We start from the raw sequence: 230,686 nt of genomic DNA, 5'->3' as shown, positions 1-230,686 counted from the left end.
CGGCAACCATCGCAAGCAACGCAATGATTGGGGCCGCAGTGTTTTCACGGATGAAGGCCAGCGCCACGCCACTAACTAAGACCATTAGGAAGGCGGCTAATAAAGCCCCACGGTAACTGAGCTTTTGAATGATAATGGTGGTAAACGGCTTGATTCCAATATTTCCCACAAAGATAAAGAGCACAAAGCCCCCAGCTTTGACTGCGGCCCAGCCAAAAATCGTTTGTAAATAAACGGTTAATAAATAGGGTAAAGCTCCGACTGATAACCAGAGTAGTGAGCCGCCGGTTTGACAGATTCTAAATGACGCTGTTTTTAGCGCAGTAACAGCAAATAACGGCTGTGCCGCATGACTAAGGTGGTAGCCGACCAAGCCAATACCTAAGAGTCCTATGATAACTAAGGCTGAACTTAGCCCCCAGTTCGCATTGGTCCGGGTTGCGGCTTCAGCCCCAACTAAGATTAAGATGGAAGACGCAGCAATTTCTAAAAAGCCCATCCAGTCAAAAGGTTGGGCGGTGTTATGTTGATCAGGGGCTAACCACCAGGTACCGATGGCTAAGATGACGATTCCAATTGGTAAGTTAATGAAGAAAATCCAGTGCCAACTCCAGTAGGTAATGATAAAGCCACCTAAAACCGGGGCAATTGCTGGGGCGATCAACGCTGGCCAGACCAGATAACTCACCATCCGTAGCAACTGACTAGGTTCAGTCTTTTCTAGCACGATCAATCGCGCCGTTGGTGTCATTAAAGAACCAGCGACACCTTGCAATAAGCGCATCGCTAACAAAATTGTGAATGTTGGTGCTAGGGCACTTCCTAAAGAACTAGCTGTAAATAGCGCCACAGCACTGAGCCAAATAATCTTTTTGCCAAAGCGATGGGCCAGCCAACCGCTTAAGGGAATGAAGACGGCCACGGTAATCAGATAAACACTGACTAAAAGTGCCGTGGTAGCCGCCGAACGATTGAACGTCACTCCAATTTTGGGCAGTGCGGTGGTGACAATGGTGCCATCCAGAATTTCCATGAAAAGACTGGCCGCCATTAAGAGGGCGATTTTAATTGTTTTTGACATGATTAACCTCGTTGTTGTAATTGTTGTTTAAAGTCGGCTACCCATTTCTGGGCAACCTGAGCTTGTGCAATGCGCAAGGTAAGTTTTTGCGCGGCGTACCAATGATCAGGGCGATCATGTTGTTGTAAATGTTGAGCGGCTAATTGGGCCTCAGTAATGATGGCGCTTTGCTCGGTGGCGTAGGCGTCTAATAACGTGAGTTGCCGTTCGAGTGGTAAGTGTTGCATGACATCAAGTTTGATCAAAAAGATGTCGTTATTGTGGGCACCGGCTGGAATTGGTGTGGCCATAAGTTCAAGAAAGCGGTCTTTACCGGCATCGGTAATCGTGGCGATTTTTGTTTTTTTCGGCGCTTCGATCACTTGCAACGTAATTAACCCTTGTTGTTGTAGGCGTTCGAAGAGCGGATAAATGACACCGAAACTGATACGTCGATGATGGCCTAGTGAGACCTGCATCGCGGTACGAAGTTGGTAACCATTTTGGGGTTCTTCCATTAATTCTCCCAAAACGAAGAGTTCATTCATCATCAGTGTTGATCCTCCTTTGTATCTAAAAGATGTAAAAATCATATATCTTTTAGATGCACCTGTCAATCTTGTTTTTTTAATTTTTGAGAAAATAAACCTAAAAAACACCTCCAATCAATAATGTGATAGCTTATTGGCTGGAGGTGTTTGAAGTAGCTGATTAATGTTAAATGAGCGATTAGAGAAGACAACGGTCAATGCTAGTTGTCGGTAACATGGCCGCAATTTTAATGGGACAACTTGCTCAACTTAATCCAGATTTGTTTGCGGACAAACCTGTGTTAGATCAAGATGGCGTGCGACATGCCGGGATTAAGAATAGTACGGTAGTTTTGAAAGCCGGTTTTGGACAAATTACCAATTTGGCGATGAAGTTAAGTGCCGATGATACGGTTGAAAGCTTAGTCTTTACAGCGAAAGGGCAATCGTTAAGCAATCGCTTTGAAGAATATGCCGAGATCGTTAGTGACAACGACCTAGCGACTTTAAAACCTGTTGGCTTAATTATGACGGGTGAAGAGTCGGTAATTCGTCAATTAACAAAGAAGTTCAGCATTTTATCGTAGTAACTAAAATCGCGTGTGCCTAACGACTCTAATAGAGTTCATAGGCACACGCGATTTTTAGTTGTAAGGTTAATAATTAATTGGCTCTTTTCGTGGCTCTCTTTTTGAAAGCGTGTCGTAAGCTAGTCAACAGATTAAGAAAAATCCAGACGATAGCGACGAGTATGGATCGATCAAGATTATCGAAAATACTTGGCCAAAAGTCTTGGTTACGCCAGCCGATGTCGAAAATAGTGTAGACGAATGGCGAGATCAAAAAAATAAAAATAGTGCTACACAGTAGTCGCCGCAATGTATAGCGCCAAGTACGTTTAATCGGTGTTGCGGGCGTCAAATCCCTAATGAGGCTGACGACCCAACGGCCAACGAAAACAATGGTCATGATAACTGCGAGACCTAAGATTAACCAAGTCCCCTTATGGAACCAGATAGCCGTGATCAGGGCGACCAAGAGGCTAAGGCTTAGGTAAAGATCCAAATATAGTGATAATCTTTGTTGGCTTCGCTGAATTTCAACGACTTGTCCTTGAGTGATTTCAGGATCAAAGCCATATAAGTAGTGGGCAATAACATTAACAAAACTGATTGGCATGATGAACTCCTGACTGATATAATAAGTTTATTATAAACAAACAGCTAACTGTTAACAAGGTGTATTAAGCGGCTAGCGCGAATTGAAAGTGGGAAAAAGACGTGAAAGGTCGGACATGGGTCTTATTTTTAGGAACAGTTGTGATATTAGGATTAGGCTTATCTGGCTGGCTTCAACATGGTCGAATACCGACCGCTAATACTTATGCGAGCCAAACCATTAATCGTGAGATCAAAAACAAGCATTGGGCCACACTAAAACGCTGGACGGGGTCAGATACTAAGTTGTTAACGCAACTAAAACAAAGTGGTGGCGTTGATTTTGTTGCTAATATGAAAGAACTTGAACTAGGTGATAACGTCATGTTTAGGATATTGAACAAGAAAAATGTCAGTATTACCGTCAAATTAGTCCATCATCGAGTTGGCTTTTTAGGCCTATATGATCAATACAGTATCTCAAAAATTAAGCGATATTAAGACTAAACAGACCTGTCATTTTGGCAGGTCTGTTTTACCATAACTGATGGCGCGTATTGCATATCACTTGGCACAAATTGTCATATGATTTTAGTCGATTTCACCGTAAAATAATTTTCATCAGCAAACATTATCGCGGTTTGCATTGCTTAATGAGCAGTTGATCATTTTGAGTATTATTCGGATGGGGACTGGCAACCCGATTGTGCCAAGCCGGGTGGCAGGTCCGTATGCATATGGTCACTCGATTGAACAAGTCTTGGGCGTTAGGGCGACATCAACAAGCAATAACGCGCTTGTATTTAAACGTGGCGACTTAGAACAACCATTTTTGACACAAAACAATTCAATGTGGCACTATTTAGAACCGGAATTTAAACGCCAACTTGCCAGTATTACCGATGATCAGTCATTTATCCAGTCGATGCGGCAAATATTGTATCGCGCTATTGCGGCGGGTGACTATTCAATTGACACAATTGCGAGTCGGCTAGGTGTTAGTGTACGGACACTGCAGCGCTATTTAGCAAACGGACAGACGACTTTTAAAGTGGAGACACAACTAGTTCAACAAAAGATGGCAATTGAGTTTGCTAAGAATCCACAATTGACGACTACCGAAATTGCCTATCTGGTTGGGTATACGGAAGTTAGTTCATTTACGCGCGCCTTTAAACGCTGGACGGGGCAAACGTTAACTCAGTATCGAGGTTAATTTCTTTGATGAAAAAGCGAAAGTTCAACACTCACACGGCCGCCGTCATGTGAGTGTTGAACCTTTTTGTAGTGGGATTAAGTATTGGAATTACTAGCGGCAGCTTGTTCTTGTTGCTTAACATAGTCAATCGCAATGACCAAGCCGACTAATAGTAATTCGCTGTCATAGTCGTTGATGGTTAGTTCATATTGATCACCAAAGCTCAGCCATTTTTTAGCGACCGTTCCCACGACATGGTTTCCTTGGCGAACGTCAAAGTTCATATCCCAAAAGTCCCCGGTAATGGTCATGCCTAACGCGTCGATGTTATAACGTGGTTTAAATAACGTAAATTGCTTTTTTATTGTCGCGGCTTGCCGGCCGTTAATCGTTACTTGCAGCTTTGGCAACCACGTAAACGGTTGATTAGTGACCGTCGCCACGACTTTTTCATGTTGATCTAAAATATCAAAGTGTTTGGGAATTTTAAATAAGCTCCCGACGACTTGATAGACCGGTTGCTGGGCGGCATCGATGACCGCAAATTTATCGCGCAACGAAAAGATCTTCTGATTAATATAGAGTTGACGCATCGAACATTCCCCCTAGATGTGATTACCTTTTATTATAGGTTAACGGCGACGTAATAAAAAGCGATTCACCATCGCAGCGAATCGCTAAGTCAGTTTTAAGCGCGTTGTTTCAAGGCGCGTTGAACTTGTCGTAAAACTTGTGCTTGCCGCAATTTTGGAACGACTGTGCGTTGTGTTAAGACGGCGTAACCTTGCTCACGGGCAACGGTTAAGATTTCGCGGTATAAGTAAGTCGCGGCCATTAACGCTGGTCGGGCGGCATCGTCAATGAGTGGCAACATGGTCAACCCTTGTTGGTAATCTTGCTCTGCGACTTTAGCGGTCGCTTCCCACAGGGCGATGAAGTGATCACTGGGGGTGACGGTTTCAAAGTCAGCGTTGGTCACCCCGTGAGCGATTAACTGTGACTTCGGTAAATAGATACGACCTTGCTGATAGTCTTCACCAACGTCGCGTAAGATGTTAGTGAGCTGCATCGCACTACCTAACGCAATCGCTGATTGACGGATTTGGCGATGCTGGCTGGAGAGAATCGGTAAGATCATCAGGCCAACCGACCCGGCAACGTAATAACGATAGTCCGTTAACGCGGCTGACGTTGTCGGTTGCGTGAAGGTCGCATCCTGGCGTTGACCTTGTAGCATGTCGAAGAAGGCCGTGTGATCCATATCATAGGTGGCAAAGACTACGGCTAAAGCTTCCCACATTGGTTTAGCGGGAACCTCACCAGTCGTAAAGGCCACTAACTCTTGTTGAAGCTGTTCGAGACCCGCGAGATCGTGATGCACATCGATTAAGTCATCGGCGGTCCGGCAAAAGGCATACACGGCATAGATACTCCAAGCACGGTGGCGGGGTAAATGTGAGAAGGCCGTGTAAAACGACTGTGACGCGCGTTTCGTGATTGCGGCGCAAATTTCAAAGGCGGCACGATTAGTTTCAAATAAGGTTGGATTTAGCGTGGTCATCTTTCAACAGCTCCTTTACGGCTAATTTGGCACTCTGCATGACAATCGGTACGCCGGCACCGGGATGGATGCTACTGCCACAGAAGTAGAGGTTCTCGGCATATGGAAACTTTGGTTGCGGGCGGTAATAGTTGCTTTGGCCTAAAGTTGGTCGTAAGCCAAACGTCGCGCCATTGTACGCCCCAAATTCAGTTTTAAAATCTTGTGGTGTGAAATGGCGTTCAAAGATAATGTGGTCGGCTAGGTCGTGAAAGCCTGGTTGTTGGCTAATTTTGTCTAAGATCAGGTCGCGGTAATCCGCAATGGTCTCAGGTGACCAGTCATCGAACTTTGATAATTCAGGTACTGGGACTAAGACGTATAACGCATCGTGGCCCATGGGCGCTAAACTGGGGTCCATCTTGCGTGGTCGGTAGAGGTAATAAGACGGATCACCTGGTAACGTCCCCGTTTGGAAGAGTTCGTCGACGTTACGTTGGAAATCGGTAGCTAAGTGAATCGTGTGTAGTGCTTGGTCCGGGTAAGTTCGGTCGAGCCCTAAGTAGAGAATGAAGCATGAACAAGAATACTTGGCGCGGGCCAAGTGGCGATCGGTGTATTTTCCACGTTGTGATTCGGGTAATAGGGTTGTCATGGCGGTTGGGAAATCCACGTTGCCGATGACGTAATCACTGAGAACAACTTGATTACCGAGTTGCACGCCATATGCTTGGCGATCACGAATTAAGATCTTCGTAACGGGGCGGTTTAAATGAATAGTGCCACCGAGTTCTTCGAATAACCGAACCAGGCTCTGAACTACGGTATACATACCACCTTTTAAGAAGTAAACCCCGTAGAAGAGTTCGATCATCGGGATCATATTGTATAGCGATGGCCCTTGGTACGGTGAAATGCCGATGTAGAGGGTTTGAAAGGCTAAGGCTTGGCGCAAGTGCTCATTGGTGATGAATTGACTCAAGTTTTTGTAAGCATTGCTAAAGGTTTTAAGGCGTAAGCCGGCTAGTAATGACCGTCGATTATAGAAATCTGACCACTGCCGAAAGCTTTGTTCTAAAAAGTTTGGTTTGGCGATGGCATATCGTTGATAGATATCGCCCAAGAAGCCTAAAAATCCTGGGACGTCTTCCGGGGCGATGCGTTCGATTTCTTGGATTAAGGTGGGGAGGTCACGTGACAACGCCATCGATGTCTGATCACCAAAGACCAGTTGCATCATTGGTTCGACCGGCTCAAACGGCACGTAATCTTTAGGATCAACACCACAAAACTCGAAGAGCTCTTCGTAGACGGCTTTCATCATCACGATGGTAGGGCCAACGTCAAAGGTAAACCCTTGCGACTTAATCTGGTTCATCTTGCCACCGGGCTTAGCGGCTTGTTCATAGATGGTGACGGCATAGCCTAATTTTTGTAGACGAACGGCCGCGCTTAACCCGCCGATCCCGGCACCAATAATCGTGACTTTTTTACGCATCGTTAGCCCTCCTTTAACAAAATAATAATAAAAACGGTAATCTGTTACTTATATATTTTGCCGGAAAACGCTGTGAACGTCAATTTTAACGATTAATGCGTAGCAAAAAAAGCCACCGTTATTAACGGTGACTTCAATGTTTAGGCGCGCTTTTGACGGCGATGCCACCCGATGCCAAAGTGAACCATTGATTCGGTTCCGGCTTTGATCCGGGCAATATTTGCTTTGTGACGGTAAAAGATAAAGATCGTTAAGATCACCGCAATGACCGATAAGATCCAATCTTGGTAATAAAAGATCGCAATCAAGCTGACGATGCTAAGTGACGCCATACTAGCGACACTGACCATGCTAGTGATATAAACCAGACTGAACATAATCGCACTGGCAATTAAGAAGAAGTGCCAGTTGTAAGCCAGCAGAATACCGGCACTGGTTGCGACGGCCTTGCCACCTTTGAAGCCAATGAAGATCGAGAACGTATGGCCTAAAATAGCGGCCAATCCAATAAGTAAGGCGTTAACGGGTAAATGTAATAGTGCCGGTTGGGCGGCAGCTAACGTCCCTTTTAAAATATCCATCGCCATGACGACCGTTCCGGCCGTGGGACCTAGCACTCGGTACGTATTGGTTGTCCCAATATTACCACTGCCGGCGTCACGAATATCGGTATGGAAAAAGAGTTTCCCGATAATCACGCCGGAAGGGATTGAGCCGAGTAAGTAGGCGATGACCAACATCATTAATATTTTCACGGTTGGTTCCTCCTGAAATAGCGTCAATCCATATTTTAGCATAGTTAGCCGTAGGGTGAAGAAAAAAGTTTGACAATTTAGGGCGGCGTTGTTTACAATTAAACGAACATACATTCGTAGTGTCGAAAAGGGACATTTTTTAAGTTGATTTACCATAACACATGATTTTTAGCAGCGAGTACGCTAAAGTTATGAAGATTGTCTGATAAAATTGGCTTAAAACTCGCCTGATAAGCATTAAAAGTATGAAAAAGCCGTTGAAATTAAAAAAGCTGTGCTATAATTTAATCTGCGCGGTTTTAACGAGTCGCGGTATCAGCGAAAAGAAAGCGCCTTACTTGGGTTGGTTACTGGAAACCTTCGTTAAGGCGTCAGTCAAAGGAGCAATATGAATGGCCAAAAATACACCAAAATATGATGATTCATCCATCCAAGTGTTACAAGGCTTGGAAGCCGTTCGTAAACGGCCCGGGATGTATATCGGGTCGACCGATACCCGCGGATTACATCATTTAGTTTATGAAATTGTCGATAACGCGGTTGATGAAGCTTTAGCCGGTTATGGGAAAGAAATCAATGTCGTGATTCACGCGGATAATAGTATTACCGTTGTCGATCATGGCCGTGGGATGCCAGTCGGAATGCATGCGTCTGGAATTCCAACACCCGAAGTGATCTTAACGGTCTTACATGCCGGTGGGAAGTTCGGCCAAGGTGGCTATAAAACGTCTGGGGGCCTCCATGGGGTCGGTGCCAGTGTCGTTAACGCCTTGTCTACGGAATTGACCGTGACGATTATTCGTGATGGTTATCGCTACCAAGAAAAGTTCAAAAATGGCGGTCAACCGGTCGGCACGTTAGAGAAAAAAGGGAAAACCAACAAGCCAACTGGAACGACGATGACGTTTAAGCCCGATGCCAGCATCTTTACGACAACTGTTTATAATTTTCAAACGTTAGCCGAACGGTTGCGGGAATCTGCGTTCTTACTGAAGGGCGTTAAGATTACCTTAACCGATGAACGTGCGGGGCAAGAACAAGAAGAAATCTTCCATTATGAAGACGGCATCAAAGAATTCGTCACCTATTTAAATGAAGATAAAGACACGTTAGGTGACGTCATGTCCTTTGATGGCACCAAAGACGGGGTTGAAGTTGAAGTGGCCGCGCAATACAATGACGGCTATTCCGAAAACTTACTCTCATTTGTCAACAACGTGCGGACGCCCGATGGTGGGACGCATGAAGCAGGATTCCGGAGTGCATGGACGAAAGCGTTCAACGAATATGCCCGCAAGATTGGCTTATTAAAAGAAAAAGATAAAAACTTAGAAGGTTCCGATGTACGTGAAGGCTTATCTGCCGTCATTTCCTTGCGGATTCCTGAAAATTTGTTGCAATTTGAAGGCCAAACCAAAGAAAAATTGGGCACACCGGAAGCTCGAACGATTGTGGACAACGTTGTCAGCGAACAACTCCAATTCTTCTTAATGGAAAATGGTGAGTTTGCGCAAATGCTGATTCGAAAATCAACTAAGGCTCGTGAAGCGCGTGAAGCTGCTCGTAAGGCTCGTAATGAAAGTCGAAACGGGAAGAAACGCCATAAACAAGAACGCTTGTTATCGGGTAAGTTAACCCCCGCTCAATCGAAGAATGCTAAGCGTAACGAACTCTTCTTAGTCGAAGGGGATTCGGCCGGTGGTTCCGCTAAACAAGGACGTGATCGGAAGTTCCAAGCCATCTTACCTTTACGTGGGAAAGTCTTAAACACTGAAAAGGCGAAACTACAAGATATCGTCAAGAATGAAGAAATCAACACGATGATCTATACGATTGGTGCCGGTGTCGGAACTGAATTTGATATTAAGGCCAGCAACTACGACAAGGTCATTATCATGACCGATGCCGATACCGATGGGGCCCATATTCAGATTCTATTGTTAACCTTCTTCTATAAATACATGCGGCCAATGATCGATGCGGGGAAGATTTATATCGCCCTACCACCGTTATACCGGTTACAGAAGAAGCAAAACAAACAAATGCGGACGGAATATGCTTGGACCGATGAAGAACTCGCCTTACGGACGAAGACCTTTGGTAAAGGCTATGCCTTACAACGGTACAAGGGTCTTGGTGAAATGAACGCCGAACAGTTGTGGGAAACCACAATGGACCCTGAAAAGCGGACTTTAGTTCGGGTTCGAATCGATGATGCAGCTTTAGCGGAAAAACGGGTCACCACGTTAATGGGTGATAAGGTTGAACCACGTCGTAAATGGATTGAAAACAACGTTCAATTTAGTTTGGATGAAGATGGGTCAATCTTAGATAACGAAGCAGTTAGCTCAGCACATGAACAAGTCGATGCTGAACTTGCTCAACAACTCAAACAAGATTAAGGAGGTCGCACAATGGCAGTTGAACAACCAAAGATTCAAGAATTAACGCTCGAAGACGTCATGGGCGATCGCTTTGGTCGCTATTCAAAATACATTATTCAAGAACGGGCCTTGCCGGATATTCGGGATGGTTTAAAGCCGGTGCAACGGCGAATCTTGTATGCGATGAATCAAGACGGCAATACGTTTGATAAAGCTTTCCGGAAGTCTGCGAAGTCCGTCGGGAACGTCATGGGGAATTTTCATCCCCATGGGGACTCGTCGATTTATGAAGCGATGGTCCGGTTAAGTCAAGATTGGAAGCTTCGCGAACCACTGATTGAAATGCATGGGAATAACGGGTCAATGGATGGTGATCCAGCGGCAGCCATGCGGTATACCGAAGCACGGTTGAGCAAGATTGCTGGGGAAATGTTATCGGACATTGATAAGAAGACTGTTGACATGGTCTTAAACTTTGATGATACCGAATATGAACCAACGGTCTTACCCGCGCGTTTCCCTAACTTACTCGTTAACGGGGCCACCGGGATCTCGGCTGGTTATGCGACCGAAATTCCACCGCATAATTTGGGTGAAGTCATCGATGCGGTCCTCTACTTAATGAATCATCCTAAGGCTGAATTAAACGATCTGATGGACTTTGTCAAAGGCCCTGATTTCCCAACTGGTGGGATTATTCAAGGGCTTGACGGCATTAAGAAAGCCTATGAAACGGGTCGTGGTCGGATTGTGGTTCGGTCACGAACTGAAATTGTGCCATTAAAAGGGAATAAATCGCAAATTGAGATTTCAGAGATTCCTTATGAAGTGAACAAAGCTCAACTGGTTAAGAAGATGGACGAAATCCGGATCATGAAGAAGATCGAAGGGATTGCTGAAGTCCGGGATGAAAGTGACCGTAAAGGGTTATCCATTGTCGTGGAATTAAAACGGGATGTGAATGCAGAAGGCATCTTAAACTACTTGTTTAAGAATACCGATTTGCAAATCACCTATAATTTCAACATGGTGGCTATTTATCACCAACGGCCAGAACACGTCGGTTTAAAGACGATTTTGTCAGCTTACTTGGAACATCAACGCGAAGTCATTACGCGCCGGACCCAATTTAACTTGCAAAAAGCCGCTGATCGGCAACATATCGTTGAAGGGTTAATCAAAGCGATGTCGATTCTGGATCAAGTGATCAAGACGATTCGGGGCAGTAAAGACAAAAAGGATGCTAAGAACAACTTAGTCAGCCAATTTGACTTTAGCGAGTTACAAGCCGAAGCGATTGTGACGATGCAGTTGTATCGGTTAACCAACACCGATGTTACCCAATTGGAAAAGGAAGCCGCTGAATTGGCTAAAGCCATTGCAAGTTATCATGCAATTTTGGAAAATTCTAAGGAATTGGATAAAGTCTTACGCCGAGAATTAAAGGCCATTCAAAAAGCTTATCCAAGTCAACGAATGACTGAAATTCAATCTGAAATTCAAGAAATTAAGATTAAGACGGAAGATGTTGTGCCACAAGAAGACGTTGTCGTCATGATTAGTCATGATGGTTATATCAAACGGACCAGCTTGCGGTCATATACTGCTTCTGATGCGGATGACAATGGCTTAAAGGACGAAGACTTTCCAATTTACTTGGCGAAGAATAGTACGCTGGACCATTTGATGATGTTTACGAATAAAGGACATTTAATCTATCGGCCAGTTTATGAGATCTCAGATGCCAAATGGAAAGATACCGGCGAACATATCTCACAAACGATTGGTTTAGCAGCTGATGAGCGGATCACATGGGTTTACAGCTTCCCAACGTTGAAGACTAGCGGTAAGTTCCTAGTTGCGACCAACGATGGTTACATCAAGCAAACTGAATTTGCGGACTATACCCCCGGTCGGACTTATAAGACGCGGGCTAGTCAATTCATTAAGCTTAAAGGCGCCGACTCTGAAGTAGTGACGGTCAAATACTTTGAAACCGTTCCTGAAGGTAGTTTGGTCTTACTAACGCAACATGGCTATGGCTTACGTTATGACCTTAGTGAAGTGCCAACGATTGGGGCAAAGGCTGTCGGTGTCAAATCGATGGACTTACGCGATGACTTAATTGTTCGGGCAGCCGTGGCAGCCGATGCTGATCTATTAGCGATGATCACCCAACGTGGGTCATTTAAGAAGATGAAAGTTGCTGATATTCCATTGACGAGCCGTGCGCGTCGTGGGGTTCAAGTCTTACGTGAACTCAAGAGTAACCCTCATCGGATTGCAGACTTTACGTTAATTGCCGCCGGTCGCGTTGGCGTAGCCTTAGAGGTCTTAACTGATCGTGGCAAACATCACTCTATTTTAAGCGATGATCATCCAGTCAGTGCCCGTTATTCCAATGGGTCATTTGTTTTAGATACGGATTCAGAAGGGGTACCAGTTGCCATGCAACCCCACCCAATCCCGTTAACCGTTTAAGAAATCATTAACTGACCTTGCATGCGGCTGAACATTAGCTTACACTGAATTTATGGTTAGCAGTTGTTTAATAATTAGTTAAGGTTTATTTACCGATAATGATTACTTGCTTTCGTCGTCAGTTTTGTATAATATTATAGATATCATAAGAAGGCTATAAGACGAAAGGAACAGGTAACGATATGAAAACAACACAAGAAAGTATTTTTTCATCAAAAACCTTAACGTATTTCTTGCAACTTGCTGAAACGATGAATTATACGCAAGCAGCACAAATCTTAGGGATTACCCAACCTGCATTAACCCAACAAATTAAAAAGTTGGAACGCACGGTGGGCGCACCTTTATTCTATTCAGTTGGTAAAAAACTTCGGTTATCCGATGCCGGTTACACGATGTTAAATGCGACCCATAGTATTTATAACGTCTTAAACAAGGCGACTGACGAAATTCAACAAACGACTAGTGCCACTCAAGGGTCCATTAACATCGGGATCTTGGCTTCAATTGAAGATCATGTCTTTGAAGATTTCGCCATTAAGTATTATGAAGCGAACCCTAATGTTCAAATTTCATTCCACATGTTAACTCGGAAAGAAATTTGGGAACGGTTAGAAAATAACCGGATTGATTTAGCGGTGATGTATTTACCAGACGAAAGCATCAAGAACTGGAAGCCATATCAATCGAAGAAGATTATTCAAGATGAATTGCTGTTTATTACTAGCGATCCTAAGCAAGCGAAGAAGAAGCGGATCAAGTTTAAGGATACGATCAGCGAACCATGGGTCATGTATCCTGAAAACTACTACTTGGATCAAGTGATCAAAGAATCTTACAAGAATCAATTAGCTGATTTACCAACAGCGGTTGCGCGCTTTACGACACCACAACAAATTTACCGTTTTGTGGCTGCAACAGGGACGAATACTGCCTTACCTAATTCATTTATGGTCGCAAATCCAGCTAATGATGACTTGAACACGGTTTCCTTTGAACCTGCGATTAAGTTTGATTTGAACTTCGTCTTCCGGAAAGATAAGGACCAAATTCCACGGATTAAGAACTTCCTGGACGAATTTGATAATTATCTTCGTACTGAGGATTATATCTCACGGTTACAAAAAATTAATCAAAATTAGTTATTAAAGGAGCTATTTGATAATGAGTAAGGAATTAATTTTCGGTCATCAAAGTCCAGATACCGATGCTATTGTGGCTGCCAAGGCCCTTTCATATTTAGAAAATAAGTTAGGTCGTGACACTGAAGCGGTCGCTTTGGGCGAACCTAATGAAGAAACTAAATTCGTTTTAGATCATTTCGATGAACCAGCTCCACGGATCATTGAAAAAGCATCAGCTGAAGTTGAAGACGTGATGTTAGTTGACCATAACGAACCACAACAAAGTGTTAGCGATATTGCTGACGTGACGGTTACTCATGTGGTTGACCATCACCGGATTGCAAACTTTAACACCGCTCAACCATTGTTCTACCGGGCAGAACCACTTGGCTGCTGCAGTACCGTTATTTACAAGATGTTCAAAGAAAATAACGTTGAAATTCCAGCTAAATTAGCCGGTTTAATGTTATCAGCAATCATCTCAGATACGTTATTGTTGAAATCACCAACCACAACGCAAACTGATGTTGATGTTGTTAAAGACTTAGCTAAGATCAGTGGGACTGATTACGAAGCTTATGGTTTGGACATGCTTAAGGCAGGGACTAACTTAGCAAGTAAGACTGAAACTGAATTAATCGAAGCTGACGCAAAATCATTTAACCTTAATGGGTCAACGGTTCGCGTCGCTCAAGTTAACACGGTTGACTTGGCTGAAGTCTTTGATCGTCAAGCCGCTTTCGAAGCTGCTGCTAAAGCTGAAAATGACGCTAACGGTTATGACTTGTTCTTAATCTTAGCTACTAACATTTTAGATAGTAACTCTGAATTGTTAGTTGTTGGTGCCCCAACTGCACCCGTTGAAGCAGCCTTTGGTAAGAAGATTGAAAACAATCGGATTAGCTTACCAGGCGTTGTTTCACGTAAGAAGCAAGTTGTACCACCATTGACTGACGCTTTTAACGCTTAAGCATCATGATGAAGCATCCCAATGTGGGGTGCTTTTTTTATAAGCAGATCAGTTGCACACAATTTAAATTGTTGTATGATAATAATGTAACTAGCTAGGGCACAACTTAATTTGGTTCGGATAGAAAGGGATTGATGAGATGAAATCAAAGGATTTACGTCAAAAATTAACGCCAGAACAGTATGCGGTGACCCAAGAAGCGGCCACAGAAAGACCGTTTAGTGGCGAGTATGATGACTTTTATCAAACCGGCATCTATGTGGACGTTGTGAGTGGCGAGCCTTTATTCAGTTCAACCGATAAATATGATGCCGGGTGTGGTTGGCCGTCATTTACTAAGCCGATCGATAAAAGTCACATCAAACAACATTATGATGATTCATTTGGTATGGCGCGCACGGAAGTCCGTAGTCAGGAAGCTAAATCACATTTAGGGCATGTCTTTACTGATGGTCCAATGGCCCAAGGAGGCTTGCGCTACTGTATTAATTCGGCCGCATTGAAATTTATTCCAGTCGCGAATTTGAAGTCAGCGGGCTATGGTGATTATCTCAGCCTGTTTAAAAAGAAGGGCTAACAATGGCAACAGCGATTTTTGCCGGTGGCTGTTTCTGGTGTATGGTGAAACCATTCGATAGCTTGCCGGGTATTCAAAAGGTTATTTCTGGCTATACCGGTGGTACGGTACCAAATCCGACTTATGAACAAGTGGCCAGTCATACGACCGGTCATACCGAAGCCGTTGAAATTACGTACGATCCAGCGGTGATTGATTATGCCACTTTAGTTGATATTTATTGGCGCCAAACTGATCCGACTGATGCAATGGGCCAGTTTCAAGATCGTGGTGATAGCTATCGACCAGTAATTTTTGTTGATGGTCCTGAACAACGTAAAATTGCGGAAGCGTCTAAAGCGGCATTAGCGGCCAGTGAAAAGTTTGATCAACCAATCGTGACCCAGATTGAACCAGTCCAACCATTTTATTCGGCTGAACTGGAACATCAAGACTTTTACCGGCGCAATCCATTTCGGTATCAGATTGAAGAAATGGGCGGCCGAACTAGCTTTATTAAGCAACACTGGTCAGATAAATAGTTAAAAAATAAAGGTCGACCCGAAATTTGGGTCGACCTTTTTGCTTATCTAGGCAGCTTGATAAGCATCAAGTGCCGAGTAAAATGATTGTTTAATGGTGTCACGAATATTTAAGTAGGTGATGTAGTCAGATAGTTCATGCACATCACTCGTTAACGGAAAGTCGAAGTCGGAATGCGCATAGCACGCGGCCGGATAATAGGGACCATGTTGATTAACAAACGGTTCAAGCCAGCGATAAAAAGTCATCTGATCATCCTTTCAAGAGTTGTTAGTATTAGTCTAACGGCTCAAAAGGTTAATGTACAGCGATTTACAGCTTCTTAACTTAGATGAAAATCAGTTGTAAACTTGTTATCTAACCGACATAAAATTGAAATTATACATCGAATCGTCAAAAGAAATTCATTTTAGATGGTATATCCGCTTGCGACTTTATTTCTGACCTATCCATGAAGATCTAGAAGTGGATAGCTGACTAAAACAAGCGTCCCGGCTGGTTTAATCCAACTGGAACGCTTGTTTTTATTGATCATCATGCTGTTTTAATTTCTTCTTAACCCCATCAACGGCGCCCTTAACAGAGTCTTTGGCGTCAGCTAATTTGTCTTTAGCTTTACCAATCGCGTTTTCCGTCTTGCCCTCAGTTTCACGAGCCTTATCACCGGTGACTTTGCCTTCGACTTCTTTGGCTTTACCACTAACTTTATCCTTGGTGCGGTCTAACTTGTCGTCTAAACTCATATTAGATAACCTCCTTGATAAGAATTACCTTTAGTTTGCCAGATAGTCGTAACTAATGCAATTGATATGCAACTTGGCTACTGATTTGCTTTTAGCGTCCGCAAATCCTGACGTCGCAATAAGTTTTGATAGTAACCCAGACTAGTGGCATCCAGGCGCAAGGTCTGCATAATTGTCGTGGGTTCGTCCAACCGGTGTTGTCGTAAATACCATAAGATATATTGCTGATAAAGGGCAACTGGCTTTAGAGGCACGCCTAAGCGTTGACTATCACCAGTTAAGTACTTGTGTAGCGCGGAGAGCGATAACTGTGGTTCAGGGCCACGTCGACGTGTTTTTAAGAAGAGCGCTTTGGTTTGATATTGACTTTGTAAGGGTTCAATATAGGCTTTGAATTTAGACAAGAATATATGTTCGCTAGTGGAAAAATTAAGCTTGGCTAAGTCCTGATAAAAATCTGGTGCTAACATTTCACTAGCTTCATAAGCTTTACTGGTGAACAGCAAACAAGCACGGGTATAAACGTGCAAATCATCATTAGCTAACCAGTCCGCCAATTGTTCTGGCCAGTTGCTGAGTTGTTGCGCACTGGTTAACGGTTGGCCTTTAACGCCAAATGTTGGTAATGTCGTGATAATTCGATGTTCAAAGAGATAATTAAAATAACCAGTTAAGTTCGACAAACTTTTATTGATTGTGGATTGCTGATAGCCACGCTGGTTTTTTAGCATGGCTAGATAGACCTTAATGTCATTTTCGGTAAGATCCGCTAACAAGCCACTAGTTGCAAACGTCTCATTGAAGTGCTGCTGATAGTTAAAGAAGTCAGTTAGTGTTAGTTGATATTGTGCGATGGTCTGTGGATGTTTGTCAGCCATCGTTAACTGGTTAATAAAGCTTTTTTCGTACGGAAAGTGCGTTGACATCGGAGACACATCCTTTCGGTTCGTATATGTTTACTTTAACTTAAAATAAAAAAATAAGCAAAAACAAGCCATTAAACGAGGTGCTGTCAGGCGCATTCTAAGAACAAGTTCGTTACTTAAACGGGTACTTGATGGTCTAAATAGCCTGAAATGACGGATTCAAAAAAGCCATATATGAGCATGATCAACAAAGGATTTAGCAGTTATTAAAACTAGCCGCCAAAACTACAAACTGAGATTTAAAATATGTTTGATAATGGCAATCAGCAAATTTACAGCAATAATTGAAATTTGCTGATTTATGAATTGGAATCTTGATACTTGCTTAAAATTCGTATGGATTGAAATCTAAATTCAAATCAAAAAATTAAAACAAGTCATTCTAAAATTGAAAAATATAAAATGGCTAACAAGAAACTGCCACAATAAAAATGCAAACATAAAATAGCAACAGTCAAAACTCAACACAAACGAGTTAAGCAAAAAAGATGCCAAAAAGCGTGAATTAGGTCGTGGGGGACTACTTTTTGTTTCAGCTTCTACTTTGTATAATATATATTATGTAAACTAGAATATAAACAAAAACAGCTAGTCTTCAAGTTGACCACTTCTCTCGGTTTAAATCAGCCATTTAATGGTTTTAACGCATGATGCCGTTGTTTTAGCAATGTTTTTGATTTTAAATAAAGATTAATAAACTAAATCAGAATTTTGAAATTTGAATTTTTTGTCAGAAAGAAATTTAGCAATTAAAAATCCTGATAATGATTTTTAATTGCTGTGGATTGGCGCTAAACTAACTGATCTGGTTATTTAAATTCAACAATCAGCTGCGGATATTGTTGCTGCCAATTCTTTTGCATGATGCGTTGCTTAAATACCGCCATATGATCCGCGTCATCACGTAAATATGGCACTGGTCGACAAATCCAATGTGTCAGATCATGTAAGCCATGTGGTGCAATGAGCTGCAACGCATTGTCGCCATCTAAATAAGCACCAATACACGTTGGTGTTTCGACAAAATGACCAATGGCATCTGAAACTGATTTAAATGGCGCCTGGTTAGCAAAATTATAATGGTGCATGTAAACCTCATTTTTCACTTGCCAGTGGTATTGCGGATATTGTTGTTGCAGTTGCTGATATAGTTCTAAATCACGTTCAACTGGACTTTGTGGATCAAAAAAAACGACATCAATATCACTTTTAAAGACGACTGGCTGCTGACTGAGTATTGACCAGACCGTGTTCCGTAAACTACCGGCCGCTAATGCGCCTTGAGGCAGCTTCAATTGTTGGATGATTTTTAACAATTGACACAATTCAGGATTGTTTAAAATAATTTGACGGACTAAAGCGTCATCAGACATGGTTAATCAACTCCGTTTAAAAGATTTAGTTTGGTGGCTGTGGCCTGGTCATTGGCTAACTGAACTAATAAATAATGATCAGAACTGGTTTTTAATGGTAATTCGGTCAAATATAACGCCCCAACTTGTGGATGATTCAGTAATAATGGTAACGGCGTTAAAGCTTGTGTTTTTAGGTTTTGCCAAGGTTGCTGAAACTGATCTAAATCGCGAATGGCCATAAAAACTTGGTATAAAGTGTCGTCTGTTGGCATCGTACTGTAAAGTTGTCGAAATTGAGCGGTACGTTGCTGAGCGTAAGTGCCCCAATCTGGCATTAAAGTCTGTAATAGTGGTGACTTAAACGTTTGCCAAATAAGATTTCGTGTCAACGCCCCCCTGCCAGTTAAATCACCATATAGGGCGGCATAGCTAGTATTCCAATTGATGATGGTTAAGTGTTGATCCAAAATGACCGCTGGATTAGGCAGTTGTTGTTGCATCAATTGAACTAAACTTTCTGGTACTTGTATGGTTTGTTGATGATCAACTGGTAATTTGGCGCCAATTAGATTGAATAAGTACTGTTCCTCAGTTAACGTCAATTGTAAAACTTGGCTGAGCGTTTGTAAGACGTCGACCGATGGTTTAACGCCTGGTCGTCCCTGCTCTAACCTGGTATACCAATCACTACTAATGTGTGCTAAATCAGCGACTTCATCACGTCGTAAGCCAGTTACTCGTCGATGAGTTGTTGGTAATCCATAGGTTGCTGGCGTCAGCAATGAACGTTTATAAGCTAAAAAATGACCCACAACTTTTTCGTTCATGATTCCCCCGCTTTCTGTTAACTAGGATAAGTTATCCTAGGATGATCTGGATCTGGTTACTAATCATCACACTTGGCATAATAAGGTTGTACTTGAGAGAGATGATGATTGTCAGTCAAGTATACCATTTAATTTTAGGAGGAATTCAACATGACAGTAAAAATTGGGATTAACGGTTTTGGACGGATTGGTCGGTTAGCTTTTCGGCGGTTATTGGCTTTGCAACAACAAGGACAAACCGATTTAGAGGTGGTTGCAATTAACGACTTAACTGCCCCGAATTTATTAGCACATTTATTGAAGTATGACTCAACACACGGTACATTGGCCGCAGATGTCAGTGCAACCGACGATGCCATTTTGGTTAATGGTCAGCAGTATCCAGTCTATGCAAAAGCACAAGCAGCCGACTTACCATGGGTCGCGGCTAATGGTGTCGATATCGTCTTAGAATGTACCGGTTTTTATACATCTCAGACGAAAGCGCAAGCACATTTAGCAGCGGGCGCTAAAAAGGTCTTAATTTCAGCCCCTGCTGGTAATGATGTGCGGACGATTGTGATGGGTGTCAATGATCAAACTTTAAAGGCCAGCGACCAAATTGTGTCAGCCGGTTCATGTACGACTAATTGTTTAGCACCGATGGCCTATTATTTGGATCAGGCTTTTGGAATTCAGGTCGGCACTATGACAACAGTTCATGCGTATACCAGTACTCAGATGCTATTAGATGGCCCAGTTCGTGGGGGTAACTTCCGAGCAGCTCGGGCTGCTGGAGTAAATACGATTCCCCATTCATCAGGTGCGGCTAAAGCGATTGGACTAGTTCTCCCACACCTGAATGGTAAACTTCAAGGGCATGCACAACGAGTTGGTGTCGTATCAGGGTCTTTAACGGAATTAGTAACCATTTTGCAACAACCCGTAACCGCTGATCAGATTAATGCCGTGATGCAAGCTGCAACTAAAGATAACGTTTCTTATGGTTATAATGCTGATCAGTTGGTTTCTAGCGATGTTATTGGCACAACCTATGGGTCAATTTTTGATCCGACTCAGACTGAAATTGTAACAGCCGGTGATCAGCAACTCGTTAAAACAGTGGCTTGGTATGACAATGAATACGGGTTTACTTGCCAGTTAATTCGAACTTTGACTAAATTAGCACAACTGAGTTAATGATAATAGAAAAATCCTGTTGATATACTTGAAATAAATAGTTATCTGAAGTATTATACTTGTAACAGCACCTCACACACCTCTTAACAATGTGGCCCAAGTGAGGACTTTTTTGTATATGGAGAAAATAATGGGAAAATATAATCGTGTTGCGACGACTGTGGAAAAGCAAGTAGATATTCTTTTTTCTCGGGGATTAGATATAACAAATTCTACTGAAGTTCGCCAAAAAATTGAAAATATCGGTTATTTTAAACTAAAAGGATATTGTTTCCCGTTTTATGATCAAAAAGATCATTTTTCATCAGGTATAACCTTTGACCAGGTGTATGAATCGTATGTTATGGATCAAAAATTACATTTATGCCTGTTGGGTTTAATCGTGCGAGTTGAGGCACAAGTTAAATCACGACTAGGTAGCTTTTTAGCTTTGAAGTATGGTCCTCTTTGTTACCTAGATGAAGATTTCTTTAGGGCTTCGGAATATCAAAGTAGTTTTCTGAATAAAATGACTGATGATGAAGCAAAAGCAGAAAACCGTCACGAGTTATATGCTAGCCACTATCGCGGCACATATGAGAATACATTTCCAATTTGGGTAGCATTCGAAATGTGTTCTCTAGGAACCTTATCCAAATTCTTTTCAGATATGAAGACAGCTGATCAAAAAGCGTTTTCCAGAAACATTTATGGTGGTGTCACTAATAAGCGGTTAGAAAATTGGTTACATTATTTACACTGGTTCGAAATTGCTGTGCACATAATAGTCGAACATTTAAGAGATCTTTTGCTACCTATCCTAAGTTTTCATCGGAAGACCTTGAGTTTTGTCCGAATTTAGCTACCAAGTCGGTTTTTTCTGCACTGTACATTTTAAGCAAGCTGTGTTTTAGTCAAAATTATTATCAATCATGTATTGATGAGCTTAAAGCTGATGAACAAGCTTATAGCCATGTTAGTTTACATGACTGGGGCTTTCCTGACAACTGGTATGATATTTTGAAGTAACAAATAAGATTGGTAATTGGATATTGCATATTTGTTATGATGCCGGTATTAAGACTATCGGTGTTTTTAGTGCCATCAGCATTATAAATAGTCGTGCCGTCAAGGGTATATAGTTGTTGATTAGTTTCGTCAGTATCGCCCATAAAGTTATCTAAGACGGTGATGTTGTTCAACAAATTCCAAGTTGCCATGTCACTGAAATAGTTGCTAAACCCACAAGTTATTACCATTTGATTTTTGAGTGTTAAGTTCTGTAAATTGAGTGTAAAAATAAGCCTGAGACAGCAGTCCTAGGCTTATTTTTACGTATAGATTAATGGCGATTAGACTTGAAAGCTTCATGCTCTTTACAGCAACAAAGAGCTAATTAACGGATGATTGGCGCAATTCCGTTAACTGCCGTATGACAGCTGGATCACTAGCTGCTCCATAAGCCGGATTCTGCGCATTAAAAGGTAGACCACCAACAGCAATGGTTTGTTTTAGAAACATATTGAATGCAGTGGAGAGATTTAGGCCTAGAGCATCGTAAATCAAGGCCGCTTGTTGTTTATCTTGTTCGTTAACGCGAAATGAAACCGCGATGTTTTTTGGATTATCCATGACAATCACCTCATTTTAATCATACTAAATGTATAGTAATTGTCAATACAACGGTTCTAAGCCAATGATTTTTTCATGAGTAAGTCGGTTTGCCGATCATCCCCCATCACAAAATCATGCGAACTAAACTGTTCAAAGCCCCAATGCTGATAGAAGGCTTTGGCGGGTTCATTATGTTCCCAGACGCCTAACCAAATCACAGTTTTGTGTGCTGCAGTTGCAAGATCGATTGCCTGTTGCATAAAAAGACTGCCGAGTCCTTGGTGTTTAAATGCTGGTCGAATATAAATACGTTCCACTTCTAAAGCAGCTGGTCCCATGGCTTCAGATTGAGCGTCACCAACGTTGAGCTTTAAGTAACCAAGTTGTTCCCTATCACGAACGACAAAGTAAAACCTTGAGTCGGGGTTTTGTAGCTCGGCGGTTAGTTTAGGTAAATTATAAGCGTCTTCTAAGTAGGCTTGCATGTTGGCTTCAGTGTTATCCGCCGCAAAGGTCGCCTGATAGGTTTCAATACTGATTTGTTGTAATGCAGTTGCATCAGCGGGTGTTAAAGGAACTAACGTGGTATTTTCCATTAAGATAAAACTCCTTTAAATTAATATGGACGTGACTGCCCAGCTTTGACGGTTTGCCAATCAGCGGTCACACGCTGGCTGACCTTGGTCAATAAATGAGTCAATTGTTCAGCTTCGGTAGCAGTTAAGTCGGTTAAAGCAACCTGGTTAGAGTACTGATTCTCGCGTTCAATGACTTGTGCGCGCCGCTGTCCTAAGACAGTTGGAAATAAGGCTTTGTTTTTACGATTATTGATTGCCGCCCGCTTTTCAACCAGTCCTTGAGTGACCAGTTTTTGAATGGCCCGGGCTGCCGTGGTGCGATCGACTTGTAGTTGAGCCGCGAGTCGATCTGCGATAATGCCTGGTTGCTCACAAATACGGACTAAATAGAGATATTGTCCTTTACTCAAGGCTAATTGCTGGAACTCCCGATTGCTAATCGAGTCAAGTGCCCGGGCAATCGTCCCAATCTGTCGTAAAACATCTGGCATTTAATCGCCTCCTGCTAGAAATTAAAATCTAGTATAACGTTATTTTGCTGTATTTACAACAAAACATTAACTAAAAGAATGCCGTGTCATCACAACACGGCATTCTTTAGGATTAAGCTGGTGGATTCTTTTTAGTGGTTCGGCCCCAATCAGGAATCACTTTTCCATCATCGGTCCGTAATTGCCCATCAGCATCCAATTGTTCGGCAGCTGCGGTTGAAGCCGCGAACCCATCGTTTAAGGCATCGACTAAGCGACGGCTTGCCTGACCATCCAAATCATCAAAGAAGTAGTCGACGAATTGGTCGACTTTCGTTTGATCAATTTTTGGATGTTTCAGTTGGTCTAGTAGCTCAGGCATATTTTCGGCGAGCTGCCCTGGAATGAAGTCGAAATAATCAAAATAGAAACTACGCGATCGCATATAATCAGCTAAATCAGGCGCAAAGAACACCATTGGCCGCTTTAACAACGCGTATTCAAAACAAACGGATGAATAGTCAGTAATCAACTGATCAGCAATCAGTAACAGGTCATTGATTTCACGGTAATCCGAGACATCATAGAAGAAATCAGTGTACTCGTATGGAATCGTTGGCTTATTTTGAACGAACGGATGAATCTTCAATAAGAAGACATAATCTTCATGTAAACCGTCATACAACTGTTTGAAGTTCAAGGTTTCAAACGGATAATTGGCGGATTGTTGCCCATTACCGCGGAACGTTGGCGCAAACAAGATGACTTTTTTACCATTGATAAATGGTAATTCGGTTTGGAGACGCGTTTTAATCTCGGCTTGTTTAGCCTGATCAAAAAAGATATCGGTCCGTGGAATACCTAATGGTAAGACTTTGTCATCAGTAATCCCGAAGCCTTCCGCATATTTATCGACGACTTGTTGTGACGATACTAAGACTTTAGTATAGTTGCGGTGATTCAGCGATGTCGGTTTGGGGCCACCCGGCATCCCAACTCGACTGTAGCCAAAGGTTTTAAAAGCCCCGACTGCGTGCCAAACTTGAATTAAATCCGCATTTTCACGAATCTTCAATGGATAAATCAATGGATAAAAGTCGTCCAAGAAGATATAGCGACTGGTTGCCAGAGCTTTAGCCAACTGTCGCACTTCTCGAAAACTCTTTTTAGCTTTAATACTAGGCTTTAAATAGAACGTTGTCTTAAAGTTCGTGGCGTCTTGCTGTAACGTCTGGTAAATAAATTCAAAGTTCCCAGAAATTGACGTCCGACTATCTGACACAAACGAAATTTGATCAGCTTTAATGGGTCGTAGACAGTACCAACGATACCACCATTTCAGTAGCCGGCGTTTAAGCGCACGTAACGTTGGATTTTCAAGTTCGTAGCCAGCATCGGCCACTTCATTTTCCAACGGATTAATATCGCTTAGCTTATGCGAACTGACAAAGAACGCTTGGGCAGCCAATTGATATTCAAAAATCAGACTAAACGTCTGATTACTTTTGGCGGCGTAACTGGTCATTTTAGTTGTGTAATTCAAATCCTTGGCAGCCTGCCCGATTTGTCCGATAGATGTTCGTCGAATTAACCAGCCTTGTGGTAAGTATTGCTTCAGCTGAAGCCGCATTTCGTAACGTCCAGGCGCCAGTGGCTTGCCGTGGTTCAGCTTGGCAAAGTTAATTGCTCCGTGGTAGCCGGCTTGTGGGAATTTGTCGACCTTCACTGCGGCATTGACTAACGGAATGGCGATTTCTATGCCCTGCTCATCAATTAAGATTAAGCTTTTAATGATTTTTTCAGGATCATCCTCGGGAAATTGTTCGAACCAAGCCTGACCGCGAATCGTGAGGTAAGCGCCATTAAAGTCTAGCTGGGTGACGTGACGCTTGATAAGCGAGTCAGCTTCGGTGGCTAAATGTGGTTCGTTTAATTGGTTGGTGACCGCATTAGCGTCGATCACGTTAGTCGAATCGACAGCTGGTGCTGGTCGTCGCAAATGACGGACAACTTGTCGTGCCCGCCGTTTTAATCTAGTTAACATAATAATGAGCCCCCCGCTTAAATAAGATTAGTGAGAAAATCGAAAACGCGTTGACTATTGTGACCATCTTGATGTGGGAAGGTTCGCTGCTTAAGCTGTTTGACATAGCTTAAATCCAAGGTTGGGACCTGTTGGTTAATGGCCGCAATGACCTGGGTCGCCTTTGCATAGTGCGGTGCGCCCAGGTAATGGTAGTAATCAACGTAAAACCCACAATGAAGACGATAGGTCGCGTAATCGGGTGTAAAGAGTAAGATCGGTCGTTCAAAGTAACTAAACGTTAAGGACAACGATGAATAGTCCGTAATAAAGACATCAATCGTTGGTAACAGTTGTTTGACTTGTTCCGGATCTTGAAATAAGTGAATATTTGGTGCTAAGCTGCCCTGAAGTGCTGGCAACTTTAAATATGGATGGACGGAAACATAAAGTTCCCATGGTTCGGTTAAGTCCTGACTGGCTTTTAAAAAGTCACGAATATAAGTGGTGACGGCCTTGGCGTTTCCCTTACGATAGGTTGGTGCGTATAACAGGCGTTGCGGCCGATGTGAGACCGTTAGTGACTGTGTAGCCAGTTGGTCTAGCATCGGTGAACCCAACGCTAGCACGTGGCTAGCATCAATGTCAAAGGCATCCGTATAGGCTGGCTTGTCAGCTTCAGCGTTAATCAAAACCCAATCATAATTTGTATGGGGTTTGATGACACTATGCTGCGCGCCTGGCAAACTTAACCCGAATTTCTTCAACGAGCCAATGGCATGCCATAACTGAATCACTTGATTGTCAGCGTGTTTGTTCACCGCGTATAACGGAAAAAAATAGTCGTCAATAATAAACAGTTCGGCCGTGGCTAGGTCGTAGAGCGATCGCAATGATGCCCAAACAAATCCCAACTTACTTAATCGTGAACGGTCATAGTGAAAACATAAGACGCGGATATCATAGTCAAACTCGGCTTGTTCAAACTGATGATGAAGGGCTTTTAAATTATCGGCCAGTTCAGTATTACGCATTGTTGCAAAGACCACTCGCTTCTGCTGTGGCCCTCTCAGATGGTAGCAGAGTTGATAGAACTGATTGAAAACATGCCGTAAAATCGTTAATTTAAGTTTTTTTAGACGGCCCATCGCATCACCGCCTTGCCCCAGTAATTCGCCAAGTCTTGTTCAAAAAAGGCGGTTACATCGGCTAGCGTCTGCACGGTTCCGGTGACGCCGATCAAATTTTGCAGGCGTTCACGGGTCACATCACTGTGACTTAACAAATCAATGGCGGTTTCAAAGTCTTGACGACCGCTACGGCTGGAGCCTTGTAAGGTTAAACCGCGTTCCAAGACCATCCGGGTGTTAATATCAATCGGCTCTTCAGAGACGCCCATTAAGATCGCCGTGCCCATTGGATGAAGATGGTCGATGATTTGAGCAATCGCCTGTTCACTCCCTAACCCGCCCGTACATTCGACGGCTTGACTGATTTGTAAGTCAGCCGGAATCTCATCGACTAAGTAAGTGGCATCGACAAATGAGAAATAGTCGAGTTTGTCTTGATGACGGCCCAAGACGATGACTTGGCTATCTGCAAACATGGTTTTAGCGAGGGTCGCCGTAATATAACCGAGGTTACCATCGCCCCAAATGCCAAGTACCCGTTGGTCAGCATCCATGGTTTGTTTAAGTTGGGTTAAAGCTTGTACGCCAACTGAGACCATTTCTAAAAAGGCTGACATTTCGGAGTTGAAATTAGCTGGAATTTTTAAAACACGATCACGTTGCAAACAGACGTATTCTTGCATGAACCCGTCATAACCACTTGATCGAAATTTTGAAGATGGTAAGTAATTTTCTTTGACAATCTGATTGGTCGTGGTTGGCGTATTAGGGACCATTGCTACCCGATCGCCCGGTTGAAAGTCACCTTGTGGATCTGAGACGACGGTACCAATGCCTTCATGAATTAAGGCCATCGGTAACTTTTTGCGTAAAGCCGTTTGAGCCCGATTACCCGTAAAGTAGCGTTGATCAGCGTGACATAGTGAGAGATAAGTTGGTCGTACCACAATATCAGTTGGTGTCATCAGTTCTTCCACGGTTTGGACTTCAAATTGGCGTGCGGCCACTAAGCGATAAACTTGATTTAGCATCTTAATCCCTCGTTTCTACTAAAGCCGTGGCAACTTTTAAGTCATACGGCGTGGTGATTTTAAAATTGAAATTTTCGCCTCGAACGAGATGGACATCCTCGCCGGCCAGCAAGCAGATCTTGCATGAATCGGATAATGTGGCCTTCTGGGCAGTGGTGAGTTGATCGTAAGCTTTAACTAACGTTTTGATGTTAAAACTTTGTGGTGTCTGGCCTTGATACATCGCTTCACGTATTGGAATGTTGAGGATAGCTTCATCTTCACCTTCGACAATCGTATCAATGGCTGGAACAACCGTATCGACAGCAGAATGATTAAGCACCGCTGTGATATTGTCCGCAATGATTCGTTGCGTAATAAATGGTCGGACGGCATCATGGGTAATAACGACATCGTCATCAGTTAGGTCATAGTTTTCTTGTAAGTAGGCAATACCGTGCATTAACGTATCGTTACGGTCAGCGCCACCGGTGACAACTTTAACGCGGTCATCGTGCAAATACCGTTTGACAATGGCTTGTGTGTGCGCTAACCAAGCCGGTGGGCACACGATCAGAATGGCTTCAAACCGGCTTTCCAGCACAAATTTTTCAACGGTGTGAATTAAGATGGGCTTATCAGCCAAAGTTAGAAACTGTTTTGGCATCTGGACGTGGCCCATGCGGGTGCCCTTCCCACCAGCTAAAATCTGAGCAAAAATCATATCGCAGGTCTCCATTCGTTTTTTAATTGTTAGAGCCATCATAATGAAAAGATGTGAAAGTTATGTTGGGGCTTTTCAAAGAAAACGGTGAACTTGAGGTATCGGTATGAAGAAAATATGAAGGCTGATTGGCGCGATTTTGTATAATCCGGGTAGATTGGTTTCGGCTAATGAGTTGGTATAAACGTTAGTTGGACTAATTAAGGCCATTAATCGATAAAAATTCACAAAAAAGCACCGCTACAAGTTGAGCTTGTAGCGGTGCTTAGACAAAGCGTTATTTCAAATTAACCATCAGTTTGTTAATTAACTTTGTGAGTGTGGTCCATTCTTCCGGAGTTAATTTGCCTTGCGTGACGAGCGTTTCCGGTAAATCGCTAATTGCCGCGCGCTTGGCAAGTCCCGCCGCCGTGATTGAAACTTCCACTTGGCGTTCATCGGTTTGGCTGCGTTGCCGGTTGACTAACCCTTCTTCATCCATCCGTTTAAGTAATGGTGTCACAGTGCCAGTGCTTAAATCTAGCCAGTGACCGATTGCTTTAACCGTTAAATGAGATTGTTCACTCAATAAAACTAACACTAAATATTGAGGATACGTAATGGCCTGCTCGGCTAACTCAGGTTGGTACGCGCGTTGGATGGCGCGCGATGTCACATACATTAAAAAGCAAAAATGATCTTCTAATTTACGCATATTGCCACCCCTCCTTCTGCTGTAACTATTATACCGGCTGAATAACTTTTACACAATCAAATTGTTAATGACTAAATTGATTCAGGTTAATTGTTAATGTCTCAACTAATTAATTGTTTGTTATAGTTGACATAACGCTTCTATTTTTAGATATTTTATCATAAAACGCTTTCATCGCTGACGTAATATGCATTCTCGTGATCGTAATATTCGTTGACTTTACAACCAAAATAACATTTTTTGAACTGATTCGCGATTAGCATGAGCTAAGGGCCTAATAAATTTAACGTAAAAAAATCCTCATCACCGATGGACTTGGTGACGAGGATCACGACTTAAGGTAATGGCCGGGTTGTTTTCATGAGTTCTGGTGAATATAAAGTTGTTAAGTAACCGTAACCTTGGGAATCGAAGGTAAGATTTTCAAATTCTTTAGTTGTCTTAATGGTCACATTCTGCAAATCAGCCGCAGTTAAAGTCTTCTGTTTCAAGGCCTTTATTGGCAAACTGGTCCAGCCGGCATCGCCTAACAAATACAAGCGCTGATTATGAGCGTTATAACTGAGCCCTTGGTTTTGGTCAGTCATTTGATTTTTGATAATCAGTTTTAAGGCGAACTTTAACGTTTTACCCTGATAGCTGCCTTGATAGATATAGTAGTTGTTGCCTTTAAAGATGCCGCAATAAGCGTTGCCGCTCGTATCAAACGTTAAAACGCTGGGTTTAGTTCCAGTGGCATGATAAGTCGTTTTGGTGGTGAGTTTAGTCTTGTTGACGGCCTGCAGTTGCGGATTGGTCGCATGACTACTATATAAGAATAACCGCTTATGTTTGGTGTCATAACCAAGTGCCTGTCCATGCCCGGTTTGAATGGTTGGCCCGACCGTGCTAATGGCTTGAACTTTCTTGTAAAAGACCGCGGTCTTTAATTGTTTGGTTAAGGTATGCCGTTGTGCCGTTAGGTTCTTTTTAGCGGCTTTTGTTTTGGCCACTAACTTAGTTAATCGTTGCTTGGTGGCCTTCTTGTGTGTCTTTTTTAATTGTGTCGTTTGTTTTTTGAGTGTTGTTTGGTTAGTTTTGAGTTGTTTTTTGAGCTTAGCTAGTTTGGCCTGTCCTGTTTGATAAGTTGTCAGGTGTTGTTGGCCACTGGTCGTTTTCGAATCAAAGTAGCGGTAAGCCGATGCCAAGGCCCCCCGCTGGCTAGTCATCAGCTTTAATTTTTTAGCCGCCGCTAAGTTGAGTTTAACTAGGTTCCCGGTATTATCGTCATGATAGCTTTCAACTAAATACAGTGATTGTCCAACGATGACCCCACCCTGGTAAATGTTACGATGTGGATCAGCCGTTGAAAAGTAACTGGGTAAATAGAAGCTTGTCTGGTAAGTCGTTTGCTGGCTATCGACGAGTTGGTGTTGGATTCCTTGATAAGCATCGGTTTTAGGATTCTGTCCATAGCTGGTTGGAATCGCTTGCTTGGGAGCCGGATTAGTAATTGTTAGTGTCGCGGCCTGTGCAGTTAATACCCCCATGCTCAGGATTAAGGGACTACTCATCATGATTAAAAGTTGTCGTCGCATTAGCAATGCCCCCGTAAATGGTCTACTTGGTAAGTTAATAACAGTATAACATGGTTGCGGTCAGCTTGAGACGACTCGATCTAGATTGAATTTTTAATTAACTAAAGGGTGAAGTGCTCCCCCCAACCCTACGTTTTAAAAGCTACTGAGCACTTAGCGATAAATCGGCTATAATAAGGATAAAACTTTTTGAAAGAGAGCCCTTTTAAATGTCAAAAATTGATCTTCGTGTGGCCAAAACGTTGCACTTAATTGATGCGACCTGTTACGAGTTGTTAACCACGACGTCGTTTGATAAGTTAACGGTAGCCCAAATTTGTCAGCAAGCACAGTTGGGTCGGTCTACTTTTTATCAGCATTATTTAGATAAATATGACTGGCTGGAGCAACAGGTTGACCACTATACCACTCAATTTGAACAAATTATGCAGCAACGACGTCAAACGTTAATGGCAGATGATTCTTTGACGCAACTAGTGACAGCACTTTTGCCAGCGCGGGCACAGTTGCTTATTTTGTGGGAGCTACACTTACCAACTGCGGACCTAATTAAAAACTATCGACAGATATTGGCGGAGACCTTACCGCAATATCTTCATCAGGCCAAACTGAGTTTATCGGTACCGATACCCTACCTGCAGCAGCTTTATGCTACTAACGCCTTAACTTACATTCAATACTCGGTTGTGCACGGGTTAGATGCCCAGATTAGTGCCTTCATGAATCAAAACTTTAAACTTGTTTTACAAGGTAAGGCTAAGTTAACGTAATGACTTGGGGGCGGATGTCTGGATCGTGATTTGTCAAAGTCGTGATCACTTGAGGCTCACTAGCTTTTTGTTGAACCCAGGCGATTGATTGTAATGCTTCAGCTCGATTGACCACAATCCCGGGCGTGTAAAGATGGTCGATCGAGGTTTGGGCATAACCGGTATCACTTGCTAGTAAGACCTGTTGGCCACTGGTGCCCTGAATGAGGGTGGCCGCTAAGCCGCGACTGTGACCGGGCACGTAGATGAACTGTAAGGAACCATCACCAAAGAGATCAAAAGATTGATGAAATGGCCCTAACTCACTGGCGGTAAAGTCATACGTCTGTACATCGACGCCGCGCCACATTTTAGCAATATAACGTAAGTGATCATGTTGAGCGGCGTCCCATTCGTTTTGACTCACTAAGATATGTTGCGCGTCTTTGACAAGTGGCAAGCCACTGGCATGATCGCTGTGTAAATGGCTCAGCATCAAGTAATCAATATCTTGTGGTTGGTAACCTAATGTCGCTAGTTGTTCACGCACCGACCACCCCGCTGGTAAATAAGCTTTATTAATTTGCATTTGTAAGCCTAACTCTTGCCATTGACTCTGCCGCACCCGTTCGTGCCAGCCGGTATCAATTAAGACCAACCCTTTGGGATGTTCAATGAGATAACTGGAAACGGGTAACGTGAGTTGATGAACGTGCGAGCGAAATAGTCCGGTGAATGCTAATGGGTTACGAAACTTATCATGGAATGGTAATCCAGCATCAACTTGAACGAGCCCAGTGTGTAAAACGTGAATTTTAATGTCAGTCATTTTTAAAACCTGCCTTATTTGATTTGATGGCCTTAGTATAGTTAAGTTAGGCCGCTAATTTAAGCACAATAAAAGACAGCTTGTTAGATATCTAACAGACTGTCTTTTATTGTGCTTTAACTTGTTGGTTTACTGCCAATCAAGATGGCGAATCATGGTTAAGGGAATCAGTTGTTGCCCGTTTAACACGATGTCGGTGTCGTAATAACCGGTAACTTTGCCGATAATATTGGGCAAGAACTGATCATTTGAGTCGCGTTCATTAAGCTGTATGGTGATGGGTCGATTAGTCAGATACGCTTGTTGCAGCCACGTTGTGATCATGGTCAATGATTGTTGTGGCTGAGCGGCATTGATGTGTTGATGTTGCGCACGTTGCTGATTTAACGCACTCGTATGGTCTGAGAGATAGAAACCTTGCCACTTGACCATCCCGCGATCTTGGTAAACGTGATCAAAGAAATCTTGGACCATCGCAAGGTCTAATGGTGGGATTGGTTTACTCATAACCATGGGGCTTTCGTTGAATTCGTTGCTGCCGATTTGGCCAGACTTGCTCACCGAATCCGACATAATCGATCGTTAATTTAGTCAACGTCTGCAGCTCAGTGACAATAGCTTCCAAGTCCGCTAAATTATAAGTGTTAAGCGTGTGTAACGGCTGTGATTTTAATCGATGCCATTTACGTTGATAATTAAAAAAGACGTTATATGTTTGACCATAGTGATTATCAGTAATTTGTAGCCAGTATCGCGTTTGGGAGCGCTGCTTAAAAAATGGTTGTAGCCGCTCGAGGATGAGCTGAACATCTTTAGTCATACGCATTTCCTCCATTGTGACCACCAACAAGGCTGGCTCGTTGAATGGCGGTGCCACCAGCAACTAAACTACGTAAATAGACCAACTTAGTAAAGCCAAAACGTGAGCGGATTTGATCCACCGTTTGAGCGAGCCTGTCCGTACGTAACTGCTGTTCCATTCCTGTAAACAGGCTCAATTGCTGACCTTGCTTAGGTTGTAATTTTGCTGTATAAACGGCAATATTGCGAATCGCTTGTCCATGCCAGTGTTGTTTAAATAAAGTGATCAATGGCGCAGTAATTGCGCGATCTTGGTCGGTCGGATCAATGCGCATTACTTGACTAAACCCACTCTCACCGGTCATTTCACTAGCTGCATAGGCAAAGCCAATGGATAGACTGACCGCACCAGCCAATTGATGATGATGACGTAACCGCGAAGCGACCTGTTCACCAACTTCTTTAATCACCGTTTCAATTTCAGTCACATTGTGATAATCACGAGGTAAGACTTGCGAATTACCGAGACTTGTCGATTGCGGCAAGCTAGGTTTGGCAACCTGAGAGCGATCAATCCCCCAAGCTACTGCAAATAATTGCGTACCAATCAGGCCTAATTCTTGTTTTAATAAATATGGGTTAGCATGGGCTAAGTCGGCCATCGTGTGAATACCGAGCCGCTGTAAATGCTTAGCGGTGCGATGACCAATCCCCCAAATTGACGTTAGGTCTTTAATGGGCCAAATGGTTTCTTGGACAGTGTCATAATGAATCTCGCCGATTAAATCTTGAGTGTGCTTCGCGTAAAGGTCCAATGCTAACTTAGCCTGGACCGGGTTGTCACCGATTCCGACTGTCGTATAAAGGCCAAGTTCGTGGCGAATGGTATGTTGAATGCGCTGTGCAACTGCCCGTGGCGTCTCACCGAAGAGATGCCATGAATGCGTTAAGTCTAAAATAGATTCATCAATTGAATAGGGCAATAAATCACAGTCGGCCACAAAACGATTGAAAATGGCGTTAATTTGCAGATTACGTTGAATGTATAACGTCATCCTTGGCGGGACCACCACTAAACGTGGATCGGCAGGTAAATCTCGTTGTCGAGAAACATTGGCTTGCAAATGATATAAAAGCTTGGCTTCAGGTGACGTTGCTAGTACTAGGCCGCCATTAGTGTTATCAGCTTCGGACATCACAACCAGTGGGGCCTTCAAGGGATTGAAGCCACGCTCAATGCACTCAACACTCGCGTAAAAGGACTTATTATCAATTAAAAAGTAAACGCCGTGCGGCTCGCGATGATAGTCCAAACTTGGCATCGGCGTCACCTCCCATTTCATTAAGATGATTTCATTATACACGAACGTGTGTTCTTTTTAAAGGCTTAATTTCATGTTGGAGAGCAAGCAAAGCATTTTTTCAACCGCTTAAAAATATGTATGTACAATGTATATACTAATCATTGTTGTGCTAACATGTGCATTTTTAAGTCTCTTTATCAATTGAATTATCCATATGGAAAGATTATACTTTAATGATGATTGGACTATTTAACTAATTTAATGTGTGTTACTTTTACATTATAAGATAAGGATTTGATGTGATGAGTCTAGCCCAACTAGAAACGGTGCTGTTATGGGCCACGTTAGTTATTGCAATTGTTTTTATCGTGACGATCATTGTTTACTATTGGTATTCTCGTAAGAATTCCAACAATTACCTAGAAAATGATGCCATTGAATTGCGTTACTTTATTCAAAAACAAGTTGATTATCATGAACAGATCACGGGTTACGAATGCTTATTGCGGCAACATAATGCCGACAGATCGTGGTCGCTACCTAAGGCGCTTGATTCTCTCCCCTTGCAACGGGTCATTTTTTTGTTAGATGATACATTCAAGTCCTTACCAACGGAGCCAATTACGTTGTCGATTAATTTGGAATACGATCAGATTATTAGCCCGGATTTTCGTTACTTTGTTCGTTGGGCGATTTCTCGGATTGAACCGATGCAATTGGCAATCGAATACACACCGAAATATCAACCGAAACATATCAATAAGCCCTTATTACGTCGGCGGATTCGCGAAGCCAAACAATATGGCATGAGTTTTAGTATCGATAACGTGGGTTCTGATTTAGCCGATTTAAAACAAATTGAATGGCTATTGTCAGATGTAGATTCATTGAAGTGCTCGATGCGCAGTTTTCGTAAAGATGATCCAGCCGTTTGGTTGGACTTAAACCTGCAGTTCTGGAATAAACTCTCTCAAGATCATCATATTGAGCTTATTTTAATGGGAATTGAAAATGACGCCGATGCCAAGTTAGCGGAACAATTAAATATTCGGGTACGTCAGGGCTATCGCTTTGGTCGGCCGGTGGACCCAGAACAACATGCCACACTTAATAGTAAGGACTGAGATGAATGGCAAAAAAGAAGTCGAAAGTTGATGAACGGCAACAATTATATACTGATAATTATTTTTCACGCGGACATTGGTTACTCAAAATCTGGCAAACGTTAATTGGATTAATTGGCTGGATAGCCGTGATTATTCCCATTACGACAACTGTTTTGTCATTTTGGTCGATATATGATCGTCGAGTCCCCCGCATCTGGGCTTATCAAGAAGGTATTTTTGAGATCAAATTTATCGGAATTCTCCTATTATTTGCATTCGCGTTTACCTCGCTCTTTGCGGTTACGATGACCATTATTCAAAATCGGAAGCGTGATCGGCTCGTTGAACAGTGGCCTACGTATAATCCCATTAATCAAAAGAAACGCCAAAATGCACTGGCAAAATTCATGGATGATCGTTTCGGCCCCGCTGAAACACGTGAAAATGTGCGTTACTATAAAGTGCAGCCAGAACAAAATTTGGATACTGATGAGATCCAACAGTTATACGATAAAGATGATATTAATGATTTAGATTAGTGAGGATAAACGATGACAAACATTTTTATTGACCATATCTTAGAAGCGACTTGGTCGCAAACTTTGCTCAATATTTTCTTACTAATCTTGTGCTTATACCCCGTTGTGGGGTCCTTTTTTTGGTTTGCGGGATCACTATCATATCGGTTTCTTAAAACCAACAAACGTGATGACAATTGGGAAATGATTCCAGTTGATCAGCAGCCATTAATTACGATCATGATTCCTGCACACAATGAAGAAGTCATGATCGAAGAAACGATCACTTACCTTTTTGACCAATTGAATTACACTAATTTTGAGGTATTGGTGATGAATGATGGGTCAACGGATGATACTGCGGCGATCATCCATCGCCTGCAGGACAAGTATCCACGGTTACGGACGGTTGAAATTGTAAAAAATAAAGGTAAAGCGCATGCTTTTAATATCGGGATGTATTTTGCTAAGGGCGAGTACATTTTGAGTAATGATGCCGATACGATTCCGGAACAAGATGCACTGATGAAATATATGAACTTTTTCATTCATGATCGTGATATGAATACCTCGGCAGTGACGGCGAATATGGACGTTCAAAACCGAACTAAATTATTAGGCAAATCACAAACGGTGGAATTCTCAAGTATTGTTGGCGTGATCAAACGAAGTCAGACCTCGGTTAATGACTCGATGTACGCCTATAGTGGTGCCAACACGTTATATAAAAAGTCTTTTCTAATCGATGTTGGTGGTTTTCGACAGAATCGGGCCACTGAAGATATCAGCATTGCCTGGGATCATCAAATGGTCGGGGCGGTCCCGCGCTTTGCGCCCAATATTGTCTTTCATATGAATGTGCCAGAAACCATTCGTGATCTTTATAAGCAACGGAAACGTTGGGCTCAAGGTGGTACGGAAGTCTGGTTAACCAATATTAAAAAATTCTTGTTTCATCCGATTCAACGTCGGTACCAGTTATCGATGTTTGTAGATTCAACCCTATCGATTATCTGGTCGTTCTTTTTCGTCATTACGACGGTGATGTTTCTGATCTTAATGGGTTATTTCTTGATTACTGGAAATTATGAACGGGTTTTTCATGGATTTATGATTTCTTTCACTTTCGTCACGTTTGAACTATTTGCTGGGTTTATGCAACTGTTGGCAGCGCTATTGCTTGATCATCATGGAGCTAAGCTGAAATATTGGTTCTTTGCGCCATTGTATATGTTGTTTTATTGGATGATTAATCCGATAACCGTGGTAACGACCTTTATCCCAGCGTTAAAAACGATTCTTGGTTTTGGTTCTGGTACTTGGGTCAGCCCCACTCGGAAATCCTTACAAAATAAAAAATAATGGTACTCTGCTAGTAACCGTAAGAGTTTGGGACAAAACCCAAACTCTTTTTTGCATCTCCGAAGATTTATAGTTGAAACGTGCGACAAAAGATTAATGATGCAACCGAGTAGCCTATGGTGAGACCCTATTACTTACATCAGTCAGAAAGAAGTCTGTCAATATGAAACAAGCTAAGAATAATCGAATCGAGACAGATTCGGTTCAGCTGATTAATATTGCCCTAGGAAAAGTTCAGGTCAGTATTTCTGGCACCGGCTTACCAGTTCTTGTTATCCATGGTAGTCCTGGCGGTGTTGACGCTGCCAAGTTAATGGCCGGTTTTTTGCCGGTGAACCAATTCCGTTCGATTTCAGTTTCACGTCCAGGCTATTTGAGAACGCCGTTGGGTACTAATGCTTCAATTGATCATGAAGTCGCCCAATTGGTTGCAGTTTTGGATGAATTAGGGATAACCCGAATTGCCATACTGGCATGGTCTGGAGGTGGCCCGGTTGCCTATCGATTTGCGGTTAACTATCCAGAGCGAGTGACCTCACTAGTTCAACTTGCAGCGCTTAGCTCACGTTGGGAGAAACCTAATTACCCACTTGATAGTCGATTCTTGTTTAGATCAGTTTTGGGTAATGGGTTAATTCGATTGTTCGCACACGTTGCACTAAACCGGCTTATTGAAAGTGCGCTCGCTAGCGAAGGCGCTATTCGAGGTCTTGAATTAAAGCGATTTACTGCAGATGTCTTGGCCGATGAAACGCAACGTCAATTTGTGTTAGCCATTACCAAAACGATGAGTTGGGCTGGTCGACGTCGACGTGGTTGGAACAATGATGTGACTAATTATGGTCAGATTGACACCCTCGAGCTAGAAAAAGTACGCTGCCCAGTTTTGCTAATACATGGTGATGCCGATACAGACGTACTACCAAAATATAGTCGGATTGCTCATGATACAAATAGTCAATTGATACTGTTAAAAGGTGGCACTCATCTAGCATTTTATGCGCACCCAGAATCCTACGCTGTTCAAGCAAAAGCAAAAAAATTGGTTTCTGAAGTACCGGTAAGCTGCAGTTTTTTCTAAAATATCAAATGACATCGCCTCAAAATAACGACTAAACGTTGATTTAATACTTTTTGGTATAGGCATTTTTCCCTAATTGACCATCGATAAGCATCATCTGTGTTTGATTTTAAAGATGCTTATCAGCTAATTTATCAACTAATTGTAGTTAACAATTAGTTGATAGTGACCATCAGTTATCATTAGTCATTGGATGAAGTAATTTAGTCGTTTTCACAGCATCTCCCCGTTGAAATTGCTATACTAATAGTTAAGGAATTTAACAGAATGGTTGTGAGAGTGTGTTAAAGAAATTACGTCCCCCCTTTTTAGATTTTTCGATTGCCACGTTAAACTTTTTAGCTAACGTGGGCATTATGCTACCTTATGTATTGATTTTGTTTAAGTATAAAGAAACGCAAAGCATCAATTATTTAGTAGCGATTGTGGTCTTTTATGTGGCTCGGGCCGCGAGTGTATTTTCAACGAAACGTTGGAATTTGAAGTCAAGCACGTACTTGATGATTTGTTTGTGGCTGGGCATGATTGGCAGTGTCATTTTTAGTCTGACGAGTACGCTCGGATGGCTAGTTGCTGGGGCCCTGTGCTTAGGTTATACGTCAGCGAATATCTGGCCTTACTTCTTAACGATTAAGTTACATCTGACGGCCAAGACAGATTTTAAGTTAAAACGGCTTTACTGGCTGATCTTTCTTGTACTAGGCTTGTTATTTGCGGTTGATTTTATGTTTGATCTGCAATACAAGCTTGCCTTTGTTTTATTAGCGGTACTTTTTATCTTAGCGTTACCAGCGGGGCGATTACTCGATCAATTCTCACTGGCCTTTTACAACGATCAGGAACAGCCAGCAAAGCAGCCATTGAAATGGTGGCGCATTGCTCTCTTCGTCATTTTCTTCAGTGTGATGGCATTATTGACCCTCTTACGCAAAACATCGCTTAGCATCGCTTTACCATGGGTATTAGCCGCAATTGTCGTGGCAATTGTGATTTTAAATATCGAATTAGCGGCCGACTGGAAAGCCATGCCAGCCAATAAACTGCGGATTGTTAATCGAGGCTTCTTAATTTGTGTGGTGCTCTTGTTCAGCAGTTTCTTCGCGTATTTCGTTCTTGGTAAGCTGGGCATGTACATGGTCTTTGGCTATTATTTGATTGGCTTTGAAGGTGGTCACCCACTGTATTCAGCGTTGGCTCATCAACAATCTGATCGGGCCAAACGGTATGCCGAAATTGGCTTGGTTGTTGGTCATATCTTGATTTTGACGACGCAACCAGTACTCTATAGTCTTGGCTTAATCCTAATTGCATTATATGTCGGTTATGAAAATCCAGCGATTAATACGAGTGTTTACACCGCTGATGAGAATGATCCAGACTTGGCAATCATTAATAAGTATCGGTTCTCAACGTATGGTGGGTTATTATGTCAATTGCTCTTCTTTGGCCTATTAGTGACGGTTAGTGGTTTGAACCAATTGAAACTCATGGCCTTCTTCAATCCAACAGCGACCACGTCGGCTAGCCTTTATTTACACGGCTTAGCTTGGCCAGTGACGGGACTCTCATTTGTCGTATCAATGGTGGCCATTTACAGTCAGAATCGTCATGATCATGCATCGAAGTCGGTTTAGTATCGTTTAAAAGGAGGTTTGATTGATGATTATTGTGGCCGCCGCGGCAATTATTTTACCGTTAATTTTGTTAGGTGGATTAAATTTATCGGCTATCAAAGGAATGAGCATCAGTGCAGCGGTTGTGGTTGTTCTAAGCTATGTCTTTTGGCAACTACCACCGGCCGTTATTGGTGCGTCAATCTTACAATCTTTGCATAAGGCGTTACCAATTTTGTGGATTCTGTTCGGCGCTCTATTGATGTTAAATAGTTTACGAGCCACTGGTGCCATTGAACGAATTAATCAAGGCTTTCAGGCGTTATCAGCGGATATGCGGTTACAAGTGATTGTGGTCGCTTATTTGTTTGGTGGTCTCATTGAAGGGGTCTCGGGCTTTGGTACGCCGGCGATGGTAACGGCCCCCTTACTCATTGCCTTAGGGTTTACACCGATGGCGGCGGTTGTTTTAGCTTTGGTTGCCGATTCAACTCCGGCAGCTTTTGGTGCTGTTGGGACGCCGTTAACGGTTGGATTAAGCAATGTGACCGAAAAATCGGCCATGTTGAATTTGATTGGACAACGCATTACCCAATTGGATTTGCTAGTGGGTGCTTTGATGCCGGCCCTACTGATCTTTATTTTGATTTGGGGCTTTGGACCGAAGCAACGCCGTTTTCAACAATGGCTGGCGGTTTTACCATGGGCATTAGTCATCGGACTTGTTTATACGAGTGTTGCCTTGATGACAGCCATGGTAATCAGTTATGAGTTTGTTTCGATTATTGCGCCGTTTGTGACATTGGTCGTAGCGATTGTAAGTCTGCGTTATCATTGGTTACTGCCGGCTTCAATCCAACAAGAACCATGGCAATTACCAACTGTTGCGGCCAAACCAGCCACCACCACGCCAGTGAAAATGTCGTTAATCACCGCTTGGCTGCCCTATTTAATTGTTGTGGTGTTGCTGTTGGCCTCACGGGTCTATCAGCCACTTAAATTGTGGCTAACGAGTCATGTGAATTTCTCGTGGCTCAATATTTTGGGCTATCAAACGATTAATTCAGATTGGGAATTCTTGTATTCACCAGGAACCTTGCTCACGGTAGCAGCCTTGATTGGTTTACTTATTCAAGCCCGTTCATTGAAACAAGCGTGGCCCACCGCTAAAAAAGTCGGGGCGTCGATGGGTAACACGGCCATCGCGTTAGTGGTGACGTTAATCTTAGTCCAAGTCTTTACGAACTCTGGGCTTAACCAGGGACAGTTACCAAGTATGCCAATGTACATTGCCAAATTCGTGGCGACGTATTTAGCTGGAATTTGGCTCTTCATGGCCCCTTTCTTAGGTCAACTTGGCGCGTTTGTCACTGGTAGTACGACTGTTTCAACGCTGACGTTTGGTCAGATTCAAGCGGATATTGCGGCCAATGCTCATTTAAATGAACCAGTTGTCTTGGCGGCACAATTAATTGGTGCGGCGGCCGGCAATATGATTTGTGTGCATAATATCGTTGCCGTTAGTTCGGTGGTTGGTTTAGAGGGTCAAGAAGGCCCAATTTTGCGGCAAACAATCTTACCAGGTCTCGCCTATGCGGCCTTGATTGGGGTTGCCGGTTTAGTCTTAAGTCAATTTGTTTAAGTAAAATAACGTTAGTTTAGCCATAGTAATCTGGCGACTAACGTTATTTTTGATGAAACAGCTAAAGGTTGAAAGTTAAATGTATTGGTCGAAACCTTACCAACATTGACTTAAGTTGGATTAAATTGCCACCTACGCCAGCCAGCGATTCTGCCGGTTGTGGGGACCGGTTCCAGCCAAAGTGCGGGCTTCCACCTCGCTTTTGAGACTAGCAAAAACCACTATTCTCAAAAGTCGTCCATATCGTAAAGTCCGGGAAAAACATCCGGACTAACGATATTTTCACGGCCGGCGCCATCACTGGCTGGCTTCGCTTAGAAGTTAATCAAGTTTGTAGTCACTAACATAGCCGAGAGTGAGTCCACACTGAGCCCAGCCGTGGGAGTCTCTTAGCGATTTATCGCTTAGAGACTGGCGTTTTTGAAACACGGGTTTAGTGGTTCAAAACGACGGTTCAGACCGCTTTTGGGCTGAACCGGTCCGCCCACAGCGTTCCGGCTCAATGTGGGCGAACGGTAGGTGGCAAGTATGACTACCTTTGATCGATGAATGCTTATCATATCAACGATTATTGCTAAAAAGTAGCTTTCAACCTTTAGTAAAACAGCTAATGATGAGGTTGAAACCTGCAAAAAAAGTTGATTTCGGCTAAACTATAAGATAATAGTTACTTTTATTAACAGAAGATCGAAGGTGCTTGTATGCAAGTCTTACTAGTTCCAAGCATTCGGTTGGCAAAACGTGTTGTTGGTCCAACGGAAGACCCAGCTGCCAATCAAGCTTTATTTCAGCGGTATGCTGGTCGATTACAAGCCCAATTAGGGATTGGGTTTCAAGTTCACATTGATCAAAGTGAAGGTTATGATCTTTTGAATGCCACTGATTATGATACTGAAAGTTGTTGGGTCTTGTCCGAAGCGGCGTTTCAAACGTTGACTACTGATATTTTAGCCCATCATCGGATTATCAGTTTGCCGGATCAAGCCGTTGTGCTTAAGGACACGCAACTAGTCTTAAGCCAATTAAAGCCAACCGCGACACCATAAAAAATGGCCACCAACAATTAATTTGCTGGTGACCATTTTTTTAATCTAAATTAGTTTGGTGGTGCATTAACTGTTCAACGACTAAGAGTGCAATGAACCACAGGATCGACCCAATCACGGCCCAACGGTTAACCGTATCAAAACATAAAATCACGGTTACAGCCACAAAGAAGACTAATGTGGCAATATTTGACAGTGGGAATAACGGTAGTTTAAATGGATTTTGACTACTGTCAGTGTTTTTCTTGTAAACGTAGTGACAAACCAGTAATGAACACCAGACGATGATGAAGTTCGTTGTAGCGACATTAGAAATCAATGTAAAGACTGTGCTAGGCATTACGTAGTTTAAGACGACGATGACAAGTAAGATCAACGATGAGAAGCCCAGTGAGCGTGCTGGGACATTGTAACGATTGACCTTCCCCATCCACTTTGGTGCATTCTGACCGTGCGACAAGGTGAATAAAGTTCGACTCGTACTAAAGATGGCACTGTTGCAGGCTGATAATGCTGCGGTTAAGACTACGAAATTAATAATGCTAGCTGCGGCTTTAATCCCGATATCACTAAAGACCTGTACGAATGGCGATTGACTGGTGGCGATTTGGTCCCAAGGATAGATCGACATGATCACGAATAAGGCACCCACATAGAAAAATGAAATTCGAATGGGCAAGCTGTTAATAGCACGTGGCAATTCTTTTTCAGGATTTTCCGCTTCTCCGGCGGTAATCCCCACCATTTCAATCCCGGTAAAGGCGAAGATGACCAATGAGAAGGACGCTAAAAAGCCGCCTAAGCCCTTTGGAAAGAATCCGCCATGGTTGACGAGGTTAGTTACCGTAACGGCGTGACCGCCAACGTGGGCCGATGAGCCGATAAGAATGGCCCCGGTGACAATTAACGCGATAATTGCGACCACTTTAATCATCGAAAACCAATATTCAAGTTCCCCGAATGCACTAACGGATAAGAGGTTGAAAACCAGTAGGATCAAGATGATCACTAGTGGTGTCACCCATTGTGGAATCCAAGGAAACCAATAACGAATGTAGATCCCACTAGCGGTTAAGTCAGCCATTGCTAGACTAATCCAGCATAACCAATACGTCCAGCCAATGGCGAATTCAAACTTTTTACCTAAGTATAGATTAATAAATTCAAGGAACGAATGTAGCTTGGTATTGGAGAGCAATAACTCTCCTAAAGCACGCATCATCAAGTAGCAAAAAAGGCCCCCGATGGCATAAGCTAGTAAGATTGATGGTCCGGCCTGTTTGATGGCAGACCCGGAACCAAGAAAGAGACCCGTCCCAATCGCCCCGCCGAGCGCGATCATTTGAACGTGGCGACGTTTTAACTTGCGGGCCAGTTGTTGATTTTCCATATTGTCTCAACTTTCCTTTTGCTAATCATTTTCATAAATTAATGAATATTTTCATGTTAGTCCATTTTATGATAAAACATTGATGGGAGCAAATAAATTCACTGAATTAATTTATTGTGTTAGCCATTTAACACCGTAGTTTAAAGAAAATTTTAATTGCAACGATTAGAAAAATCTGCTATTTTAAAACTAGTATGACCATTAGCCACAAAAAGGAGTTATTTTATGACTAAGCAAAATGATCATTGGTTGAGCCGTTTCTTTAAAGGCGTTGTCATTGCATTAGGTTTCATTTTACCTGGTGTTTCCGGCGGAGTTTTGGCGGCCATTTTAGGTATTTATGAACGGTTACTTGGGTTTATGGCTCATTTCCGTCAACGTTTTAAACAAGACTTTTGGTACTTCGTGCCGGTTGGTCTGGGTGGCCTAGTTGGGATTGCCCTCCTGTCGGCTCCGCTAGAATTCCTACTCGAACGCGCTCAAGTGATTGTACTTTGGGGTTTTGCGGGTGCGATTATCGGTACGTTGCCAGCGTTAATGAAAACGGCAACGGCACATGGTCCGCGTGATGCCGCTGACTATGGTTGGTTTTTCGGTACGTTATTGATTAGTGGGGGCTTGCTTTACTTTATGAGTGACCTATTCGGTACGTTGCCGGCCAATTTTGGTGGTTTCGTCGTTGCGGGGGCTTTAATTGCCTTAGGCGTCTTGGTGCCGGGATTAAGTCCTTCTAACTTGTTATTAATTCTCGGATTATTCACACCGATGTTGAATGGGTTTAAGCGGTTCGATATTATTGGCGTTTATTTACCGATTGCGATTGGTGGGATCTTGGCCATGGTGATTTTCTCTAAAGCGATGGATCACCTTTTGCAGCATTTTCACTCACGGGTTTACCATTTTATTTTGGGGATCGTGACGGCCAGTACGATTTTAATTTTAGTCCCTAATCCGAATGCGGCTGAAAGTATCGTGTATACTGGGGTGACATTGATGACCTTAGTCTGGAGCTTGCTGGCCTGTGTTGCTGGGGGTATTCTAGGGTATTGGATGAGCCAGCTGGAAGCCAAATACAAATAGATTAATGTGAATGTTGGCGTTTTAAATCAGCAAGTTGCACTTGCAACTCACCGAGTATCTGGGTTTGGATTTTTTGGATAGCAAGTATATTGGGTTCATCTTGCTGGATTAAATGGTCGATTTTAGCGTGTAAAACGCGAATTTCGGCTTCGGATTTCGAATTCACCCGAAAATCATTTTTAGCTTGTAGGCGGTCGTAATCGGCCGCCTTTTTTGACTCATCATAATTAATGGGGCTTGAATTGCCGCGACCATACTTAGAAATAAATTTAATAAAATAAAGGGATACGGATCAAAATGATGGCTAAAAATCGGTATCACGTTGATGATCATCCAGGCCAACATAATGGTCACAAATAAAATAATAAAGGGCCAACTACCACCAAATCGAGCCACCGCATCGGCGATACGTTGGCCAAACGTCAGAGACTGTTCGAGTTGTTGATTGACATCAATCACCTGATAATCATCTTGTTTAAAGACTTGTGTCAATCGATGACTTAGTTTGCGATTGGCTTGTTGATCTTTCGCCATTAAATCGTCAAGCTTGGCAAGTCGGTAATGTATCAGATGTTCATTACAGATAAAATCTTGTCCGGTGGCTTGAGGATAGTCAGCTAAAATGGTGGCCTGAATTTGTGGGTCGAGTTCAGCTAAAGTTAAGCTGGTCGTGGCGTCAACCAGCTGGTGATCTACCAAACAAGGAATACGATAATGTTTACTCATGGTACTCATCTCCTTGAACTCAAGTATAACGGTTATTGGGATAAGTGATGGTTGTTTGCACTGGCTTGGTAACTAAACTAAATTAAGCGCCTTGCAAGGCCAATTCAGGCTAACTTGCAAGACGCTTAATTTAGTTTAGTTTTAAAATGGCAGTTCATCAACTAGCATCATCGTTTGGCGATCACCATTGTCGTAAATCGCCACAGTTTCAGGAAAGCGGCGATCGTAATCGTTTGGTAGATCAAACTCAAGAATGGCGTCATGTTGTGTATCAAACACCACCGTGACGGCACCACTGCGTTCAATTAAAGCGAACTGCAACACCTTTGATAATGGGACGACACCTTGTAAGTTATCATCGATAATTGCCCAGATGGCGTCAATGATTTCACTTGGTAGTTGAGCTACTAGCCCAAACGTGGCGTAACGTGCCACCTCTTGATTTTGATTAAACATCGTTCCCACCTCGCTTTTAGTTACTTTAGTTATCGCGGACGATTTTAGCGACCGTCTGTTCAATGCGTAGGAATAAGCCTTGCGCATCTTGTCGGAAATCTGCTTCTAAACTGCTCCCAGTTGGTTTGATGGTCCCAACAACGGTCCCAGTTGTCCCATACAAATCAATGCCATCATGTGCATCGTTCCATTTAACGGTCCAATAACTACCTTCTAAGGCTTCGTCAGTATAGTACTGGGTGCCAGCTAAAACGGCATCATTAATGACACTAGTTTCATCAGCGGTCATCCCGTTATCGAGGGCCCACTTCAATTTTTGGTTAACTTCTAACATATCACCGGGAATTAAATTTTGCACGGTGTATTCCTCCACTCTACTTGCCAGCGTTTTAAGGTCACGCTACTTTTACTCACAATCATACCATACTGACGTTATTCAGCTAAGAATTTGTCTGGTGATTACTGATTTTGTAATTTTTGCCGGACTTCCGCCGCAATTTCACGCATTCGTTCAGGCGTATCCGCTTGTGATAATCGGTAGCCGATATAGTATGGTGAAACGTTAAATAATGGATCAATTTTGCAGATAACTTGATCGCCTACTGGATAAAAGAACAAGTTATAGCTGTCACAGCGACCATGAAAATAATCATTTAACGTATATTGCACAATCGTTTGCACGGCATCGGCTAATTCATCATGATCGTCCCAAGCAGCGGTGACATTAAATTCAACAAAGCCCATCACCGGTTGATCGGAGATCGTCACTTGAACGTGGCTGGTCGTCAGCACCGGATAGCCAGTTAAATGAGTGGGCGCAATATTGGCGTAGCCGTCAACATCCGTTAAGCCGACAATTTGCATGTGTGGATGACGCAAGCTTCCCCCAGAATGTGGGCCGAAGTTTTTATAGAGTAAGGTTGACGCAAAATGGTCACTGGCAATGGTTGCTTGCCAATGAGTTAAGGCAAATGCAAAAATCGCCCGATTCTGATCACGTGAATAAGTGGCGATGTCGCCTAGATGGTCGGCGGTTTCAATAATGATGGTTTGCCAGGTTGCTTGTAACGTCGGAAATTTGTTCATGAGCCAAATCCGATCATCATCTTGATCCAAGATATCCGTTAAGGATGCCGGGTCACAAAATGGGCAAGCATTGTGTGGTTGCCGGATGTTTTCGGGTTTGTCTTTGGCAATGTTAGTATCAAAAATTAAAGGATGTGCTTGCACGTGTTTTCCTCCTTAAGGCAATGAAAAAACGGTTTGTCAGATTGACAAACCGTTTTGATAACTAGTTGGATGATGCTGGGGTGGTTGTCCCGGCCCCAAATTGTGGCTCAGCCATGGTAATCCAAACAACAAATTCAGTTGAAGCTAATTTCCAAAATCGTGGATCAGAGGCGCGTGGCGGTTCCTGATCAAATAGCGTGACTGCCAAGGCATTAGCCGCATTATCGGCCGCCGCCTGGACGCTATTACCAAAAGTTTGCGCATCAGGCACATCGGGAAAACGAACGCCCCAATAGGTGCCCTCATCGCGAAAAATGGCCGGATATTTGACTTCAATATTGTGTTTCAATGCCACCACTCCGATTCTTGAAAGTTACTTCTAGCATACCGAAGCGGTAGCTAAAAGTAGCGATTGGCTTAAAATCTTAAATTTTTTGTAAACTATTCGGTCGTCACTTTGTAGTAAGTCCCATTGTTGTCGCCATTTGTAACGGTATAGTTGCCACTATGGGTTTCACCATACTTAATGGCTGATGACTTACTGCTAAAAGTCTTCGTTGATGAATCCGTGGTGCTGCTGGAACTGGCTGCACTACTACTGTTAGTGGTCGTTGAACTAGCGGCACTGCTGCTAGCATGACTTGAACTAGCTGCGGCGGTACTATGACTACTACTGCTAGTAGCATGGTGCGTTGTTGTCGAACTTGCTGGTTGTTGCGTTTGTTGGGTCGTGGATTGCGAGTTGCTGTCAGTGGTCGTCGTGGTATCGGCGGCCGTTGTAGCAGAGTCATCACTATCCGTTGAATCACTACTATTATCGTCAGTACTATCGCTGTCACTATCACTACTAGATTTTGACTTAGCCTTCTTCTTTGATGATGAGGACGAAGAAGACTCGCTACTGGAGCTAGATGAACTGGCAGTGGTTTGAACGAGATCTTCACTGGTTGAAGCTTTGACGAAATAAACGATGGTTCCACCTAGTGCAATCACGATTAGCGCTAATAGCCACAATGAAAAGTGCCGTTTTTTCTTTGGTCCTTTAGGTCCTTGTGGTTTTTGCGGCCCTTTTGGTGACTTAGGGGATGTCGGTTGCGACCGTTTGCGGCTAGATGATGTTTCCCGCGCTTTTAAACGTGACATCCGCGTCGGCTGCTGTTGTTCAGGCATTAACTATCGCACTTCCTTTCTTGCTTCCGCCAGTTTACCATATTTTACGCAACTTGTCGTCTATTCTTAGCGAACCAACGCGTATAATTTGGCCGCAAACGTGTTCGCATCAATCGTGCTACGCTGGTTCGCAAAATAGACCATGGCATGTTGATTGCCTTCAGTAGCGTACATATAGCTGTCATAACCATTGTCAGCGCCATGATTAGACTTAGTACCATCTGCATATCGATACATGCCCCCGGCGTAGCTCACTTGATAGTTATGCCGCAGTTGAGTGTACTGGCTGCGCGTCAATACCTTACCATTACGCATGCCACAAATGATTTTGTAGTAGTCATGAGCATTGGTATATAAGTTACCGGCACCAACTAAACTGGAAAATAGCCGCTTTTCATAGGCACGGGCTTGATAAGTTGTTCCCGCGCGATAAGAGACCGCCGCCACTAAGTTGTCACTAGCCTGATATTTATCGGTCGTATGGGTTAATTTCAGTGGCTTCACAATTCGGGTCTGAATATTGTGGGCATAGGATTTCTTGGTGATTTTCGTGATGATGCCAGCAAGCAAAGTATAGTTCGCATTCGTATAGTGATAAGCGTGATTACCGGTTGAGGTTAAATGAGTTAAGGTATATCGATACGCCTGTTGCTCGGTTAGTACACTGCTGGGAGCAGTTTCAGCCATGTAAATGCCAGACGTATGGTCAAGTAATTGACGGATGGTGATGGATTGGCTGTTTTTGACCTGCGGATAATATTTGGACAGTTTTGTCGTCATTGATAGTTTGTGCTTGGCAACAAGTTGTTCGATCATCGCGCCTGTAATGGCTTTTTGAAGCGATGCTGTGGGATAAATGGTGTTTTTATTGTTTTTAAGGCCCTTTTTGTGGTTAGCATCGCCGACATAAATGGTTTCGGCCTTGCCAGCATAGTTTTTGGTTAACATAATCTGGCCTTTGAAATGGTACTTCTTGGCGAGGACTTTCGCCTGGCTAGTCACACTGCTAGCCTGAGCATCTGGCATCTTTACCACATTTATGGCCGTGGCGAATAACGTGAGACTTAAACTTAGTAAGCTAACTTGCTTAATTAATTTGATTGAAATAATGAGGACCCTCCTGTTGAGTTTGCTAAGTCTCATCATAAGGACTTCATCCAACGAATACCAGTAAAAACTAAAGTGGTTAATGATTTGTAATGCGCTTGCAATAATGACTTGGATTAGTCATCTTAAATATAAATTTATTCATAAAAAAACGCCGCTTATCGGCGTTTTGACTGCTCTATTAAATTTTTAGTGGTGACTCTCGATCAAGTTTTGATAATAAGCTGCGGCAGTGCCATAACGGTATGGGACTAACCAGATTAATCCAATCCCAGCGGTCAGTCCACAAACGATTGCCCAACCGATGAAACTAAGTTGTAAGATGAAAAATTCCATCTTGTGGCCGACCATTAACTGACGACTACGGGTTACCGCATCACGTAAACGTGGTTTTGGCTGTCCAGCCGGCGTATTGGCCAACATATCTTTGTAGACAAAATAAGTTTGTGAATAGGCAAAGTATTTAATGATCCCAGGAACGATCAGTAACAGACTCCATAACGTGATCCAAAGCCATTGCAATAAGATTAACCCAATCGTTGGTAACGCATAACGACGAGTAAAGCCAACCGTTGAATCGCTGACTGGATGAATTTCTCGATCAGGTTGCCGGAACCAGTCTAACATTGAATATGAGGTACCGACCATGAAGATACGAACCACACAGTAGTAGATAAGGGCAATTAAGCCGCCAGCCGCTAAGACACCAGTAATCGCAGCCCATGTTTGCCATGAGATGTTAGACAATGTTTGAGCGGCGCCACTGATTGTCGCTGTATCGGTGACACTGGTTGATGTGGAATGGTGGGCGCTATTGTTAGTCTGTACTGCCACGCTAAAGACGGAAAGTAAACTGACGACGATACATAGCAAGATAGCATCTTTCCAGCGCCCTTTAAATAATTGCTTAACGGATGTTTTTAATTCAGCCCGAGTTTTCACATTAGTGTCCTCCCTTTATTAATTTAATCCCATCATACCATGAGTTGTCTGGTGTGCAAACTATAATGAAAATAAACAAAAAAGCACTGAAAATTTCCAGTGCTTGAATAATAGCTAAAATGTTTTACGCATGACGACAACGGGTGCCCCATCTTCATCGTAAGGCCCACCAAAAACGACATAGCCACAATGCTCATAGAAAGCCTGCGCGGTGATCTCACCATGAATTAACCCTTCAGTATATCCATGATTTTGCGCCCAAGCCTCGGCCTTTAATAATAATTGTTTGCCAAGGCCCTGACCACGACGACTTTTACGGGTACAAACGCGACCAAAACGCATCACACGACCGTCATCAGCAGGTTCCAAGCGTAAAGTCGCTAATGGTAAATCAGGTGTTTCATAAGCGACAACGTAAAGACGTTCATCATCATCTTTTTGATCAAATTCAACGTCGGCAGGAATACCGCGTTCTTCAACAAAGACTGCTTGACGTAAGGCGTAGGCCGCTGCCCGGTTATAAGCCACGTTTGAAATTAGAAAACGCATCTTAATAAGCCTTGTCGATATCTTTTAACCAGGCTAAGGCTAATGACTTGTCACCTAAGTGAGCCCCAATCACGGGACCAAAGTATGTGATGTCAATTGGCATGTCTGGATAGTCTTGCTGTAATTTTTGTTTCCAAGCTTCGGCTGCTTCTAGATTATTCCCTTGCACGATAATGGCGCGTAAGGGATAGTCAAGGTTGGCTTGAGCTTCTGCGAATAAATGCTCAACGCGGGCTAAGGCCTTCTTAGTTGACCGAACTTTTTCAAAAGCGACAATTTCGTGTTTTTCATCAAAAGTTAGAATTGGTTTAATACGTAAGACGCTACCAATAAAAGCTGAAGCGTTAGATAAACGGCCCCCACGAACTAAGTTTTGTAAATCATCAACGATAAAATATTCACCCATTGATGCGCGTAAGTCATCTAAGCGGGCCAAAATAGCTTCAACTGTTGCGCCAGCTTTAGCCATGCGTGCTGCTTCGATTGCTAAGTATCCCATTAAACGTACAGTAATTTGAGAATCGTACGGATAGAGCTTAATCTTGTCAACGGCATCACGCATATTTTCGAGACTATTATAAAAACCAGAAATCGTGCTAGCGAGATGAATACTGATAACCGCGTCGTAGCCTTGATCACCTAGTCTGTTGTAAAACTCAATCATTTCACCCACGGGTGGTTGCGACGTGCTGGGAAATGATTTGAATGATTTCATATTGGCATAGAAGTCTTTCGTCGTAATATCGACGCCTTCTTGATACACTTTTCCATCTATAATAACCGGAATCGGCACCACATGAATATCATTGTCGGCGACCTCTTGCGGTGTCAAATAGCTAGTGCTGTCAGTAACAACAGCAATCTTCATCACACACACCTACTTCTTTATCGGATTAATATCCAATATATTAGCATAAATCTGCCCTTGAAACCAGCTTACCCGCCCTTTACTCACTCAGCGTGCGTTCGACAGATTTATTTAGCCGATTTAATAAGATTCGTAATAAGTTTTGTTCATCTTGGGGCCATTTGTCAAAAATGCTAGCTTCAAATTTTTCATAGTCAGCATTAATAACGGCCGCGGCATTTTCACCCAAGGGTGTGACGGTGTAAATTAATTGTCGCCGGTCACGTCCAACCGCTTCTTTACTTAGCTTTTCTTTCTTGACTAAACTCGCTAATTGCCGACTAAGTGTCGACGTATCAAGTTGCATTTCAGTGGCGAGTTTTTCTTGAGTGTCGAACCCCGCCTGTAATTTTAACAATAATTGCCACTCCGCAACGGTAACCCCTTGCGCTTTGGCGATCTTTTTTAACATAGTGGTTTGTTGCTTGGCAGTATCGGCCAAGGCAGCTAAACTAGATTTCATTCTGATGACCCCCTCATTTAAACAATAAATGTATTATACAATATGAAACTAGTTATTGTGAACTGATTTCAATCAAAACTTAACAATTTAGGTTATTGACTATAGCAATCTTTAAGAATGGTCATGATTATCGTGTCACGGTGCGACTTATAACTTGTTTAAACGCTTCATCGCCATGTATACTATATAAGTTGGCCGACAGCTTGTCGGCATTGCAGAAATTTAGACGAAAGCGAGTGATCACATGTCTTTTGATGGACTATTTACCCATGCCATGGTCACCGAATTACACGAAAATTTAGTTAATGGGCGAATTACAAAAATTCATCAGCCCTACCAAAATGAATTGATTTTAACGATTCGCGCGAATGGCAAGAATTTGCCAGTCCTTTTATCAGCTGATCCTACGTATCCACGAGTGCAAGTGACTCAGATTCCATATGTGAATCCAGTAGTACCAACCAACTTTGCGATGATGATGCGGAAGTATTTGCAAGGGGCAATTATTGCGGATGTACAGCAAATGGCTAATGATCGGGTTGTTCATTTCACCATTACAACCCGTAACGAATTAGGTGATGCGGAACAATTAACTTTAATTATTGAAATTATGGCGCGTCACAGTAATGTCATTCTCATTGATAAGAAGACCAGTCGTATTTTAGATGTCATTAAACACGTTGGCGCCGATCAAAACCGCTATCGACTTTTATTGCCGGGGGCAACGTATATTGAGCCACCGAAGCAAGAAAAATTGAATCCTTTTACCCCGAATGATGATTATTTAGACTTGGTTAAACAATTCCCTAATGAAGATGTTTTAGCCAAAGCCTTGCAACAACATTATCAAGGGCTTGGTCGTGACAGTGCGCAACAATTAGCCTACGAACTTCACCAACCAGGCGATTTAGCGACGCACTATGATGCGTTTTTAGCTAACTTCACGCACCCCACACCAACGTTGATTACGTTAAGCAATCATAAAACAATGTTTGCGGCTAGCAATTATGCGGCGTTTGGGGACCAGTCGCGGCAGTTTGATTCATTAAGTACCCTATTGGATTTCTATTACCAAGATGCGGCACAACGTGAACGGGTTCAACAACAAGCTGGTAATCTTATTCGTGTGGTCCGTAATGATTTGAAAAAGAACCGCAAAAAGATGAAGAAGTTGCAACAGACATTGGCAAATACCAAGCAAGCGGATGAGTTGCGTTTAAAAGGTGAAATTCTGACGACTTACTTGCATGAAGTAAAGCGTGGTATGACGGAAATTACCCTAACCGATTATTACCATGATAATCAACCGTTAAAAATTGAATTATCAAATCAGCTCTCACCTTCACGCAACGCGCAAAAATATTTCTCGCGTTATCAGAAACAAAAGAACGCAGTCGCTTATGTTGGTGAGCAAATTGATTTAACGCAAGGCGAAATTGATTATTTAGACAATATTCAAACTCAAATTGAGTTAGCCGCCCCAGCTGATATCGCTGAAATTCGTGAAGAACTCATGCAACAAGGTTATCTGAAACAGAAGAAAACCAAGAAAAAGCAACGTGCGTCACGCAAGACTAGTCAACCACAGCAATTCTTTGCAACTGACGGCACGGAAATTTCGGTTGGTAAGAATAATCGGCAAAATGATCAACTAACCTTAAAGACAGCTCGTAAGTCTGATTATTGGTTGCATACGCAAAAGATTCCAGGGTCTCACGTGATTATTCACTCTGACGATCCGAGCGAGCAAACGTTAACCGAAGCGGCCAATCTTGCGGCCTATTTCTCTAAGGCTCGTGAATCGGCAACTGTTCCAGTGGATTATGTGCAAGTTCGCAAGATTCGGAAACCAAATGGTGCCAAACCTGGGTTGGTGATCTATGAGGGTCAAAAAACACTTTATGTGTCACCGGATGCAGCGCTAGTCGAACAATTAACACCACAAAAGTAAGTAAAGGACCCTATATCAACTGAGAATGACGTTGGTATAGGGTCCTTTTTTGTTAATGATACTTGAATTTTAGCTGCTAATGATTAAGCTGGTGGCTGGGTTTTGGTTTTTTTATATTTTTTAGTTAAAGTAAGAAGATACAACTTCTATTTATTAGTAAACTGGCTGACTTAGCACTTTCCAAGTTTCATACGTTGTATCTGTCGCATCAAACTTTTCACTATTTAATAGATAAGCTTTCGCTTTTAAAACCAGCGGCGAAGCGTTTTTGATTGTAAGTTCGGTTAATGGCACTTTCACCGCGCCATGTGAATCTTGCCCATCGAAACTCGCAACGCTGGCGGCTAAGTCTCCACTAACTTCGGTGATTCGATAAAAAACACCAATATGCTGATTGAAGGCCCAGCCTTCAAATTGCCACGGATAACGAAAACTAGTAGTCCCTAATTGAGTTAACACGGTCGGTACCAATCCAGTCTCTTCTTGAACTTCACGCCGAATAGCATTAGCTAACGGCTCCCCGTCCTCTAAACTGCCACCTGGTAAATCAAACCGATTGGTATACGGGCCACCGTATTTTTTCGTTACGACTAAGTTTTGTTGATCGCCAATGATGCCATAAACACCAAAGGCACGATGATATTTTGTCACTGCTGGTCCCTCCTCACTGATACCCCTATGGGTTTTGTAAAACCACTATATTCAGTATACCTCTTTCATACAGAATCTTGCATATTTATTTAAAATTAATTTGTATAAAAATGATGTTTACTAATTTGATAAACATTTTGCTGTTGACACTTTCAGTAAACAAGTGTAACTTTAAGCCTATTGAGAGGTGATCCGGACATTGGACCTAGCTAAATTAAGTCTCACCGACCTACAACGTGGTTGGCAGATGCAGGCTAACGAACGACAGTGCAATTATTGCGCCGCTAACTGGGTTGCGGAAACCCCCGTTAGCGAGATTGAGCAACACTTGCAAACCGTACATGGCGGTAATTTAAATCAGTTGATTCATTTGAATAGTCGCTACAATACATTGACGGCTAAACAACAAGATCTATTGACGGCTTTTGCAACTGGGATTAAAGATCAAGATTTGGCCAAACAGTTACAGGTGGCGGCCGCTACAATTCGCCATCAAAAATTTACATTTCGTGAAAAGGCTAAACAGGCTAAGCTCTATTTAGCCATTTACGAACAAGTTTTTGGTGAATCGGCTCAACAACTCGTTAGTGATCCGTTGATTGACATCCCGGAACAACCACGTCAACCGGATGATCGCTGGTTAATTACCGAGTCAGAAGCAGCCCAAACGCTACAACATTATTTTGATTTCACAACTGACCCATTACGACTTATTCGCTTACCTAAAAAGCAAAAAAGTATCATTATCGTCTTGACTCGAATTATTGATGAAATCCCGGTCAATCAGCCACTAACGGAACCAGCACTCAATGAACTACTAAAGCCAATCTATTTTGATTACGTGACCGTCCGTCGATACTTAATCGAATATGGTTTCTTAAGTCGTCGTGCGGACGGCTCACAATACTGGCGACCAGCCAACAATCGAAAGGAAAACTAATGGACTCAAATCGCAAAGAAGAACTACGCCAAGCCTACAAGCTGGCGACAACCTATTACGGCGTGATTCAAATTGAAAACACGCGTAATCATAAAATCTGGCTCGACACCGTACCCAACATTCACAATCGGTGGGCCTTTTATCAGTTGAATTTAAACAAGGACTTTTATCGCAATACACCACTACAAGCCGATTGGGATGCTCAGAATGGTGAGGATTTTGTTTATACTGTTTTATGGAAAGAAGAAACGGTCGATGTGGTCAACATGCGACAAACACTTAAGGATTTAAAAGTTAAATGGTTCAAAAAACTGCAACCATTTGATGACCGTGGTTATAATCGTCGTCCTAAAGATTGGGAGGAAAACTAATGACTGAACCTTTAAACACTGCCTTTACGCCTATTGATCAAGCAACCTGGGCGCGGCGTGAATATTTTTATTACTTCACTAAAATGATGCCAACTGGTTTTTCATTAACCGTTAATTTAGATATTACGAAATTACTAGCTTGGACCCGAGAACATGGCGTTAAATTTAACGCTGCCTATCTTTATTTAGTGAGCCATTGTCTGACAAACCATCCTGAAATGCGCGTGGGTCGCGTGGATGAACAATTGGTCACTTTCGATGTTGTCCATCCGTCTTACACGATCATTCATGATGACCATTCAATGTCTAATCTATGGACTGCATATACCGCTGACTTTGCAACGTTTAATCAAAATTACTTAGCTGATTTAGCACAATATGGTCAACAACCGGGGCCGATGCCAAAGGCCCCACAGTCGCCTAATCTATTCACGATTGGCAGCTTGCCATGGGTAAACTTTACGGCGTATACCCCATTACCATTTACGCCACTACAAACTTTTCAACCCATCTTTCAGGCTGGCAAGTTTACAGTGACTGGTTCGCAGACTATCATGCCCTTATCGATTACCATTCATCATGCGGTCGCGGATGGGTATCATGTCAGCACGTTATTTAACGACCTACAAGCCGACTTTAATCAACCAGAACAACTTTTGAATTAATGAATACTAACAAAGCTTGCTACCAGATCATTAGCTGATTTGGCAGCAAGCTTTTTATTCAGTATGAATCAAACTATCAATCAGATTAGTGGCGATTTTCAGTTAGTCCCACGCTTATTATTAACTCTCAAAACTAGTTACCGCTAATAGTATTGCAATTGAAGGCCCCGTATCGTAAGTTAGAGCATAGGGAGGCCGTTAACATGAAAGACCATCGGATATTAAATGGATTCGCTTATTTTTCAGTTATTTTTGCACCAGTTATTTTTCCAGGCATTGTCTGGATTGTGGCTAAAGACCCGACCGTTAAAGCTAACGCCAAAAGTGCCTTGGTTTTCCATCTCATTCCAGGGATCACGGTGCTTTTCACGATTGTCATGCTGCGAATCAGTTATTTACTAGACTTTTCGACAGGGCAAATGGTCGCAGTCAGCGTACTTTATTTACTTAGCTTTGTGATCATCATTCACGCCCTTTTTATAGGGATCAAACAGTTAATTGCCAAATGAGTTTGGGTCGTATTTTTTTCGTAACTAGGCCTAAAAGCACGACTAAAAAAGATTGCCCCCAAATCAAGGTTGATTTTTGGGGGCAATCTTTTTTAATAGTGCCGACTGGCTATCCAGCCTATTCCACCAATTACGGCTAATAGACCAGTGAATGAACTGATCAAAATCGGTTTAGCCTGACCAGTTGACTGATTGTCAGTATTTGGCGTGGTAGCTAATGTCGCCTGGCTTTGATGGTTAGCCGGCGCAATCCGATCACCGGCCGCACTGCTGGTTGATTGCTTGGCCGGTTTAGTTGAGCTTCCACTTACACGACTACTGGTACTGACTTTAGCAGTCGTGCTGGGCCTTTTTTTGTTGGCGTCACCGTTTGACTAGTCCTCGACGCTTTAGTTCTTGCGGTGGCCACTTTAAGATGGGCCTTTAGTTTTGGCAATTGCGTCGTCTTAAACTTAAACGATACATTGTGTGTGGCTTTATAAACGTGTAAGACGTTAATTGAAAGCTTTGCTGTAATCTTGTGGTTTAAATTCTTAGTTGTAAAAGAATAGTAAATATTAGAATTTCCGGACTTATCACGAACTTTGCACACATGCTGTGGCTTGGCACCATTAACCTTTAATACTTGGACCGGATACTTGCCCAATGCACTTGATGTTTTCAAATGCATGGTCACAACATATTTCTTGTTTTTAACCGTGACTTTAGCGGGTTTAACAAAATATTTACTGGCCATTGACGTTTTGTTAGTCCCGTACGTTAAGGCACTGTAACTCACCGACTTGGCGTGAGCAACAGTTACCATGCTTAACGCGCCCACACCAAATACTAAACTGGTCATTAATCGTTTCAATTTCATTACCACACCTTCTTCATGATGATGACGCCACTGCCTAAACCTAAAAGCCCTACCACACCAGCTAAAATAAGGTGTAATGACTTTTTTGTTTCGTTGGTTTGTGGCAAACGGGACTTCGATGACCTGATTTTAGCGGTCTGACTCGTTGTACTGCCATGACGACTAGTCGTGGGTTTAGCCGTGGCCGTATCCGCTGCATCATTAGTAGTGTTACCAGCTGTGTGGCTAAATTTGAAACGAACGGTAAAGGTTTGATCAACGCCAGCGGTGGGCACGGTCACGTGGACCGTACCGTTGATTAATGAGGCTAAGTCGCTGAGTGATTTGATTGTGAAGGTATATGTTGCAACATAGTAGTCACCATTAGTGCTGTAATGAATGTTTTGCGCCGTTTGCCCATTGATCGTTAACGGCGTAAAACCATGTTCCGTCATGCCCGAAGTCTTACTATATTTAACAGTTAATAAGACTTGATAGCCCGTGCCACTTTTAGTAATTTGGGCGACGTGCGTGTAAAACTTATTGGCAGCTGAAGCCACATTTTTATCTGCTTGTAAAACTTCGTACGTCCAGCCAGTTAGTGGATCAGCGCTAGTGGTCGTGGCTGCTTTAGTGGTCGCCGTGGTGCTCGTGGTTGGTTTGGTCACAGCAGAAGAACTACTGCTAGAACTTGTTGTTGAATTTACAGTACTGCTGCTGTTGCTGTCATCACGGTTACTGTTCGCACTATCATGATTGGCAGTAATCGTACTTGATGATGAACTGCTCGTTTGATCACTACTTGATCCAGTCTCTGGTACAGTTGCCGCCGGAACACCGCTCCAATCTAAAGTCATCCACGCACTCTGGGTCATTTTGCCCATCGGTGTCGTTAAATCAAAAGTAACCGGAACCGTTGTTGCTGGCTCAGTCAACGTAAAGGCTAAACTCGCCCCACTTAACGCTGAAGCGCCATTAACCGTGGTGCCAGTGATATATTTTTGCCCAATTGTGGTAATCGGCAAAGTAGCCTGATAGTGACCATCTTTAATGATGACTGTGGCGCTACTTCCGAAGTAGCCCGCCGCTGACGATGGTGTACTACTAGCGCTGCCATTTGCATCTTTAACAAACGATGTTGGTACTGAATAAGTGCCATCTGCCAATGTTGCGGCTTGAACTGATCGCGAAGCGCTTACATTTATTAATAAAAAAATAATGGCCATTAATCCCCCGACCCCTATCTTGATCCACTGCTTATGCATAAAAACCCCTCCTGATTATTTGTTAACTTTATCGACCTAATATTACCACAATAATGAATTGAATTTAATATAATAATTAATTTTAATTAGATTCAATATAATTATTAGCCTAAAGTAATTGTTGAATTGATTCTCATTATCAACTTTAATTCTACTGCAAACAGGTGTTAATCATCGCTACTGCCAACTAGTTAATGTGAGTGATAACCTGATAAATAAATATAATTCCTGTTATAACGGTCTATTCCAGGATTATTCGTTTACTTGCAAAACCGACAAAAAGCGTGCGTGTCAAATTTCCAACGGTGGATTTGACACGCACGCTTTAAGTTTATTAACGGGTTGGTTGAAAACATCAGTCACAGTAAAAGAAGCGGAAATCGAGGAAGAAGTGGTGTTTCAACCATAGTCACAGTTTACTAAATGATCAACATTGTTAAAAGTTAAGTTAGCTGAGATGATTCTGATAATTTCTCAGGATGACTTCAAAATTTATAAGGGGCAGCAACCAGTCAAAATTTGTATGCTTAAATCAAAAAGTGAGGTCTTTAATATGAGCGTATTGCTTGCTAGTTTGTTTCATCTAACCACCTTATTACCACAGTTGATCGCCAGTTATGGCAATTGGATCTATGTTGGTCTATTTATCTTAATCTTTGTCGAAACTGGTTTGGTGGTCCTACCATTCCTCCCTGGTGATTCCATTCTATTCCTATGTGGCTCATTAGCTGCGATGACGGCGGACTTGAACGTTGGTGTTTTAGTTGTTCTACTAAGTATCGCCGCAATTTTGGGTGATCTAGTCAACTTTGAAATCGGCAAACGATTTGGTCATCACGTCTTAAATAGTCCCCGGCTAAGTCGGTTAATCAAGCCAAAATATTTAAGTGAGTCACAAACTTTCTTTGACCGGCATGGTAGCTTAGCGATCTTCTTAGGTCGTTTCGTACCAATCATTCGAACGTTGGTCCCTTTTACTGCCGGAATGAGCGCCATGCACTATCCAACGTTTGCACGCTATAACATTTTAGGTGGGTTAACTTGGATTATTGTCGCGATTAGTGCCGGATATTTATTTGGCAATATTACGATTGTTAAACAACACTTTGAATTAATCATGTTAGCGATTGTCTTGATTTCTTTGATTCCAGTCGGGTTGACGATGTTGAAACACCGGTCAACCCTTGATGATTAAGGTGGTGACTAACGAATGCAACGATTAACAAATTACTGGCGTCGCTATCAGCGTGTCTTGGCTTATTTAGTTTTTGGTGGGCTAACGACACTCATTAACCTAGCGTTATTTGCCGGTTTAACCAAATTGAGTGTCCCCTATTTGTTTAGTAATGCTTTGGCATGGTTAGGGTCAGTAATTTTTGCTTATTTTACCAACCGACAATGGGTCTTTGAAACAAGTGCTCAAAGTTGGTCAGCTCGTTTGAAAGAAAGTCTTCAATTTCTTTGGTATCGCCTACTAAGTTTAGGATTAGATGAATTGATTATGTTAATCGGGATTAGCCTATTAGCAAGATCACCTTTAATCGTCAAATTGATTGATCAAATCTTGATCGTTATGATTAATTGGTTTTTCAGTAAATATCTTATTTTTAACAACAATCACTAATGTGACGGGACACTGATCAAAAATAGACCGACTTGCCACCTAACGTTCAGGCTCAAGATGGTCTCACTCTCGGTTATAATAACGATTTCTAATTCAATTTGTGTGCACGATATAACCGGAGTCAGCCAGTGATGGCGCCGGCCGTGACGACATCGTTAGTTCGAATGGTTTTCCCGGACTTTACGATGTGGACGACTTTTGAGACTAGCGGCTTTGGCTAGGCTTAAAAGCGAGGTGGAAGCCCGCACTTTGGCTGGAGCCGGTCTCCACAGCCGGCAGAATCACTGGCTGACGTAGGTGACTAATTTAGCATGACTCAGGCCAATACTAGTAGATTTTTTACTACGCTAATCATCTTTCAAGCTTTAGTTTTTAAAGCAACCGACAAAAAAAGCGTTTAACCAAACGCTTTTTTGTTTGCACTCAATTAATTTGGCGTAACACTGCACCACGAATTGTATTAACTGCATCAGCCACAACATCAATCGATGTGTCGCCATGCGTTAAGGCCCATTCAATGACGGTCATTTGAACATTCGTCCCCATAGCAGCAATTAGCTCAGCTGGGGCGGTCATTGTTGGGCTTTTTTCTTGAATAAAGCGTTGCCATTCAGCTAACAATTGATCATGGAACCCGGCTTCTAAGTCAGCCGCTGGTTCATGAACCGTAAATAAAATCCGAATGGCCTCCCGATTATCCGCCATATCCGCCAATAAGCCTTTGACCAAAGCATCGATCTCACCGGCAATCATTTGTTCAAATCGTAGATGGACTTTCTGAGTGAAAATCAACTGATACTTAGCAACCAGTTGATCTAATAAGTCATATTTATCTAAGTAATGCGCATAAAACGTTGAACGACTAGTTAATGATGCTTGGCAAATATCCGCGACTGTCATTTGACGAAAGTTTTTAGTCGTCAATAGTTGTAACATGGCGCGTTGAATATCCCGTTCCGTTTTAAGCTTGCGGACATCTTTTGTCATTTTTTAAACCCCTTATTCTATCTTGATGTCATCGTAGCATACTCACGATAAAAATAAACCCAATTCATAAGTTTATGTTGGTTTTCGAACACTGCCCCCGTTAACTGTTCGAAAACCAACAGTTTCTTACTTTTTACTAGTGTCCACATCAATTAGACCGCGCTATGATGTAATTGTTGAAGGGGCAAAGTTCCTTTCAAATTTAAGTGAGAATCGAGGTCATCGCGATGTTTACTTGGAGTTTTTGGATTTTAGCTGTTTGGTTTGTGGTTAATGCGATTTGGATGTGGTTTGATTTAGACAATCAACAACTACAGAAAACGTTTGTTTGGATCAATGTTGTGGCACTAGTTTGGGGCTTCGGCGTCTTTTACGGTGGGACTTCAGTTGCAAACTTAAGCGGCTGGTTCCAAGCGTTAAATTGGCTTAACGTCATTTTGACCGCTACTCAATGCTACTTCGGTTACCGCAAGTTATCTCAACATAAACCGGCCTAATTAAAAGCCAACTAAGTCAAAATTTTGTAACTCGATTATTCCTTGTAAGTCAGAAAAAAGGTTTGGACATTTAGCCCAAACCTTTTTTTATCTCTGAATATTTATAGTCGAAACGTGGGGCAAAGGACCGTCTTTTGCCCCACTCTTTTTGACTTATCAATCTAATTGTCGCGGTTGCCACCACAAACTGATTAAAACAATGACTAACCAAAGTAACAAATTCAACCCTATGGTACGTAATCGTGTCAAGGCTTGAGCTGGACGATGATCAAGGACAAAATAACGCCAAGCCAGTTGTGAACGCGTCAATACGTGTCCCGTGCGTTGATTATAATTAGTGGTCGCCGCTTGATAGTGAATGGCCTTATGCCCTAAGTTCTTAATGGTCACGACCAATGTTCCGGCCGGACAAGTCTGGTAAGCGATCTTAGCCACTTGCTTCGGGGTACCAGTGACTCGTTTAATGACCTGACCAGCTTGTTGCAAAGTGAGTTGGACCTTACCCTGATGGGATGCTGGTACTAATTCAAGCTGATTATGACGATGGTTAATCGGAAGTTTCAAGGTGACGGTTTGATGCGCCGGTAACGTGGCCGTGGTGACTTTGAAATAGGCACCGTTACCTTGACGGGCAACAACTGAAGCTACGGTAGACGTTGTTTGCGTCGTCTTTAAAATGCTGATGCCACTGAAACTAACACCTAAGACCATCAACCAACTGACTAACCAACGATGATTGCCCTCACGTAACCACGACCATGTTGGCACAGTCGCGGTAGCATCACTGGCTAGTAACATTAAAATCGGCAGTAACGGTACCGCATAACGGGCCTCAACTTCCCAAAAGACAACGTGAAAAACGGTTAAGCCGATGACGATTAAAGCCAAGTATCCCAAACTTAACTGATGCTGCTTGGCTGAAAACCATGTCCACAGACTGCCTATTAATAAGCATAGAAAGATTGCCTGGGTCCAGGTTACTAACCAGAATTGAATCGCACGTTGATGATTTAAGAACCATTGCGGTGCCCGAATCCATTGTGTCGTTAATCTAAAGCTATCAAAATCACCAGTTGCCCAAAAAACACGAAATTTTTGTAGCAAATGTTGTAATCCACCACTAATCCCCAACTGTTGCAGGCGTTGTTTAATCATTGCTTGAGTTGTGGCCTTTTTCGCAGTTGCGGTTGGTTGGCGATTGACTTGATTAAAATCAGTATAGTTATATTGCCCAGCTAATTGTGGATTCAAACTCATTGCAATCCAGCTGGTTGCCGGTAAAGCGTCCTGAGTTTGACGGTGATAGCCACTAGCCTGCGCCCACAAATGAAAGCCCAACCACCAGCCACTTAGCGTTAAAATAGCAAGTACTGGCCAAGCCCAATGCCAGTGGTGCCGAATCACAGCAATTAATAAAATCAGCATCACCGCGATCCAGACCACAATTAAATTACTTTTAAGCCAAACACCAAAGCTAAATAACAATAGCCCGCTTAACCCGCCGATCCAACGTTGCCAACCAGTATGTCGTTTAGTCCAGACCCCTAGTGCTAGGCTTAAAAGTGGTATTGGTAGGACGATCGCATCAGTATAGGCAAATAACGCATAAGCGTAGATGGGCACACTACCCAACCAAATCAGCATGAAACTTAATGCCCCTGGTTGCCAGTGATGCCACGTCCATAATAAATAACACCCAGCAACCAGTGCTAAATCTACCCATAAAAAGCGGCCTAAGTTTAGTATCAGCCATGGTGGATTAATGCCCAGACTTAACAATCCTTTTAGGCTTAAGCTCGCAACTAACGTGTAATTGACGTTGTTCGGGTAAACGGCAAAATAATGAGGCCACGTTGTTTGTCCATGAGCGATCGCGATCGCCTGATTACGAACAAAGTAGCTATCAGCACGACCAACATCTACAAATTGCCACGCGACTAATCCTTGAACCAAAAGGATCAAGATGAATAACCCTACTAATACGCGTCGATACGTGCGTGCTGACCATGACCGTATCCATTGACGTCCACCATGCCAAGCGAGTAATAGACCGCCAGCCAGAATTAACATCACGCCCGGTTTGACCCAATTTCGATCGGCAAAGAACGTCACTGGTCGCGTACTGGCAACAATCAACGCCCAGCATAAAATGCCAGCAGCCAACCAGTTAAATCCTTTAAAGCCCCGTTGCATCCTACTTTTGCCCAGCCGCAATTGCGACTAGTAGCGGTTGCTGGTCCCGCGAGTAGTCATCAGTTTCAATAATATAACGTGGTCGATGCTTGACTTCCGCAAAGACCTTACCTAAATATTCACCAATAATGCTAATACCAATCAATTGAACGCCACCTAAAAACCAAACACTCATCATTAATGACGTCCACCCATTCAAGACATCGCCGGTTAAAAAACGCACACCGGCGTACACTAACATGCCTAGGCTGATCGCAATCACGATGATGCCGGCTGACATGATGGCTTTAATCGGGGCAATCGAGAATGAGGTAATACCGTCCATCGCAAACGCGACCATCTTTTTAAAAGGATACTTTGATTCACCGGCAAATCGTGGCTGACGTTGATAGTACAGTTTACTGGTCGGCAACCCTAATTGCGGAATGATCCCGCGCAAGAATAAATTGGTTTCTGAATATTGCATTAACGCCGCTACTGCTCGGCGACTTAACAACCGATAATCCGCATGATCTGGTACTAACTGTACCCCAATTCTACGCATTCCCCGATAAAAAGTTTCGGCCGTCCAACGTTTGAAAAACGAATCACTTTGACGATCGTTACGAACCCCCAAGACGATATCACTGCCGGATTTAAATCGAACCACCATTTTAGCAATTAAGGCGGGATCATCTTGTAAGTCTGCATCAATGGTAATAATGGCATCGGATACTGGTCCAGCCACTTTCATTCCCGCCATCAAGGCATTTTGATGGCCAAAATTCCGACTAAACTTCAAACCGGTATACATCGAATCTTGCGTTTCAAGCCGTTGGATCAAGCGCCATGTTTGGTCGCTGCTCCCATCATCGACAAATAACAATTTGCTTTGACGACTAATCTGTTCTGTTTTCATTAAGTGTCGTAAGACCTCACCTAAAACAGCCGCTGATTTTGGTAAAACGTCAGCTTCGTTATAGCATGGCACAATGACTGTTAACCGTAGTGCTGGCATTAATAAGCCCCCTTATGATTTTGAACCTAACTCAAAGTACGATCATTAATATACGCATCTTCACTCCATGCAACTACTCAGTTTGCCTGAAACGCATCTGAGAAATTTTCAGAAAACATTTCTTTTTTCTGAGTAGTTGTCTTAACTGGGTTTTCCTATAATAGCAATTGTTCGTTATCAACCGGTTAGCACTGAGGGTCACTCAAGTTAAACTTGAGTTTGATTATAACCGCAAGTCAGTTGAGAAAAAAAGTAAACCAGATTCAATTTGCGTCAAAAAAAATTAGCTTAACAAAACGTTTGCAAATGGTTGTTTATTTATGGGAGGAAAATTATGGTAATAAGAAAGTCAGTCAATTCGACATCGTTAGCTTGGTCATGGTTTGGTCTTTTCGCCATCTTGGCGATTCTGGTTCAAGTCAATGCGGGAATTCTACAGACCGTTGACCAAAATGCTTTTCAAGCCATCGCCACTTTAAACACTGATTCAATGACCCACTTTTTCACAATTGTCACGACCTTAGCCAGTCCATTGGTGACGTTATTGATCGCCCTCTTAGTTGCGGTTGCGCTTTATTGGCAACATCAGCGTTTAGTTGGGTTATTGGTCATCACCACAATGGTAGGTGGTGATGGTGTCGCCTTTATCTGCAAAGAACTATTCAAACGTTCGCGCCCCACTCAGCAACTACTTGCCGATTCCGGCTACAGTTTTCCAAGTGGTCACGTTTTTGGGACGGTGCTACTCTTTAGTATCCTATTAACGTTGAGCCATGCCTATCTCAAGACTTGGCCGTTACAACTGGGATTAGGCGTTTTGGGACTTGGTTGGATCGTAATCGTCATGGTGGCGCGCGTTTATTTACGTGATCACTACGCGACTGACACGATTGGCAGCGTGTGTTTAGCCAGTGGTTGCTGGCAACTTGCCCAAACTTGGTTCTGGCACTGGTCATCACCAGTACTCGCGTTTTTACAACGGCGGCAAAAGCAACCTTTAAAATAATCAGCTAGAAGAGAATTGGGGTTGAACAATCATGGAAGTCAAGGGACAACAGCGGTGGTTAGGACCACTCATAGCTGGTGGCTTAGCCTTATTAGTCATCAGTGCCGTTTTATGGCAAAAACAGCTCACTCCATTTGGTGATCGTAACTTTTTAATCAGTGATATGGGCACACAATATTTATCGTTTTTTACGGCTTATCGACATGCCATTTTAGCGCATAACTTTCAATTATTTTCGTTCTCACAGTCACTTGGTAGTACAGCAATTCCAACGATCGCTTATTACCTGATGAGTCCATTTAATCTCATCATCTTACTATTTCAGCCGGCACAACTACCGACAGGCATTACGGTCGTTTTAATGGCTAAGATTGTTGCGATTGCTGTGACAATGACGATCTTTTTACAAGCGCATTTTCACACGACTCGCTGGGAAGCTAGTATCTTCGGATTAGCATTCAGTCTCTGTGGCTTTGTCGCCATGAACTATTTTGACCTGATGTGGTTAGACGCGTTAATCTGGTTACCCTTGATCTTAAAAGGTCTCGACCACTTACTTGCTACTGGACATGGCGGGGCCTTCTTTGGTTGGTTATGGGTCAGCATTGTGACTGATTTTTATTTAGGCTACATGACCTGTCTATTCATCATTTATTACTTAGTTTATCAATTAATGATGACTAAAGCTCCTGACCAGACCTTTTGGACCAGTCTATATGAACGCCGCCATCGGCTTGGACAAATTATTTTAACAGCCGGCTTGAGCGGTCTCAGTACGTTATTCTTATTGTTACCAACGGCTTTAGGGATGCTCGAAACCGCTAAAACCACCAACAGTCAACAGAACTTTTTGTTAGCAGCTCAGTATCGGCTCAATGTTTTAAGTCAACTGGCTGTGGGCGCTAGCAATTACAGTGATCGTTTGAGTCACGCGCCAACACTTTTCAGCACCACGGTGGTCGTCTTATTAGTCGGCACTTACTTCGTTCACCCTCTAATCAAACGCTCACAAAAATGGGCCGCGGCAGGATTACTAGTGGCCTTACTACTTAGTATGGGCGTTCGGTTGCTCGATACGGTTTGGCACATGTTTCAACAACCCGCCGGTTTTCCGTTCCGTGACGCCTTCTTCTTTAGCTTTGTCATGATCATGATCGCATTTGCAGGTTGGCAAGCTGATCCCCATCAAGTGGCTAAACGCTGGCAAGTCGGATTACCGATTGGATTGATCGGTCTGCTTATCATTGGTTGGATGGCGAATCGCGTCCTTAAAACGGCGGTCACCCCGCATGTGTTCCTATCAAGCCAAGCCTACGTGGTGATTAGTGCCTTGGTCTTATTTCTGACTTGGCGGCTACGGCCAATCTTAATCACCTGTTTAGTTGCCAGTGAAGTGGCGGCTAATTTGCTGCTCAGTATGCGGACGACTCCATTTGGCAGTCAACGGACTTATCAATCTGCCTATCAAACTGAAGCAAAACAAATGCAATCAGTTAATGATCCGGATGGTCAACTCTATCGCGTCGATAACGCCAACACGCTGATTAATCGGGCTTATCAAGAAAAGTACAATAATTACAACGATCCCCTGTTGTTTAACTTTCACGACATTAACGATTATAGCTCGACATTGACTGAACAAACGCGTGTCACCTTAAAATCATTAGGACTTTACAGCAAAAACGCTCGGCGGATTAGTTCGCAAGGCTTAACACCGGTTAGTGCAATGTTACTAGGAATCAAATATGATATTGTCCTAAATGCCAACGGTCAAGCAAAAACACGCCGTAATCCGACTTATTTAGGCATGGGATTTGCCGTTAATGCGCAGCTCAATCAAGTTAAGTTATCCGCTACGCATGCCCTAACGAATCAAGAAACTATCTTACAACGGTTGCGGCTATCAACAACCGCTTACTATCAAGATGCTACCGTGCAACATGATCAAGTCACACCGGCACCGCAAGCTAAAGTTTATCGGTACTATCACACCGTACAACTAAAAGTAAATACGACGGGCCCGCTCTACTATGATGATACGAGTGGCGTTACCAAATATTCAACATTCACTGTCAATGGTAAGCGCATTGCCCCTAGTGTCGAAGCCAATCATCATCGGCTCCTGTTAAATCTTGGCACCTTTAGCAAAGGATCGACGGTAACGTTAAGCTTCAAGACAAAACATCGACAATTACAACCTAAAGTTCGCTTAGCCAGTTTAAACTCGGCACAGTTCCAACAAGTTTATCAAGCCTTAAAGTCAACACAATGGGTCCCACAATATAGTGCTCGCGGGTTGACCACGAAGCTTACGGGGTCCATGACTAACCCTACTGGTGCACATTGGCTTTACGTCGCCCTGCCATATGATCGTGGTTGGCAGGCACAAGTTAATGGGAAATCGGTGACGTTACAAAAAACGTTAGGTGGGTTAACCGCCATTCCAATTACCAGTGGGAAAAACACGGTTATTCTGCAGTACCATGCCCCTGGGTTATTATTGGGCAGTGGCCTCAGTTTAATCGGTCTACTTGGTTTCGCTGGTGACAATTGGCGCCGACGCCAGTTGAAGTCGAAATCAAAAAAATGATCACTAAAAAATCCGGGAATCATCCTGGATTTTTTGTTGTAATTTGCGTCAGTTTAACTAATTATCGGTATACTAAACTTAAATCGTTTTTGAGGAGTGTTCAAATATGGCAACAATTTTACTAGTGGATGATGAAGCCAGCGTGGTTGACTTTTTACAGCAAGAACTCGCTTTTGAAGATTACGACGTGATTACAGCGGCTGATGGACAACAAGCCTATACGCTATACCAAGAAAAAAAGGACCAATTAGATCTAGTGATTTTAGATTGGATGTTGCCAAAAATGGATGGTCTCGAAGTGCTCCGTCGCATTCGAAAACATGATACGATCCCTGTGATTATGATGACTGCTCGTGATTATGTGGGCGATAAAGTGGCCGGCTTAGATGGCGGTGCCGATGACTATATCACGAAGCCTTTTGATACTGAAGAATTACTAGCTCGAATTCGCGTGGTTCTTCGCCATCAATCACAAGCCAACGATACCCAGGCGGTCTATCAATATGCCGACCTCGAACTAGATACTAAAGCTCGCCAAGTTCATCGCCATCAAAAGCTTGTACAATTAACGCAACGGGAATATGAATTACTATTAACGCTGATGCAACACGCCGAAGATACGTTGACACGTGATGAGTTGTTGGATCAAGTATGGGGTGTTGATTTCGAAGGCCAACCTAATATCGTTGATGTTTATGTCCGTTATTTGCGCCACAAAATTGATACCGAAGCCAATCGTAAGTTAATTCATACAGTTCGTGGCGTTGGATATTGTTTGCGAGATGAGACTCATGTTTAATTTTAGAGGTAAATCAAATGCTGCCCAGATCACACGATCGTTTACGCTAATGATGATCTTGATCGTCTTTATTACTGGCGCATCTATTTCATTGGTGGTTGGTTACCGGTTAACTCGTGACCGAATCGACGATGCGCGGGCCCTAACTAAGAGCTTAGATCGTTCAATCATTGATGATGAACCCGATTGGAATCGCTGGGCGATTAATAGCCCGATCAATACCAAGAATACCTTTGTCAAAGTCCATACCAAAATGCCTAAACGCAAACAACAAACGTTTTACTCAAAAGGTACCGCTAAATTTCTCAAATCGCGCGCGACTGAGATGCCACTCTTTCATTCCGTCTGGTACATTAGCGGTCACGGCCTCTTTTATCGTGCGGCTATGGATTCCGGGCATATTTATTATGAAACCTGGACAAGTTTCCACGATGTCCTGCATATCTTTCGACTTATCTTAGAAATGATGGTCATTGTGCTGATCTTGTGTGGTGTGCTAGGTTACTTTGTCATTGCTTGGTTGGCCCGACGATTAAATAAACCGCTGGCCAATTTAACCAGTGCGGCCAACAAAATTAATCACAGTGACAACGTTTCTTATCATGAAGCACTACCAGTCCCCACTAGTCCTGACGAAGTTCATGCACTGGGGATGGAAATTAATCAACTACTAAAGTCATTAAACGACCAAGTGCTACGTGACCATCAATTTGTTTCAGATGCGTCTCACGAGCTACGAACGCCATTAACAGCTATTCGTGGTCATATTAGTTTAATCAAACGACGCGGCGATCAACATCCAGAAATCATTCCCAAATCATTAAAGTTTATTGATGATGAATCCGCACGCATGCAGACGTTAGTTGAAAGCTTATTACGCTTGTCACGTATGGATCATGTGACCATTGATCAACAATTATTGGATATCAATCAATTAGTTCAGGAAACTGTTGAAAATTATCAACCTAGTATCGTACAATCCGTGCAAGTTGACGTATCAGCGACACCGTTAATGACAACTGTTAACGCGGACAGTTTACAACAAATGTTGATTGCCCTACTTAATAACGCCAGCAAGTATTCGCCAACCGATCAACCGATTCAAGTGGCCGCACAGCTGATTCAAGATCAACCCACCATCACGATTACAGATAACGGCGCCGGTATTGATGATGCTGATAAAACGCACATTTTTGAACGTTTTTATCGAGTTGATCAAGCACGATCACAAGAAATTCCTGGTACTGGTTTAGGTCTTGCAATTGTGAGTCGATTAGCTGATTTGAATCAGATCAAAGTTACGGTAAGCGATCATCAACCAACTGGAACAATTTTTACATTAACATTTAAAATTAAACACTAAAGGTTGAAACTTACTCATCATTAGTAGGACCTTGCTAGAGCTGACTTGAATATCCTTAAATTAGTCACCTCCGGCTGTCAGTGAGTCTAATCTGGGCCCGAATTGGGCGAACGGTAGGCGGCAAGTTTCACTATTTTTGACCGTTAAATGCCTATCCCATCAATGGTTAAGTCTAAAATTCAGCTTTCAACCTTTAGTTAGACACTAAAAAAGATGGCGAAGTGAAATTCGAAAATTTCACTTCGCCATCTTTTTGTTTAATGTTCTTGTTTCGTAATATAAATCGGCCGATGTTTCGTTTCTAAATATTGTTTGCCAATATATTTACCGACAATGCCGAGGCAGAATAATTGGAGCCCACCGAGCATCAAAATAATCGCCACGATTGACGACCAGCCAGTCGTTGGATTACCAAAAATCAAGGCCCGACCGACGATGAAGACCATTGCCAGTAACGAGACGCCACAAGCTGTTAGTCCTAAAAAGGCAGCGATGGCTAACGGTTTATCTGAAAAGTTAATGATCCCATCAATCGCGTAATTGATTAAGTCGCCAGTTGACCAGTGGGTTGTTCCGGCAACTCGATCATGGTTTTCATAGCCTAGATATTTGGTTTTAAACCCTACCCAACTAAAAATACCTTTAGAAAAACGATTATATTCTGGTAAGTCCAAAATGGTATCGACAACTTGCCGAGTCATCATGCGATAATCACGGGCCCCGCGTTCAAGCTTAGTTTGTGAGACATGATTGATTAGGCGGTAAAACCCATTGGCCAACCAAGACCGAATAACTGGTTCCCCCTGACGATCAAGACGCTTGGTCCCAATGATGTCATATTTTTCTTCTAGAATGCCAGACATCATTTGTGGCAGTAATTCCGGTGGATCTTGTAAATCGACATCCATCACCACAATCAAATCACCAGTGGCGTGTTGTAAGCCCGCATATAAGGCCGCTTCTTTACCAAAGTTACGTGAAAAGGACACAAAATGACTATGTTCTGAATCAGTATGCGCGAGTGTTTGCATCGCCGACAATGTTTGATCAGTAGAACCATCATCAATGAACCAGTATTCAAGCTGGTATTGTGGCCAAGTCACTTGGATTTGATCTTGATAGATTTTTTGAACAGCAGCATAAAATAAAGGAATCGATTCTTGTTCATTATAGCAAGGGACAATAATTGAAATTTTAGGCATTTAAAAGACTTCTTTCACTGTTTGACTTAATGCCATTAGTTTAGTCGAAGTCTGAGTATCTAACTACCTATAGACGGTGAAGTAAATCTGAACTTTTCTCAGAATGGTCTAATATTAGGCTCTAATCTTGCACCTTTCGATCACACCACCTTGACTCACTAGACCCCTTTTTTCAATTTCAAAGTCACTAGGCTGTTGATTCGTAATGATACAAGTGATCGTGGTAGCTTGATTAGCTTCATGTAGGGCGTTTAAGTCCATATTGGCTAATAAGGTTGAGTCGTCCACATGGTCTCCAACGGCGACGTTCCAGCTAAACGCGTTGAAGGCGACATTGGCTTCAGGTTGACCAAGTTGGACGGTCACTTCGCAATTATGTGTGCCCCTAATAGTCACGTTTTGCGGCGATAATTGTGTGACGGTGCCAGCCAACGGTGCTTGAATTTCACCAACCATTGGCTCAATCCCCAAACCCACGGCATCAGTTTTGACGGGGCTTTTCCTGATATCGACCACTAAACCACCAACTGGCGCAACTAATTGTAATTGATGTTTACGTTGAAATAATTTCATCATGATTAAATTCCTCCATAAAATGTAATAACCAGTGGCCACCAGTTGATGATAACGTCGTTACTTTTTGATTCACCTATACTGTAAATTATCGAACGGGTTTTAAGTCAAGCGTTTTCTAAATCTTTTTGTTAGCAACTAAAGATTGAAAGATAAATATGCCTTACTGTAGAGTGTGACTAAATTGGTCACCTACGCCAGCCAGTGATTCTGCCAGCTGTGGGAACGGCTCCAGCCAAAATGCGGGCTTTCACCTCGCTTTTAAGCCTAGCCCAAACCGCTAGTCTCAAAAGTCGTCCACAGCGTAAGCCCGGGAAAATCATCCGGACTAACGCTGTTTTCACGGCCGGCGCCATCACTGGGCTGGCTCCGGTTATATCGCGAATACGAATAGTAATCACTAACATAACCGAGAGTGAGTCCAAATTGAGCCCAGCCGTGGGGTCTCTTAGCGATTTATCGCTTAGAGACCGGCGCTTTTGAAACGCGGGTTAGGCGGTTCAAAACGATGGTTCAGACCGCCTTTTGGCTGAACCGGTCCGCCCACAGCGTTCCGGCTCAAGGTGGGCGAACGGTAGGTGGCAAGCCGATCTATTTTTAATCGGTGAATATACTTGTCATATCACCGATTATTGCTAAAAATGACATTCAACCTTTACTCGGCTACCCTTTTCCTTTAAAGTTAAAATTGAACTTAACGAAATGAGGATTAACAGTAATGAGTAATAAGCGTAATTTTGACTTAGAAAGTTTTTATCCTGATGGTGAATCGCTTGGCGCTGCGGTCGATAAAATTCGTTTGGATGCTAGCAACGGCTTGACCGTTCGCTATGCCACTCGTAATGCTGGTGAGATCAAGTTCTTATTTACGAACATGCGCACCGGTAAAGTCATTGAAATGGCTTACGAGCAAGTTAAGGATGGTTGGGAATTTCGTCCCGATGAATCAACGCCAATTAAGCCAATGTAATTAAAAAGATCAGTGCTGACCAACCGTTTTGAACGGTGATCAACACTGATCTTTTAGTTTACTGGTTCCAAGGAAATTCCAAGCTAATATGTTCATTAAACGCCGCATGTTGTTGCCGTTTAGCGGCACGTTCGGCTTGGCGGGCCGCATAGCCTTGACAAACAAACTCATATTCCGGTTTATCTGGAATCACTTGTGGTAACACAATATCGTGTTCAGTCACCACAAATAACGAAAAACAGGTTAGCCCTAAGAAACGTTCCCCAGTATTTAGATGTTCCCCAATAATTTTGGTAAATACTTCAATTGACCGATGCCCCACGCCAGACACATATGATTCCGTACACATTGAATCTTGTAACCGGAATGGCAAAATGAAGTTCACTTGATCAACCGAAGCGGTCACCGTTTCGATCCGGGCAATCCGGGCTGCAGGAATTGACGAATTATCATCAATAATGGATAAAATTTTGCCGCCAAAAACCGTATTATGTTCATTTAAATCGGATGAAAAAATTCGATGATTACTGACAGACAGAGTCTGTGAGACATTAATCGGCGCCATAAGTCTACCTCCATAAATTCTTAATTATCATTATTATACTAGAAAACAAGCGCGCCCGAGACTAAATTTCAGCCAAGGTCACACTTGTTCTCAAAGTCATCCACTTCAAAACGGCAATCCTGATATGGATGATGGTGCAATTTAAAATGTCGAAACCAAGTTTAACAAGTCTAGAGACTTGGGCCAGTACGGCTTATTTAGCCGATACTGGTGCTTGTAATTTGAGATCGATCAGTCGTGATGATTCAATTTCATGATCGATTTCAGCGGTATAACGTGCTTTGGTCGTTGTATCCCAGCCATAAACGCGGGCCATTTCATCAATGACACCGACCTTGACTTGATCAATCGTCTCGTTATGGAACAAGACATTATAAGTCCGCCGTAAGAGGTAATCCACTGGTGTCAACGCCATTTCTTCGGTCATTGAGTAATGCAACGACAACGTTTCAGCCAAACTTAAGCCTGGCGCGGCCGTGACTTGATCAGCTTGTGCGAAAATGGCCGGCGCATTTGAGCCATATAGAGTCGCGATTTCACGAGCTTCGTCCTCGGTCAAGCCCTTAGCAACCCCTTGCTTGGTGAAATCATCCATGGCAGCTTCAACATTGTCGGCGTCGAAGTCACCACCGGAAACCTTGATTTCAGCAGAATCAACTGCTTTAAAGTCTTCCAAGTATTCGTCACGTAAGGTTTGCCGAATCTGTTTGAGCGCCCCGTTTGCCATCAAGCGATAATCGGTCAGTTTCCCACCGGCTAACGTAATCATGCCATCAGCAGCGGTAACTAAAGAGCTGCCCCGTGACACGGCGGAAGGTTGTAAACTTGCTGCAGCACTGGCCCCAGTCACGGCGTCATTATCTGCATCCGCTGGTGCATCGTTACGAACGAGCGGCCGAATTCCCGCCCAACTAGCCTCAACATCGTCAATTGTCAAATGGGCCGTTGGATATTTCTTATTAATAATGGCCAATAAGTAATCAACATCTTTTTGATCAACTTGCGGATTTTCATAGTCGCCTTCAAAGTCAGTATCAGTCGTCCCAAAATAAGTTTTACCTTCGCGTGGGATGGTAAAGATCATCCGACCATCATTCGTTCCAGAACCAAAGTATGTTGGATTTGGCACTTTCAACCGTGATTGATCAACAACTAGATGGACCCCTTTAGTTGGCCGCATATGTGAATCTGGATCAGCAGCTTGGTCCAAATGACGAACTTCATCAGACCAAGGACCACTCGTGTTGATAACCAATTTAGCATGAATATCAAATTTCTCGCCAGTCAAGACATCTTGGACATGCATACCGTTAATATCGCCAAACTTGTCATGTAAGGCACCAATGGCTTTTATCCGGCTAACCATCAGTCCACCAGCCGCATGGGCTCGTTTGATATTTTCAACGACTAACCGCGAATCATTATTTTGATAGTCCAAGTAAATCCCAGCGCCAACTAATTTATCAGGATTTAATTGTGGTTCACGTTCTAAGACCTGGGCTTTAGTTAAGACGTAGTTACTGTATTTTTGTAAGCTTGGATTCTTGTCAACACCTGCCAGACGATCGTATAGATCCATCGCAACCTTCACTGAGAACATGCTAAATGTCGTCCCAGGTTCGTCATAAATTGGCAATAACATTGGATCTGGTTGGGTCATATGTGGCGCAATATGTTGCACGACAGCCCGTTCCTTAACCGTATCAGAGACCACTTCCACGTCAAATGTTTTTAAATAGCGAATTCCGCCATGAACAAGTCGGGTTGACCGTGAAGAGGTCCCCCCACCAAAATCTTGCATATCGATTAGTCCGGTTTGCATCCCGGCCACACTAGCTTGTAAAGCAACACCGGCACCAGTAATTCCCCCACCGACGATCAATAGATCTAATTCTTTGGTTTTTAATTGTTGAATGTCGTCTTGACGACTAGTTATTGAAAAGCTCATTTTTATCGCTCCTATGCTTGTTTAATTTGCTTGGTATGGGTCATGAACAAAACTTTGGGCCGCACTGACGGCAGCTTGCCACCCCGCGTACAGATTATCACGTTCAGCGGCGCCCATCTTTGGTTGGAAAATCTGCCCTTCAGCGTGAATGGCTTGTAATTCATCGGTGTCTTGCCAGAAGCCAACGCTAAGTCCAGCTAGAAAGGCGGCGCCTAATGCGGTTGTTTCTAGATCAGCGGCTCGATCAATTTCAGTGTCTAATAGATCAGCTTGGAATTGCATTAAATAATCATTTTTAGCCGCCCCGCCATCGACTTTTAACTTTGGAATCTCGATCTCAGCATCACGTTTCATCGTGTCGATGACATCTTTACTTTGATAAGCCAGTGACTGTAGTGTCGCTTTGATAAAGTCGTCGCGGGTAGTGCCGCGCGTTAGGCCAAAGACCGCGCCGCGCACATCCGAATCCCAATATGGCGCGCCCAGACCAGTAAACGCTGGGACCATATAGACTTCGTTGTGATTAGTAGATGATACTGCGGCAGCTTCTGATTCAGGGGCCTTTTTGACTAACTTCATGCCATCCCGTAACCATTGAACAGCGGAACCGGCAACATAGACACTACCCTCTAACGCGTAATTGATTTTACCGTTGAGACCATAGGCAATCGTTGTTAACAGATTGTGTTCTGATAACTGTGGCGTGTCACCAGTGTTCATCACAGTAAAGGCCCCGGTACCATACGTATTTTTTACCATGCCCGGTTCAAAGGCGAATTGGCCGAATAACGCGGCTTGCTGATCACCGGCCATCCCGGAAACGGGGACTTGGCTACCATAGAAATGGTAATCGGCCGTTTGTCCATAAACTTCGGAGTTCGACTTAACCGTTGGTAATAAAGCCGTTGGGATATTTAAAAGGTCTAAAATATCTTGATCCCAAGTTAAGTCCTGAATATTAAAGAGCATCGTTCGACTAGCATTAGAATAGTCGGTGACATGAACTTTGCCGCCGGTTAGCTTCCACAAAATCCAAGTATCAATCGTGCCGAACAATAAGTCACCACGCTCCGCTTTTTCCTGAGCACCGGGCACCTGATCTAAGATCCAACGAATCTTCGTTGCTGAGAAATAGGCATCAACGATTAAACCGGTCTTTTGGTGAATCATCTCACCATAACCATCTTCAACGAGTTGTTCCGCAATCGGCGCACTTTGCCGTGATTGCCAAACTACTGCATGATAAATGGGTAAGCCAGTTTGTTTATCCCAAATAATCGTGGTTTCACGTTGATTTGTAATCCCTATCCCACTGATTTGGGCCGGTTTGATGCCGGATTCAATAAAGACATTGGCGATCGTGGATAAAACGGCACTCCAAATTTCATTAGCGTCATGTTCAACCCAACCTGGTTGTGGAAAGTATTGCCGAAATTCTTTTTGTGAATCAGCTACTTGATGGCCATCATGATCAAAAATGATCGCTCGTGAACTCGTGGTGCCTTCGTCAATTGCCATAATATAGTTTTCTGTCATTTTAAACACACTCCGATACCGCGGTTTAACCGCTTTCAATTATTATTAATGCAAACTTACCTGTAATGCTGCGGCGAGCACGCCGCCAACTAATGGGCCAATCATGGGCACCCAAGCATAGTGCCAATGCGCTGAATCTTTATGTGGCACGGGTAACAACGTATAGGCTAAGCGTGGGCCCAAATCACGAGCCGGATTTAAAGCAAACCCGGTGGTTCCGCCTAAAGTTAAACCGATCGTCGTAATCAAAGCACCGACAATCAGAGGTTTCAAGCCCTGCGTAAAGTTTCCCAAATTTAATAGGATAAAAATAAAGGTAAATGTTGCAATAATTTCACTTAAAACATTAAAAATGGGATTATCGATGCTGGGCATCGTTGCAAAAATACCAACCGAATTCCCTTCAGCCGCGGTTTCAGTGGCTTTAAAGTGCGGGTAATAATGTAAAAGGACGATCGCTGCCCCAATAAAGGCCCCGACAAATTGCCCTAATAAATACGGCCCAACCGCTGACCACGGGAATAATCCGAATAAGGCAAAGCTTAACGTGACCGCGGGATTTAAGTGACCATCAGCACCGAATTGCCCGGCAACATAAACGCCAAACGTCACCGCTAAGCCCCACGCCACACTCACATAAAACCAATCGTGGGTTTTGCCATAAGACTGATTCAAATTGATTGTGGCACCGCAGCCAACCCCAATAATAATAAGTATCATCGTTCCAAATAGTTCTCCAAGAAAACCGTTCAATTTAACCGACTCCTTTGTGGTGGTTTTTGTTACGCTATGCCACAAGTGTCGTTTAAATGGGTATCAAAAAAGCGACTTGCTAGTGCTAAACCCATTTAAACCGGCCAGGCTTAACGCATTAACAAGCCGCTACTTACTAATCAATGACTTAAAATTGATAACTAATTGCTTAATTATTAGTCCTGGTGCTTCGTCATTAATTAGGCTAATTCGATCTTTTGATTATCAATAACATGTTGTGCTTCGGTGACTAATTTCTTAACGATTTCAGCTGCTGGTAAGGATTCTTTGATTAATCCTGAGATTTCACCACTGAATAAAACCCCGGTTTCGGCATTATCCTTACGAACCGCATTACGTAAACCAACATTCATTGAGGTATTGAATTCATCCCGTGACACTTTTTGGGCTTCTAATTCTAACAATTGTTCTGTCTTCTTGTTAATGATGGCCCGACTGGCATCACGAATTGTCGCACCAACGACAACCGTTGAAGAATCCGTGGCATTAATAACCGCTTGACGCCAGTTGTCGCCAACAGGGCTTTCTTTGGCAATTGAGAAGATGGTCCCACATTGAACCCCTTCAGCCCCAGCGATAAAGGCACTAATGACCCCACGACCATCGGCGATCCCACCGGCTGCAATTAATGGAATTGAAATGGCATCGGCAATTTGTGGCCAAAGGACTTGAGACGTTAAGGTCCCAATATGGCCCCCGCCTTCCATACCTTCGGCGATCACGGCGTCACAACCCATGTCTTCCATCTTTTTGGCAATTTTGACATTAGGTACAACTGGCACCACTTTAATCCCGGCACCTTTTAAATCAGCCATGTAGTTTTTAGGGGTTCCAGCACCAGTTGTGACGATTGGAACAGCTTCTTCAATCACCACTTTAACGACATCAGGAGTATTAGGGTCCATTAACATCAAGTTAACGGCAAATGGATTCGTTGTTAAAGTTTTAGCCCGTTTAATTTCGGCACGAACTTCTTCACCGGTCTTGCCACCAGCGGCGATAATACCCAAACCACCACCATTGGAAACGGCGGCTGCTAATTCTGCGGTTGCAACTTCTTGCATAGCACCTTGAACAACTGGATATTGGATTCCTAATAATTTCGTTACACGATTCATACTGAGCATCTCCTAAATATTTTTTGCAAGATTTGGAAGTTAGTAACTTATGGCTTACCTGGGGATGACGATGACTAACTTCGTGCTTGCTTTTGACACTCCCTATCATAACTGGAAAAAAAGTTTTAGCAATTTTTGGATTACCTAAACTTTTATTTTTGATTTGTTAGCAATCTTGCTACATCAATGTTTTTCAGCCTGACGTCATCAGGCAATTTTCACTTGCAATAACTAAAGTTTGTGAAAAAAACATTATTTCACCAACAGTAAAAGCAAGCGTGACAGGCTTTGTCATAGTTCATAACTTACAGGCATAGCCAAAATGAATAACATGAAAGGGTTTTCTTTAGCTTGATCTTGCCAATTAACATGATTGTTCGTCCTGATCCCATGTCGCTCAAGGGATTGCCTTAATTCTACCTAATTAGCATAACCCCTGTTTATACCCCACATAAAGAAATAGTATTGGTTGTTGCGAAACGTTGGCGTTATGCTATTGGTAAATGTAAGTATTATTATTGCTATTTATTTTGAAAGCGTTTTTCTCGTTTTGATAGTCATTTTAGTTACCATGAAGGAGCTCACCATGATGATTGAATTTAATCAATTATATTATTTATTAACGATTGTTGATAACGGTTTCAATTTAACTCGTAGTGCCAAGGTGTTACATGTTTCACAACCGGCATTGAGCAAATCAATTGCTGAATTGGAGTTTCGTCAGGGCGTCACAATTTTCAATCGTAAAAAAGGTCGGATCATTGGGCTAACTCATATCGGCAGTGGCCTCGTTCGTGATGCGCGTAAAGTTTATAGTCAATATGAAGTCATGTTAGATCGATTGCAGGATTCAGTTTCCGAAAAGAAAGGCACTGTTCGTATTGGGATTGCGCCCGTTATTATTTCAACCGTTTTTAATGAAGCATTGGTTCAATTCATTCAAAATAACCCCGGCATCAAGTTAACCTTAATTGAAAAAGGGGCCTATGAATTACAAGAGATGTTGGTGCTAGGTAAACTCGATTTAGCTATTTTGGTTTCTCCCGTCACCTTTAGTTCGATTAGTGAGCAGGTTATTTATCAAGATTCAGTTGCCGTTTGGTTCAACCGGCAACATCGTTTTAATCAGATTGATGGGCCAATTCCATTAGCTGAAATCGGTAAAGAAAAAATCATCACCCTGAATAATAGCTTTATGGTCACCTTCCAACTTAAACAACATTTTATGCATGCCAGCATTCAACCTGACTTCTTTTTACAAACAGATTCTTGGGATTTGATCTTGAACATGTGTCAAAAGACGAATAACGTTGGAATCTTAGCGCGTCCGATCGGTAAGAATTACAACACTGGTGAAATTGTTAGTCGCGAAATTGACCCCTTCTTCCCTTGGAAGATCTCGTTGTGCGCGTTAAAGAATGTCCAACATAGTAGTGTCGTAACCTATACACGTAATTGGTTCTCTGATTACTTCTTGAGTCATAAGCTGGTGCCACAGGCGTAATCACCTAAAAAAAGTGAGATTGACACCTACTACTGTTAGTGGCATGCTTAACTGACATTAATTGAAAAAGTTGGGTGCTTATGAAAAAATTTTTACTTTGGGGTAGCGGTGTTGTACTTTTGACTATCTGTTTGATTGTTGGTTGGTCGTTTCGAACTAAGACGACAACTAGCCAGCCAACCGCCGCTAAAGTGCAAACACATCACAAAAAGAAGACAACCAAGCCATTAACCTTAACTGAGCTAAAACGGCATGACACACTGGCTTACAGCAGCATCATCTACTATGCGATTAAGTACGGTAAAATTCAACGTTGGCAAGAATTATCTGATTTTAGTCTTGGTTGGCAAGTTGAAAGCTATTCATCAAAATCCAAATATTTAGTTTGGCCAGATCAAAATATCAAAGATGAAGCCAAACAGCTAGCACCTAATTGGTTTAAATTACAAGGCTCAACCGTCACTTATCACAGCTTCGTGGTGCATTCCTTTCAGGATGATATGACAGCAAAAGTTTCGCTAACAACGATCATCAACCGAATTAACCGTGAGCACGCGGAAGCTAAAGTACGGCAAATGCCAACTCGTTTAACTGTTATTCGGCACCATTAAAAATCAGCTCCCAACAGTAATCGCATAGCTGTTGGGGGCTGATTTTTTATGATTGCGTTGGTTTCGTCAGTTGTTCAACTGCTGGCGTTAGCAAATCGACAACACATTCTTGATCATGTGGATCCTGTTGATTGATCAAACCCGGTCGAATCAAAATCGAGATCATGCCAGTGATCATAAATTCTAATCGTAAATCATTCTCTCGATTGGCGGTCAATTGGCCGGTCGCATAGATTTCAGTACGAATCGCATCGATGAAATTATTAGGATAAGTTGTCGCAAACTTCAAATTTTCTGGTTTCAATAAGGCTAATACCGCTGGACTTGGTGTTTCCGGCACGTCAAATAGAAACCGTTGCACAAATTCTCTGGGATTTTCTACTAGCAAATCATAATCTTGAAACTCCCGTGCATTGGCAGTCGCGACTGCTTCAACCAGCTCATCGTATAAAGCGAAGATATCTTGGTAGTGTAAATAAAACGTCCCTTTGTTGATTAAGGCAGTTTTTGCAAGCGCAGCCACCGTTATTTTGTTCACTGGTTTTTGACAAATTAACGTGTAAAACGCGGCTTTAATGGCGCGTTTCGTTTTAATGACCCGTAAATCAGCTTGGGTATTTGCGGTCATCTTGTTGTCTCCTTTCAAAGATAATCAACGATTTCATCAATTCGTTGATTAATCATCGTTTTAGCTAAACTGTTGATTGTCGTGTTAGCCACTGTCGTCTAGACTATAACTTGTCGCTGGCACTTAGTCAATTAGGCTTGACTGTCTAATCAAAGGAGTTTTATAAAACATGTTAACGAAATATAAAATTGGTGATTTGGTTTTTGCTAAACTTGGGACATTGCCACTTGTTGGTACTGTCGTTTATTTGGATAAAAAAGGGGCACAGTATCTGGTTCGTTTCAGCGCAACGCAACAGTTGTATTACGCCGAAACCGATTTGACCCCTTATCACAACTAACCGAAAAAGCCACGATTCATCTGAAATCTGATGAGTCGTGGCTTTTGCTTATTTTATTGATGACGTCGTTTTCGATCAACTAACCCTAAACTACCTAGCAAACCGCTAAATGCTAACAATAAGCTACCAATCAAAGTGGGTGTTTTAACGTCACTTTCATCAGTTTGAGGTAACGTTTTGGCCGTTGCGTGAGTTGCTACGGTGGTCGTTTGCATCGTAGTCCGGATAGTCGCTCCTGCTGCCGCATTACAGGAATGGTCAGTTGTCGCCTTAGTCACCTGTACTAATGGCACGCCTTGTGACACGGCACTGCCAATTAATTGACCAGCTTGTGACGCACCGCTACCTGCCTGACTAGCCGTTGACTGACCTGGCTTGATCGCACTGGTAGCCGCTGAACGATCCGCAGAAGTCGCTTGACTTGGCGCCGCACTGCCCGTGTTCGTATTGTCACCACTGTCGGGTGTTGTTGTACCACCATTATCTGTCGTCGAATCAGCTACGACCGTTACTGTGGTTTGTGCTTGGTGTGTTTGACCAGTCGTATCAACAAAACTATAGGTCACGAGATAAGTGCCCGCTTTGGTCGTCTCAACACTCGTTACTGGTTGACCATTTTGCATAATTGTTACCGTCACACTGCTTGGGTCAACCGTCCCACCATCAGTATTAATAGCCGTTAATATCGCGCTTGCTGGGTCCCAAGTCGTGCCAGCGGTTACCGTAATGGCTGGTGTCACTTCCAATGTGGCTGCATTAGGTGTCACAGTAATCGTTTGCGTCACCGTCGTATCCGAGCCTAATTGATTTTTAAAGCGATAAGTGACTTCATAGGTGCCCGCTTGGTTAGTGTCAACACCAGACACGGTTTGCCCGTCTTTAGTCACGGTAATCGTAACCTTGTCCAAATTAACCGCTGACCCATCAACATCGGTCACACTAGTTAAATTATCACTTGGCGTCCAGCTTGAACCAGCCGTAATTGTGGTCTGATCGGTTAACTTAATCGCCGCGTCATTTGGTAAAACGGTAATCGTTTGCGTAGCGGTTGTATCCGAGCCTTGTTGATTTTTAAAACGATAAGTCACTTCATAAGTTCCTGGCTGAGTCATATCAACATCAGGAACCGTTTGTCCATTCTGAGTCACCGTGTACGTGACTTGATCAGTGACGTCACTGCCATCAATATCCGTAGCTTTAGTCACATTATCGGATGGCGTCCAAGAATCACCGACATAAAAGGTGGTATTATCAGCCAAATCAATCATGTCATTATCCGCAACGACCGTTAAGGTAATCGTCTTCGTTTGGACTTGTTGATTGACATCGGTAAACTGATAAGTCACTTCATAGGTACCCGGCTTGCTTGTATCTATGACTGGGACCGTTTCACTCGCACTGTTTTTAATTGTACTCGTGACTTGACCTATCACGTCATCGCCATCCGAATTAATCGCACTAATTAAACTTGTCGTCGGCGTCCAGGCAGTATCGCCAACATAAATCGTGGTATCGTCAGCGGTAATGGCGCCAGTGACGGCCTTCACGGTCACCGTTGAAGTCGTGCTGATCGTTTGACCATTGCCATCATTAAAAGCGGTGGTGACTTCATAAGTCCCAGCAACATTGGGATCAACACTAGTTGTTGGTTCACCGTTAAGCGTATAGGTCGTGGTTAATTCTTTCGCCGGTACATCGGTTCCGTCAGCGTATTTCGCCGTAACAGCGCTTAATGTGTAAGCATCACCGGCGTAAATCGTTTGATCAGAACTCGTGATTGCGCCATCTTTCGCAACAACCGTCACTTGTGAAGTGCCAGTCACCGTCTTCCCATTTTGGTCAGTAAAACTGGTTTCAATGGTGTAAGAACCAGTCTTAGTCGTATCGACTTGGTCAACGGGTTCGTTTGTCTCATTATCAATAATGGTCGTGGTTAGCTGGTCGCTTGGCACGGTTGATCCATCTTGATATTTCGCCGTAATCGTATTTGGCGTATACGTATCGTCAACGTATAACGTTTGATCAGTGCCAGTATTAATGGTCGTCTCCGCCGTTTTTACGGTGACCGTTGATGACGCTGATTGGCTGGTTCCCGACTGATCCGTAAAACTAGTCGTAATCGTATAAATACCGGCGGTACTCGTATCAACTTGTGTTACCGGCGTTGATGTGGCAGTTGCATCAGTTTGATACGTGATCTTAGTTGTCACTTTATCTGATGGGACACTAGTGCCATCCGCATAAGTCGTGGTTACGATATTTGGTGTATAAGTCGCATCTACATACAAGGTCTGATCCGGACCAGGCGTTACTGCAACACTTTTATCAACAACGGTGACCGTTGAAGTACCGGTTTGCATTTGACCACTCGCATCTTTAAACGTTGACGTAATCGTGTATACCCCAGCCTTGGTTAAATCAACGTCAGTGACGCTGCTCTTGTTGCCGGCAGTATCCATATATTGATACGTCGTTGTGAGATCGCTACTATCAACCGTTGTGCCATTAGCGTATTTTGCCGTAATGGTATTGGCTGTATAAGGATCATTGGAATATAACGTTTGATCAGGGCCAGCGTCAACAGCCGTCGTTGCATCGACAATGGTCACTTTAGATAATCCAGTCTGCGTCTCACCATTCATATCCTCAAAACTAGTGGTAATCGTATACGTTCCGGCTGGTGTTGATGGCTCAATCCGGTCAACAATATTTCCGTCAGCATCCTTAATCACTGTGGTCACGGTTGCTGTGGTGGCTTTCCCATTTGGTTCAGTTGTCGTCACGGTATTTGGCGTGTAAGTGTCATTATTGTAGATCACTTGATTATCACCGGCATTGACCGCTGAATCACGATCAGTAATGACAACAGTAGTCGTTGCCGTGTGGGTATTCCCCTGCTTATCCGTAAAACTGTAAGTCACATCATAAGTGCCAGCAGTTGCCGTATCGACTATATCAACCGACTGACCATCCTTCGTAACGGTGACATGAACATCGTCAGTACCAGATCCGATAGTAACTTTTGACCCATCCACATCGGTTGCCGTATCTAAGCCCGCGCTTGGGGTCCACCCACTACCAGTATAAAGATAGGTTGGATTGGTTTTTACAGTAAGCGCGGCTTGATTTGCAACTACGGTAACATGGGCTGTTGCGGAGTGAATGAGGTTATTCATAGCCTGATCATTATAAGTATAAGTAATTGCATAAAGTCCAGCCGAATCATTGTTAGTTAAATCAATCGTTGTGCCACTATAAGCGACACCATTTTTTGTGATAGTAACCGTCACATTAGCATTATCAGCAGTTAGCTCATTACCATAATAATCAGTACTAGTTGATGATAGCCCTTGATCCTCAGTCCAAGTCGCAGCATCACCGGTCGCTTCGGGATTGACCGTGACGGTGATCGGATCGGCAACGACTAAGTTGGTTTGATTAGCCAGAATGGTATACGTGTCAGCTACCGCAGTGGTTGGTGTACTGTAAAGCGTGGTTAAATTGCTACTACTGTATTGGGCTGATTTTTCAGCATTAATCCAATGGTCAGTATAGGCCTCAGTTGCCTTTAACGTATATAGGCCTGCGCTCCCAGTAGAATTACTTAATAAAGTGCTACTACCCAAAGTAAGGGTTCTTAAACTATTAGCACCGGTCAACATTCCTGTTAGAACGGTACTGTCACTCATTGTAAAGTTGCCAATATTTAAAGTCGTTAATTTAGCGTCACCATTAAACATATTGACCATAGTTGTTACGTTACCGGTATTAAATCCTGAAAGATCCAATGATGTTAGACTAGCATTACCATAAAACATGTACGCCATACTAGTCACTTTGCTCGTATCCCAAAAGGTCCCAGTATCTGGATTAGTAAAACTTAGGCTGGTTAAATTCGTATCATTTTGAAAGAGGTACCCCATAAAAGTGACGTTTGCCGTATTCCACTTAGACACATTCAAAGTCGTTAGCTTTAATCCGGATAACGTGTTGTTCAGCGAGATCACTTGGCTTGTATCCCAAACGTCAATTGGTAATGCCGTCAAACTGCTGTCATTAGCAAAGGTGCTAACTAAATTGGTTACCTTACTAATATCCCATACAGTTTTACCACTTTTAACGGTAGTGCCAACGGCTAATGCAGTCACACTAGTCATTCCAGAAAATGTTGAATTAAGACTAGTGACCTTACTCGTTACCCACCCGGATACATCCAACGTTTTTAAACTGCTGACACCAGAAAATGTTGCGATCAATGAAGTGACATTGCTAGTATCCCAGTTTGAAACATCAAGCGTTGTTAGGCCTTTATCATAAGAAAACATGTTGCCCATGTCAGTAACCTTGCCGGTATCCCAGCTGCCAACAGCCAAAGTCGTTAAAACAGTATTGGGATGGGTTGAAAGCATACCGAACATGTATTGCATGCTGGTAACATTGCTAGTATCCCAACTGGAAACATCAAGTGTAGCCAGGTTATAGTCTTGATAAAACATATGATTCATATTGGTAACACTACTTGTATCCCAGTTTGACGTGTTAACGGTTATTAAACTAGTGTCACTGGCAAACATATACTGCATATCTTGTACATTAGCTGTATTCCAAGTATTGCCACTAGTTGACGTTCCACGCTCACCTAATGAGGTTAAGCTGGTATCGTTGGCAAACATATATGCCATTCCGGCTTTGGTAAGCGGAGTACTGGTACTTGTCACCGTACCAGTACCAACTGCGCTAGTATCCCAATTAGAGACGTCAATGGTCTGTAGACTTGATGCACCATTAAACATCGCATTCATATTGCCGACCTTGCCGGTGTTCCAACTAGCGACATTTAGCGTTGCCAGGTTGGTTGTCCCGTTAAACATATAAGACATATCAGTGACATTGCTGGTATCCCACTTATCAACTGATAACGCTGTTAACGCACTGTCACCAGAAAACATGTAAGCCATATTTGTTACATTACTCGTATCCCAGCCGGAAACATCAAGTGTTGTTAAGGCAGCATTACCCCAAAACATGTTAGCCATATTAGTGACCTTACTAGTGTCCCAGTTAGAAACATCTAGCTCAGTTAGCGCCGCCGTGTTATTAAACATATCGGCCATGTTCGTCACGTTACCAGTCTGCCATTTATCAACATCGATACTCGTTAACGCTGTGTCACCACGAAACATTTGGAACATCGTTGTGGCGGCACTTGTATCAAAATTATCAGCATTTTCAACAGTCGTTAAGCTGGTCATCCCAGAAAACAAATCGGCTGAAACGGCGGCCGCTTTTACTGTGCTATCAAAAATAACGGTTTTAACTTGAGTTGCGATACTAGCCCAAGGACTCGTATAGCTTCCATTCCCATTAGAAACGGTATTATCCAACCCACCGCCGTTACCAGTAATAGTCAACACACCCGTTGTGCTATCAAAAGTCCATGTTGCACCAGCTGTGAATGACCCACTAACCGTGGTTGCTGCAGCCGCCGTAGCAACGGCATCGCTTCGTAATAAACTGCCTCTGTCAACTAAGGTTTCTGCAGTCGCCACATTGGCAACAACTGGGGCGTTAACTGTTGTGGTTGTCCCATCAGTTAGGCCAGCTGTGTTGCTATTAATGTTCGTTAAATTAGCCGTAGCGGTCGTTACATCAGACACCGAGGTTTCATTTGCTGACGTGTTTGAATCATCATTCGTCGATGTAGCTGACTCATTGCTGGCGACGTTGCTACTTGAAGTATTAACCGTTGTTGTATCACCACTGCTAGTGTTACTTTCATCGCTAGCAGCCGTACTCAAACTACTACCAGTTTCACTTTTCGTTGCGCCGCTGGTTGTACTCGACTTGCTATCGCTAGTTTGTGTCGCTTCACCACTCGTATTGTCGTTACTTTTTTGACTGCTGGCATCGGTGGTACTACTGGTCGCATCCGCTTTGGTTGTCGCAGTTGAAGAATCATCAGTACTTGTTTCTTTAGTAGCCGTACTTGTTGAACTGGCGCTTGTCGAAGTATCATCACTAGTTGAAGTGGCTGTACTACTTGAACTACTAGTAGAATTATTAGTTGCTGAACTATTGCTCAGTGTGACGGTTTTACTGGCAAGATCTGATGAATCGGTTGTGCTACTCGTATTAGCATCGCTACTTGATTGATCTGTGTTATCTGCTTGAGCTGCTGGATAACTAAGTTGCCAAGTGAAAACGGTCACACCAGCAAATAGCCAAAAGCGCCCTTTTTTATACATTTTATAATGTACTTTTGGCGTCGTGTTTAGTTGATGATCTTTTTGCATCATTAAGTCCCCTTTTATTGGGTAAGTTATCGCGCTAACTCACGATAATGCCGATTAATTAATAAGTTTATTACATTAATTATTTCACACTAATTAGTATAGTCTGACAGTAGCACTAATTTCAACTAATTTTGTCGTCAAAACCGCGTGGCTATACGTTTTATAATAGTGTCAACGTTGCACAAACACTGGGAAAAGTGGGCTGCTAATTTTGACGATGACACCTCTCAAAAGGATAAATTCCATTAATTTTATGTTCTAAATTTTTTAAGTTATGCAGGTATTTAAGGATTAAACAATTATTTAATTCATATGAACATTAAGATTAATTATAAAAATAGACTACTAACTCACAACTATTCAGTTAGTTAACTACTATAACTAAAATCAACTCAAATAATTATTATTTTTTGTTTTTTTCTATTTTATATTAAAAGAAGTCAACCCAATTGTGGTTTGACTTCTTTTAATAGCATCTTAACGTTGACGCCGTTTCCGATCTGCGGCAATGCCAAACGTTCCTAGCCCTAACCAAAGACCTAATAAACCGACCCACTTAGTTGGTGTGGTTTCATCAGTTTGTGGTAATTGTTGGCTAGTTTTGACTGGTGTCGGCTTAGTTTTTGAATGCTTAACCGTTGATGTGTTGGTCAGCTCAATTGTAGCGGCTTGTGGCGGCATCATTGTTAATGTTTGTTGATTAGTCGCAATAGTTGCCCCAGCCGGAGTCGTTACAGTAGTCACCTTTTGTTGTGGTTGTTTAACAGTTGTTTTCAATACTGCAGCTTGGCTCCCATTTGATGGAGTTGTTTCTGATTGATTCGTCGCATCAACTGGATCCGATGAATCGCCTTTTCCGGGATCACTTGGTGTCGAGGGATCTGGGTCTGGAACGATTGGATCTGGTGTCCCTGTTGAATCAGCTTTAACGGTCACCGTAATCGTTTGACTCGCCTGATTACCGTAGAGATCAGTGTATTGATAGGTTACTTGATACTGACCAGCTTTCGATAAGTCAACTTTGTCGGCCCCAATGACGGTAACTTGACTCAATGCGACGGCTTTACCAGTTGCATCAGTCGCACTGATAAAACTATCAGCAGCGGTCCAACTACTATCTTGGTCTACCGTTTTGTCTTTAGCGTCGATGCTGACTTTTGTTGCAACAACGGTCACTGTGATCGTCTTAGTGACCAGATTTTGATAAGCATCGACATATTGATACGTCACTTGATACTGACCGGGCTTTTTCACATTAACCGAACTTGAATCACTAACGGTTACCGCCGTTAAATCTCCGGTGGTACCAGCTGCGGTCGTGACTGAATCCAAACTATCACTTGCCTGCCAAGCTTGACCTTGCATGATCGTTGTATCATGCGCATCAATACTAGCTTGAGTGGCAACGACAGTTAGCGTAATCGTCTTTGTCGCAACATTATTGTAAGCATCGGTGTACTGATAGATCACTTGATATTGCCCCGGCTTTTTCGTGTCGATCTGATCGGCATTTAAGATCGTTACTTTTGACGAATCGCCTGTCGTGCCATCAGCGGCCGTCACACTGATCAAATTATCAGATGGCTTCCAAGTCTGACCTTGAATAATCGTCGAGTCTTTCGCATCCACAGCGACTTGGCTATTCACGACTGTCACTGTAACGGTTTGTGAAAAGGCATTGCCCGCACTGTCTTTAAAACTGTAAGTGACGGCATAAGTCGACCCAACTTTGCTTGTGTCAACTAGGTTATTACCCGTAACGGTTAGTTGACTGAAATCGAGTGGTTGACCATTCGCGTCAGTCGCACCTTTGAAATTATCTTCGGCCGTCCAAGTTTGCCCTTTAATCACAGTACTACTTTCAACATTCAGCGTTGCCTGCGTTTCTAAAACAGTGATCTTTGCGACCGCTGTGAAAAAGGCGCCATTGATATACGTGACATAGTAAGTCCCGGCCTTGCTCGTATCAACAGTTCCGTCAGTCGTTATATCAGCTACACCTAACTCCTGACCATCGGAATCGGTGGCACTCACAAAGTTATCTTTGACCTTCCAAGTATTGGTTGGCGTTTGCGTCACCGTCGTATCTTGAACCTTGATGCTACTTTTATTTTCTTGCCAGGTATACGTATCCGCAACTGCGGTTGTTGATCCGGCTTGGTACAAGGCCATTAATTCCGCTGAAGTGAATTTTTGACCAGCAGTATTCAACCAATAACCGGTGTAAGCTGCATTGTTAGGTACAGCCTGCAATCCAACACTAGTAGTGTCATCTTGAAGGACCGAATTACGTCCTAATGTTATTTTTTTCAGGGCCGTATCTCCGATAAAAATTGACTTAAAATTAGTCAACTGACTAGTATCCCAGTTACTGATATCAATAGTCTCTAAATTGTAATTCCAGCCAAATAGATATGCCGCGTTTTGTAAACTATGCGTATCCCACGAGCTGACGTCTAAGTTAGTTAGCTGCATGTCATATAGAAACATGTTTTGCATAGTTGTGATATTACCAGTTTGCCACTTAGAAACATCTAAAGTAGTTAAACTACGACAGTTATAAAACATTTGAAAAGCAAGCGTTACTTGGCCTAGATTCCAATTAGTCGTATTACCAACAGTAACTAAACTTTCGCAGTTATAAAACATATTGTACGTAAACTCCATATTAGTTAGCTGCCAATTACCAGTTGTTAGTGTAACCAAACTAGTATCACCACTAAACATCCCATTCACGTCAAAAACATTACTCATATCCCAGCCGCTTAGATCAAGGGTCTTTAAACTCGATACGTTCGTAAACATCCCTTGCATTCTTGTGACCTTACTTGTGTTCCAGTTGGCCAACTTTAAACTGGTTAAGCTCGAATCGCCATAAAACATCGAGACGAAGCTATCAACGCTTCCCGTCTGCCAATTAGTCAAATCCAAGCTTTCTAAACTACTACAGTACATGAACATACGATCAACATCTGTCAGTTGACTCGTATTCCACTGACTTATATCTAGTTGCGTCAAACTACTACAGCCGTAAAAAGCTTCAGTCATATCTTTCACTTGTTCAGTATGCCATTGCGCAACGTTTAGTTCAGAAAGACTTGAATCACCACTGAACATGGCATTAATTGAAGTCACCTTGCTGACATCCCAACTTGATAAGTCTAAGGAGGTTAAACTTGTATCGTTCAAGAACATGAGCGCAAGCGAGGTGGTTTGACTGATGTCAAGCTGTTCAGGATTAGTAATGGTGATCAGATTCTTCAAATTACTAAATAAACTGTCGGCAATAACTGGCGCGGTGACCGTGCCTTCAAAGGTAATCGTTTTAATACGATCAGCATAACTGTCCCAACTACCTACAGCCAAGGTTCCAGTTCCGATATATAACGTATCCGTACTATCAATTCGCCAAGCAGCCGTTCCGGAAGTTCCGCTAGCGATATCACTCGCCACTGTCGCCGCCCGCAGCAAGGCTGCACGTTGGTTAGTCACTTGTTGATCTTGAGTTGTGGCGGCTAGTGCAACATCTTGGGTTGCCATCGCTACATCACTAGCTGTACTTATTGTTGAAACAGCTTCACTTGTTGGTGCCTGTACCTGACTTACGGTTTCAATATCAGCCGATGCAGCACTTGATGCTTGGTTAGTTGTGGCCGCACTGGTCGCTGATGAATCAGTTGCCGAGGTATTAGTCTGATTAGTTGCGCTGTTAGCGGATTCACTACTGTTAGCAGCTGATTGAGCCGTACTTTGACTAGTAACTGCACTAGTTGTTTGTTGACTAGCCTGACTGGTCGTCGTTGAACTAGTTGCTGAAGTAGCTGTTTGTGCTGTTTGTTCACTAGTAGTTGCTGTGCTTTCACTAGTTGTGCTAGTACTTGCCCCAGCACTCGTATTCGTTGTAAGACTTGCCGAACGACTAGTAGTTTGACTGATTGTCGCAGTTTGACCGACTGTTGTCGTTTGATTAGCGGTTACCTGATTGTCATCGGTCGTGCTATCCGTTGTCGCAGTTTGAGCATTGGCCGTTTGACCTTGCCCGGCAATCCCCATTACAACAATTCCTGCAAATAGCCAGAAACGACCTTTTTTATACATTTTATAATGTAATTTTTGATTGGTTGATGTCAAAAGTTGCTGATTTTTTGGCATTTTGAATTCCCCCTTATTGGGTTAATCATGGCCTTAACTGGCATTGACGTAACCAAATGATCAAATTGCTTTACACCGATAGTATAGGCTGTTAATTTAGTTGCTTCAACTGATAATAGTCGTCAAACGGCATAATAACGGGCTTTTTAGCAATGATTTTCTATGCTACATCTGGAAAGAACTGGTTGTTTTCCGAGAAGATTTGCCCCCAAAATTTGGATAAACTATCGATAATTTTGCAACTATTATCAAGATATTTATGCTTTGTATTTGTTAACTTCTAAGGCTAACTAATACGTCAGTAAATATAAACATTAAATCGTTATTATTTTTTTGTGAAAAATCATAAAAAACACCAATTTGGTTAACTACTATAATCAAAAATAATTAAAAATTTATCGCTTTATACATGATAGGCAATAAAAAAAATCAGCAAACCAACAAGACGTGGTTTACTGATTTTTTAAGATTAATATCTAATTATGCCGCCGCTTACGACTCCCTGCTAAGCCTAAGGTACTTAAGCCTAACAATAAGCCAAGTAAGCCGGCTGATTTTGGTGTGGTTTCGTCAGTTTGTGGTAATTGTTGTGCTTGCGTTGCGGTTGGTTTAGTCATGTCTGGTCGGTTAGCCATCGTTTTGACCATTGGTTGACTGCTTGACTGCTTAGTAGCAAGCGTTTTTGTTGGTTTTTGACCAGTTGACACCGTAGCACCAGTCCAAGTAGTGGTCGTGGTAGCCGCCTTAGCTTTCGGTTTAGCACTAGCCACCGTAATCGTGGCACCTTGTGCCTCACTCGTTGGTTCAGTGGCTTGAGAACTTATTTGATCAGCGGCACTAGTTGCTGGCGTTTGATCAACTGGCGCACTTGATGTGTTGTTATCATCCGGTTGCGTTGGTGTGATCACATCAGGATTACCAGTGTCAGTAGTGGCTTTAACCGTCAAAGTCACGACTTGACTAACAACATTGCCGTATGCATCAGTATATTGATATGTTAGTGAATATTGACCGGCTTGCGCCAAATTAACTTTGTCCGCACCAAGGACCTTAATTTGGTTAAAATCAACGGCTTTACCAGCTGCATCAGTCGCACTCACAAAGTCATCAACGGCTGTCCACTTAGTATTTTGATCAACGGTGACATTCTTAGCTTTAACACTAGCTTTGGTAGCGACAACCGTTAAAGTAATGGTTCTTGTGACCACATTACCATAGACATCCGTATATTGATAAGTGACTGAGTATTGACCTGGCTTTTTAACGTTAACGGCCGTAGCTTCGCTAATCATGACATCTGGTAAATGACCTTTGGCACCAGTCGCTGTTGTGACACTATCTAAGCTATCACTTGGTTCCCAAGTTTGACCTTGAATAATCGTGGTGTCATGCGCTTCAACTTTAGCCTGAGTAGGCACAACAGTTACGATAACTGTTTGGGTGGCAACATTACCATAAGCATCGGTATATTGATACGTCACTTGGTAATCACCAGGTTGTTTAACGTTAACTTGATCAGCATTCAACACCTTGACAGCGGTTAAATCACCAGTTGTGCCGTCAGCGTTGGTGGCACTAACTAAATTATCTTTAGCAGACCAAGCCTGCCCTTGAATAATCGTCGTTGCTTTAGCATTAACGGCAACTTGACTCTTAACGACCGTCACATTAATGGTCTGAGTCTTCACATTGCCACTAGCATCAGTGTATTGATATGTGACCGCATAAGTTCCAAGTTTGCTCGTATCAACTTGATCATCATCAGTGACCTTGACTTGTCCAAAGTCCACCGTTTGACCAGTCGCATCGGTCGCGCTCACAAAACTATCTTGAGCTTGCCATGGTTGACCTTGAATCACGGTTGTATCATGCGCGCCAACACTTGCTTGTGTTGCTTGAACCGTAATCGTTGCAACACCGGTATAGAATGCACCGTTTTCGTAAGTCACATAGTAGACATTTGGTTTGCTCGTATCTACTGAACCCTCAACAACCAAATCAGCTAGAGTCAATGGTTGACCATTGTTGTCGGTCGCACTGACGAAGTTGTCGCCAGCTTGCCACGTATTGGTTGGTGTTTGCATGATTGTTAAATCTTTAACGACTAAACTACTCTGATTGATTTGCCAAGTATACGTATCGGCGACAGCGGTCGTTGAATCAGCGGCGTACAGCGCCATCAATTCAGCGGACGTAAAGGTTTGCCCTTCGGTGTTGACCCAAAGTCCGGTGTAACTAGCGTTACTTGGCACTGCAGGTAGCGCGGCACTAACGGTACTACTTTGTAATACGGCATCGGCCCCTAATGTTAGCGTTTGTAACGCGGTGTCACCAGAGAACACGATATTTTGATCGGACGCCCCCCGCATATTAAAGTTAGCTAAATTCAATGTCTTCAATGCAGTATCGCCGAAGAACAACCATTTCATTGTGGTGATCTTGCTGGTATCCCACTTACTTAAATCTTGGCTGGTCATGCTTTGATTATTAACGAACATCCCAGCCACGTTGGTCAAACTGTGAGTGTCCCAATTGCTAGTATCAAGGTTTTCCAAACTAGCAGCCCAATAGAACATATTTTGTGCGGTTTGCAAGTTGCCCGTATCCCATTTGGAAACGTCCAACGTTTTTAAATTAAGCATGTCGTAAAACATATTCCAAGTTGAGGTCAAGCTAGACGTGTCCCAATTTGACACGTCTAAGCTTGTTAGGCCGATATCGTTAATGAACATTTGCGTAGCATCTTGTAAGCTATGAGTGTCCCAGTTGCTGACATCTAGGCTGGTCAACTTCCTGGCATCCATGAACATGTTTTGCATGGTCGTTACATTACCCATCTGCCAATTGCTCGTATCTAAAGTCGATAAAATTCGGCATTCACCAAACATTTGCTTAGCTGATTGTAAGCTGGCTAAACTCCAATTAGTTGAATCTAACGTTGTTAAGACGTAATCATTCATAAACATACTGCCAGCATCGGTTAAACTACTCAGGTCCCAGTTAGCGGTCTGGCTAATTGAGGCTAAATTCCAACAGTCTAAGAACATGTTGTATGCAGCCTTGAGTTTTGGTAAGGTCCAATTATCCGTTTTTAAGGTCACGAGATTATTCGCTTCATCGAACATATTGTCCGCATCAACGACATTACTCGTATCCCAACCGCTTAAATCAAGGCTAGTTAACCCTAAAGTACTGTCAAACATACCACCAGTGTTTTTGACATTGTGTGTGTCCCAATTAGCAACATTTAAACTGGTCAATCCGGTATCGCCACTGAACATAAACATGAAGGTGGTCACATTACCAGTGTTCCAAGCGCTCAAATCTAAACTTGTTAAACCACTGCAGCTGGCCAACATACTGTCCATGACTGTCACTTTACTCGTATCCCAGTTAGCGATATCTAATGTGGTGAGCCCCTTACAACCGCCAAACGTTCCCGACATGTTCGTGACGTTACCGGTATTCCAATTACCGACATCAAGTTGAGTCAGCTTTGAATCACCTGAAAACATTAAGTAAAGTGAGGTTACTTGACTAGTATCCCAATTGCTAACATCTAAAGCTCCAAGACTACTGTTACCATCAAACATTTGTTGCATGTTCGTGACATGACTGGTGTTCCAGTTGCTAACATCAAGACTAGTTAATGCGCCATCTCGATAAAACATGTTCCGCATGTCAGTGGCGCTACTTGTATTCCAACCGGTTGTCTGTAGCGTGGTTAGTGCCTCACACTCATAAAAGGCATCAGAGAAATCAGTGACATGACTAACATCCCAGCCAGCCATATTAACAGTGGCTAATTTGTTATCTAGCCAAAACATACTACGAATATTTGTGACGTTACTAGTGTTCCAAGTGTGTAAATCTACACTCGTCAAACTGGTATCATTAGCAAACATCATTGATACAGTTGTTGTTTGGCTTAAATCTAATTGGTCTGGATTTGTAATGGTCGTTAAATTTTTCAAGCCGCTAAAGAGACCACTAGCATTAACTGGGGCAACTACAGGGCCATCAAAAGTAATAACCTTAATGCTATTAGTATAGTTTTGCCAATCACCAGCCGCTAAAGTCCCAGCCCCCATATGTAACGTTCCAGCACTATCAATCCGCCAATCACAAGTACCAGCTGTCCCGCTGGCAATATCGCTAGCAACCGTAGCAGCCCGCATCAGCAAAGCCCGCTTATTAGTCACTTGTTGATCGTTCGTAGTCGTTGCTGTCAAGGCGACATCCGCACTAGCCACGACAGCAGCTGTGGTTACTGGCGTGGTGACTGTTTCTGCTACTGGTGTTTGAACTTGTGTGTTCGTGGCTAAATCGGCAGTGGCCACATTAGCAGCTTGGTCAGTATTCGCTGATGATGCCGCAGCCGAACTAGCGTTACTCGTTGTATCAGTCGTCTCTGTACTGGCAACTGTTGCGTCAACATTAGCCGAGGTTGCTTGACTGGTGGCTTGACTAGCAGTTGCAGTAGTCGTTGAGGCGGTCGCTTGTGAGGCCGCCTGTTTAGCAGTTGTTGTCTCGGTGGTTGTAGTCGATGTGACACTGTCCTGATTAGTTCCCGCACTCGTGGCCGTTACTGTACTGGAACTAGTGGTTGACGTTTGACTTGAAGTGGCTTGTGAACTTGCACTGGTCGCAGCTGATTGATCATCAGTCGTACTCGTTGCCGCAGTTGCACTAGTGGCAGCGCTATCACTTTGCGCCTGACTATTTGCCGCAGTACTGTCAGTTGAACTGCTCAAGGTGACGCTTGTTGAAGTAGAACTGTCAGCCACCACTTGACTACTACTGCTTTGCGTACTAGTTTCCGTCACTGTATCCGCTTGAATGGCTGCTGCTTGGCCTTGGAAAATCCCTATGACCATCACCCCAGCAAATAACCAAAAGCGACCTTGTTTATACATCTTATAGTGTAGTTGTGTGTTTAAATATGGATTACGTTGATTATGCCGACTCATGATACCGACCCCTTTTTACATTGATATTCGTTAGAATCCCCAGATTTTTATTAAAAAATAAATCATTCCTTATTAATCAACAATAGTATAGTCCCTTAATTGATCGAATTCAATATGAAATCAGTCTACAAACGCTGATGTAGCAACGTTTGTAGCCATAATCATTGCAATACACAACTGGATTAAAATGGTTTTAAATCTAAAGGAGGCCCATCTGATGGCAAATTCACTATTAAAATATATTATAGATATCACTAATTAATTCATGCTTTTTATTGATAATAGGTTAATTTTAAGTTAACCATTTATTAATAATAATTATGCTCGTTTTCATGCTTAGCTCGTTCTACTAACCGCGTAAACTAATCACCCCCTTAAATCAATTATTCCTACTCGAAATATTAAAAAAATAATTTTAGATAATAAGCTAGTACGGTTTTTTCCTTGATCTCACCAGGTTTACTGACGTTTCACTGATAACGTTCGGGCAATATCCTAACTTTGCCATTTGAAATTTCTAAGTTGTGAGTTAGCGCTTAATAAACTATAGTGACTTAAAATTAGTGAATCGGCTGACGAACTTTAAGTTAGCTCTAAACTAATTGTGTTATTTGGGGAATTGTCAAGAAGAGTTACGCATCATCATGGAGGGGATGCTTTATGCGTAGAAAACTAATATCAACATTGCTAATAATCGTGGCGACTTTATTAGCAATCATCACGTTGTCACATACTGCCACAGCGGCCACGCTTCCAGTAAGCGGGTTGCAAGGCGATGACGCCATTGTCACTGATCAAAATGGCAAGGTTGTGACTGATACCACTACCCTTGCAAAGGATACGCCATATGAAATTAGGTACAATTGGCAAATTGCCAGCGATATAACGGTTAAACCTGGCGATACCGCGACCGTCACCCTGCCAAGCGGGTTGGTCGCAAAAGATGATACCAAGATTCCAATCGTTACTGAAGGCGGCGAAACCATCGGGATATTCACGATTAAAGAAGGCAGTACTACTGGGACAATCACCGCCACCCAAACCCTTAACGGCAGTCAGACTTGGCGAGGCTATCTACAATTTTATGGTGAACGTGATAATAGCGGCGCGAGTGATGCAGGTAGTGCAATTTCCAAAGTCGGCGTTATCACCGAGAAAGATGCCAATGGGATGCCAACAAAATTAAAGTGGCAAATCACGATTAACCCAAATAGTCAACCAATTGGGAAAGCCGTTATTACCGATACACTCAGCCCCAATCAGAAATATGTGGACGGTTCCGTTGCGACTGAGATTGGCAAACTAAACATCCTAGGGACGATCCAACCAAATGGAAAAACCGACTTACCAACGGTTGCCGTTAATGGTGATGTTATTACCTTTACTTTTAACGATGTCCAAGACGCCATTCTTTTGTCCTACGCAACCACACCGATTGGGACTGAAAATGGTGGCGGCTTCGGATGGGAAAACACTGCTACACTGAATGGAAAATCCGCTGATGCTTACATTCAGTACGGCGGTACTGGCACCGGTAATGGTGATAATGCGATAGGCGGTGTGACGTTAACTAAAACCGATGCCACTAATGGTCAAGTTTTAGTAGGTGCCGTGTACGAGTTGCAAGACAGTACCGGTAAAGTCATCAAAACTGGTTTAACGACCAACAGCGATGGCACTTTGTCGGTCTCTAATTTACCATTAGGAGATTACCAATTTGTTGAAACCAAAGCGCCGGCTGGATACGAGTTAAATGCTAGCCCCCTAACCTTCACCATCGTTAAGGGCCAGACCGCTAATGTGACCGTTAACGCTAAGGATACTAAAGAGACCCCAACCACTGGTGATGTTCAGTTAACCAAAACTGATCAAGCTACAAAAGCTGTGTTGGCAGGTGCGGTTTACGATCTGAAAGACAACACCGGTAAAGTCGTTAACAGTGGCCTGACAACTAATGCGCAAGGCCAACTAACAGTTAAAGACTTGGCTTTCGGCGATTATAGTTTTGTTGAAACCCAAGCACCAGCTGGTTATGAGTTAAATGCGACCCCACTACCGTTTACAATTGCTAAAGGTCAAACGGCAATGGTCAAAGTGACCGCTACAGATGCCAAAACTCCGGTAGTTTCAACTACTTGCGGTGTCACATTAACCAAGCAAGACGCTAAAACACAACATGCGTTAGCGGGAGCCGTTTATGACTTAAAGGATCAAAATGGTACCGTTATCAAGAGTGGCCTAACGACTGACACTAATGGTCAATTAACGGTGACGGATTTAAAAGCTGGTCAATACAGCTTTGTTGAAACTAAGGCCCCGACCGGCTACGACTTGAACGAAACACCATTACCATTTACTATTACGGACGATCAGACAGCCAATGTCACCGTGACCGCTAAAGATACCAAATCAACCACACCACCAATTGTCGAACCGGCATTAGGATCAGTTACATTGATCAAAAAGGCTGAAGGTACCGACAAACATTTAGCTGGTGCAGTCTACGATTTACAAACCGCGACTGGAAAAGTGATTCAATCGGTCTTAACGACCGATGCAACCGGACAATTGACGGTGACAAAACTCGCCGCTGGTCAATATAAATTTGTTGAAATTAAAGCCCCGGCTGGGTACAAATTAAACCCAACCCCACTGTTATTTACAATTAGTGCGCATCAAACGTCGACCGTTGAAGTCACTGCTATCGATGAGGCTTACCCAAATGATCCAGAAATACCAATTGTCCCCGGTGAACCAGAAATTCCAGTCATCCCTGGCAAACCGGAGGAACCGACAACGCCCACTGAACCAGGCACACCAAGTGAGCCAGAAGTTCCGACAACGCCAACCGAACCGGAAACGCCCACGACACCTAATCGACCAAATGTGCCTAACAAGCCGGGCTATCCATTGACACCGACTTATCCGAGCGCATCGACGCACGGCACGACAACGACGGAAACACCGATGCTGCCAAGCAATGCGCTCAATACCGCAATGACCGGACAAACTGGCATCCCACAAAATGGCCATCAAGGTACTGGATTACCACAAACCAACGAAAGTCAAAATGGGGCATTAGCCCTTTTGGGTGCACTTCTCTTAGCGTTGCTTGGTTTTCTTGGAATTAAGACCTGGCGGCAACATTAACTTTTGAATCCCCCAATGCGCTCTAGCTAGATTCGGTTAGCTAGAGCGTTTTATATTAGTCAAAGTTATAACTATGACCAATAAAAGTTAACCGTGCCTAAAAAATATTTGTGTTAATAATAATTATCGTGTTATTCTTATTGTGAAGATTAATAAAAACTATTTCTTGGAGGCTCTTTTTATGTTATCAATTAAGAACCTCACTGTTGCTTACGATGACACACCAGTCTTAACTGATGTTGCCGTTAATTTTAACGCAGGCAAAATCACTGGTATCATCGGACCAAACGGTGCAGGTAAATCAACTTTAATTAAGGCGATGCTTGGTCTGATCAAATCTAAACACGGTACTGCGACTTACAACGATCAACCGTTAACTGCCGTCCGTCAACAAATTGCGTATGTTGAACAACGCAAAGACATCGATTTAACATTTCCCATCAACGTTTTAGACGTAGTCCTCACCGGGACATATGGTCATTTGGGCCTATTCAAAAGTCCTGGTAAAGCTGAAAAGCAAGCGAGCTTAGCCGCTTTAGCTCAGGTAAGTCTCTCAGATTTCGCGAAACGTCAGATCGGTAACTTATCCGGTGGGCAATTACAACGCGTCTTCGTGGCGCGAGCCATTGTCCAGGCTGCTGAAATTATTATTTTAGATGAACCATTTGTCGGGATCGACTTACAAAGTGAAACGGCGATTGTTCAAATCTTAAAGCAGTGGCGAGATGCCGGTAAAACCATTATTGTCGTTCACCATGATTTAAACAAAGTGACTCGCTATTTTGATGAGTTAGTGATATTAAATCACGGTATCGTGGCGGCTGGGGCCACGACCGACGTTTATAACCCCACTAATATTAGTCAGGCATTCAGTACTGATCTATCATCAGTATTGTTTGATCAACCGGAGGTGCCGCAATCATGACATCTATTGCTAACTTTATTCAAGCTTTAACCAAATACGAATTTTTACAAAGCGCCCTCATGACGGCCATCATGGTCGGGATTATGTCCGGGATCATCGGTAGTTTCATCATTTTGCGCGGCATGTCTTTGATGGGCGATGCAATTTCTCATGCCGTTTTACCGGGGGTCGCGATTGCCTATATCTTAGGTATTAACATTTTAATTGGAGCATCTATTTTCGGCATTTTAGCCGCTCTGCTGATTGGTTTCGTGGCTGCCCACAGTAAAATCAAAACGGATACGTCAATTGGGATTGTCTTTAGTGCTTTTTATGCGTTAGGATTCATCCTGATTTCAATGGCTGAAAGTGCCACAAACTTGCATCATATTCTGTTCGGCAATATTTTGGCCGTTAGTGATAGCGACATGTTAACCACGGCCATCGTCTTATGTATTGTCTTAACGTTTGTTATTTTCTTCTTCAAAGAACTATTAATCACGTCTTTTGATGAAACTTTTGCCCGCACATACGGGTTAAAGACCCAGATGATGCACTATGCCTTGATGTTAGTCTTGACGTTGGTCACAGTTTCTGCGCTACAAACCGTTGGCATTATTTTAGTAGTTGCGATGTTAATTACTCCAGCTGCGACGGCCTTCTTGTGGACGGACCGGTTAGAAACAATGTTGATTCTAGCTGCTGGGATCGGCGTGATCACCTCCATTGCCGGGCTTTACTTGAGCTATTCCTTTAACTGGGCTTCCGGGCCGGCCATCGTCCTTGTCGCTGCGGCGCTCTTCTTGATTTTCTTTGTATGCTCACCCAAACAAGCGTTTATCCGCTTTAAGCGACTTAAAACTAAGGCGGTGTTAGCTCATGATTAAAAAAGTTATCACGGTGTTAGCCGCGTGGATCGTGATTGTCGGTGGTGTGTTCTGGTTTATTCATCGCCAACCTGCTACCCAAACGACGACTCAAAATCACAAATTGCGTGTGGTCACCACTAACTCGATTCTAGAAGATATGGTGCATAACATCGGTAAAGATCGGATTGAGTTATACAGTATCGTCAAGCGTGGGACCGATCCGCATGAGTATGATCCCCGACCACAAGATGTTTCGAAGACAAGCGCTGCGGATCTCGTCTTTCATAATGGCCTTAATTTAGAAACTGGGGGTAGTGGCTGGTTTAAGAAGTTAGTCCAAACGAGTCATAAAACCTTTGGCAAAGATGTCATATCGGCAAGTGGTCAAGTTAAGGCGCTACATTTAACCACAAATGTGAACGAAAAAGATCCACATGCGTGGTTAGACTTGGCTAACGGCATCAAGTACGTCCAAACGATGTCTAAAGCCATGCAAAAAGCTGATCCCAAAAATGCCAAATTTTACCAGCGTAACACAAAAACCTACGTGGCTAAATTACAAAAACTACATGAAACCGCACAATTAAAATTCAAAGATATCCCGGCCAAACAACGGTTACTGGTCACTTCTGAAGGCGCCTTTAAGTATTTTTCAAAAGCTTATCATGTGACTCCCGCTTATATCTGGGAAATCAATACGGAATCACAAGGGACACCGGCACAGATACGATCCGTACTCAAAAAAATCGATAATTCTGATGTCAAAAGTCTCTTTGTCGAATCCTCAGTCTCGCCTAAGTCGATGCAAAAAGTGGCTAAGTCCACTGGCTTAAAAATTCATGCTAAGATTTTTACGGATTCATTAGCTAGCAAGGGATCAACTGGTGATACGTATTACACCATGATGAAATGGAACCTGGATCAAATCTATGGCGGACTCACCAACAACTAAGTTAAACGATAGTTAAGTAATAGATCTAAGGTCATCTGATACATGCTTCTTTAGCAGTCAAGTACAATTTAATTGTAGACAAATCTGAATTATCATTGTCATACTTGAGGGAGCGATCAGATGGTACAAGGTAATGTCATTTTAGTTGGTGTGGATAATAGTCATCGATCATTATTTGTGGTTGAACAGGCTGCCCAGTTGGCGGTCCATTTACAGAAAACGCTGTACCTGGTTCATGTCGTTGATATGGAACTTGCAACTAACCAACAAATTCAATTAAATGAGGAACGATTGGCCTATCATTTTAAACGTCAATTTGATCAAATTAGTAAAGATGCTGGGGTTCAGCATGTTATCTCAACAACCATTTTTGGGAATCCGGCGAAGCGACTGACTAATCTGTCGACTTTGGACAATGTCTCCTTAGCAATTCTAGGGGCAAACGGCCGTCACTGTATCAATACCTTTCCCATCACTGGTCATATTGCCAGCTGGTCAAAGAAGAGTACGACACTGATTCGTAATCCGATTACGAATCACGTTTCACGAGTGCCAGTAAATAGTTTTATTTTAAATGACTAACTAAAGGTTGAAAGTTAAATGTATTGGTCGAAACCTTAGCAACATTGACTTAAGTTGGATTAAATTTTTCACCTACGCCAGCCAGCGATTCTACCGGCTGTGGGGACCGGTTCCAGCCAAAGTGCGGGCTTCCACCTCGCTTTTAAGCCTAGCCAAAACCGCTAGGCTCAAAAGTCGTCCACATCGTAAGCCCGGAAAAAATCATCCGGACTTACGATGTTGTCACGGCCGGCGCCATCACTGGCTGACTCCGGTTATCATGCGGATGCTAGTTAATTAGCGATCACTATTATAACCGAGAGTGAGCTCACATTGAGCCCAGCCGTGGGAGTCTCTTAGCGATTTATCGCTTAGAGCTAGGCGCTTTTGAAACACGGGTTTAGTGGTTCAAAACGACGGTCCAGACCGCCTTTTTGGCTGAACCGGTCCGCCCACAGCGTTCCGGCCCAATGTGGGCGAACGGTAGGTGGCAAGTATGACTAGTTTTGATCGATGAATGCTTATCATATCAACGATTATTGCTAAAACCTAACTTTCAACCTTTAGTGACTAATACAAAAACAAGCTTAGCCCTCAGCGTTAACTGAGGACTAAGCTTGTTTTGATCGGCATCATTTGGCTATTGTGATTGATTTTTAATTCATTAATCTAATCGTCGGCATGCACATCAAAAGCATGTAACAACCGATCTTCTAACCCCGGCGTATCGGGATCATGACGACCTTTACCAGTATCCAATGCCCGAATTTGAGCCATTTCTGTATCTGTTAACGTGAAGTCAAAGATTGCTAAGTTACTCTTGATCCGTGACAAATGAACCGACTTTGGAAAGACGATAATACCTTCTTGGTTTTCAAAACGCAAGATGACTTGTCCAGCATCTTTATGGTACTTAGTCGCTAAGGCTGTAATCACTGGTTCATTCAACAAAGACTGATTACCTTGACCAAGTGGCGCCCAAGCTTCCAACTTGACGTTTTGTGCGACCAATAATTGACGTAGTGGTTGTTGCTGGAAATAAGGGTTGAACTCAACTTGGTTAACCGCCGGCACAACCTTAAATTGTGGCACAAATTGTTGCCAATATTTCGGTGTCATATTAGAAACGCCAATTGACTTTAATTTACCGGCTTGTTGCGCTGCTTCTAAGGCCCGCCAAGCACCAGGTACATCACCATATGGCTGGTGTAATAAGTAAAGATCAATATAATCTAAGCCTAGCTTTTTCAAAGATAGGTCAATCGCCTTAGTCGCAGCATCAAAACCGTAATCTTGTAACCAAAGTTTACTAGTCACCCAGATTTCATCACGTGGAATCCCGCTATCCTTAATTGCTTGTCCCACTTCAGCTTCATTGAAGTAAGCAACAGCCGTATCAATATGACGATAGCCGACTGTTAAGGCTTCTTTGACCGCTTTGTAAGTTGAGCCATCATTTGGAATTTGAAAGGTGCCAAAACCGATTGCGGGGATTTGACGACCATCATTTAACTTGATTGGTGTTTGCATATTTCTTACCTCACTTCATTAATGTAATTGTTTCAAGCTACTACCAAAGATTTGTTCAATGGTTGCGGGATCACGATGATCAAAAAATTGACTCACACCTTGGTCCAACCCCGCCATGATTTGCATATCCGAGTCGGTCAATTCAAAGTCAAAAACATCGATATTTTCCAACATCCGGGCTTGATGAACCGACTTGGGAATAACTGTAATGCCACGTTGTAATAACCAGCGTAGAATAACTTGGCCATTGGTTTTACCGTGTTGTTTCGCAATCGCACCGATCACAGGATTGGTAAAAATACCTTGCTTACCTTCCGCAAATGGTGCCCAGGCTTCCACCCGAACGTTATCACTTTGATTAAATTGCACCTCAGTTGTTTGTTGGTACCATGGATTGATCTCAATCTGATTGACAGCTGGTTGCACCGTCATTGTTAATTCCAGATTTTTTAGTTGATCGGTATAGAAGTTGGACACCCCGATCGCGCGAATTTTACCGGCATGATAAGCCTCTTCTAAAGCTCGCCAGGCCCCCATTGTATCACCATATGGCTGATGCAATAAGTATAAGTCAAGATAATCTAATCCTAAGCGGTTCAACGAATCTTCAATACCCTGCTTAGCCCGTTCATAGGTGAACTCAGATACCCACAATTTAGACGTGATAAATAGATCTTGACGTGGAAGTCCACTTTTGGCGATTGCTTGGCCAACCGCGGTTTCATTTTGATAGGCTGTGGCCGTATCGATCAAACGATAGCCAGTTGCTAATGCGGTGGCTACGGCCGTTTCACATTCAGCGAGATCCGGTACTTGGAAGACACCGAAACCTAATTGTGGCATTTCAACACCATTATTTAACATAATCGTTGGAATAGTTGACATCATTTAAAGATCCTTTCGTTTTTTAACATGGCTTTAGCATACTGCCGAAACTAACAGTTGAACATGACTACTTAGCTATGCTAGTATACGACTAACGTATCCTAAAGGAAGTTTTTACTATGCTTGATAACTATTTATTACAAGAGCTCGTGACATTTGCAGAAACTGGCACCTTGGCCGCGGCGGCTGAACAATTACATGTGACCCAACCGACCTTAACGCGCGGCATGCAAAAACTAGAGGCTGAACTAGGTGTTACCTTATTTGATCGTCAACCTAACCGGATTCAACTGACACCAACTGGTCAATTTGCGGCAAAACAGGCCGCACAGCTAATTGTGGCTAACCAACAATTAACCAACCAAGTTCGTAACTTTGCCTTAACCCAACAAGCTTTAACAGTTGGCGCCAGCTTACCAGGTCCCTTGCAACTCGTTCAACACCTGGCAATCGCTGATCACACTTTAAAAATTTGGCCACAGTTATTAACGACTGATCAATTGACAACTGCGTTAAAACAACATAAAGTCTCATTACTCTTATCAAATCAAGCGCTGACTGATCACACAATTACGGCAGAACCAATTGGAACTGAAGACCTATCCGTTAATTTGAGCAAATTTATGTATCAAGCTAATCAAGTTGCGGTCAATTTTTCTGAATTAAACGATCTCAGCTTTATTGTATTACACGAAATTGGCCCTTGGCGAGCCATTGTTCAACAAGCGATTCCAACGGCCAAATTCTTCTACCAAGAACAGCCAGAAGCATTGAGTGAGATCATTCAAAACTCAGATTTTCCTTACTTTACAACCAACTTGTCGCGCTTCTCGACCGAAACATTACCAGCCGATGAACGACGTATTTGCCTGCCAATTAGTGATGCCAGTACGCATCAACCGATCTACGCCAACTACTTAACCACAGCTAGCACCCGTGTGCGGCCATTGATTAAACGTTTACGACAAACTTGGCCAAAATCTTAACCACAAAAATAACCCGCCCAGTCAGTGACTAGGCGGGCCTTTTCATCTTGACAGACGTGATATCACCAGCTAGTTAGTCACATTAGCCGTCAACGTCCAAGTAACACCAGCAGTATAAGTTTGTTGTGCTTTGGCCGTATTTCCTGGTACGGTCAACGACACTGCCGTCGGATTCCAAGTACTTGTCGAAAGATCCTTTCCTGACGTTGTCGCAGCCGCCGCACCAAAGACTGGTTGCTCGACACTGTTTATTTGAATGCCATAACTCTTCAAACCACTGGTCCCCGCATGTTGATTATGGGTATCACCAGCTGGTAAGTTCAGTGTGGCCCCCGTTAATTGAGCACCACTCGTGCTTGTAAACGCCGCACTCTGACGAGCCGTGACCGTCCAACCGTTTGTCGATAAGCGGTTGTCAGAAACTTGTAACCATTGTTTCAAGACACCAGTAATCGACTGAGCATTATACGTAGCCGATTTCATGCTAGTCTTAACCGTCCCAAAGTTAAATTGACTTGGTGCATAATCTAATCGTAATTCGCCTGTATTACCAGTCCCCGAGTTTTCACTCCCACTCGTGTTCGGATTTCCTGGACTATCTGGTTCCGTTGGCGCGGTTGGTCCATTCGCTGGCGCAACCGTATATTGGCTAGCGGCGGCGAAGGTGGCATCATGATACGTGGTTGCTGTTAATGGTGTCACGTTACCGGCCGCATCAGTCACGAGCAAGCGAATCACATCGCCGGCTTTTAATGCGGGCGTTGGTAACGCTAATGACCAGCTTCCATCAGCGGCGGCGGTCGCCGTTATGGCCGTCCCACTACTGTCCACCGCAGCACTGCCGTTAATAGTATAGCTGATCTTATTGCCAGCCGTAGTCGTACTCCCCGTAATCGTTTTTTGATCAGCAACGATCTTGCCATCCTTGGCCGTAACTGGATTAGGTGGCGTTTTATCTTGCACCACAATCGTCACTGGATCGGCATCATACGACACGTTAACGACTGCACTCAATGTTTTACCAGCTGTTAAGAAATGATCCAACGTGTAGTTCACGTAGCCACTCGCATCTGTTGTGGCACTATGCACCACGCCTTGGTCATCAGTCAACTTAACTGTGGCTTGTCCCGCCGTGGCATAGGTCGGCACCCCGGAATCACTAAGACTCGTGATCACACGTAAGCGCACCTTCTTATCAGCATCAGTGACTAAAACTGCTCCTAAATCCGACGTATATGGCGAACTATACACCGCGGTTGGCATTGCCACCGTATTGTTGATTCGTCGTGCTAAGGAGAACGACGTTAACGTTAGCGAAATTCCCAACAGCCCATCACTAGATGTCATAATCAACCCAGTTTGCTTGATCCATTCTACATTTCGGAAAGTCCATTTGGCACTCACCACGTTAAGCGGTAGCGTCACCAACCAGACACTCAAGTTACTGTTTCGGATTTCAAAACTACCAATTGAAATGTTGACAATTGAAGCAGTGGCCGCTAACAACCCAGCCGAGGTGTTTTTGATGTCGTAGACTTTCGGTGAGTTCAGTAAAACGTTGACCCCACTAAGCGTTCCACCAAAAACTGGCGCGGTTGCGTTATTAGTGATATAGATTTCCGCGCCACTGTTAACCGTAAACGTTGAAGTGGCAGTACTAGCGTAGTTAATCGTATTACCACTCGTTGTTGATAAGTTTTCAAACGTGGTTTTACTCCCCGTATTGGCAGTAAAGGTCGAGGCTCGCTGTGCCCGATACGCGTTCCCATACATCTTCGCAATTAAAGTCGCATTAGTATCAACAGTAATCGAATCGTATTGATCAAAGAAGACTGGATAGAGCGTATCCGTTGGAGCACCCACACAGTCAACAATCGCGCCACTGTTAATGACTACTTTTCGATCGCCTGTTCCATACCCACTAGAGGCTGAGAACCAGAAGAATGACCGGTTTTCACCACTCGTATATTTCTTACGGGCCGTAAAGTGACTGTTAGCCGCAAAGACGACCCCACCAGTCAGCATACTTTCCCAAACAGTCGTCGAATTCACTGTGCCACTAACGGTAACGCGGTTCCCTGGGCTACTAACTAAACGCTGAACACTACTATCGGTGGTTAAATCAGCCACGTTAATTTCCCAGTTGGCCCCACTGGCAGTTGTCCCACCATCCGCACCGCTTTGGATAATCCCTAAAGAACCAGAAGTACCAGTCCCAGTTGTTGCGGCCGCTCGCAACAACTTAAAGTTTTTAATGGTAAAGTTAGTTGCCGCAGCGGTCGTTCCTAATCGGAAGTTGGCTAACCCGATATCGAAACTGTGATTTTGACCATCGATCGTCAATGCCGTCGTCCGTGTACCCAAATCAGTTGCCGCCGTTGACGGTGCCGAAATATCCGCCCCAATCAGAATTGTCGTAACTGCGGTATTGGTGTAAGCGGTTTTAAATTCGGCATAGGTTGTCACCGTTTGGGTTGGGTCGTCGGCTGCTAAAGCCGCAGCTGCTTTAACGGTCGCGGTTTTAACGGTAGGTTTCTCCTCGGTAGTTTTAGTTGACGATTCTGATTCCTTAGTTGACTCAGTGGTCGATTCACTTTCGGTTTTAGTATCAGCCGACTTATCGGAAGCTTTTTTATCGTCCCCATTAGATTGATCGTTAGTTTTACTTTCAGACGATGTCGTTTCCTTAGATGACGACTCATCGGCGGTCGAGTCTGAGACGATTTCTGCTGCTGGGACTTTAACGGGTTCCGTTACCGTAAAGCTAATCGGTTCAGCCGTTAAAGTCTGCGGTTTAGCACTTTCAGTTGAAGTCGATTCAGCCACCACACTATCCTCCGATGATGAGTCGGCGGTTATTTCCGGCAAAGTCACCGTTGTTTTGGCCGTCAAATGGTACGTCTGGGCAGTGCTTGCCTGCACGACCAGTTTCAGCGTAGTGGCCGTTGGCTCATCCGGTAGCGTGATCGTTAACTCACGTTTTTGTTCATCAAACACGAGTTTTCGAATCGTTTTCGGATTGGCTTTTTCGGTCGCTTCAAGATCAACTGTTAAGTGTTCCGGAATGGTTAATTGATAGTCCGTTCCGAACGGTGACTTTAGCGCTAATTCAATTTCAAAGTCCGTCCCCGTTGTTGGCGCTTCTTTTGGCGCCTTTAACGTGAGCGCACTTGACGGCTCATCGGCCGCCGTGGCGATCAGATTACCGCTACTACTGGCGACTAACCCAAGCAGTAAACCGATCAACATCACAACCTGCATTAACCTTGGTGGTCTTGGCATCATTGATCACTCCCTAGTTCGTCGCCGGAGCCAAAAGAATCCAAGCGTCAAACTAGCCAAGACGACCCCCAATGCGCCTAAGAATTGGCGCGCTTCATCGGTCTGTGGTAAATCAGCTAGTGACGAGCCGGAACTCTTCGTCGCTGGCGTCTCAGTGCTTGACTGTGGCCCGGTATTGATTTGATCTGGGGCAGCCAAGTATTGATCTGGCTTAGGCTCTTGATAGTCGCTAACATCTGGAGCCGTTTTCCAATCGGTTAATTCAATCGTGGTCTGAGTATTGGCGGTACTCGCCGAAACATCGGCGGGGCTACGACATCCGACACTGATGGCAACGCCTAATCCGAGAATTAACCGACCCATCCAAATACGCGTCATCATCTTAAAACCTCCTTGTTAAGTCCGTTTACGTTTCATTACCAGATAAACAATGCCACCCGTTAAGATCATGATCCCAATTACAGCGGCGACGTACCACCAAATACTAATTGGGGCATCCGGGTCGTTTTTAGCCTGACGGTTACTTTGACGTGCTTGGTCAGCCGTAATGGTAAAGTGCCGCTGCCAATGCCAAGTTTGTTTGTCCCACTTTGAATCCTTGGTTGTCGCTGTCATATTTAGCGTGTATTGACCAGCCTTCATCGGCGATTTATCCAAGAAAGTTGGATATTTGAAAGCCGAGTTCGGTGCCATGATCAAATTATCGCTAGTATTGCGATAGAGCACCTCTTGACTGCCACGTTTTGTCACCGTCGTTTTAACTTTAAGTTTTGACACAACCGCCGGCTCCACGTTACGAATGGTTGCTTCAACAACTTTTCGATAGTTCTTCAATCCTGGTGTCACCTTACCCAAAGCTAACTTTGGTTCAGTAATCTCTTTAGTCGTTAACTTAACCGCGAGCGCATAACTATACTTGTGGTTAATGTTAATGCCTTTGCCACTTTGCTTGGGCGTTTGATTCGTTTTTTCAAAATACCACGATCCTAAAATAACCCCATCATCAAACCCCGCCGGGACTTTAATCGTGGCGCTAACCACGCGATTACCTTTGGCCGGAATCGTCACACGTTCGGAGCCCTTAGTTAACGTGGCTATCTTATCAAAACGATACTGCAAACTAGGATCAAACGTTTTCGCCATTTGCGTATAGGCAATCTGTCCAGAATCGTTCGTAAAAGTCGTGAGTAACTTCGTTTTAACCGTGATTTTTTGATTAGTGGCGTTATAGACACGCGCCCGAATCTTACGCGTTTGCCCGGCTTTCACTTTTAAATCGTAAAACGAACTACTGGCATCGACTTCCTTACCGGGATTCAATTTGTTCACACTGTACTTAATTTCAGCATTTGTTTTTTGGTCAGCGGCCTGCATGGGTTGAACAGCTAAAGCTAATCCACCCATTAATCCCACTAGGCTCAGCAACCAGCACGTCAGTTTTTTCATGGCGTCCTCCTGTCTAGTTAGCCGCAGCTACCAGTGTCCAAGTCAACGTATTCGTGTAATTCCCTGTTCGAGCGGTCAATTTTGGTACTGATAATGTGACGCCGCTCGCCGTCCAAGTATCTGTGGTGACTGCTTTACCGATTCCAGTTTGGTTCGGCGCACTAATGACTTCTTGATCGGCAGTCGTGATATCAACTGCCGTCGTGGTGAAATTGGTATCTATAGTTGATGGTGTCGCATTCAACGAATTTCGTGCAGTCCCCTTTGGTAAGTGGATCACAGCCCCAGTTAATACATGGTTAGTCGTTGTATTAGTTAACGCATGATCTTGCTTAACCGTCACTTTCCAACCATTGGCCGTTGTTCGTTTATCGGAAACCTGTAAATACTGGTTATACGACCCAACAGCGTTATACGTCTTAGCCGCGTTTGAAGTGGTAACGGTTCCAAAATCAATTTTGGCTGGGGCTACGTCAATCGTCAATGTCCCCGTCTGCCCGGTGGCCGGGTTATTAGGATCAGCCGGTGATTGTGGTGATCCTGGATCGGTTGGATTAACTGGTGCAGTCGCAGTCGTGTCATCTTCAAAAGTTACCGTACCGCTCGTTGTTGCTGCCTGGACGCTTGTGCCAAGCATGGTTAACCCCAGTAGGCAACTCATTAAAACTAATGATTTTTCCATGATAACGGCCTCCCTTTTGACCGTACGTTAATCGATGGTAGATTCAACACCAGCAGTTAACGTCCAAGTTAACGTGTTCTTATAAACCCCTTTTTTGGCAGTGTTCTTCGGAATCGTTAAGGTCACATCGGTTGGGTCCCAAGTCTTAACAGACGTTCCTTTACCGGCACCCGCATCTGATGTTGTTGTTAAAACAGCCACGGCACCACTGGAATTGGTCACTTCAGCGGATGTTGCGATTAACTTGTCATCCGCCATGGTTGGATCATCTGATAAGCTATTTCGAGCCGTCCCAGCTGGTACCGTAATCGTAGTCCCTGTTAATACAAACGGATTTGATTCGGTTGTTTCAGTTAAGTCTTTATCTTGTTCGACAGTCACTGTCCAACCATTTTGATTGGCCCCACGGCTATCGGTAACCTGAAGATATTGTTTACCAGTTCCGCCGGTCACGGCTTTAGCGTGATACGTTTGCTCGGTAAAATCAATTTGAACCTTCCCAAAGTTAAATGATTCTGGTGCCACGTCCAAGGACAATGGTCCTTCATTACCGGTCACCGGGTTATTAGGATCTGCCGGATCTTGTGGCTTACTTGGATCATCCGGATTCACCGGACCAGTTGGATCTGTATTTTCAACTAACTCTAAATCGGTTCCTGTCGTCGCACTAGAACCAGCAGCGTGGGCCGTCATTGCGGGGACACCTAACAAACTCAAGATTAACGCACTAGTCATCATTACGTTTTTCATGATTATTCGCTCCCTTTTTAAGGTCTCTGCACAATTGTCACTAACATTACGATATCATGAGAACCTGGCCAGATTTCATTAGAAAGTTCATATCGTTATCATAAGGCTATCATATTCTTCAAAGTTTTGTCTAATTATTTGATTATTTGATTGCTTATCAATTAATTGACAGCAATTAATCGGTAGCCAATTCATCCATTTTTATCGCTCTAAATCGTTCTTGAAAAAATACAGTTTTTTAATACTAAAATATAATTTCTCTTAAATAATCGACGAAAAACCGTTTACAATATCTTAACTTTTGGTTAAGCTTAACTTATCGATTAATTACTTCAATTAACTTATAGTGCAACTATTGCCATCGAATAATCATCGATCAAACGTTGTTAACCCAACCTTTCAAGACAATTAGTTAGCTGATCGTAAGGGGAAATCAGGATGAAAACTTTACCAACACGCAAAACGCATTACAAGATGTACAAAAAAGGACGATTCTGGGTGATTGCTGGGATTACCGCCTTAACCTGGCAAACATAAATATTAACTGCTCAAGCGGCAACTGATGATAGCGCTACCAACACTAACACGAATACTGCCACCACGAGCACAGCCTCAGCAACCAGTCAGGATAGCGTCGCATTAAAAACACCAACAAGTGCGGCGGCTGCAAGCACAACTGCTAGCCAAGCGACTAGCGCAGCGAGTGAATCGACTTCTTCTGCAAGTTCTAACACATCGACTAGTCAGGCAACAAGTTCCAGTACGAGTCAAGCCGCCAGTGCCGCGTCATCGGCAGCGACGAGTTCCGCAACTAGCCAAGCCACTGCGTCAAGCGCGACCTCAGCCAGTACGACTGCGGCAACCAGTACCACAACATCAGCTGTTAGTTCAGCTTCAGTTGATAATAGCAAGGCGGCATCAACTACAGCCACTACAAAAGCTGTAGTTGAAAGTACGCCAGTTGCTGCCAGTGCCGCTATCGCTGCCGTTCCTGCTAGTACTGCAGTTACAACCGAGGTTCATTCAGGGACTTTTGAAGGTGGTGCGACCTGGTCCCTATCTGACGATGGTGTTTTAACCATTGGCGCCGGTGGACTGGATGCGTTAACAAAGACTGATAGTTATACAGCAGATGATGATAAATATCATCTGGAAGAAAGCAACATTATCGATCCTGATACTGGAGATGTGATTGGACAGACCGAAGTCAAAGTCCCTAATAATATTTGGAAACAATATTTTGATATTACGAAGGTCAAAACAATTAACTTCACTGGTAAAGTAACGGCTAATGCCGATTCATCCGGTCTTTTTATTGATATGACTAATCTGACAACCATTAATAATGCTAATTTGTTAGACATGAGCCAAGTCACCAATATGGACAATATGTTCTATCGAGATACCGCCTTGGAATCTGTCGATGTTTCTAAATGGGATGTCAGCAATGTCACTAGTATGTATAGTACGTTCAATGATACCAAAAGCTTAAAGGCTTTGGACGTTTCTAACTGGAATGTTAGCAAGGTTCAAAATATGGCTAATTTATTTTGGGGTAATGCCGCATTAACTGAATTAGATGTGTCTAAATGGGTTACTAGTAGCGTCACCAACATGGCATACGTTTTTGACGGTCTAACTAACGTCACCACACTAGACGTTTCCAATTGGGACACTAGCAAGGCCACGACCATGGCTTACATGTTTTATAACTCAGGTATTTCTTCATTAGATACCAGCAAATGGGTTACTAGCTCGGTCACTAATATGGCGGGCATGTTTGGTTATGCCACAAAACTCACTACGATCACAGGCATTGAAAATTGGAATACTAGCAAGGTTACCAATATGTCTTACCTATTCTCTAACGCTCACGCCCTAAACAACATTGATCTTTCTAAATGGGACACCACTAGCGCCAAAAATATGGCTTATATGTTTAATCAAACGTTAGCTTTGACGTCAGTTGATGTCAGCAACTTTGATACCAGCAAAGTAAAAAACATGCAAGCGATGTTCTCTAATGCCCAAGCGTTGACCGCTATCGATGTCAGCCAGTGGCATACCGGTAGTGTTACTAACTTTAATAATATGTTTAGCTACACAAAAGGACTGACAACCGCGCTAAACGTTGCGAACTGGGATACTACCAACGCCGTTGACATGTCGCATATGTTTTACGCTTCTGAAGTCACTGCCTTAGATGTTTCCAACTGGCAAACGGGGAATGTCACCGATATGTCTTATTTATTTGGAACGACCAGTGGCGTAACCAGCAAATTAACGACATTAAATGTTGCCAATTGGGATACCAGTAGTGTCATTAATATGGCTTATATGTTTGCCCGTACAACTGCCTTGAAAGCTCTAGATGTTACCAAATGGAACACCAGTAATGTGACCAACATGGCCTACATGTTTTCTCGTGCAACTCAATTAAAAGCCCTAGCGGTTGATAGTTGGGATGTCGGCAATGTGACCAATATGTCTTATATGTTCTTTGTCGATAGCGCCCTAACTTCACTTGATCTCAGTGCCTGGGATACACATAGTGTGACCACTACCTCCAGTATGTTTAGCGAAGATAAAAAGTTAGCCACACTTAAATTTGGTAATTGGAAAACCGACAGCCTAACCGATATTTCATACATGTTTTACGATATGGCTGCCCTCACCTCATTAGACCTCTCTGGTTGGACCACGACTGGCAATGTCACTAATATGGGGTTTGCGTTTAGTAACACGGGTTTAACAGCCCTCGACTTGGCCAATTGGACCACGACAAGTGTTGATAATAATGGGACAACTGGCGTCACCAATGCGAATGATTATGGCTTAGGCAGCTTATTTGCTGGGTCAAAAGCACTAAAATCACTGGATATTTCGAACTTCACGATTAGTGACGATCTAAATATTTCAAAAATGCTTAGTGGCACTACCGCATTGAATGCCCTAACTCTAGGTACTGGTGCGCGCTTAAAAAATAGTACTGGCAACGCGACGCTAACTGATTTGACAAGCGATCTCTATTACACCGGCAATTGGGTCAAATCTGACGAACAAACAACTGGGCCAACCTATACTTCGACTAACCTCATGTCTGCTTACAATGGCACAGCGCCCGGGACTTACGTTTGGCAAGATCGGGTTAGTTTGGCTGATTTAACCACTGATCCAACAGTGACGTTATACGCTAACCCGCAAAGTGAAGAAACTTGGTCACCGGTAGAAGCCGTGACTAAAGTCATCGATGTCTACGGCGATGATGTTGATAAAAGCACTTTGACCACTACAATTACCGACAGTCAAAATAACCCTGTCGACAACATTCAGTTAAATTCAGCCGATACGTACACCGTGACTTACCAATATAAAGACCAACTCGGCGTCACGCACAGTGCCAAGACTGTGGTTACGGTTAAAGCTAACCAAGCTGACTTAACGCTCAATCAAACCACCGACAATTTAGTCGATGGTGATACGTTGGACGCCGAGACTTATTTTAAAGCCGCAACCAATGTTGATGGTTCAAATGTGGCTTATAACAACTTAACGGTGTCATTCACTAAAGACGGCCAAACGATTAGTACACCAACAACCGTTACGACTGGGACTTACGTGGTAACCTATGCCTTTACCGACCAACAAAGCCACCCACAAACGGCGACGCTCACGTTAACAGTTGCTGATAATCGTGTAGGCTTAGTGGTGACCGATCAATCTAAGCTGATTGCTGGCGATACTTGGTCACCAAAAACAGCTTTCACTAGTGCTTCGGATACGGATGGCACGGCGGTGACGTTTGATAAAATTGGTGTGGCAATTACCAAAGATGGCCAAGCCGTTAGCGCGGTTGATACGAGTAAAACCGGCACTTATCTTGTAACATACAGTTTCACCGATCAACAAGGCAACTTGCAACAAGCGACTAGTACCGTTATCGTTACCGACAGTCAAGCCGGACTTAAGGTTAACAAACAAGTGACCTTAGCCACTGGTGATACTTGGCAAGCTAGCGATCAGGTGAATAGCGCTACTGATACGGATGGCTCGGTCGTTCATTTTGATAAACTGACGGTGTCGATTACTAAAGATGGACAAACAGTGACATCAATTGATACTTCGACCACTGGGACTTACTTAGTCACTTACAGTTTCACTGATCAACAAGGCAACTTACAGCAAGCGACTAGCACCGTGACGATTACGAATAATCAAGCTCAGATTTCGGTTATTCCTGAAACTGATTTGACAGTTGGCGATTCCTGGACGCCGGCCGATAACTTCAAAGGTGCGACTGACGTTGATGGGACTGCCGTTACCTTTAATCAACTAACCGTGACCGTCAGTCGTCTTGCCCGTGACGGTCAACCTTTAACAAGCGTTGATACCTCACAACCTGGACGTTATCTGGTCACCTATAGTTTTACTGATCAGCAAGGCCAAGTCCAAACGGCTGGCTACTAGTTTAATTACAATTACCGCCGCATTGGTTAAAGATCAATCATCCTTATCGGTTCAACCAAACGTAACTTTAACGACTGGCGACACTTGGACACCAGCTGACGGTTTAGTTACCGCCACAGACACAGACGGGCACAACTTAACCATCAGTGATTTAACGGTGACGATTACCAAAGACGGACAATCGATTGCCGACTGGACAACTGCTAATGCTGGTGATTATCTCATCACCTATGCTTTCACTGATCAGACTGGTCAAGCACACACGGCTACCGCAACGGTGACGATTACGGCCGCACCTGATACCGGAAATACAGACAATGGTGGCGATCAATCTACGGATAATGGTGATCATACGACTAATAACAACGGTAACGAAACGACCCCTAATGACAATACCGGGTCAACCACTGATTCCGAACAAGCGCCGACAACGAATAAACCAAGTGTGTCGACTAATAATACGACCCAAAACACGCTTCATCAGCCAATTAGTACGACTACTTCAAACAAGTCGCAAACTGACAAACCGATGACGGCAACCAGTCATGCGGTTACAAAATCAGGTACTGAACAAGTCAATGCCGCGCTGGTCGCTCAACCGGTTGCAGTCTCCAAGCACAGTTCGGCAACCACGACTGATAAAAAAACGTCTCCGGCAACCTTACCGCAGACGGATGAAACAACATCGCCATCAGTTACATTACTGGGAACGATTTTATTAGGATTAAGTAGCCTACTAGCATTCCTAGGATTGGCACCAAAACGTCGTCATAACTAGTCACACTACCTCAAAAGTCATCAGCGATGCTGGTGGCTTTTTTGATCATTAAATAATGACTTCAATTTAAGCTATTTTAAGGCTATAATATAATCATACTTAAAACGACTTAAATTGGAGGCTAAAAATGCAATCACCACAGCGACTACAATTAATGTTAACAACCTTAAAAACGAAAAAATCACTAACCTTGCGTGAAGTGATGACCTTGACTGGTGCCTCGCGTGATACCGCCCGGCGCGATATCATTAAGTTAACCGCCACCGGAGCCGCCGAACGTAGCTATGGTGGATTGAGCTTACCGAATAGTTTTAATCGGCTCGATGATTACTTAACGCGCCAAGCCGATCATCCGACCGCCAAACGGCAATTAGGTCAATTGGCCGCACCGCTAGCCACTGGTAAACAACGCTTTTTTCTAGATGTTTCAACCACTATCGGCATGATTCCACAATTTTTGGATTTAGCACCAACGACATTAACTGTCACTAATTCATTGGATATTGCCGACCAACTTTTACGAAAAACAACTAGTCAAGTCCGACTATTAGGCGGTAACTACCAAGCTGAACGACGCGGGACGATGGATTCGGCAGCATTGCGTGATCTGCTTAGTTTTAAATTTGACCTTACTTTTTTGAGTGCGGCGGGTCTGACATCCGATGGCGTCTTCTTTGCTTATCAAGATGACATCGCGTTCAAACAACAATTACGCGATCAGTCGCAACAATTGGCTTTAGTCTTGGACCAATCCAGATTTGACATGACCCATAACTATCGTGGCTTAGCACTGGAGCAGCTTGATTATTTAGTTACCAACGCCCCCGTTCCTGCTAACTTAAAGACCGCTCTGACTACGGCAAATGTCATGATTTTAACCCCCAAAAACTAGGAGACGATACGATGATTACCCACTATATTTTTGACTTCAATGGCACCATGATTTTTGATTCTGAATTTCAACGACAAGCTTGGAGTAAAATGTTAGCGCAAACATTTAATCACCAAATGACGGAAACCGACTTTCAAACGCAAATCGCCGGTCGCAATAATAGCTATACATTTGATCATTATGCCAATCAACCACTATCCGCTGATGAAACCGCTGACTTATCTGCACGTAAGGAACAAATTTATCGTGATATTTGTTTGCAGCGACCGGATAAATTTCGGTTAGTGCCTGGTTTGACTGAATTCTTAGACCAGGTTAAAACTGCCGGATATTCAATGAACATTGCGACTGCGTCTGAAAAAGTTAACGTTGACTTTTTCTTTGATCAACTTGGTTTAAATCGTTGGTTTGATCATGATAAAGTGGTGATTAATGATGGCGGGCTACCAGGAAAACCCGCACCAGATATGTTTTTAGCCGCTTTGGCGAATGTTCAAGGTGATCCCACAACAACTGCGATTTTTGAAGACTCTCCCTCTGGCATTCAAGCTGCAAATCAAGCTCAAGTTGCCAAGACCGTCTTAGTCGTTGAGCCAAACGCCCCCACCCCAATGATGCCTAAGACCAGTCATATCGATGATCAGATTTCGACCTATCAAGGATTGTTCGACCGATTATCTCAATAACAAATAGCAGTGATCCGACCGATATGGTTAGATCACTGCTATTTGTTATTACTTGCTAATCTAGTTATGACGCCGTTTGCAAGCTTAACAATGATCGTCATAATGCCAGTGTTTGTCGTAAATGTTGATCAATCAAGGATCCAGCCATAGCATGCCGTTCATACAAATATAATTGCCGAACTTGCGGCTGATAGTCTGTCACCACAACTTGTTTCAAGTCATGTGCCTGAATGGCCGCTTGCACACTTGCCGCTGCACAAAAATAAATGCCTAGTTGTTGTTTAGCCAATTGAATGGCCGTTGCCTGATCATTCACTTCAATCGCTTGATTGAGTTGACGAGTACCTAAAATATCTACTAGCAATTGATGCGTGGTACTCCCGACCTCACGGATAATTAATGGCAAGTCCACCAGTTGCGACCGTGTCACTGTCGTCACAGGATCACCTTCAGCGGCAACAAAGATCCACTGATCTGGCTGTAAGGCAAACCGTTGATAATTAGGATCGGTAACGGCTTGCGGAAGTACCGCTAAATCTAATTGCTGCAATGCCATTTGATCAATTAGTGTTTGCGTGTTCAGTCGACTAATTTTAAGTCTTGACCAAGTAACCGTCGATTGACTTAAAAGTTGTTCTAAGGCTAAAGCCGTGCCACCTAACCGCAATGGTGGGGTTGCTGCCGTTAGGATCGTTTCCAAATAAGCTTCTTGTTCAAAAATCAACTTGGCTTGTTCATAGACCTTCGTACCGAGTGGCGTTAACGCAATCCCTCGCCCTTGCGGTTGTAGCAGTTTAACCTGATACTGACTTTCAAATTGCTTCAATTGCTGGCTAACTGCGGGTTGACTGATATATAATTTTTTCGCCGCTTGTCCGACACTTTGACATTGGGCCACGGTATAAAAAATCCGCAACTGATGTAAATTCATGATAGCCTCCTGATTGATAACTACAACTTATCAGTCCTTAATTTTCTGTATTATACCGCAGCCATGACGCTACGTATAATGAAATCTTGAAAGAAGGTCATGATATGACAACATTATATTTCGTCCGTCACGGACAAACCATTTGGAATCAGGCTCACCGCATGCAAGGATTCAAAAACTCACCACTAACATCGATCGGGCTGGCGCAAGCTGATCAATTAGGTCAATATCTAGCCACCGACTCAACCATCACTCGTTTATTGGTGAGTCCTAGTCCGCGGGCACAACAGACCGCAGCCCATCTAAATGCCAGTCTGCATAAACCAATACTGACAGTGCCTGAATTTCAAGAATTAAATATGGGGAGCTGGGAAGGCCAAACCCATACTTGGATTGCGCAACACATGCCACTAGAATGGCATCGTTTTTGGGATGACCCTGAGCATTATCAAGGTCTAAATGGCGGTGAAACCTTTACGGCACTAGCTCAACGCGCAGTTCGTGGCTTTAATCGTCTGCAACAACGTTATCCTGAACAAACACAGGTTATCGTTGCCCATCGCGTTACTTTACGCGTGTTACTGGCTCAACTCCTACAACGACCAATCAACGCAATCCCTGATCCACAGCCAACCAGTTTAACTAAGTTAACCTTAATCAATGGTCACTATGCCGTTGACTTTCTAAATCGCACCAATGTTCACGTTTTAGCATAAACAAAAAATCGTCCCTGACCGGTTACGACTAATCAGTTAAGGACGATTTTTCAGTTATAGGGCTAAAGGTTGAAAGCTATTTTTAGCAATAATCGTTGATATGATAAGCATTAATCGATCAAAACTAGTCCTACTTGCCACCTACCGTTCGCCCACCTTGAGCCGGAACGCTGTGGGCGGACCGGTTCAATGTGGGCGGTCTGAACCGTCGTTTTGAACCACTAAACCCGTGTTTCAAAAACGCCAGTCTCTAAGCGAAAAATTGCTAAGAGACTCCAACGGCTGGGCTCAATGTGAGCTCACTCTCAGCTAGAATAGTGATTACTAACTAATTAGCATCCGTAATCTAACCGGAGCCAGTTAGTGATGGCGCCGGCCGTGAAAACAGCGTTAGTCCGGGTGATTTTTCCGGGCTTACGCTGTGGACGACTTTTGAGACTAGCGGTTTGGGCTAGGCTTAAAAGCGAGGTGGAAGCCCGGTCTTTGGCTGGAACCGGTCCCCACAGCCGGCAGAATCACTGGCTGGCGTAGGTGACCAATTTAGCATAACTCAGGCCGATACTGGTAAGGTTTCTATCGCCATAATTATTTTTTCAACCTTTAATTATAGGGTTAATTTACTATCAATACCCTCATCAATCAGATTTTCAATCCGTTCCAGCAGCATCAATAACCAGCCAAAAGCCAGCACAAACGCCACAATTTCAAACGCGGTTAACGAGAAGTAACCAACAATTTGAAACAGAATTTCAGCAATCACTAACGCCACGCCAACACCATAAGACAGGTAAAGAAAATCTTTGGTGACTTGTGGTAAGAGCCAACGAACCCCAACAATTAAGCCAATGATCAAATAAACCAAAAACATTGCAAATTGATCATGAATTTCGTGTGAGTTGGCATTGTTAGGAAAGACCCCCACTAGGCCCAAATCTACGGCAGTTAGCGTGAGCAAGCCACGTAGGACCCACAACCGGCGTGATTTTGGAAATTGCCGTTGAAGACTAACAAATAAATAATCAACCAACGCAATTGTGAGCAAAGCCGCAAAAATCAACGTGGCATTAAATTGCCAGCCACTCGACGCATTACTGGTACCCAAAAAACTCAAGTTGTGTTGCCACCAATAACGCTGATTATTAACTGCCATCGAAATCGCTACGCCACTCATAATGACTAAAATAAGCACAGTCGATAAAATACTGGCATCGACGATCAAGGCCAAATAGACCATCGCGATATTGGTCACCACGCCAAAGACGAACAAAATAATACTAGCCGTAAAGCGATCAAAGACGGCCCCTTTGAACATCATGCCTAATAGCCACATGCCGCCGATTAAGACTAATGCCAAAATTAAAGCAAATGATAGCACAATGACGGGAAAGTTTCGCCAGTAAACATTTTGGACAAATTGGTTATGCGGATTATGCCGATCTCGAATAAAGAAACCAGCAAATAATAAGATTCCCATGATAACGCCGACAATGATAATACTCGTTGCCAGTGAGTAATCGCCAGTTAATTTAACGTAATTATTATGTTGCCAACCACAAAAGAAATAATAGCCAATACTAACTAATAACGCCATGACAACCGGCCAAGCTAAGACCCCTTTTTGAAAAATAGTTAAGCGTGATTCTTCAAATTGAATCACTAAGCGTCCCCGCCGAACGATTAGTTTAGCCGACGTTTGATCTTTTAATTGTAACTGCTCACCGATTTCAGCCGGAATCGTTAAGTGTAAATCTTTCGTTTCAGTTTCCATTAGGTCCTCCAGGTATTGAGCTAAGGTTTATTATAACAAACGTCAGTTGACTTGCCGGCAATATGGCAAAAAATCCCAGCAATTTCCAAATTAATTGGGAATTACTGGGATTTAGCTGAGCGGGAACCTCATTAACATCGACTTAGATTGTCACCTACGCTAGGCATTACGTTCTTTAATTATGACTCGCTTTTTTCAGCATGTTGCCGATCGAGTTCATGTAACTCGTCAGCGGTCGCCTGCATGTGTTCGTAAAAATGATCCAATTTATCATGCAGATGATCAATCGCCACTTGCAAGTCGTCACGTTTGGCTTCCATTTCGGTTAGCTGTTCACGTAATAGGGTTTGTTCAGCTTCACTTGTCTCCTCAGGTGAGTCGAACAGGTCAATGTACTGACGCAAACTGTCAATGCTCATGCCTGCCGACCGCATTTGGGTGACGAACTGAATCCGACGAATAATCCGATCATCAATATCTCGGTTACCGACTGCGGTTCGATCGATTGGTGGAATTAGACCTTCGTTTTCATAATAGCGAATTGCGGCCGATGAAACACCAGTCTTTTCACTTGCTGTTTTAATGTTCATTAATTTCACCTCTGTAACTTATCTTACATAAGGCATCACCGTAACACAACTTATTGCACTGGTTGACCACTATATAAGCCGAAGCCCGCCGTAACAGGCAACGTTTGCCCAGTAATTGGATCAGAGGCATCAGTAGCTAAGAAATACATGGCTCGAGCGACATCTGCTGGTTCCACTAACCGTTTTAATGGACTCGCTTGAATAAATTCATCGATCACCGCTTGCGGATTAGCTTGAAACATTGGTGTATTAGTTGGGCCTGGAGCGACATTGTTGACGCGAATTTGATATGGCGCATAATCTAAGGCCATCGATTTAACCAAATTGGCAACCGCCCCTTTGGCCGCACTGTAGGCCGCCATGTTATAGTCACCCATTAATCCGGATACCGAAGCCGTATTCACAATCGTCCCTTGCTTTTGCGCCATCATCCCCGGAATAAAGGCCTTGGCAGTCAACAAAATTGATTTTACGTCAATGGCCATCACCCGATCCCAAGCCGCTTCTTCAACTTCATCTAACCGACCGGGTGTAAAGACACCGGCATTGTTAATCATACTATCCACGTGGCCAAATTGTTTTAATACAGCATCCTTTAAAGTCATCACTGAATCTAATTCGGCGACATTGGTTGGCACAAAGATTACTTGTTTAGAACTGTATTGTTGACTAAGCTCCTGATAAACTTTAGCACCCAAGTCGGCATTATAATCGGCCATTGCGACTTGCCAACCATGCGATAAGAAAAGTTTAGTTGCACTTAACCCCATCCCAGATACGCCACCGGTAATCACAACTGTTTTTGTCATTTTACTCACTCCTAAAAAATTAAGGTCGTTTCAAGTTAACCGCAAGCACGTCAAAGTGACAAAATTACTCGTAAAGTTTCATTATTTGAAATACAATTAACTTAACTATTTTAGGAGATGACCCCAATGTCTCAATATCTGTCTGGTACCTTGGCAAAAGCCTTTAAAATTTTGACCTATCTAGATCAGCAGCCGACCGCAACTTTAACGACGATTGCCACCGCTCTAAACTATAATAAAACCACAGCATTTCGTTTACTAGCCAGCTTAGTTGAACTGGGATATGTCACTAAACAGGCCCAAACGTACGCACTTAGTACCCGCCAACAAGCATTGATTCAATTCAACAACCCTCGGCTCAACTGGGTGGCAACATCAATCATGCGACAGATCACGCAACCTTATCAAGTTAGCGCCTATATTGGCATTTTGACTGGCCCAGATGTAGTCATTACGCAAGTTGTGGATTATCAAGGTGATCTAGCCGAATACGCCAAGATTGGTTCAGCTGCGCCAATCAATGAAAGTGCGCTCGGCAAATGTATCGCGGCTTATTTGCCAACCACGCAACAGCAAGCCCTTAGCCATCAACTTAATTCGGCCGCAACCAAATATACGCTAACGGATCAAGTCGGTTTTCTACAAAATTTGAAAATTATTCACGATCAAGGCTATGCTCTCGATGATGAAGAAAGCAGTTTCGGGATTCGCTGTTTAGCCGTACCGATTATTAAGAACGATCAAGTGATTGCTGCACTAGGTGTCGCCGGTTCCTTAGACCGGATGCAACGGCGCAACCTGAAACGACTGGCCCAAGTTCTAACCCAATGCAGCCAGACCATTGCGTTGCAATTTTAAGGTTCTAAAAAACGCCCACTTGCCATAACAAGCAGACGTTAAATAAAACTTATTTTTCAACCGCAAAACCACCGGTCCAACCAATCTTTTCACCAGCAGCTAAGGTCATTTGTAAGAAACCAAAGCTTTCCATTTCACGAGCGCGCTTCAATGAACCAGCATCCACAAAGGCAACGCCACTATCAGTTAAATCATCAGCTAATTGTTGTTTAGCAGCATCATCATCACTGGCAGCCATGACAGTCGTTGGTTGATCACCAACTTTGCGACTTTGTAAGGTGGCCGCAAAGGTCGTATTAAATGCTTTAACGACTTTTGAATCAGGGAGTAACGCGGCAATTTGGGCTGCGGCAGAACTATCTGCTGGTACCACTAAGTCATCCCAAGTATCAAAGTTCAATGGATTCGTAATATCGATCACGACTTTACCGGCCAAAGCAGCTTGATTCTTCTTCGCAATGTCGAGTGCTGCATTGTAAGGAACCGCAAAAACCACGATATCGCCTAATCCGGTTACCTCGTCACCGTTACCTAAATAATTAACGGTATTGCCACCCTGTTTGAATACATCACCGATAGCTTGACCCATGTTACCTTGACCAAAAATTGTAATTGCTGACATATGAATGTCCTCCTGAATTATTTTTATATTTTGTATTATTTTTAAGTACAATAATAGATTAAAACAATTATCTTTTTTAGTCAACAAATTAGTCTTTTCAGCTTAAATCGCGACTAAAAGACTGACTTATCGCCGAAATTGTTATAAAATAAGTAACAAAAGTTAATTAAGGAGAGCTGTCATGGCTAATACGCAATTCAGTGATACGATTCATGTCCTCGTCTACATTGCCTATTTCAAGGGCAATAAAATCACGAGTCATGAAATTGCTAGTAGTTTGGAAACCTCACCGAGTTTGATTCGAAAAATCATCGCTAATTTAAAACGTGAACAGTTGTTGGCCCCGGTTCAAGGTCCAACTAAATTGGCTTTGTCCCGTGATCCGTCTGAAATTACCTTACAAGATATCTATCGGACCTTACCAGGGCAGGCTGCACTGTTGAACGTTGACAATCATACTTCGGCTAAGTGTCCAATTGGTGAAGCGATGCCGCCAATCTTGACGACCTATTATCAAGAAATCCAAGCGGCCGCGGAAGCGAAAATGGCTAAGATTACCTTACAAGATTTGTTGAACGATGTCGCTTTACGTCAACGTTTAACCTCATAGTCACAAAAAAGGAAGCTGATGCGAAGTCAGCTTCCTTTTTATTAATCTACTCGAACACCCAGTAATAGCGCCGCTAATGTTGCAGCCTGTTCAGTGGTTACCCGAACGCCGCGAACCTCGCGTTCACCAATTGATAATTTTTCAAAAGTACAACTACGCAAATCAATATTCTTCAACCAAGTGCCCGTAATAAGTAGATCATCTAAGTCAGACTGTTCAAACTTCACTTTCAAAGTCTGGCTATCCGTCAAGCTGGCTGATTTTAGCGAACAACCTTTGAACACAGCTTGTTTCGTCTTTAACCGACTCAATGCCGCTAAGTCTAGCCGACAATTCTCAAAGGTCACTTGATTAAGCATCGCCTGATCTAAATTCACGCCTAATAGATTACAGTTTTTAAAGGTTACCCGATAAAAAAGGGCTTGTTCTAATTGACAGTTTGAAAAATCACAGTTGGTTAAAATGGCATCGGTTATTTCTAGCCGTTCCAACTGGCTTTGAGTAAACTGAACATGATCGAACAAGACTTGTTCAAACATGGGATGGCTCAGCCACTCATCGGGCCAAGCGACATTTTCTAACCGGCGACCTTTCATAAAATGGTCTTCATCATCATAAATTTCGGCAGCCAAACCTGGAATCGTTTGTTCAACTGTGACACGTGGCTTTTCCATCTAGGACTCACTCCTCAAAAAATTAAATGGGCATCTGAACAATAATTTTACCAGTTGCGTGGCCTTGTTGCGAGTAGGCTAAAGCCTCACTGATCGCTTCGAACGGAAAAACGCGATCGATAATCGGTTGCAGTCGCTTTTGTTCAATCATTTCAGTTAGTTTTGCTAATTCTACCCCGCTTGGTTTCATTAATAAGAATTCATAATGACTTTTCGTTTGTCGAGCTCGCCGCATTAGCTGACGACTCGCAAGGCTCAATACCAGTTGTTTCCAATAAGGTAAGCCCGCCATTTTAGCAAACTTCGCAGTTGGCATACCTGAAATACTGACCACATGCCCGCCCGGTTTGATAATATCAAACGCCTGTACTAGATTCTGCCCACCTAAAGTATCAAAAACCGCATCGTAATGGTTTAAGACATCCGCAAAATTGATTTGATGATAGTCAATAACTTGATCGGCACCCAAGTCACGAACGAGTTGCTGATGTGCGGCACTGGTTGTTGTTGTGACAAAAGCCCCTAACTGTTTCGCCAATTGAATCGCAAATGTCCCAATTCCGCCTGCTCCGGCCTGAATAAGTACTTTTTGACCAGGCTGAATCGCCATCACATCATGTAAGACCTGATAGCTAGTTAAACCAACTAATGGGATGGCAGCAGCTTCAGTATAGCTCAGATTCTTTGGCTTTAACGCGATTTCGTCTGCATTGATCGCAAAATAGTCAGCAAACGTCCCAATTCGACTTTTACGTGGTCGCCCATAAACGGCATCGCCGACTTTAAACTTGTTGACTCGGGAACCAACCGCTACAATTTCTCCAGCAAAGTCACTTCCCATAATTAACGGCAGCTTATATGATAGGATGAAGCGCATTTTACCGGCCATCGTTTTAGCGTCAATCGGATTAATGCTCGCGGCACGGACCTTCACGAGCACATCATGCTGACCAATTGTTGGTATTGATGTTTGCGTTAATTTTAGGTCATTTTGTCGATAATGCGTTAGCGTTGCCGCCAACATGGTTTTTTTCGTCATATTTTTGCACATCCAATGGTTTATATTTTTAAACTATTTTTCAGTATAATACGACTATCGTTCAAAAATGTCAACGATTAGATGTCATACTAAACGCTGATTTTAAAACAGTTGACAAGTATTCATATTCATGTTTTAATGGTTTAAAATTATTAACGATAAGGTGATTAAAAATGAATGAACTAACTCAGCTAAAAAGAGAGTTTACCCGTTCTAGTGACTTTTTGGTTGCTTTGGGGGATCAGAAACGACAAGCTATTATCGTGGCTTTGCTTGACCAAGCCGTCGTTAAAAGTGGCCTGCAAGTCACCGATCTAGTCGGTGTCACCCAGTTGTCGCGACCGGCCGTTTCACACCATTTAAAGATTTTAAAAGAGGCTCATCTCGTCGATTATCATCGCATCGGGACTAAGAATTTCTATTACCTCACCCATCAAACAAAGAATATCGATCAACTAACTCACTTACTCAACCACGTCACGGAGATCATGCAATGCAACCAACAATAAAAAAGAAAATCCTCATCGTCCTAACGAATACCACCCGCTATGGTCACACCAACGATGCCACCGGCTTGTGGCTCGGTGAAGCCACCGAATTTGCCCAACTGGTACAGCAGGCTGGTTACCAAGTGGATTACGTTAGTCCTAAAGGTGGCTTCGTGCCACTCGATCCCCGTAGTATGAAATATGTCGATGACGAGATTATGGCATTTTACGAAACGCCCGATTTTCAAGAACGGGCCCTAACGCACTCATTGGCACCAAACGACGTCAATTCAGCCGACTATGCGGCCATTTACTACGCTGGTGGTCATGGTGTCATGTGGGATTTTCCTGACAATCCTGAACTTCAAGCTTTAGCCACGGCTATCTATGATCAAAATGGTTATGTGACCGCCGTTTGTCATGGGATCGCTGGCTTACTAAACATTCAGGATCGGCCTGATCACTATTTGATTGCCGATCGTCGTGTTACGGGTTTTACCAAGATGGAAGAACGGTTAGCTGGTAAGACCAAGGTCGTCCCTTTCTTTAACCAAACCATCGCGACTGAACATGGCGCGCATTTTCAAAAGAAACGTGCCTATCGTGAATATGCCGTACAAGATGATCGCTTGATTACTGGTCAAAATCCCTTTTCTGCCAAAGCAGTTGCCCAGTTATTGATTCAAAGCTTAGCTGCGCACTAACTAAAAAGATCTCATGAAATCGGGTGATTTCATGAGATCTTTTTAGTTTTAACCCAGTTTGCCATTCATAAATTGGGCTTCGCCATCGCCAAAGCTCCAATCAGCTTTCGTATTGCTAACAATGTTAATCATAACATCACTAGGCGCAACGTCCGCTTTTTCGGCCAATTCTTTAACTAGTCGTGCGTAAAACCGTTCTTTATCAGCTTCATCGCGTGGACTCGAGGTCAAACTAAAGAGTAAAAATTTATCAGTCCGTTCAAAACCCAAGCCAACATCTTCAATAATCATTTCTTCAGGATCATGTTGGGTCACAATCTGATAACGATCTCGAGGCAATAAATGAAATTCTTCCGAAGCAACTTGGTAAGCAACATCTAAAATGGTTCGAATCTCGGCCTTACTACGACCACGAAACATATCAACACGCATTAATGGCATTTTAAAACTTCCTTTCTAGTTCTTCAACAACCCTTAGTTTACCGTAATTATTATCCGCAAAAATTGATATTTATCAACTTTTGACCTTTTTCCATCAAAAAAACATGGATCGTCAATCAGACAGTCCATGTTTTGATCCATACGCTTATTCTAATTTTGACACTTCAATCGCAATTTTAGTACCGACACGTTCCTGTATTGCTGATTTAACAGCGGCAGCAGTCCCGTTGAACACCATATTAATTTGCCGGCGTGAGCCGAGGACAAATTTGACAATTACCCGCGACTTTTCATCAATCGCTGGAATAATCGCAATATTAATCGCCGTAATTTGATCTAACGTTACTGTTCGTCGGACCCACGATCCCGGTAAGACTAACTTCGTGGCGGTTAACCCGCCATGACCCATCATCACATTCATTAACATAAATAGTGACCAGAACAACAGATCGCTAAGACTAGCTAGGCCGCCATTAGCGCCCCACGCTACCAATAGACCAGCTACAATGAGCTGCCCCCAGCGATACCTGGCTTTGAGTTCCAATTGTGATTCAAACACCACATTCCGGATGACAATCCATACTAAGGCTAGATTTAATAAATTTAGTAATATCATTTATGATTCACCCCATCTCAACGCCATTGCTACATATTATTGTATCAATAGTTTCAAGATAAGTAACCACTCCTGCTCGAATTTATCAAAGTTCTCGCCACCAAACAACCCAAGCTGCTAAGCAGACTAATCCTAACCAACCTAAGATGCCTGCAATCAGCGCTAATGCCGATGGTCGTTCACTAGTTTGTGGCAACGTAGCGGCTGACGACGTGCTTGGTGTCGTTACTGGCCGATTAGTGTTCGACTGAAGGCCCGTGGCAGGTTGATGAACAGTCGTTGAACCAGTAGTGTTTGACGACGGTACCTGACTAGGTTTAATCGATGGCACTGACGTTGCCGGTTGTGTAGGAACCACTGGCTTCGTTGGTGTTGCTGGTGTTGCTGGTTTCGTTGGTTTGCCAGAAATCGTTGGTTTAACTGGTTTTTCCGGCTTACCAGGTACGCTTGGCTCAACTGGCCTTTCTGGCTCGCCAGGTACACTTGGTTCAGTTGGCTTTTCTGGTTCACCTGGTATGTTCGGTTCAACTGGCTTTTCTGGTTCACCTGGAATTAATTGATCACTAGCATTGACCGATACTGTCGTAGTCTGTTGCGCAACGATCGTAAACTGAATTGGTTTGGTATTCAACTCATAACCAGTTGGGGCTTTAGTTTCAACAAAATGATAAGCACCGGCTGGCAGTTCGGTAACCGTTAATTGACCCTGTGCATCGGTGGTTAGACCACTTTTTATCACTTGATCTTCGGCATTACGCAAGTCGTATACCGCGCCGGCCAAAGCAGCCCCGTCATTAGCAGCCACTTTAGTCAAAGTAACTGCGCCCAAAACAACTGGTGCCACAGGAGTCGATGAATCACTTTGTTTAACCATGACCACTTGAGTAGCGGCATTTGCGGTAATTTCAAACGCAACTGGCGTCGAATTAAGCTCATATCCGGTTGGTGCCTTGGTTTCAATTAATTGATATGAACCAACGGCTAAGTCCTTGATCAGTAGCTGTCCATGCTCATTGGTCGTCAAATTCTTTTGCGAGATATTACCCGCGGCATTGCGTAACTCATAAACGGCACCGGCTAGTGCTTGCCCATTATCGGCAGCCGTTTTGGTTAATTCCACACTCCCAAGAACAACTGGCAGCTTGGTATCCGCTTGACTGACGGCAACGGTTTGCGTCAAGTTAGCAGCATCAATTGTAAAGTTAATCACTGTCTTATTTAACTCATAACCAGCTGGTGCTTGAGTTTCAACAAAGCGATATTCGCCGGCCGCTAAATCATTAACTTGTAGTTGCCCTTTATCATCAGTTACCAAATCCGCTTTAACAACCTGACCTTGACTATTTTCCAACTTATAGTGAGCACCGGCTAAAGCCGCACCAGTAGCCTGATCAGACTTCGTTAACCGGACACTTCCTTTTGCATCGGCTTGTGTTCCGCCACCAGTACCCGTACCTGATCCACCCCAACTGACTTTACCACCAACAGTGGTGCCATCAAGCGTGGCCGAATTTTCCCAAGCATTAGCACCACTAGAAACATTGGTCAGTTCAGTCATATAAGTCATATCAACAGCCGTTTGAATGTTGCTAAACGTAAACGTGAGATGACTGCCATTTACCGCTACCTGTGGTGTAGTTGTCCCCGTACTGGCAAAATTACCAGCTGCATCATAATGACCAGTCTTAGCGACTAACGTACCTGGCAAATAAGTTTGGTTCGTACTCAAAGTATCTTCAACCACAACGGTGCCTAAGTCTTTGTTGTCAGGGTTAAAAGCGATGTTCCAAACTAACTTAGACGGGCGACCATCACTGTAATCACCAACCCAGCCATTCTTGTTAATGACCCAACCAGAATGGCTACCCTGATCAACAGTCCCTTTTGCAAAGAAGGTCAAGGTCCCATAACGGTGGGTCCCAACACCAGCTAAGTAATCATTAAACATAATTGTCCCGGTCGTTTCTCCGGCTTTGATGGTAAACGTCCCCACCACTTGACCTGAATCATCCTTCAAATCAAAACTCAGATCATGTTCCGCAACCGCTCCATTAGGTAATTCGACTTGCGCCGTATCACCAGCACTAATTGGTTGTCCGTTTCGAATTGACCATTGATAACTGACCGTATAAGCTTCCCACTTACTCAACGTACTCGTATCCTTAATGACGGTTCCATTGTGATCAGTTACCACTGCTTCACTTCCCGTTAACCCACTAACAGGGACTTCATCAGCTTGTGCCAATCGATTCATTGTTAAAATCAATAGCAATGTGAGTACGCCCAAACAAACCGCCTTTAATTTTGCGCGCATCCTTAACACCCCCCATATTAATTCGGTCAAGGCAAGCAAAGTATCCCAGACCTGCTGCTACCATACTTGCTTTGCTGAGTGAAGGACACTAAAAGGCGTCATTCGGTAACTTGCTGAATCAACGCTAAAAAGGGGGTCAAGACAAAAGTCTCAACTCCCTTTTTACGTCGTAGCCCAAAATCAGTTGATGCTACTTCTGACCCCACGCCACTACAATCAACCAATCAACTTTTTAGCGTTTTCGCATCCCAAAGACGGCGGCGACAATCAGCACTAAAATAACGGCACCTAATACAGATGGTACTAAGGCCATCCCGGCTAAAGACGGCCCCCAGGTACCGAACAAGGCTTGACCAAGCCAGGCACCAACTAAACCAGCAATAATATTGCCAATAACGCCGGCAGGAACATCGCGGCTCGTGATGGCACCAGCAATCGCGCCAATTACCCCACCAACAATTAATGACCAAATCCAACCTAACATTGACCTCACCCTTTCTAAAAATGGCTTAATTTCTTTGCTTGTAGTTATCATATCGATAACCTTTTATTAATTCAATTGATGTGCTCATTGGTACTAAAAAGAGTTTGGGACAAAACCCAAACTCGTATTTGCATCTCCGAATATTTATAGTCGAAACGTGGGACAAAAGACTGCTCCCTCCGCTTAGCTACGGAATACAAACGATTGAAAGTACACAATCATTCGTATTCCTAGGCTATGCTCGGTAGCAAACCGTCTTTTGTCCCACTCTCGATAAAACTTAATTATTCTGGGGCACTTGTTAAGGTCCAAGTTAATTGTCCAGCGTAGTCGCCAGCGCGCGCACCCGCATTAAGTCGCAATAAAATTCCGGTATCGCTAGTCCAATGTGACTCGACATCATAAGTTGTAGCGGTACTTTTAGCAACTTCGACGACTTGATTAGTTAGTGAGGTTTCTTGTCCACCTTGACGATAGACCAGCCCACCAGCCAACTGTTGACCATCACTAGTTGTTAACGATGTCGCTTCAGCGGAAAGCACCCAGCCGGTAGTCGTGGTTCGATCATCATTAACAATCAGATGCCAATCGCCAGAACGTTTGATTAACTGTGACGCCCCAGTTAGCGTCACTTGACCAAAAGCCAAGGCGCCGACTGATTGCGTATAGCTGATGCTACCACTATCAGGAACCGTCATCACGTTAATCTGAACAGCGGTGGTCGGGGCCGCTTCAACTTGTTCACTGGTTGCTGCCAACGTCACTTGATTGTCCCCAACTTGTAACGATGAGGCTGGTACAGTGACAGTAAATGGCACTTTCGTGGTCGTTGCGGTAACCGTGACTGTCGTTGCTGTAGTGCCATTGATTGTTGGATGAATCACAACTTTTTGATTGAGACTTTGTTTAGGCACTTGAACGGTACCGGTGAGTTCAGTAGATTGACCATCCGTTACCGTCAAAGCAGTCGTCGTCGGTGTTAACTTTAATTGCCCAACCTTACTCTCAGATTGGCTACTCGACGATGATGCGCTTGAACTGGATTCATCATGGCTAGCGGACGATGACTGATCACTACTACTAGTCGTTTCTTCAGCAGAGGTTGTTGCGGTTGAGCTTTCAGCAGTATGGTCTGATTTGGTTGTTTGACTAGACTCAGTGGCGTCACTAGTCGATACTGCACCGCTATCCGTACTTAATTGCGTTGAACTCGAAACCGATGATGTTGTCGCAGCATCACTGTCGGCCGTGGTCGTGGCTCGTCCTGGCAAAGCCGGCCAACTCCCGATTAATAAACTAAGCCCAATCACTAGCCATTGTTTCATTGTCCATGCCCCCCAGTTACTGACTTATTTTGACTTGCGTCGGTTTCTCATTAAAATCCAAACGATAACCGCGATTAAAATAACAATAACGCCACCTAGGATAGCAACCAATGTCCAATTAGTATTCGCTCCAGTTTCGTTGATTGCGGCCTTAGCAGCCTTCGTTTGGGTTACCGTGAATTTCTTCGTGAATTGCCAATGATACTTACCATTCTCGGCCGAAGCTTTTAAATGTAAGGTATAATTACCCACAGCTAAAGCTTTCGAACCATCACCCAAAGCAAAGTTGAAATGACTATTAGGTGCCATTGTCATATTTTCTTTAACCGTTTTTAATAGTTTTTTATCGCTGCCTTGCTTCGTCACGTAACTGTTGACCTTTAAATCATGCATGATCACTGCCCGTGAATTTTGTAACTTAGCAACAACGTAATTTTGATAGTTAACTTGCAGTGGTTCAGCGGACAATAAGTTCAATTCAGGTTTAACCGTAAGTTTTTTCGTTTCCCGTAACTGAATACCTAATGTATAAGCAAATTGATTGGTAATAGATACAGATTGTTTGTTCGATTTTTTGTCAGCGGTTGCATGTTGCACAATGTTGATGCCGCCTAACGCAATTCCTGGAAATTGTTTTTCCGGAAGCTTAACTTTTAAATTAACCAACTTGGCTTTTTTAGCTGGCACCGTGACCGTTTTCACTTTGCTGGTCGCCGTAGCTAAATTAAATTGAAGCGATGCATCCGGATTTTTAACCGTTTGATTATAAACCAGTTGTCCGGCATCACTCGTTGACGCTAAGTTAGTCGTCACATCATATTGATGTGATTTAGTATCCTTATTGTTGATACGAACCGTGACTGTTTGCGTTTTACCAGGTTTAACCAGTAAATCAAAATAAGTCAACTTTTTGTTGACTTGATTACTTGGCAAAACTGCCCGAACACTGTAATGATTGCTTTCTGCTTGAGCGGTCTGCCACCAACCACCTAAACAGCTCAGGCCAACTAATAAACTTGCGGCCCATCGCCACTTTTTCATGTTGAATCCCGCCTCTCTTAAACCTTATGTAAATCAGAGATAATCATCTCTGATAATGGTACCTTTATTGTACACTTTTAAACTAATTTATGCGGGTCCATTCGTTAATGTCCAAGTCAAGTTAGTCGTGTATTGATCAGTTGAAGCACCCGCTGGGATATCAAGTGTGACATCACTCGTACTAAAGACATCCGTCCATGTCCCCATACCAGCACCGATTTGAGCAGTAAAAACATTAGAATCCGCACCAGTGCCATCCACAGCAACCGTTGATGGGGCTGTTGGTGCTGTCGACTGATTAGAAGCTTCTTCTGGTGTTGGCGTCCCACCATCTAAATTCAACGTTGCACCTAAATCGACCTCACCAGTACCATTCTTAAAGCCGTCACTATTGACAGTCACATTCCAACCGGATGTTTTACCAGGATTCTTCACGGTGATTGGATCATCAATGCTATTTGCCGTTAGAGTCATCGACGAAGCCGTAATTTTAGCAGTCCCAAAATCAATCGTTGGTGCGCTAGTTATTTCAATATCACTATTTACATCTTCCTCCAAATTAACCGTTGCAGTGGTGTTACCACCAGATACAATTGATGCCGCTTGTCCCGCGATTGGCATTGCAAATAATGCAACGACGCCTAATGTCATTAATCCCCAATGTTTTTTCATGATATGCCTTCCCTTCATATGTCTGTAAAAGTCTTCCGCTAGACCCTCACTAAAGCAACAACGTCTTAATGGTTTCCAGTAAACGAATTTGCGCAGTTTACTGAGTAATTAAAAGACTTAACTAACTAAAAAAACCACAATAAAGCTTAATTAAGTCCAAATAATCAACCATTTCTTAATATAAATATAACAAATCAGTATTGAATAATCAATACCCTCAAACAAATTATTTTATCGCTTACATCATTAATTGGGCGCGATTGTCGATGCAAAAAAGGCCGATAGTCTCAACATAATGTCGAGGCTATCAGTACTTTTAGTGGGTTTTATTTTTAATTTTTTTGATTTAACAATAATTCGATCAACGAATACAAAAAAAAGACGGGCCTGTCAGCCTGTCTCTAATTAATACGTAATTTGCATGCGCCCATTCCGTTTAGATTGATATAGCTTTTGATCGACACGATTATAAAAATCAAGTGGCGTCGCATCTTCAGCCGTTAATGCCGAAACACCAACGGAAACTGAAATTTCAAGTTGGTGGGTACCAAAATTGATTTCCTGATGATTAATGGCTAAAAAAATCTGTGTCACAATAACTTGTGTTTCAGCGACCGTATAACCTGGAAATAAAATATTGAATTCTTCCCCACCGGTCCGGTACAGCTTTACTTCAGGATCATTTTCATTCAACACCGTCTGGACCACCATGGCAACTTGTTGCAATACCCGATCGCCAGCCAAATGACCATACGTATCGTTGAAAATCTTAAAGTGATCAATATCAAACATCATCATCGTCAACGACCGTTGTTTTCGTTGACTGAACTCAAACCATTGTTTAATCGCTCCTGAATAGGCCGCAAAGTTTTCGGTTCCCGTTAATGAATCATGACTCGCAAATTTGGTTAGCTGTAGCTTTGTTTCATCATTTTGCGTTAGCATATTGACGTAAATAAACAATAACCCTTCAAAAATAGTGAGATACAACCACTCTTGACCCAAAATTTGCCATGAAAAGTTAAACTTTAATTTCATCCATAACCACAACAGCCCACCAAAGATAATCCCAGTGGCCGAATAACTGATTAAAATTGCTGTACGTTGTTTGACACGTGCACGAATTAAGTTAAGTGCACCAAATAGCAGCGTTAGCGTTATCGCATGTACCCAAGACTGCCAATAGCCCAACGACTGGTTGAGCGTCATAAACACCAAGACAACCGGAAAAAACAAGTAATAAGGTAACTTAATATTTAAAAAATAGGCGCAAAAGATAATACCGATTATCTGAAAATTCATAAACTGCCATGGGTAGTTTGCGCTGTCGCCAAAAGATTGTAAGGCCACAACAAAGACGACCATATATAGAATGCCGTACCAAGTTCGTATCGTGGTTTCGCTGATCCTAAGATGTTGCCATTTTACCCAGAACAAAATACCATTAAATGTTAGTTGGTAGAGCGCCAAAACCCCCAGCACAAAGAAAACACTGGTGAAAAATGGCGCGACTTGCCAATTAGACCATGTCATTGATCAGCCTTCCCCGTAAGTTTAGTCCCCATATTGAGGACTAAACAAGATAATAATACTTATGTTAGTAAATGACTATTAGCACTAAATGTCAACCTAAAATGACATATTGGTAGGCATAAATTTATTAATCAACTAAGCAGGTTGTGCCGTCTCCTGCCACTGATTATCATCAACCGCTGATAATACAGCTTGCGCGACCGAGAGATTAGCCAAGTGATGTCGATTAGCTGATTCTAGCGTCATTTGTGGATCAAACTCAGCAATGAGCTTGGGGGCATCGATAACAGCGGCCGTTAACCCCCTTTTTAACGCAACGGTGACTAACGAACAGCGCACACAGTAATCAGTTAAATTAACAGTTGCGTGATGACTCGTTTTAACGACTACTAAACGCATTGCGGGCCGCTGAGCGACTGTATTGATCAAGTTTATCGTTAATTGAGACGTTGCATCGTTAAGAATAGCCAATACCAAATCTTGTCCGCTTAAAGCGGATTTCAAATCAGCTGGCTGAGTGGGATCACCATTAATGACTGTTTCGCGACCACCATCCGTAACCAAACGGGTCGCTTGTGGTGCTAGTAAAGTGAGTTGATCATTTCCATGCGCCAACAAATAGTCTCGAATAACTTGCCCTAATTCACTTGTGGCACCAATCATTAAAATGCGTCGCATACGATCCATCTCCTTAACGTTATCATTTAGGATCAGTTTACAACCTTAGTCTAACTGTAAGGCAAGCTTTTTGTTCCAAACTAAGGTTGAAAGATGGTCATTAATGATAGCAATCGTACTAGAACTGGCTTGAATTATGTTAAATTGACCACCTACACCAGCCAGTGATTCTGCCAGCTGTGGGGACCGGTTCCAGCCATAGTGCAGGCTTCCACCTCGTAAGTCCGGGCAAACCACCCGAACTAACGATATTTTCACGGCCAGCGCCATCACCGGCTGGCTTCGGTTATTTCGGATCAATCAGTTTGGTAACTATAATAGCCGAGAGTGAGTCCACATTGAGCCCAGCCGTGGGAATCTTAGCGATTTATCGCTTAGAGCCTGGTGCTTTTGAAACACATTTTTGGTGGTTCAAAACGACGGTTCAGACCGCTTTTTGGCTGAGCCGGTCCACCCACAGCGTTCCGGCTCAATGTGGGCGAACGGTAGGCGGCAAAGATACGAATTTTTAATCGTTGAACATTTACCCTATTAAGATTATGTTTATTAAAAAGTAGCTTTCAATCTTTAGATTCAAATAAAAAACACAAAATCAAAAATTTGATTTTGTGTCAAAAAAAGCTTCAGTTAGTACGTGATCTGCATGCGGCCATTTCGTTTTGACTGGTAGAGCTTTTTGTCAACACGATTGTAGAAATCTAGTGGCGTCGCATCGCTCACTGTTAGATCGGACACGCCCACCGAAATAGAGATTTCCAATTGATGATCGCCAAACAGAATTTCTTGGTGATTAATGGCCAGAAAGATTTGAGTCACAACTGATTGTGTATCTGCTACCGTGTAACCCGGAAATAAGATATTGAATTCCTCGCCACCGGTTCGATACAATTTGATTGCCGGATCATTTTCATTAATCACCGTTTGGACGACCATTGCGACCTGTTGTAAGACACGATCACCCGCTAAATGCCCATACGTATCATTGAATATTTTAAAATGATCAATGTCAAACATCATCATCGATAGTGGTTGATGTTGATGCTGACTTTTCGTGAATAGCGCTTGAACAGCACCCGTATATGCTGCAAAGTTTTCAGTTTGTGTTAATGCATCGTGACTGGCAAACTTTGCCAACTGCAATTTAGACTCACTATCCTGCGACAGCATCGAGACATACGCATACAATAAACATTCAAAGCTCATTAAGTAGAGCCACTCTAGCGTGATACTTCTCCAGCTAAGGTTAAATTTCAGCTGCATCCAACACCAGAGCCAGCCACCAAATAAAGCGCCAACCGCGATATAAATCGCGAAAACCCAACGAGAATCCTGAAATTTAGTCCGGATCGTATTTAACGTAAAGAAAAACAACGCTAAGGTAATCGCTTGCCCCCACGACTCCCAATAACCAATGGATTCGTTAAAAAGCATATAGACGATAACGATCGGAAAAAACGTGTAATACGGTACTCGAATATTCAGAAAGTACGCGCAAAAGATCATTGCGGTCAGCTGAAAATTCATAAATTGCCAAGAATCCTTATTGCCAATGACCAATAATTGAATACCAAACACAAATACGATCATGTAAATGACCCCGTACCAATTATTAGCCGTATCAATAGAAATCTTTAAATGTCGTGTTCTAATCAGATACGACAAACCGTTAAATGTTAGCCAATACAAAGCTAGCATACCTAAAATAAAAAACATACTGGTCACAAATGGTGATATTTGCCAGCTAGTCCATGTCATTAAACAACCTTCCCCAATCAGTTAGCATGTTGAATACAATTAACCTAACTTGACTCAATGCCGTCTCGTAGTGATATAAAAGATGATACTTACATTAGTAAAGTTCGAGTATTTTCAAAACAAAGTTACAACATTTATTTTACCACGACAACAATTGTAAACAGTTAACTAAATGCAAAAAAACAACACCTGAGTGTTGTTTTTTAATGTTTTTCTCATTAATTTAACGTAACTGCCCCACTAATCGCCAGATCCAGCGTGACCACTTCGGCCGATAGAGCCAGGCGGTTAAACCAATTAGCGCAATAATCCAGCCAATAAACACTGCCGACCATGATGTTGACATTACTAGTATTGGCGAGAAAATTCGACCGATAAAAACCGCTAACGGTAAACTGAGCAACAACAATCCTGGTAAACGAAAACCGCGAATAACGGCATTACCCGTATTTTCCAAAGTGCGGCGTTTACTCAACCAATTAGCCAGACAAAAGCTCCCAAGAATTAGTCCCAGTAGTAAACCATTACCGGTGGCCCAGTGTCGTGATAAATAATTGGCACCAACATGCGTAGTAGCATTCAAATAAACTGCTGCTGGCAACCACCAGCAAGTATAAGCTAGTACAACCGTTGCCAGTGCAATAATACCGTTCACAAAGATGAGATTCAAAGCACTTGCTAAAGTAAATAATCCCACCGCTAACAAAACATCGCTGATTAAATCTAGTCCCCAAGTGGCGCCATTGAATCCGGCCCAGTAGTGTGACGGGATTCGACTGGCCAGTAATGCTAGCTTGAGCACACTGCCTAAGACTAGGCCACTGACAATCGCACTACTATATAGTAAGAATTGCTGACGATAAATTTGATCACCACGATAACCAAGCGTGCGTAAAAACTCATTAAGATATCGGCGCCGACTCCCCCAAATCATGGTAATTCCAGCAATCGCCGCTATGACCATGCTAAGCTCGCTACGACCCGTACCAAATTGACCACGCGTCGTGTGTGTACGTTTAGTTGGTGTTGTTTTATAAACTTGTAGTTCTTGATCACGATAGACTGTATAGTAGGCTGCTTTTGAAGCATAATGGTGGTCTTCACGATCTACGTAATCTTTGGTTTTCTTTTGATAATGAATGCCACCATCGGTTTCCATCATGATATTTTGTGGATCATTTCGATTATGCCATTCTTGCTGACCATTGATCCCTTGAAATAGGCTTATGCCGATTAGCAAGATAAATAACCCTAGTAAAATAGGCCAATGTTGATGAAAGACCAATCGTCGTAACTGATTATGCCGCATGATACACCTCCCGCCGTCGTTGCCACCACAGGCCAAAACTACCAACGATAAACATTAGGGCCATTCCAACAATTTCATACCACGGTGTGATACTTCCTGAATTATAAACGAATGGCTGTAGTAACGTATCACCTAATAAAGCTCCGAAGCCTAGTACAACTGCTACTAAGAAAATACCTTGATTGATTTTAGACCTAGTTAAACCTGACCAACACCGAAAACTCAACCAAGTTAAGACTAATAAAATAATTGTAACAAAACCTGCTAAACTGGCTGATACATAGTAATGAGCATTGAACCAACTTTCTGGAGCAAAACCGTCGCCCAATATACTTGATGTATACCCAGAATTAGTTACCGCACCATTAATCGTTCGCCAAGTTAAGAAACTTAAAAGACCGGCTAACCAAAAGTGTGTCGTTGTTTGACCGATTAACCAGCTGAGCATTAATATACTTAAGCCAATTATGGTAATCGCAACACTATGACCGAACAATCCTGATAAATTACGATAACGTTGCCATTTGGTCGGAATGATGGCAATAATCCAACCCCAATAAATAAATTGGGTGGCTCCCATTACGATTCCAAATTTTAATACTTGTAAAACCTGGACACACCACAGTTGAAGTCGTGTGACACCTAATCCAAGTAAAAATTCATAATAATGCGTGCGCCGACCCCAAAAAGCCAAGACTAAACCAATTAACATCATCACACCGTAAAACCAAATGTTTGATTGGTTATCCGTTGTGTCATAACCATGTGTCTTAAACTCGTCTTTATAAAAGAACTGATGTCGATAATTTTCATATGCGGCCAAACTGACTTGTCGACCACTAATTTGAAAATTTTGAGGATGTTTTTGATATTCTTTAGCTTGTTGGGCTCGCTCCGTCTTAGTCTCAACACTAAGTGACAGCTTTTGTTGCGTTGTTTGCACCGCCAAAACCAGCCCAATCAACATCATCAACAAACTAAGCCCGATCACCCAGCCCCGCGTTTGCGACCACCAGAGCTGGCGTACTTTTTTCATTGTCATCTAATCACCCACCATTACCGCGGCTTGATCGCCTAACTTCACTCGAAATAAATCTGTAATCGTTAATGGACATGGTTCCATCATCACGGGTTTGGCCGCCTTTAACGCCGCATCAACATCATCTGTATAGTGATCAAAGTAAACTTCTAAAACGCGACCGTAGACTTTAACCAAATGACCAGCATCTTTGACAACTGCTGGCAAAGTTTTCGTTGGAAAAACCAGTTGCAGTTTTCGTGCCTGCGTCCGGAATTGTTCCAAGTCATAATTCGCCACTAATTGTTGATCTTTTAATAGTAGAACCTGATCACATAACCCATCGAGTTCGGTTAAATTATGTGATGAAATCAAAAAACTGGTTTGTTGATCAGACACAGCATCCACAATGCGGACCACAATCCGTTCACGCACTAAGATGTCTAGTCCATCAAATGGTTCATCCAAAATAATATACGGTGTGCCACTAGCAAGCGCCAATAAAATTTGAAATAACATTCGTTGACCTTTTGATAATTGTCGATAACGACTTGTTGGCGTTAATTTTTCTTCGCTCAATAACGTCTGTAGCCGGTTAACATCAAAATCTGGATAACCTAAAGCGTAAGTATCACCCAACTGTTTTAGGGTTTGATTACTAAAAAAATTATTTTGCGTATCGATATAAAATAGATTTTGCCGCGCTAACGGTTTTTGATCAACATTTTGATCATCAATAATCAGCTGACCAGCATCTGGCAAATAGTGAGCCGCTAATGTTCGAAATAGGGTCGTTTTACCAGCGCCATTACGGCCAACCAAGCCCACGATCCGGCCCGGTTGCCAGTCAAACGTAATGTCGGTAATAATTGGTCGATGCTGAATGTTTTTACTAATACCTTTAACTTGAATGCTCATGTTTGTTATCTCCCATCTGATAAGCAGCTGCGACCCACTCGTTGACTTGCTGCTCAGTAATCCCCAAAAACTGTGCCTCCGTCAATAATCCTTTTAATTTATCGGCCACTTCGGCCACCACTGCTGGATTAACCATCGTTTCCGTCGGTTGATTCACAAAGGTCCCCCGTCCTTTCACTGTGTAAACGGCTTTTTGACTTTCCAATAATTGATACGTCTTACTCACCGTATTTGGATTCAAATGCATTTCGGCGGCCATCGCCCGAATTGAAGGTAACTTATCCCCTGGTTGTAGAATTCCCTGAACAATTTGTTGCTTAATTTGCATCACCAACTGTTCGTAGTACGGCGCACCGTTTGTTGCAAATGCCATTTTGACACCTCATTTCTAGTGTGTATCATGTGTCCTATCACAACTAGTACACTAACATCATCAAAATGAATTTGCAACCTTAAATAAATGGACCGATAACGAGAAACACCTAACTGACTGCATATGAGCCCATAAAAAAATTGCTTAGCCATTATGATCAGTGCCAAGCAATTTAAGTTGATCGATTAAGCTGGTTGAACATCCGCTACAGTCGCCGTTTGGACCGCAATTAAGCTTGTCCCAGCTTTAACTGTTGGTTCAGAAGTTGGTTCAATACTGAGATATTGTTTACTATTGGTGATAATCACCATGACCGTATCGTCTAATTTCGCCTGTTTAATCACGGCCGGGGTAAATTCACCTAATAAGTCACCCTGTTGGACGGCTTGTCCCAGTTTTACGGCTACTTTAAAACCTTGACCGTTCAATGAAACGGTATCAATTCCGATATGAATCAATAGTTCTAATCCTTCAGGAGTGGTTAACCCATAGGCATGCCCAGTATCGGCAACCACACTCATCGTCCCACTTTGTGGCGCATAGATTTTAACCGTGTCCGCTGTTACCTGTGGCTTGATTGCCACACCATCACCCATCATTTTTGATGAAAAGACGGGATCATTAACTTGAGTCAAGGCGACAGTCTGCCCATCAATGGGTGCGTAAACCGTATTATCTGCGACGTCATCAGTTGTCACTGGTTCATCAGATTTCAAAATATCGGCCGGAATTGCGAACATGTTAGTCGCGACAAACGCAACAACAATCGTTAATAGCGACACGATTGTATAGATCAATAAATTCCTGACATTGTAAATATACATCAAGTAAGATGGCACAACCGCTAATCCGTAAGAATTGGCCGCAACACTTAAGATGCTCAAAACACCGGCACCCAAACCGCTTGTTAACACGGTAATAATTAGTGGTTTAAAGTTATAACGAATCAAGACCCCAAACAAGGTTGGTTCAGAAACACCGAAAAGTTGTGAGGAGAATGCGCCAATAAAGTTAGCTTTGGCTTTTTGCGATTTAGCGCGCATGATCATGGCTAAGGCGACTCCCAAATTGGCAAAACCGTACATGGCTTCTAACGTAATCAATGGATTTAATTTTGTCGCCGCCAGTAATGATGTTTCGATGGCAATCATCATTTGATGAATCCCAACCAATACCATTAATGGATACGCAGCCCCAATTAAGAAACCACCGATCCCAAATGGCAAGTGAATTAAGCCTTCAACTCCAGCAACCAGCACATTTTCAATACTGTGAACGATCGGTCCCACGCCTAAGATCATAATCGCAAATGTGACTAACATTGTTAAGAATGGCGTTAAAATTTGGTCTAAAACATTTGGCACGTGTTTGTGGAAATAATGCTCTAGCACACAGCCTAAATAACCGGCAACTAATGCGGTTAATACCGAGCCTTGACTCCCAATCACGGGAATCTTGCCAAATAACATAATTGCTTTGGCAGTCCCACCAGCGACTGAATACGCATTTGGCAATGATGGTGAGACGAGCATCAACCCAATGACAATCCCGACAATCGGGGTACCTTTAAAGTACCGGAACGTTGACCAGACAATCAGGGCCGGTAAGAATGAGAAAACCGTCCCCGTTAAAACAGAAATCACCGTATTTAAACTAGCCGGAATTGCGGCTGGTGTGATCCCAAATAACTTGAGCACTTGGGCATTAGTAAAAGCACTTTGTAAACCTAAGAATAGCCCCGTCGCCGCAATGACTGGAATGATCGGAATAAAGATCCCCGATAACATTGCCATAAAACGTTGCAACTTTGTTTTGTGTTCGTCATTGGATTCAGTCGTTGTCGCCGCCGTTTCTTGCCCATAAATGGCGTTAACCACGTGCAAGTGCTCAATCGCATCGTAAACGTCATTGACAACCCCAGTTCCAATAATCACTTGATACTGACCGGATCCGAAGAACACCCCATTGACTAAATCTAAACTTTCTAACTTGGCTTTATCAATGATTTTGGCATCTTTGACGACAAAGCGCAGTCGCGTTTGACAGTGTGTCACGGATTCGATATTTTCAACACCGATAATATCGATGATTTGTTTGGCTAATGCTGAATAATCTTTACTCATTTGGATTCACCTCAATTAAAATTGCTTGGTACGGTTGTAATTGATCATTAGTTGATGTTGTGTAGTTATTTAACCATTTTTTGCCTTTAGGTAACGGTAAGTTGACCACTTGATCACTCAAATTGACATAAACGACGACATGTTGTCCACGTTGATAGGCAATCACGGTGTCCGCGGTGGTCGTAATTGGCTTGAATGTCCCCGTGATCAGATCCAAGCTTAATGACGATTGCTGTCTAAGCGCAATCATTGCTTGATAAAAATGCCAAACTGATTGAGTATCTGCTTGTTCACTGACCCAATCAAGCTCAGGACAAGATTCATTCAAACCAATCCATGGCTTAGTACCTTGGTTAAAGCCGTGATTTACGCTTTGATCCCAAGGATAAGGTAGCCGGCCGTTATCGCGTGAACGGGCATTGACAAATCGTAGCGCCGCTTCAGCCGAATAACCTTCTTCTAAAGCACGATCATAATTGTCATGACTGGACAGATCATTGAAATCGGCAATACTGGTGCGTTTGGCATTTCTTAACCCTAGTTCTTGTCCTTGATAAATGAATGGACAACCACGTAAGTTAAAGTATAACAAGGCTAATGCTTTGGCACCGATTTCATTTTGATAAGCCGGTGCTTGAATGTACTTATCAATGCTACGCGGTTGATCATGATTTTCTAAGAACGTGGCACTCCAGCCCACTTTTTGAATCGCCAGCTGACTCTTAAAAATTGCGGCGCGTAAATCCGCAGGTGTCCACTCAACTTGTCGATACCATTCAGAACCAGACGCGACGTCAATATCGGCATAATGGAAATCAAAAATCATTGAAAAATAGCCATTTTCACCAATAAAGTGACCCAACTGATCATAATCCACGCCAGACGCTTCTCCAATCGTGACCGCATTAGCTGGTTTAAATGTCGCTGCATTCAGTTCGGTTAAAAACTGCTCAATCCCTGGACGATTTTCAGCCTTACGTTTGACCTTACCCAAGCCATCGGTACCATCGGGCGTAATTGAGGCGAAATCCTGATCTTTTTTGATGAACGTAATCGCATCAATTCGAAATCCAGCAATGCCTTTAGCGAGCCACCAATTGATCATTTGATAAAGCTGTTGTCGCAATTCAGGATTTTCCCAATTCAAATCAGGTTGTTGTTTAGAGAAAACATGATGATAGTACTCATTCGTAGCCCCTGGGACCAATGTCCAAGAAGAGCCTTTTCCAAAATTAGAACGCCAATTATTAGGTGGGTTCCCCTGTTTCCCGGATTTAAAAATATAATAATTGCGATACGGACTAGTCGGATCAGCCAACGCTTGCTTAAACCAAGCATGTTGATCAGAAGTATGGTTTAACACTAGATCCATCACGACTTTTAAGCCCAACGCTTTTGTCCGAGCCATCAGTTCATCAAAATCAGCCATCGTCCCAAATTGCGGATTAATCGCCTGATAATCAGAAATATCGTACCCGTTATCAACCATTGGTGATTGATAAATTGGTGATAACCAAATCGTGGTAATTCCGAGCGCTTTTAGGCGTGGTAACATCTGAATAATGCCTTGTAAGTCGCCGATACCATCGTTGTTGGCATCTTTAAAAGACGCCGGGTAGATCTGATAGAACACTTCTTTTTGCCACCATGTTGTTTGCATTTTTAAAACTCCTTTAATGGTCGATTTATCATTTGGAATCGATTCCATTTTAATTAAAAGAAAAAGGCTTAAGCACTTTTTCTAATGATTAACTGTAACCCTAAATCTGGTTGTAACGCTGGTGTATTGATTTTACCTAAATTGTGTAACAGTTGATCAACCGCCACTTGAGCCATCGATAACACCGGTTGACGAACAGTCGTTAATGGTACTGGTGCAAACTTAGCAAACGGCTGATCATCATATCCGACAACCGCAATGTCATCAGGCACCCGGAAATGTTGGGCTTGTAATTGATTGATTAAGCCAACTGCGACTTCATCCGAATTACTAAAAATGGCGGTTGGACGCAGGTTGGGCGCTAATTGACTCAACTTGGTGCCAAGCTGTTGTCCATCAGTTAAGGTATGTTGCTGCGCAAAGATCAATTGATCATCAATGATCAGGCCATGTGCTTGGCAGAAGTCCAAGTAGGCTTGCGTCCGTGACCGGCCATGATGTGTACTTGGATAGTTCCCCCCGGTCGCATAAGAGATTCGGCGATGACCTTGATCATATAAATAATTTAACGCATCCCAAGTCGCTTGATAGTGATTTAAGCTCACGGTCGGTAAAGCCACCTGTAAACTTTCTTCGTTCAACAAAACCATTTGTTTCGCATAGGTTGGTGCCAATTGTGCAAGTAAGTCGCTATTTTCCACCGAGGCTAAGATCACCCCATCGACTTGTTGTTGTTTCAACTGGTCCAAGAATCGGCGTTCAGCTTCAGGATCGTCGTGGGTTTGCATCACCATCACTTGAAATCCGTAACGATGTAATTCTCGTTCCAAAGCATCAAATAATTGTGCAAAGAATGGATTAGAGATTCGTGAGACGAGCACGCCAATATTATTCGTACTTTGCGCTCGTAACTGACTTGCAATGGCATTCGGCGTATAATGCAACTGCTCAATTGCCGTCTGAATTTGTTTTTGCTTCGCGGCTGAAACAGTATCACGATGATTCAAATATCGTGACACTGTGCCAACACCGACCCCCGCCGTTTTAGCAATTTCACTAATTGTTGCCATTGGTTATCGCCTCCTTGGAATCGTTTCCAAAATTAAATATACTAGCTTTTTGACGAATGTCAAGGCATAATTTTTCAACAGTGCCGTCAAAACCGATAGAACTAACACCTTTTTTGTCTGAAAAAAAGCTCTCGAAACTATTTTCTGCTGCTTGAACCACGGTCAGCTAACCCGTATAATGAACCCATCAGTTTACTTTGGGAGGATTTTATGACGATGAAAAGAATCGCTTATTTTGCGCTGTTAGGTACAGCAATTGGCCTTGGGGGGCTTGCCGCTACGACTGTATCTGCCCATGCCGCTATCACTACCAACTTTAAAAATATCAAATACACAGATGATTTTTATTACGAAAAGTTCACTAATGTCGCCTACCATGCGAAAAGTACTAAGAAAAACATCTATATTTGGAATGATACGCATACGAAGAAACTTTACAACATGAAGACATATCCTAACTACACGTGGTTCAAGACTGCTTCGGGAACCTATAAAGGAAATAAGAACTGGATTGAAGTTAGCAACGTCGTTAATAGTAAACGCGGTTGGGTCTACCAACCACAACTCACCACGGGATTCAATAAGATTGGTTACCAGATTACGAAACGTAGCTATGCCAACCCCGCCCATGCCGGGAATATTTTCCATATTCCTAGCAGTAGCAAGAACCTCTATCTTTGGGATTGGACACACACAAAGAAACTGGTTAATTTAAAAAACTACACCAACCAGAATTTCTCGCAACAACATTCGGTTCTTATGACGTATAAAGGCAAGTCTCACTGGTATTACCACACAAGTCTCATGGTTAATGGAAAATATACCGTTGGTTACGTCCGGGGTGACCAAACGGCGGCTGGCCGAACAACTAACCACAAAGGAAAAAACATCCTATTCCCTCAGGAATTTGTAGGTACCAAGGATTACCTTGCTTATATCAACGAAAGCAAATATCAAAAGCTGGCCCGGGCAATTATCAAGTTATTCCCGAATACACCCGTTGATTTGGGGCTATCTCGAATTGCCGCGTATAATTACGCCACCAATGATACTTGGGACGAAGATCCTGACGAAGCCATCTTAACAACTGGATACAAAGACATTGTTCCATTTGAATCCGTTGCGACCTATCTGATGAAGAATAAAACGCAGACTAATGCCCAAAAGATTGCTGGCATTAAAAAGCTTCTCAACAAAGCTGGCTATACCGCAGCCAAACGTGCGAAACTAACCGATTATAAACTCGGTATTTATATTCTCAACAACGTCATGGGTGGTAAATCAGACGAAGCTGGTAACCTGTATAAAGGAAACTGGTATGGACTCGTAATCGGAAAAAATGATTAGCACTAAACTGAAAGACCCCATCACTGTTAGACAACCCAATCTAACGCTGATGGGGTTTTTGGTATGTTCATTTATTTCGGATTTAGTTACATTTCAGGTTGTTAAATTTCTAAGTAAGCGTTTAAACTATAGCTAATAACTGATTTTTAGCAAAGGAGCGCTACCACATGTATAAACATGAATTAGTCACCACGGCCCCTGAAGCACCCTTTCGTGTCATTATTCATCGTGATCCGGAAGCTGAGATCTTATTGCATTGGCATCAAGCTTTAGAAATTAACTACGTGATCAGTGGCCGAATTCAATATTTTATCGATGGTCAGCCTATTACCGTCAACGGACAACAACTCATCGTGATTAATCCCAATGCCGTCCACGGTGTGCACCAATTTAAAAATAGCCCGACGACAACGGCACTAACGCTACAAATCACTTACTCATTTTTAGAGCAACTGATTCCTGATTTCAATCACTGTTGGTTCGAGACGCAACCAGTTGATCAAAAATTATGCCGGCGCTTAACCCAAATGATGGTTGCCGAAACTGAAACAAACCCGACATTAAAAGCACTTAGTCAAAAAAGTGCGCTTTATGACATTATTTACCAACTATTGAAAAATCACTGTGACCATCGCGAACTCCTAAATAATCTACAGGCAACACCACAACTAACAATCGCACAACAAGTCATCGCTTATTTAACTGCTCACTCGCGTGAAACCCTAACACTCCCGAAATTAGCGGATGCGATGCATCTATCTGTGGGCTACTTATCACGGTCATTCAAGGGTCAAATCGGCATGAGCGTCATGCAATATTTACAGTTAATCCGGCTACATGATGCCTATCAACTAGTGACCAACAGCCAACAATCCATTGATGCCATTGCTGATTTAACGGGATTTTCAAACGCCAAAGCCTTTCGAAAAAGTTTTTATCGTACTTATGCGATGACTCCCTTAAAATATCGACAGCAGGTCAAGAATTAACCTTTTTTTAGTTAAGATTCAGCCACCGCATGAAGCGCTTTCATAATATGATAAATCTTGTTGAACAACATCATAACTATGGGAGTGAACAATATGCAAAAAAGTCAATCGAAATCATTTAAACTGATGTTACTGTCGTTATCATTGATGCTAATGATTGCGCCAAACATCGCCGCCGCAATACCATTAATGGCTAAAACCTTTGGTAACCAATCTGCCTCAGCCGTGGAAACCCTATCAACAATTCCAAATCTAGGCATTATCTTTGGCATTTTTTGTGGGGCACCTTTAAATCTACGTATCGGCGCCAAACGAACCATTTTAGTTGGACTAGCCATTGCCTTCATCACTGGTGTTTTACCAGTTTTTATCACGAATTATCCAATTATCTTAATTGCTCGTTTGTTACTAGGATTTGGGATCGGCCTTTTCAATTCTTTAGCCATCAGTCTTATTTCACACTATTATCGTGGTGACGAACTAGCAACTATGATGGGCTTTCAAAGTGCCTTTCAGTCCTTGGGTAGTTCAGTGATGTCCTTTGCCGTGAGTTACTTAATTATCTTTGGTTGGCACGCCACGTTTCTGATCTATGCGATTGCCCTACCGATCTTTATTGCCTTTTTAATTGGCATGACAAACGAGAATACTGCTAAAACTGCTACCCAACCGAAAGTAACTCACCATCAACGGTTAAACTTATCAGTGATCTTAATTTCCGTGCTCACTTTAGCGCTCTACGTTTTTTTCATGGTCGTTACCGTTCAATTGGCCACATTAGTTACAACCAAGAATCTAGGGACTGCTGCACAGGCTTCCGCTGTTTTGGGTGGGTTCACTTTAGTGTCAATGTTAGTTGGCTTAGGTTATGGCAAAGTCTACCAACAGCTCACTCACTGGGTGCTCCCCTTAGGACTGGTCATCATGGCTGCCGGCTTTCTAGGTGTTAGTCAAGGTGCCACACTAATGATGGTCACTTTAGCGACTATGATTATTGGTGTGGGGTTCGCGATCACCATTCCTTATATCTACACCTTGGTTAATACGCAAGCGCCAACTGGTTCAGAAAATTTAGCATCATCCGTTATGCTCGTTATGACTAACATCGGCGTTTTTATTTCACCAACCGTTGTCAATGCCTTGGCTAAATTAACCGGACTAACTGGTGTTACCGGTACGATGAGTATTTGTGCGATTGGTTTACTAATTTTAAGTTTACTTACCTTAGCCAGTACTTACTGGCAACATCAGCATACCGCTGTTGCCCTCAAAAAATAAAAGGAGTCTTTAACTTATGTCAACTAATGATTCAGTCATGCAAGCCGTTACCAAAATGCGAACAGAATGGCACGATAACGATGCCAAACGTGATGCTAACCTGCCCACTCATTTTCCGGAAGTCCAGCGTTTCGATAACCTCAGTTATGGACCAGCCGGGGTCGCTAACCAGCTAGATGTTTATTTACCAACAGGTACCACTGAACCAATACCAACTGTCATTAATATTCATGGTGGTGGTTTCGTCTATGGTGATAAAGAACTTTACCAACACTATTGCCTTTGGTGGGCCCAAAATGGGTTTGCCGTTGTCAATTTCAATTATCGATTAGCGCCAGAAACCATCTTTCCCGGCGCGCTGTTAGACACGGCGGCAGTGTTGACTTGGGTTAAACAACAAGCCGCCACCTACCACTTTGACCTTAACAATCTCTTTGTCACCGGCGATAGTGCTGGCGGCACCTTGACCGAGCAAGCCCTAGCGTTAACCACTAACGCTGATTATCGTGACTTACTAGGTGTGACTGATCCCGGCATTCACTTCAAAGGTGCCGCGCTTAACTGTGGGTTATACTTTCTCGATCGACCCGGAGCCTTGGACGACGGTAGTATCGTTGGTCTGGCCTACTTCACCCCCAGCGCACGAAAAGAATACGCCGCGGCCATTCGTACAGAGGATTATTTAAGTTCAGCGATACCCCCACTTTATGTGATGACTGCAAACCAAGATTTCCTACATGATGAAGGCATTCGTTTTGATCAATTTTTGATTGATCATCAACTGCCACACACATTTAACGTCTATGGTGATGAAGATCATACTCGCGGGCACGTCTTTCACTTAGACATGCGTGATCCATTAGGTCAGGAGTGTAATTTAGCTGAAAAAGCCTTTTTCACGGATTTAATCAACGCCTAATTACTAACACAATCAACTTAAAATTAATAAATTAATTAAGTCAGTAAACACTTTAAAAAAAGATTTTTTTATATTTTAAAGATAACTCTACCAACATCCATCCGCACCAAGCCTTGATTTCAAGCCAATAACCGACTTAATTAACCCAACTGTTTTATTATTTAACTTCCTTGACGTTCAGTTCTGTGAGATGTAGTATGACCTTGTTAAAGTGAATCGGCGATGACGTTCGCCACTTAAATAATTGATAATCAATTTGATGACGTCTACTACATGTTCTTTTAATGTAGTAGTCGTCATTTTTTTAATCATCGAAAGGGAGTTTTATTGTATGAAAACTGTTATTGAATCTGTAAAGGCACGCGAGATTTTTGATTCACGGGGCAACCCTACAGTAGAAGCTGATGTCATTCTTTCAGATGGCACATTAGGCCGGGCTGAAGTGCCTTCTGGGGCTTCAACCGGTGAAAAAGAAGCCGTTGAATTGCGTGATGGCGGTGATCGCTTACAAGGTAAAGGTGTCTTAAAGGCCGTTAATAACGTTAACACCGAAATCAATGAAGCGTTGCATGGCGCTGATCCATTCAATCAAGCTCATGTTGATCAACTCATGATTGACTTAGATGGCACGCCTAATAAAGCCCGTCTCGGTGCCAACGCTATTCTAGGTGTCTCGATGGCAACGGCTCGGGCCGCAGCTATTGCAACTCATCAACCGCTTTATCGTTATTTAGGTGGGACCGATTTAGAATTACCACAAACTTTCCACAATGTCATCAATGGTGGTGAACATGCCGACAACGGCATCGACATCCAAGAATTCATGATTACCCCAGTTGAACGGACCAGTTTCCGTGACGGCTTTGAAAAGATTGCCAACACTTATCATACGTTGAAAAAGGTCATCGAAGCTGCGGGCTATACAACTGGCTTAGGTGATGAAGGTGGGTTCGCCCCTAATCTCAAGAACTCACGCGATGCTTTAACGATGCTCCACCAAGCAATTGTGCAAGCGGGTTATACACCTGGTAAAGAAATTGCGATTGCCTTTGATGCCGCCGCTTCATACTTCTACAACCGCGACACCAAGAACTACGATTTTGAAGGCAAAACTTATACGCCTGATGAACTTAGCGATTACTACATGAAATTATTAGATGACTTCCCTGAAATCATTTCAATCGAAGACCCTTACGGCGAAGAAGATTGGGATAACTTTGCCACCTTTACAAAGAAGGCTGGCGATCGGGTTCAAATCGTTACCGATGATCCCGTCTGCACCAACCCTAAGTTGATCCGCGATGCGATTAATCAAGGGATGGCTAACAGCATTTTAATCAAGCTCAACCAAATTGGGACAGTTACTGAAACCTTAGCAGCAATCCGTTTGGCACGTAAGAATGGCTACACCACCATGATTTCACATCGTTCTGGTGAAACTGGTGATACGTTTGTGGCTGACTTTACCGTTGCCACCAACGCTGCTGAATTAAAGTCTGGTGCCCCTGCTCGTTCTGAACGTGTTGAAAAATACAATCAATTACTACGGATTGAAGAAGAACTCGGTGCTGATGGGACGCGTTTAGCTCATTTCCCTGACGACGTTCAATTTGATTAAGCTTTAAAACAATCATTAAATAAAATGGTCACTCAATGGGTCTTGGTAGTTGCTAATTGCAGCAATAACATGGCCCATTTGGTGTCTTTAGAAAGGTGACGGTTTTTATGGCTACCACAGATTCAACCTTAACTGGACTAACGAAAACGCAAGCAACACAACGATTACATGAAGATGGTCTTAATGAGGTTGCCATAACCGCATTCAACTTTAAACGCGCCATTCTAAGTCGGCTATGGGAACCAAGTGCTTGGATTTTAGAGGGCGCCCTCCTAGTAGAAATCGGCTCAGGCAAATTCATTCAAGCGGGTTTTATCATTCTGATGTTATTATTCGCAGCCGTCACTGGGGCGATTCAGGCCCGACGCGCCCAGCGGGTTTTACAATCACTCTCAAATGACCTAACACCAACAGCTGCAGTCAAACGCTCTGACCAATGGCTAACCATCCCGGTCAACCAATTGGTTCGTGGCGATTTGGTCAGTTTGCGACGTGGCGATATCATCCCAGCCGATGTTGACCTATTAACCGCATCGCTAACAATCGATGAAAGTTCCATTACGGGTGAATCAACAGCGGTTCAACGCGAACGTCATGCCACGGCCTATGCGGGTACCACGATTTTATCAGGACACAGTCTTGCAACGGTTACCGCAACCGGCGCTGCAAGCCGTGCTGGCAAAACCATTAGTCTCTTAAATCAACATTCGGCTCCTGGACATTTACAACAATTACTCGGCAAAATTATCGGCTATCTGGCCTTGCTGGATACGATCTTAGCCGTCTTATTACTCATCACGGCCATTTTTCGTCGAGCAGATCTCGTTGCGATGCTCCCGTTTTTGGCAATGCTCTTTATTGCAACGATTCCAATTGCCATGCCATCAAGCTTTGCCGTTGCCAATTCGGTTGAAGCCCAGGTACTCAGTCAGCAACATGTTTTAGTAAGCGATCTCAGTGGTATTCAAGAAGCAGCCAACCTGAACTTATTACTTTTAGATAAGACTGGAACGATTACCATGAATCGACCAGAAGTTCAGCGTTGCGACAACTTTTCAAGCAAAACTGACCAGTGGCTATTGGAAATGGCGACTAGTGCGGTTGATCAGCAACACCCTAGCGTTGTCGACAACGCCATTTTAAACGCAGCCACTCAACAACATTTAACGCCACTAGTTCCAGTCAAGTTCAGTCCATTTGATGCCACCATCGGTTATGCTGCTGCAATCGTCAATACTGGCCAAGGTCATGTTTCAGTTAAGTTAGGCAGCTGGCAACGTTTAGCCGCAATGGCGACTAACTCACCGACTTTACCAACCGCCATAACCGCCGATACCAATCGAACCGTTGCGGTGATGGTTGCTGACCAATTAATGGGCGTATTCATGTTACAAGATCAACCACGGCCAGACAGTGCTGCAGCTATTCAATCACTTCAACAACGTGGTGTTCAAGTGATTATGCTAACTGGGGATCATCCTAAAACGGCCGAAGCAGTTGCTAAAGCCGTGAATTTAACTGGAAAAGTCTTAGCCTACCATGACTTGACTCCCGCCACTGATTTAACCCAACTAGCTGGAATTGCTGCCGTGACCCCAGAAAACAAACTGGCTATCGTGCAACAATTTCAACAAGCTGGTTATATCGTTGGGATGACTGGGGATGGCGTCAACGATGCCCCAGCTTTAAAGCAAGCCGAAGTTGGGATTGCTGTCAATAATGCGGTTGATTTAGCTAAACGTTCAGCTAAGGTAGTGCTAATGACACCAGGCCTATCTACTTTAGTTCAATTACTAGATAGTGGACATCGGGTCTATCAACGAATGATGACTTGGACAATCACTAAATTATCACGTACGGCTGAACTCACCTTACTACTCACTGGTGGCTATTTATGGCTTAACCGGGTGCCACTAGCATTAAATGCCCTGATACTGGTTGCGATTCTGAATGATTTAGTGACGCTAGTCTTAGGTACCGACCGTACCAGCATCACGACTCATCCTGAACATTGGAACTTGAGTCGCCTAGCGCGCTTAGCCGGTGGCCTGGCTGCCGGTTGGACACTTGTTGGTTTCGGCCTACTAGCTGGCTTACTAAAGAACGGCACACCACTCGATCAATTAAGTACGGCACTCTACGTTTATTTAGTTTTCAGTGCCATGTTGACAATTCTCATCACCAGAACGACCACTCACTTTTGGCAGCAACAACCTAGCCGGGCTGTTTTAAATGCCGTTTTACTCAATTGTGTCCTAACCATTGGCTTGGGCTTAACTGGTTGGGGTATCGTCGGGATTAGCCTTAAGCTGCTCGTTATTCCCATTGTCGCAGCTTTGATCACCGGTCTTGTTTTAGATGTCCTTTGGGTCAACTTACAAAAATAATGATAAAAAAGACACCCCAACTAGCCATTTTGGTTAGCTGGGGTGTTTGACATAATTACCAATCTAAAGATTGAAAGTTACTTTTTAGCAGTAATCGTTGATATAGCAAGTGTTCATCAGCCAAAAAAACTTATACTTGCCACCTGCCGTTCGCCCACATTGCCACATTGAGCCGGAACGCTGTGGGCGGACCGGCCCAGCCAAGGAACGATCTGGACCATCGTTTTGAACCGCCAAACCCGCGTTTCAAAAGCGCCAGTCTCTAAGCGATAAATCGCTAAGAGTCTCCCACGGCTGGGCTCAATGTGAGCTCACTCTCGGTTATGATGGATTACTTAGTTTCCGTGATGGACGATATAACCGGAGTCAGCCAGTGATGGCGCCGGCCGTGAAAACAGCGTTAGTCCGGATGATTTTTCCGGGCTTACGCTGTGGACGACTTTTGAGACTAGCGGTTTTTGCTAGGCTTAAAAGCGAGATGTAAGCCCGGCCTTGGGGCTGGAAACGGTCCCACAGCCGGCAGAATCACTGGCTGGCGTAGATGACTAATTTAGCGTAACTCAGATTTTATCTTTCAACCTTTGATTACCGATGTTTTACAGATTTTAGCAATTGACGCATAGCAGTCTTACCACCAAACAATCGGTCGATCTTGGCGTTTTCCCGTTCACGGGCCGTCATGCCTTGATACTGCAATTCGGTCTGCAATTTTTGATAACTCTCCCACCGATCCATTGCCAATTCGCCAGTTGCGATCGCGGCTTGTACTGCACAACCCGGCTCACTTTGGTGCCGACAATTTCGGAATTTACACTGCTGTGCTAAAGTCGCTATATCGGCAAACGTTCTATCAAGATCCCCCGTATACAGTTGTAATTCACGCATACCGGGCGTATCAATCACAATGCCACCACCTGGCAATAACAATAATTGGCGCGCAGTTGTCGCATGCCGACCTTTATCATCATCGGCCCGAATCGTCTTAGTCACTAGCACGTCATCACCGATTAAATGGTTAATCAACGTCGATTTTCCAACACCCGATGAGCCGACAAACGCAACCGTTTTGCCAGCGGTCGTGTACGCCTGCACCGCTGATAGGCCGTCGCCAGTTGCCATCGAACAGGTAACCACTTCCGCCCCCATCGCCACATCGGCCAAAGCTGCCAATTTATCGGATAAATCTTGGCATAGATCAGCCTTCGTTAACACAATGACAGGTGTTGCACCACTATCCCATGCCATCGTTAAATACCGTTCCAATCGCCGCACATTAAAATCAGCGTTTAGTGCCATACAAATAAACAACGTATCAACATTTGCGGCAATGAGTTGACCGGTGACGTCGCTACCGGCAGCCGTTCGGGCTAAAACGCTATGCCGCGGCAGTATGGTGGTAATCACACTTTGTTCAGTCGTTGTCTTGATTGGGGTTACTAAGACCCAATCACCAACCGTTGGAAAGTCCACCGGTGTCATCGCTTGATGACTAAGCTTGCCGGTTACTGTCACCGTTCGTTCTCCTGACGTCGTGATGACTTGATAACGTTCACGATGTTGAGCGGTAACTCGGGCTAAGTCTAAATCAGCATTTTTAGCAGCGGCAGTTTCAAAAGCGGCTGTTAAGCCGTAAGTTTTTAAATTAATAATCAATTTTTTATCCTTTCGCAAGTCCTGGTACCCTAATGCTTGCGATTATAAAAAAGATGCCGTGAGTTTGACCCACGACACCACAAAAGAATTCCTTACGAGTGTTGCCTGACTGTAAGTCTTCGTTTGAGCATTTAGGGTACACGAAATTAATAGATCAAATGATCTATTTTAACAATTCGCGTCTAAAGCTTAACGAATGACCGACATCAAACAACCCTCCCTCTATTTAACACCGATAGCTTAGCATGTTCAGTCTTGGCTTGTCAATCAAGCCAACTCCGCTAACCAAGTGTTCAGTTGGCTAATCGTTGGTGTCGTCTGGGTCAAAGCCGAGATATGCGCTGTGATCCAGTGAATATCTTGATTCCACCAGGCAAGTTTTAATAAGGCTTGACTAACTTCATCTTTAAATCTTGGCCGGATCATTTGCGCTGGATTGCCGCCAACAATGGTGTACGGTGGAACCAATTTAGTCACGACACTATTGGCCCCAACAATCGCGCCATCACCAATCGTCACTCCCGGCAAGACTGTCACATTTTGCCCAAGCCACACATCATTGCCAACGATCGTATCGCCTTTTAACGGGAGGTCCGATAATTCCGGTGTATACGCTTGCCAATCACCACCCAAAATATTAAATGGATACGTTGAAGCCCCCCGCATCACGTGGTTAGCGCCATTCATCACAAATTCAATGCCTTGGGCAATCGAACAAAACTTTCCGATGATTAACCGATCACCTAAAAAATCATAATGATGCGTCACGTGGCTTTCAAAGGCCATCGGATCAACTGGATCATCATAATACGTATAGTCACCGACTTCAATATTGGGTCGTGTAATCACATTTTTCAAGAAAACGAGTTCTTGAATCGCTGGATTGGGATGAACCTGATTTGGATCTGGAATTGCCATCATAACCGCTCCTTAACTGAATTAACCATTGTCTTTTAATAAATACGTTCGATAAGGTAATTTAATTGTGTCCGAATCAGAAACTGGGACTAGCTGCTTTTGTGCCACTAAATATTTTGGTAATAACGCCACTCCTTGGCCTTGCTGAACCAACTCAATAAGACTTTCCCATGAATCAATCGCCAAAACTTGATCAGTATCAGTCGCCATGGCTAATGTTCGTTGTCGAAAAGGACAATATTGATCACTATTCACCAAATACGGGCGCTTATCAATTTCCCCATCACTGGATAGTAGCTGGGTGGTTAGCCAATCCGTACTCGATAACAGATAACGATCATTTTGAAAGTTAGCATACGTAATGACTAGCGGATCATCTAAGTGTGTCGCTGTCGCGATGGCCGTTGATGAGGCAATTTTAAACTGATAGTTGGTTAACGAATAACGACGTTGTTGGACGACCAAGTAATTGAACAACAATGATGAAATGGTGACCGTTTGAATCTTCGTCTTTGCTTGTAGTTGTGTGCGTAATTGACGCGTCGCTTGCAACACCGTTTGCGTATATTGATAAGTCAATTCACCCGCTTTAGTCGGCTGTAATCCTTGATAACTGCGAATAAATAATGGCGTTTGCAATTCCGCTTCTAACGCTTTTAAACGGGCCGTAATATTTGATTGCGAATACCGCAACACTTTGGCCGTTTGGTTAATCGATCGACGCTCATATAACGTTTGAAAGACTTCCAAGTCATGAATTTGCATTTACTCAACTCCAGTTATCACTTTTTGTGATAATCATACCACTTTTTGAAAATAGGCAAGTATCTTTGAGTGACCTATACTAAGTTCATCAAATCAATTGGAGGACTTATCATGCCTTATTTAAATGTTCGTTTAGCAACTTCCGAGTCAGCAACAACCGCTCAAGCGGTGGCGACCTTATTAACCGATTTAGCCGCCAATGTGCTCGGTAAACAAGCCGACGTGGCCGCTGTTGATATTCAGTTTGTCGATCCTAAGCGTTGGTTTGTTGGTGGACAATCGGTTACGGCGCAAAACTTCTATTTGGAAGTGAAATTAACCGCTGGCACAAATACCCGTAATGAAAAGGCACGCTTTATTGCAGAAGCCTTCGCCGGGCTGAAGCATTTACTGGGTCAAGTCACACCAACTAGCTATATTGTCTTACAAGACGTCAACGCCGATGACTGGGGATTTGGTGGTCAAACACAAGGCTACCGTTATATCGCCAATCAAGTGAAATCTCATTAATCAAAAAGTGCAACCTTCAACTTGAGGTTGCACTTTTTATCAATCAGTTGGTAATTGCCAAACATCAATCCCAGCCGCGTCATCAAATTGACGTTGAATCGCAAATCCAGCTGGCGTAATCACAATTTCGCCAGTATACCCAATGGTGGCGGCCTTTAAATGACCACCGGTTAGTACCACTTTTTGCGCTGCATCCAAATACGAAAAACTGGCATGCGCATGTAAGTATGGTTGTTGATCATGATCTAGTGAGATGTTGCCAGTTAATGAGACCAATTCCAACATACCGGTAAATTCATGATCAATGAAATCTTGTTTATCTGGTAAGTAAGTTGCAATGGTGGCAGCGTTGCAAGCACCAATACCGGTAAAATAGCCACCGGTGACGTTTAACTGCTGACAAACCTGCTGAATTGTCGGTAATAGGGATTCGCCCTTAGCCAACCGTAAATAAATCGTTTGATTCTTAGTTTGTTTAACTTCCATTCACGAACTCCTTTAATTAAATCACAACCACTAACTTGCCAAAACTATGATGGCTCTCTAATAATTCATGTGCTTGGGCCACTTCATCAAGCTTAAAAACGCGCGCAGGTTTAACATCAACATGTTTCGCTTCAATTAGTGCTAGTAAGTCTTGCAAAAGGTCAGTATCAACGTCACCAGAGTAAAATGAGGTTAAATATCGATTATTCGGGATATCCATAATGGGTTCAAAATCATCAAAAGTCCATTGACCGCCCAATTGACCCGTTGAACTGACGATACCACCAATATTTAAGTGTTGAAGTGAGTCCTTGGCCGTTTTCGGTCCAATCAAGTCTAAAATCTTATCAAAACGAGCCGTTTTAGATAATTCACCACTGATGACGTCATCGGCGCCTATCGCTTTTAACTGGGCCGTCTTTTCAGCACGACGCGTCGTACTGGTCACTCGTACACTCGGTTCCAAAGCATGCGCTAATTTAGTCGCCATCACGCCAACACCACTAGTCCCACCACGAATCAATAATTGATCGTTGGCCTGTAAACGTAGGCCAGTTAACGCTCCAAATGCCGTATAACCTGTTTCAGGAATCGCCGCTAATTCGGCCCATGACAAAACCGTCGTTACCGGATGCAATTGCTCGTTTGGTAATAGAACGTATTCCGCATAACTACCATCGTAATCACGACCCATTTCCCCCATAAATGACATCACCGTTTGATCAACTGGCAAACGATTTGAATCTGTTGTTTCAACGATCACCCCAACCGCTTCAATCCCTAAAATTCGTGGGAACTGAACGCTAGGCGATAACCCTTGGCGTGTAAAAACTTCGGAATGATTAATCCCAAACCCTTTGACTTGAACTAAACTCCAACCCGGTTTAACCGTTGGGCGTGGTACTTCCGTATAAGTCAATACAGATGGATCACCTGGTTGTTGGACAACCACGGCATGCATATTTGTCATTAAAAAGCCTCCAAAAATGATTCTTTCCGTTAAACCCTATTATGTCTATACTTCTCATCAATTATCAACTTAAAGATCTCCATCAAAAAAGACAACGCGATCACGTTGTCTACATTAATGACACTATTCTTGTCGTAATAGTAACTTAGGGACCCGGCTAGCTAACACCATGACGCCAGCAATTGCCAAGATCGTATCTGGAATCACATATAAGCTGTTGTAAGTGATGGAATACAGCCAGACTGGTTGACCCTTAGGCGCATAGGCTGAATAGAACACAATGCCGGCTAAGGTATGGAAAAACAAGCGCAATACTCCCGCTAAAACACCACTCAAAATAATTTCACCGTTTACACGACCAATGCGATGTTGACCCACTGCCACTAAGAAAGATTTCGAAAAAGCCCCAGCTACCCCAATAGCGCCAAACGCGAGGACATAATCACATAACACCTGTAACGGTGCCATGAAAAAGCCGCCAAACATAAAGGTCACAGAACCCGTGACGACCCCACACAGCACGCCAGCCCATAGCCCATTTTTAAGGGCAACCCACAGAATTGGCACCATCACAAGTGAAATTGACCCACCTTGTGGCGCCCGGAAAATAATGATGTAACTCAAAATAATTGCTAAGGCTGCCCCAATGGCAGTTTCGGTAATCTTTTGAATTTTCATTGCGCATCCCCTCCATCGAATAAGTATGGTTTACATTATAGCTCATCGTAAAGCGCATTCAAAATCAAATTAAATGGACTAAAGAGAATATCAGAACTCTGATTTTTCATTCATAAGTCAACCGCGTAAACTACACGGTAATTCAAAAGGAAGGTGATTTTTATGATTGCACTTGTTCAAACGGCTTATGAAGGGCTATCAAGTTTACAACTCGAAGAAACACCACTTGCTAAGGCATCACCGCTGAGTGTCACCGTGAAAACGGCCTATACCCCGATCTTACCTTGGGATTGGCGCCTAGCAAATGGCGAACTCGCATCGATGCAAGCCCGCCGACCACCAATGATTATCAGTTATGGCTTCACGGGAACCGTCACCAAAGTTGGTGCACTATGTTCAGCAAGCCTACAAGATCAACCTGTTTTGGGTATTAATCCAAGCGGCGCGGCACAAACCATTAATGTCGTCCCACCTTTGCCTTATTTATTCAAGTTACCAGCGGAGGTCAGTTTAGCCGCAGCGGCAACGTTAATTGGTGGTGCTGATGCCGCTTTAAGCCTGATCAAAGCCGCACATGTACAAACCGGCCAGGTCGTTATCGTTACTGGTGCAACCGGCGGCGTCGGTACCGCGCTAATTCAATTATTAAAGGAACAAGGCGCTATCGTCATTGGCCTTACCGCACCTCAAAATAAGGCCTGGCTACATCAGTTAGGTAGCAATTATGAACTTGATTATACCCAACCGTTAGCACCCCAATTAGCACAATTGCCTAAGCCAGCACTACTCCTTGATGCAGTTGGCCAACCAGAATTGTTAACGCAACTATCAACCAACCAGCCTGAATTAGCAATCTGGTCACTCAGTTTACAACAGTGGCAACCACCATTGGCGAGTCAAACGTTTCAATTCACTAACCGACCACTCCTACCAGCAGATTACCGCCATTTGTTAGACTTACTAGCAACGCAACAATTACAGCCAATTATTCGGGCGACCTACGATTTCCACGACTTTCAAACGGCCTTTAAAACCGCACAAACCCACGGTCAACATGGTCGGGTGCTCTTAAGTTACGATTCATCGTTAAATTGATACGTCTGCAGATGAAAGAGTTGCTGCAGTAGTTCACTTTCTTCACGGGCTTTTTTAGCATTAGCCGGCTGATGCCGTTGATCCGCACAAGCAGCCGATAATACCAATAAATCAGCCAACAAGTAATGGGATTGATGAGACGTTGCTAGCGCAATGCCTTGTTCCAGATACGTTTGTGCAGTTGGCAAGTTTTCAATGTAAAATTCACTTAATCCCGCCTGATAGTACACACATTGCTGATTTTCATCATATTGAGATAAGTCTTGCATGGCAATGATGGCCTGCTTAAAGGCTTGACGACCACTGGTCAACTGGCCAGTCTGCATCGCAACAAAGCCTTGCGCACTAAGCACTAAAAATCGCAACGTGACTGGTGCCATTGTCAGGGCCAACTTAAAAGCTTGTTGTGCCGCGGCGACCTGATGCAGGCCTTGGAATGCCGCCACCCCCTGATAATAGTAAAACACAGCCAAATCTTCATCGGTCTGCAACTGCGCTTCAACGGCCGGCTGTGCTAAGTAAGCCGCTAATTTTGAATAGGCATGCTGATTACACAAAGTCTCGACCGTTGTATTAAAGTCGGATGCGACCGACACCATTGGATAATGTGCCAATACGGTTGCATCCAATGATAAGCCCAGTCGTTCACATAACTGGGCCAATAAGATCGCATTCGGCAAATAAGTCCCCGCCTCTAACGCACTAATCAATGATTGGGCGCAAATACCAGTCGCTAATTGCTTTTGTGTAAGTTGTTTAGTTCGACGAGCTTGTTTTAAAAATTGGCCGAGTTCAGCCGCGGTTTTAAATTGTTTAGTCATTAGTTATCACCACCTAGAAAGGAGTTTCGTAAAATGTCATTAACTGCTTTAGTTCAATTAATCTTTACAAGTCTAGTCGTTGCTTGGGTCATTCGGGTGATTTTTATCGTCATCGTGTTAAGCATCGCCTATCACTATTTCCGTCAATATCGTCAGTCTAAAGATTAGTACGCAAAAACGCCAGCGAATTGATTTAAATCACTGACGTTTTTTTATGGCTAACGCCATTTAATTTTGCTCAAGATTCGATGTCCTAAACCATTTTGCAAAATAACAAAAACAGGATAAGCACTAATCATTAATGGTAAATAAACCGCTGCTAACTGCCAGTCAATCAAACTGACCAACGAAAAGATTGAGCCACCAAAAAGAAAGACTAAAGTAAATAATGTCGCCATCAACACAACCAACCCAATCTTAAAGCGATTTAATGGCCGCGCCGTAATTAACAGTGCATTCAGACTGATGATACCAGTCAATAACACACTCAAGGTTGACGTGGCGGCAAACGTTAACTGAAACTCAGTGCCTAACAAATCAATCGCCAAAATGTAACCAACGACACAAATGGCCGATGGTACGGCAATCTCCATTACTTGCTTCATAAATCGACCAGTGATCCGGGTATAGTCCGGCTGTAAAGCCAAGAAGAACGTCGGAATACCAACCATCAACGAAGAAATTGGCGTTAGTTGAATCGGTTCAAATGGATAACTGTGGCTCATAAAAATAAAGATCAACGTTAGGGCAACAGAGTACATCGTCTTAATCAAATACAAAGCGGCCACCCGTTCAATATTATTGATAACGCGTCGACCTTCGTTTAACACCTGAATCATGGCATCAAAGTTTGAGTCAATTAAGACAAAGTCCGCCAAACTCTTCGTGGCTTCGCTCCCCGTGGCCATCGCAATACTGCAATCTGCTTGGCGTAACGCTAATAGATCATTGACGCCATCACCCGTCATGGCAACCGTATGATCCGCGCGCTGATACGCTTGAATTAGCTTAGCTTTCTGCTGTGGCGTTACCCGACCAAAAACATTATAAGCGGCCACCAAGTGATCGTAGTCCGGTTGTGTGCCAACTTGACTCATATCAATAAATTGATCCGCACCATGAATACCGGCTCGTTGCGCAATACTTGCCACTGTTACCGGGTTATCACCAGAGATCACTTTTAACGCGACATCTTGATTTTCAAAGAAACCAAACGTTGCCTTAGCATTTGGTCGTAATTCATCCGTAATTAAAATTAAACCTAACGCTTGCGGTGCCGTTGGCTTTGGCGTTGTTAACGCCGAAGTTTGGGCAAATACTAACACGCGATAACCGTCTTGCGCCAATACCGCAATTCGCTGTTTTAACGTTTCTGGCACCGTCTCAAAAATAAATTCTGGCGCCCCAATCACAAACGACTGCTCGTCAAAACTAGCGCCACTCCATTTTCGACTAGATGAAAATGGTAATACTTCGGTGGGCGTCACCGCGGGTTTGCCGAGCGCCATCTGTAACGCTTGCGCGGTTTCGTTGTCATCATTAATCGCACTCATTAATTTAGCAAGCCTTGTCGTCACTTGTTGTAAGTCTGCGTTTTGCCACGGTTCTACCCGGTCAAATTTGAGTTGACCGCTCGTAATCGTTCCCGTTTTATCTAAACAAAGCACATCAACGCGGGCTAACGCTTCAATCGCTGGTAACTCACGCACCAAAACTTTATGCCGACCGAGCGTAAAGGCGCCCGCCGCTAAAGCCACCGAAGTCAATAACACCAAGCCTTCAGGAATCATGCCAACCATCGCCGCAACCGTTCCTAAAATCGCTCGATTTTGCCCTTGTCCACGCATCAACGTTGAAATGAATAGCGCCGCGCCCAACGGAATAATGGTAAACGTCAAGATTTTAATAATCCGATTAATAATCGTCAATAATTGGCTACTCGTTCGCTTGTTTTGTTTGGCCTGGCGAGCGAGTTGTTTAATAAAACTACCATGCCCAACTGCTGTAGCTTGGATGACCCCATGTCCACCAATAATGACACTGCCAGAAGTTAATGAATCACCATTACCTTTAATCACTGGTTCAGCTTCACCGGTGATTTGGGACTCATCGACTTCTAACGCGGTCGTTGCTCGAACGATCCCGTCAATTGGTAACTGGTCTCCCCGCGTCACACTTAACAGATCATCCTGCACAAGCTCATCTTGATCGAGGGCGACTAGTTGGCCATCACGCCAAACTTGATTCTTGGCTGCCGACAAAATCGTTAACTTATCAACCTGACGTTTAGCTCGAATTTCTTGAAAAATACCGATAGCCGTGTTCATAATCACGACAAACAAGAAAAGTAAATTCTTATAGCTCCCCGTCAATAAAACCAAGCCGCCTAATAAGACGTTAATGGCGTTAAATAGCGTTAATAAGTTATCGCGAAAGATTTGTTTAATGCTTCGAGTTAGTGGTGGCAATGGTTCATTTTGTTGACCCGCCTTAATTCGAGCCTGCACCTCGGCCGCTGTTAACCCGTGTTCAAGTGGTGGTAAGTAACGTTCGGTCATCCTAGCGACCCCCTTTTTTCATTCTAACTTCTATTGTAAGCGATAACTGATCCTCCTGACGACTATTTCACCCACTTAACTGATTGATTTAAGAGATCCTTAATCAGGTCTTTGCGGCTTTAACGTCTTGTAAGACGCGTTGCCCATAAAATACGATTAAGATGCTTTTTGTTAGCTACAGCAATTGGATTTTTATCGTTTGTCAGTCACTTGATCATTCCAATATTTTTCTCTATAGAATGCTTATTGCTAATAACAACTAATTTTAGACTAAAGATTGAAAGCTACTTTAGCAATAATCGTTGATATGATAAGCATTAATCGATCAAAACTAGTCCTACTTGCCACCTACCGTTCGCCCACCTTGAGCCGGAACGCTGTGGGCGGACCGGTTCAGCCAAAAAGCGGTCTGAACTCAATGTGGACTCACTCTCAGTTATGATGGTGATTACGAGACTGATTGGTATTCGCAATACAACCGAAGTCAGCCAGTGATGGCGCCGGCCTGAAAACAGCGTTAGTCCGGATGATTTTTCCGGGCTTACGCTGTGGACGACTTTTGAGACTAGCGATTTAGGCTAGGCTTAAAAGCGAGGTGGAAGCCCGCATTTTGGCTGGAACCGGTCCCCACAGCCGGCAGAATCACTGGCTAGCGTAGGTGATCAACTTAGCATGACTTAAGTCAATTCTAGTAAATATTTTACCGTCACACTTAACTTTCAAGCTTTAGTTTTCAATTGAAAAACCGATTAGTCAGCCTTAATCTGCTTAACTAACCGGTTTTATTTTAGTTTTGTGGCGCTAATCCTCGCGCTAAGAATTCGGCGGCTTCAGTACTAGCTTGTTGAATATCAAAATCTTTAGTCGGCACCAGCAAAACTTGTGGTGCCACATAACTAATAATGGTGCCCAGTAAGTATTGAATAATCCGTCCACTTGGCCAATCTACCAGTTGCCCACTATCTTTATATTGCTGTAAAAAGTCACCGGCCTCACCCTTAATCATGGCTGCCGCCCGAACTTGCAAGGTCTGGATAATTTTAGGATTACGAATAATTTCTTGCGCAAAAACGCGGATTTGTTTCTGATTTTCTAACACGAATTTCATCCGATCAGCGATCATATATTGTAATAACTGTTGAAAATTCGGTAAATCGCTTTGATTCATTTCTGTTAAAAATTCACCAGCCGCCATTGGCAAGACGTCATCTAATACGGGATTCAGCAGTGCTTCCAAAATCCCGGCTTTCGTCTTAAATTGTTTAAAAACAGTCCCTTCAGAAACACCGGCCGCTTTAGCAATTTCGCTAGTACTGGTCCCATCAAAGCCTTGTTCAGAAAAAAGATTCAAGCTCACTTGTAAAACGGCTTGTTGTTTCGCCGTTAACTTGGATGTCGCTAACGTCTTTTTAAATAAAGTTTCTAAATTATTTACTTGCATACTTTTCCCACCGTCTCTTTAAAACTCATTACCATTAGCATACTACAATTATTCGCGCCAACCAACAATGTCTTGTGCCTGCCAAGTTGGCGTATACGTCTCACCATAAGCGACACGCTTTTATTGCACCACCTGCTAAAAGTCCGCATGATAAGTCATCATTCACATCATATCAAGACTTTTCAATCTTAGTGAGCGACTACTTACTTAATTAATATAGCACATTTTTTCTGGAAAATAATCCTAGATATCAAAAAACTAGTGTCCGACTGAACACTAGTCAATAACGCTTTATTTTGTAATTACCACTTTACCAATCATGTGATGGCTTTCAACAAGCTGATGCGCTAACTTAAGATTGGCCACCGTCATTGGCGACAGCGTCTTAGTTAACGTTGACTTCAATACACCTTGATCAAATAACTGCGCCGCTTGGGTTAAAATTTGATGTTGGCTACTCATATTATCCGTTTGATAATAGGCTTTCGAGAACATCCACTCCCAAGCAAAACTCGCTCGTTTCTTCGTTAACCGCTGCAAATCAATGGGCTGCCGATTTTCAGTAATTGAGACAATTCGACCGTCCGGTTTAATTAGGTCCGCAATTTCATCCCAATGAGCATCAAGATTGCTTAATCCTAAGATCATATCGACATATTTTCCTTGTTTTTGTGCGCGCCAAGCACTGACTAAATCTTCTCGGTGATTTAACACAATATCAGCGCCCTGTTGTTTGACCCAAGCACTAGTTTCCGGTCGCGATGCAGTAGCAATAACCGTTAATCCGGCAAGTTTAGCCAACTGAATCGCGATTGAACCGACACCACCCGCACCATTGATAATCAAAATCGTCTGGCCTTGATTATCAGTCGGATTCATCGTTAGCTGCATCTTTTCAAACAGGGCTTCCCAGGCAGTCAATGTGGTCAGTGGCATCGCTGCCGCTTGCGCATTGTTCAGCTTTGCTGGCGCCAAACCAACCAACCGTTCATCGACTAACTGATATTGACTATTACTTCCAGGCCGTTTGAAATCGCCCGCATAATAAACGCGATCACCAGGCTGAAACAGCGTCACTTGTTCGCCCACTGTTTGCACCACGCCAACGGCATCCCAACCGATGACTTTTGGCTGTTTTAGCGTGCCGTGACCACCACGAACGCCCACATCTACCGGATTCACTGATATGGCTTGCACGGCGACTAAAATATCATGTCCCTGCGCAACTGGAACTGGTAACTCAACAGCCATCAAACTATCATCCGCTTCGATTGGCAAATGTTCTTGGAAACCAACTGCGGTCATCATATTTGTCATAATAAAATCCCCCTTTATGCAAGTCTAATATACCGTTTTGGTAAATTAAAACAATCGTGAAATTTTTGTAACTAGGGTTGAATACTGGTTATTTTAACTCGTTGCAGTACCATTAACGCAACGGAGGAATTCACCAATGACCATACGAAAAGTTTATGACTGTGCCCCAGGCTGTCCGGTTGAAAGCACCCTGCAAATTATTGCTGGCAAATGGAAAAGCGTCATTATCTATCATTTAATTCAAGATCACATCAGTCACTTTGGCACTTTACAACGGCAGATTCCAGCTTGCTCACGGCGCATGCTGGCCCTACAGTTGCAAGAATTAATTGCCGATCAAATCATCGTTAAAACGATTGATCCGGCCACACCGTTAAAAACCACTTATCAGTTGTCGGCCTTTGGGAAGACACTAACGCCAGTCATTATGGCGATGGCGACTTGGGGATCAACTTACAACCAACACCAGACTGCCGATGACTCCCACCAATCCAAACGGTGACGTTAACGCGTGACCGTTTTTTGGTAAATTAAAGAGTCTCGATCTGGGAAAGGATAAGCAACTTTCAAATCAGCTCGACTAATCTGTTGGAATCCTTGTTTTTCATAAAAATAATGAGATCGAGTTTCAGCTCGAGGCGTATCCAAAATAATTGTCGTTATTTTTGTTTGAGTTTTAACCTCGTTAAGAAAGGTTTCGTACAAACGTTGTCCCAATCGCTGTGGGCGACCACGATAGCTCGGATACGTGAAAAACTTTTTGAGCACCCCAACTTGTTCATTTAATTTCAACAATCCAATTGAGCCCACCACGTGTCCTGAATCCAGCGCCAACCAAAATTGACCACCAGTTGCTTGATAATAAGCCGGAATAGCAAAAACATCAGGTTGCTCGGCCATTTTAATGTCTAAATGGGCCTCCGTATTTTGACAATACATAATTAAATCAACCAGTTCAGCTAACCGATGTGGGTCTGTCACATCACAACTAATCTTCATACCAGCATCTCCTTTTCAAGTTGACTTTAGCGTAACATTTGCCGTATCATTTTAGAAATTGATATTAATCATGCTATCAATCGAATTTATTGATAAAGGGGCATACGCCATGGAAATTCGTCAGCTGATCACGTTTCGTACACTTGTCGATACCGGTAATTATACGCAAACGGCCCATTTACTTGGTTACACACAATCTACCGTTTCCACACAAATTAAAACATTAGAACAAGATTTAGATGCGCCATTATTTAGCTATCGTCATCGGCAATTAACCTTAACCAACACCGGTAAACGGCTCATCCCATTAGCAGACCATTTACTAACCGATTATCAGGCTATTCAGCAAATTAAAACACCTACTATCCTTAGTGGGCCGTTGAAGATTGCGGCGCCTGAATCGCTAACGATTTATCAATTACCACCTATTTTAGCTGAATTTCGGCAACGCTATCCGCAAGTTCAACTTCAGTTAACCAACGCCACTTGTAAATACAATCAACAACAATTAATCGCTGGCGAAGCCGATATCGCGTTTATGCTATGGCCAACCTTGACGACAACCCGTTTAATCGATCACGATCTTGGGCGACAGCCAATGACTGGTATCACCAGCATTCACAACACGGCTAATTTTGATCAACTCAGTCGCAGTCAACTGCCTTTTATTATTAATGAACCTGACTGTAGCTATCGCAATCAATTTGAACATCAGCTTTGGCAACAACATCATCGACGACCACCATTGATGGAACTATGGAGTTTAGAAGCTATCAAACAAATGGTTGCCAGTGACGTTGGCTACTCTTACTTACCAACAATGACGGTTCAAGCTGCCATTGATCATCGACAACTGCGAGCGATACCAACATCGATTACTAACGAAATCCATGCCCACTTACTCACTCGCCAATCATCTCAATTGACGCCGGTTATCACGGCCTTCGTTGATTTAGTTAAACAGCGCTGGTCAACTCCTGAAAATTAGACTAAGCCTTTCTAAGAAAAATTTATCTAATCTTCAGCAAATGACCGTAGTGGCAATGAACGATTTCGACTAAACTAAAGTCATTCAATTACGAAAGGAACTGATTGATATGACTAAACCCACTAAAAATGATGTTTTAATGCCACACTTATACACGATTGCCGCAACTAAGGCAACACCGGTAACTCGGGTCTACTCCACGCCAATTCGTTATACTGCTAAATCCAAGCAAACTTGGCATTACCAATTAACAAACTAACGATATCAATTAATCAGGTCTAGTTTCTGTGGGCCGTCTAAATTTTAGACGTTAAGACTTGATTATATTCCCGTTAATCCTTTAAAATAGATGTGTGATACAATAACCAACAACGTAAAGATAAGTCCACTGGATGATTAATTGTCTGGTGGGCTTATCTTTTTCTGACGTTGTAAGCGCTTTATTATCCATTAAACAGACCACGTTCTCAATATTGACGGTCATTAGTTAACCGAGTACACTATAATTAAAATAAAAATTTGTGAGGTCCTCACTATGTCAACAATACTTAATCCTGAGTTAGCCGACTTTAGCGATTTCATCAATGCAATTGATGATCCTGATCATCGCGAAAAATTTATCACCGTTTTAAATTGGGTTAAATCCACGTTTCCAAATCTAACACCACGTTTTGCCTGGAATCAACCGATGTTTACCGATCATGGCACATTCATTGTGGGGTTTAGCGTTGCCAAGCCCCATTTTAATGTGGCTTTAGAGTTTTTAACGCTGGAACATTTTCGTGAAATGATTACCACTCAAGGTGATCACACGACTAAGATGTTTTGGCAAATAAAATTCACTCAACCCGTTAACTATGACTTGCTAGAGCGGACGATTCAATACAATCTCACCACCAAAGCCGATATCACCAGTTTTTGGCGGCAAAAGGAAAAATAAAAAATCACATCACCAAATTCGTTTTGAATTTGGTGATGTGATTTTTATTATTTAGGCAGTTGTTTGTGGTAAATGACCCACTAAGGCTCGATCACGAATCAAAGTGACACTGGTGGTTGTTTTTAGCGGTACCAACCGCGTAACAGTTGAACGCTCAGCTTTCACAGTTCCTAACAAGTCATCACGGACTAACATCGCCGTCATCGGTTCCGCCTGCAAAGCGGCTTCTAGTTCGACTGCGGTAGTCGTCGCTGGCAAGCGATGTAATTGCGCACCTAGACGCCAAACGGCCTTTTCAACCACTGCAGCAACTTCGGCCTGTTCTAGACAAACCAGTACGTGGTCACCTTGACCGACATTCAACCGCGATAACTGAACAGCCAATTCCGTTGTATCAGCCGCGATCTCAGCCTCCGTTGCCGCTCTTGGGACACTCGTTTGCAATTTAGTTGCTTCTTTTTCAGATTTTTTAAAATGTCGGGTTAATAATTGGGGTAGTTTTGCCATGCTACCAAACTCCTCTCACTTGCTGGTGGGTTTATTTGTTCAGCTAATTTCTTAATGCATTAGTTATACCATCCGCCATCAAGTTGAGTCTTGTTGAAAGTTTAAAAGTAATCTGTGATTTTCTTAGAATTCGTGCTTTCCGGCCTTCGCTTACTTGCCCCATAAAAAGTGAATCAACACGCGATCCACTTGCGGATTTTCATGTAGTTTACTGTGACGCGCTAACTGACCAGTAAACCGTTTTTCCGTATAACTTTTGGCGCGGGGTGCCACCAAATACTTCAATGAAAGTGACGAGACATTCGGGACGGTACCATCAGTATGACCACCGATATCACCGTATAAATTCAAGACTTGCACCCTTTTGGGCAAGATCGTCCGTAATGCCGTCATGCGTTGGTACGTCGCATTCATATGGTTGGGTTTACCTTGTGCATTTAATTTAAGACCGGCTGGTTGGCGAACGCTCGCGGGCACGCCCTTAAAGTCTAGCCCGGCAAAATGACCAGCCATATCCACTTGTTTTTGTAATTTAGGTAATTTTGCATTTTTACTATTCTGTAAGGAATAGTAAACTAATGAGATATTTCCTAGTGAATGACCCACCATGTTAAATTTTTTAATATGATATCGTTGCTGTAAGGCCACAACAACATTTTTAGCCCATTGACCATGACGTTCATAATTAAGTTGGCGATTATTCGCATAGTTAACCTCAACGATCGGATTAATAGCGCCTTTTTTAAGCGTTCCCACTAATTTAACTTGACCATTTTTAGCCACCATCGCTCGAATCACGCTAGTTGTCACTCCCGCTTTTTCAGCGGCGTCAACCATATGTGTTTCAGCATGATAACTACTCCCACCACCATGAAAAAATAAGGTCGGCGTGGTTTGTTGAACGTACTTAGCCGAAACTGTCGGCTTAGCCGCGCATCCACTCAAACTCATCATTAATCCCAAACCGACCATTAACCAACCTAACTTAACCTTTTTTTGCATCATTAATTCATCCCCACCTTTTAGATTACTCTCAGTATAGCGGGTTACAGTTGGTTGAAGGCAAGGACAATCTGTCGTTTTTTTAATTTACTTGTATTTGACCGTACACCCAATCACCAACCACCGTACCACCAGCTTCCGAAAAATGAACATGATCGCCACAATCAAAAGCCGCTGCTAAATAAGCATCATCTTGTTGATCGGCTACTAACTTGGCCACATCAAGCGTTTGTGGTTGTGTCAATAGCCATTGATTAACGGTTTGACGACTGATTTCTTTAGCCGGTGTCCAGGCACCTTCATTAGCGCCTTTAAATGGGGTAATTGTCATCATCCATAAATTGACATGATACTTAGTCGCCAATTGTTGAACTTGTTTTAACCCCGCAATCATCGCCAATGCAGTTGGTAATTCATTCAGTAGCGACCCCGTTCCCGGGTGTAACAAATCGTTGAGCCCCATCATAAACACCAGCTCATCTACCGGTTGACTGGCTAATAAAGCCTGTAAGCGTGTTAGTCCAGCTTCACCAAAACTAGCAACCCATGGTGATGTCGAATGTCCATCTCGTAAAAGACGATTACCAGAAATCCCACCATTAGTCAGTCCCCAACTATCAGGCTGTTCGGTCATTAGCTTTTGCATTAAGGCCGTTGAATAATAGCCCTGATTGGTTAATGAATCGCCGAAACAGACCAATTGCTTAGCTGGACGTTCACGCGTCACCTCAATTGCACAGGGACCTAAAAAATACGGTCGATCTGGTTGAATGATCGTTTGTGACTTTGTCGACATTAATGTTCGTGGTTTTGAATTAGTCACCGCGGTTGTCACAGTAAGCCATTGATTAGCGACTATCGGCAATGATAGCCAATCCGACCACCGCCGTTGATGAGCCGGCAGTATTAATATTGATTGCCCCTGCCAATAGACAGGCTGTTGATTAATCGTTAGTTCGTTCAATTGTAACGACTGATCATCAAAATCATTGGCGATTTGTACTCGAATTTGGTGAGTCGCTAAGGGTAGTTTAATGTTTAATCGTTGTGGTTGATCAAGATTAGTTGCTGGCAAGTTGACAAAATCCGTCACCATTTGACGCCAAGCCAAAGTTGATTGCATGATGAGTCATCTCCAATTAAAGTTTCAATTCTGATAACAATAAGTCGCCCTTACCATACCCCATCTAATGACCATATACCAAGCTTTCTCACTCGAAGCTCACGTTTTCGTCACAATTTAGCTACAATTCCACCGTTTTTGTTTGCCATACTGTAAAAGGTCGCTGTTTGACCGTTATTGCAATACGATACTGTTTGATAAAGGACTTTTGTATATGTCAACGATTATTAGTTTAGTTTGTTTCGCCCTATTCATCGGCCTCTTCGGCTCACAGTTATTCTTGCTGTGGCGGCATCCCTATTTAGCTCCTAAAAATGAGAAACCGTCGCTCAAAGATTGGTGGCAAGTACAACATCACGCTCGGCTGGCATTAACGACCGATAAACAAGCACGTCGCTTAAATGGCTTATTCGTTTTAAGTCAAACGGGGCTTTGGTTAGGCATCACCAGTTTAATTCTGAGTTTCTACTTAGTTGAAGACAAACTCAATTTACTCTTGGTACCAACCGCCGCCGTCCACTGGGCCACAATTGGTTTAGTAGTAGGGCTAGCCTTAATGTTTGTTTACCCCTTAATCTGGCCAACACAAAGTTATCGTTACTGGGCCGATCATCAACATCAAGCTAAAACATTTACTGTTGCTGATGGCAACGGTTTTCAACGGTACCGCCGCCATCAACTCTGGGCAATGGTTGGTGTAGATGGCCTACTTGCAACGATTTGGCTCACTCGTGTTTGGGCCACCAGTACTGAGCCCTTAGTTGTTATTGAAAACTTACTCTTAGTTTTAATCACGGCCATGCCGATTATCGCTTTAATAACCGCGCTTAGTCAATTACCTTACTTGCAACACTATCACTATTTAACGGCTAAACCTGGCAAAGTTAACTTTGGTCAGTTAAACTACCGTGCTACTTTGGCATTAGTAAAGCAGCAACCAACATTGAAAGCTAAAGTCTTGACCGCCCACATTAGCCGTTTAATTGCTTATGTGCTTGGTATTTTTGCTATCGGTATGCTTTATTTCGATATTGTTGCCCCAACTTTTACAGCTGACCCCACGGCTGTTTTTCCAGCCGCAATTATCGCACTGGTTGCCCTGTGTATTTTGGAAACGGTGGGCGCGATTTGGCCACCAAAAGTCTATGATTATTTTCACTTGTTAGATACAACTAAGGAACCATTCACGGTTAACGATCCGGATCGTTTTGATCAATTTCGGTATCACTTGTACCATTATCATTTGAGCGCTGCCATTGTTTGGCTGTTCATTTGGGTAGCCATTATTGGTGCCTATTACTATTACATCTAATTGTATGACACAAAAAGACGACTTAATTGAGTTCTCACTCAACTAAGTCGTCTTTTTTTAATTGTCTTTACTTAAAAATCAGTTTGTTCATTACCAGCTTTGAGCGCTATTAAAGCATCACGTAGCGTAGCGCCATGGGCAATCACGGTCCCAGTCGCATGACCTGGTTCACCAGTGATTTCATCTCCAAAAATCTGTAATTGATTGTAAGGAAAGGTATTGGCCTGTACAAAGATTTTACGTATTTTCGCAATATCTGGATAGTCGTACATCACTTGTTCTAGTGATTCACCTAACTTCACATGTAGAAGTAAGCGCGTCACACTAGACCCACTTGCCTTACTAATTAATGCCATCTTGGCAATGCTCATTGGCTCAACTGATGCTAACCGCAGCGTAGCATCAATAATGGTCAATCGAACCGTATAAACACCCGGTTTACCATCGCTCAACACCCGCCGTTTAATCTCAGGCATCAGCGCCGCGATCGCTTGATTTTCAGCCTTATCTTGTAACGGAAAGACTGAGATTGACCCGTGCACATCGGTCCGTAAGTTATTACCCGCGATAATCTCACTGATCCCAAAGATCGTCACATCTTTACCATCTGAAATCACTTCAACAGCCGGTTGATCGTTGGTTTTCAATTGCGCCTGTGGCAAGCTGTTATCAATCTGAATCACGCGATAACCAAGATTCATCAGCTGGCGTCCTAATTGTTGATCATGATACGTGGTGAAAATCATGCTTGGCTTTTCAATCGCCAACACATTTAACACATCCGAAACTTGCTTAGGCTCAACGTACCGTTTAACAGCTAGCTGAGGCGTCATCGCAACACTGTTCGGGTTCGCATTGATCAAAATGGGCTGATAATCGGCCTTCTTCAAATAGAATAAAAGTTGTGACACTAGATAATCGTTCCCATGATTAGTCCCAATCCGGTTAGCGCCACTACCGATGACTACCACTCGGTCACCTGCTAATCGTTGACTTTCATTATCATATTCGTAAGTCGAGTAATACGTATTGGTTTGTTCAGTAAACTCGCCAGCGGTTGGTTCGATTTCTTTAAACGTTGGATGAATTTCATTTTCCAACCCAAATTGACTGACCTTAGCTGGCGAACTTTGCCAAGCCACCGCCGCATCTTCATCCGTAAACCCAAAATACTTAGCACGACCAAGCGCATGAACATCAAATGGATGCTCACGTAACGCCTTTTCAATCTCAATAATGTGACTTAATTTATAGAAATAAAAGGCATCGATTTTTGTTAATTCAGCTAATTCATCAATCTGATAGCCTCGATTGAGGGCCTCCAACAAATCCAACATCCGCCCAGCCTGTGGGTGAATCAATCGTTGAATCAATTCACCTTCAGAATAAGTCTGTGGCTGATTGACAATGACGTGATACTTAGATTCATCCGTTGCCCGCAGCCCTTTCAATAACGCTTCTTCGGTCGAACGACCCACACCAAGCACCGCACCGGTTGATTCCATCACTGTATCTAATTGATGACTGACTTTTTTCAACACATTAAATGGCCAAACTGGAATACGACAGACAATATGATCTAACACTGGTTCAATTAAGGCCGTTTGTTTCCGATAGTTGTTTGGCAACTTCACTTCAGCCAAGCTGACACCCGCAATCAAATTAGCCGAGATCGTGGCCAATGGATAACCAGTAGCACGTGCCGCCAAAGCCATAGCCCGATCGAAGTAAGGCGTCACTTTAATCACGTAATAGTTTTGCGTCGTTGGATCTAATGCAAATTGCACATGACAAGGTCCAATGATGTGTAGGGCTTGCATGATCTCTAGTGTAGCTTGACGGAATTGTTGATACTCTTGGTCGGTAATCGTTTGCGTGGGGACAAAAACAATCGAATCAGCCGAATGAATCCCAACGGGGTCAAAGTTTTCCATCCCAGTAATGAGTAGCGAGGTACCTTTACAATCTCGCAACCCAATAAATTCAATTTCTTTGTACCCAACAATACTCTGTTCCACAATACATTGCTTGGTGGCCGAAACCTTAAAGCCCATTTCCAAAGCCCGAGCTAAATCTTCTTCGTCCTCACACAGTTGACGACTTGCTTCAATTCGCGGCGCAACTGATTTAACAATCACCGGAAACCCAACTCGACTGACCACTTGATCTGCCTCAGCTTGACTTGCCACAACTTGTGACGCAATCACTGGTTGTCCTAGCGCTTTTAGACGGTTACTCATCAAGGCAGGATTAACAATTAAATCAATCATGTCAGTATCCCATTGCAAGAGTTGCACATGATTATTTTTTAAAACGTTATTGCGGATTAGCCCTTGAATCAAATTAATGCGTTGAATACCACCTAGTGAAGGAATTAACCCATCTGGCTGTTCCGCCGCAATGATTTTAGACAATGAACTCACTGTCAACGGCTCTAAATACACTTTATCCGCAAAATTATTCTCGGCCGCCACTGAAAATGGGTTGTTATCCACAAAGATAACCGCAATCCCAAGCTTACGAATGGCGCTACCAATTTGCGTAATGGCAGCGTCGTGCTGCCCTTCGCGGCCAATATCGTTATGGCCAGCACCAATGATTAAGACTTTCTGTAACGCGACATTACTCACCAGATTGGCCCCCTTGCTTGTTGCATGGATTCGACGAACTCATCAAAAATATCGAGTGCATCGGTTGGACCCGGTGCCCCATCCGGGAAAAACTGCACGGAAAAGGCTGGAAAGTCACGATAGCGCAACCCTTGAATGGTCCCATCAATTAAATCGACAAATGTCGTAATCAATTTGTTACGATCAATCGTTTCTGGATCAACCGCATATCCTTGACCTTGTGACGCATAAATAATTTGATTGGTAATCACTTCACGAATCGGATGATTAGCACCATGATGTTCTGGTGATAATTTCATAATTTGGGCACCATTGGCCATGGCAAATAGTTCGTGACCCAGGCCAATGGCAAACAACGGAATCCGATTTTGTATATTTTGAATCATTTCTAACACACTGTCTGGTAAATCTTGTGGTTTCCCAGGACCAGTTGACAGGACGACCCCGTCCGGATCAAGGTTAATAATTTCTTCGGTCGTCGCGGTATACGGCAACACGGTAACATTACAAGCCCGTTTACTGAGTTCTCGTAAAATACCATGTTTCAAACCAAAATCGATCACGACGACGTTTAATCCCGTCCCTGGATTAGGAAATGGCTTTGGCGTTGCCACGGCGGCTACTTGTTGGTTGGTCAACACCGTTGCACCTAATTGATCAAATGCATGGGCATCGGCCACGTCCACAATACTAGCTTTCATCGGACCACTAACGCGTAGCTTTTTCGCCAAATGACGTGTATCAATATGACTGATTCCTGGAATGTTTTGTTGCTTTAAGTATTGATCGAGTGACCAACGGCGTTGACGATTAGTCGAAATGCTGGCCACATCACGCACCACCACCCCTTTAACCGTTGGTAGAATCGATTCATAGCTATCATGATTAATTCCATAGCTACCAATGGTGGGTTGGGTAAAAGCAATAATTTGATTATGATAGATTTGATTTGTAATAATTTCTTGATAGCCCGTCATGCTGGTGTTAAATACGATCTCACCCGTTGAAACCGCGGGAGAACCGAAGCCTTCACCGAGGTAGGCACTGCCGTCTTCAAGAATCAAATAGCGGTCTGCCATGTCGATCCCTTCTCACTTTTTGACTTAGAAAAACTAGTTATCATTAATAATTTCAATCCCATCGTGACCATCAATTTCGGCCATCGACACTTTAATGCGTTCTTGACGCGCAGTGGGAATGTTTTTCCCAATAAAATCAGCGCGAATCGGTAACTCGCGATGTCCACGATCCACTAAAACGGCCAAAGAAATGCTCTGTGGTCGGCCGCCACCCATTAATGCATCTAAGGCCGCCCGGATCGTCCGACCTGTAAAGAGCACATCATCAATTAAAATCACTCGCTTATCAGCAACCCCAAACTCAAGTTGATAATCCGTTGGCGCCAGTGCCGCATTCAACGGTTGATCATCACGAAAGGCCGTGATATCAAGTTCGCCAACTGGAATTTGGGCATCTTCCAACTGTTGCAATCGCTCCGCAATCCGTTCGGCTATATAAACGCCACGAGTCTTAATGCCGACCAAAACGACATCACGAATCCCTTTATTTTGTTCGATAATCTCATACGTAATCCGTGTCAAAGCTCGTTTAAGAGCCATGGAATCAACAACTTCTTTTTGCATGATTGGCCTCCAATTTTGTGTGGGTGAATTTTAAGGGTCGCTTACCCGGTAAAAAAGAAGACGGTCTGACAGAACTGGCTGCCACGACCGTCAACGAAAGTTATTGTAAACAGTGTTGCCTTTCAGTCTCTCTGGGCCGGATTAAAGGACTCTCATTACTGTTAGATTAATGATTCAAATCACTTTTGTCAAGCTTCGCTAACGTGGCCTTAAAGATTGGCGGTAACGGTGCTTCAAACTGCATCATTTCACCAGTTGTCGGATGTTCAAAGCCCAATAACTTGGCATGTAAAAATTGCCCGTGACCGGCAATGGTTTTCTTCGGGCCATATAACGGATCACCAACTAACGGATGACCAATCGACTGCAAATGGACTCGAATTTGATGCGTCCGGCCCGTTTCCAAACGACAACTGATCAATGTATAGTGCTGATATCGTTTTAAAACCTTAAAATGAGTCACGGCTGAGCGGCCATCGGCAACAATCGCCTGTTTCTTACGATCTTTTGGTGATCGGCCAAGTGGGGCATTAATGGTGCCAGTTTCTTCTTTAATCACACCGTGTACCAAAGCCACGTATTCCCGTAAATTTGTCTTAGCCTTTAATTGCGCTGCCAAGGATTGATGTGCATGATCATTCTTGGCGACCATCAATAAGCCCGATGTGTCTTTGTCAATTCGATGCACAATGCCCGGCCGAAACTCACCGTTAATCGTCGACAAGGGACTGTGATATAACAACGCATTAACCAAGGTATGATCGGGGTGTCCGGGTGCCGGATGAACGACCATTCCTTGGGGCTTGTTTACGACAATCACATCATCATCTTCATAGACAATATCTAACGGAATGTTTTCCGGTACCAATTCGGTTGCCTGAACCGTTTGTGGGGCCACCGTAATGACATCACCCGTTTTCACTTTATACTTGCTTGGTTGCACCTGATCATTAACTTGTACTTGATCATTTTTTATTAATTTATCAACTTGTGACCGGGTCCAAATTGTCTGTAACCCTGCTAAAACTTTATCGAGCCGACCTGCTTCGTCAGTGACGATAAAACGTTGTGCTTCAGTTGCACCTGCCAATTCGAACCCTCCTACCTACTATTTATCAAAACTATCATCGCGTAACACCGCGATTAACACTAAAATAACCCCGACTGTTAAACACGTATCCGCGAAATTAAAGATGGGGAAATTAATGAAGTCTAGTTGGAACATATCCACCACGTACCCAATCCGTACCCGATCGATAAAGTTGCCCAACGTGCCAGCAATCATAAAAATAATCCCGAATTCATACAACCGCCGTTGCCGTAAACGCCAGAGTAAATAAACCATAACCCCTAAAGCAACGATTGAGATTAAATAAAAGAACCACATTTTACCTTCTAAAATACTCCAAGCAGCACCGTTGTTATGCAAATTGGTTAATGATAACAGTCCCGGCACTACTGTTTGAGTTGCGCCCAAAGTCAGATGACTGACAATCGCGGCCTTAATGACTTGATCAATAATCACCAACCCAAACATTAATATCCAATAGATCCACATTTCCGGTTTCCTCACATTCACTAAACTGTTTTAATTATACCAAACTAATCCGGTTAAGATCGCAAAAAAGTCGATGAACCTTGCCATCGACTTTTATCCTATGCATGTCTTAAAATTTAAAATAATCCTGAAATTTTACCATCGTCGTCAATATCCATATCTAACGCTGCAGGATGCTTCGGCAAGCCTGGCATGGTTAACACGTTTCCAGTTAACGCCACGATAAACCCAGCGCCAAGTTTGGGCACAAATTCACGCACATTAATCGTAAAGCCTGTTGGTGCCCCCAACAACTTGGGATTATCACTTAGTGAATACTGCGTTTTCGCCATGCAAACGGGTAAATGATCCCAGCCTTGCTTGGCGAAAGTTTTTAATTGGCGTTTCGCTTTTGCTGAGTATTCAACCTTCGCACCACCATAAGTCTTGGTAACCACCGCCATGATTTTGGTTTCTAAATCATCGTCACTGGCATAAAGTGGTGTAAATTGACTCGGTTGATCAGCTAACTTAACGACCGTTGCCGCTAAGTCAGTCGCACCGGCGCCACCTTGACCCCAAACATCGGCCAAAACGGCTTCAACGCCTAAATCAGCACAATAATCCTTGACTGCTTGAATCTCGGCCACTGTATCGGCAGTGAATTCATTAATCGCCACGACAACGGGCACCCCATAACGTTGCATCGCTTCAATATGATGACCCAAGTTTTCAGCGCCACGCTTTAAGGCCGCGACGTCTTCTTGACCTAAATCAGCTAAGGCCACGCCACCATGCAGTTTCATGGCGCGAATCGTGGCAACAATAACCACGGCATCTGGGGCTTTGCCAACTGCTGGTACGTTGATATCCATGAACTTTTCACCGCCCAGATCAGCACCAAACCCAGCCTCAGTAACCGTATAATCAGCTAAATTTAACCCAGCTTGGGTAGCCAAAACACTATTACAACCGTGGGCAATATTGGCAAATGGACCACCATGTACGATAGCTGGCGTATGCGCTAACGTTTGAACCAAGTTCGGCCGTAACGCATCTTTTAATAATAACGTGATCGCACCACCAACTTGCAAATCAGCCACTGTCACTGGTTGACGATCATGCGTGTACCCAATGACAATCCGGTTAATACGTTGTTTTAAATCCGCAATATTTTCTGAAAGACATAGAATGGCCATTAGTTCACTGGCAACCGTGATGTCAAACCCATCTTCACGAGGCACCCCAGAAGTTGGTCCACCAAGACCGATCACCGTATGGCGTAAAGCCCGATCATTGATATCTAACGTGCGTTTCCATTGAATCCGACGTTGATCGATGTCGAGCGGATTACCTTGCTGGATATGATTGTCAATTAGCGCTGCTAACGTATTGTTCGCCGCCGTTAAAGCATGCATATCACCGGTAAAATGCAAGTTAATATCTTCCATTGGAATAACTTGCGAATAGCCACCACCGGTTGCGCCGCCTTTCATACCCATAACCGGGCCTAATGATGGTTCGCGCAAGGCAATCATGGTCGACTTGCCAATTTTAGTTAACGCATCACCTAAGCCAATCGTCACCGTTGACTTACCTTCACCGGCTGGAGTGGGATTAATTGATGTCACTAAAATTAACTTCCGCTTTGTCTCCTTAACAGGTAACGGTAATTTAAGTTTGGCTTTCGCACTCCCATATTGATCGATTTGATCAGGTGTGAGTCCTAGCTTGGCCGCGATCTCAGTAATCGGTGCAGGTGTTACTTGTTGCGCAATTTCAATGTCTTTCATGCCACAGCTTCCCTTCTAAAAGTCATATATTCATTATACTTATTTTATACAAAATATGAACAATTTATTCTCTCTTATTTATAAAAGTTCGGATATTTAGTTTTGTTGTGCCAATTCAATCAACTGTTGGCGGCTTTTCTTCGTCATTAGAAATTGATATTGATTGCCATCAACCTGAACCAACACACCGCCACGAATGGCCTGAATCGTTTCTAATTGATCACGTGGAATCACTAGCCAAGTACGATTAAACACTGTGCTAAAGATCATCAGATTGCGATCAATTGAGACCCGACGTAAACTGATTTGGATAGCCACTAATGTGATGAAGACGACACCAATGACAACAAAAGGCCATTTGAACGTCAAGGTTTCCAACCACCAAATGATCCCAATCATTAAGACGAGTAAGGTCCACGACCAAACAGTTAGACTTGATAATAGATTTGGTTGATACTTAAAGGTATGCTTAGAATTACTCACAGATTTAAATTCCTTTCGAATGGAGCGATGACTCATGCAATTATATACTGATGCCGCAACTAGCCCAACCGACCAACACAGTGCGGCTGGCATCTTGCTAGTGAATGATGGTCAACAACACCAATTTAAACAAATTTTGCCTACCAGCGATAATCATACCGCTGAATTTTTAGCCGCAATCGCTGGTTTTAAAACACTTTTAGACCAATTCGGTCCGAATCAAGCCGTTTTCTTTTTTACCGATAGTAAAATCGTCGCCGAAAGTGTCAGCAAGGCCTACAGCAAAAACTTTGCGGTCGAACTACAAACTTTGCTGCACTTACAAGACCAATGCCAAGTCGTGATTACGCGATGGATTCCAGAAAGTCAGAACCACGGCGCTCATCAATTGGCGCAACAAGGCTTACATTTATAAATTTAATCGGCTTCTTCTAAATAATTTTCGATTGGTAATTGATACTGATCCCAATCATGTTGACCAGTTTGAACATAGTCCGCTAATAATTTACCAATCATCGGACCGGTCGTTAAACCAGATGAACCAAGCCCACTCGCCACTAGAATATCCGGTGTATCAGGTAATGGGCCAAAGAACGGTGCAAAGTCTGGCGTATAGGCTCGTGTGCCGACTTTAACTTGGGTGATTTGATCAGTCGTTAAGTTGTCATCTAATTTTTTGCCACTAGCAAACAAGTCTTCTTCAACCAATGGGGAAACTTGGAGATCATAGCCTTGATCATCTTCATGGGTCGCACCCACGACCAATTTATTGCGCGTAAACGGAATAAAATCTCGTTCACCTTCTGGCATCAAAACCGGTACACTATCTCCCCAAGTTTGCGGCAGTTGTAATTCGATCAACTGCCCTTTTTGTGGCCGCACTTTTGCCACTAACCGCATCGGTAACAATAACGGTTTGAGCCAAGCTCCGACTGCTAAAATCAACGTATCATAGCTTTGTTGCCCATGCGACGTTAATAGCTGTCCTTGATCACCCAGTGAGACTTTGCCCTTATGCCGGACTAAATTACGCTTTTCAGCATATTTTAACAAGTTATGGGCAAACTTATCCCCATCAACCCGCGCACCACCACTGACAAACACACCCGGTTGTGGTGCCGTTAATAATGGCAGTCGTTCTTGCACCTCACTTGCTGTCAACTTTTCAATCGTTCCCATTTGAGGTGCCTTTTGACGACGCGCTAACGCTAATTGATATAAGTCTTCTAGATCAGCAGGATCTTCGCGAGTCACAATCGTGCCGGCTTGCTGATAAACGGAATAACCCATTTGTGTGTCGGCAACAATTTCTGGATACAATGCGGCGCCCGCTTTAGCGAGTTCATACCACCGTTTGTTACGGCGCTTAGATAACCATGGCGAAATAATGCCAGCCGAGTTTTTAGTGGCTTGACCGATGCCTTCATCATAAATCGTGACGCTGATATTGGGGTCGTTACTCAAGTAGTACGCGGTAACTGCTCCCACAATTCCACAACCAATAATCGTTACTTGTTTCATATGATTACCTCCACAACCGTTCTTAGTCTTATTCTAGCATACGCGGACTAACTTCTTATACTCACCATCGAACTATTTCAACAATGTTTAACTAATAGTTGTTAAATCAATTAATTGGTAATAACAATGGTTTCTTACTCAACTTGCTAATTTAGCCCTATCAAATAAATTGTTAGCCTTTTGCTCTTCAAAATGGTGTACTAGAAATGAACAAGGGGGCAAGTTCCATGTCACAAATAATCAGTCAACGAATTAAACAACAACGCCTGGCTAAACATCTCACGCAAGCACAAGTTGCTGAAGCGCTTTTCGTCACACAACAAACTGTCGCTCGCTGGGAGAATGGGCAACATTTACCACCAATCACCGCGTTACAAGATTTAGCCAAACTTTTAGAGGTTGAGCCAGCCTATTTCTTTGGTGAGACAATTGTCGTCAAGAAACAATTTAATTGGATGGCTTTACTCAGTAATCTCATTTTTAATGGTGGGATCTTTATCGTCCTATCATTTGCCTTAATTCCGATCTTCATAAGTATTTGGGGATTAACGTTGGCTAGTCTAGTTGCGCCACTAGCTGTCGGTTGCAAGCTATCGCTGATCAAAGTTTTACTTGGTGGCGTTTATTAGCCAGTCTCGGAACGTGTCTAACTGCCGTCATTGTGAGTCCGATTTTTTGGAAACTCACGTGTTATTTAGGTCGCATCCTAAAAGCCTATTATCGATATAGCTGGCAAACCATTTATTATCCAGTGACCGTACATTCAAAAACGGAGGATCAAACACATGACTAACTTATTAGTGGCACAACACCTTAATAAAACACTTGCGACCACACCACCACGAACCTTATTGCATGATATTAATTTAACCGCTAACGCCGGTGAATTCTTATCAATTGTCGGTCCTTCTGGTTCTGGTAAAACGACCCTACTACGTTGTCTTTCCGGTCTAGATTCTTTAACCAGCGGCAACGTTTGGTTAGGGCAAGAAGCCTTAACCACAATGAAACCAGCCAAATTGGCAAAGTTAAGACGAACAACGGTGAGCTTTCTTTTTCAACAATACAATCTTCTACCAGCGCTAACCGTTTATGACAATTTAGTTTTACCATTACGCCTAGCCAAACGACCAGTCGATCAAAATCAATTAAACCAGTTACTCGCTCAAGTCCACTTAACCGCCAAGCTCAACCAGTATCCCAATACACTTTCTGGTGGCGAACAACAAAAAGTGGCCATTGCCCGCGCCTTATTAGTTAATACGCGTTTAATCTTCGCTGACGAACCAACTGGCGCCCTCGATGCGCAATCTCGGCAAATGGTTTTTAACAATTTGAAAGCGCTAACTACTGCTGGAACTTGTGTCGTGATGGTGACGCATGACCTTGAATTGGCTGCGCAAACTGATTGCGCGATTGTCTTGAAAGACGGTCGGATCACTACGATATTTGATCACCCGACAATGGCGCAATTAGTGCCAGCCCTAGCAGATCATTGGGAGGTGGCCTCATGTTAACCCTTAGTTGGCAACAATTTCGCCGCAACTGGACAACGTGGTGTCTCGCACTTGGCCTATTCATTTTGGCTGGTTGGTTAATCGCGTTTTGCTTAACTGGAATTGTCGATCTCCAACAAGCTTTGCCTCAATTACTGGCCGCTCATCACGATCCGACCCCGTTATTTATGATGCCCTTAGTTTTTGGTGGAATCACGCTGGTTCTAGTTCTAAAAGGCTTAATTCAAATCATACTAACAAAGTTTCAAAATGAGTATCGATTATGGGCCGTCTTAGGTGCCACACCAAACCAATTGGCTCAATTATTGGCAACTCAAATCGCATTATTATCCAGCATCGGAGCTTTAATTGGCTGGTTATTAGCAACCTTTAGTGTCCCTTTTTGTTACTTACAACTACAACAAATTATTGGCTCTAATTGGCTACCTAGTGTCCCATTTCCACCTTCATTAATCGTCGGCGGTCTGACGTTAGGACTGTTAATCGGATTAGGCTGGCTTGGTGGTTATTGGCAAGCACGACGTATCTTGCAACATCAAGCAATACGACCAAATAAATGGTGGCCCATTTTACGCCAACTATTAGCCGTTTTAATACTCCTCAATTTAGGCTGGCAACTTTACAGACTACCACCTCAACCGGTTGATGTGGCTGGTAGTTCCTTAATCCAAGTTTTTTTCAACCTGGTGTTGATCCAAGCCTTACTAGGTACTACTGCTTTAAAACTTGGATTAACATTATTATATTGAGTTGTACCTTTGAAACGACATGTCTTTGCAACTCTCGCTTTCCGACAATTACGGCAACATTTACCTGAAATTGCAATACTAATCGTACCCGGGTTGATTCTGCAAACTGTCTTTGTCGGCATGTGGGATTCCTTATTTGGATTCGTCACAGACTAGCCGATCGATATTGCTAATGCGGTCTTATCTTTAATTGTTTATGTTGGGGCCCCCGCAATTATTGTATCAGCCAACATCCTAACTTTGAGCCTTTTAACGGCCGAACAACCGATGACTGATGACTACCAACTACAAATCATTGGGCTAACAATCACCGAATTACATCAAGTCCATCGTTTGGAAGCTTGGTTAATGGGGATATGTTTCAGCTTGCCAGCCATTATTAGTAATTTGATAATCTATTTAGTGGTCATTCACTTAGCAACAATCGCGACGACAACCGTTAAATTAGGGATTAGTATGCTTACTATTTTTAGCGCACCCGTCATCATTGGTGGCCTAATCATTATTATTCGTCAACTGTTAACTTACGTATGGTGTCAATTTCACAAAAAAACAAGCGTTTGGCTATAGCAAACATCAAAAGTGGCGCCATCTCATTAGAGATAGCGCCACTAGTTTTAACTATTTTGTTTTAACATAATTGTGCAACGCCGTGATGTAATAGCCATCACTCGTCTTGTAATAACGCGACCCAGATGACCGTTTGCCATTCTTAGTAACGGTCAATGTCGTGCCCGTTTTAACCTTTGTGGCTCGATTGGCTTTCTTGAAGCTCGTCTTGCGATACTTGTAAAGGGTCTTAGACGTCTTAACTTGCTTACTACTTGGCACTGATTCGTAATAGGCATGGTTTGAAATCTGGACTTGCGCTGTGATGTAACCACCACTAACTTTAATCCGATATAAATTCCCAGATTTAACCACTTTACCAGTTAATTGCGTGCCCTTTTTATAAGACTTCCCAGTCTTCTTAGTTAACTTAACATCGCTATAAACATTGGCTTTTTTACGTAATTTGAATGCGCCATGTTGACCAATCCAATAACCGGCAACATCTTGCGACTTCACCCATTTATTCAAACCGGACAAGTAAACCAATTGTTTTGATTTACCAGTCGTCACCGATTTAACTGCCGTAATCTTATAAATCTTTTGTTTGGCTGATGATGGGATCGTGGTGCCATCGTAATACTTGCTAGCGACCTTATAAAGATAAGCATGCTGGCTTACACTGTAGCTACTATAGGCATATGTGGTTGCACTCGTTCCTAACCACCAACTCAATGGATGATAGGTTGACACCGAACTCGAACTATATAAAGAATTATCGACATATTTACCAAGTGAAGACAAATAATAGCTATCTGTATATTGCCACAAAGAATATGTAATTGTTGGCTTATAAGAGTAGTTCGCAATCCATTGCCCATCAAAACTCTGACGCGCAGTATTGGCATAAGTGGTTGCAAAACTTTGATAAGAATAAAAAATTAATTTCTTATTGGTTAATGATCGCATCTCGTTATACCAGGCCTTAACGGCGGCATTAGCCGTGCTACTACTCATTGATGTCGATTCAAAATCTAACACGTAAAACTTCGTATTTTTGTTTGACCGTTGATAAAAGGTTTTCGCATCTGTTTTGGCTGTGGCCGTACTCGTAAAGGTTGAATAGTCATATGACCCGAATGGTACACCATACTTCACATACAAGTTTTCATTATTGGTATGATACAGATCTTCATAACTCGTGCCGTATTGGACGCGGTTAATCACAAAATCGGCTTGCGACTTCAAATTTTTAACTTGCGTACTAGTCAACTTACCTTGCCATTCAGAAATATCTGGCACGGCCGCGTTCGCCTTAGTTGTCGTCAGACCAAACGTTAGCAGGCACCCTAGCGCCGCTAGTAGCCAGCCCCACTTTTTATTAATTTTCACAATCACTTCACCTTTCCTTGGACCCTTGAATTAATACCACAAGGTCTATGATAACGGTGAAGTATTGAAATCCTGACACAATCAGTTATCAATCCATTTACAACCTTTTTACAGCATAAACTATCGATTCACCAAATTGTTTTTAGCATACTCATTTGATGGTTTAGCCCCAAAACTAAAGCTTGTTACCGTCAAGAATGAACGATAATTGGTCTTTTAACCATAGCGAGCAAGTCCGGGGAAATGTGGGTCAACTCAGTAAATTTCAATTATTACTTTATTGCTTGTGTATTACAAATGTTAAAAAGCCGCGCAAGACTTTTCAGTCTAACGCGGCTTAAGTTAATTTATTCAAAAATCTTGAAACGATCAGCATCAGCCATGAACTCTTTATCCCCGGCTTCGGCTTCAATTGACCCAAATGGCATTTGTGCCCGTAACTTCCAGTTTGCTGGAATATCAAAGGTCTTAGCAACTTGGTCATCAATCAATGGATTGTAATGTTGTAAGCTTGCACCAAGTTTATTTTCAGCTAAGCTAGTCCAAACACTGTATTGCGCATTGCCTTGTGCTTGTTCGGCCCAATCGGCAAAGTTAGCTGCATATAATGGGAAGTCTACTTCATTTTGCTTAACAATTGACGTATCCGTAAAGTACAAGATCGTCCCATAACCAGCTTTAAAGCTGTTCAACTTTTCAACCGTCTTTTGGTAAGCTGCTTCAGTCGGCACTTCAGACTTCAACCGATCAGCCGTCATGTCCCATAATTGGTCGTGATATTGATTAAATAAAATCACGGCGCGGGTTGTTTGGTTATTGAAAGCCGATGGTGCCAACTTAACTGCGGATTCAATTAAATCCACGATTTCAGCGTTAGATTGGTTAACTGACTTACCTAATGCATAGATGGTCCGGCGTTGTTGTTGTAAAGCTGTGAATTGTGTCGTCATAAATGATCAACTTCCTATCTTTGTTTAAGTTTATAAATTTAGTATATCACTTACTTTTTGTAAGTAAAGTGTTTTGTATTTTAATTTTATGTTTAATTCAATGGTTCAAACAAATTTACGCATTGCATTCCATTAAGGGCTTAAATATTATATAATTAAATTGTTTTCTATTTAACGCTTTGGAAGTGATTATATATATGGATTTAGCTGCAATCTGGTTATCCCTAGTAACCAACGTTTTTAATCTACAAGCCTTAGTTATGGCTCTGATTACCATTGGCTTAATCACCATTATGACCGGTTTGCATTACTTACCCGTTCAGCGGATTCGTTGGACGGCTTTAATCCACGGCATTGAAGTATTTTGTATTCTACTAAGTATGCTACTGTTGCGCCAGATGTATTTGTTATTAAACGCCGACATTGGCGTTGGTTGGGCTTACGTCACTGCACAAATGACAATTATGTTATTTAGCCTATATACTTTTCGATACCGGGCAATTAATATCCTTAATGTCTTAATGCCATTCTTTATTTATGGTCAAAATATTTATTTAGGAAATGGGATTAGTCATCTTGAGGTGTTTTTAGCAATGAGTTTGGTTTTGGCTGGTGCAGTGCTTTACTTCAGTCATCATCAAAACGATATTTTCAACTCTGCCTGGTAGTACTTTATCTTGCAACTGGTTTACGGAGGCGCCTGGTGGTTAATCGTCTGGACCATCAAGCCGTTTCCACTATGGTACTTGTTCAATGATCTTGTCATGTTTTCAGCTTACATGTGGTTCATTCATTGGTTGGTCAAACGTCTCACTGCCTTTATCGATCATTTGGTTCATCTTGATCAACAAGCGAACTATGATGAACTAACGGGGATTCGAAATCGTGCTAATTTTGATAGTATTAGTGCATCAGTCTTTGACTTTTATCAGACTCGGCAATTACCCGTTACCGTGGTCATGTTTGATATTGATCATTTTAAGCAGTTTAACGATCAATATGGCCATTTAACCGGTGATCAAGTGTTAAAACACATTACTCATCTTTTTGAACAGCGTTTACTCAAAGTAACTAGTCATGGGCAACTATTCCGATATGGTGGTGAAGAATTCGTCATTTTATTCCGGGGGCTAACCGCTAGTGACGTTCAAAAGATTATGGTTTCCATTGTGCAATACGGTCGCCAGACACCATTAGTGGTTGACGGTCAGTCATTGAACATTACCGTTTCGATGGGAATTACAGCATTACAACCAACCGATCCTGATTTCAATACTTGGTTAAATCGAGTTGATAAGGCGCTTTATCAAGCTAAACAACAGGGACGTAATCGCGTCACTACTGAAAAAACAACGCAAACGTTTGATGACTAACAAAATTGCCACCAACTGGTTATTTAACCAAGTTGGTGGCAATTTTTTCAATTAGTCGTCAATATCAGGCGCTTGATTCAATTCAGCCCGTAACATCCAGATCCGCTTTTCGAGATCACGTTTGAACCCGATAAATAGATCTTGCGTGCTTAAATCATTTTCCGTATCCGCAACCGTAATGCCCTGTTGGTAAACATCGGCCAAATAACGATAGGCACTGATTAGTCGTTCAAATCGTTCTGTGATCGTCAAATTCCAATCGCCCGGCTCATCCGCGATCCCGGTGTGTGTCGCCATTTCTGTAAGCGTTGAATAAGGCGATCCATCTAAGGTAATCAACCGTTCTGAAATCACATCTAATTGGTCATTAATTTCATCCATATAATCATCCATTAACGGATGCAGTTTCAAAAAGTTAGGCCCACGCATATACCAATGTGTTTGGTGAATGACCATGGCCATCTGGCTCAGATCCGCGACAAGTTGGTTCAGAATTGCTTTTGTTTGTGTATATTGCATTCGTAACACCCACCTTATTTTTGATACCGTTAGTGTAAATAAAGTTAGCGATTTCAGCAACTATTCACCCTTCAATTCATCATTCCTGATCAAAGCCACGCTGCTAAAGCGAATAAAATTGGGTAAGCCAAAAAGAACAAGGTCGCACTTTTAACCGTCGTCATAAAGGTTGTCTTTTTATCAGGCGCTTTGAAAAACGGCCGCATGCCCCGCCAGATAAATGGTAATAACATCACGACCCAAACTGTCAACGTTGGGGCTAGTCCTAAAATGACATTGATGACTGGCCACAATCCACCAATAATCAAAAAAGCCTTCATTAACCGCCGACCACCAGCTGACCCTAAATAATAAGCCAACGTATACCGATGATTCAAAATGTCTTCATCGCGATCCGCAATATTATTCGCTAACTGTAATGTAAAGAAAATTAAGATCAATGGCAAACACAATAAAAAGGTATGGCCGACCAGTGACCAAGTTAACGGGTGCTGACCATAGGTTGAAACGACCACACAAGTCAGTTGAATTAAAAAGGCAATCGCTAACGCCACGACGGTTTCGCAAAATGGCGTGGCATTAATCGGCCGTGGACCTGCCGTATAAAAAATCCCAATTAAATAGCCAATAATGCCAAGGACTGCGACTAGCCAGCCCGTCCGAGCAACTAGCCATAACCCTGGCAACAACGCGATCATGTATAACCCAAGTGCAAGATAAGCCACCCCACGAACTGGTAGCTTAAGCCGACCTAATGGATTCGTCTTTTGCGCATACCCCGTCCGATCATGGGCGTGCTGATAATCATAATAGTTGTCAGATACATTAACCGCCAAATCAAAGATAAATACCGTTACTAAGCACAACCCGACATTGAGCCAATTAACGACCCCAACATAAAGTTGTGCAATCGCTGCGCCTAACACAAACCACATCAAGTTCAGTGGCGCTGTATAAATTTCGGTCAGTTCATAAAAAACTGGCCAGGTTAACCATCGTTTCATCCCCAAATCCCCAATCCTTTATTGATTATTTCCATCATACTGTTAATCTTGCAACTTGCCTACTAAAATCACCTCAAAATTAGCGCATATTAGTAGTCGAAAACGCTTATTTAAAGGATAATACATTTCAAATACTTAGTGTCATTGGAGGTGCGACATTTTGACAACATCAATCAGGCAGAATCGTTCCCGTCCAGCCATTGCTGGCATGCTCATTACCATTGGTATTGTTTACGGCGATATTGGAACTTCACCACTGTACGTCATGCAAGCATTGCTTGGTGATGCCGGGCGTTTAGGCCAATTAACCCCAACGTACATTTATGGGAGCATTTCACTCATTTTTTGGACATTAATGTTGATGACGACGATTAAATATATCTTAATTGCGATGCGCGCCGACAATCATCATGAAGGTGGCATTTTGGCCTTGTATGCCCTCATTCGTAAACGGGCAAAATGGGCGTTGATACCCGCTTTAATCGGTGGTGCCGCGCTCTTAGCTGATGGGACCTTAACACCGGCTGTGACTGTCACTTCCGCAGTTGAAGGCCTAAAGGGACTACGGATTGGGTCGTGGCAATTCAGCGATGATCAACTGATTGTCTTATTAGCCGTTACCGTAATTTTGCTGCTATTATTCATGAGCCAACGCTTTGGTACCGCCTTGATTGGGCACGCCTTTGGACCACTCATGCTCATTTGGTTTAGTTTTATCGCCATTACTGGCTTGATTAATCTAAATGGACATTGGGACTTATTACGCGCCTTATCTCCTACGTATGCATGGCAACTATTAGTGAGTCCAACTAACAAAATGGGGATCTTTATTCTAGGTAGTATCTTTCTAGCCACCACTGGGGCCGAAGCTTTATACTCCGATATGGGCCATGTGGGTCGCATCAATATTTACTGGACCTGGCCCTTCATTTATTTAGCCTTAATGCTAAACTACCTTGGTCAAGGCGCTTGGTTATTAACGCACTACCAAAATCCGGCTTATCAAAATGCAACGAATTTAAACCCATTTTTCGCGATGCTACCGACTGCTTGGCAATTACCGGCGACCATCCTGGCAACCATTGCTGCGGTGATTGCCTCACAAGCTTTAATCACCGGCTCCTTTACCTTGGTTAACGAAGCGATCGGTCTGAAAGTATTGCCACGCTTGCGAATTAATCACCCGAGTCGCATTAAAAGTCAATTGTATATACCAACGGTCAATTGGCTCTTGTGTGCAGGCACCTTAGCGATTGTTTGGTTATTCCAAACGTCACATCACATGGAAGCTGCCTACGGGTTAGCGATTACTTTGACAATGCTGATGACGACCGCATTACTCTTCGAATATATCAAATGGCGTGCCAATCACTGGCTGGCACTCTTAGTTGTTGTTATCTTTGGGAGTATCGAAATGGTCTTCTTAATTGCTAGTCTGACTAAATTCATGCATGGTGGCTACTTCACTGTAATATTAACCATCTTGATCTTGCTTCTCATGTTGACCTGGTATTGGGGCAATCGTTATCGTGAGCGGCTTAGTCTAGGGAGTGAACATCTCAATTTGCGCGACTACCGCAAGCAACTGATGGCATTAAGTGCCGATGAAACTCAACCATTAACCGCAACTAACTTGGTTTATATCACTAAGGTTAGCCCGGATTACCAGGTTAAACGAACCATCTTATATTCGATTTTAGATAAGCGACCGAAACGAGCCCAAGTCTACTGGTTCATTTCAATTACCGAAACGGATGAACCCGATGAGGCTAGTTATACCGTTGATATGATGGGTACTCGCAATATTGTCAACGTTCAACTACGACTGGGCTTCAAACAAGCTCAGCCGATTAGTCAGTATCTCCGGCAAATTGTTACTGATTTATTGGCCGCTAAAGCCATCAATCCCCAATATCCGCACTATACAACGTTGAAAAAGCGACAAGTTGGTGATTTTAAGTTTGTACTCACCAATCAAAAAGCCACGACGTTGAGTTTGGCGCCTCACGTGCGTTGGTGGCAACGCGGTTTAATCGCTGGACGCATCTTTTTACAACGTTTAACGGCATCGCAAGCCACTTGGTATGGCTTAGAGTTTAGCGATGTATTAGAAGAAACCGTACCACTCTTTTTAACACCGCCAACCGCCCCACATTTGGCTCAAACCGCACTAAAACATGTTGCAAAACCAACCGAATAACTAAAAAGGGACTTGCAAGTTCAAGCTGCAAGTCCCTTTTATCTTGGGTTAAACTAACCACTTGTTTTGTTTCGCCAACTTAATGGCCTCTAATCGATTGTGTACACCAAGCTTGCTAAAAATCGCCGACAAATAATTACGCACCGTTCCAGCTGATAAGAATAGATTGGCCGCAATCGTTTTGGTTGGTAGCCCCTTATCCGCTTCGGCTAAAACGGCCAACTCACGTTCCGTCAACGGATTATTATTAGCTGACAACATATTGACGACAAGTTCAGGCGCATAAACGGTTTGGCCCTGCATGACCTTACGAATTGCCTCAATTAAATCATCGCTAGGGCTGTCTTTTAGCAAATACCCCGCTACCTGAGCTGCAACCGCGCGTTCAAAGTAAGCTTTTTGCGCAAAGGTGGTTAAAATAATCACTTTAGTCGTTAGACCAGCGGCCTTAATCCGATCAGCCACATCTAGCCCTAACAAGGCTGGCATTTCAATGTCTAAAATCGCGACTTGCGGCTGCAGCTGTTGAATTTCCGTCCAAGCGGTCACGCCATCGCTGGCTGAACCGACGACATGCAAATCGTCCTCCAATTCCAGTAATTGGGTTAACGCCGAATTTAACATGCTTTGATCTTCTGCTAAATATAACGTGATCATCACTTTACACCTCCTTTGGTAAGCTTAATTGAATTTGGGTGCCACGATGATTGGCTGTGATGTCAAACATCCCGTTGGCTTGGTTCATCCGGGTTTGCATGCCCTGAATACCATTAGAGCCTGGTCGACTTAGCTTGCCACCACGACCATCATCGGTCAGTTGGACTTGATAAGTCGTTTTCGTTTCGCTAAAAGTGATTTGAACTGAATTAGCCTGCGCATGTCGAATCACATTGGTTATCGCCTCAACTAAAACCGCGCTTAAAAGGCCTTGCGTCGCAGTTGGCCACTTAACCGCTAAGTCTTCGCCAGACGTATTGAGACCAACACCCGCACTCACTAAATTTTGATTTTCAATTAGCAACGCTTCACTAATCGATTGCCGATGCAAATCATTGACAATTGAGCGCACTAACTGTAAGTTTTGGCGACTCGTCTGCGCAATATCTGCCAATTCACCGGCCACCCGATCTGGCGCTTTAACTAGTAGTTTTTGCGCTAACTCAGTTTTTAATGTAATCATTGAGAAACTTTGTCCCAATGTATCATGTAAATCGCGCGCAATTCGTTCACGTTCATTTCGTTGAATATACGTTTGTAGTCGCCGATTCGATTGACGTAATTGTCGTTGACGCGCGATTGAACGAGCAAATGTATACGACATAAGTGGCGAGATTAAAGGAAAAATCAGTCCCATCACGCCGCCATTTTGCCAAGAAAACAGTTGTGGATCAACGAGATAAGCGCGAATTAGGCTAATCCCAATAAACGCATAGTACCCACTAATGAACCAGTAAAAATAACGTTTTGGTGACTGTTTGCCTAAAATAAAGCTGACTTGCCAGCCGGGATAGATTATCAAATAGTTATTTAATCCAATGACCGAAAACAAGCCCGTCACTAATAATTCTAGTGGTACCGTTACTCGCCGCCAAGCTCCTTTTTCCACCACTAAGATATATAACACTAAGAATACTGCCAACATCCCCAGCCAAAACCAATCTTGAATGCCTTTGACTGGGACGAACATTGAAATTGAATATGGTAAGTACCCTAGCCAAATATAACTGGTCCATTCGATATTCTTAAATTGTGTCCACCATTTATGCTTTGACAACCCCATTCCCCCGTTTGAGCAATTGTTGCGTCACCACAAGCGCGACCAACGCTAAACCGATGATCCACGCCCCAATTCCCATGATATCTGTTGCTTTTAGTGTACCATGAGTCGTAATTTGGCCCAACAAATCGTTCACAAAATAAGTTGGCATTGTTTTACCGATTGGTCGAAGCCAACTTGGAAGTATGCTCATCGGCCACCACAAGCCACTAATGATCGCCATTGGAAACGTCACGAGGTTACTAATGACACTTAACGTTTCAGCTCGATTTAAGAATGACAGCATCACCCCTAATAAAATAACCGGGAGTTGACCAATCAACGCCGATAATAACACGCCTAACCACTGCCAAATACTGAGGTTCACTTGATTAACGACTACCGCCAAGATTCCCATAACGAGGACTGATATGGCATTCATCACTAAAGTCCAAAAACCAATTGACCCATAATAAGCTTTCAAGCCACCGGGCATAAGTTGCAGCCACTGCAGTAACCCTTCTTCGCGATCATGTAAGAGCATCGCTGCCAACCCGAATATCGCGCTAATTGTGCCGCTATAAACGATCATACTCCCCATGTACTGCGCGTTGAAACTGGCCGGGACAGTGCCTGAAGTCATCACCTTAGTGAATAATAAGTAAAAGCCAGCTGGCATTAAAATGGAGAAAAATTGAAATGAAAAGTTACGTAAAATTAAACGTTTACCGTCAAAAACTAATTGTGCATTCATGCGATGACCCCCTTGGTTAAATGAACGAAGATATCGGCTAATGATTCTCGACTAACGGTGACTTGATGTAATTGTGATAGAAATGGTGTTAGTGCGCCTATAGTGGCATCACCATCTTCACTACTGATGTGTACTGTCTGAACGTCTTGGCTCACCGCAGTCACGCCTGGTAAATCCGTAAATGTGGTTGCTGGCAATTCCGTTTGACACGTAATTTCGACTTGTTGATATTGCTGTTGTAATGCTTGGAAAGTGCCCTGAAAAATGAGTTGCCCGCCTTGTAATAATAAAATCCGGTCGGCCACGTTTTGAATCTCGGGCAAATAGTGACTGGTAATAATCACCGTTTTGCCTTGGGCCTTCAACTTTTTAATTCGTTGCCAAAACGCTTGTTGGGCATTGGTATCCATGGCGACAGTCGGTTCATCTAAAAACAGCAAATCCGGATTGCCAATTAGGGCTAACGCAAAAGTGACTCGACGTTGTTGACCACCAGATAACGTGGCTATTTTTTGATTGGCCAATTTTGTTAAATCTAGCGTAGCCATTAATTCAACCGGTGCAACGGCTTGATCATAACGAGCCGCAGCTAAGGTTAGTAGGTCTTTGACCGTCACGCCACGTAAAACTAAATCACCTTGTAACATTGACCCAATCCGTTGATGTGTCGCCGTTGTTCCCGGTTGTTGACCAAATACCGTGAGTTGGCCTTGTTGAATGGGATGCACGCCTAATAATAAGTTAAGTAGCGTCGTTTTACCGGCGCCATTTTCACCAATTAACCCAATAATTTCCCCCTGCTTAATCGTGAGTGACAGACCTTTTAAGACTGCCTGTTTACCATAACTGAATTCAATATCGTTAGCTTCAATCAATGCTGCCATGTTAACGACCCCCTTTTGGAATAACTTAAGTCTATCAGGATCATTGCGGTGACTACAGTTGCCTTTGTCACGATTATGATATGACAAATGTCATCTTTTCACTTTTGGGTTGGTTGGTGTCGTCAAAGATTAACACTTTATAAATCTAGTTTACATAATTTTAATTATTAATAGTAAATTTATTGAAATAAAAAAAGCTGATCTACTATCGATCAACTTTTCATTAAAATTATCGTGCTAATCAAATCTAATAGTAATACGACAATAATCCGGTTAAATTATTGTAAGTTGCTGATTTTTTGCTTGGAATATCACCTAAACAACCTGAAAAGTCACCGTAACCTTCACCGACTTGCGAATCATTTAAGTCTTGAACACAATCGTTATACATATCTTTGTCACCCACCGTTGAAGCGATCATTGCAGCAATCGCATATGACGATGCAGCCGAGTTCTTTTCGACTGGTGTTCCGTCGGTGTAGTAGTTATTGTAAAGCGTTCGATCATGTACATGGGCCTTTACCCAACTAATGCTTGCGGGCTTAGCCTGACCAATTTGTGCTAGATGCAAAATAACTAGCAGACTATCAATAGCGTTAACCTCACCCTTAGCTTCTGGCAACGTTGAGTATTCACCCTTCTTGTAACCATTCATATCACCATAATAGTAATAAGTTTGATACCAGGGGAAATCATCACCCAAATAGCCACCCTTAAGTGTTTTTAATTGAGCATCATAGTCAGCTTGACTCCAACCGCCGATACCATAAATATATTTCAATTCTTGCATATCCAAGTAGCTAAGACGAATGGCTGGTTCTTTGGTTCCATCAGTAAAGCTAGTTCCATCAATCATCTTGCCGTCTAATAATGAATACTTTTTGAAGCCGGCCGTTAGTTTTTTAATTTCGACCGCCCGAGCGTCCGAAGGTGACTTAGCTTGCATCATGGTCAATGCACGCATAATCCGTAAATCATCTAATGAGGCATTACCCGGTTTGCGATCTTTAGTCCGGGTGTTGTACATCCAGTAAAATGAGCCATCATCATTTGAGAACGTTTTTTTAACCTGAGCATAATAGTTATCAAAAGCCGTTGCATCCCCTTGCATCGCTAATATTTCCAGATACAAGCCTGATGATTCGGTAATCTGATTAAACATGTCCGAATCCGTATCGGCATCTGCCTTTTCAGCTTCCGTCATATATCCAGAATAAATACCAGTATCAGTCATCATTGTATTCTTCATGTAGTTTTCTAAGGCATCAACCTTACTAGAAACAACATTGCTGTTATCCTTACTCAATTGAGTAATATTACCTACTTCGGATGGTGAAATCTCGTCCATCGGATCTGTGACAGTCTTATCCGGTTCGGGAACATTAAACTTCAATGTATTCCAGGTCGCATATGACGCACCTGACGTTGACGCATTAACCGAAAATTGAATTTGAACAGTGGTAGCAGCTGTTATCTTACTTAAATCCAATTCAATTTGCTTCTTATCCGTGTTTACTACTGGTTTTAAGTCATCCGTACTTGAATACTTGATACTAACTGTCGGTGTTGCATCCGCATAAGTGCCGTCCGATTGTTTGAATCCTTTGAAGAATACACTAAATGGAATTGTTGCGCTGGTTTTATCATCACTATACTTCAACTGACTCTCTTTTAAGGTATATGTCCCACTAATCGATTGCCCAGCAAAACCATAATTAAGGTCAGTATATGTCTTAGTGGTATTTGTGAAATTAACTTTTGACGATAATACCCAGTCTGGACTATCGGCAGTTAAGGCATAGTTACCTAAGCCTAACGAGTACAGACTATCAGTAGTACCAGGCATCTTGTCTGGTACTTTTGTGATTGTGTTACCACTGAAATCTGCTTGAATTAATCCTGTAGCGTATTGCAAACCAGATAAGTCAGTAATATCAGTCGTATTGACATGCAAATAGCGAAGATCGGCTAACATAACAGGTGTTATTTGACTAATTTCAGTTGTGTCATAACCACCATTAGTATTTGCCGACTGACTCAAATCATGTAAAGCATCATAAACCGTCTTTTGTAACGCCTTATCTGGCATCCAAGTATCAATGCTGTCATCGGCCGTTACACTACTATTTGTGGTGTCCGCAAATGCAATCTGTGTGGTTGAACAAACAAAAACACTCCCAGCTACCATTGTTAGTAGCAAAGCTATCCCCATAGCCTTAGTAAAAGCTTTCATAAACGCTCCTCCGATTTATTAAATTATTTATATAACCATACTAGATGGTTATATACTTCCACTTTCAAAACAATCAGATTACGTATTTATCTGTAAGTAAAATACGGCGGTAAGAAATGAACCATGTTGATCTTTACTTGGCTGACGACGAACATCTCAGTTACCAATCCACTAACCTTGGCAACACTGCATCTGACAACATTTTATCAGCCCAAACACTTAGAGACTTGGTGATTTTTGCTAACAACTTAAATATTAAACTGATTTTTGATGTCGATACGCTACCTACTATCAGATGAAATACATCGGTAATAAAGACGACGATCACTATATCATCAACCATTTGAACAATATTTACCAGCCGAATATTTTCAACAGATTTGACGGCAATGGCAATAACCAAAACTGATATCATTGCGACCTTTATTTCGCGCATGAACAATCTCTCAACAAATTTTTTAGATACAAAGTGATCCACCATGTTTGAACATAAAATTCAATCGTGGTGGATCAATTTAATTCGAAACAAGCAAGTATTTTATTTTTAACGATTATTATATGACTGCTGATATCGCTATGGTAGCCAGTTAAAAAATGGTAACCCTAAGCTAGTTAAAATCTTGGCGACCTTTTAAACATTGATAACCCCATAACGTCACCAAGATCAAAAAGGCTAAAATGATCACATCCACATAACTAAATGCCCGTGGCGTAAGCGGATTCTGAAAGAAGAAGTACCCTAAAATCGGCGCATACGTAAACTTTAACCGATATAATTGACGTTTAATTGGTGCCGCTAATGATTGTTTCAACTGAAGCTGTAATCCGGCGATGATAAGCCAACTTAAAACCTCAGCGGTGGCAATCATTTCAATCGCGCCAGCTGCATGGGTCGCGTTTGCGTACAACCCAATGATTAAGATCCCATAAACAAATCCCAACAGTCGTTTGGATCTGACAATTCCTAACATTCGTTCAGCCCCCTTGCTTAGTCTCAAGTATAAAGCAAGGCAAGTGAAAAAGAACTAACAACTTGGTCCAATATCAATTTAACGTCTCGATTTGAACAAGACTGATCTTATTTCCTAAAACCAGCTAGGTTTGTCACCATCCGTATTAGGCCTATTCAACCCAACACTAGCCCGTTCAGCTAATTTGGGATTTTCGATCAGCTTAAAAGCATAATCAGCCACACTGGCCCGCGAAACTTCCGTACCTTTAAATGGTTCATCTAAATTAGTCGTCTCATAATCAATTTCAGGTTGATCCGTCAACCAAGCCGGGCGTAACTCCGTATAGACAATATCGGAAGCTGCTAGTAATTTCGCTGCTTCACGGAATCCTGGCAAAAAGGCCGCAATCGCTTGTTCGTTCCAGTTGCCAAACTTTCCGGGAACTTCATGGTGGGCACCTAACGCACTGATAAAAATTAAGCGCGTCTGGTTAGCTTCGTGCATTGCTGTCAAAATGCTTTGCGTTTGTTGTCCCAAATCGGTCCCACCGACATTGGAATAAACCACATCAACGCCTTGCATCGCTAACCGTAATGCTGCTGTATCTAAAACATTGCCATCCACTAAGGTCACCCGTGGATTAGTTTCATATTGAGCTAATCGATTCGCTTGCCGCAAGAATAAAACCAGCTTATCTGTTGTTTCCGCTAGCAATCGTTCAATTAAAATTCGAGCGGTACCACCATTGGCACCAATAATCATGATTTTTTTCATTTTTAAGTTCCTTTCTTATCTTGGGACGATCTCTAAGGTTGACGCTTTAGGCCCTGCCTGAATCATTGCTGTTAAATACGGGCTAGTCGCATATTTGCGTTGATAGGCCCGGTCAATCTCGGTATTTAAACGACCGCTATCGACAGCTACAAAACCGATGTCATAATTAGCTCCCGCCAAATACATCCGTCCAGCTCGCTGCTTAACCGCCGAACGATGCCAACGAGAGTTCAGCCCGTTCCAAGCCCGTACATATAATCGACCATCCACAACGACCGACCAAATCCAGGTTGGCGTGCCATAAGTCTTCCCATCGCTATAAAATGGCGACACGCGGAAATCATCAGCCGTAGCAAAAGCTTTTAACTGTTCCGTTTGCCAATGCTTTGTAACATGACTATTCACCACTTTAAAGACCTCCTCGTTTAACTTAACAATATCTAGCATAAGGGTTGACACTATTCATGTCTAATGCTTAGATTAAATCATTAAGTATACGGATTAAATATAGGAGTGACTTAAATGGAATTACGAGTATTACGCTATTTTCAAGCAGTCGTCCAGGAGCGAAATATTAGTCGAGCTGCGCTACGGTTGCATGTGTCACAACCAACCATCTCACGACAATTACATGATTTAGAAACTGAATTAGGCATCGTTTTATTCGAACGTGGTAGCCGCAACATTCAATTAACTGATAGCGGTGACTATTTCGCCAATCAAGTGAATCAAATTTTAGCGCTAACCGATAAGACGCTAGCCAATATTCATGAAGAACAAGATATTAGTGGCAATATTGTCATTGGTAGCGCCGAAGCATGCAGCTTCTTAACGATTGCACAAACCATTAATGAGCTACAAAAACACTATCCACATATTCAAACCGATATCATTAGCACGAATGCTGATCAAATTCGAACTAACATCAAATCCGGCTATTATGATTTCGGGATCGTCATGGAACCCGGTGACAAAACCGGTTATGATTTCATGCGGTTGCCTGGTGAAAGTCGTTGGGGACTCCTCGTTACCAATCACTCGCCGTTAGCGACTAAAGATCATGTCGACTTAACCGATTTAGCGCATGAAAAGCTGATTATTTCTAGTCAACATGGTATGACTGAACTCTTAAACGATTGGCTAGGCGGCAGCGCCACCAAAATGAATGTTGTGGCAACATACAATTTGCTTTATAACGCGTCCCTGATGGTCGCTGCTGGCGTGGGAAGTGCCCTGTGTATTGATGGAATTGTCAATACCAATCAATCTGACTTAACCTTTGTCCCATTTGCTCCAAGATTAACGGCCAGCACCAGTCTTGTTTGGCATCATGGTCAACGCCATTCGGCCGCAGCAGAAGCGTTCTTAAAACAATTGTCAGCTGATATTAATCAACCATTGCCATAACAAAATCCTGTCGACTTTATCATCGACAGGATTTTTTATCAATTTAGGTTCACGATTCTTTAATACCACGAATAACCTTAGCCGGTGTCCCAACCACCACCATATTGGCTGGGACATCTTTAGTAACAATCGCTCCGGCGCCAATGATGGCATTTTCGCCAATCGTGACGCCTGGTAAAACCGTCACGTTAGCACCTAACCAAGCGCCCTTACCAATATGAACCGATGCACAATGTAAATTTCGACGAGATGCTGGATTTTCTTCATGATTGACCGAGACTAAAGTGACATTTGGCCCAATCAATACTCGATCACCAATATAAATACCCCCGAGATCAACAAACATCGCATTGCGATTGATAAACACATGCTGACCTAGATAAATATGGGCACCAAAATCAGTATTGAATGGCGGCTTGATCGCAGTTGTTGGTGACACCTTTTGTCGTGTAATTTGACTCATCAGCTGTGTAATCTCACTATCGGTATGATAACGAGTATTTAATTGAATTAAAAATTTTGTATTTTCATTGGCAATCTTAGGAATAACTTGATATTCCAGCGATTGAAAATCAACTTCATCTCCAGCCAATGCTCGTTTAAGAATTACATCCATTATTTTTCCTCCCCATGTTCTTATTGACGACAGTGATATTGATCATTAGTAGTTGTGGCTAATACGGACTGGCTTAATAGCATGAAGCTAGTTTAAGATCACTAACAATCAATGTAAAATGCTTATAGTAAATGCTCTTATATAGTCAAAAAGCATAGAATTGATATGTCATCTACCTATATCAGCCCATTCATAATAGGTATTAGTAATTAAATCGAGTTTTATTTATACTTAAATTTAGTGACAACTATTTCTAAACCGATTAGCCTAAAAGGAGACATTAATTATGAAAAGTACGGTATTTGTAAAACCTGGTCAAGTGGCTCTAGAAGATATCGACAAACCAACAATTCAAGCCGATGACGATGTCATTATTCATGTCGTCAGAACTTGTGTTTGTGGGTCTGATCTCTGGTCATATCGTGGTCTAGAAGAAAAAGCCCCACATTCAGAAAATGCGGGGCATGAAGCAATCGGGATCGTTGACTCAGTTGGTTCAGCAATTACTACTGTGGTTCCCGGTGATTTCGTTATTGCGCCTTTCACCCATGGTTGCGGTCACTGTCCAGCTTGTCTCGCCGGTTTTGATGGCGACTGTCAAAATCATCAAGACAACTTTAGCAACGGGGTTCAAGCTGAATATGTCCGGTTCCAACATGGCGAATGGGCGCTGATTAAAGTTCCTGGTCAACCAAGTGATTACAGCGATGCCATGCTTAACTCGTTATTAAGCTTAGCCGATGTCATGGCAACCGGTTATCATGCTGCACGCGTAGCTAACGTTAAAACCGGCGATACGGTTGTCGTGGTTGGTGACGGTGCCGTCGGTCTTTGCGGTGTGATTGCAGCTAAAATGCGCGGTGCCAAACGCATTATTGCCATGAGTCGCCATGAAGATCGGCAACAATTAGCGCTTGAATTTGGCGCGACAGATATTGTCGCTGAACGTGGCGACGAAGCCGTTAAACGGGTCCAAGACTTAACGAATGGCGCAGGTGCTGATGCCGTTCTTGAATGTGTTGGGACCGAATTATCAAACGAAACGGCCATGAACGTTGCTCGTCCCGGTGCCATTGTCGGCCGCGTGGGCTTGCCACATGAACCAAAAATGGACATGACCGCTTCATTTTATAACAACATCATCATTGCTGGTGGTCCCGCTTCAGTGACTACCTATGACAAACAACTTCTACTAAAAGCCGTTTTAGATGGTGATATTCATCCCGGTAAAGTATTCACGAAACAATTCCAGTTATCAGAAATCAATGCCGCTTATCAAGCGATGACGAATCGTGACGCGATTAAGTCACTGGTGTTAATTTAATAATAATGACCTAACAAACGTCGATCAATCGTGTTTGCCATTTGGCAACGACTATTGATCGACGTTTTAGTTTTGTAAAGTGATCGAAGCTACTTAATTGTAAAATTCAAGAATTTTGACGTCTCAATGAGTATCATCAGTAGGCATCTAACTTTGAATCTCCTATGCTTACTTTGGGAAGTGATGACCATGCCACCAACACACGATTGGCACACAGTACAGCAACAAGTCATTAAAAACTTACGGGCGGCGCGCCATCATTTATGGGGCAATGTCATCGTTTATCTAGGATTATTCTTAGTTGAATATCTCTACGCAAACATCGGTCACTCACAAACATTGCGTGCCGATGCGTTCAACAATTTATCCGGTATTATTAGCACCGGGCTCTTACTAACCGGCTTATTTATCGCCACTAAAACTCACGACGATGACCTCATGGGTGCCCCAATTTCGCCAGCCGAACAGGCCTCATTAGGACCACGAATTCAACAGTCACGTTTTCGCTTTGAAACGGTTTATACCTTGATCGCTGGTGTGGTCATGATTGCGATCGCAATCGAAATTATCGGTAGCGGTCTACTCACGCTACTCAATCCCACAACTATCAAGACAACGTTGCCGATTGCCGGTATCGGTGCCGGCATTTCTGGGATGGTGCTCTTTATTTTATGGGGGTTTAATCACTACTGGAGTCGCAAACTAAACAATGCCGCGTTGATTGCAGCTAGCCGTGATACATTTAGCGATGCCTTAACGAGTCTGGTCACCGTATTAACGGTCTTAGGCACCACGTTACTAAAAGTGACCTGGTTAGATAGCCTGACAAGTATTGCTTTAGGGATCTATATTCTTCATTCTGGTATCGGTATTTTTAGCACCAGTAGTTTAAACCTGGTTGACTATTTTGATCCTTACTTGGAAGCCCAATATCAAGAAAAAATTGAGACGCTTCCACCAGTCGTTCAAGTCACTTTCCTGAAAGCGCATTATGATGGTAGCTTAATCATGTTAAGCGTCATTATTGCCGTTGACGGCAATATGACGGCCAACCAAATCTATCAATTAACCCAACGGATCAACACGTTGATGTGGGCAAAATTTAGCGTCATGGAAACCGATGTCATGATTGTCCCTGCTGGATTAAAGCCAATTTCTGAGAATAGTTAAAAGGCGATGACCAAAAAGTCATCGCCTTTTATGCTGTTAATTAAGTTTAACTTTCATTAACCAATAATATGCACCTAGCATGGCTAAGCTAATAGCCAATAGATAACTTGGTAGCGTCACAATCGATCCGTGGTGCAACCAACTCATTAAGTAGGTCAACACACTGACCAACAAGTAATACGCTAGACTAAACCAACCACTTGCACTACCCATAATCGCTTCATAACCAACTAGCGCCCGATTCAGCGCATTTGGTAACGTTATATTTAGCCCTAGAAATGCCAAAAAAATGAAGACAAGCATCCAACCGGCTTGATTCAAACCGGCCACCACGATTAAGCCAACACTTGCAAGTACGCTCAGTCCTAAACCTGCCAACACCAGTTGTTCCGGCCGATAGTGATTCAACAGTTGCGTCACCATCAATGCCCCTAGCAAACTCGCCGCAGCTAAAACTAAACCTAGCAACCCATATTGCCAGGCGGTAAAACCAAAGTGCGTTTCAAAAATAAACGGCGCTTCAGCATAATAACTAAACAAAATCCCATTAATACCACCAATCAAGCCACCATAGACCCAGACAATCGGATCGTGTCCTAGACGACGCAAGACAGCGCTTTGTCGTGGACGCGACGTTAGTACCGTCAACTCAAGGGTTTCCGGTAATCGCCACCCACAATACATCAACACCACGACTGCCAAACCAATTAACGTGCTAAAGACGTGGCGATAACCTAGCCAAGATTGCACCAGACCACCGATCAACGGTCCAAGTGCTGGCGATAACGCCATAGCCGCACTGGTCTTGGCAAAAATTTTAGCGCCAGTAACGCCACTAAAGCTTTCGCGCATGATCGTTTGCGTCACCACTGAACCAGCACTCGCCCCAAAAGCTTGGACAAGACGAAAACTGATTAACCACAAGAAATTGGTACTAGCAAATAGCCCGATATTACCAATTAAGTAGATGCTAATTCCGGCTAATAAGGCTGGACGGCGCCCCCAATAATCGGCCAACTGACCCCAGACAAGTACCCCGATGGCAAAAGCCACGAAGTAACTGCTCATCGTCAATTGAATCTGACTGGCACTGACTTGTAAAGCACGGCTTAATGCCGGCAAAACTGGTGTAAAGATTGATTCACTAATTTGTGGGAATCCCACTAAAGTGATAATTAATAGTAATGATGGAACTTGTTTTTGGACGTTTTTCATTTAAATTCTCCTAAAAATTTAATTTGCGGAAAAACGTCCTTTTCCATCTACTGCGACACACACTAGAATTTGTTTGTAATTCATCGTGTCACCTCATTTCTGTAAATCATAGACTACGGGAAAAGACACTTAATGTCAACTTGCTATATGCAAAATCTTAACTTTTGGACTAAATAGCCAGCTAACAAATTTGCCAAACAAGGTTGACCTATTCTGACAGTGACTTGTATTATACAATGACTATATCAAAGCTAACTTTTTCCTTGACGATCACGTTTTGACCAAGACATTTGACAGACAGTTGTGTGCCTTTATGCCATGCTAAGTACCAGAAAGGAGGACAATCTGATGACCCCACTTAAATTACAAACTACGCTAGTCGCCTATCGTAAACAGCAGCACCTCACATAAACAGAGGTTGCTGATAAGTTATTCATTTCCCGGCAAAACATTTCCAATTGGGAGAACGGCCGGACTTACCCTGATATTCAAAGTCTCATTCTATTAGCTAGTCTCTATCACGTCACAGTGAACGATCTCGTCAAAGCCGATTTAATCATCATGCAAACACAAACAGAAAAGCATCATCTTAAATTATTGATTACCGGTATACTAATCACGCTCATCCTAATTTATGCCCTGTTTATCAGTCTTCGCTGGTTACCGATGATTCCAACAGTCATGGCAATTGCCGCTGTGACAACCATTGGGCTCATACTAACTGGTTATTTCATTCACCTGAGTAATCAGTTACACTTAAAAACGTTTCGACAAATTAAAGCTTACTTACGTCATCAACCCGTCCCAAACCAGCAACAAAAACATCAATGGTTAGGTTGGTTATTGGGTGCCATAATTGGTATCTTAATTGGTGGCGGACTAACTTGGTGGATTGCCACGGCTATTTTACATTGGTCATTTTAACAAGATATCACATTTAGTTATGACGATTATTGCCAAATTGTGATTAGCCAATGAACCGATTCCTCGTTATCATTAAACTTAATGCTGGTACTGAATCCTCAAAGTTGTTTTTGATTAGTCTCAGCACTACACTTAACTTATTATTGTTTATTTGGAGGAACTCTCATGGCACAAGCACTTATCGTCATTGATCTGCAACAGGCCTTACACGATCTTGATCAACGTGATCAAGTCGTCGCAACCGTTAATCAACGAATCGATCAATATCGCGCGGCTAACCGACCGATCATTTTTATTCAACATACTGAACCAGGAATGGAAATCGGCAGTCAGGCTTGGCAACTCTTCGAGGATCTACATGCGCTAAGTTCTGATACTTACTACCTTAAAACCCGACCAGATGCATTCTACCAAACTGGGTTGGAAGCTTTTCTTAAGATGAATAAACTTGAAAACATTGAAATCTGTGGCGCTCAGGTTGAATTTTGTGTCGATACCACGACGCGAGTAGCTTACCATTTAGGTTTTAAGGTCGATCTTCTAATCGATGGTATTAGCACCCTTGACAGCGAGCTTCTAACTGCTACGCAAATCAAAGCCCATCACGCTCATATTTGGGAACATCGTTTTGCGGAATTTGTCACTCCGGCAACACCGCTAGTTTAATAAACCATCAAGTCACACCATTAGTTTTAGCATGTTGGTGTGGCTTTTTTTGCGCAATCCCCTTTTTCGACTATACTTGACTTAGCGTCAACTGTAAGTGCCATACTATAACTATTAATCATAAAAGGAGCACTAAAATAATGAACTATCGTAAATTTGGCAAAACTGGGTTTAATATCAGTGAAGTATCATTGGGTACCTGGCAATTAGGTGGTAAATGGGGCACCCCGTTTGATGAACAAGATGCCCAAGCGACGTTGGCGGAAGCTTACGATCGTGGCGTAAACTTTTTTGATACCGCTGACGGTTACCAAGATGGCGCCAGCGAACGCGCCGTTGGGCAATTCATCAAAACGCAATCACAAAAGTCGGCCGGAAAGAAGAGCCACTGACGGCTGAACATTTTAGTCCCAAAAATATTGATCGTTATGTCGATAACTCTTTGAAAAATATGGACATTGACGCACTCGATATGGTGTTATTACACTGTCCCCCAACAAGTGTGATGTATCAACCAGAAACATTCTTTGAACTCGATCGACTACAAAAACTTGGTAAGATTCGTCATTATGGCGTCAGCGTTGAAAAGGTTGAAGAAGGCATTAAAGCCTTAGACTACAATGTTGCCGGCATTGAGATTATCTTCAATATGTTCCGGTTACGGCCAGCTAAGTTGTTCTTTGACTTGGCCCAAAAGCACGATGTCGGAATTCTAGCACGGGTACCGCTAGCCAGTGGTTTACTTAGCGGTAAATACACTGCCGATACCAAGTTTGCCCCAGCTGATCATCGGAGCAATAACCGTCACGGTGAACACTTTGACAAAGGTGAAACCTTCTCAGGTGTCGACTACTTGACTGGAGTTAAGGCCGCTGACAAACTGAAACAACGGCTAGGGACCGATCAACTCGCAGCGATGGCATTACGGTACATTTTGATGTATGACGCGGTTTCCGCGGTCATTCCCGGTGCCAGCAACCCGACCCAAATTGAACGTAACACCGCTGCCGCTGAATTAGCGCCTTTCACCACCGAACAAATGGCCATTGTTCAATCCGTTTATGATCAATATATTAAGAACCCTGTCGACTATTTGTGGTAAAAAGATAAACCTAAACTCATAACCTTAAAATAGACGTTAGAACACCACAATAGGAGTTCTAACATCTATTTTGTGTCTTAGTTACCACCAACTCATGTCTGGAATCAACCAAACAAGTGTCACCGTCATTGGCAAAAATCCCAATAATATGCCAATACTCGCTGCACGAGACAAAACAATTAAACCACGCAAGCGCCGGACTTTAATGGTGTGAGCTCGCGATAAAACATACTGTTGCCACATAGTCCACATCATGAAGCCCCAAAGTAATACAGCGTCGATTACAGCAACCCAACTAAGGCCAGATTGCCAAGGACTAACTTGGTCACCCATAATCAACAATGTCACCACTAATAATAACCAAATCGTCATCAACCAGCGTGAAACCAGCCGATATTGCCGTTGAAGTTGTTTAAATGTCGGCCGTTGTTTTATTTCAGCGATTGCTTGATGATAGTCCGCCATTGGAACACCTAAGTCCAACCGATCCTTGGTTATGGCCCGATTAAACCAGATCAGATAAATCATGCTAACAAGCATTAGGCCCATGCTCATCAAAAAAATGATCCACACTTTACCAACTTCTCTCTATAGCCTGTCGTAATCATTTTATAATTATTATACACGTTACATTTACTTGTTAAAATCACAACTAGGTTAAGTTTCACGGTCACCACATATAAAAAACCGATAGCTTAACATCTAGCCATCGGTTCATCATTAAATTACTATATTGGATAAATCACATGAAACTGCTCTAACACAATCGGTGCCTGCTCTAGATCAAACTTGCGTCCCGTCTCCAGATATTCAGCTTCAAAAAAATTCTGATGAACTTGCCGCCAATAAGCCAAGCTGCGATCACCCTCGCCCTCACGATAAGCATGGGTTGCATCGACTTCTGAAAATGGCTTAATCGTGACACTATCGGTTTTCGTCACACACAGCGGCTCATCATTGGCATCCAATACCACATCATATTCACCCACTTGTGGCAACGGCTCATCGGCTTCGTATAAATCTGCGGCACTGGCCGTTGCCGTTTTGGTGCCGGCAACAACTAATGCACCTAGCTGATTGGTTTGCTCCGCCTGATCACCAAACTTGTACGCTGACGTTAGCTTAGCATCCGCTGGTAAGTTTAGCACTTGCTTGGCTTGCTCAAAATAGACTGCTGGATTCATTTCATTTCCCCATTTTTCTTTAATCTATTTCTAATTTACCAAACAAGTGCTTTTTTGCCAAGTTTATTTTGCTTGCCAATCAATCGGTGTTTGAGCAGCCAAGATCGTTTCGATTTTTGCTAATTCATCATCGGTAAAGTCCAAATGATCGAGTGCTTGCACGTTATTAACGACTTGTGCGGGCCGACTAGCGCCAATCAAGACACTCGCCATCGTTGGTTGCCGTAAATTCCAAGCCAAGGCCATTTGGGCTAAACTTTGTGATCGCGTTTGTGCCAACTCGTTCAAAGCCCGTACGGTAGCCAAGGTTTGCTCGACTTGCGCGGGATGTAAGAAGGGAATCGTTGACTTATTCGCCCGTGAATTTTCCGGCACACCGTTTAGATATTTATTAGTTAGTAAGCCTTGGCATAATGAACTAAACCCAACGGCCCCTTTGTGTTCAGCAGCTAATTCTGGTAATAAATCCGTTTCAATTTGGCGATTGAACATGTTGTAACGTGGCTGATCGATAATGAATGGCGTCTTCATTTCTTTAAAAATCGCGGCCATTTTTTTAACTTGAACACCGCTGTAGTTCGACAAACCAATATACAACGCTTTACCTGAACGCACTAGCTGATCCAATGCCAAGGCCGTTTCTTCACTTGGCGTTTCCGGATCAGGCCGATGACTATAAAAGATATCAAAGTAATCCAATCCAGTACGTTGTAAACTTTGATCCGCACTGGCAATAATACTCTTGCGTGATCCCCAATTGCCATAAGGTCCCGGCCACATCACATAACCCGCTTTACTGGCAATCACCATTTCATCACGATATGGCTTCATGTCATGCGCCATAATTTGGCCAAAATTAGTCTCGGCACTACCGGGTTCTGGACCATAATTATTAGCTAAGTCAAAGTATGTAATCCCTAGATCAAACGCCTGATGAATAATCGCCTTTTGATTCGCTAACGGGTCAACACTCCCAAAATTATTCCAGAGTCCTAGCCCAATTGCGGATAATTTAAGGCCACTGTCACCCACTCGATTGTATTGCATGGTTTGATAACGATCTGCCGCTGCTTGATACATTTAAATCCCACCTTTTTTCAATTAGTATGCCTCCTTATGATACCGCTTGCAGCTTAACTTGTTGGTAAAACTTTACTACCTAGTTTCATCAATCAATGGCTGCTAAGATTGGTCCTAAAACTTGACCCAAACTGTCCGCTAATTGACGCCAATCGTCATTGCTTGGCAACTGGTTATTTTGTAAATAACTCATTAACAATCCTAGCGTGACACCCCCCACCACGTTCACTTCTAACGGCGCAACTGACCGTTGCAACGTGGTTTCTAATTGTTGGCGCATCGTGGTTTGCAAGGCCTGTAACAACTCGGCTCGAACAGTTGGAATTAAAATCATTGCCTGTAAAGGTTCGCGCCAAGCCGTCATAAATTCGGTTAACTCGGGGGCTAAAGCAGTAAACGCTTGTTGAAAACTTTTGCCTTGTGCCACCAATTCACCGCGTTTTTGTAAAGCACGCTGCAACCAATCTAAAAGATCTTGTGTTAATTTTTCCGTCACCGCATATTTATCCGTAAAATGCTGATAAAACGTTTTGCGATTAATCATCGCGCGTTCTGAAATTGCCTTAACCGTTACCCGTTCAAACCCCTCTGTCATCACCAATTCTAAGAAAGCAGTCATAATGATTTTCTCCGTTTTTTTAACCCGCAAATCCATGTTAAATCCCCCCACCATCAATTCCTTGATTTTTGTACCGCTAAGTAACACTTTGATTAACATTGTCCCGTTAGGTCCCCAGTTAATGTTATTTTGACCATGGTGGGCCAACCTCATTCGGCCTACAATGACCCCATCATCAAAAAGGGGGAATCATTATGTTAACTGTATTCAAGCGTAAAAGCATCTGGCTGGCCATCCTCGTCGGGACGATTCTCATTGGATTGTTCGCTTTCGCCCAAGTGGGTGCCCGCTCATCTGTTAAAATTCGCCATTTACCCGTGGCATTAGTTGTCGCCGATCATGGTACTCAAGCCAAAAAGGTCGCCCATCAACTTCGGCGTACCAACTCTGAATCTGACGCTAAAATCAAATGGATCACGGTCAAGAAAACTGCCGACTTGACCGATGGCTTTGCCAATAGCCGCTACTATGGTGCCTTGGTTATTCACAACGGCTTTAGCGCTGACTTACAACGCTAGGCCAACTACTTGAAGGGCCAATTAATCACCCAAAAATTAACCGCAATGGCTACTAAACAACCAGCGGTCGCAATGACCGCCCCATTCCAGCAACAAAAACAACTTGCCAAAGCCTTAACCGCTCAAACCCCACAAGCCGCCAATGTCACCTTATACGTTAGCCAAGGTAACAACATCACCGTTGCCAATCTGCTCACAACAGCCTTGCCCCAACTCGTTACCCATCTAAATCAGACCTTAACCGGCAAGTATCAACAAGTCGCCAACAAAGCGAACTTAACCCTAACCGCCGCGAACTGGTCACAATTACAAACGCCCATTAAATCAAACCTAGTTAAACGCAATCCGGTCTCTGAAAAACAATTAAGTGGCATGGCGCCATTTATTATCACGATTCTTTGCTGGATCGGTTGCCTCGTCTCTAGTCTAATCAATTGGCGTGACCACATTAGTCATGAATCTCGTCGTACCGATGGTCGGCTTTCAATGACCAGTGTCACTAGTCAACTCATTACCGGCTTACTGATTGCTGGTGGAACCGCGTTAGCTATTTACAGCTTCGTTAAACTCATTTATGGCATGCCAATCCAAGATTCAACACAGTTCATCTGGTTAACCGGCGGCATTAGTTTCGTGTTCTACTTGATTCAAACCGCCGTCTTAGACTTAGCCGGACTAAAAGGTTGGCCACTACTACTCGTCATCTGGATTGGGTCCATGGGGGTCATCACATTTGTCCCACAAATGCTCAGCAATTTTTATCGGCAATTTGTTTACAATGTCACCCCGATTCACTTTGCCTACGAACTTATCAACAATCAACTGTATCTACAAAACGCCCCAATAACTGGCGCCGCTTTAACGGTTATGATGATCATTGGTTTAAGTGCCATCGTCTTGATGTACAGCTCAACCTTGATCAAAGGTCGCCAACCAGCAACTGAAAAGTAATAGATCTCCCCAAAAAACAAAGCGCCACGCTGAAAACCAGCGGACGCTTTGTTTTTTGTTCAGTCCGCCGTTTCATTTTAGCGTAACGAACGATAGCCAACCTGTCGAAAAAAGGCCCCCAGTTGCGGTGGTAGACCTACAAACTAACCAAATGACCTTAAAAATTCACGAAAGTAAGCAGCCAATAATGCTGGCTGTTCCAAGGGTAAGTTATGTCCCGCCCGATCAAACAACCCAACCGTCCCATGCGGTTGTCGCTGCATGAAGGCCAACTGTTCTTCAAAACCAACTTGATTATCAGACCGCCCCAATAACATCGTTTGCGATTGTGACAAGCTTGCCGCTTGTAAGGCCGTTTCAAATGATAATCGATAATATTTAGACTGCTCACGTTGCAAGGTGTGAATGAACGATTTGTCGCAACGTCTAATTCCCGGCAAAATTTGAGCCTGATATGCTTGCCAAGTCGTAGGACTAATCACCGCACTCATTTTTTGATAGGCTTTGGCCTGTTTGGGATGCTCACGATAATCAACTGGTGCTGCTACCAGTGCCGGTCTTGAGACCAAGATGCGTTGATCACCTATCGCCGTAAATGCCGGGCACGTTGTAAATATCTGTTGAACCGCGACATCTTGATAAGCTAATGCTAGCGTCAAGTAGCCGCCGTATGAGTGCCCGACCACCGCATATTCACGATGACCGATTAATTCATGAATCGTTCGTTGAACTAATCTTAAAATATCATCGCTATTAGCCTGTGCTAGTGGCAACGCCGGGCTCCCCCCCATTCCTGGTAAGTCAATGTAAATACGTTGCACTGGTTGATTGCTCAGTAGTGGCTCATACCAGGCTTGCATCGATGTCATATCTAATGCCAAACCATGTAGAAAAACGACCGGATACCCGGTCCCAATAACTGTTGTGTTTAATGCCATCTACCCACCTCTTATTATTATCTTATCGTTTTAATAACTCTCCATTTGTTAATATAACTAATCAGTTTTCAATGTTAGGTCCTATCTACCAAAGTGATTATACTACAGTAAAGATTAGCCAGTCGGATGATTTCACTAATCTTTGCCGGTCGGCATTGAGAGTCTATTAGCTTAAAATCAATTAAATAGCCCCACAAAAATAACCACGAACCGAGCGTCATTTGACGTTTAGTTCGTGGTTATCTTTTATCCTAATTTTAATTGTGCATCGGCCAAGGCCTGATCGACAACCGCCATCACCTGTTGGGAATGGTCGAGCTGCTGCCGAACGAATACCATGTCGTGATCGGCAATAACTTGGTCGAATTTAACAAATTCTGCATACATCCGGTGGGGATGCGTATTAACATCTATCGACTGCGCTGGTTCAGGTCGCACTTGTTGGTCAAAACTAGGCACTTCATTGGTTGGTCCTTGAACCACGATTGAACCTGCAGTCCCCTCCAATGTCGATTGAATTGGCGCGGTGCTGTCTTTGGCCCCAATGCAAACCACCTTAGTGTCTGGATAATCTAAGATTAAGACACCGGACGTATCAATCTGCCGTTCAATGTTTGGTAAATAGTGAACGCCGGTTGGGGCGCCTAATAAGCCAACGACAAAATGAATATTGTAAATGTTCAAATCCATCAAAGCACCACCGCCTTTACGAGGATCAAAGGCGGGTAACACATCGCCGGCCTTAAAGGCGTCATAACGTGAAGAGTATTGTGAGTAATTGCAACTCACAATCTTTAACGCGCCTAATTGCGGCAATGCTTGTTTAATGGCTTGATAATTTGGTAAATACTGATTGGTAATTGCTTCAATTAACACTAAATCTTGGCTTAAAGCCAGTTCAGATAATTCCGTTAATTGCGATGCCACTAACGTAAACGGCTTTTCACAAATAACATTTTTTCCTTGTTGTAACGCTTGTTTCGTAAAGGCGTAATGTAAATGATTAGGTAGCGCCACATAGACGGTATCAATCGTGGGATTGGCTAATAATTCCGCATAATCAGTATATGCGCGTTTGATGCCATAAGTTGTTTGCAACCGTTCAATTTTGTCGTGACTGTGGGCCGTACCCAAGATTGCGGTTAGTTCAATTGATGGAATATCTCCCACCATCGTTAAAAAATCTTGCACAATTTTACCAGAACCTAAAATTCCTAAATGCATCGTTATCAGTCCTTTCGTTCAACTTGATCAGTGCTTTTAGTATACCTGGTTCATTCATACAGATCAGGTTTAACGCTGATTTTGGACTTCGTTTTCAAAATTAACCATTGCGTTTCGACAACACTGAACAAAACGTTCAATTAAAGCGAGAGTTCTAACACCGCATTGAACACATCCTGCGACAAGGTAACATCACTCTGCGCGGCTTGCCGTTTATTAACACTTTGCCGTCGTAGCAATGCTTGCTTCTTAGATGTACTGCGCTTTTCACCATTAACCGCTGCATTCTTACGCAACGGTGGCACATCTACGCGTGCGACCGACTTACCTTCAACAATCGCTTGCGCAGGCATCGGGTAAAGTTTACGTGGAATCGTATGTTTCAGTTTTTCAACGAGTTTTTGCGTCATTGCCGGCGCATCTTCGCGGTGAACAATAAACGATAAGGCATCGACCTTGGCATAATTCACGTTGACTTCTACCTTGACGACATCCGCGATATCATAGTCCGCAAACGTGGTTTCTAAGGTGGCATAACCGTGTGAAATCGACTTTAGCGCATTGAAAAAGTCATAAGCAATTTCTGAAATGGGTAACCGATAATGCAGTTCAATCAGGTCGCCCTGATTAGCCATATCAACCAATTGGCCCTTGTGACTATCAGCCAGTTGCATCACGTCACCTAGAACATCGTTTCCGGTTGTGATTGTCGCGTTTGAAAACGGTTCTTCAACGTAGTCGATATCGGCAAAATAAGGAAACTTAATCGGATTATTGACCATTAACGTGTCATCAGTTTTCAAATGCACCCGATACGTTACGTTGGGCGCAGTTGTCAAAACATCTAGCTGATATTCATCATGCAAGCGTTCGCGAATAATTTGTAAGTGAAAAATCCCCAAAAAGCCACATCGAAACCCAGGCCCCAAGGCATCAGAAACTTCGGCGGCGTAGTGAAACGATGAATCATTTAAAGCTAACTTTTCAATGGCTAATTGTAAATCATGATAATGATCGTCTTTGGGATAAAAGCCTGCAAATACCATTGATTTAGCCGGTTCATATCCTGGTAATGCTTGAGCTGTTGGTGTCGTTTGACTGGTAATCGTATCACCAACCCGCAATGCTTGTGGATCTTTTAATCCAGTTACCAAATAGCCGACTTCTCCAACATTAAGACTGTCCAATGCTGTGAGTTGAGGCATAAAGCTCCCAATTTCCTTGTTCGGTAATTTTTGATCATGCGCCATTAACAAAACGGGTGTCTTTGCAGTGAGCTGACCATCGACAATACGAACATAGGCAATGATCCCTTTGAACGGATCATAAACCGAGTCAAAGACTAAGGCTTTCAATGGTGCTTTAGTCTGACCCGCTGGTGCTGGAAAATAGTCTTTGATCGCTTCTAAGACCGCATCTACACCTAGTCCGGTTTTCGCTGAAATCTTTAAAATCGGACTATCCAAAAACTGAACAGCCAATTGTTTAATCTGTTGTTCAGTCCGTTCAACTTCGGCCATCGCACTATCGATCTTGTTAATAACCGGTAAAACCTTGAGACCGTTTTTTAAAGCCAAACGTAAATTGGCCACCGTTTGGGCTTGAACGCCCTGAGTGGCATCAACTAATAAGATGGCACCATCACTGGCGGCCAAACTTTTAGACACTTCATATGAAAAATCGACGTGCCCTGGTGTGTCGATCAAGTTATATTCATATTCTTGACCATCAGCCGCCGTATAAAAATTACGCACGGTACGCGACTTAACCGTCACCCCGTGAGCTTGTTCCACTGCCAAATCATCTAACAATTGGGCTTTACTTTCCCGCTGACTAACCGTTGCGGTTTGTTCCATAATCCGATCCGCTAACGTTGATTTGCCATGATCAATATGTGCAATAATCGCAAAGTTGCGGATGTGACTTGTTTCCATAATCTTTCTAGTCTCCCTTATAAGGTCAATGTTGGATAGCGGCCCAGCAAATAATACTTAAAGCTTGTCACCGCATCAGTTTTGATATTAATTTTAAAGTGTTCAAAGTTCTGTTCAATTAATGGGCGTTGCTGAAACTCATCTAACGCCGCTAAGTTCATTAAACCGCTAATAATAGCACTTTGAACTAAGTATAATTGACTGACTTCAGCCACCGTCAAGGTCGGAATTTGCGTACAGATGGCTTGTGCTAACCGTTCATTTACATCGTACAAAGCCTGACGATGAGCGATTGTTTGTGCTAAATTCGCGCCTTGTTCTAAGATCGGACCACGTAATGCATTCAACCGTAATAAGGTTGCATGGTGATCGATTAAGTTGGCTGTTTCAGTCAGTAAGAGTGCTGCAAACTGCGTGAGATCTAAAGTTTGTCCGTCGACTTGTTTGATGATACCTTCAAAATAATCACAGTAGCCATCAAGTAGTAGCGTCATGAACAAACTTTCTTTACTTTCATAGTAATTAAATAACGTACCTTTTGAACAACCGGCCTGTTTTGCAATCGCAGCCATTGTAATTTGACTGAACGACTTTTGTTCAAATTGTTGTTGTGCGGCAGTCGCAATCGCCCGCGCTTTTTCGGCTTTTTGGCCGGTGGTTAAGCTATTCATCGTTAAGACCTCCATTTTTGACTATTGGTCATTTTTGATTTTAAAAAAAACTTGATCAATATTAGTCTTCATTTCAAAACTGACTATCGGTCAATGATGATTAATTTAACAGCCAACGACCACTTTGTCAATACCTTCAAAAAAATGATCCAAGTTATCCACGATAACTTAGATCATTAATCAAGGCTATGGTTGCAACAAAATCTTACCCGCGACTTTACCTTGCTCCAAGGCCTCATGTGCTTGAGCCCCTTCAGCTAACGGAAAAATCGTTGGTACGTTCAACGTGATTTGCTGACGTTGAACATAACCGAATAAACGAGCTGCTCGCTTTTGTCGCGACGGCGCATCAATCAAGAAGTCCCACAAATCACCAGTCATCAAGCTCTTTGACCCTTGCATCAGCGCTAACGGATCAACTTTAGGCGGATTGCCACCAGCCATACCATAAAAGACAATACGGCCACGCGTCGCCGTTAACTGCAGGCTTAATGGCACCGTTTTACCCACACCATCAAAAACAGTCGCAAAGTAGTCATGATAATCTTTCGCCCAATCGTCATGGCGCAAGAAGACTTTTTCGGCACCGGCATCTAAGGCCAACCGTTGCTTAGCTGGCGTTGAGGCCACACCATAAACCTGACAGCCATCTGCCGTTAACATCTGTGACAATATTTGACCCACACCACCGCTAATGCCATGAATCAGCACCCGATCGCCGGGTTGATTTTGAGCTAAATCATGTGCTAAGAAATCCGCAGTTAACCCTTGCAGCCCAATACTAGCTGCAAACTGATCTGATAGTAAATCTGGTACTCGAATAACATTAGCGACTGGCACCGCAACCAGTTCCGCATTAGCCAGTGGCACATCGACAAACATGACCCGATCACCAATAGCATAGTCGGTTACTGCTGACCCCACTTCGACAATCACACCAATACCTTCATAACCATCAATATAAGGTGTATGGTCCGCTAAATGATACGTGCCCTGACGGCGATAAATATCAGCATAATTCAACCCAATATAAGTGGTTTTAACCAAGACGGTTTCAGCAGTCACAATTGGGTCAGCAACGGTTATATACTGTAAAACTGACGCTGCACCAAACTCGGTAAACGTTAGTGCTTTCATTCAAAAATCACCCTTCATCAACTTTGACTTAGCCTAACGTTACCACTTAAAACGCAACTTTTCACGCTAGTCGCGTTCTCGCTGACGTTGCCGACGCTCGTGATGCTGCGCTTGTAAGTGCGCATTAGCTTGCATCTCCGTTGGAAAAGCTGCTTGCGCGCGCCACCAAACACCACCACGTTGCACCAACAGGGTCACGCCAATATATAGGATTAAAGTCGTTGAACTACCAGTCCACAATTGATCGATCGCCAAATGACCACCAATACTGATCACCCATAAGACTAAAGTGAGCCAATTACCTTGTCGCATCACCAAGCCGTCATCGTTGACCCATAAGTGATACGTTAGCGCCCGTAACAAGCCAAAGCCAATGGCACTGACCCCACTAAGACCGCCAAAGAGCAATGCTTGTGACCAAGTGATCGTCAGATGTTGTTGTGAAAAGGCATCGTAAAGTGAGGTTAATCCAAATAAAATCACTAACCCGAAAAACATAGCTTTAAACCGAATAACTTTAGCCGCCAATTGACGACGAATAATGACAATGAGTAGCCAGGCCCCTAAAACAAGATTAGTTAGACTTAAAGTTTGCATATTGTTAGTCCTCCAAAATTTTTAATGTTCTTAGTATACTGCCAATCACTTAATTGTCATGTTCTTCTGAGCTAACCGGTTAAAAAAACGGGCCAAGTGGTTAACCCGGCTCGCTAAAACTCATGATTTAGTTGCAAATCCTGATTGAAATATTGCGGATACATCAAGTAACAGGCAATAACACTGCCAATGCTAGTCGCTGCTAACAGCATGAACGTGACCATAATCTGATACATAATGGCTTTCGTTGGATTAATTCCAGCAAAGATCAACCCGGACATCATTCCCGGTAAACTAACTAGTCCCACCGTTTTAGCGGAGTCAATCGTTGGTGCCATGCCCATCCGAATCGCTTGACGCACGAGTTTTGACGCGGCTTGTTTCATCGTCGCACCTAACGCGAGTCGTTCTAAAATTGCTTGGCGCTGATCGTGAAAGCTAGCGGCTAAACTCCGATAGGCTAACCCGATTGCGATCATGGCATTACTGGCAATCATCCCAGTGATTGGCACCACTTGGCTCGGCGTAAATTTAATCGTCCCAACGACTAACAACAAACACAAGGTTAATCCAGTCGCTACTAGTAAGGCCAAACCACTAATGATAAACGCATGTGGCATTTTGTTGGCTCGTTTACCCGCATTATACGCGGCATTCAATAAGATAATCGCCACCATACCACCGGTTAACCACCCACGGTCGAGCTTGATCACATAAGTTAACACATAACCCACGACCGTTAATTGAATCACTGCACGTATAACCCCGACAATAATATCTTTTTCAAGACCGATACGTTCGTGCCAATTGATAATTAGCGCAATGACCACTAGGGTTACCGCAAAACTTAACGCTAGTGGGCTGACAATTAAATTAGTCATGTTGTCCCTCCAATCTGCCATCACGAATCTCAATCATGTTCGTCGCACTGGCCAATTCACTGTCATCATGCGTCACAGATAAAATCGTGAGTTGTTGCCGATGATAATCGTCAATAAGTCGATGAACAATCGTTTTAGTTTCCTTATCCAGTCCCGCGGTCACTTCATCTAGCAGCAACACTTCTGGTGGGAACATCAAATTGCGAATCAAAGCCACACGTTGCTTTTCACCACCAGATAATTCCACGATCGGTTGTGTCAATGTTCGATCAGTGAGATCCACTTTATCTAGTGCTGCTGATGCCGCCAATTGATCAAATGGCAACCCTCGAATGGTAAACGGGAAGGCCAAATTATCTTGGACCGTTTCACCGAACAATGTCGGTTGCTGGAAGCAATAAGAAACCCGTTTACGATAAGTCGGTTTATCATAGCTAGACTGCGGTTGCCCCATAAAGTTCAGCTGGCCACTCGTTGGCGTTAATAAACTGGCTAGCAGGCGTAATAATGTACTCTTTCCTGAACCAGATGGCCCAGTAATCGTCAGATAGTCACCGGCCGGAACCGTCATGATAATCTCGTCTAACACATGATGATCATTCGGTACATAACTGACTTGTTCAAGCTCAAAAACGTTCATTCTGATCCCTGCTTTCTACTGAAAAGCCGTTTAAGTTTACTTTGCCTCTGTAAACGCTTGATAGCAAGTAAAATGAAATAAACCAACCAGTCCGCAAAATCATAATTTAAAAATGAGTCATTCGTAATGCCAGGATTGGTCAAATAAGTTTGCTGACTTAAATAATGTTGCTGGCTAATGCACATTTCACCTAAATCACGTAGCCAAAGAATGGAAACTAAGTCGGTCGGCAGTTGACGAAACCATTTTCTGGCACACCGTTTCGGCATCATATATCTCACAAACTGCCCCACCTAAAGCCATCCCTTGAAAGCTGTCTTGAAATAGTGATAAGCCATTTGAGAGTTGCAACAAGTCATAATAATCGCTCGGTAACGCCAATTGCTTCATTAATTGAAGGTCTTCCACGCTAATTGGTGTATTAAAACTCATTTTTTCTTCAAATACCCCACCAATATTGACAATTTGAAACGATTTTTGACCATTATTCGTCAGCGTTTTCAACCCATTGATTGCTACCAACATTCGCTCATTCATTATTAAAACTCCCTACTTTGTCACGATGCTTTATTTTAGATTCGTATGTCATTATTTGTTGTGCCCAAATTTGAACTATTTAAGTTTGGTTACTTTATTGCTACTACTCAATTTGATTCTTAAAATAAATAAACCGCTATATTAATCAAATCCATCACCAACAGACAGACTGGTAGCCAAAAAACATCTGACACAATCACATATATGAGATAGGTTCGGTATAACTGATTATAGGCAACGCTTTGATCGGTGACTACCTTAAAATTTAGTTTGATCATTGTTTTTTGCTGCTGCCAATGGCTCACTACTCTGGCCTGAAAAATAAAGACGATCAGCACTAAAAATCCAAACGCTAGTTGTGTAATTCTGGCAACTAGCTCAAATTGTGTGACTAAGGTCAGAATAATCATGATAATGGCCGTAATTTGGGTCAAACGAATAAGTTGTTTCAATTTTTTTAGTAACGGATCTAAATCCATATAATTAATTTTCTTAAGAAGTCCCATTGAGACAAATTGATCAAGTTGCTGATTGAACTGTTTTCGAAGTGTTAACCGAACTAACCAATAAATGATGAGCAAGGCATATGCCGTCACTAATTGATTATAAATCCCGTTAGTCAACAAATGTGGCAGTAACTCACTTGGATAAAACGTCATTAATCCACTGTCTCCCATCTACAGTTTTTTGTAACCATTCTCCTAAATGAGTTAATTTTAGCAATCCCGAAAAACTAATAAAATCAAATTAATGTAATTTTTTAGTAAATAGTGCAAAAAAAGCATGGATGATAATTATCCGTTTAATTGACCGATCTAAGTCAAACAAACCAATAATTAATCATCCATGCTTACTTCTGCGACTGATTCCGTTTCAACAAGGCTTGATTAATCTTAGTCACCCGCAAATGCTGATTGAATCGGACAACTGCATAAATGCCCACATAAATCACAATATACGACCAACCAAACGACCAAATCGCACCCGCTGCCGGCCAATTAGTAGGCACGCCTTGATAACTTAGCATGCCAATTACGAGCACAAAGGTGCCCACAAAATGAATGCCAAGCGCCGCTAAGAAACTCAAGCGATCACTATCAAATACCAACGTTAAAATCCCGATCGCCGCGCTCATCAACAAGACACTCACAATGCGACCAGAACTATGCGGCCAATTTTCTAAATGACTCGCCAGCAACAATAAGTAGGCAACGCTCCCATATCCCGCTCCCTGCATCGCATAGCGTAAAACCTTATTCACGTTTTTGCCTCCTTTAAATGCCTAGTCGCTGCATCAAATTTTTAACATATTTTCGACTGACATCTGCTTTAACTTGATTGGCTAAAATTGCAGTCATATTACCGGAAAAGCTGTCCTCTAACGAGCGTAAATGATCTAAATTTAACAGGCCATGTTTGGATACTTGAACAAACGTTGTCCCTGGCAAGCGCTGCATAAAATGCCGTAACGTGTCCCGAGTTTGAACGGTCTCACCAGTGGTGTATAGACACAATAAATTAGCTTGAATTTCGACCGATACAATGGTTTGAACTTTAATCATCACTAATCGGTCCGGCGTTTTGATTGGAATAATACCAGTTGGTGATGCCTGAAATTGTGCTAAATACGTTTCTAAATCCGGCACTTGCCCGGTTTCTGCGGCCGCCTGAATGACAATCAGTGGATCATCAGGGTCGATTTCAGGGTGCTCTTCAAATTGTTGGCGCACCAAAACCGCCTCCATTTCAATACGAATTAACGACTAGCACGTAACTGACGTGTGTGCCACAAGGTTACTAATTGCGGAACCATCACAATCAACAACGCCCCAATCAAGATCATACTTATTATGTGAGTCGTCGCAGCCGGTGTCAATAATGTCGACCACTTTAGTCGGATGCCCATCAAACGTTCAAAATGAAGTCGCGTCTGCTCAACTGGAAATGCCGTCTTTAAAGTCGATGACATCAATAATTGCCGAAAGCGCGCAGCTACGTAACTCCCCGGCGTCAATTTAACTAATTGCTGTGCCGCAGTTGGCAAGCTGCCAATTGGTAAGTAAGTCCCCACTAAGAATCCAGAAGCCGTCCCAACAATACTTTCTAGCTTACTCAAATTACTTAGTGATCGGACTAACTGTAATAAAATCGCATTAACTAAGGTGGCAACTAGCGCACTACCGATCATGAGAACGCCCAGTTCAATAATCGGCAAATGTGTTAAAGCCAGTTGATCCGTCCAATGAAAATACGCTAACATCACGACTAACATGATTAGTTGCATTAGCGACCCAATCAAGGTGGCACTTAATAGGTAACTCACTTGTAGTTTCAGTGGTCCCGCATCAGTCAATTGTAAATCTAGCGATGTTTGTCGTTCACGATCAACGACTTGTTGTGCCAAACTACTCAAGGTGGTGGTCATCCCAGT

Annotated in this window: 222 protein-coding genes, 3 pseudogenes and 1 riboswitch (2 of these 226 only partly in view); of the genes and pseudogenes, 84 read left to right on the top strand and 141 right to left on the bottom strand. The window is 43.0% G+C overall.

Annotated features, from left to right (window positions below):
* Together FFM84_RS03105 and FFM84_RS03100 are read right to left on the bottom strand one after the other, a co-directional pair.
* On the bottom strand, positions 1 to 1,081 hold the 5' portion of the coding sequence (locus FFM84_RS03105; protein ID WP_130843451.1) for an MFS transporter. 290 nt of this gene lie to the left of the window's left edge; only the first 1,081 of its 1,371 coding nucleotides appear in the window; its start codon is at positions 1,079 to 1,081; the stop codon falls past the left edge of the window.
* Between the two features lie 2 nt (positions 1,082 to 1,083).
* A complete protein-coding gene (locus tag FFM84_RS03100; protein WP_130843452.1) occupies positions 1,084 to 1,611 on the bottom strand; it encodes a PadR family transcriptional regulator in 528 nt (175 codons plus the stop codon).
* Positions 1,612 to 1,808: 197 nt separating this feature from the next.
* Between FFM84_RS03100 and FFM84_RS03095 the strand changes: the two genes are divergently transcribed.
* Positions 1,809 to 2,177, top strand: coding sequence for a DUF2000 family protein (locus tag FFM84_RS03095; protein WP_130843453.1), 369 nt, complete (start codon positions 1,809 to 1,811; stop codon positions 2,175 to 2,177).
* 76 nt (positions 2,178 to 2,253) lie between these two features.
* Here FFM84_RS03095 and FFM84_RS03090 read toward each other — a convergent pair whose 3' ends face one another.
* On the bottom strand, positions 2,254 to 2,769 hold the full coding sequence (locus FFM84_RS03090; RefSeq protein WP_130843454.1) for a hypothetical protein: 516 nt from the start codon (positions 2,767 to 2,769) through the stop codon (positions 2,254 to 2,256).
* Positions 2,770 to 2,870: 101 nt separating this feature from the next.
* Here FFM84_RS03090 and FFM84_RS03085 point away from each other — a divergent pair, with 101 nt between their 5' ends.
* Positions 2,871 to 3,248 carry a hypothetical protein gene (locus tag FFM84_RS03085; RefSeq protein ID WP_130843455.1) on the top strand — a complete coding sequence of 126 codons (378 nt, stop codon included), beginning with the start codon at positions 2,871 to 2,873 and terminating at the stop codon, positions 3,246 to 3,248.
* 169 nt (positions 3,249 to 3,417) lie between these two features.
* Entirely contained in the window at positions 3,418 to 3,963 is a 546-nt protein-coding gene (locus tag FFM84_RS03080) for a helix-turn-helix domain-containing protein (protein WP_130843456.1), read from the top strand.
* Positions 3,964 to 4,040: 77 nt separating this feature from the next.
* Here FFM84_RS03080 and FFM84_RS03075 read toward each other — a convergent pair whose 3' ends face one another.
* The 4 genes from FFM84_RS03075 to plsY form a co-directional block, all read right to left on the bottom strand.
* Positions 4,041 to 4,538 carry an LURP-one-related/scramblase family protein gene (locus FFM84_RS03075; RefSeq protein WP_130843457.1) on the bottom strand — a complete coding sequence of 166 codons (498 nt, stop codon included), beginning with the start codon at positions 4,536 to 4,538 and terminating at the stop codon, positions 4,041 to 4,043.
* A 95-nt stretch (positions 4,539 to 4,633) separates the two neighbouring features.
* Positions 4,634 to 5,506, bottom strand: coding sequence for a phytoene/squalene synthase family protein (locus FFM84_RS03070; protein ID WP_130843458.1), 873 nt, complete (start codon positions 5,504 to 5,506; stop codon positions 4,634 to 4,636).
* A complete protein-coding gene (locus FFM84_RS03065; protein ID WP_130843459.1) occupies positions 5,478 to 6,983 on the bottom strand; it encodes a phytoene desaturase family protein in 1,506 nt (501 codons plus the stop codon). Before FFM84_RS03065 ends, FFM84_RS03070 begins: the two co-directional genes overlap by 29 nt.
* A gap of 140 nt (positions 6,984 to 7,123) precedes the next feature.
* On the bottom strand, positions 7,124 to 7,738 hold the full coding sequence (gene plsY / locus FFM84_RS03060) for a glycerol-3-phosphate 1-O-acyltransferase PlsY (RefSeq protein ID WP_130843460.1): 615 nt from the start codon (positions 7,736 to 7,738) through the stop codon (positions 7,124 to 7,126).
* Between the two features lie 392 nt (positions 7,739 to 8,130).
* Between plsY and parE the strand changes: the two genes are divergently transcribed.
* The 6 genes from parE (at position 8,131) to msrA (ending at position 15,795) form a co-directional block, all read left to right on the top strand.
* The gene (parE, locus tag FFM84_RS03055) at positions 8,131 to 10,140 is read left to right on the top strand and encodes a DNA topoisomerase IV subunit B (RefSeq protein WP_130843461.1); all 2,010 of its coding nucleotides are present in this window, start codon (positions 8,131 to 8,133) and stop codon (positions 10,138 to 10,140) included.
* Positions 10,141 to 10,152: 12 nt separating this feature from the next.
* Positions 10,153 to 12,603: a DNA topoisomerase IV subunit A gene (gene parC, locus FFM84_RS03050; protein ID WP_130843462.1), complete on the top strand. Its 2,451-nt coding sequence runs from the start codon at positions 10,153 to 10,155 to the stop codon at positions 12,601 to 12,603.
* Positions 12,604 to 12,785: 182 nt separating this feature from the next.
* Complete coding sequence (locus FFM84_RS03045) at positions 12,786 to 13,745, top strand: LysR family transcriptional regulator (RefSeq protein WP_130843463.1); 960 nt, start codon at positions 12,786 to 12,788, stop codon at positions 13,743 to 13,745.
* A gap of 22 nt (positions 13,746 to 13,767) precedes the next feature.
* Positions 13,768 to 14,697 (top strand): manganese-dependent inorganic pyrophosphatase, encoded by a 930-nt coding sequence (locus FFM84_RS03040; protein WP_130843464.1) that lies wholly within the window; start codon positions 13,768 to 13,770, stop codon positions 14,695 to 14,697.
* A gap of 139 nt (positions 14,698 to 14,836) precedes the next feature.
* Positions 14,837 to 15,274 (top strand): peptide-methionine (R)-S-oxide reductase MsrB, encoded by a 438-nt coding sequence (gene msrB, locus FFM84_RS03035; RefSeq protein WP_130843465.1) that lies wholly within the window; start codon positions 14,837 to 14,839, stop codon positions 15,272 to 15,274.
* 2 nt (positions 15,275 to 15,276) lie between these two features.
* Positions 15,277 to 15,795, top strand: coding sequence for a peptide-methionine (S)-S-oxide reductase MsrA (gene msrA / locus FFM84_RS03030; RefSeq protein WP_130843466.1), 519 nt, complete (start codon positions 15,277 to 15,279; stop codon positions 15,793 to 15,795).
* A 48-nt stretch (positions 15,796 to 15,843) separates the two neighbouring features.
* Here msrA and FFM84_RS03025 read toward each other — a convergent pair whose 3' ends face one another.
* The 5 genes from FFM84_RS03025 to FFM84_RS03005 all read right to left on the bottom strand — a co-directional run bounded on the left by FFM84_RS03025 (position 15,844) and on the right by FFM84_RS03005 (position 19,647).
* Entirely contained in the window at positions 15,844 to 16,044 is a 201-nt protein-coding gene (locus tag FFM84_RS03025; protein ID WP_130843467.1) for a YozE family protein, read from the bottom strand.
* A gap of 276 nt (positions 16,045 to 16,320) precedes the next feature.
* Entirely contained in the window at positions 16,321 to 16,539 is a 219-nt protein-coding gene (locus FFM84_RS03020; RefSeq protein WP_130843468.1) for a CsbD family protein, read from the bottom strand.
* A gap of 77 nt (positions 16,540 to 16,616) precedes the next feature.
* Positions 16,617 to 17,465, bottom strand: coding sequence for a phage integrase N-terminal SAM-like domain-containing protein (locus FFM84_RS03015; protein ID WP_130843469.1), 849 nt, complete (start codon positions 17,463 to 17,465; stop codon positions 16,617 to 16,619).
* Between the two features lie 809 nt (positions 17,466 to 18,274).
* Positions 18,275 to 18,838, bottom strand: a complete 564-nt coding sequence (locus tag FFM84_RS03010) for a nucleotidyltransferase family protein (protein ID WP_130843470.1) — start codon at positions 18,836 to 18,838, stop codon at positions 18,275 to 18,277.
* A gap of 2 nt (positions 18,839 to 18,840) precedes the next feature.
* Positions 18,841 to 19,647, bottom strand: a complete 807-nt coding sequence (locus FFM84_RS03005; protein ID WP_130843471.1) for a helix-turn-helix domain-containing protein — start codon at positions 19,645 to 19,647, stop codon at positions 18,841 to 18,843.
* 150 nt (positions 19,648 to 19,797) lie between these two features.
* Between FFM84_RS03005 and gap the strand changes: the two genes are divergently transcribed.
* Complete coding sequence (gene gap, locus FFM84_RS03000; RefSeq protein WP_130843472.1) at positions 19,798 to 20,826, top strand: type I glyceraldehyde-3-phosphate dehydrogenase; 1,029 nt, start codon at positions 19,798 to 19,800, stop codon at positions 20,824 to 20,826.
* Between the two features lie 118 nt (positions 20,827 to 20,944).
* Complete coding sequence (locus FFM84_RS02995) at positions 20,945 to 21,667, top strand: Abi family protein (protein ID WP_130843473.1); 723 nt, start codon at positions 20,945 to 20,947, stop codon at positions 21,665 to 21,667.
* A 530-nt stretch (positions 21,668 to 22,197) separates the two neighbouring features.
* Here the strand turns inward: FFM84_RS02995 and FFM84_RS02990 are convergent.
* From FFM84_RS02990 to FFM84_RS02950, 9 genes are all read right to left on the bottom strand, one after another.
* Positions 22,198 to 22,437: a type II toxin-antitoxin system RelB/DinJ family antitoxin gene (locus tag FFM84_RS02990; RefSeq protein ID WP_130843475.1), complete on the bottom strand. Its 240-nt coding sequence runs from the start codon at positions 22,435 to 22,437 to the stop codon at positions 22,198 to 22,200.
* Positions 22,438 to 22,493: 56 nt separating this feature from the next.
* A complete protein-coding gene (locus FFM84_RS02985) occupies positions 22,494 to 23,015 on the bottom strand; it encodes a GNAT family N-acetyltransferase (protein ID WP_130843476.1) in 522 nt (173 codons plus the stop codon).
* Between the two features lie 20 nt (positions 23,016 to 23,035).
* On the bottom strand, positions 23,036 to 23,488 hold the full coding sequence (locus tag FFM84_RS02980; RefSeq protein WP_130843477.1) for a MarR family winged helix-turn-helix transcriptional regulator: 453 nt from the start codon (positions 23,486 to 23,488) through the stop codon (positions 23,036 to 23,038).
* 112 nt (positions 23,489 to 23,600) lie between these two features.
* Entirely contained in the window at positions 23,601 to 25,511 is a 1,911-nt protein-coding gene (locus FFM84_RS02975; RefSeq protein ID WP_130843478.1) for a CDP-glycerol glycerophosphotransferase family protein, read from the bottom strand.
* 17 nt (positions 25,512 to 25,528) lie between these two features.
* A complete protein-coding gene (locus tag FFM84_RS02970; protein WP_130843479.1) occupies positions 25,529 to 26,638 on the bottom strand; it encodes a CDP-glycerol glycerophosphotransferase family protein in 1,110 nt (369 codons plus the stop codon).
* Complete coding sequence (locus FFM84_RS02965; protein ID WP_130843480.1) at positions 26,626 to 27,651, bottom strand: ribitol-5-phosphate dehydrogenase; 1,026 nt, start codon at positions 27,649 to 27,651, stop codon at positions 26,626 to 26,628. The genes FFM84_RS02970 and FFM84_RS02965 overlap by 13 nt, the downstream gene beginning before the upstream one ends.
* 1 nt (position 27,652) lies before the next feature.
* Complete coding sequence (locus FFM84_RS02960) at positions 27,653 to 28,354, bottom strand: IspD/TarI family cytidylyltransferase (RefSeq protein ID WP_130843481.1); 702 nt, start codon at positions 28,352 to 28,354, stop codon at positions 27,653 to 27,655.
* A gap of 277 nt (positions 28,355 to 28,631) precedes the next feature.
* Positions 28,632 to 29,048 carry a MarR family winged helix-turn-helix transcriptional regulator gene (locus FFM84_RS02955; protein ID WP_130843482.1) on the bottom strand — a complete coding sequence of 139 codons (417 nt, stop codon included), beginning with the start codon at positions 29,046 to 29,048 and terminating at the stop codon, positions 28,632 to 28,634.
* A gap of 335 nt (positions 29,049 to 29,383) precedes the next feature.
* Entirely contained in the window at positions 29,384 to 30,625 is a 1,242-nt protein-coding gene (locus FFM84_RS02950; RefSeq protein ID WP_130843483.1) for a hypothetical protein, read from the bottom strand.
* A 209-nt stretch (positions 30,626 to 30,834) separates the two neighbouring features.
* Here FFM84_RS02950 and FFM84_RS02945 point away from each other — a divergent pair, with 209 nt between their 5' ends.
* Positions 30,835 to 31,395, top strand: coding sequence for a TetR/AcrR family transcriptional regulator (locus FFM84_RS02945; RefSeq protein WP_130843484.1), 561 nt, complete (start codon positions 30,835 to 30,837; stop codon positions 31,393 to 31,395).
* Here FFM84_RS02945 and FFM84_RS02940 read toward each other — a convergent pair.
* The 4 genes from FFM84_RS02940 to FFM84_RS02925 form a co-directional block, all read right to left on the bottom strand.
* Positions 31,382 to 32,203 carry an N-acyl homoserine lactonase family protein gene (locus FFM84_RS02940; protein WP_130843485.1) on the bottom strand — a complete coding sequence of 274 codons (822 nt, stop codon included), beginning with the start codon at positions 32,201 to 32,203 and terminating at the stop codon, positions 31,382 to 31,384. The two genes, FFM84_RS02945 and FFM84_RS02940, sit on opposite strands and share 14 nt — an antisense overlap.
* Positions 32,204 to 32,332: 129 nt before the next feature.
* Positions 32,333 to 32,710, bottom strand: coding sequence for a hypothetical protein (locus FFM84_RS02935; RefSeq protein ID WP_130843486.1), 378 nt, complete (start codon positions 32,708 to 32,710; stop codon positions 32,333 to 32,335).
* Entirely contained in the window at positions 32,703 to 33,023 is a 321-nt protein-coding gene (locus tag FFM84_RS02930; protein ID WP_225424675.1) for an acetyl-CoA carboxylase, read from the bottom strand. Before FFM84_RS02930 ends, FFM84_RS02935 begins: the two co-directional genes overlap by 8 nt.
* Positions 33,016 to 34,326 carry a Y-family DNA polymerase gene (locus FFM84_RS02925; RefSeq protein WP_130843488.1) on the bottom strand — a complete coding sequence of 437 codons (1,311 nt, stop codon included), beginning with the start codon at positions 34,324 to 34,326 and terminating at the stop codon, positions 33,016 to 33,018. Before FFM84_RS02925 ends, FFM84_RS02930 begins: the two co-directional genes overlap by 8 nt.
* Before the next feature lie 284 nt (positions 34,327 to 34,610).
* On the opposite strand from FFM84_RS02925, the gene FFM84_RS02920 reads away from it, so the two are divergent.
* The 7 genes from FFM84_RS02920 to FFM84_RS02890 all read left to right on the top strand — a co-directional run bounded on the left by FFM84_RS02920 (position 34,611) and on the right by FFM84_RS02890 (position 42,676).
* Positions 34,611 to 35,432: an EAL domain-containing protein gene (locus tag FFM84_RS02920; protein WP_130843489.1), complete on the top strand. Its 822-nt coding sequence runs from the start codon at positions 34,611 to 34,613 to the stop codon at positions 35,430 to 35,432.
* A 5-nt stretch (positions 35,433 to 35,437) separates the two neighbouring features.
* Positions 35,438 to 35,953 carry a hypothetical protein gene (locus FFM84_RS02915; RefSeq protein WP_130843490.1) on the top strand — a complete coding sequence of 172 codons (516 nt, stop codon included), beginning with the start codon at positions 35,438 to 35,440 and terminating at the stop codon, positions 35,951 to 35,953.
* Between the two features lie 12 nt (positions 35,954 to 35,965).
* Entirely contained in the window at positions 35,966 to 37,294 is a 1,329-nt protein-coding gene (locus FFM84_RS02910; RefSeq protein ID WP_130843491.1) for a glycosyltransferase family 2 protein, read from the top strand.
* 163 nt (positions 37,295 to 37,457) lie between these two features.
* Positions 37,458 to 38,375 (top strand): alpha/beta fold hydrolase, encoded by a 918-nt coding sequence (locus FFM84_RS02905; RefSeq protein WP_130843492.1) that lies wholly within the window; start codon positions 37,458 to 37,460, stop codon positions 38,373 to 38,375.
* Positions 38,376 to 38,656: 281 nt separating this feature from the next.
* Positions 38,657 to 40,009 (top strand): glycosyltransferase family protein, encoded by a 1,353-nt coding sequence (locus tag FFM84_RS02900; RefSeq protein WP_130843493.1) that lies wholly within the window; start codon positions 38,657 to 38,659, stop codon positions 40,007 to 40,009.
* A 25-nt stretch (positions 40,010 to 40,034) separates the two neighbouring features.
* A complete protein-coding gene (locus FFM84_RS02895; RefSeq protein WP_130843494.1) occupies positions 40,035 to 41,630 on the top strand; it encodes an L-lactate permease in 1,596 nt (531 codons plus the stop codon).
* Between the two features lie 701 nt (positions 41,631 to 42,331).
* Positions 42,332 to 42,676: a hypothetical protein gene (locus FFM84_RS02890; RefSeq protein WP_130843495.1), complete on the top strand. Its 345-nt coding sequence runs from the start codon at positions 42,332 to 42,334 to the stop codon at positions 42,674 to 42,676.
* Positions 42,677 to 42,716: 40 nt separating this feature from the next.
* On the opposite strand, the gene FFM84_RS02885 is transcribed toward FFM84_RS02890, so the two are convergent.
* Entirely contained in the window at positions 42,717 to 44,066 is a 1,350-nt protein-coding gene (locus FFM84_RS02885) for an amino acid permease (RefSeq protein WP_130843496.1), read from the bottom strand.
* Positions 44,067 to 44,291: 225 nt separating this feature from the next.
* Here FFM84_RS02885 and FFM84_RS02880 point away from each other — a divergent pair, with 225 nt between their 5' ends.
* The gene (locus FFM84_RS02880) at positions 44,292 to 45,146 is read left to right on the top strand and encodes a DUF368 domain-containing protein (protein ID WP_130843497.1); all 855 of its coding nucleotides are present in this window, start codon (positions 44,292 to 44,294) and stop codon (positions 45,144 to 45,146) included.
* Between the two features lies 1 nt (position 45,147).
* Here the strand turns inward: FFM84_RS02880 and FFM84_RS02875 are convergent.
* The 11 genes and pseudogenes from FFM84_RS02875 to FFM84_RS02825 all read right to left on the bottom strand — a co-directional run bounded on the left by FFM84_RS02875 (position 45,148) and on the right by FFM84_RS02825 (position 52,696).
* Positions 45,148 to 45,872 (bottom strand): annotated as a pseudogene (locus tag FFM84_RS02875) (DUF1003 domain-containing protein).
* 141 nt (positions 45,873 to 46,013) lie between these two features.
* On the bottom strand, positions 46,014 to 46,328 hold the full coding sequence (locus tag FFM84_RS02870; RefSeq protein ID WP_130843498.1) for a DUF960 family protein: 315 nt from the start codon (positions 46,326 to 46,328) through the stop codon (positions 46,014 to 46,016).
* A gap of 25 nt (positions 46,329 to 46,353) precedes the next feature.
* Positions 46,354 to 46,686 (bottom strand): hypothetical protein, encoded by a 333-nt coding sequence (locus FFM84_RS02865; protein ID WP_130843499.1) that lies wholly within the window; start codon positions 46,684 to 46,686, stop codon positions 46,354 to 46,356.
* Between the two features lie 101 nt (positions 46,687 to 46,787).
* The gene (locus FFM84_RS02860) at positions 46,788 to 47,558 is read right to left on the bottom strand and encodes a DUF4931 domain-containing protein (RefSeq protein WP_130843500.1); all 771 of its coding nucleotides are present in this window, start codon (positions 47,556 to 47,558) and stop codon (positions 46,788 to 46,790) included.
* A 61-nt stretch (positions 47,559 to 47,619) separates the two neighbouring features.
* On the bottom strand, positions 47,620 to 47,913 hold the full coding sequence (locus FFM84_RS02855; protein ID WP_225424676.1) for an RNA-binding protein: 294 nt from the start codon (positions 47,911 to 47,913) through the stop codon (positions 47,620 to 47,622).
* 86 nt (positions 47,914 to 47,999) lie between these two features.
* Positions 48,000 to 48,728, bottom strand: a complete 729-nt coding sequence (locus FFM84_RS02850) for a hypothetical protein (RefSeq protein WP_130843502.1) — start codon at positions 48,726 to 48,728, stop codon at positions 48,000 to 48,002.
* Between the two features lie 66 nt (positions 48,729 to 48,794).
* Entirely contained in the window at positions 48,795 to 49,754 is a 960-nt protein-coding gene (locus FFM84_RS02845; protein ID WP_165450030.1) for a serine hydrolase domain-containing protein, read from the bottom strand.
* Between the two features lie 270 nt (positions 49,755 to 50,024).
* Positions 50,025 to 50,777 carry a DUF975 family protein gene (locus FFM84_RS02840; protein ID WP_130843504.1) on the bottom strand — a complete coding sequence of 251 codons (753 nt, stop codon included), beginning with the start codon at positions 50,775 to 50,777 and terminating at the stop codon, positions 50,025 to 50,027.
* Between the two features lie 114 nt (positions 50,778 to 50,891).
* Complete coding sequence (locus FFM84_RS02835; RefSeq protein ID WP_130843505.1) at positions 50,892 to 51,326, bottom strand: GNAT family N-acetyltransferase; 435 nt, start codon at positions 51,324 to 51,326, stop codon at positions 50,892 to 50,894.
* A 1-nt stretch (position 51,327) separates the two neighbouring features.
* Entirely contained in the window at positions 51,328 to 52,194 is an 867-nt protein-coding gene (locus FFM84_RS02830) for a DegV family protein (RefSeq protein WP_130843506.1), read from the bottom strand.
* Between the two features lie 79 nt (positions 52,195 to 52,273).
* Positions 52,274 to 52,696 (bottom strand): MarR family winged helix-turn-helix transcriptional regulator, encoded by a 423-nt coding sequence (locus tag FFM84_RS02825; protein ID WP_130843507.1) that lies wholly within the window; start codon positions 52,694 to 52,696, stop codon positions 52,274 to 52,276.
* Positions 52,697 to 52,940: 244 nt separating this feature from the next.
* Between FFM84_RS02825 and FFM84_RS02820 the strand changes: the two genes are divergently transcribed.
* Entirely contained in the window at positions 52,941 to 54,647 is a 1,707-nt protein-coding gene (locus tag FFM84_RS02820; protein ID WP_130843508.1) for an NFACT RNA binding domain-containing protein, read from the top strand.
* A 153-nt stretch (positions 54,648 to 54,800) separates the two neighbouring features.
* Here FFM84_RS02820 and FFM84_RS02815 read toward each other — a convergent pair whose 3' ends face one another.
* Positions 54,801 to 55,298, bottom strand: coding sequence for an NUDIX hydrolase (locus tag FFM84_RS02815; RefSeq protein WP_130843509.1), 498 nt, complete (start codon positions 55,296 to 55,298; stop codon positions 54,801 to 54,803).
* A 199-nt stretch (positions 55,299 to 55,497) separates the two neighbouring features.
* On the opposite strand from FFM84_RS02815, the gene FFM84_RS02810 reads away from it, so the two are divergent.
* The 4 genes from FFM84_RS02810 to FFM84_RS02795 all read left to right on the top strand — a co-directional run bounded on the left by FFM84_RS02810 (position 55,498) and on the right by FFM84_RS02795 (position 57,783).
* On the top strand, positions 55,498 to 56,238 hold the full coding sequence (locus tag FFM84_RS02810; RefSeq protein ID WP_130843510.1) for a DUF2087 domain-containing protein: 741 nt from the start codon (positions 55,498 to 55,500) through the stop codon (positions 56,236 to 56,238).
* A complete protein-coding gene (locus FFM84_RS02805) occupies positions 56,238 to 56,609 on the top strand; it encodes a GIY-YIG nuclease family protein (RefSeq protein WP_130843511.1) in 372 nt (123 codons plus the stop codon). Before FFM84_RS02810 ends, FFM84_RS02805 begins: the two co-directional genes overlap by 1 nt.
* On the top strand, positions 56,609 to 57,274 hold the full coding sequence (locus FFM84_RS02800) for a chloramphenicol acetyltransferase (RefSeq protein ID WP_130843512.1): 666 nt from the start codon (positions 56,609 to 56,611) through the stop codon (positions 57,272 to 57,274). The genes FFM84_RS02805 and FFM84_RS02800 overlap by 1 nt, the downstream gene beginning before the upstream one ends.
* A gap of 203 nt (positions 57,275 to 57,477) precedes the next feature.
* Positions 57,478 to 57,783: a magnetosome magnetite crystal formation protein family gene (locus FFM84_RS02795; RefSeq protein ID WP_130843513.1), complete on the top strand. Its 306-nt coding sequence runs from the start codon at positions 57,478 to 57,480 to the stop codon at positions 57,781 to 57,783.
* Between the two features lie 307 nt (positions 57,784 to 58,090).
* Here the strand turns inward: FFM84_RS02795 and FFM84_RS02790 are convergent, their stop codons facing one another.
* Both FFM84_RS02790 and FFM84_RS02785 read right to left on the bottom strand, forming a co-directional pair.
* Positions 58,091 to 58,642 carry an NEAT domain-containing protein gene (locus FFM84_RS02790; RefSeq protein WP_130843514.1) on the bottom strand — a complete coding sequence of 184 codons (552 nt, stop codon included), beginning with the start codon at positions 58,640 to 58,642 and terminating at the stop codon, positions 58,091 to 58,093.
* Positions 58,642 to 59,886 carry an NEAT domain-containing protein gene (locus FFM84_RS02785; RefSeq protein WP_130843515.1) on the bottom strand — a complete coding sequence of 415 codons (1,245 nt, stop codon included), beginning with the start codon at positions 59,884 to 59,886 and terminating at the stop codon, positions 58,642 to 58,644. The genes FFM84_RS02790 and FFM84_RS02785 overlap by 1 nt, the downstream gene beginning before the upstream one ends.
* A 553-nt stretch (positions 59,887 to 60,439) precedes the next feature.
* Here FFM84_RS02785 and FFM84_RS02780 point away from each other — a divergent pair.
* Positions 60,440 to 61,081 (top strand): VTT domain-containing protein, encoded by a 642-nt coding sequence (locus FFM84_RS02780; RefSeq protein WP_130843516.1) that lies wholly within the window; start codon positions 60,440 to 60,442, stop codon positions 61,079 to 61,081.
* Positions 61,082 to 61,096: 15 nt separating this feature from the next.
* Positions 61,097 to 61,510: a GtrA family protein gene (locus tag FFM84_RS02775; protein WP_130843517.1), complete on the top strand. Its 414-nt coding sequence runs from the start codon at positions 61,097 to 61,099 to the stop codon at positions 61,508 to 61,510.
* Between the two features lie 423 nt (positions 61,511 to 61,933).
* Here the strand turns inward: FFM84_RS02775 and FFM84_RS02770 are convergent, their stop codons facing one another.
* Positions 61,934 to 62,497, bottom strand: a complete 564-nt coding sequence (locus FFM84_RS02770; protein WP_130843518.1) for a TetR/AcrR family transcriptional regulator — start codon at positions 62,495 to 62,497, stop codon at positions 61,934 to 61,936.
* A gap of 227 nt (positions 62,498 to 62,724) precedes the next feature.
* Here FFM84_RS02770 and FFM84_RS02765 point away from each other — a divergent pair, with 227 nt between their 5' ends.
* Positions 62,725 to 62,994 carry a hypothetical protein gene (locus FFM84_RS02765; protein WP_130843519.1) on the top strand — a complete coding sequence of 90 codons (270 nt, stop codon included), beginning with the start codon at positions 62,725 to 62,727 and terminating at the stop codon, positions 62,992 to 62,994.
* Positions 62,995 to 63,150: 156 nt separating this feature from the next.
* On the opposite strand, the gene FFM84_RS02760 is transcribed toward FFM84_RS02765, so the two are convergent.
* A complete protein-coding gene (locus FFM84_RS02760) occupies positions 63,151 to 65,187 on the bottom strand; it encodes a glycosyltransferase-like membrane protein (RefSeq protein ID WP_130843520.1) in 2,037 nt (678 codons plus the stop codon).
* Position 65,188: 1 nt separating this feature from the next.
* Positions 65,189 to 66,184 (bottom strand): glycosyltransferase family 2 protein, encoded by a 996-nt coding sequence (locus tag FFM84_RS02755; RefSeq protein WP_130843521.1) that lies wholly within the window; start codon positions 66,182 to 66,184, stop codon positions 65,189 to 65,191.
* A 334-nt stretch (positions 66,185 to 66,518) separates the two neighbouring features.
* Here FFM84_RS02755 and FFM84_RS02750 point away from each other — a divergent pair, with 334 nt between their 5' ends.
* The 4 genes from FFM84_RS02750 (at position 66,519) to FFM84_RS02735 (ending at position 71,942) form a co-directional block, all read left to right on the top strand.
* Positions 66,519 to 67,190: a phosphatase PAP2 family protein gene (locus FFM84_RS02750; RefSeq protein ID WP_130843522.1), complete on the top strand. Its 672-nt coding sequence runs from the start codon at positions 66,519 to 66,521 to the stop codon at positions 67,188 to 67,190.
* A gap of 31 nt (positions 67,191 to 67,221) precedes the next feature.
* Positions 67,222 to 69,780, top strand: a complete 2,559-nt coding sequence (locus tag FFM84_RS02745) for a YfhO family protein (protein ID WP_130843523.1) — start codon at positions 67,222 to 67,224, stop codon at positions 69,778 to 69,780.
* 106 nt (positions 69,781 to 69,886) lie between these two features.
* Positions 69,887 to 70,579, top strand: a complete 693-nt coding sequence (locus FFM84_RS02740) for a response regulator transcription factor (protein WP_130843524.1) — start codon at positions 69,887 to 69,889, stop codon at positions 70,577 to 70,579.
* Entirely contained in the window at positions 70,572 to 71,942 is a 1,371-nt protein-coding gene (locus tag FFM84_RS02735) for a HAMP domain-containing sensor histidine kinase (RefSeq protein ID WP_165450239.1), read from the top strand. Before FFM84_RS02740 ends, FFM84_RS02735 begins: the two co-directional genes overlap by 8 nt.
* A gap of 257 nt (positions 71,943 to 72,199) precedes the next feature.
* Here FFM84_RS02735 and FFM84_RS02730 read toward each other — a convergent pair whose 3' ends face one another.
* The gene (locus tag FFM84_RS02730; protein WP_130843526.1) at positions 72,200 to 73,144 is read right to left on the bottom strand and encodes a glycosyltransferase family 2 protein; all 945 of its coding nucleotides are present in this window, start codon (positions 73,142 to 73,144) and stop codon (positions 72,200 to 72,202) included.
* Between the two features lie 114 nt (positions 73,145 to 73,258).
* Positions 73,259 to 73,720, bottom strand: a complete 462-nt coding sequence (locus FFM84_RS02725) for a PTS glucose transporter subunit IIA (RefSeq protein ID WP_130843527.1) — start codon at positions 73,718 to 73,720, stop codon at positions 73,259 to 73,261.
* Between the two features lie 715 nt (positions 73,721 to 74,435).
* Here FFM84_RS02725 and FFM84_RS02720 point away from each other — a divergent pair.
* Positions 74,436 to 74,687, top strand: a complete 252-nt coding sequence (locus FFM84_RS02720) for a hypothetical protein (RefSeq protein WP_130843528.1) — start codon at positions 74,436 to 74,438, stop codon at positions 74,685 to 74,687.
* A gap of 58 nt (positions 74,688 to 74,745) precedes the next feature.
* On the opposite strand, the gene FFM84_RS02715 is transcribed toward FFM84_RS02720, so the two are convergent.
* The 5 genes from FFM84_RS02715 to FFM84_RS02695 form a co-directional block, all read right to left on the bottom strand.
* Positions 74,746 to 75,252 carry an acyl-CoA thioesterase gene (locus FFM84_RS02715; RefSeq protein WP_130843529.1) on the bottom strand — a complete coding sequence of 169 codons (507 nt, stop codon included), beginning with the start codon at positions 75,250 to 75,252 and terminating at the stop codon, positions 74,746 to 74,748.
* 193 nt (positions 75,253 to 75,445) lie between these two features.
* Entirely contained in the window at positions 75,446 to 77,200 is a 1,755-nt protein-coding gene (locus FFM84_RS02710) for an FAD-dependent oxidoreductase (protein WP_130843530.1), read from the bottom strand.
* A gap of 21 nt (positions 77,201 to 77,221) precedes the next feature.
* Positions 77,222 to 78,736: a glycerol kinase GlpK gene (glpK, locus tag FFM84_RS02705; RefSeq protein WP_130843531.1), complete on the bottom strand. Its 1,515-nt coding sequence runs from the start codon at positions 78,734 to 78,736 to the stop codon at positions 77,222 to 77,224.
* A 45-nt stretch (positions 78,737 to 78,781) separates the two neighbouring features.
* Complete coding sequence (locus tag FFM84_RS02700) at positions 78,782 to 79,489, bottom strand: MIP/aquaporin family protein (RefSeq protein ID WP_130843532.1); 708 nt, start codon at positions 79,487 to 79,489, stop codon at positions 78,782 to 78,784.
* Positions 79,490 to 79,689: 200 nt separating this feature from the next.
* Positions 79,690 to 80,628, bottom strand: coding sequence for a nitronate monooxygenase (locus tag FFM84_RS02695; protein ID WP_130843533.1), 939 nt, complete (start codon positions 80,626 to 80,628; stop codon positions 79,690 to 79,692).
* Positions 80,629 to 81,217: 589 nt separating this feature from the next.
* Here FFM84_RS02695 and FFM84_RS02690 point away from each other — a divergent pair.
* A complete protein-coding gene (locus FFM84_RS02690; RefSeq protein WP_225424677.1) occupies positions 81,218 to 82,132 on the top strand; it encodes a LysR family transcriptional regulator in 915 nt (304 codons plus the stop codon).
* Between the two features lie 80 nt (positions 82,133 to 82,212).
* On the top strand, positions 82,213 to 82,743 hold the full coding sequence (locus FFM84_RS02685; protein WP_130843534.1) for a hypothetical protein: 531 nt from the start codon (positions 82,213 to 82,215) through the stop codon (positions 82,741 to 82,743).
* A 46-nt stretch (positions 82,744 to 82,789) separates the two neighbouring features.
* Here the strand turns inward: FFM84_RS02685 and FFM84_RS02680 are convergent, their stop codons facing one another.
* Positions 82,790 to 83,371: a TetR/AcrR family transcriptional regulator gene (locus FFM84_RS02680; RefSeq protein WP_130843535.1), complete on the bottom strand. Its 582-nt coding sequence runs from the start codon at positions 83,369 to 83,371 to the stop codon at positions 82,790 to 82,792.
* 169 nt (positions 83,372 to 83,540) lie between these two features.
* Here FFM84_RS02680 and FFM84_RS16065 point away from each other — a divergent pair, with 169 nt between their 5' ends.
* Entirely contained in the window at positions 83,541 to 83,711 is a 171-nt protein-coding gene (locus FFM84_RS16065; protein WP_165444364.1) for a hypothetical protein, read from the top strand.
* A 53-nt stretch (positions 83,712 to 83,764) separates the two neighbouring features.
* Here FFM84_RS16065 and FFM84_RS02675 read toward each other — a convergent pair whose 3' ends face one another.
* From FFM84_RS02675 to FFM84_RS02665, 3 genes are all read right to left on the bottom strand, one after another.
* Positions 83,765 to 90,004 carry a BspA family leucine-rich repeat surface protein gene (locus FFM84_RS02675; protein ID WP_165450240.1) on the bottom strand — a complete coding sequence of 2,080 codons (6,240 nt, stop codon included), beginning with the start codon at positions 90,002 to 90,004 and terminating at the stop codon, positions 83,765 to 83,767.
* A 477-nt stretch (positions 90,005 to 90,481) separates the two neighbouring features.
* Positions 90,482 to 94,156 (bottom strand): BspA family leucine-rich repeat surface protein, encoded by a 3,675-nt coding sequence (locus FFM84_RS02670; RefSeq protein ID WP_130843537.1) that lies wholly within the window; start codon positions 94,154 to 94,156, stop codon positions 90,482 to 90,484.
* A gap of 476 nt (positions 94,157 to 94,632) precedes the next feature.
* Positions 94,633 to 99,126 (bottom strand): BspA family leucine-rich repeat surface protein, encoded by a 4,494-nt coding sequence (locus tag FFM84_RS02665; protein ID WP_130843538.1) that lies wholly within the window; start codon positions 99,124 to 99,126, stop codon positions 94,633 to 94,635.
* 660 nt (positions 99,127 to 99,786) lie between these two features.
* Here FFM84_RS02665 and FFM84_RS02660 point away from each other — a divergent pair.
* The 5 genes from FFM84_RS02660 (at position 99,787) to FFM84_RS02640 (ending at position 105,583) form a co-directional block, all read left to right on the top strand.
* Complete coding sequence (locus FFM84_RS02660) at positions 99,787 to 102,276, top strand: MSCRAMM family protein (RefSeq protein ID WP_130843539.1); 2,490 nt, start codon at positions 99,787 to 99,789, stop codon at positions 102,274 to 102,276.
* A 181-nt stretch (positions 102,277 to 102,457) separates the two neighbouring features.
* Positions 102,458 to 103,201 (top strand): metal ABC transporter ATP-binding protein, encoded by a 744-nt coding sequence (locus tag FFM84_RS02655; protein ID WP_130843540.1) that lies wholly within the window; start codon positions 102,458 to 102,460, stop codon positions 103,199 to 103,201.
* A complete protein-coding gene (locus FFM84_RS02650) occupies positions 103,198 to 104,067 on the top strand; it encodes a metal ABC transporter permease (RefSeq protein ID WP_130843541.1) in 870 nt (289 codons plus the stop codon). The genes FFM84_RS02655 and FFM84_RS02650 overlap by 4 nt, the downstream gene beginning before the upstream one ends.
* Complete coding sequence (locus FFM84_RS02645) at positions 104,060 to 105,001, top strand: metal ABC transporter solute-binding protein, Zn/Mn family (protein ID WP_371852212.1); 942 nt, start codon at positions 104,060 to 104,062, stop codon at positions 104,999 to 105,001. The genes FFM84_RS02650 and FFM84_RS02645 overlap by 8 nt, the downstream gene beginning before the upstream one ends.
* Positions 105,002 to 105,121: 120 nt before the next feature.
* The gene (locus tag FFM84_RS02640) at positions 105,122 to 105,583 is read left to right on the top strand and encodes a universal stress protein (RefSeq protein ID WP_130843542.1); all 462 of its coding nucleotides are present in this window, start codon (positions 105,122 to 105,124) and stop codon (positions 105,581 to 105,583) included.
* Between the two features lie 648 nt (positions 105,584 to 106,231).
* Here FFM84_RS02640 and FFM84_RS02635 read toward each other — a convergent pair.
* The gene (locus FFM84_RS02635; protein WP_130843543.1) at positions 106,232 to 107,092 is read right to left on the bottom strand and encodes an aldo/keto reductase; all 861 of its coding nucleotides are present in this window, start codon (positions 107,090 to 107,092) and stop codon (positions 106,232 to 106,234) included.
* Positions 107,093 to 107,110: 18 nt separating this feature from the next.
* Positions 107,111 to 107,977, bottom strand: a complete 867-nt coding sequence (locus FFM84_RS02630) for an aldo/keto reductase (protein WP_130843544.1) — start codon at positions 107,975 to 107,977, stop codon at positions 107,111 to 107,113.
* A gap of 119 nt (positions 107,978 to 108,096) precedes the next feature.
* On the opposite strand from FFM84_RS02630, the gene FFM84_RS02625 reads away from it, so the two are divergent.
* Complete coding sequence (locus FFM84_RS02625) at positions 108,097 to 108,963, top strand: LysR family transcriptional regulator (RefSeq protein WP_130843545.1); 867 nt, start codon at positions 108,097 to 108,099, stop codon at positions 108,961 to 108,963.
* Positions 108,964 to 109,032: 69 nt separating this feature from the next.
* On the opposite strand, the gene FFM84_RS02620 is transcribed toward FFM84_RS02625, so the two are convergent.
* Genes FFM84_RS02620 through FFM84_RS02600 form a run of 5 tightly spaced genes read right to left on the bottom strand, consistent with a single transcriptional unit; the run spans position 109,033 to position 115,123 of the window.
* A complete protein-coding gene (locus FFM84_RS02620) occupies positions 109,033 to 112,245 on the bottom strand; it encodes a WxL domain-containing protein (RefSeq protein WP_130843546.1) in 3,213 nt (1,070 codons plus the stop codon).
* Positions 112,246 to 112,251: 6 nt separating this feature from the next.
* Entirely contained in the window at positions 112,252 to 112,626 is a 375-nt protein-coding gene (locus tag FFM84_RS02615) for an LPXTG cell wall anchor domain-containing protein (protein ID WP_130843547.1), read from the bottom strand.
* 15 nt (positions 112,627 to 112,641) lie between these two features.
* Positions 112,642 to 113,691, bottom strand: a complete 1,050-nt coding sequence (locus FFM84_RS02610) for a WxLIP family cell surface protein (RefSeq protein WP_130843548.1) — start codon at positions 113,689 to 113,691, stop codon at positions 112,642 to 112,644.
* A gap of 13 nt (positions 113,692 to 113,704) precedes the next feature.
* Positions 113,705 to 114,373, bottom strand: a complete 669-nt coding sequence (locus FFM84_RS02605) for a WxL domain-containing protein (RefSeq protein ID WP_130843549.1) — start codon at positions 114,371 to 114,373, stop codon at positions 113,705 to 113,707.
* 27 nt (positions 114,374 to 114,400) lie between these two features.
* Positions 114,401 to 115,123, bottom strand: a complete 723-nt coding sequence (locus tag FFM84_RS02600; protein WP_130843550.1) for a WxL domain-containing protein — start codon at positions 115,121 to 115,123, stop codon at positions 114,401 to 114,403.
* 438 nt (positions 115,124 to 115,561) lie between these two features.
* On the opposite strand from FFM84_RS02600, the gene FFM84_RS02595 reads away from it, so the two are divergent.
* Positions 115,562 to 115,660 carry a KxYKxGKxW signal peptide domain-containing protein gene (locus FFM84_RS02595; protein ID WP_130843551.1) on the top strand — a complete coding sequence of 33 codons (99 nt, stop codon included), beginning with the start codon at positions 115,562 to 115,564 and terminating at the stop codon, positions 115,658 to 115,660.
* Between the two features lie 230 nt (positions 115,661 to 115,890).
* On the opposite strand, the gene FFM84_RS16060 is transcribed toward FFM84_RS02595, so the two are convergent.
* Positions 115,891 to 116,055 (bottom strand): hypothetical protein, encoded by a 165-nt coding sequence (locus FFM84_RS16060; protein ID WP_165450241.1) that lies wholly within the window; start codon positions 116,053 to 116,055, stop codon positions 115,891 to 115,893.
* Between the two features lie 256 nt (positions 116,056 to 116,311).
* Here FFM84_RS16060 and FFM84_RS02590 point away from each other — a divergent pair, with 256 nt between their 5' ends.
* The 4 genes from FFM84_RS02590 to FFM84_RS02575 all read left to right on the top strand — a co-directional run bounded on the left by FFM84_RS02590 (position 116,312) and on the right by FFM84_RS02575 (position 121,946).
* Positions 116,312 to 119,590 carry a BspA family leucine-rich repeat surface protein gene (locus tag FFM84_RS02590; protein ID WP_130843552.1) on the top strand — a complete coding sequence of 1,093 codons (3,279 nt, stop codon included), beginning with the start codon at positions 116,312 to 116,314 and terminating at the stop codon, positions 119,588 to 119,590.
* A gap of 22 nt (positions 119,591 to 119,612) precedes the next feature.
* Positions 119,613 to 120,368: a bacterial Ig-like domain-containing protein gene (locus FFM84_RS02585; protein WP_165450242.1), complete on the top strand. Its 756-nt coding sequence runs from the start codon at positions 119,613 to 119,615 to the stop codon at positions 120,366 to 120,368.
* A 127-nt stretch (positions 120,369 to 120,495) separates the two neighbouring features.
* Positions 120,496 to 121,260 carry a DeoR/GlpR family DNA-binding transcription regulator gene (locus tag FFM84_RS02580; RefSeq protein ID WP_130843554.1) on the top strand — a complete coding sequence of 255 codons (765 nt, stop codon included), beginning with the start codon at positions 120,496 to 120,498 and terminating at the stop codon, positions 121,258 to 121,260.
* Positions 121,261 to 121,271: 11 nt separating this feature from the next.
* Positions 121,272 to 121,946: an HAD family hydrolase gene (locus tag FFM84_RS02575; RefSeq protein WP_130843555.1), complete on the top strand. Its 675-nt coding sequence runs from the start codon at positions 121,272 to 121,274 to the stop codon at positions 121,944 to 121,946.
* Between the two features lie 97 nt (positions 121,947 to 122,043).
* On the opposite strand, the gene FFM84_RS02570 is transcribed toward FFM84_RS02575, so the two are convergent.
* Positions 122,044 to 122,877 (bottom strand): LysR family transcriptional regulator, encoded by an 834-nt coding sequence (locus FFM84_RS02570; RefSeq protein ID WP_130843556.1) that lies wholly within the window; start codon positions 122,875 to 122,877, stop codon positions 122,044 to 122,046.
* A 104-nt stretch (positions 122,878 to 122,981) separates the two neighbouring features.
* Between FFM84_RS02570 and FFM84_RS02565 the strand changes: the two genes are divergently transcribed.
* The gene (locus FFM84_RS02565; RefSeq protein WP_130843557.1) at positions 122,982 to 123,593 is read left to right on the top strand and encodes a histidine phosphatase family protein; all 612 of its coding nucleotides are present in this window, start codon (positions 122,982 to 122,984) and stop codon (positions 123,591 to 123,593) included.
* Positions 123,594 to 124,197: 604 nt separating this feature from the next.
* Here the strand turns inward: FFM84_RS02565 and FFM84_RS02560 are convergent.
* The 3 genes from FFM84_RS02560 to FFM84_RS02550 form a co-directional block, all read right to left on the bottom strand.
* A complete protein-coding gene (locus tag FFM84_RS02560) occupies positions 124,198 to 125,361 on the bottom strand; it encodes a DUF998 domain-containing protein (RefSeq protein WP_130843558.1) in 1,164 nt (387 codons plus the stop codon).
* Between the two features lie 179 nt (positions 125,362 to 125,540).
* Positions 125,541 to 125,951, bottom strand: a complete 411-nt coding sequence (locus FFM84_RS02555) for a MerR family transcriptional regulator (RefSeq protein WP_130843559.1) — start codon at positions 125,949 to 125,951, stop codon at positions 125,541 to 125,543.
* Between the two features lie 50 nt (positions 125,952 to 126,001).
* A complete protein-coding gene (locus FFM84_RS02550; RefSeq protein ID WP_130843560.1) occupies positions 126,002 to 126,760 on the bottom strand; it encodes an SDR family NAD(P)-dependent oxidoreductase in 759 nt (252 codons plus the stop codon).
* Positions 126,761 to 126,886: 126 nt separating this feature from the next.
* Here FFM84_RS02550 and FFM84_RS02545 point away from each other — a divergent pair, with 126 nt between their 5' ends.
* Complete coding sequence (locus FFM84_RS02545; RefSeq protein ID WP_165450243.1) at positions 126,887 to 127,618, top strand: IclR family transcriptional regulator; 732 nt, start codon at positions 126,887 to 126,889, stop codon at positions 127,616 to 127,618.
* Positions 127,619 to 127,667: 49 nt separating this feature from the next.
* Here FFM84_RS02545 and FFM84_RS02540 read toward each other — a convergent pair whose 3' ends face one another.
* Positions 127,668 to 128,240: an NADPH-dependent F420 reductase gene (locus FFM84_RS02540; protein WP_130843562.1), complete on the bottom strand. Its 573-nt coding sequence runs from the start codon at positions 128,238 to 128,240 to the stop codon at positions 127,668 to 127,670.
* 181 nt (positions 128,241 to 128,421) lie between these two features.
* Here FFM84_RS02540 and FFM84_RS02535 point away from each other — a divergent pair, with 181 nt between their 5' ends.
* Positions 128,422 to 128,850: an Rrf2 family transcriptional regulator gene (locus tag FFM84_RS02535; RefSeq protein WP_130843563.1), complete on the top strand. Its 429-nt coding sequence runs from the start codon at positions 128,422 to 128,424 to the stop codon at positions 128,848 to 128,850.
* Positions 128,851 to 128,891: 41 nt separating this feature from the next.
* Here the strand turns inward: FFM84_RS02535 and FFM84_RS02530 are convergent, their stop codons facing one another.
* Complete coding sequence (locus tag FFM84_RS02530) at positions 128,892 to 129,524, bottom strand: pentapeptide repeat-containing protein (protein ID WP_130843564.1); 633 nt, start codon at positions 129,522 to 129,524, stop codon at positions 128,892 to 128,894.
* A 22-nt stretch (positions 129,525 to 129,546) separates the two neighbouring features.
* Positions 129,547 to 130,548: an NADP-dependent oxidoreductase gene (locus FFM84_RS02525; protein ID WP_371852217.1), complete on the bottom strand. Its 1,002-nt coding sequence runs from the start codon at positions 130,546 to 130,548 to the stop codon at positions 129,547 to 129,549.
* Positions 130,549 to 130,736: 188 nt separating this feature from the next.
* On the opposite strand from FFM84_RS02525, the gene FFM84_RS02520 reads away from it, so the two are divergent.
* Together FFM84_RS02520 and FFM84_RS02515 are read left to right on the top strand one after the other, a co-directional pair.
* A complete protein-coding gene (locus tag FFM84_RS02520) occupies positions 130,737 to 131,072 on the top strand; it encodes an ArsR/SmtB family transcription factor (protein WP_130843566.1) in 336 nt (111 codons plus the stop codon).
* Positions 131,057 to 131,755 carry a type 1 glutamine amidotransferase domain-containing protein gene (locus tag FFM84_RS02515; RefSeq protein ID WP_130843567.1) on the top strand — a complete coding sequence of 233 codons (699 nt, stop codon included), beginning with the start codon at positions 131,057 to 131,059 and terminating at the stop codon, positions 131,753 to 131,755. Before FFM84_RS02520 ends, FFM84_RS02515 begins: the two co-directional genes overlap by 16 nt.
* 48 nt (positions 131,756 to 131,803) lie before the next feature.
* Here the strand turns inward: FFM84_RS02515 and FFM84_RS02510 are convergent, their stop codons facing one another.
* The 18 genes from FFM84_RS02510 to FFM84_RS16055 form a co-directional block, all read right to left on the bottom strand.
* Complete coding sequence (locus tag FFM84_RS02510) at positions 131,804 to 132,196, bottom strand: tautomerase family protein (protein WP_130843568.1); 393 nt, start codon at positions 132,194 to 132,196, stop codon at positions 131,804 to 131,806.
* A gap of 145 nt (positions 132,197 to 132,341) precedes the next feature.
* The gene (locus FFM84_RS02505; RefSeq protein WP_130843569.1) at positions 132,342 to 132,812 is read right to left on the bottom strand and encodes a hypothetical protein; all 471 of its coding nucleotides are present in this window, start codon (positions 132,810 to 132,812) and stop codon (positions 132,342 to 132,344) included.
* 85 nt (positions 132,813 to 132,897) lie between these two features.
* Positions 132,898 to 135,126 (bottom strand): MSCRAMM family protein, encoded by a 2,229-nt coding sequence (locus tag FFM84_RS02500; protein ID WP_130843570.1) that lies wholly within the window; start codon positions 135,124 to 135,126, stop codon positions 132,898 to 132,900.
* A gap of 232 nt (positions 135,127 to 135,358) precedes the next feature.
* Positions 135,359 to 135,610, bottom strand: a complete 252-nt coding sequence (locus tag FFM84_RS02495; RefSeq protein ID WP_130843571.1) for a GlsB/YeaQ/YmgE family stress response membrane protein — start codon at positions 135,608 to 135,610, stop codon at positions 135,359 to 135,361.
* 284 nt (positions 135,611 to 135,894) lie between these two features.
* Positions 135,895 to 136,935 carry a hypothetical protein gene (locus FFM84_RS02490; protein ID WP_130843572.1) on the bottom strand — a complete coding sequence of 347 codons (1,041 nt, stop codon included), beginning with the start codon at positions 136,933 to 136,935 and terminating at the stop codon, positions 135,895 to 135,897.
* Between the two features lie 24 nt (positions 136,936 to 136,959).
* A complete protein-coding gene (locus FFM84_RS02485; RefSeq protein ID WP_130843573.1) occupies positions 136,960 to 137,976 on the bottom strand; it encodes a WxLIP family cell surface protein in 1,017 nt (338 codons plus the stop codon).
* Between the two features lie 87 nt (positions 137,977 to 138,063).
* Positions 138,064 to 138,648, bottom strand: a complete 585-nt coding sequence (locus tag FFM84_RS02480; RefSeq protein WP_165450244.1) for a WxL domain-containing protein — start codon at positions 138,646 to 138,648, stop codon at positions 138,064 to 138,066.
* Between the two features lie 405 nt (positions 138,649 to 139,053).
* Complete coding sequence (locus tag FFM84_RS02475; protein WP_130843575.1) at positions 139,054 to 140,181, bottom strand: GGDEF domain-containing protein; 1,128 nt, start codon at positions 140,179 to 140,181, stop codon at positions 139,054 to 139,056.
* Between the two features lie 135 nt (positions 140,182 to 140,316).
* Entirely contained in the window at positions 140,317 to 140,859 is a 543-nt protein-coding gene (locus tag FFM84_RS02470; protein WP_165450050.1) for an NAD(P)H-binding protein, read from the bottom strand.
* A 627-nt stretch (positions 140,860 to 141,486) separates the two neighbouring features.
* Positions 141,487 to 142,614 carry a GGDEF domain-containing protein gene (locus FFM84_RS02465; protein WP_130843577.1) on the bottom strand — a complete coding sequence of 376 codons (1,128 nt, stop codon included), beginning with the start codon at positions 142,612 to 142,614 and terminating at the stop codon, positions 141,487 to 141,489.
* Positions 142,615 to 142,837: 223 nt separating this feature from the next.
* Positions 142,838 to 143,923: a hypothetical protein gene (locus tag FFM84_RS02460; RefSeq protein WP_130843578.1), complete on the bottom strand. Its 1,086-nt coding sequence runs from the start codon at positions 143,921 to 143,923 to the stop codon at positions 142,838 to 142,840.
* The gene (locus FFM84_RS02455) at positions 143,913 to 144,965 is read right to left on the bottom strand and encodes a hypothetical protein (RefSeq protein ID WP_130843579.1); all 1,053 of its coding nucleotides are present in this window, start codon (positions 144,963 to 144,965) and stop codon (positions 143,913 to 143,915) included. The genes FFM84_RS02460 and FFM84_RS02455 overlap by 11 nt, the downstream gene beginning before the upstream one ends.
* Positions 144,966 to 145,859: an ATP-binding cassette domain-containing protein gene (locus FFM84_RS02450; RefSeq protein ID WP_130843580.1), complete on the bottom strand. Its 894-nt coding sequence runs from the start codon at positions 145,857 to 145,859 to the stop codon at positions 144,966 to 144,968.
* On the bottom strand, positions 145,843 to 146,232 hold the full coding sequence (locus FFM84_RS02445; RefSeq protein ID WP_130843581.1) for a GntR family transcriptional regulator: 390 nt from the start codon (positions 146,230 to 146,232) through the stop codon (positions 145,843 to 145,845). Before FFM84_RS02445 ends, FFM84_RS02450 begins: the two co-directional genes overlap by 17 nt.
* Positions 146,233 to 146,417: 185 nt before the next feature.
* Positions 146,418 to 148,355 carry a PTS sucrose transporter subunit IIABC gene (locus FFM84_RS02440; protein ID WP_130843582.1) on the bottom strand — a complete coding sequence of 646 codons (1,938 nt, stop codon included), beginning with the start codon at positions 148,353 to 148,355 and terminating at the stop codon, positions 146,418 to 146,420.
* Positions 148,348 to 150,015: an alpha-glucosidase gene (locus FFM84_RS02435; protein ID WP_130843583.1), complete on the bottom strand. Its 1,668-nt coding sequence runs from the start codon at positions 150,013 to 150,015 to the stop codon at positions 148,348 to 148,350. Before FFM84_RS02435 ends, FFM84_RS02440 begins: the two co-directional genes overlap by 8 nt.
* A gap of 68 nt (positions 150,016 to 150,083) precedes the next feature.
* Positions 150,084 to 151,085 (bottom strand): LacI family DNA-binding transcriptional regulator, encoded by a 1,002-nt coding sequence (locus FFM84_RS02430; RefSeq protein WP_130843584.1) that lies wholly within the window; start codon positions 151,083 to 151,085, stop codon positions 150,084 to 150,086.
* Positions 151,072 to 151,245 (bottom strand): hypothetical protein, encoded by a 174-nt coding sequence (locus tag FFM84_RS16055; RefSeq protein ID WP_165450245.1) that lies wholly within the window; start codon positions 151,243 to 151,245, stop codon positions 151,072 to 151,074. The genes FFM84_RS02430 and FFM84_RS16055 overlap by 14 nt, the downstream gene beginning before the upstream one ends.
* A 50-nt stretch (positions 151,246 to 151,295) precedes the next feature.
* Here FFM84_RS16055 and FFM84_RS02425 point away from each other — a divergent pair, with 50 nt between their 5' ends.
* The 6 genes from FFM84_RS02425 to FFM84_RS02400 all read left to right on the top strand — a co-directional run bounded on the left by FFM84_RS02425 (position 151,296) and on the right by FFM84_RS02400 (position 159,623).
* Positions 151,296 to 152,432, top strand: coding sequence for a D-alanyl-D-alanine carboxypeptidase (locus FFM84_RS02425; RefSeq protein ID WP_130843585.1), 1,137 nt, complete (start codon positions 151,296 to 151,298; stop codon positions 152,430 to 152,432).
* A gap of 167 nt (positions 152,433 to 152,599) precedes the next feature.
* Positions 152,600 to 153,421: an AraC family transcriptional regulator gene (locus tag FFM84_RS02420; protein WP_130843586.1), complete on the top strand. Its 822-nt coding sequence runs from the start codon at positions 152,600 to 152,602 to the stop codon at positions 153,419 to 153,421.
* 93 nt (positions 153,422 to 153,514) lie between these two features.
* On the top strand, positions 153,515 to 154,699 hold the full coding sequence (locus tag FFM84_RS02415; protein ID WP_165444370.1) for an MFS transporter: 1,185 nt from the start codon (positions 153,515 to 153,517) through the stop codon (positions 154,697 to 154,699).
* 16 nt (positions 154,700 to 154,715) lie between these two features.
* A complete protein-coding gene (locus FFM84_RS02410; RefSeq protein ID WP_130843588.1) occupies positions 154,716 to 155,618 on the top strand; it encodes an alpha/beta hydrolase in 903 nt (300 codons plus the stop codon).
* Positions 155,619 to 155,827: 209 nt separating this feature from the next.
* Positions 155,828 to 155,894: riboswitch (Fluoride riboswitch) on the top strand.
* A 55-nt stretch (positions 155,895 to 155,949) separates the two neighbouring features.
* Positions 155,950 to 157,236, top strand: coding sequence for a phosphopyruvate hydratase (gene eno, locus FFM84_RS02405; RefSeq protein ID WP_130843589.1), 1,287 nt, complete (start codon positions 155,950 to 155,952; stop codon positions 157,234 to 157,236).
* A 107-nt stretch (positions 157,237 to 157,343) separates the two neighbouring features.
* Positions 157,344 to 159,623: an HAD-IC family P-type ATPase gene (locus FFM84_RS02400; protein WP_130843590.1), complete on the top strand. Its 2,280-nt coding sequence runs from the start codon at positions 157,344 to 157,346 to the stop codon at positions 159,621 to 159,623.
* Positions 159,624 to 160,208: 585 nt separating this feature from the next.
* Here FFM84_RS02400 and rsgA read toward each other — a convergent pair.
* The 3 genes from rsgA to FFM84_RS02385 all read right to left on the bottom strand — a co-directional run bounded on the left by rsgA (position 160,209) and on the right by FFM84_RS02385 (position 162,959).
* Complete coding sequence (rsgA, locus tag FFM84_RS02395) at positions 160,209 to 161,294, bottom strand: ribosome small subunit-dependent GTPase A (protein WP_225424678.1); 1,086 nt, start codon at positions 161,292 to 161,294, stop codon at positions 160,209 to 160,211.
* A gap of 249 nt (positions 161,295 to 161,543) precedes the next feature.
* Positions 161,544 to 162,194: a Vat family streptogramin A O-acetyltransferase gene (locus tag FFM84_RS02390; RefSeq protein WP_130843591.1), complete on the bottom strand. Its 651-nt coding sequence runs from the start codon at positions 162,192 to 162,194 to the stop codon at positions 161,544 to 161,546.
* A 21-nt stretch (positions 162,195 to 162,215) separates the two neighbouring features.
* Positions 162,216 to 162,959 (bottom strand): LysR family transcriptional regulator, encoded by a 744-nt coding sequence (locus FFM84_RS02385; RefSeq protein WP_130843592.1) that lies wholly within the window; start codon positions 162,957 to 162,959, stop codon positions 162,216 to 162,218.
* Between the two features lie 111 nt (positions 162,960 to 163,070).
* Here FFM84_RS02385 and FFM84_RS02380 point away from each other — a divergent pair, with 111 nt between their 5' ends.
* Entirely contained in the window at positions 163,071 to 163,469 is a 399-nt protein-coding gene (locus FFM84_RS02380; RefSeq protein WP_130843593.1) for a tautomerase family protein, read from the top strand.
* Between the two features lie 39 nt (positions 163,470 to 163,508).
* On the opposite strand, the gene FFM84_RS02375 is transcribed toward FFM84_RS02380, so the two are convergent.
* The 3 genes from FFM84_RS02375 to thiT all read right to left on the bottom strand — a co-directional run bounded on the left by FFM84_RS02375 (position 163,509) and on the right by thiT (position 165,603).
* Entirely contained in the window at positions 163,509 to 163,955 is a 447-nt protein-coding gene (locus tag FFM84_RS02375) for a PPC domain-containing DNA-binding protein (protein ID WP_130843594.1), read from the bottom strand.
* Between the two features lie 16 nt (positions 163,956 to 163,971).
* Positions 163,972 to 164,916, bottom strand: coding sequence for a zinc-binding alcohol dehydrogenase family protein (locus FFM84_RS02370; RefSeq protein WP_165450052.1), 945 nt, complete (start codon positions 164,914 to 164,916; stop codon positions 163,972 to 163,974).
* 132 nt (positions 164,917 to 165,048) lie between these two features.
* A complete protein-coding gene (gene thiT / locus FFM84_RS02365; RefSeq protein WP_130843596.1) occupies positions 165,049 to 165,603 on the bottom strand; it encodes an energy-coupled thiamine transporter ThiT in 555 nt (184 codons plus the stop codon).
* Between the two features lie 162 nt (positions 165,604 to 165,765).
* Here thiT and FFM84_RS02360 point away from each other — a divergent pair, with 162 nt between their 5' ends.
* The gene (locus FFM84_RS02360) at positions 165,766 to 166,698 is read left to right on the top strand and encodes a quinone oxidoreductase family protein (protein ID WP_130843597.1); all 933 of its coding nucleotides are present in this window, start codon (positions 165,766 to 165,768) and stop codon (positions 166,696 to 166,698) included.
* Here the strand turns inward: FFM84_RS02360 and FFM84_RS02355 are convergent.
* Entirely contained in the window at positions 166,677 to 167,519 is an 843-nt protein-coding gene (locus tag FFM84_RS02355; RefSeq protein ID WP_130843598.1) for a helix-turn-helix domain-containing protein, read from the bottom strand. The genes FFM84_RS02360 and FFM84_RS02355 overlap by 22 nt on opposite strands.
* A 33-nt stretch (positions 167,520 to 167,552) precedes the next feature.
* Between FFM84_RS02355 and FFM84_RS16395 the strand changes: the two genes are divergently transcribed.
* Entirely contained in the window at positions 167,553 to 167,687 is a 135-nt protein-coding gene (locus FFM84_RS16395) for a hypothetical protein (protein WP_263854344.1), read from the top strand.
* A gap of 50 nt (positions 167,688 to 167,737) precedes the next feature.
* Here FFM84_RS16395 and FFM84_RS02350 read toward each other — a convergent pair whose 3' ends face one another.
* The 3 genes from FFM84_RS02350 to FFM84_RS02340 form a co-directional block, all read right to left on the bottom strand.
* Positions 167,738 to 170,077 (bottom strand): cation-translocating P-type ATPase, encoded by a 2,340-nt coding sequence (locus FFM84_RS02350; RefSeq protein ID WP_130843599.1) that lies wholly within the window; start codon positions 170,075 to 170,077, stop codon positions 167,738 to 167,740.
* Positions 170,078 to 170,864: 787 nt separating this feature from the next.
* Positions 170,865 to 171,518 (bottom strand): TetR/AcrR family transcriptional regulator, encoded by a 654-nt coding sequence (locus FFM84_RS02345; protein ID WP_130843600.1) that lies wholly within the window; start codon positions 171,516 to 171,518, stop codon positions 170,865 to 170,867.
* A 291-nt stretch (positions 171,519 to 171,809) separates the two neighbouring features.
* Positions 171,810 to 172,823, bottom strand: coding sequence for a zinc-binding alcohol dehydrogenase family protein (locus FFM84_RS02340; RefSeq protein ID WP_130843899.1), 1,014 nt, complete (start codon positions 172,821 to 172,823; stop codon positions 171,810 to 171,812).
* 148 nt (positions 172,824 to 172,971) lie between these two features.
* On the opposite strand from FFM84_RS02340, the gene FFM84_RS02335 reads away from it, so the two are divergent.
* Positions 172,972 to 173,337, top strand: coding sequence for a winged helix-turn-helix transcriptional regulator (locus FFM84_RS02335; protein WP_130843601.1), 366 nt, complete (start codon positions 172,972 to 172,974; stop codon positions 173,335 to 173,337).
* A gap of 2 nt (positions 173,338 to 173,339) precedes the next feature.
* Here the strand turns inward: FFM84_RS02335 and FFM84_RS02330 are convergent, their stop codons facing one another.
* Positions 173,340 to 173,834, bottom strand: coding sequence for a GNAT family N-acetyltransferase (locus FFM84_RS02330; RefSeq protein WP_130843602.1), 495 nt, complete (start codon positions 173,832 to 173,834; stop codon positions 173,340 to 173,342).
* A gap of 109 nt (positions 173,835 to 173,943) precedes the next feature.
* Between FFM84_RS02330 and FFM84_RS02325 the strand changes: the two genes are divergently transcribed.
* The 3 genes from FFM84_RS02325 (at position 173,944) to FFM84_RS02320 (ending at position 175,762) form a co-directional block, all read left to right on the top strand.
* Positions 173,944 to 174,822: a LysR family transcriptional regulator gene (locus FFM84_RS02325; RefSeq protein ID WP_165450246.1), complete on the top strand. Its 879-nt coding sequence runs from the start codon at positions 173,944 to 173,946 to the stop codon at positions 174,820 to 174,822.
* Positions 174,823 to 174,931: 109 nt separating this feature from the next.
* Positions 174,932 to 175,081 (top strand): hypothetical protein, encoded by a 150-nt coding sequence (locus FFM84_RS16050; RefSeq protein WP_165450068.1) that lies wholly within the window; start codon positions 174,932 to 174,934, stop codon positions 175,079 to 175,081.
* Positions 175,082 to 175,357: 276 nt separating this feature from the next.
* Positions 175,358 to 175,762 carry an iron chaperone gene (locus FFM84_RS02320; RefSeq protein WP_130843604.1) on the top strand — a complete coding sequence of 135 codons (405 nt, stop codon included), beginning with the start codon at positions 175,358 to 175,360 and terminating at the stop codon, positions 175,760 to 175,762.
* Positions 175,763 to 175,813: 51 nt separating this feature from the next.
* Here FFM84_RS02320 and FFM84_RS02315 read toward each other — a convergent pair whose 3' ends face one another.
* From FFM84_RS02315 to FFM84_RS02305, 3 genes are all read right to left on the bottom strand, one after another.
* Positions 175,814 to 176,269 (bottom strand): AMP-binding protein, encoded by a 456-nt coding sequence (locus FFM84_RS02315; protein WP_130843605.1) that lies wholly within the window; start codon positions 176,267 to 176,269, stop codon positions 175,814 to 175,816.
* A gap of 150 nt (positions 176,270 to 176,419) precedes the next feature.
* The gene (locus FFM84_RS02310; protein ID WP_130843606.1) at positions 176,420 to 177,271 is read right to left on the bottom strand and encodes an alpha/beta hydrolase; all 852 of its coding nucleotides are present in this window, start codon (positions 177,269 to 177,271) and stop codon (positions 176,420 to 176,422) included.
* 82 nt (positions 177,272 to 177,353) lie between these two features.
* Positions 177,354 to 178,394 (bottom strand): GDSL-type esterase/lipase family protein, encoded by a 1,041-nt coding sequence (locus FFM84_RS02305; protein ID WP_130843607.1) that lies wholly within the window; start codon positions 178,392 to 178,394, stop codon positions 177,354 to 177,356.
* 214 nt (positions 178,395 to 178,608) lie between these two features.
* Here FFM84_RS02305 and FFM84_RS02300 point away from each other — a divergent pair, with 214 nt between their 5' ends.
* Positions 178,609 to 179,706 (top strand): hypothetical protein, encoded by a 1,098-nt coding sequence (locus FFM84_RS02300; protein ID WP_130843608.1) that lies wholly within the window; start codon positions 178,609 to 178,611, stop codon positions 179,704 to 179,706.
* 71 nt (positions 179,707 to 179,777) lie between these two features.
* Here FFM84_RS02300 and FFM84_RS02295 read toward each other — a convergent pair whose 3' ends face one another.
* The 7 genes from FFM84_RS02295 to FFM84_RS02265 form a co-directional block, all read right to left on the bottom strand.
* Positions 179,778 to 182,336 (bottom strand): carbamoyl phosphate synthase preATP-grasp domain-containing protein, encoded by a 2,559-nt coding sequence (locus FFM84_RS02295; RefSeq protein WP_130843609.1) that lies wholly within the window; start codon positions 182,334 to 182,336, stop codon positions 179,778 to 179,780.
* Positions 182,333 to 183,415 carry a carbamoyl phosphate synthase small subunit gene (locus tag FFM84_RS02290; RefSeq protein WP_130843610.1) on the bottom strand — a complete coding sequence of 361 codons (1,083 nt, stop codon included), beginning with the start codon at positions 183,413 to 183,415 and terminating at the stop codon, positions 182,333 to 182,335. The genes FFM84_RS02295 and FFM84_RS02290 overlap by 4 nt, the downstream gene beginning before the upstream one ends.
* Positions 183,416 to 183,448: 33 nt before the next feature.
* Positions 183,449 to 183,979, bottom strand: coding sequence for a bifunctional pyr operon transcriptional regulator/uracil phosphoribosyltransferase PyrR (gene pyrR, locus FFM84_RS02285; RefSeq protein ID WP_130843611.1), 531 nt, complete (start codon positions 183,977 to 183,979; stop codon positions 183,449 to 183,451).
* A 166-nt stretch (positions 183,980 to 184,145) separates the two neighbouring features.
* A complete protein-coding gene (locus tag FFM84_RS02280) occupies positions 184,146 to 185,069 on the bottom strand; it encodes an RluA family pseudouridine synthase (RefSeq protein ID WP_130843612.1) in 924 nt (307 codons plus the stop codon).
* 18 nt (positions 185,070 to 185,087) lie between these two features.
* On the bottom strand, positions 185,088 to 185,537 hold the full coding sequence (lspA, locus tag FFM84_RS02275; RefSeq protein WP_130843613.1) for a signal peptidase II: 450 nt from the start codon (positions 185,535 to 185,537) through the stop codon (positions 185,088 to 185,090).
* 116 nt (positions 185,538 to 185,653) lie between these two features.
* Complete coding sequence (locus FFM84_RS02270) at positions 185,654 to 187,309, bottom strand: formate--tetrahydrofolate ligase (protein WP_130843614.1); 1,656 nt, start codon at positions 187,307 to 187,309, stop codon at positions 185,654 to 185,656.
* 96 nt (positions 187,310 to 187,405) lie between these two features.
* Positions 187,406 to 187,792, bottom strand: coding sequence for an EbsA family protein (locus FFM84_RS02265; protein ID WP_130843615.1), 387 nt, complete (start codon positions 187,790 to 187,792; stop codon positions 187,406 to 187,408).
* Positions 187,793 to 187,826: 34 nt separating this feature from the next.
* Here FFM84_RS02265 and FFM84_RS02260 point away from each other — a divergent pair, with 34 nt between their 5' ends.
* On the top strand, positions 187,827 to 188,207 hold the full coding sequence (locus FFM84_RS02260; RefSeq protein ID WP_130843616.1) for a ribonuclease HI family protein: 381 nt from the start codon (positions 187,827 to 187,829) through the stop codon (positions 188,205 to 188,207).
* Positions 188,208 to 188,209: 2 nt separating this feature from the next.
* Here the strand turns inward: FFM84_RS02260 and FFM84_RS02255 are convergent, their stop codons facing one another.
* Complete coding sequence (locus FFM84_RS02255; RefSeq protein ID WP_130843617.1) at positions 188,210 to 189,313, bottom strand: NAD(P)/FAD-dependent oxidoreductase; 1,104 nt, start codon at positions 189,311 to 189,313, stop codon at positions 188,210 to 188,212.
* A gap of 227 nt (positions 189,314 to 189,540) precedes the next feature.
* On the opposite strand from FFM84_RS02255, the gene FFM84_RS02250 reads away from it, so the two are divergent.
* The 5 genes from FFM84_RS02250 (at position 189,541) to FFM84_RS02235 (ending at position 192,149) form a co-directional block, all read left to right on the top strand.
* Entirely contained in the window at positions 189,541 to 189,942 is a 402-nt protein-coding gene (locus tag FFM84_RS02250) for a helix-turn-helix domain-containing protein (protein WP_165444373.1), read from the top strand.
* Between the two features lie 156 nt (positions 189,943 to 190,098).
* Complete coding sequence (locus tag FFM84_RS02245) at positions 190,099 to 190,830, top strand: ABC transporter ATP-binding protein (RefSeq protein ID WP_130843619.1); 732 nt, start codon at positions 190,099 to 190,101, stop codon at positions 190,828 to 190,830.
* Positions 190,824 to 191,579, top strand: coding sequence for an FtsX-like permease family protein (locus FFM84_RS02240; protein ID WP_130843620.1), 756 nt, complete (start codon positions 190,824 to 190,826; stop codon positions 191,577 to 191,579). The genes FFM84_RS02245 and FFM84_RS02240 overlap by 7 nt, the downstream gene beginning before the upstream one ends.
* 9 nt (positions 191,580 to 191,588) lie before the next feature.
* Positions 191,589 to 191,735, top strand: a complete 147-nt coding sequence (locus tag FFM84_RS16045) for a hypothetical protein (protein WP_170179869.1) — start codon at positions 191,589 to 191,591, stop codon at positions 191,733 to 191,735.
* 111 nt (positions 191,736 to 191,846) lie between these two features.
* Positions 191,847 to 192,149, top strand: coding sequence for a hypothetical protein (locus FFM84_RS02235; protein WP_130847273.1), 303 nt, complete (start codon positions 191,847 to 191,849; stop codon positions 192,147 to 192,149).
* A 51-nt stretch (positions 192,150 to 192,200) separates the two neighbouring features.
* Here FFM84_RS02235 and FFM84_RS02230 read toward each other — a convergent pair whose 3' ends face one another.
* Entirely contained in the window at positions 192,201 to 193,520 is a 1,320-nt protein-coding gene (locus tag FFM84_RS02230) for a DUF5776 domain-containing protein (RefSeq protein WP_130843622.1), read from the bottom strand.
* A gap of 347 nt (positions 193,521 to 193,867) precedes the next feature.
* Entirely contained in the window at positions 193,868 to 194,470 is a 603-nt protein-coding gene (locus FFM84_RS02225; protein ID WP_130843623.1) for a nitroreductase family protein, read from the bottom strand.
* A 197-nt stretch (positions 194,471 to 194,667) separates the two neighbouring features.
* Here FFM84_RS02225 and FFM84_RS02220 point away from each other — a divergent pair, with 197 nt between their 5' ends.
* Entirely contained in the window at positions 194,668 to 195,138 is a 471-nt protein-coding gene (locus FFM84_RS02220; RefSeq protein WP_130843624.1) for a hypothetical protein, read from the top strand.
* Between the two features lie 9 nt (positions 195,139 to 195,147).
* Positions 195,148 to 195,843, top strand: coding sequence for a GGDEF domain-containing protein (locus tag FFM84_RS02215; protein ID WP_130843625.1), 696 nt, complete (start codon positions 195,148 to 195,150; stop codon positions 195,841 to 195,843).
* A 51-nt stretch (positions 195,844 to 195,894) separates the two neighbouring features.
* On the opposite strand, the gene FFM84_RS02210 is transcribed toward FFM84_RS02215, so the two are convergent.
* Both FFM84_RS02210 and FFM84_RS02205 read right to left on the bottom strand, forming a co-directional pair.
* A complete protein-coding gene (locus FFM84_RS02210; protein ID WP_130843626.1) occupies positions 195,895 to 196,362 on the bottom strand; it encodes a Dps family protein in 468 nt (155 codons plus the stop codon).
* Positions 196,363 to 196,451: 89 nt separating this feature from the next.
* A complete protein-coding gene (locus FFM84_RS02205; protein ID WP_130843627.1) occupies positions 196,452 to 197,366 on the bottom strand; it encodes a prenyltransferase in 915 nt (304 codons plus the stop codon).
* Between the two features lie 172 nt (positions 197,367 to 197,538).
* Here FFM84_RS02205 and FFM84_RS02200 point away from each other — a divergent pair, with 172 nt between their 5' ends.
* Positions 197,539 to 199,566 carry a KUP/HAK/KT family potassium transporter gene (locus FFM84_RS02200; RefSeq protein WP_174795750.1) on the top strand — a complete coding sequence of 676 codons (2,028 nt, stop codon included), beginning with the start codon at positions 197,539 to 197,541 and terminating at the stop codon, positions 199,564 to 199,566.
* Positions 199,567 to 199,614: 48 nt separating this feature from the next.
* Here FFM84_RS02200 and FFM84_RS02195 read toward each other — a convergent pair whose 3' ends face one another.
* The 9 genes from FFM84_RS02195 to FFM84_RS02155 form a co-directional block, all read right to left on the bottom strand.
* The gene (locus FFM84_RS02195; RefSeq protein WP_130843628.1) at positions 199,615 to 200,223 is read right to left on the bottom strand and encodes a response regulator transcription factor; all 609 of its coding nucleotides are present in this window, start codon (positions 200,221 to 200,223) and stop codon (positions 199,615 to 199,617) included.
* 4 nt (positions 200,224 to 200,227) lie between these two features.
* Positions 200,228 to 201,340, bottom strand: coding sequence for a sensor histidine kinase (locus FFM84_RS02190; RefSeq protein WP_371852211.1), 1,113 nt, complete (start codon positions 201,338 to 201,340; stop codon positions 200,228 to 200,230).
* Entirely contained in the window at positions 201,327 to 202,076 is a 750-nt protein-coding gene (locus FFM84_RS02185) for an ABC transporter permease (protein WP_130843630.1), read from the bottom strand. Before FFM84_RS02185 ends, FFM84_RS02190 begins: the two co-directional genes overlap by 14 nt.
* Positions 202,073 to 202,960 carry an ABC transporter ATP-binding protein gene (locus FFM84_RS02180; protein WP_130843631.1) on the bottom strand — a complete coding sequence of 296 codons (888 nt, stop codon included), beginning with the start codon at positions 202,958 to 202,960 and terminating at the stop codon, positions 202,073 to 202,075. The genes FFM84_RS02185 and FFM84_RS02180 overlap by 4 nt, the downstream gene beginning before the upstream one ends.
* 247 nt (positions 202,961 to 203,207) lie before the next feature.
* The gene (locus tag FFM84_RS02175; RefSeq protein WP_130843632.1) at positions 203,208 to 205,193 is read right to left on the bottom strand and encodes a hypothetical protein; all 1,986 of its coding nucleotides are present in this window, start codon (positions 205,191 to 205,193) and stop codon (positions 203,208 to 203,210) included.
* A 160-nt stretch (positions 205,194 to 205,353) separates the two neighbouring features.
* Positions 205,354 to 205,629: a hypothetical protein gene (locus FFM84_RS02170; RefSeq protein WP_130847281.1), complete on the bottom strand. Its 276-nt coding sequence runs from the start codon at positions 205,627 to 205,629 to the stop codon at positions 205,354 to 205,356.
* Positions 205,630 to 205,801: 172 nt separating this feature from the next.
* Entirely contained in the window at positions 205,802 to 206,164 is a 363-nt protein-coding gene (locus tag FFM84_RS02165) for a hypothetical protein (protein WP_130843634.1), read from the bottom strand.
* A gap of 114 nt (positions 206,165 to 206,278) precedes the next feature.
* Positions 206,279 to 206,920 carry an NAD(P)H-binding protein gene (locus FFM84_RS02160; protein WP_130843635.1) on the bottom strand — a complete coding sequence of 214 codons (642 nt, stop codon included), beginning with the start codon at positions 206,918 to 206,920 and terminating at the stop codon, positions 206,279 to 206,281.
* A 15-nt stretch (positions 206,921 to 206,935) separates the two neighbouring features.
* Positions 206,936 to 207,367: a DUF2255 family protein gene (locus FFM84_RS02155; protein WP_130843636.1), complete on the bottom strand. Its 432-nt coding sequence runs from the start codon at positions 207,365 to 207,367 to the stop codon at positions 206,936 to 206,938.
* 75 nt (positions 207,368 to 207,442) lie between these two features.
* Between FFM84_RS02155 and FFM84_RS02150 the strand changes: the two genes are divergently transcribed.
* Complete coding sequence (locus tag FFM84_RS02150) at positions 207,443 to 208,327, top strand: LysR family transcriptional regulator (RefSeq protein ID WP_130843637.1); 885 nt, start codon at positions 207,443 to 207,445, stop codon at positions 208,325 to 208,327.
* 49 nt (positions 208,328 to 208,376) lie between these two features.
* On the opposite strand, the gene FFM84_RS02145 is transcribed toward FFM84_RS02150, so the two are convergent.
* Positions 208,377 to 208,943: a sugar O-acetyltransferase gene (locus FFM84_RS02145; protein ID WP_130843638.1), complete on the bottom strand. Its 567-nt coding sequence runs from the start codon at positions 208,941 to 208,943 to the stop codon at positions 208,377 to 208,379.
* A gap of 286 nt (positions 208,944 to 209,229) precedes the next feature.
* On the opposite strand from FFM84_RS02145, the gene FFM84_RS02140 reads away from it, so the two are divergent.
* Together FFM84_RS02140 and FFM84_RS02135 are read left to right on the top strand one after the other, a co-directional pair.
* Complete coding sequence (locus tag FFM84_RS02140) at positions 209,230 to 210,267, top strand: zinc-binding dehydrogenase (RefSeq protein WP_130843639.1); 1,038 nt, start codon at positions 209,230 to 209,232, stop codon at positions 210,265 to 210,267.
* Between the two features lie 189 nt (positions 210,268 to 210,456).
* The gene (locus tag FFM84_RS02135) at positions 210,457 to 211,437 is read left to right on the top strand and encodes a cation diffusion facilitator family transporter (RefSeq protein ID WP_225425229.1); all 981 of its coding nucleotides are present in this window, start codon (positions 210,457 to 210,459) and stop codon (positions 211,435 to 211,437) included.
* A gap of 36 nt (positions 211,438 to 211,473) precedes the next feature.
* Here FFM84_RS02135 and FFM84_RS02130 read toward each other — a convergent pair whose 3' ends face one another.
* The gene (locus FFM84_RS02130; protein WP_130843641.1) at positions 211,474 to 212,652 is read right to left on the bottom strand and encodes a multidrug effflux MFS transporter; all 1,179 of its coding nucleotides are present in this window, start codon (positions 212,650 to 212,652) and stop codon (positions 211,474 to 211,476) included.
* A 426-nt stretch (positions 212,653 to 213,078) separates the two neighbouring features.
* Here FFM84_RS02130 and FFM84_RS16450 point away from each other — a divergent pair.
* From FFM84_RS16450 to FFM84_RS02115, 4 genes and pseudogenes are all read left to right on the top strand, one after another.
* A pseudogene (locus FFM84_RS16450) lies at positions 213,079 to 213,177 on the top strand (helix-turn-helix domain-containing protein); the annotation flags it as partial.
* Between the two features lie 36 nt (positions 213,178 to 213,213).
* Positions 213,214 to 213,576 (top strand): hypothetical protein, encoded by a 363-nt coding sequence (locus tag FFM84_RS02125; protein WP_225424680.1) that lies wholly within the window; start codon positions 213,214 to 213,216, stop codon positions 213,574 to 213,576.
* 165 nt (positions 213,577 to 213,741) lie between these two features.
* Positions 213,742 to 214,242 carry an isochorismatase family protein gene (locus FFM84_RS02120; protein WP_130843642.1) on the top strand — a complete coding sequence of 167 codons (501 nt, stop codon included), beginning with the start codon at positions 213,742 to 213,744 and terminating at the stop codon, positions 214,240 to 214,242.
* Positions 214,243 to 214,382: 140 nt separating this feature from the next.
* Positions 214,383 to 215,344: pseudogene (locus FFM84_RS02115) on the top strand (aldo/keto reductase).
* Between the two features lie 81 nt (positions 215,345 to 215,425).
* On the opposite strand, the gene FFM84_RS02110 reads toward FFM84_RS02115, so the two are convergent.
* The 4 genes from FFM84_RS02110 to FFM84_RS02095 all read right to left on the bottom strand — a co-directional run bounded on the left by FFM84_RS02110 (position 215,426) and on the right by FFM84_RS02095 (position 218,263).
* A complete protein-coding gene (locus FFM84_RS02110) occupies positions 215,426 to 215,917 on the bottom strand; it encodes a hypothetical protein (protein WP_170179868.1) in 492 nt (163 codons plus the stop codon).
* A 155-nt stretch (positions 215,918 to 216,072) separates the two neighbouring features.
* Positions 216,073 to 216,528 (bottom strand): ASCH domain-containing protein, encoded by a 456-nt coding sequence (locus tag FFM84_RS02105; protein WP_130843644.1) that lies wholly within the window; start codon positions 216,526 to 216,528, stop codon positions 216,073 to 216,075.
* A 63-nt stretch (positions 216,529 to 216,591) separates the two neighbouring features.
* The gene (locus FFM84_RS02100) at positions 216,592 to 217,608 is read right to left on the bottom strand and encodes an aldo/keto reductase (RefSeq protein ID WP_130843645.1); all 1,017 of its coding nucleotides are present in this window, start codon (positions 217,606 to 217,608) and stop codon (positions 216,592 to 216,594) included.
* Positions 217,609 to 217,696: 88 nt separating this feature from the next.
* Positions 217,697 to 218,263 carry a TetR family transcriptional regulator gene (locus FFM84_RS02095; RefSeq protein ID WP_130843646.1) on the bottom strand — a complete coding sequence of 189 codons (567 nt, stop codon included), beginning with the start codon at positions 218,261 to 218,263 and terminating at the stop codon, positions 217,697 to 217,699.
* 158 nt (positions 218,264 to 218,421) lie between these two features.
* On the opposite strand from FFM84_RS02095, the gene FFM84_RS16275 reads away from it, so the two are divergent.
* Together FFM84_RS16275 and FFM84_RS02090 are read left to right on the top strand one after the other, a co-directional pair.
* Positions 218,422 to 218,745 (top strand): YhgE/Pip domain-containing protein, encoded by a 324-nt coding sequence (locus FFM84_RS16275; protein WP_225425230.1) that lies wholly within the window; start codon positions 218,422 to 218,424, stop codon positions 218,743 to 218,745.
* A 45-nt stretch (positions 218,746 to 218,790) separates the two neighbouring features.
* A complete protein-coding gene (locus FFM84_RS02090) occupies positions 218,791 to 219,696 on the top strand; it encodes a hypothetical protein (RefSeq protein ID WP_225428140.1) in 906 nt (301 codons plus the stop codon).
* A gap of 143 nt (positions 219,697 to 219,839) precedes the next feature.
* On the opposite strand, the gene FFM84_RS02085 is transcribed toward FFM84_RS02090, so the two are convergent.
* The 13 genes from FFM84_RS02085 to FFM84_RS02025 all read right to left on the bottom strand — a co-directional run.
* Positions 219,840 to 220,634, bottom strand: coding sequence for an alpha/beta fold hydrolase (locus FFM84_RS02085; RefSeq protein ID WP_130843647.1), 795 nt, complete (start codon positions 220,632 to 220,634; stop codon positions 219,840 to 219,842).
* A 246-nt stretch (positions 220,635 to 220,880) separates the two neighbouring features.
* Complete coding sequence (locus FFM84_RS02080; protein WP_130843648.1) at positions 220,881 to 221,858, bottom strand: Gfo/Idh/MocA family protein; 978 nt, start codon at positions 221,856 to 221,858, stop codon at positions 220,881 to 220,883.
* A gap of 140 nt (positions 221,859 to 221,998) precedes the next feature.
* Positions 221,999 to 223,792: a translation elongation factor 4 gene (gene lepA, locus FFM84_RS02075; protein WP_130843649.1), complete on the bottom strand. Its 1,794-nt coding sequence runs from the start codon at positions 223,790 to 223,792 to the stop codon at positions 221,999 to 222,001.
* Between the two features lie 17 nt (positions 223,793 to 223,809).
* Complete coding sequence (locus FFM84_RS02070) at positions 223,810 to 224,463, bottom strand: TetR/AcrR family transcriptional regulator (protein ID WP_130843650.1); 654 nt, start codon at positions 224,461 to 224,463, stop codon at positions 223,810 to 223,812.
* 186 nt (positions 224,464 to 224,649) lie between these two features.
* Positions 224,650 to 225,600, bottom strand: coding sequence for a quinone oxidoreductase family protein (locus FFM84_RS02065; protein WP_130843651.1), 951 nt, complete (start codon positions 225,598 to 225,600; stop codon positions 224,650 to 224,652).
* 66 nt (positions 225,601 to 225,666) lie between these two features.
* Positions 225,667 to 226,197, bottom strand: a complete 531-nt coding sequence (locus FFM84_RS02060; RefSeq protein ID WP_130843652.1) for a hypothetical protein — start codon at positions 226,195 to 226,197, stop codon at positions 225,667 to 225,669.
* A gap of 113 nt (positions 226,198 to 226,310) precedes the next feature.
* On the bottom strand, positions 226,311 to 227,078 hold the full coding sequence (locus FFM84_RS02055; RefSeq protein ID WP_130843653.1) for an ABC transporter permease: 768 nt from the start codon (positions 227,076 to 227,078) through the stop codon (positions 226,311 to 226,313).
* Positions 227,071 to 227,718 (bottom strand): ABC transporter ATP-binding protein, encoded by a 648-nt coding sequence (locus FFM84_RS02050; RefSeq protein ID WP_130843654.1) that lies wholly within the window; start codon positions 227,716 to 227,718, stop codon positions 227,071 to 227,073. Before FFM84_RS02050 ends, FFM84_RS02055 begins: the two co-directional genes overlap by 8 nt.
* 195 nt (positions 227,719 to 227,913) lie before the next feature.
* Positions 227,914 to 228,255 carry a hypothetical protein gene (locus FFM84_RS02045; RefSeq protein ID WP_130843655.1) on the bottom strand — a complete coding sequence of 114 codons (342 nt, stop codon included), beginning with the start codon at positions 228,253 to 228,255 and terminating at the stop codon, positions 227,914 to 227,916.
* A 119-nt stretch (positions 228,256 to 228,374) separates the two neighbouring features.
* On the bottom strand, positions 228,375 to 228,914 hold the full coding sequence (locus FFM84_RS02040) for a hypothetical protein (RefSeq protein ID WP_130843656.1): 540 nt from the start codon (positions 228,912 to 228,914) through the stop codon (positions 228,375 to 228,377).
* Positions 228,915 to 229,105: 191 nt separating this feature from the next.
* A complete protein-coding gene (locus FFM84_RS02035) occupies positions 229,106 to 229,516 on the bottom strand; it encodes a DUF3021 domain-containing protein (RefSeq protein ID WP_130843657.1) in 411 nt (136 codons plus the stop codon).
* 13 nt (positions 229,517 to 229,529) lie between these two features.
* A complete protein-coding gene (locus tag FFM84_RS02030) occupies positions 229,530 to 229,985 on the bottom strand; it encodes a LytTR family DNA-binding domain-containing protein (protein WP_130843658.1) in 456 nt (151 codons plus the stop codon).
* A gap of 26 nt (positions 229,986 to 230,011) precedes the next feature.
* Positions 230,012 to 230,686, bottom strand: the 3' portion of a protein-coding gene (locus FFM84_RS02025; RefSeq protein WP_130843659.1) for an ABC transporter permease. The gene runs 198 nt beyond the window's last position; the window shows 675 of its 873 coding nt (coding positions 199-873); its start codon lies off the right edge, out of view; the stop codon is at positions 230,012 to 230,014.

The organism is Lactiplantibacillus mudanjiangensis (assembly GCF_005405385.1).
GTDB classification, from domain to species: Bacteria; Bacillota; Bacilli; order Lactobacillales; family Lactobacillaceae; genus Lactiplantibacillus; species Lactiplantibacillus mudanjiangensis.
This window is presented reverse-complemented; position numbering and strand designations above follow the sequence as displayed.

Bases quoted from the DNA above. Each gene is read 5' to 3' on its own strand.
- FFM84_RS02615 (WP_130843547.1), bottom strand. From the start codon at position 112,626: ATGATGACGCGTATTTGGATGGGTCGGTTAATTCTCGGATTAGGCGTT.
- FFM84_RS02425 (WP_130843585.1), top strand. From the start codon at position 151,296: ATGACGATGAAAAGAATCGCTTATTTTGCGCTGTTAGGTACAGCAATT.
- FFM84_RS02545 (WP_165450243.1), top strand. From the start codon at position 126,887: ATGTCTCAATATCTGTCTGGTACCTTGGCAAAAGCCTTTAAAATTTTG.
- FFM84_RS02945 (WP_130843484.1), top strand. From the start codon at position 30,835: ATGTCAAAAATTGATCTTCGTGTGGCCAAAACGTTGCACTTAATTGAT.
- msrB (WP_130843465.1), top strand. From the start codon at position 14,837: ATGAAATCAAAGGATTTACGTCAAAAATTAACGCCAGAACAGTATGCG.
- FFM84_RS02335 (WP_130843601.1), top strand. From the start codon at position 172,972: ATGACCATACGAAAAGTTTATGACTGTGCCCCAGGCTGTCCGGTTGAA.
- FFM84_RS02535 (WP_130843563.1), top strand. From the start codon at position 128,422: ATGGCTAATACGCAATTCAGTGATACGATTCATGTCCTCGTCTACATT.
- pyrR (WP_130843611.1), bottom strand. From the start codon at position 183,979: ATGCAAAAAGAAGTTGTTGATTCCATGGCTCTTAAACGAGCTTTGACA.
- FFM84_RS02930 (WP_225424675.1), bottom strand. From the start codon at position 33,023: ATGACTAAAGATGTTCAGCTCATCCTCGAGCGGCTACAACCATTTTTT.
- gap (WP_130843472.1), top strand. From the start codon at position 19,798: ATGACAGTAAAAATTGGGATTAACGGTTTTGGACGGATTGGTCGGTTA.
- FFM84_RS02725 (WP_130843527.1), bottom strand. From the start codon at position 73,720: ATGATGAAATTATTTCAACGTAAACATCAATTACAATTAGTTGCGCCA.
- FFM84_RS02205 (WP_130843627.1), bottom strand. From the start codon at position 197,366: ATGAAACGATGGTTAACCTGGCCAGTTTTTTATGAACTGACCGAAATT.
- FFM84_RS02505 (WP_130843569.1), bottom strand. From the start codon at position 132,812: ATGATATTACTAAATTTATTAAATCTAGCCTTAGTATGGATTGTCATC.
- FFM84_RS02555 (WP_130843559.1), bottom strand. From the start codon at position 125,951: ATGAACATTAAAACAGCAAGTGAAAAGACTGGTGTTTCATCGGCCGCA.
- FFM84_RS02695 (WP_130843533.1), bottom strand. From the start codon at position 80,628: ATGAATCGTGTAACGAAATTATTAGGAATCCAATATCCAGTTGTTCAA.
- FFM84_RS02795 (WP_130843513.1), top strand. From the start codon at position 57,478: ATGAAAGACCATCGGATATTAAATGGATTCGCTTATTTTTCAGTTATT.
- FFM84_RS02935 (WP_130843486.1), bottom strand. From the start codon at position 32,710: ATGAGTAAACCAATCCCACCATTAGACCTTGCGATGGTCCAAGATTTC.
- FFM84_RS02765 (WP_130843519.1), top strand. From the start codon at position 62,725: ATGTTTACTTGGAGTTTTTGGATTTTAGCTGTTTGGTTTGTGGTTAAT.
- FFM84_RS02685 (WP_130843534.1), top strand. From the start codon at position 82,213: ATGAAAAAATTTTTACTTTGGGGTAGCGGTGTTGTACTTTTGACTATC.
- FFM84_RS02125 (WP_225424680.1), top strand. From the start codon at position 213,214: ATGCAAACACAAACAGAAAAGCATCATCTTAAATTATTGATTACCGGT.
- FFM84_RS02750 (WP_130843522.1), top strand. From the start codon at position 66,519: ATGGTAATAAGAAAGTCAGTCAATTCGACATCGTTAGCTTGGTCATGG.
- FFM84_RS02415 (WP_165444370.1), top strand. From the start codon at position 153,515: ATGCAAAAAAGTCAATCGAAATCATTTAAACTGATGTTACTGTCGTTA.
- FFM84_RS02450 (WP_130843580.1), bottom strand. From the start codon at position 145,859: ATGAGCATTCAAGTTAAAGGTATTAGTAAAAACATTCAGCATCGACCA.
- FFM84_RS02600 (WP_130843550.1), bottom strand. From the start codon at position 115,123: ATGAAAAACGTAATGATGACTAGTGCGTTAATCTTGAGTTTGTTAGGT.
- FFM84_RS02185 (WP_130843630.1), bottom strand. From the start codon at position 202,076: ATGAATGCACAATTAGTTTTTGACGGTAAACGTTTAATTTTACGTAAC.
- FFM84_RS02400 (WP_130843590.1), top strand. From the start codon at position 157,344: ATGGCTACCACAGATTCAACCTTAACTGGACTAACGAAAACGCAAGCA.
- FFM84_RS02715 (WP_130843529.1), bottom strand. From the start codon at position 75,252: ATGGCGCCGATTAATGTCTCACAGACTCTGTCTGTCAGTAATCATCGA.
- FFM84_RS02740 (WP_130843524.1), top strand. From the start codon at position 69,887: ATGGCAACAATTTTACTAGTGGATGATGAAGCCAGCGTGGTTGACTTT.
- FFM84_RS02145 (WP_130843638.1), bottom strand. From the start codon at position 208,943: ATGGATGTAATTCTTAAACGAGCATTGGCTGGAGATGAAGTTGATTTT.
- FFM84_RS02960 (WP_130843481.1), bottom strand. From the start codon at position 28,354: ATGATTTTTGCTCAGATTTTAGCTGGTGGGAAGGGCACCCGCATGGGC.
- FFM84_RS16065 (WP_165444364.1), top strand. From the start codon at position 83,541: ATGTTAACGAAATATAAAATTGGTGATTTGGTTTTTGCTAAACTTGGG.
- FFM84_RS02995 (WP_130843473.1), top strand. From the start codon at position 20,945: ATGGAGAAAATAATGGGAAAATATAATCGTGTTGCGACGACTGTGGAA.
- FFM84_RS02245 (WP_130843619.1), top strand. From the start codon at position 190,099: ATGACTAACTTATTAGTGGCACAACACCTTAATAAAACACTTGCGACC.
- FFM84_RS02530 (WP_130843564.1), bottom strand. From the start codon at position 129,524: ATGGAAAAGCCACGTGTCACAGTTGAACAAACGATTCCAGGTTTGGCT.
- FFM84_RS02880 (WP_130843497.1), top strand. From the start codon at position 44,292: ATGACTAAGCAAAATGATCATTGGTTGAGCCGTTTCTTTAAAGGCGTT.
- FFM84_RS02445 (WP_130843581.1), bottom strand. From the start codon at position 146,232: ATGGCATTTGCAACAAACGGTGCGCCGTACTACGAACAGTTGGTGATG.
- FFM84_RS02170 (WP_130847281.1), bottom strand. From the start codon at position 205,629: ATGCGCGAAATAAAGGTCGCAATGATATCAGTTTTGGTTATTGCCATT.
- FFM84_RS03095 (WP_130843453.1), top strand. From the start codon at position 1,809: ATGCTAGTTGTCGGTAACATGGCCGCAATTTTAATGGGACAACTTGCT.
- FFM84_RS02340 (WP_130843899.1), bottom strand. From the start codon at position 172,823: ATGACCGCAGTTGGTTTCCAAGAACATTTGCCAATCGAAGCGGATGAT.
- FFM84_RS02805 (WP_130843511.1), top strand. From the start codon at position 56,238: ATGGACTCAAATCGCAAAGAAGAACTACGCCAAGCCTACAAGCTGGCG.
- FFM84_RS03025 (WP_130843467.1), bottom strand. From the start codon at position 16,044: ATGACTTTTTATCGCTGGCTTGAACCGTTTGTTAATCAACATGGTCCC.
- FFM84_RS02100 (WP_130843645.1), bottom strand. From the start codon at position 217,608: ATGTATCAAGCAGCGGCAGATCGTTATCAAACCATGCAATACAATCGA.
- FFM84_RS02780 (WP_130843516.1), top strand. From the start codon at position 60,440: ATGAGCGTATTGCTTGCTAGTTTGTTTCATCTAACCACCTTATTACCA.
- FFM84_RS02135 (WP_225425229.1), top strand. From the start codon at position 210,457: ATGCCACCAACACACGATTGGCACACAGTACAGCAACAAGTCATTAAA.
- FFM84_RS02315 (WP_130843605.1), bottom strand. From the start codon at position 176,269: ATGGCAAAACTACCCCAATTATTAACCCGACATTTTAAAAAATCTGAA.
- FFM84_RS02325 (WP_165450246.1), top strand. From the start codon at position 173,944: ATGGAAATTCGTCAGCTGATCACGTTTCGTACACTTGTCGATACCGGT.
- FFM84_RS02460 (WP_130843578.1), bottom strand. From the start codon at position 143,923: ATGCGGCATAATCAGTTACGACGATTGGTCTTTCATCAACATTGGCCT.
- FFM84_RS02785 (WP_130843515.1), bottom strand. From the start codon at position 59,886: ATGCATAAGCAGTGGATCAAGATAGGGGTCGGGGGATTAATGGCCATT.
- FFM84_RS02300 (WP_130843608.1), top strand. From the start codon at position 178,609: ATGTCAACGATTATTAGTTTAGTTTGTTTCGCCCTATTCATCGGCCTC.
- FFM84_RS02850 (WP_130843502.1), bottom strand. From the start codon at position 48,728: ATGCCTGAACAACAGCAGCCGACGCGGATGTCACGTTTAAAAGCGCGG.
- FFM84_RS02760 (WP_130843520.1), bottom strand. From the start codon at position 65,187: ATGCAACGGGGCTTTAAAGGATTTAACTGGTTGGCTGCTGGCATTTTA.
- FFM84_RS02665 (WP_130843538.1), bottom strand. From the start codon at position 99,126: ATGAGTCGGCATAATCAACGTAATCCATATTTAAACACACAACTACAC.
- FFM84_RS16050 (WP_165450068.1), top strand. From the start codon at position 174,932: ATGACTAAACCCACTAAAAATGATGTTTTAATGCCACACTTATACACG.
- FFM84_RS02870 (WP_130843498.1), bottom strand. From the start codon at position 46,328: ATGTTTAATCAAAATCAAGAGGTGGCACGTTACGCCACGTTTGGGCTA.
- FFM84_RS02330 (WP_130843602.1), bottom strand. From the start codon at position 173,834: ATGAAGATTAGTTGTGATGTGACAGACCCACATCGGTTAGCTGAACTG.
- FFM84_RS02345 (WP_130843600.1), bottom strand. From the start codon at position 171,518: ATGCAAGTAAATAATTTAGAAACTTTATTTAAAAAGACGTTAGCGACA.
- FFM84_RS02240 (WP_130843620.1), top strand. From the start codon at position 190,824: ATGTTAACCCTTAGTTGGCAACAATTTCGCCGCAACTGGACAACGTGG.
- FFM84_RS03005 (WP_130843471.1), bottom strand. From the start codon at position 19,647: ATGAACGAAAAAGTTGTGGGTCATTTTTTAGCTTATAAACGTTCATTG.
- FFM84_RS02675 (WP_165450240.1), bottom strand. From the start codon at position 90,004: ATGCAAAAAGATCATCAACTAAACACGACGCCAAAAGTACATTATAAA.
- FFM84_RS02975 (WP_130843478.1), bottom strand. From the start codon at position 25,511: ATGTTAACTAGATTAAAACGGCGGGCACGACAAGTTGTCCGTCATTTG.
- FFM84_RS02980 (WP_130843477.1), bottom strand. From the start codon at position 23,488: ATGCCAGATGTTTTACGACAGATTGGGACGATTGCCCGGGCACTTGAC.
- FFM84_RS02925 (WP_130843488.1), bottom strand. From the start codon at position 34,326: ATGCCAAGTTTGGACTATCATCGCGAGCCGCACGGCGTTTACTTTTTA.
- FFM84_RS02605 (WP_130843549.1), bottom strand. From the start codon at position 114,373: ATGGAAAAATCATTAGTTTTAATGAGTTGCCTACTGGGGTTAACCATG.
- FFM84_RS02575 (WP_130843555.1), top strand. From the start codon at position 121,272: ATGATTACCCACTATATTTTTGACTTCAATGGCACCATGATTTTTGAT.
- FFM84_RS02420 (WP_130843586.1), top strand. From the start codon at position 152,600: ATGTATAAACATGAATTAGTCACCACGGCCCCTGAAGCACCCTTTCGT.
- FFM84_RS03070 (WP_130843458.1), bottom strand. From the start codon at position 5,506: ATGACCACGCTAAATCCAACCTTATTTGAAACTAATCGTGCCGCCTTT.
- FFM84_RS02525 (WP_371852217.1), bottom strand. From the start codon at position 130,548: ATGTTGGCGGCAACGCTAACGCATTATCGACAAAATGACCTAAAATTA.
- FFM84_RS02290 (WP_130843610.1), bottom strand. From the start codon at position 183,415: ATGGCAGACCGCTATTTGATTCTTGAAGACGGCAGTGCCTACCTCGGT.
- FFM84_RS02825 (WP_130843507.1), bottom strand. From the start codon at position 52,696: ATGAAATCTAGTTTAGCTGCCTTGGCCGATACTGCCAAGCAACAAACC.
- FFM84_RS02485 (WP_130843573.1), bottom strand. From the start codon at position 137,976: ATGAAAAAGTGGCGATGGGCCGCAAGTTTATTAGTTGGCCTGAGCTGT.
- FFM84_RS02435 (WP_130843583.1), bottom strand. From the start codon at position 150,015: ATGCAAACAACATGGTGGCAAAAAGAAGTGTTCTATCAGATCTACCCG.
- FFM84_RS02305 (WP_130843607.1), bottom strand. From the start codon at position 178,394: ATGCAATCAACTTTGGCTTGGCGTCAAATGGTGACGGATTTTGTCAAC.
- FFM84_RS02180 (WP_130843631.1), bottom strand. From the start codon at position 202,960: ATGGCAGCATTGATTGAAGCTAACGATATTGAATTCAGTTATGGTAAA.
- FFM84_RS02660 (WP_130843539.1), top strand. From the start codon at position 99,787: ATGCGTAGAAAACTAATATCAACATTGCTAATAATCGTGGCGACTTTA.
- FFM84_RS02390 (WP_130843591.1), bottom strand. From the start codon at position 162,194: ATGGCAATTCCAGATCCAAATCAGGTTCATCCCAATCCAGCGATTCAA.
- FFM84_RS02510 (WP_130843568.1), bottom strand. From the start codon at position 132,196: ATGCCATTAATGCGTGTTGATATGTTTCGTGGTCGTAGTAAGGCCGAG.
- FFM84_RS02130 (WP_130843641.1), bottom strand. From the start codon at position 212,652: ATGAAAAACGTCCAAAAACAAGTTCCATCATTACTATTAATTATCACT.
- FFM84_RS02090 (WP_225428140.1), top strand. From the start codon at position 218,791: ATGGCTACTAAACAACCAGCGGTCGCAATGACCGCCCCATTCCAGCAA.
- FFM84_RS02920 (WP_130843489.1), top strand. From the start codon at position 34,611: ATGAGTCTAGCCCAACTAGAAACGGTGCTGTTATGGGCCACGTTAGTT.
- FFM84_RS02630 (WP_130843544.1), bottom strand. From the start codon at position 107,977: ATGTCAACTATTCCAACGATTATGTTAAATAATGGTGTTGAAATGCCA.
- FFM84_RS02800 (WP_130843512.1), top strand. From the start codon at position 56,609: ATGACTGAACCTTTAAACACTGCCTTTACGCCTATTGATCAAGCAACC.
- FFM84_RS02520 (WP_130843566.1), top strand. From the start codon at position 130,737: ATGAATGAACTAACTCAGCTAAAAAGAGAGTTTACCCGTTCTAGTGAC.
- FFM84_RS02745 (WP_130843523.1), top strand. From the start codon at position 67,222: ATGGAAGTCAAGGGACAACAGCGGTGGTTAGGACCACTCATAGCTGGT.
- FFM84_RS02890 (WP_130843495.1), top strand. From the start codon at position 42,332: ATGCAAGTCTTACTAGTTCCAAGCATTCGGTTGGCAAAACGTGTTGTT.
- FFM84_RS02260 (WP_130843616.1), top strand. From the start codon at position 187,827: ATGCAATTATATACTGATGCCGCAACTAGCCCAACCGACCAACACAGT.
- msrA (WP_130843466.1), top strand. From the start codon at position 15,277: ATGGCAACAGCGATTTTTGCCGGTGGCTGTTTCTGGTGTATGGTGAAA.
- FFM84_RS02640 (WP_130843542.1), top strand. From the start codon at position 105,122: ATGGTACAAGGTAATGTCATTTTAGTTGGTGTGGATAATAGTCATCGA.
- FFM84_RS02655 (WP_130843540.1), top strand. From the start codon at position 102,458: ATGTTATCAATTAAGAACCTCACTGTTGCTTACGATGACACACCAGTC.
- FFM84_RS02775 (WP_130843517.1), top strand. From the start codon at position 61,097: ATGCAACGATTAACAAATTACTGGCGTCGCTATCAGCGTGTCTTGGCT.
- FFM84_RS02410 (WP_130843588.1), top strand. From the start codon at position 154,716: ATGTCAACTAATGATTCAGTCATGCAAGCCGTTACCAAAATGCGAACA.
- FFM84_RS02915 (WP_130843490.1), top strand. From the start codon at position 35,438: ATGGCAAAAAAGAAGTCGAAAGTTGATGAACGGCAACAATTATATACT.
- FFM84_RS02095 (WP_130843646.1), bottom strand. From the start codon at position 218,263: ATGGATTTGCGGGTTAAAAAAACGGAGAAAATCATTATGACTGCTTTC.
- FFM84_RS02480 (WP_165450244.1), bottom strand. From the start codon at position 138,648: ATGAAAAAACATTGGGGATTAATGACATTAGGCGTCGTTGCATTATTT.
- FFM84_RS02105 (WP_130843644.1), bottom strand. From the start codon at position 216,528: ATGAATCCAGCAGTCTATTTTGAGCAAGCCAAGCAAGTGCTAAACTTA.
- FFM84_RS02065 (WP_130843651.1), bottom strand. From the start codon at position 225,600: ATGAAAGCACTAACGTTTACCGAGTTTGGTGCAGCGTCAGTTTTACAG.
- FFM84_RS02835 (WP_130843505.1), bottom strand. From the start codon at position 51,326: ATGCGTTTTCTAATTTCAAACGTGGCTTATAACCGGGCAGCGGCCTAC.
- FFM84_RS02370 (WP_165450052.1), bottom strand. From the start codon at position 164,916: ATGCATGCCGTGGTTGTCCAACAACCAGGTGATCCATCTGTATTGACT.
- FFM84_RS02885 (WP_130843496.1), bottom strand. From the start codon at position 44,066: ATGGAAAATCAACAACTGGCCCGCAAGTTAAAACGTCGCCACGTTCAA.
- FFM84_RS02550 (WP_130843560.1), bottom strand. From the start codon at position 126,760: ATGACAAAAACAGTTGTGATTACCGGTGGCGTATCTGGGATGGGGTTA.
- lepA (WP_130843649.1), bottom strand. From the start codon at position 223,792: ATGGAAACAAGTCACATCCGCAACTTTGCGATTATTGCACATATTGAT.
- FFM84_RS02430 (WP_130843584.1), bottom strand. From the start codon at position 151,085: ATGGCAACAATTAGTGAAATTGCTAAAACGGCGGGGGTCGGTGTTGGC.
- FFM84_RS02565 (WP_130843557.1), top strand. From the start codon at position 122,982: ATGACAACATTATATTTCGTCCGTCACGGACAAACCATTTGGAATCAG.
- parC (WP_130843462.1), top strand. From the start codon at position 10,153: ATGGCAGTTGAACAACCAAAGATTCAAGAATTAACGCTCGAAGACGTC.
- FFM84_RS02040 (WP_130843656.1), bottom strand. From the start codon at position 228,914: ATGACGTTTTATCCAAGTGAGTTACTGCCACATTTGTTGACTAACGGG.
- FFM84_RS02070 (WP_130843650.1), bottom strand. From the start codon at position 224,463: ATGAATAGCTTAACCACCGGCCAAAAAGCCGAAAAAGCGCGGGCGATT.
- FFM84_RS02595 (WP_130843551.1), top strand. From the start codon at position 115,562: ATGAAAACTTTACCAACACGCAAAACGCATTACAAGATGTACAAAAAA.
- FFM84_RS02195 (WP_130843628.1), bottom strand. From the start codon at position 200,223: ATGATCACGTTATATTTAGCAGAAGATCAAAGCATGTTAAATTCGGCG.
- FFM84_RS02310 (WP_130843606.1), bottom strand. From the start codon at position 177,271: ATGCAAAAAAAGGTTAAGTTAGGTTGGTTAATGGTCGGTTTGGGATTA.
- FFM84_RS02495 (WP_130843571.1), bottom strand. From the start codon at position 135,610: ATGTTAGGTTGGATTTGGTCATTAATTGTTGGTGGGGTAATTGGCGCG.
- FFM84_RS02440 (WP_130843582.1), bottom strand. From the start codon at position 148,355: ATGAGTAAAGATTATTCAGCATTAGCCAAACAAATCATCGATATTATC.
- FFM84_RS03010 (WP_130843470.1), bottom strand. From the start codon at position 18,838: ATGTCTGATGACGCTTTAGTCCGTCAAATTATTTTAAACAATCCTGAA.
- FFM84_RS02910 (WP_130843491.1), top strand. From the start codon at position 35,966: ATGACAAACATTTTTATTGACCATATCTTAGAAGCGACTTGGTCGCAA.
- FFM84_RS02735 (WP_165450239.1), top strand. From the start codon at position 70,572: ATGTTTAATTTTAGAGGTAAATCAAATGCTGCCCAGATCACACGATCG.
- FFM84_RS02720 (WP_130843528.1), top strand. From the start codon at position 74,436: ATGAGTAATAAGCGTAATTTTGACTTAGAAAGTTTTTATCCTGATGGT.
- FFM84_RS02160 (WP_130843635.1), bottom strand. From the start codon at position 206,920: ATGAAAAAAATCATGATTATTGGTGCCAATGGTGGTACCGCTCGAATT.
- FFM84_RS02165 (WP_130843634.1), bottom strand. From the start codon at position 206,164: ATGTTAGGAATTGTCAGATCCAAACGACTGTTGGGATTTGTTTATGGG.
- FFM84_RS02895 (WP_130843494.1), top strand. From the start codon at position 40,035: ATGATTATTGTGGCCGCCGCGGCAATTATTTTACCGTTAATTTTGTTA.
- FFM84_RS02500 (WP_130843570.1), bottom strand. From the start codon at position 135,126: ATGCGCGCAAAATTAAAGGCGGTTTGTTTGGGCGTACTCACATTGCTA.
- FFM84_RS03090 (WP_130843454.1), bottom strand. From the start codon at position 2,769: ATGCCAATCAGTTTTGTTAATGTTATTGCCCACTACTTATATGGCTTT.
- FFM84_RS03075 (WP_130843457.1), bottom strand. From the start codon at position 4,538: ATGCGTCAACTCTATATTAATCAGAAGATCTTTTCGTTGCGCGATAAA.
- FFM84_RS02570 (WP_130843556.1), bottom strand. From the start codon at position 122,877: ATGAATTTACATCAGTTGCGGATTTTTTATACCGTGGCCCAATGTCAA.
- FFM84_RS03045 (WP_130843463.1), top strand. From the start codon at position 12,786: ATGAAAACAACACAAGAAAGTATTTTTTCATCAAAAACCTTAACGTAT.
- FFM84_RS02790 (WP_130843514.1), bottom strand. From the start codon at position 58,642: ATGAAATTGAAACGATTAATGACCAGTTTAGTATTTGGTGTGGGCGCG.
- FFM84_RS02060 (WP_130843652.1), bottom strand. From the start codon at position 226,197: ATGCAAACTTTAAGTCTAACTAATCTTGTTTTAGGGGCCTGGCTACTC.
- eno (WP_130843589.1), top strand. From the start codon at position 155,950: ATGAAAACTGTTATTGAATCTGTAAAGGCACGCGAGATTTTTGATTCA.
- FFM84_RS02140 (WP_130843639.1), top strand. From the start codon at position 209,230: ATGAAAAGTACGGTATTTGTAAAACCTGGTCAAGTGGCTCTAGAAGAT.
- FFM84_RS03100 (WP_130843452.1), bottom strand. From the start codon at position 1,611: ATGATGAATGAACTCTTCGTTTTGGGAGAATTAATGGAAGAACCCCAA.
- FFM84_RS02845 (WP_165450030.1), bottom strand. From the start codon at position 49,754: ATGCCAGATGCTCAGGCTAGCAGTGTGACTAGCCAGGCGAAAGTCCTC.
- FFM84_RS02680 (WP_130843535.1), bottom strand. From the start codon at position 83,371: ATGACCGCAAATACCCAAGCTGATTTACGGGTCATTAAAACGAAACGC.
- FFM84_RS02830 (WP_130843506.1), bottom strand. From the start codon at position 52,194: ATGAAGATTGCTGTTGTTACTGACAGCACTAGCTATTTGACACCGCAA.
- glpK (WP_130843531.1), bottom strand. From the start codon at position 78,736: ATGACAGAAAACTATATTATGGCAATTGACGAAGGCACCACGAGTTCA.
- FFM84_RS02350 (WP_130843599.1), bottom strand. From the start codon at position 170,077: ATGACCGAACGTTACTTACCACCACTTGAACACGGGTTAACAGCGGCC.
- FFM84_RS02670 (WP_130843537.1), bottom strand. From the start codon at position 94,156: ATGCCAAAAAATCAGCAACTTTTGACATCAACCAATCAAAAATTACAT.
- FFM84_RS02250 (WP_165444373.1), top strand. From the start codon at position 189,541: ATGTCACAAATAATCAGTCAACGAATTAAACAACAACGCCTGGCTAAA.
- FFM84_RS02950 (WP_130843483.1), bottom strand. From the start codon at position 30,625: ATGCGACGACAACTTTTAATCATGATGAGTAGTCCCTTAATCCTGAGC.
- FFM84_RS02820 (WP_130843508.1), top strand. From the start codon at position 52,941: ATGTCTTTTGATGGACTATTTACCCATGCCATGGTCACCGAATTACAC.
- FFM84_RS02150 (WP_130843637.1), top strand. From the start codon at position 207,443: ATGGAATTACGAGTATTACGCTATTTTCAAGCAGTCGTCCAGGAGCGA.
- FFM84_RS16395 (WP_263854344.1), top strand. From the start codon at position 167,553: ATGTCATTAACTGCTTTAGTTCAATTAATCTTTACAAGTCTAGTCGTT.
- FFM84_RS02080 (WP_130843648.1), bottom strand. From the start codon at position 221,858: ATGCATTTAGGAATTTTAGGTTCTGGTAAAATTGTGCAAGATTTTTTA.
- FFM84_RS03065 (WP_130843459.1), bottom strand. From the start codon at position 6,983: ATGCGTAAAAAAGTCACGATTATTGGTGCCGGGATCGGCGGGTTAAGC.
- FFM84_RS02210 (WP_130843626.1), bottom strand. From the start codon at position 196,362: ATGCAATATACACAAACAAAAGCAATTCTGAACCAACTTGTCGCGGAT.
- FFM84_RS02710 (WP_130843530.1), bottom strand. From the start codon at position 77,200: ATGAGCTTTTCAATAACTAGTCGTCAAGACGACATTCAACAATTAAAA.
- FFM84_RS02985 (WP_130843476.1), bottom strand. From the start codon at position 23,015: ATGGAAAATACCACGTTAGTTCCTTTAACACCCGCTGATGCAACTGCA.
- FFM84_RS02730 (WP_130843526.1), bottom strand. From the start codon at position 73,144: ATGCCTAAAATTTCAATTATTGTCCCTTGCTATAATGAACAAGAATCG.
- FFM84_RS02560 (WP_130843558.1), bottom strand. From the start codon at position 125,361: ATGGAAACTGAAACGAAAGATTTACACTTAACGATTCCGGCTGAAATC.
- FFM84_RS02175 (WP_130843632.1), bottom strand. From the start codon at position 205,193: ATGAAAGCTTTTACTAAGGCTATGGGGATAGCTTTGCTACTAACAATG.
- FFM84_RS02120 (WP_130843642.1), top strand. From the start codon at position 213,742: ATGGCACAAGCACTTATCGTCATTGATCTGCAACAGGCCTTACACGAT.
- FFM84_RS02455 (WP_130843579.1), bottom strand. From the start codon at position 144,965: ATGACAATGAAAAAAGTACGCCAGCTCTGGTGGTCGCAAACGCGGGGC.
- FFM84_RS02620 (WP_130843546.1), bottom strand. From the start codon at position 112,245: ATGCCAAGACCACCAAGGTTAATGCAGGTTGTGATGTTGATCGGTTTA.
- FFM84_RS02625 (WP_130843545.1), top strand. From the start codon at position 108,097: ATGCTTGATAACTATTTATTACAAGAGCTCGTGACATTTGCAGAAACT.
- FFM84_RS02050 (WP_130843654.1), bottom strand. From the start codon at position 227,718: ATGAACGTTTTTGAGCTTGAACAAGTCAGTTATGTACCGAATGATCAT.
- FFM84_RS02490 (WP_130843572.1), bottom strand. From the start codon at position 136,935: ATGAAACAATGGCTAGTGATTGGGCTTAGTTTATTAATCGGGAGTTGG.
- FFM84_RS02905 (WP_130843492.1), top strand. From the start codon at position 37,458: ATGAAACAAGCTAAGAATAATCGAATCGAGACAGATTCGGTTCAGCTG.
- FFM84_RS02650 (WP_130843541.1), top strand. From the start codon at position 103,198: ATGACATCTATTGCTAACTTTATTCAAGCTTTAACCAAATACGAATTT.
- FFM84_RS03015 (WP_130843469.1), bottom strand. From the start codon at position 17,465: ATGTCAACGCACTTTCCGTACGAAAAAAGCTTTATTAACCAGTTAACG.
- FFM84_RS02045 (WP_130843655.1), bottom strand. From the start codon at position 228,255: ATGAATGAGCGAATGTTGGTAGCAATCAATGGGTTGAAAACGCTGACG.
- FFM84_RS02475 (WP_130843575.1), bottom strand. From the start codon at position 140,181: ATGACATGGTCTAATTGGCAAGTCGCGCCATTTTTCACCAGTGTTTTC.
- FFM84_RS02755 (WP_130843521.1), bottom strand. From the start codon at position 66,184: ATGCCAGCACTACGGTTAACAGTCATTGTGCCATGCTATAACGAAGCT.
- FFM84_RS02225 (WP_130843623.1), bottom strand. From the start codon at position 194,470: ATGACGACACAATTCACAGCTTTACAACAACAACGCCGGACCATCTAT.
- FFM84_RS02155 (WP_130843636.1), bottom strand. From the start codon at position 207,367: ATGCTAGATATTGTTAAGTTAAACGAGGAGGTCTTTAAAGTGGTGAAT.
- FFM84_RS02385 (WP_130843592.1), bottom strand. From the start codon at position 162,959: ATGCAAATTCATGACTTGGAAGTCTTTCAAACGTTATATGAGCGTCGA.
- FFM84_RS03040 (WP_130843464.1), top strand. From the start codon at position 13,768: ATGAGTAAGGAATTAATTTTCGGTCATCAAAGTCCAGATACCGATGCT.
- FFM84_RS02635 (WP_130843543.1), bottom strand. From the start codon at position 107,092: ATGCAAACACCAATCAAGTTAAATGATGGTCGTCAAATCCCCGCAATC.
- FFM84_RS02955 (WP_130843482.1), bottom strand. From the start codon at position 29,048: ATGCGTAAATTAGAAGATCATTTTTGCTTTTTAATGTATGTGACATCG.
- FFM84_RS02380 (WP_130843593.1), top strand. From the start codon at position 163,071: ATGCCTTATTTAAATGTTCGTTTAGCAACTTCCGAGTCAGCAACAACC.
- FFM84_RS02970 (WP_130843479.1), bottom strand. From the start codon at position 26,638: ATGGGCCGTCTAAAAAAACTTAAATTAACGATTTTACGGCATGTTTTC.
- FFM84_RS02355 (WP_130843598.1), bottom strand. From the start codon at position 167,519: ATGACTAAACAATTTAAAACCGCGGCTGAACTCGGCCAATTTTTAAAA.
- FFM84_RS02235 (WP_130847273.1), top strand. From the start codon at position 191,847: ATGACTGATGACTACCAACTACAAATCATTGGGCTAACAATCACCGAA.
- FFM84_RS02690 (WP_225424677.1), top strand. From the start codon at position 81,218: ATGATTGAATTTAATCAATTATATTATTTATTAACGATTGTTGATAAC.
- parE (WP_130843461.1), top strand. From the start codon at position 8,131: ATGGCCAAAAATACACCAAAATATGATGATTCATCCATCCAAGTGTTA.
- FFM84_RS02515 (WP_130843567.1), top strand. From the start codon at position 131,057: ATGCAACCAACAATAAAAAAGAAAATCCTCATCGTCCTAACGAATACC.
- FFM84_RS02940 (WP_130843485.1), bottom strand. From the start codon at position 32,203: ATGACTGACATTAAAATTCACGTTTTACACACTGGGCTCGTTCAAGTT.
- FFM84_RS16275 (WP_225425230.1), top strand. From the start codon at position 218,422: ATGTTAACTGTATTCAAGCGTAAAAGCATCTGGCTGGCCATCCTCGTC.
- FFM84_RS02270 (WP_130843614.1), bottom strand. From the start codon at position 187,309: ATGAAAGACATTGAAATTGCGCAACAAGTAACACCTGCACCGATTACT.
- FFM84_RS02610 (WP_130843548.1), bottom strand. From the start codon at position 113,691: ATGAAAAAACTGACGTGCTGGTTGCTGAGCCTAGTGGGATTAATGGGT.
- FFM84_RS02580 (WP_130843554.1), top strand. From the start codon at position 120,496: ATGCAATCACCACAGCGACTACAATTAATGTTAACAACCTTAAAAACG.
- FFM84_RS03020 (WP_130843468.1), bottom strand. From the start codon at position 16,539: ATGAGTTTAGACGACAAGTTAGACCGCACCAAGGATAAAGTTAGTGGT.
- FFM84_RS02990 (WP_130843475.1), bottom strand. From the start codon at position 22,437: ATGGATAATCCAAAAAACATCGCGGTTTCATTTCGCGTTAACGAACAA.
- FFM84_RS02375 (WP_130843594.1), bottom strand. From the start codon at position 163,955: ATGGAAGTTAAACAAACTAAGAATCAAACGATTTATTTACGGTTGGCT.
- FFM84_RS02360 (WP_130843597.1), top strand. From the start codon at position 165,766: ATGATTGCACTTGTTCAAACGGCTTATGAAGGGCTATCAAGTTTACAA.
- lspA (WP_130843613.1), bottom strand. From the start codon at position 185,537: ATGTGGATCTATTGGATATTAATGTTTGGGTTGGTGATTATTGATCAA.
- FFM84_RS02465 (WP_130843577.1), bottom strand. From the start codon at position 142,614: ATGACATGGACTAGCTGGCAAATATCACCATTTGTGACCAGTATGTTT.
- FFM84_RS02220 (WP_130843624.1), top strand. From the start codon at position 194,668: ATGGATTTAGCTGCAATCTGGTTATCCCTAGTAACCAACGTTTTTAAT.
- FFM84_RS02055 (WP_130843653.1), bottom strand. From the start codon at position 227,078: ATGACTAATTTAATTGTCAGCCCACTAGCGTTAAGTTTTGCGGTAACC.
- FFM84_RS02320 (WP_130843604.1), top strand. From the start codon at position 175,358: ATGTCAACAATACTTAATCCTGAGTTAGCCGACTTTAGCGATTTCATC.
- FFM84_RS02470 (WP_165450050.1), bottom strand. From the start codon at position 140,859: ATGCGACGCATTTTAATGATTGGTGCCACAAGTGAATTAGGGCAAGTT.
- FFM84_RS02540 (WP_130843562.1), bottom strand. From the start codon at position 128,240: ATGTCAGCAATTACAATTTTTGGTCAAGGTAACATGGGTCAAGCTATC.
- FFM84_RS02645 (WP_371852212.1), top strand. From the start codon at position 104,060: ATGATTAAAAAAGTTATCACGGTGTTAGCCGCGTGGATCGTGATTGTC.
- FFM84_RS02965 (WP_130843480.1), bottom strand. From the start codon at position 27,651: ATGCTAAATCAAGTTTATCGCTTAGTGGCCGCACGCCAATTTGAAGTC.
- FFM84_RS02770 (WP_130843518.1), bottom strand. From the start codon at position 62,497: ATGACAAAAGATGTCCGCAAGCTTAAAACGGAACGGGATATTCAACGC.
- FFM84_RS02085 (WP_130843647.1), bottom strand. From the start codon at position 220,634: ATGGCATTAAACACAACAGTTATTGGGACCGGGTATCCGGTCGTTTTT.
- FFM84_RS02255 (WP_130843617.1), bottom strand. From the start codon at position 189,313: ATGAAACAAGTAACGATTATTGGTTGTGGAATTGTGGGAGCAGTTACC.
- thiT (WP_130843596.1), bottom strand. From the start codon at position 165,603: ATGAAAATTCAAAAGATTACCGAAACTGCCATTGGGGCAGCCTTAGCA.